We start from the raw sequence: 225,445 nt of genomic DNA on the forward strand, positions 1-225,445 counted from the left end.
ATCAGAGCAAGTTGTTGGATAAGCTCGACACCTTTCCCAGCCTGAGGCGTCAGATTAAAGCCTGGCTCTCAGCGGGGGTAATTGAAGGGGCAAACTGGTTCCCCACGGAACGCGGAACGCCTCAAGGTGGTGTCATTTCTCCCTTGCTAGCCAACATTGCGTTGCATGGCATGGAGGCTTATCTCAAGCAGCAATATCCCCGGCATCACCGGACGATTGACGGGAAATGCCGCGATATTCTGTCCCCAAAACTGGTTCGATATGCTGATGACTTTGTCGTTCTGCATGAAGACCTGAGCGTCATTCAGGGTTGCCTTGAGGCGTTAACGACCTGGCTGCAAGACATGGGGCTGGTTATTCATCCGGAGAAGACGCGAATCACCCACACCTTGACTCCGGTTGAGGGGAATGTGGGATTCGATTTCCTGGGGTACCACTTTCAACAACATTTGGTAGGCCAGCATCGCGCTTCCCGCGTGATGCAAGGGAACTACCGGAGTGGTGCCGTCAGTCGCTCCCTAGGATTCAAGCTCTTTGTCACCCCCAGTCAGGACAGCCTCAAACGGCACATGGCCGCCGTGGGAGAGATCATCAAGCAGTATAGCCACGCGCCGCAAGCGGCATTAATCCATGCCCTGAATCCTGTGATTCGGGGATGGGCGACCTACTTTGGCTACTTCAATGCTCGCTCCCAACTGGCTAAAGCCGACTTCCTCACTTACCAAAAGCTCCGCGCCTGGGCAGTGAACCGCTGCACCGGACAAGGAGCCAGAAAAGTGGCCGAAAAGTACTGGCAAATCAGAACTAAAGGACGCTGGACGTTTGCTGCCAAGGACGTGGAGCTAACCCGTCATCTCCGGCACCGTACCGCCGTCTACACGACTCTGAAGAACCAGAAGTCCCCCTATGACGGGGATTGGGCTTATTGGTCACGGCGAATGGGGCGCTATCCCGGCATCTCCCCTCGGGTTGCCCGGCTGCTCCAGAAGCAAGGGGGTAAGTGTGCGTTCTGCGGACTTCACATCACGTTCCATGACCTGGTCGAGGTTGACCACATCCAGCCGTTATCGCTGGGCGGTCAAGAGACCTTTGACAATCTCCAGTTGCTTCATGGCCACTGCCATGATCTCAAAACGGCAACGGATGGGTCGTGCTCAGCTTTCTTTGGGCCGAGTCAGTTCATTGAGGAGCCGGATGAGGGGAAACTCTCACGTCCGGTTTTGAAAGAGAGTTCATTGGAGCGATCCGATGTTCGACTCTAACCAAACTATTGCCCGCACACCGCTAATTATCATCATTGCCGTCACCGCTGGCGATGTGCTGACGACGCTAATCACCGGCTAGTTGTCGCCGTGCGGCCATTCAGATCGAGGGTGCAGCTCTACACCGTCCTTTCAGCACCAGTAGCGGCTTATGGCATCTCAATTTCGTCCCGTTAACACCATCCTGGGGGCGCAACCCCGGTTAGGCCCCATTCCAGCAGACCAAATCATTCCCTGGTTCTGCATCACGGGGGCGTCCTATCTACTGGGTCGAGGGTTCAGCCTCAGCTGGATTTCGATTGGATTCATTGCCGCCTGGGGCATGTCTACCTGGTGGATTCTCACCGGGGGGCAGAGCTGGAAGTTCACCGCAAAATTTGTGCCGACTCCCACCTGGAGTCGCGGCTATGCCCGATATCTAAGGTTTACTCACGATGAAACAGACCATCGGCAAACACCGACTCAAGCTCGGCAGCCAGTTCGTCAGCACGTTGACGCCCTTTGAAGATGCGCTCAACCTCGCCGCCATGGTGCGGATCGAGCTGCGGGGGCGGCAGGTTGGAGCTTACGTCCTCACAAAGGGCAAGAACCGCGAGCACCTCTGCTTTGTGTTTGGCTTTGACTGCCGGGGCATTCACAATACCCTGACCGATGAACAGGTGGAGATCGTCTTTGACCAGCTGGAATCGGGGCTCAAGGATTTGCCCAACGGTGAGCGACTGACGATTCATCTGGGGTCGTTTTCGGCGGACTGCGATCGTCAGCAGGATCTAGCCCAGCTTACCCAAACTGCCCCCAATCAGGCTCTCAAGTTCCTGCTCACCGCTGAACGCGCCCGAGTCCAACAACTCACCCAACAAGGCCTGCGCAAACCCAAGTTTCTGCGGCTGTACGTTACCTACACCGTCCAGAGCGGTGCCGAAGGAGCCCAGGACATTATTGAGAAGGTGATCAGCAGAGGCGAAACCCTGTGGAAGTCGTTTACGGGTGAGCTGCGCCAGGCCAAAAACCAGCGGCTGCAAACGGTGATTACCAAGGCATTTACCGACGGCTTTTTGCTCTGGGAGCAGGTGCTTTCAACCAAGATGGGTCTTTCGGTCAAACCTTTGGGCGAATCGGATCTGTGGAGCCTGCTGTGGAACCGCTTTAACGCCAGTGACCCCATCGACATCCCTCAGCTAATCATCCTGGATGGAGACGGCCTCCACGAGCAAGTCAACTCCGACATTCACAGCACCACACTGCTGACTCGGGCGGGGGTACCCACTGCCGGAAAAACCTGGGTCAAGGTCAAGGGCCAGCATGCAGCTCCTCTTACCTTCTTGGAAAAACCGGGAGGCTGGGCCAGTGAAGCAGCCCAACTGCGCTACCTGTGGGAGATCCTCTCCCGCGAGACGGTCGCTGATACCGAAATCTTCTGCCAGCTAACTCGGGCCAACGAAACCCTGGTGAAAACCACTGTGCAGCGGATGCTGAAGCAGTCGAACCTGACGGCTACTTTGGCTGAAGACAGCCACTCGGTGGATGTGGCCGCTGAGCTGAAGATGAAGCGCTCGATTGAGGCCCAGGAAGAACTCTTTGAGGGTGCCCTGCCGATCCACACGGCTGTTGTATTCCTGGTGCATCGACCGGATCTGGAGCAGCTGGATGAAGCTTGCCGCTATATCCAAAGCTGCTTTCGCCGTCCGGCCTGGGTAGAGCGTGAGCAAGACTACGCCTGGAAGGTGTGGCTTCAGACCCTGCCCATTGTCTGGGAAGCGCTGATGGCAACTCCCTTTGGACGACGGCAGCTCTACCTGACCGGCGAAGCACCGGGGCTGATGCCCTTGGTAGTGACCCAGCCCTGCGACAGGAGTGGCTTTGAGCTGATTGCTGAAGAAGGGGGCCAGCCAATCCACCTGGATTTGTTCAACCAGCACCAGAACCTGGGCCTGTTTGCCACCACCCGAGCTGGGAAATCGGTACTGGTCTCCGGCATTCTGACTCAAGCCCTAGCCCACCGCTTCCCAGTGGTGGCGCTCGATTTCCCTAAGCCCGATGGCTCCTCGACCTTCACCGACTACACCCAGCTGGTGGGTGGGGCCTACTTCGACATCTCCCGCGAGTCCAACAACCTGTTTGAGCTGCCAGATCTCCGTCACCTGCCGGGTGACGAGCGCAAAGAACGCCTCGATGACTTTCAGTCATTTCTGGAGTCCGCGCTGCTGACCATGATTGTGGGCTCGGGGGCCAATAGCTCGGTGATGACCCAGACCATTCGCTCAATTTTGGTGCTGGCCCTCAATGCCTTCTTCGCCGATGCCCCGATTCAGCGACGCTATCTGGAGGCGATGGAAGGACGCTTGGGTTCAGCAGCCTGGGCGCAAATGCCTACCCTGGCTGACTTCCTCGACTTCTGCACACCCGAACAGCTGGATCTCAACCAGGTGGGCGGCAATATCGCGAAGGCTCTGGACATGATCGATCTACGGCTCAGGTTCTGGCTCTCCAGCCGGGTGGGGCGGGCGATCTCGGCTCCCTCCAGCTTTCCGACCGATGCCCAACTGCTGGTCTTTGCCCTGCGGAATCTATCTAACGAAGAAGATGCCGCTGTGCTGGCTCTTTCCGCTTATGCCGCTGCCCTGAGGCGAGCCCTAGAAGCCCCGGCCTCTATTTTCTTTATCGATGAAGCCCCGATTCTGTTCGAGTTTGACGAAATTGGAGCCCTGATTGGCCGACTCTGCGCCAACGGAGCCAAGGCCGGAATTCGGGTGATCATCTCGGCTCAAGATCCTGACACGGTGCATAAATCGCCCGCCAGCGCCAAGATCTTTCAAAACCTGACTACTCGCCTAATTGGTCGCATTCAGCCCATGGCGGTGGACAGCTTTGAGCGCATTCTCAAATATCCCAAGACCGTCATCAGCCGCAATGCCAGCGAGAGCTTCTTTCCCAAGCGGGAGGGCATTTACAGCCAGTGGCTGCTGGACAACAACGGCCTCTACACCTACTGCCGCTACTATCCCGCCTTTGCCCAGCTCGCTGCGGTGGCCAATAACCCCGATGAGCAGACGACCCGAGACTTGGTGCTACGCCATGCCCCCGATAGTTTCACCGGCCTGGCGGAGTTTGCCCGGCTGCTGGTGCTCTCGATTCAGTCTGGAGAACCCCTCTCGGTGATTACCGAGCGCTGGTTTGCCGAGCGCAATCCCCATCCCGAAGTTCCCCTATCTTCTTTCAACTCCTTAACCACTGGAGGTCATTCATGAACCCGCGTCTTCGCGTTGCCCTCATTCCCATCTTGGCCGCCACCCTGCTGGTGGCACCGATCAGACCTGCCGCCGCCTCACAGGTGGACACCACCTTCACCGACATCTTCGGCATTTTCCGCCAGGCCTTTGAGACCAGCAAAACCTACATCGAGCAAACCCTCTCTGGACTGCTCACGCCGCTGCCCGGCGATCTAGAGGGCGTGATCCAAAACGCCCTGGGCGATCTGGGCCTGGTTGACCCCAATCGGGTACGTTCTGAAATCTCGACGGAACTGGCAACCATCCTGGAGGGCGATTTAGCCCAGTCCGACAGCATCTATGCAGGCCTTGAAACAGCCAACGAAGTAGACCGGCAGCTCACCCGCGCCCAGGTCGATGCGGTGCTGGGCCAGGGTGGACAAGCCGCCACCCGCGACAAGATTACCTGGATTGAAGACACCATCGGCCAGGTGCAGCAGCACGCTGACTCAGCCCAGACGGCTGTGTCTACCCAGGCGGCGATCAAGCAGATGGCCCAGCAAAACGCGCGGCAGTCAGAGATTTTGGGGGCGGTGCAGGCAGAACTGCTGCAATCTCGCCAGGACGCTCAGTTGACCAACCTCAACCTGTCCAACATGTCGCAAAACCTAGATCAAGAGGCCCGTGCCCGTCGCCTCCAAGAATTGGGCAATGCCCTCGATACCCTGCAAATTAGCGCTCAGGCCCGTTTGTTCTAGACGTCTGTTCGTCATGACGTCAACTTGGATGTGAAGCCCCATGCTGCTGAATTGGCCCATCTCACCCATTGCCCAGTTACCCCGCGACACTGCCGACATCATTGAGGGCGGCGGTGTCGCGTCTGAAGCCGTGGCCGAAAGCTGGAACCAGCTCTGGGAGAGCGTGCTTCAGGGGGGGCTTTACTTTGCCCTGGCTCGGGTCGGGGTCTTGTTCGCCGTCGCTACCCTGCTCCTGTTTATGACCCAGTGGACGCGGCAAATGGTGGAAGGGGAAAGCAGCCGCGCCTACGCTGATTTCATCTGGCCGCTGCTGGTGATTGTGCTGCTCTCTAACAACGGCGATCGCCTAGCAGCTATTACTTTAGACATCCGCAACTACATCAACCAGGTCAACCAGGACGTCCTGTCCTACACCGCTGCCGATATCCGCCTGCAAGAGGCCTATCAGGCGGCTGTCCTGGAAGGTTCGGTGGAGCAGACCATCATCCAACGCCGCAACCAGTGCTATGAGCTGCAAAACCCGGAAGAGCGGGCAAATTGCATCGAGCTGGCGGCGATTGAAGCCCGCGAATTTATCGAGGACTACCGCGCTAGAACCGGCAATCCCAATGCCCTGTCCCGTGCGTTGGAGGCGGCTCAGGCCGGGGACAATCCCCTCGACTCGGGCCTGCGGTTTGGGGGAGCGTTGATGGGTTCAGGCTTTCAGACCGTGACAAGAGGCCTGTTGATGGCGCTGCACATCGCCTTTCAGTGGCTAATTGAAGCTTCGCTGTTGCTGACCGCCACCCTGGGGCCGCTTGCCGTGGGCGGCTCGTTGTTGCCAGTGGGAGCTAAACCACTGTTCGCCTGGCTCACAGGGTTCTTTTCCTTAGCGATTGCCAAGCTCAGCTTCAACATCCTCTCGGGCTTGGTTTCCTTGGCGGTGTTGAATGCCGGGGATTCCCACCCGCTGATTGCCCCCTTCTTTCTGGGCCTGCTAGCTCCCATTCTCTCTCTGGCTTTGGCGTCGGGCGGTGGCATGACGGTTTTTGGAGCCCTGACCAGTACTGCTGGGGTAATCGCGGGGACGGGTGCTATGGGTGGCATCGCTCGTGCCCCTGGCTACTCGGCCAGGCGGCGGGCCTACCGCGTGCGTCGCTGACCTCACTCTTGTCGCTGACCTCACTCATTAGGACATGTCCCATGGTGCAGTTGATTGAGAAACGCAACACCAACTACCTACCCCTGTTTGTCTTGGGCAGCGTGGGGTTACAGCTGGTGATGCTGGTGGTCTTGTTTCTTCAAGCCGGTGCCCTGAGCCGTCTCAGCCGACAGGATGCCCCTACGCTAGTGCAAATGCAGGACGGGCAGGCGATTCGAGTCGGCACCATGGGCTCCCGGGAGCGTACCCCAGAGACGATCCGGCGCTTTGTCAATGACACCCTGGTGCTGATGTTCAACTGGAGCGGCAGCCTGCCTGCCACCACGGCGGAAGAGGCCAGTCAGCCCAGGGCCGACCCTGGCCTACCGATTGAGGTGGAACGGGGCAGACGCAATATTGCCACCGCCAGTTGGCAGGCCAGCTTTGCCTTTTCCGAAGACTTCCGCCAGGACTTTCTGAAGCGGGTGGCTGAACTGACGCCACCGGGGGTATTCACGGGCACCAGTCAAGTGGTGATGGTGATCAACCATGTCGGCAGCCCTGAGGTGGTTGGAGAGGGTCGCTGGAAGGTGGCGGTGGTGGCCCATCTCTATGTCTTTAACGACGCCAATGCCCTGGGGCAGGCGATTCCCTTTAACCGGGAGGTGTTTGTAGAAGCCGTCACCGCGCCAGCCGTGCCCGATGGCGAAACCCCTCTAGAGCAGGCCATCTACAGCATTCGCCAAACCGGCCTGCAAATCTATGCCATCCGCGAACTTGAACGGGAGGACTTGTAATGACGACACCCAACAACCTGTGGGATGACCAAGAGATGGCTGACCTGGTCGGTCTCCATCTACCAGAACCTGCCGCTACCGAAGCACAGGATGCTTCTCCAGTTGCACCCGCTACCACTGTGGAGTCCGAACCCCTTCTGGATGCTGAGGATATTGACGGGCAGGCTTTAACTGCTCGCAAGCCCAAGTTATCTCTGGCGGCTAACCCCTTCACCAAGCTGGGCGTTGTCGCCGCTGGAACGGGTCTGGTGATTGGAGTCTTAGCCGTCTTCACCAGCGGGGTGATGAAAAACGACTCTCCACCGGCTGAAGAGGTGCAAGCCGATTTTCCAGAACCTATGGTCGAGGAAGAGGATCTGAGTTCTACCGATGACCGGGGACAGCTGCTGACCGATTTAGCAATGGGGCGTCAGCAAGCCGAACTGGAAGCTCTGGCCAATGAAGAGCCTGCGGCTCAACCGGAAGCGCCAACGGCCAGAGAAACCCCTGAATTTTCTCCGGCTCCTCCACCCCCGTCACGACCGCCCCAACCCGTGGCGGCGCGACCTACCCCAGCACCGCTACCGCCTCGACCAATTCCCGTTTCCCCTGCGGTTTCAGCCCGTCCAGTCGTGTCCCAACCGGTATCCCAACTCGTCGTCGATCCAACGGAACGATGGCTAGCGCTGTCCCATTTGGGGAGCTACGGACAGGGCAGTCCCTTACCGCAGGAAACCTCTGCACCGCTAGTCACGGCGGCTTCAACGCCAGTCCCCGCGTCAGTGGCTCAAGTCAGCACACCACCCCCATCCCGTGACATTAACCATGCCGAAGAAGCGGCCATTCTTCAGGGCCAGCCAGTGGCATTGCCCCCGACATCGCCCCTGCTGCTGACCGGCACCCAAGCCCCAGCTGTACTGGAAACGCCCTTGATCTGGGCGGCAGAGACAGAAAGCCCTCAGTTCGTGGTGCAGTTGACGGAACCCCTACTGACTGCCGACGAAGAGATCGGCTTACCAGCAGACACGTCGCTAGTGGTACAGGTGACATCGGTGGCGGACAGCGGCCTGGTGCAGCTGGCGGTGGTCTCATTCATTCAGGCTGGGCAAGAAATCCCGCTGTCCGCTGGAGCCATTCAACTGCGAGGGGTGGAGGGCATCCCCCTGATCGCTCAGAAGTATGACGACCCAGGAATGGATATCGCTCGGATGGATGCCACGATGGCGGCCATGGCCGGGTTATCTCGGGCAGCAGGGCTAGTGAACCGGCCCAAAACCTCCTCGGTCATCACATCTGTTGGAGGTAGCGCGATTACCCAAGACACCGGAGAGCCCAATCTTCTAGCCGGGATTCTCGAAGGCGCGTTTGAGCAGCTCTCGGGGCAGATGGAAGCACGAAATCAGGCGGCACTGGATGAAATCTTGAATCGCCCTGTCGTCTGGTATTTGCCAACCGGCGCTGAGGTCGACGTGTACGTGAATCAAACGGTGGCGCTATGAAAACACCTTGGACTCCCTGGATTCTGGTTGGGGCGCTTTCTCTAGCGGTGATTTCCCGTCAACCCGCCCAGGCCCAGTCAGCCTATTCCGTTTCTGCCAGCCATGCCCAAGGATTAACCGGCAGCCAGTCCCCGGTCATCCACCTGTGGCCCGGCTATGGCACCAACCTGAGCTTTATTCCAACGAACGAAAGCATCGTGCGGGTGTGGATCGATGACCCATCCCGAGTGGCCCTCGATTTTGATCAGCCGCTCTGCCCTACCGTTGCGGACTCAGGCTGTATCTCTGGGCGGCCTTCCGTCGTGCATCTGAGACGGGTTCAAGGGCTGTCCTTCGAGAATCTGCCCAGGGCCAGCGGCACACTGCTGACGGTGATCACCGAGACGGCTGGGGGCAATCGCCGCCTCTACGAATTCCGCATTGCCTTCGGTACGGGCGAGCCCGACTACCACACCGTCGTGGTTAATCCCACCTCCCCCATCCATCCGCTACTGGGGCCAGGGGATGTGCGCCGAGGGCTTCAGGTAGCTGAAGCCAGAGGACTGATCGCCCCCGATCAGGACTTGTGGAACCGGCTACAGACTTTTCTGCGGTTGGCCCAGGGTGGCCTCGCCGTGCCTGCCGCTGCCGAGCAAGCAGGGGTTTCCCCTGAGCTGATCACCCGCCTGGCGGAGTGGGGGGCCAGTGCCCGCGATGACCCGCCTTTGAACTCTACCGCTCTCTAGTTTCTTCACTCAGGTTAAAGCCATGACCCTATATTCGTTTAGGCGCAGGCGGCCATGGCGGCCTGTGATCGGGATTCTTGTTTTAATTTTGGCGATCTGCCTCCACGGCTGGCGGGTGCAACCGGCCCACTCTAGCCTCCAGCCAGGTTCGCCAGTGCCTGTCATTCAGGATCAGATTTTAGGCACCAAGCCTGATTGGGTGCAGATTACCCTACGCAGCCTGCCAGCGGTGCTGGAGTCGGGCTCGTTTGAGGCTCCAGCCGATTTGATCCGTCTCTTGGGCTACGACCCATCGCGGGTCTGGCAGGCCGGTCAAACCGCTGATCAGTACATGCAGCTGGGCGATTTTCAGGAGAGCTTTCAGCTTCAGCAGTTCTCGCTGTATGAGATTGCGGCTCTGGTGGGGCTGGATTGGCCTGCCCTACGGCTAGCGGATTTTGCCCTAGTGGCCTGGCAAACCCTGGGGGATTTGGTGCAGGCGCTGCCGGATTTAGCCAACCGCCCGGTGGAGTCTGTAGCCCCGATCGCTGACCTGCTCAAGGGAGAAGTCGATCCGCAAACCGCGATCGCCGAGGTACTCCAAGATGAGGCCCTGGCGTCGCTCAGTCTAGGAGACCTCGACCTGGAGCAGTACGGACTAGCGGATATTCCAGGGTTGATTGAGGCTCCACTAGAAAGTTTCCGCGACTGGCAGCAGTCCGTTATCGGCCAGGTGCCTGGCCTCGCTGATGTCCCTTTCGCCAACTTTCCCAACCCCATCGTGGAGCAGGGCGTGGTGGTGGGCCAGGTGGATGTGGTGTTTGGCGCGGCGGAAGGCAACCGCACCAACACCATCAGCGGCAGCTATGTGGAGGGGTTCAATGTGCCCTGTGAGGCTGACTGCGCTCACCTGGAAATCGGACAGCCCACCCTGGTGGAAGGCACCCAGTGGGTCTCCGGCAAGTACCAGCAGGTGCGCGGCGGGCGGGGAGCATTGGCCGCCGCCAACGGTGGGGTTGAACCTACTGGTCGCCATCCCTTTGGCAATGCGTTCAAGGTGGCGGTGTTAGACACCGATGAGGCCTCCGGCACCGCTGAAACCGGGCTGTATTTCCGCATGTGCGTTCGCAACCTGTTTGTGGACCTGGGTTGCACCCCCTACTTCATCGGCCCCATTCCCTGGCTGCCGGTGCAGGAGGAGGGCATGGTCTTCTTGGGTCAAATCAAGGAAGGTCTTTCGAGCACCGATTCAGCGGACGTTGCGGCGGCCAAAGGAATCGACCCGCAGACCGGAGAATCCAGACCTATGCCAGCGCCTACGGCCAGAGGTTCAGGATCTCCAGGAACTGCCACTGGACGATTCATTCACCCGGCACCGGGCTATGGAGCCACCAGTAGTTTTGGCTATCGCACGCACCCGATTCACGGCGATCGCCGTCTCCACAGTGGCACCGATTTTGGTACTCCCACCGGCACCATCATTCGAGCGGCTGACGGCGGACAGGTCACCTTCGCAGGCATCAGCGGCTCCCTCACCAGCGGCTACGGCAGGCTCGTCATCGTCAACCACGGCAATGGTGTAGAGAGCTACTACGCCCATCTACAAGGCTTTTTTGTGAAAGCGGGCGACATCATCGCCCAAGGCGATCCGGTCGGTCGCGCCAACAGCACCGGCTGGTCAACGGGGCCGCATTTGCACTTTGAGGTGCGCCAGAACGGCCAGCCCCAGAACCCCATGAACTATCTCAGTTAAGGAGTGTAGCGATGAGACTTAACCGTACTATCTTCGCTGGTTTAGCAGGCCTCTGCCTCCTGCTCGTTGGCTTAATCTCCGTTGTGGGCCTCAATCTGGCTCGGGCGTCAGACCCCATTCCAGAAGCGGTCTACGACTGCCTGCCCCCTCAGACCCAGACCACAAAACTCTGGGGCCTGGCAGAGACAACCACTGGGCGCTATCTCCTAATCGGGGTTGGTGAAGGCGAGACCTACCAGGAAGTGTTGATTTACCTGGACACTCAAGCCGCCTGCCAGTCTCTGCTGCCGGAGGATGACCCGGTGCTCAGTCACTACATCCCCCTAAACTTGGCCCGCGAGTTGGCCCTTCAGCGCTACACCCAAGTGCTGCAAGAACAGGGTGGGCGCGACGCCTATCAGCAGCAGTTAACCGAGTATCTGACGGCAGCCCCCGACGGTACCCGCAGCCAGTTTCCTGAAGAATACCTCTGGGCACTGGAGCAGCTGGGTATTGAGCTACCCCCCAATAGCTATGAGGTGCTGCGCTGATGCGTTACTACACCGAACAACCCTCAATTCTGGGTCAGGTGGATTCCACCTCTACTCAGTCAATCTCTCAGCTGGTGACCTCACTCCAGTCTCGCCAAGGGCTCACCCTGCTCGGCTGCGTGGTACTGATTGCCGCCTTCTCCATGATGAGCCAAGGCAAGAAAGGGAAGCTCGCCACCAGCCGCTTTGGTGGAAGCCCCGAGAAATCTGCCGCCCGCAAACGAGCGGTGCGACAGATTCAGGAGCGCAAACGCAACGCGGTTTCCCTCTACATCGGCCAGCCCACCCGCAAGCAAGATGCTCGGTCTCTATACCTGCCCGATCTCCAGCGGGGCATTGCCGTTTGTGGTGGGCCAGGCTCCGGCAAAACCTTTAGCGTCATCGATCCGCTGATTCGCTCGGCTCTAGACCAGGGGCTACCGGTAGCCATGTACGACTTTAAGTACCCAACCCAAAGTGCTCGCCATGCCGCCTACGCCGCCAAGCTGGGTTACGACGTGCGAGTGCTGGCCCCCGGCTTTCCCGAGTCTGAGGTGTGCAACCCCATCGACTTCCTCCGCAGCGAGTCCGATGCCGAGATGGCGCGGCAAATTGCTACGGTACTGAACAAAAACTTTCGGCTGATGACCCAGAGCAGCGAGGATGGCTTCTTTGCCGCAGCAGGCGATCAGCTGACAGAGGCCCTGCTGATGCTGGCCAAGTCCACCCAGTATCCCGACATCATGACCGCCCAGGCGGTGCTCGGGCTGACCAACCTGGGCAACCGGGTGGCAGCGGCTCACGGTATGAACAGCTGGATTCGGGTGTCTTTCAACCAGTTGATTGGGGTCAAGGATGCCGAGAAAACCGCCAGCGGCATTGTGGGCAGCGCCAGCGAGACCTTTACCCGCTTTATGAAAGAAGGGGTTTTGGGGGCGTTCTGCGGTCAAACCTCCATCCCTCTCGTTTTAACCGGCAAGCAGCTGCTGATTCTGGGGATGGATCGGGAACGGCGGGACGTGGTGGGGCCGCTGGTAGCCACGGTGCTGCATATGCTAGTCACCCGCAATGTGGCCCAGCGTCGGCAAGATCCGCTAATTGTCGCCATTGACGAATTGCCTACTCTTTACTTACCCACCCTGGTGCAGTGGCTCAACGAAAACCGAGAGGACGGGCTGGCGGTCATTCTCGGTTTCCAAAACCTGGTTCAGCTAGAGAAAACTTACGGTCGCGAACTGGCCCGCGCCATCCTGGGGGCCTGCGCTACTAAAGCGGTCTTCAACCCCCAAGAATACGAAGCGGCCCGCACGTTCTCCGACTTCCTGGGGGACGAAGAAATCCAGCACAAGCAAAAGTCGCGCAATCGCGGCGGCGGCAAATCCAGTACCACCATTTCTGACCAGGAGCGCACCCGCAAGCTGTTTGAACCCAGCCAGTTTCTGCGCCTGCCGCCGGGCAAATGCATCTTGATCAACCCCGGCTTTACCTCCCGAGGGGAAGCCGCTATCCCCATCCAGCAGGCGATCAAGATTCCCAAAGCCGATGTGCAGGCCAGCGAGAGCAGCGAAGCTCTGTGGGCCAAAATCCATGCTCGACTGGTGCGCCGCAGTCCCCAGCGGATGCCCACTGCCGCTGATTTAGAAAAGCGACGACAGATGGTGGAAGCCATGCTGCCGGAGCCCCAGGCCCCGGTCAACCCGGCCTACCCTGACCCCGCTGGATTGATCGATAAATACAGCAGTTTGCTTTAGGAGAAACCCCCATGACAACAACGATTCAATCCCCCGATCTCATGCTGGCCCAAACTCTGCGGGCGAAGCTGCCTGTGGATACGGTCACCGCTCTGTTGGCTTACCCCAACATTGCTGCTGATCTGGCGTTGGTGCTAGATCAGCAGCCCTTAGGCGCTGACTATGTGCCCCGCGAGATTGAGTTGCTCTACGACGATGTGACGGTATTTCACTGGCGAGATGGGCGGATTCAGGCCCAGTGCGCCGATGTGGATATTGACTATACGCCAACCCTAGTGGAGTGGTTGATCGATGGCGACACCGCCTACTTTTCGGTTCAAGGTCTGGAGGTGATTAACCGCATCACAATCATGCCTCTGATGGATTTGGAAAGTCTAGACCCCCTAAAGGAGGAACCATGCAAGCCGTAGTGAACCCCGGAGAAGCGAAACAAATCGAGCAGGATTATGCTCACACTACCCTGGCCTCTAGCGAAATGGCAGCGGCCACGGCTCAATCGACTGCCGAGGCCGTACAGGCCTTTATCCAGATGCTGCGCGAGCGGCTACAGGCGGCTCGGCAGAAGGAGCAAGACCCGGAAACTGAAGCACAGGATGCTCAGCCTGGGGAGGCCGTGGATTTGCCCCAAGCCATCGCCGAGCCCATTGAAATCAAGATGGGCCGCGAGATTGTCTACCGCGAAGGCTATGCCGATAAGGACCCTGTCAATAAGCTCAATGCCAATACGCTGAAGCTGCTCCAGGCGGCGGTAGATGCGCCTCCGCAGGTGGGCGCTGAAGCGACCACTGGAGCCAAAGGGACGATCAATATCAAGGCCGGAGATGAGCTGGTTTATCGGATGAGCAAGGGGGCGGTTGAGACCAACCGCCTAGAGCCTGACCCGGCTAACCCGGCGGAAAAATCTCATCCTGCTGTCGTCCAAGGGCCAAGAGATCTGGCTCCGCAACGGGCAGACGAGACTGTTGCCCCAATCTCACCGCCTTTGTCCCCGGTCAAGTCGGAAGCAGAACCCGAGGTTTCCACAGCCAAGGACATTCCGGCCCTTGTGACGGCTGTAGTGCCAGAGCAACAACCATCTTCAAGTCAGCCTGCACCCACCCGAGTTGCAGCTCAGCCCCTGGCCATGGCCTCACCCAAGGTGGTCTCCATCCTCAACGTGATGGAGCGCCAGAACCAGCAGGTGGTGGAAAAAGCTACCCAGAAATGGATGCAGCAGACCACTCGGGTGATGCAGCGCTCGTCCCAGCAGTTGACCGAACGGGTGGTGGCTCTGGCTGCAAATATCCGCAGTCGGCAAGTCGCCTCCACAGCGGTGGACTTGCTCCAAAAGTACGGTACCGCCTACAGCCCTGGTCGAGGCTTCTATGTGGCTGAGAACTACGTGGTCAGCTCTAAGGGCCGCATGGTCACTGTCTCAGACCGCGAAGGCATTGAACTGATGACGGCCCGCAAAACCCGCTGGGGGCTAGACATCCTCAAAAACGACATGGTGGCCTCCCAAGAGGCCGACTTCATGAAAGCCCGCCAGCAAATCCAGATTCAGGGGATTAATGGTCTGTCCGCCGAGCCCCCCATGCGGGTGCGGCAGCTGGGCAACCTTGCGCCAGCCGGGGACATGGGCATCACCCGCGATCTCACTGCCCTAGCTCTGGCGAAAACCGCCCGCAAACTGCTTGATGTCACCGGCAGTCGCCCCAACGTGCAGGGCAAGCGGGTCTTTCAAGGGGGCAGCCAGTACCGGATTGAAGAAACCCCCAACAGCCTGAAAATTCAAGCGGGTGAGCGGGGTCAGATTCTCAGCATTGACAACGGCAAAATCAAGTCTGCTTTGACATCTAAAGATGTAGCTTACTTCCGCTTTATCGACCGGGAACTCAGCCAGGATTTACAGCGGTACCAACCGGCGACAGTGACGCCCCTGAACAGCCGACAACGCAGCCGCGCCGTCGGCATGGCCATGGGTGAGTAGGAATGGCAAAGGATGCCCAACAGCAGCTGGTGAACCATTTCACTTCCCATTTCCTGGGGGGTGAAGGGTTTACGACGATTACCGCCGCCCGGCAACAGGCGGCGCTGGTGTTGGGCACGCCCGTCAATCCTGGCACGGCGCTGGCGAAGCAGGTGGATGAAGCGGTGGAGGGGGCAGTGGTGCGAGCGGCCCAGGGGATCCTTCAAACCTCGGCGACAACTCACGACACCTATGATCGGCTGATCGACCTACATGATCGCCAGCCAGCCCTGAATGTTCGTTCCTCCACCAGCGTGTTGCAGCAGGCCTACAGCACGCCGATTCCCATCGCGTTTTTGGCCTCTACCCTGGCGGGCATTAACCCAGACACCACCGTCTACGAACCCTCGGCTGGCCATGGCGCATTGCTGGTGGGAACTGACCCCATCCAGGTCACCGTCAATGAACTCAATCCAGATCGCGCCGCTGACTTGCGGGCTCAGGGGTACCGCGTCACGGAGTGGGATTCGGCAGAGTACCAGCCCGAACGCCTGCACGATGTGGTGATTGCTAACCCACCCTTTGGGGCGGTGCGAGATGCACACGGGCAGCGTAAACGGTTCAGGTTGCCCGGTAACCTGCGAGGGACGACTCAGATTGATCAGGCGATCTCGTTTCAAGCTCTAGGGGTGATGAAAGACGATGGTCGCGCCGTTCTGATCCTGGGTGGCAAGCTGGGCGTAGACGAAGAGCAGCGGTCTGAGCGCTACAACACCCTGGAAAGTCGAGGCTTCTTCTATGCCCTGTATCAGCAGTACGCCGTTACCCAGCACATTTCCATTTGGGGCGACCTGTACCGCAAGCAGGGCGCGGGTTTTCCGATTGATCTGATTGTGATTGAAGGCCGAGGCCGGTCGGAACGCCCGTTACCTGCCGCTGATGTCCCGGTTATCTACAAGTCGTTTGCTGAACTCAAGGAGTTGATTTCCCATGAACCTATCCACCACGCCCGTATCTCGCTGGACATACCCGTTCATGAGCAGCCAGTACCCCAGCTTTCCCAACCTCTGGACGCTGGAGGGCCTGGGAACGCTATTCATTGTCAAGGTGCCACCAGCGCTAGAGCAGCTGAGCAAATCGACTTACCAGCAGCTGATTCAAACTCGGTTGGACAGAATGATTCAGGACTCCGTCTCGGAAACCTCCCAAATCGAGACGCAACAAGGGCTGGCCACCACCCTCAGCGAATTGGACTGGGCTCAGGAGATTCCGATCCTGGAGCCGGACGACGACCCAGACTTCGCCATGGAGTATTGGCGGCAGCAGTGGGCAGAGACCTTGATTCGGAGCAACTGGCGGTTTCAGGAACGACTGGGCTATTACGGGGGGATCTTTCCGGTAACGCCCGTAACCCCCAGCTATCCGGATTACCTGGACTGGCTGAGCCTCCACGACGAGACCACGCTAGAGACGTGGCTGGCCGAACTGAGCCTATAGAACCTCACTCGGAAATCACCATGAATACTCCTCTTTCAACCGGCGAGGCTGTGGCTCCGTCGGCAGACACGTATGATGTCCAGCCTCGGCAGGTGGCCTATGTGCCCAAAAGCAAAGGGTTTTCAACCCATACCCTGATTCCCTTCAATATGGCCAGTGCAGCTCAGCAGGCGCTGGAGCGATTCGAGCACCACCACGGCGACATTGACGAGTACCTGGCTACCCGCCTGGGCTATGGTTCTGTGGCGGAGCTGCATCAGTACTTCAGCGCTGAGCAGGTGGATGCTTCCGCTCTGGCGATCAGCAATATCGAGCAGGGGGCCGGGTTCATCACGGGTGACCAGACCGGCATCGGCAAGGGCCGCATCTGCGCCAGCATTATGCGCTACGCCCAGCAGCAGGGGAAGATTGCCCTGTTCATCACCAAGGACAAACCGCTCTATGCCGATATGATGCGGGATGTGGGGGACATTGGGATGCGGCGGTTTACGCCGTTTATTACCGATAGCGGCACTGAGATTCCGCTGGCCAATGGCGCGGCGTTGAAGACGGCTGGGGCCGCTAAGCAGAAGGCGGAAATGCAGGGGATGATTCAGCGGGGGAATCTGGGCCGCTACAGTGCGGTGTTTACCACCTACAGTCAGCTTCAGACCGTAGGGAAAAAGGAACCGCTGCGGCGCACGTTCCTAAGACGGATGGCTCCCAACGCCATCTTGATCCTCGATGAGGCCCATCAGGCAGGGGGTAGCAAGGGCGGATGGAAGGAAGCCGGGCCACCCAACCGGGCCGACTTTGTGCGGGAGTTGATTGACCTGTCGTCGGGGGTGTTTTATTCCTCGGCGACCTACGCCAAGCGGGCCGATGTGATGGATTTGTATGCCCGGCGCACCGACCTGCGGTTGGGCGTCAGCAGTATGACAGCGCTAGAGAATATCTTGACCCGTGGAGGGGTGCCGCTTCAGCAGATTGTCGCCAGTAAGTTTGTCGCCTCGGGGCAGATGCTGCGGCGGGAGCGCTCCTATGAGGGGATTTCGTTTCAGGCTAAAACCGTGCCGGTGGATCGGGAGGTGGCCGACGACTTCTCGGCAGCGATGCGGGCGATTAAGGATTTTGACCGGGCGAAGCAGAAGGCGGTGAAGGCGATCAGTAATGAGGCGAAGGCGGAGGCAAAAGCCTTAGGAGAAGATGGGGCGATTGGCGAGGTAGGAGCCAGGAGTACCAACTTTACCTCGCTGATGCACAACTGCATTGAACAGGGATTGTTGGCCCAAAAGGCGGATGCGACGGTGGAGGAAGCCATTGCGGCCCTGAACCGAGGTGAAAAGCCCGTGATTACGGTGGCCAACACCATGGGCAGCTTCATCGAGGCCTATGCGGAATCCCAGGATTTGAGACCTGGAGATGCGATGAGCCTCTCCTTTGGGGATCTGCTAGAACGGTATCTGGAGCGATCCAGGGACGTGGTGGTGACTGACTACCGGGGCCACTCCACCCGGCTGCGACTCAGTGATGACCAACTCGGCGGCGATGCCGTTCTGGCCTACGAAGAAGCCTTGGACTGCATTCGCGAGTCCGACTTCAGTGGCATTCCCATTAGCCCGATTGACTACATCGAGCAGCAGCTAGAGCGCTCTGGCTACCAGGTTACCGAAGTCACCGGGCGAACGGCGGGTATTGAGTATGGGGCCGATGGCACTATGGCTTACAAGGTGCGGCTAGGGGAGGAAACCACCGCCAAGGGTAGGATCGATGCGGTGGCCCGGTTCAACGCCGGAGATGCGGACGTCATTCTGCTCAACTGCTCGGGCTCGACCGGCATCTCGCTGCACGCCTCGGAGAAGTTTGCCGACCAGCGGCCTCGACACATGATTGTGGCCCAGGCGGAGCGGGACATCAATGTGTTTATGCAGATGCTGGGACGGGTGCATCGCACCGGGCAGGTGGCCTTGCCGAACTATACCTTATTGATGGGGGATCTTCCGGCTGAAAAACGACCGGGGGCGATCCTATGTCGCAAGATGGCCAGCCTGAATGCCAACACGACGGCAGCACGGGAGACGGATATTTCCCTTAACACCGTGGTGGATTTTATGAATCCCTACGGTGAGCAGGTGGTGACGGAGCTGTTGGCGGATGACCCAGAACTCAATGCCAAGCTGGATTTCCCAGCTGCCAAGGCCGAAAACGATGCCTCAGATATTGCCCTGATCAAGAGGGTGACGGGTCGGATTCCGCTGCTGCCTGTTGCCGAACAAGAAGCCGTCTACAGCCTGATTGAGTCGGAGTACTGTGACCTGGTGGATCAGGCGAGGGCGATGGGAGAGAACATTCTAGAGGCAGATCAGCTGGATTTGGACGCCAGGCCACTGGCGCGGATGGAGGTGATGGCCGATGACAGCGAAACGGCCAGCGAGTTCACGGGGCCTGTGTATCTGGAGCTGGTGGAGGCTAAGAGTGAGAGTAAGCCGCTAACCCAGCTTCAGGCGATCAATGTAGTACGGGAGTCAGTGGGGTTGGCGGAGGTGAGGTCGTTGGAAGATCACGACCCGGACGCTGTAGCCGCGCAGGCCAGGCAGCAGGTAGCGGCGACAATTACTCGGTTAGAGGCAGAAACAACCCAGTATCGGCAGGCAGCGATCGCCCAAAAGCAAGACAGCAAGGCGATTGAAAAGCTGAACGATCGCATTGAGCAGCAGCTCACGCATGTCTCTAGCGTGCTAGAAACTTTCGTGCCGGGCACACCGCTGCGGTTGGTGACGCCTGCCAGCAAGACCATTCTCTATGGGGTAGTGGCGGGGGCAGATGCCAAGAAGCGATCTGGGAGTCCATCCGCACCAAACCGCTGGAAGATCAGGATTTTAGTGGCCGATTCCGCTCGGCAAATTACGGTGCCGTTGTCGAAGTTCAACACAGGGCGGAGCGGCTCGCTCGATGCCACGGTTCAAACGGAGGACTGGTTTGGCAATAGCGTTTATTCCTTGTTCGATATGCAGCAGGAGGCGGGGCGGGTCAACCGCCAGATCTTCACCGGCAACCTGATCAAGGCGTTTGAGAAGTATTCCAACGGGAAATTGGTGAACTACACCGACTACCGAGGCGAGGTCTGCCAGGGGCTGATCATGCCCAAGGGCTTTGATATTGAGTCGGAGCTGACCAAGGAGCCGGTGGCGTTTAAGGAGCCGCAGCAGGTGTTTCGGTTCCTCACAGAGTTGACCAACTGGCAGGGGACGGTGAAGACCCTCGATGAGTTGCTGCTGCTGAAGCCGCAGCAGGCGGGGGAGGGGTTCATTCTGCAAGCGCCGAAGTCGAAGGAGTCGGGTGGGCGGTACTACCTAGATGAAGACTTGATTGCGGCGGCGGGGTCGGATTTTTATTCGGTCGCCGATCGCATGGAAGTCGTCATTCCCCCAGAACGGCTGGAGCGGGTGCTGGGGGTGGTGATGCAGCAGCGGAACTATACGCTGGCGGCGTTTGAGTTTAAGGAGGTGGCGCGGCAGTTGATGGGGGTGTCGCTGCCCACGCTAGAGAAGGTGGAGATACAGGAGGTAAAGCCCCCGGTTGTTTCTCAGGCAGTGGCACCTGCTGTAAGTCAACCCAGGCCAGAGCCAACCGTGGAAAGGCCTGCTGTCTCAACCGCAGAGAATCCAGTGTCCCCATCTGCACCCAATCGGCCTCTGATGGGCCAACTGGAGAAGCGAATTTTGCGGTTTTTGAGGAATGCCGGGATTGAGCAGGACGTCATGACGTCTCAAGACTTTCACCAGCGGATTGAGAATGAGCCCTTCATTCCGCTGGTGGTGGAGCGACAGGGGGATGAGCTGTACCTGACCCATTACCTGACTCAGAACGGGGATATGTTCATCGACTCGGAGATGGTGTTTCGGGTGCGGGGCGAGGGTCACATCGAGTTTAAGGAGACGGCGGTGCAGAGTCTGCGGGGTGGGGAGTCGCGGCTGCCCGATCGCGCCTTTGCCCAGATTTTCTCCAAGAACATTGTGCAGCAGGGGTTTGCTGAGGCGGCTAAGGCTCAGCTTCAGGCGCAGTTAGCACCCGAAGTAGAGATAGTATCCCCGCAGGAACCGGAGGATGAGCGATCGCGGATGCCGAGTGATATGCGGCAGTATCTGGCGGTGAAAGAGCAGTATCCCGATGCGATCGTGCTGGTGCAGTCATCAGATCAGCGATTCTATGAGGCGTTTTTCGACGGGGCTCAGCCCTTGATCGAGCATCTGGAAATGATTGGCACCAGCATGGAGTCTGGGGTGAAGGAACTCGGACGGGTACGAGTGGCAGGGTTCCCGGTGGGGAGTTTGCATAAGTACTTGGACAGGTTGACCCGGCAGGGGGAGGTGGTGATTGCGGAGGGAGAGGGGGCGATCGCCCTTCACCCCCACCAGCCGACCGAACCAACCCTAGAAGAACCTGCCCCAATTCCTGTTGAACCCATTCCCCCGCCCCAGGCTTCAGCAGCAGCGGTTGAAGAACCTGAATTCCGGGTACAAAGCCTATTTGACCTCGCCCCGTTCAACGGGGCGCACCAAAATGGCCATCGGGAGAGCCATGCTGCCGATCCAGCCTGGACTGCTCCAGTGGAAGACCATCAGCCAACCGCGCCATTGTCAGAAGTGGCCGTAGATCCGCCGACACCCCCTTTATCTTGCCCCACGGTTCCAGCGGTAGCTGACCAGGGGCAACAGGCCAACGATGCTGCGCCCGAAGCATCAGAACCCTTGCCAGGGCCAGCTTTAGAGACTTTGCGGGACTGGTACCGCGCGGCCCGCGACTTGGGCCATGATCCGTTACACCTGGAACAGATCAAGCAGTTGGGCCTCTCAGCCAAACAGGCTAATGGTAACGGGTTTGGCCTCGCGCCAAACCTACAGCAGGCGATGGCTCAAGACCTGGTTCAATATCAGGCGTTACAGCAGCGGGGAGAATACGTGGCCCAGGCTTCTAAAAAAATCCTGTCGGTGATCGGGCAGACCCGAGGCCCTCACACCCAGTTTCGCGGCAAAGTCTATGAACTGAAGCAGACCGCCGACCGGCTGACCGTCCGCCGGGTGACGCCTCAACCCCAGACCATTTTGGAAATCGCCCAGGGGAAAATTCAGCGCACGGTGGTGACGGCTGAAGACTGTCAGCGATTTCAGCGATTTGTGCAGCGCCTAGAATCAGACCGTGTTCCCACCCCGACCTCAGCAGGACTTGAACGATGATGACCTTGGCCCCCTTGCCCGCCGACTACCGCCCCCAGTCCATCATGATTTTGTGCGATGGGCAAAAGGCCGTGCATGTGGAGGGCAGCGAAATGCAGCTCGATGTGGAGTGGACGGCAGAGCGCAAACCCGATCGCCTGGAAATGTTTTGGGATGGGGTATTGGTCTATGCCCTGGTGAATCAGCAGCTCACAGTCAACCGTCTGGAACTGGTCACAGGTGCTGTCCACCCCATGGAATGGATCTTTCAAACCCCAGCAGGCCATGCCGATGAACCCAGCCCTTCGCGCCACGTTTGATTGGCTCCGGGATCAAGGACTGCCACCGCTGCCCGTTGCCCCAGCCCAAGACCCGACGCGCTACCCAGCCCGAAACGGGGATGGCAGCCTGAAGCGCGACAAAGACGGGGCTCTGGTGCCTGCCTTTACCGGCAAGAATCCTAGCTATGTGGACAGCCGTGGAATTCCCCATCTCATCAGGCATACCCAGTATCAAAATCGGATGCCGACTCAGGCAGAGCTTCAGACCTGGTTTGCCCACCCTGACAACGGCATTGGCACCCTGGGCGGCTGGCATAATATTGTTTGGATTGATGTGGATGTGAAGCAGTTTGAGTCGCAGCAGACCTGCGACCAGCGGATCACCGATTGGCTGGGCCAGTACCCGCTCTTACAGCAAACTTTTACCGAGCGCACTCACAGCGGCGGCTGGCGGCTGGCAGTGCAGGCTCACGAAAAGACGTTTACCAATTTCTCGCTGGATGGGGTGGGTGGACAGCACATGGGGGAGGCTCTGGGCCAGGGGCGCTTCACGGTGCTGGCTCCCACGATTGGCCCAAGTGGCAAAGCCTATGCCAATATGCAGCGGGTACCGCCGGTGTGGGTGGAGCGGTTGGATTCGATCGGGCTGTATCCGGTGAGTTGTCGCCGGGAGCAGAGCCCTTCCCGTCAGTCTCGACCCCACATTCAAGCTCAGCCAGCCCAACCAGGAGTCTTGCGGCTGGAGGATCTAGCCGCAGCGAAGGCCCAGGCAGTGTTGCATGGGGATAGTCCGTTGGAATCGCGATCGCACTCGCTGACCTATGCCCTGCGAGAGTTCTATGGCTGGGAGAACTGGGCTGCCCAGAACCAGGTGCCAATTAGCGGCAAAGCGGAAGATCTAGCGCGAGCAGCAGGGGCTGCGTTAGGTCTTGACGATGAGCGGGTGGAGCGAATTATGGAGAGCATTCCTGATCCGGCCAGTTGCGCTCCGGCGACGGTTTTTGCGGGGGGGGAGACCAGCGCTTGGAAGCGTGTGTGGAAGTTAGACCGGCAGGTGTATAAAGAGCTGTGCCCTAGCAATATGAAGCAGTCTATCCAGGCTATAGCTAGGGAGAACCATCACGTTCTGACCGGGGGCAAACCTCAAAAGAAGCAAAACGCAGTTGTCCAGGCTCCATCAGTCCATAATCCTGCAATTTCAGCGGATCAGATTCAAACGTTTGTACGCCAGGCCTGGAGTATCTTGGCCCACGCCTATCAGACAGAGCGAGGGAAGGTGACTGGTGAGCGCTCAGCGGCAGATCCCAAAGTTTGGGTGCAGGGGCAAATTTATCGAATAGCTGCCGAGGGGGCGCAGCTGACTATAGAGGCCCTTAGCCGGGGCGCTATTTTGCAGGCCCAGGGTCATACTATCACCTTGGAAAACTTGACTGTGGTTGATCTGAAGCGGTTTCAGGCTGAGATGTTGCGGATTCAGCAACGCCATCGCCATTGTGCAACGGCTCCAGCGATTTCTCGCCAAAGTCAGGAGCGCTGAGTCTGCATTATTGCTTGGTTAATCAGGCCATGAACGTCTGCCGTAGGTTGACCTGGATCTCTGAAGATTGGGTTGTTTGAGCCAGGTTAGCTAAAAGCTTTTTATGCGGGGGGTAGGCAGGGCAGGCCAGGGATTAGGTAAAGCCATGCAGCACGTTAGGATGAGAGCAACGTCTGCGGGGACAACGCTATGACCCAGGCTAAGGTAAAGCACACTTCCTTTGAGGAGTATCTTGCCTACAGTGATGCGACGCCGCTAGAAGGGCGTTTTGAATTAGTGCGTGGAGAGTTAGTCGAATTGCCACCCGAGTCAGAACCGAATAATTGGCTGGCTAATTATCTGCAATTTCTGCTGGTCGCGGCCAACGTCGCTCCCCTGCGGTTAATCAAAATTCATGCGTTAGAACTGCAAGTGCCGGTCTTGCAACCGAACGATGCGGCCAACCGCTACCCCGACCTGGTGGTTCTCCGCCCCGAGCACCTAGAACTGACCCAGAGGCGGTTAACGATCACCCGCGATATGCCGCCCCCTCGGGTGGTGGTTGAGATTGTCAGCCCTGGCAAAACCAATCGAGACCGCGATTATGTCTCCAAACGGGCTCAGTACGCAGCCCTTAGAGTGCTTGAGTACTGGCTAGTTGACCCCGTAGCCCAAACCGTCATGGTGCTGTCGCTAGCCGGTGAGACCTATCAAGAGGTCGGAGTATTTGGGTTGCAGAGGGCCATTGCCTCAGTCGAGTTTCCAGATCTAACTCTGAAAGCAAGCCAGATTTTTGAGGCTGACCGATAGATTTGGCTAATCCCCTATCGTTCAAAGCCTCTACCTCGCCTGTCAGAACTATTGCCATGATTTGTGTGAGACAGATTTAGCGGCTGATTGGTTATGGCAACTAAATTGTCCAAATTGGTCGGTAGTGGCAAATCAGCGGGCTGAGAGCGGCCACTACTCATACCCGTAACCTCTCCAGGGTTTTCCTTCGCCCTGGATCGCTCCACCCGCTCAATCAGCCGATCCAAATCTTCCGAGGCATATAGCCGCAGCTCTCGCTTCACCCGGCTCACCGCCACATAAAAGCTCTCCCGCGCCACATGACGGTCCAACGCCCCAATCACCCGCTCCGCCGACTTGCCCTGGGCTGCATAGGTGGTACTGACCAGCGCATAATCCAAATGAGCTAGCTCTGAACTCTCGAAACACCCCACCTCCCCTCGCCCGCAGCGAATCATCACCTGCCCCTCCTCCAAGCCCACCACCTCAAACTCCTGGCCATTGCGTCGTCCCAGGGCATGGTCATTGCGCGTCCACCGTAGGCGATCGCCCACTGCAATCTCCATCTCCTCCACCTCATAAACCGACTTCCGCCGGATCTGGGCTGGATCCACCTGCAACGCTGCCCCCGATTGTCCCCGCAGCATTAGCCCATTACTGTGGCTATCCGTCGCCAGCACCTCGTAACGCTGCCCTTTCTCCAACCCCAGCCGCTTGTAGTTGGCCTGGGGAATCAGCACATTTCCCGGTTGAAAATGGTGGGCATAGCCCGCCTGGGTCTCTGTCAAATCTCTCGCCTTCAGCCGCTTTACCGTTAGGCTTTGGCCCAAAGTGCCTTCTGCCTTTAGGCCCTCTCGCACTAGCTGGGTGATCGCGAGCCGCTCCTGGTTGGTACCCGCCAGCAGCAAGGTCTTATTTCGTTCGCCTGGGGTCAGGGCGAGATAGTCGCGGGCGATCGCCGCTGCCCTCGCCTCCTGACTACTCACCTGCTGAATATACGGCTTCAACTGCTGCACCCCCGCCGCAATTTCCCCAGCGGCAATCAGGTCAACCCCCACCTTGATCTGCTGATTCTTCTGCCGCAGCGACTGGGTTAGGTAGGCCGTCGCCATCCCCGCATGTTGCAAACTCTTGAACGGGTTCCCCGCCTCCACCGCCGACAGCTGTCGGGTATCTCCCACCAAAACCACTCGGGCCTGCTCCGCCTGGGCCTTGGTCACCAGGGCTAGCGCATCCTTGGCGCTCAAGAGCCCTGCCTCGTCTACGACCCAAACCTCAGGCTGAGCCGGGTTCGGTTCAGCCTGTTGAGCACACAGCAACGCCGCCACCGTTTCCACCGGCTGAATCTGAGCCGAGTCGCCCAACGCCTTCGCTGCCTCCGCACTGGGGGCAAAGCCCCGGACGGTATAGCCCTGCGACTCCGCTATCTGGCGAAACTGATTTAGGGCGTAGCTCTTCCCCGCCCCGGCGACACCCTGCCAGGCGATGACGCGATCGCGGGTGGTGGCCGCCAACATCACGCCCTGCACCTGCCCCTCGGTCAGCCCCTGATCGCGCAGATGGGCTTCCACTAGAGCTGGGGTGGCAATACTCCCCACCTCTCCCCGCCCCTCCAGCACCGTGCGAATGGTCTCCAACTCGCGCAGCACCGCCGTCTGGGTGGTCAGCCGCTGGTCATGGGTATGAATCACCTCTGGATCGGTATCCAAGGTCTGCTGCACCTCATCAAAGCACTGCTGTCCCAGATGGTTTTCCAGGGCAAACCGCTCTACCTGCTCGCGATTAAATACCGCCTCCCGCTCAGCGCAGTGGGTCAGCCCGGCTTGAGTGGCCCGCTTCGGCTGGCTCTGCCAGTCCAGCATCTGGGCTTGAGGGTGCTTCAGATTCAACGCCTGGGCCTGCTGCTGCCAGTAGGTGCGCAGCTCTTCCCGAGGGATTTCCTTGCCCTTGGGCGCACGGGTCATCAGCGTCGCCAGCTCTCGCGCCTGGGCCGTCGCGTTCTCCTCCACCGCCGCCAGAATTTGCTCCCGCCGTTTGGAGAAGGTCTGGAGGTCGTCGGGTCGATACCCCCGGAGTTCAAATTGACCGTTCGCCCTGGGCTCAATGCTATAGCCCAGCCGCTGCACCTCTACTGCCAACTCGTTCTGGTAAATCATCCCCAACAGCTTTTGCTGCTTGAAGAGGATGTCGTTATGGAGCGACTGCCAACGTCTGTTAGCGAGCTGCGTGGCATTGATCACGACGCAATGGGTGTGCAGCTGCGGATCTTTCTCGCGGGAGGTATCGTGGTGGAACTGGGCGACGATCAGGTTGCCGGTGCCAATCGCCTGCCGTCCATCCGGCGTCCGCACCCGCGTTTGGGCATAGCGCTCCTCGATGATGGCCAGGGTACGCACCACCGCTGTGCGATGGGCCTGCTCGATCGCTGCATTTCCCCCGACCAGAGCCGCCAAGCTGATGCTCTTCGGCGCACTAAAGGTTAAATCTAGCCCGGCCCGATGACGCTCCGGATCGATCTTTCGACCCGATAGGGTTTGGTGCCCCTGGGGATGAGAGCCATAGAGCAGATTTTTGAAGTCACCCCCCTGCACCTGGCCCGATAGCCCCAGGCTCTTGGCACCCTGGCCCCACCAACTTGAATGGGCCTGGTTCTCCTCGCTGGTGTAGTAGTTCTCGGCGGTGTAGTAGGTTTCGCCCTGGTTGGCGCTGATCACCGTCAGGCTGAGCATGGCTGACCTCCTAGCCTTCTACCAGGCCCTGGCGCTTGCGGATTTCCTGAATCAGCGCCTTGCGATTTTCCAGCGCTTGCGGCCCTCGGGCATTGGCCTGCTCTAGGGCGATAGTCTCCAGCAAAATCTGTAGCCCTTGGAACTGCACTTGTAGCAGCTCCATTCGAGCCTTCAGGTCATCTACCTGCCGTTCCAGCTCGCGGCGCTGCTGACCGTCGCGCATCATCAGGCGAATGATGCTGGCGGCGGGTAGACCCAGCCGATTGGCCTCTTTCTCGACGATCGCTGCCTCTTCGAGGGGCAGCGAGACGCTAAATCCTTTACCCATGAGCTTTTCCGTGAATTCGTCAGTGATTCGTAAACGACCGGCCATTGGCTCCCATGACTGGAACCCCTGCTAATGCTGGGTTTCAGCAACCCCCTGGCCCAGGGCTGGGCGTGGTGTGTGAAACGCGGAGCTACGAAACGCAGTGGAGTGGCGTAGCCCCCAGGGCAGCCCATCAGGCTTTTGCCGGGGCATTCCCTGGGGAGAATACAAGGGGCAACAATCTCTGTTTTAGCCCACAGAATATGTCGGTTCTGCTCAGCTCGGAGAGCTGCAAAGTTTGTTTTTATTCATCAGTCTATTGATTGGAATCGGCACCCTAAAAAAGGAGAAGTCGTGAATAAGTCGTTATCAAGTCGTGAATGATTGAGTGATTCCAGGCTTGCCTTGGGTTCTGGATAGGCAAGTCGTTATCAAGTCGTGAATAAGCCGTGAATAAGCCGTGAATGAAATTTACCAGTCATCAAAACAATGATGGATTTTGCTGAAGATAACAATTCAGTCGTTATTAAGTCGTGAATAAAAACGACAACCCAGAATACAGATATCGATCAACCAGCTTGAAGACATTCTTTGCTTCTCAAGCTGTTGATTAAACGCTGTCATTGGCATTCAAACTATGACCCAAATCATCCAGACCTATATCGATATGGGCAGCTCTGCCACCAAGTGCCTCTACTGGCAGGGCCAGCCCTACCTGCTGCACCTCGACCCCCAGGTGGCTCGATTAAACCCCGCTCGGCTCGACCGGCTGATGCTGGGCGGGCTGACCAGCCAGGAACCGGAGGACAGCGCCTATGTGATGGTGGGTAATAGTGCTTATGCCATTGGGGCGTTAGCGATCGCCCAAAAAGGTGACTCGGGTCTGGCTCTGCCGAAGCGCGATCGCGCCGTCTACAAAATCTTGGCTACCCTCGGCGTCATTGCAGAGAAAACTCTGGCAGCCCAGGACTCCGACAGTTCGGGTTGTGAGTTCACTGCCCAACTGGGCCTGCTGCTGCCGCTGGAAGAATATTGGCAAGACCGCAAGGAGCTGAAGGGTCAGATTCTGGGAGCCATTTCAGACTTCAGCTTTCGGGGCCGGGCTTTGTTTGGGCAATTAGATCGCATCGAGATGCAACCAGAGGGGGCCGGGCTTTACCTAGCCAAGGGGTTGCAGCTGGCCAGAGCTGGGGTAGGGATTCGCGATTCTACCGTCGTTGTCCTGATGTTTGGCCACCGCAATCTCTCCATCCTCACCTTCGAGAAAGGCAGCACGCCCCAGGAAACCAACAGCACCTCCCAGGGGCCGGGGTTTGTGGAATACCTAAAGCAATGTGCCACTGAACTGCCAGGAGTCGCTCCCGATGATCCGGCTCTGCTGGAAGCAATCTTGCAGGGGCACCCCACCTTCCACGTCCCAGGCCGCAAGGAAGCCCTCGACCTGGCCAAGGCCTGTAGCTATGCTCGGGAGTTCTATCTGGATCGGGTGAATCAGTTCCTGGTGGAGTGGCTGCCCTCAGCTGAAGTAGAGGTAATTGTCGGCGGGGGTGCTGCCTACTTTATTCGGCCAGAACTGGAACAGTTTTTTGACCAGCGCGGGCTGGCTCAGCAGATCACTTGGGCCGAGGCCCTGCGACATGAGATGACCGATGTGCTGCGAGGCCAGGAGGGCACGGCGGAACCCGACTTGATCACCAGTGTCCGCTGGGCCGATGTCTATGGGTTGTTCAAAACGTTCATGTACAGCGCCAAGCCAACCCAAACTCGCTAGCACCAAACTCTCCCCAGTTGCAGCAACGATAAGGACTCAGAGGAATGACCCAAACGTCAGAAACAAAGGCCCGGATTCAGTATTCCAGCCGAGATGAGCTAGATGTGGCGGTGATTGGCTACTGCCGGGGGCGATCGCGCCATGACCTCCATGCCCGTATGCGATCAGCATTGAATGGCTGCTATGGGCCATTTGCCATGGCAGCGGTTCATGCTCCCCAGGATGAAATTCGGCGGCAGGCTGTGCGATCAATTCAGCAGTTGACAACTCAGATTCTAGAAATCAAGGAACAGTTTCTGCCGGAGTTGGAAGCCTTCGATGATTCGATAACGCCACCCAAGGTAGCTCTCCCACTGGTTGGGCCAAACCCACGACATTTACCATCGGCCAATAGCTCCCTAGCATCCACCCCAACAGCACCCATCAAAACCTTGCCTGACCCAGGGCCGGTGGATCAGCCACTGCGGGAGTTCTTGGGAGATGATGCCGCCATCATGGCGGGACTGAATCCCTTCATCAATGACTTGACGTGACTCCGCCGCGCCCCAGAAGACCTATCCCCGTTGACCGACAGACCCAGGAGCAGATCGCGGGGACGGCGGTGCTGCTCCTGGAGCGGTTTTGCCAGGGGCAGCACCGGGGGCAGCGGGTGTTTGAGGGCAAGCAGTTCTACACGATTGTGGAGCGGGGGCGCGATCTGAATATCGAGTTCAGGGGCGATGCTCACCACCTGCCAGAGACGATTCTCACGTTACGGACTCAGCGGAATAATGGACAGACGCTCTACGAAATTGAGTCTTGGCTGACCCAGGCAGATGTCCAGCGATTTGCCATCATTCGGCAGGAGCTACACAAAGAGCTGGGGGATCGTCAAATGTCCTCAAGGCAAACTGACGGATCAGTTCTAAGTTGACGTATCATGACCTAAAAGTTGTCACCCGTGCATACTCACGCTCTTGCCATGATAGCCGCTAAAACCCCAACCAGACGACACTGGGAACTGTTCAAGGCTTACAAGGCTAGGATTTCAAGACGCATGGAGCCGGAAGAGTTCCTTGAGTACTGGGTTGTCACCTACGACGAATTAGCGGAATTATGCGGGCGCTCTAAGAGCACCGTGGCCCACTGGTTCTCGCAGGGAGAGCATCGCCGCGAGCCATCCGAGGCAGATAAGCGGCGACTGGCTGAAGTTCATGCTCTTTGGAGCCAGTTTGAAAACGAACCCTCCCACCTCCGGGAGATTTGGGAACGAAAGCGAAAGCGAAAACGAGATTAGATGTTGTCATCTGTGCATTGATTTGTTGCCCTGACGGCAACTTCAAAACTATCGTGGTCTTAAAGCGACTTAGTCCACTGGGCACAGCTAGAACGCTTAGTATCCTCAAAACCCTTTAGTACTCCTCACCTGGTGAAGCACAATGACCCAACCTCCGGCTAGCTATCCAAAGGATCCCCGCTCTCCGCTTTTGCCCATTGCTATAGAAGATGTACCGTCTGGGCGAGAACCGCTACGCCATCTGCTGATTGGCTCTCCGAGGGGTGTTACGAGCACCATCCATAATCTCTATGGGCTCGGCTATGCCGAAGTGGGAATATGGAGCCCGCTCCTACCTACCCCTAATCCTGGGGAGGTCATGTCTATTCTGACTCGTTATATTCTTCCTTAAGAAAGCATGTAAATAAAGGAAGCTTTCCTGCTAATTGTTGTCAGCCACGGTCGTTTCTTTATGCTTTCGGCAACAGCACTTTCAGCATGATAGTGCCTGGAGAACGATGCTCGTCGTTTTCTGGGCGTTAACCGTTTAACTCGTAGTAATCCTGAGGGTTCTGCGCTTCTAAACGGACGACCGGTGGATGAATAACAGGTTGATAGACTGAGAATATGCTGCCCTGACCTACATCACTTTTTATGGTGAGATGTCCCTTGTGATGTTGCGCGATCGCCTTGGCAATTGCTAACCCCAACCCAGTGCCGCCAGTTTTGCGAGAGCGATCGCTGTCAACCCGATAAAAGCGCTCAAAAATGCGGCTTTGCTCAGCTGCTGGAATGCCAATGCCCGTATCTTTGACGGCAATGATCGCCATGCGATCGCCGTAAGGCTTAGCAAAGCTATCGCGAGCCTCTAAACTTACCAGCACCGATCCCCCTGGAGAGGTGTACTGGATGGCGTTGGCCATTAAGTTGGAGACGAGCCGGTAGAGTTGAGACTCATGCCCCAAAACATAAATCTCAGCGTCGGGAAGGTGATGGGCTAGGTGAATGTCTGAGGCCGCCGCCAGTTCCGAGAACTCTTCAGTTAAATCAGCAATCAAATCATTCAGGCAGCAGGGCTTAAACGATTTGGGGGAGGTGTCTTGCTCCAGGCTGGTCAGCAACAGTAAGTCGGCGACCAAGTGGCTGAGGCGACGGCCCTGGCGCTCTACGGTCTGGAGCATGGGCGAAACATCTTGCTGCTGAGCAGGTGGTAGCCGAAGGATGGCTTCCACGGTTGCAAGCAGGCTGGCAAGGGGCGATCGCAGCTCGTGGGCGGCATCGGCGGTAAACTGCTGCTGCCGTTGATACGACTGGTAAATGGGCTGCATGGCTAGACCCGCCAGCCCCCAACTAGAGGCCGCGACCAGACCCAGCGCTATTGGCAACCCCACCGTCAAAATCCACCGGATGCGTCTAACCTCGGCATCAAAGGGGGCCAAGGTGCGCCCAATTTGCATGTAGCCCCAGGAGGGATGATTATGGCCATCGGTACTGGTGGGATGGGCATCGGCACTGTGCAAAATGGTGGTGAACTGGCGATAGCGAGTGCCGCTGTCGCTTTGCAGGGTTTGCCACGGGGCAGGGTTTACAGTTTGGGGCAGCGGCAAGGGCTGATTAGGCGAAAAGGCCAGCAGGTCGCCATGGTGGTCGAACAGGCGAATGTAGTAGCTGCTGCGATCGCTGATGCCAATGGTATGGCGCTGAATCACCGTAGGCTGGGGAGCGCAGACCTGCCCGGCCACACACAGGTCAGGAAAAATTTGCTGCAAAACAACAGTCGGATCTGCCGACGGGGGCAGCATGGGTTCTAGGCTGTCGTGGAGCGTTCCGGCGATCGATTCAATTTCTCGCTCTAGGGCCGCCGAGTTGGCCTGAATTAGCGCCCGGTAGATCCCCAGCCCCGCCAGGCCAAGAATCCCCGCCATCACCCCGGCGTACCAGAGGGCCAAGCGGGTGCGACTGCGACGAAAGAGCTGCTGGCTATTCATGGGCGGCTAAAGGGAAGAGTTAAAACGATAGCCTTGACCAGGAATGGTCTCGATCGGGCAGGTACAGCCATGCTTGGCTAGCTTGCGGCGCAACAGGCGAATTTGGGCGGCCACCACATTGCTCACTGGCTCATCGTCCAAATCCCACAGTTGATAGCGAATTTTGCTGCCGGGAATGATGCGATCGCAGTTTTGCATCAAATACGCCAGTACCTGAAACTCCTTCAGCGTTAATGCAATGCTCTGGGCAGGCTGATCGGAATGCGCCACCAATAGGGTCGTGTTGGCATCATCTAAGGTAAACGAACCAACGGTTAGGGTTTGGGGCTGTAGCTGGGGCGAGCGCCGCTGAATTGCCCGCAGCCGCGCCAGCAGCTCCTCCATCACAAAGGGTTTAACCAAGTAGTCATCGGCTCCGGCGTCTAGCCCCGTGACGCGATTTTCGGGCTGGCCCAGGGCAGTCAGCATTAGTACGGGCAAGGGGTTTTGGTGTGACCTGAGCCGTTGGCATAGCTCCAGCCCAGACAGCTCGGGCAACAGCCAATCGATAATGGCTAAGGTGTAGTCTGTCCACTGGTTTTCAAGGCAGTACCAGGCCTGGGCACCATCGGTCACCCAGTCCACCACATACTTCTCACCCATCAAGACCTGCTTAATCGCCAGTCCCAAATCCTCCTCATCTTCCACCAGCAAAATTCGCATAGCCTCAGGCACACAGTTTACGACGTTGATCTTACAGAACGACCCGCCGTTTCACCTCGATTTCATCGGCGCTCTGGCAGACTACGACCGACCGTAGCCAAATTTCGGAGTGAGGAACCATGCGTTACACCCAAAAGCCTTTTCTAGAAGCCGCTCTAATTTCTGTTCTGTTGCTAGCGGTGCCCAAAGCCGCGATCTCTCACGTGGGCCACGGTGATGAATTTCAGGCCGAAGGCGGCATCAACCGAGTCGAGGTCAAGGCTGAGACCGACTCCCTATTGGGCATTGAGGTTAACCCCATTGAGTCTGCCGCCGATGGCAGCGCTGCCGTGCTGATTCCGGTGACGGCTCTGGTGGATGACGCCGGTCAGCAGCTCGTCTTCGTGCAGTATGGCAATTTTTATGAGCCGGTGCCGGTGACGACCGGTGCGACCCAGGGCGACCTGATTGAAGTCACCGATGGGCTGTCGGTAGGGGAGCAGCTTGTCACCCAAGGTAGCCTATCGCTCTATGCGGAGTCGCGCAAAACCCAGACCGCTGAAGCTGCCCCGACCGCAGCCGTTCCGGCAACCGATACGGCCCACGCTCAGGCCGATGCCCAAGGCACTCCCCACAGCCATGATACGGCGGGCAATCTTGCTCCACCTAGTGAAGCAGTTCTCGCAGCGGGTGAGCTGGCTCAGGCGAGCGAAACCGCTGCACCCTCTAGGAGTTTCCCCTGGGGGCTTGTAGTCGGTGTAACGTCAGCGGCTGCCGTAGTCACTGGGGCGATGACCTTTTTAAGCAGCGGTCGCAAAAAGAAGAGCCGCTTTTCCGATGGCACCTATTCGGGCAAACGAGGAGGCTACTAACCTGGGTCGTTTCTCTGCATCAATGTCTCAGCAATAGATGGTCGCGCAGCTCTCTGGACTGCGATGCAAACGAGACGTTTGCGCGACGGGCGGTATCTTTTTTCTCAGAAATTACCTTCGATGTTTAACTCACTTCTGAACCAGACTCTCAAAAATTCCATTGCCCAGCGGTGGTTTATTGTGGCCGCTGCCATTGCGGTGACCATCTGGGGCGTTTTCAGCCTCACCCAGATGCCGCTGGATGTGTTTCCCGAGTTTGCGCCGCCCCAGGTCGATATTCACACCGAAGCCCCTGGACTGGCCCCCGAGGAAGTTGAAACCCAAATCACCGTGCCCATTGAAAGCGTGGTGAATGGCCTGCCAGGGGTGACTACCGTGCGCTCTTCGTCGAAGGTGGGGCTGTCGATGGTGCAGGTGGTTTTTGACCAGGAGGCCGATATCGCCCAGGCGCGGCAGTCGGTCACCGAACGCCTGCAACAGGCGAGCAGTCAGCTGCCGGTGACGGCCCACACCCCTGAGCTATCGCCCCTGGCCTCGCCCCTAGGCACAATTTTGATGTATTCCTTTACGCTCAATGGCCAGGGCCAGACCTCGATGCTGGATCTGCGCCGTTTGGTAGACAGCACCCTCAGCCAGCAGATTTTGTCGGTGCCGGGGGTGACGCAGGTGACTGTCTACGGCGGTGACGAACGGCAAGAGAAGGTGCTGGTAGACCCCGATCAACTGCGAGCCCGTAATGTCGCCCTCAACGAGGTCACCGACGCAGCCCAAGGCGCGAACTCCAACGCCCCCGGCGGCTTTTTGATCGGCGGTGGACAGGAGCTGCTGGTGCGCGGCCTAGGCCAGGTGCAGTCGATCACAGACCTTCAGCAGTCGGTGGTCAAGGTCGAAAATGGCGAACCCATTCTGCTGCAAGACGTGGCCGAGGTGCAGACCGGGGCCGCTCTGAAGCGGGGCGATGCCAGTTTTAACGGCCAGCCCGCCATCGTGCTGATGATCAACAAGCAGCCCGATGTGGATACCCCCACGGTGACTCGGGCGGTAGAAGCGGTGATCGCCGATTTGCAGCGCACCTTCCCGCCCGACGTGCAGATGGCCCGCACCTTCCGCCAGTCAAACTTCATCGACTCGGCCATTGGCAACGTCAGCACCTCGCTGATCGAGGGCATCATCATCGTCTCGGTGATCATGCTGCTGTTTTTGATGAACTGGCGCACGGCGATCATCACCCTCAGCGCCATTCCACTGTCGCTGCTGATCGGCCTGATGTTTATGAAAGCCTTTGGCCTGGGCATCAACACCATGACTCTGGGCGGTCTGGTGGTGGCCATTGGCTCGGTGGTCGATGACTCGATTGTGGATATGGAGAACTGCTATCGGGGTCTGCGCACCAACCAGGCCCAGGGCGACCCCAAGCACCCCTTCCAGGTGGTCTACGACACCTCGGTGCAGGTGCGGCTGGCGGTGATTTTTTCCACGGTGATTATCGTGGTGGTGTTTGCGCCAATCTTTAGTTTGACCGGGGTGGAAGGGCGAATTTTTGCGCCGATGGGTCTGGCTTACCTACTTTCCATTGCGGCCTCTACCCTAGTGGCAATGACCCTGTCGCCCGCCCTCTGTGCCATTCTGCTGGCCAACCAAACTTTGCCCCAGGAAGGCACGTTCGTGTCGCGCTGGGCCGAGCGGCTCTACCGTCCGCTATTGAACCTGTCGATGCGGGCACCTCAGCTCATTCTGGCGCTGGCGCTGGCGGCGCTGATGGCGACCCTGGCGATTGTGCCGTCGTTAGGGCGAGTGTTTTTGCCAGAGTTTCAGGAGAAATCCCTGGTCAACTCCATGGTGCTATTCCCCGGTGTGTCGCTGGATATTACCAATCGGGCTGGGATAGCGCTGGCCACAACGCTGCAAGACAATCCCCTCTACGAGTGGGTGCAGGTGCGGGCGGGACGGGCTCCTGGCGATGCCGATGGGGCCGGGGTGAACATGGCCCACGTCGATGTGGAACTCAGTGACCTGGCCCTAGAAGACCGAGAGGCCAGTGTGCAACAACTGCGGGAGGCGTTTCTGGCGCTGCCAGGTGTGGCTCCGAATATTGGTGGGTTTATCTCTCATCGCATGGATGAGGTGCTGTCGGGGGTGAGAAGTGCGATCGCGATCAAAATCTTTGGCCCCGACCTGGCGGAACTGCGCCGCATCGGCGAACAGGTGCGCGACCTGATTGAACCGATCGCAGGGGTAGTAGACCTCCAGCTAGAACCGCAGTTGCCCATTCGCCAGGTGCAGATCCAGTACGATCGCACGGCGGCAGCGGGCTATGGCCTGAGCATGGCGGCGATCTCCGATGTGGTGGAAACAGCGCTGAACGGTCGGGTGGTCTCCCAAGTGCCGGAAGGCCAGCAGCTCGTCAACATTGCCGTCGGTCTGCAAGAGTCGGCCCGCAACAACCTGGATGCCATTCGCGCTATCCCCATTAGCACTCCCACGGGCGAGACGATTTCTCTGGGGGATGTGGCCGCCGTTGACTATGGCATGGGGGCCAACGTGGTGAACCGGGAAGACGTGTCGCGGCTGATTGTGGTCTCGGCCAACGTGGCCGAGCGCGACCTGGGCAGCGTGGTGGGCGATATTCAGGCCCAGATTCAGCAGAGTGTGCAATTGCCCAATGGCTACTTCATCCAGTACGGCGGCCAGTTTGAGTCAGAGCAGCGGGCCACGAGCAACCTGCTGGTCTACAGCATTTTGGCGGCGATCGCGATCGCAGTCCTAATGTTCTTCTCGGTCAAGTCGTTGCCCGCCACCGTTGCCATCATGATTAACCTGCCTCTGGCGCTGGTGGGAGGTATTATCTCGATTCTGCTGACTGGGGGCGTGATGTCCATCGCCTCGCTGATTGGCTTTATCACGCTGTTTGGTGTGGCGGTGCGTAATGGTCTGTTGCTGGTGGACAACTACAACAGCAAATTTGCCCAGGGTATGCCGCTCAAGGATGTCATCGTCGGCGGATCGCTCGACCGGGTCAACGCCATTTTGATGACGGCGCTGACCTCGGCGTTGGGAATGCTGCCCTTGGCGATCGCCAGTGGGGCTGGGAATGAGATTCTGCAACCGTTGGCGATCGTGGTTTTGGGTGGCCTGTTTACCTCGACGGCGCTGACGCTGCTGGTGATTCCGGCGATCTACGCCAAGTTTGGTAAGTGGCTGATGCCAAAACGAAAGCAGACTGCCTTGGAGGTTGCGATCGCTGTCGCGGCGTCGCATTCTACCGCCGGGTTAAGGCAGTAGCTTGGTTAGAACTCTGTTCGAGGCGCGATCTGCTTAGCTTTCTGAGCCGCAAACCGCGCCTTTTTTAACCCAATCAACCTTTCCTCAATATGCCCCCCAGGGGGATGCATTAGAGTGGTAGCTCAAAGGTCATCGCCTGCCTTGTCAAGCCCTGTAAACCTCATGATTCAAGCTCCTCGGCTGTTCCAATGTCTTAGAAACCCTACCTTTGCCCGCCTCTACACAGCCCAAACTATTAACCTGGTTGGCGATGCCCTGACCTGGTTAGGGCTGGCACTACTCGCCTTTGAACTAGCGGGTGAAAACGCCGGGCTAATTTTGTCAGGGGCGCTCACCCTACGAGTTGCGGCCTACGTCGTGCTCTCACCGCTGGCGGGGGCGATCGCCGATCGCGTTGACCGCAAGCGCATCATGGTTATCACCCATTTAGCGCGGATGGTGATTGTTTGTCTGCTGCCCTTTGTCACCCAGATCTGGCACATTTACGCGATCGTGTTGGCCCTAAACCTGTTCTCTGCCTTTTTTACGCCCACCTATACCGCCACCATTCCCTTGATCGCCACCCAAGAGGAGTACCCCACTGCGATCGCTCTTTCCAGTGCCACCTATCAGCTATTGGGTGTGCTCGGCCCCGGTTTAGCCGGTAGCATTGCCGCTTTTGTGGGCATCCGGCAGGTGTTTTTTCTGGATGGCATCACCTTTTTGATTGCTGCTATTTTGGTCATTACTCTGCCAGGGCAGCTGATGGTTGCCCAACGCCAGCAGGAGCCTAGAACAGTCCGCAGAACGCTACAGGATATTCGCATGGGCACCACCTGCTTACTCAGCGATCCACCGATCAGATATGCCTTGGCCATGCAGTTGGTGGCGGCGATCGCTGGGGCCGCCATCCTGGTCAACACCGTTGGGTATGTTCAGGGTACCCTTCAACTGGGCAAGCTGGAATACGGCTGGGTCATGGCCGCCTTTGGGCTGGGGGCAACCCTTGCGTCAATTAGCCTAGGCACCGTCAACCCTGGACAGAAACAGACGGTACTCACTGGCCTGGGGGCGGCTCTGATTACCCTGGCTCTCTTGCCCGCAAACTGGGCTAGCCTGAGCGGGCTATTACTGTTGTGGGCCGTCGCAGGCGTGGGGCAAACCCTCGTCAATGTGCCGACCCAAACCTTAATTGCCGATCGGGTTGATGTTGACATTCAAGGCCGAGTCTACGGTGCTCACTTTGCCTGGAGCCATCTGTGGTGGGCGTTCTCCTATCCCCTGACTGGATGGATGGGGAGCCATTTTTCTACGGCTACTTTTCTGGGTAGCAGCCTAGTGGGGGTGGCGGTTTGGGGCATTGCTCAGCTCGTTTTTCGCCCCGCAGCGCAGCCCAAGGTGACCAGTGGGCTGTGGCATGACCATAACCACACCCACGATGAAGCGCATCAGCATCGCCACAGGCGCAATCAAATAGTTAGAAACGCTCATAGTCATCTTCACTTCCATCACACCCTCTAGTCAAACCTTTGCGTGATCGGCTAAATAGCCTGCCAGGTCAACGGGTTCCTTCAAGTTTCAATTTCATTTTGGTTTCATGGTCAGATGCTAAGGTCTTAGGTTGAAGAGAATGATCACTGGCTGTCACCCTCTTTTCCGGTAGCCTGAGCAACTGTCCATGCGAATTTTGCTGGTTGAAGATGAGCCCGACTTGGGGCGAGCGATTAAGCGCACGCTGACCCAAGAAGCCTACGTAGTGGACTGGGTACAGTCTGGGGATGAAGCGCTGACCTACCTGGAGAGCAGCACTGTCACTTACGTGCTGGGAGTACTTGACTGGATGTTGCCAGGACTAACGGGACTGGAGATCTGTCGCTGGTTACGGGCGCGGCAGAATGCTCTCCCGATTCTTATGCTGACTGCCAACGATCGCATTGAAGATCGCATTGCGGGGCTCGATGCCGGAGCCGACGACTACCTTATCAAACCCTTTAGCATGGATGAGCTGCTGGCCCGATTGCGGGCTTTGAGACGACGCCCTGCCGACTTCAAGCCAGCCCAAATTCAAGTTGGGCCGCTAACGCTAGACTGCGATCGCAGAATTGCCCTGCTGCCCAGCGACACCGCCGCTGAGCAGGCAATCGATCTGACCCAAAAAGAATTTCAGCTCCTGCAATATTTAATGGAGCACCCTGACCAGATTCTCACCCAAGAGCAGGTGCTCAACCAGCTGTGGGAATTTGGCTCCGAACCGATCAGCAACGTGGTAGCGGCCCAGGTGCGGCTGCTGCGCCGTAAGCTGGGGCAGCATGGCTATGACCACATGATTGAAACCGTCTATGGCATGGGATACCGGTTTAAAGCTGAATAGACTGTTTCGCCGCAGCCGCTGGCAGCTCACTGGCTGGTATACGGGGGTGATGGCCGTCGTGCTGGCAATCAGCGCCCTGGGCATGTATGAGGCGATCGCCCATGCCCATCGGGTAGCCGCCGATCGCGAGCTAAAATCAGTCGCCGAAGCCGTTCACGACAACCTAGAGAAATCGCTCACGGCCAAAGGTCAGATCGAGAGCGGTTCCTCTGATCTGCTGCCAAGCCTTTGCCTCACCGGAGATCCCTGCCTGGCCCCCTTTGAGCACAGCCAGAACCACTATCACCCCGATGACCTGTACTCCGGCAATTACTATATCCGGGTGCTAGGCACTGATGGAACATTAGTTGCGACCGCTGGCGACTATCCCCTAGGACTGCCCAGCCCCGATGGGGCTTCCCTTTGGCAAAGCCTGCGCGATGGGTCGGGGCAGCCCTACCGCCAGATTATTCTGCCTCTGTATGCCCTTGATGATCAGCAACTGGTGGGTCGTGTGGTGGTAGGTCGTTCGCTCAATGACTTTGCCGCCTACCTTGCCACGGTTCGTTGGAATATGGCGTTAGGTCTACCGATTGTTCTGGCGCTCACTGCGGTCGCTGGGTGGTGGCTGGCGGGGGTAGCCCTAGAACCAGTGCAAATGTCATACCGCAACATCCAACAATTCACTGCCGATGCCGCTCACGAGTTGAGAACCCCCCTCTCTGCGGTTCAGGCCACCACCGAGTCAGTGATTCGGCTGCCAGAAATCTCAGATGCCGAGGCCCGCGATACCCTCCAGGTGATTGCCCGCCAAAACCATCGCCTCACCCGCTTAGTCAGCGACCTGCTGCTGCTCTCCCGGCTCGATATTCAAACCTCAATGCCCGGCTTGGCCTGCTGCCTGCAAGACGTGCTGAGCGATATTGAGGAGGAAATGGCGGCGCTATCGATCGCTAAGGGCATTTACCTCTGGCTCGATCAGCCTGCGGCCCCGCCTCTGACAGTGATTGGTCACGAAGAGCAGCTTTACCGCCTGGTGCTGAATGTGGTCAGCAATGCCCTACAGCACACTCCTGCCAACGGCAAAGTCACCATCCGCCTCAGAGCCGTGGATAAGCACGCCCTGATTGCCGTAGAAAATACGGGGGTGGGCATTCACCCCGACGATCAGCCTCGAATTTTTGATCGCTTTTACCGCATTGAAAAAGATCGATCGCGCCAGAGCGGCGGAGCGGGGCTGGGTCTGTCGATCGCGCTGGCGATCGCCCAGGCTCATGGGGGCAGCATTCACGTTAAGAGCGCCGTCTCAAAGGGCAGCACCTTTACCATTAAGCTTCCCCTCACCAGTGCGGGCATGCCCCTAGGCCAGCTTCGCTAGGTTAGGCCTCGACCGCATTATTGTGGTGATTTTTCTGCGCTCTCAAGTTAGCCTTCTCTGGCTATTGAGTCAGAGGGATGTTAGGCATCGCCAGGATCTAAAGAAGTAATACTTTTCATCCTGGTTTCATATTCATTCGTCAGGCTATAGCTATACCAAGTTCAGATCGAGATCTGTGGTTTTCCTACAGACAAAGCTTCATTTCTGAGCTGGGCTGAGCTTTGTAAAGGAATTCCATCTTTCTATTCAATAAGGAAAAAGGCCTAGGCACTTCTAATCGATGGCGTATCGCACAATCGAGTATAGAGAGACACAAAATGGCCCACGATCATACGCATCACTCTAAAACACATCATGGCCATGTAGGCCACGGCTCTTCTTCTGTCCATGATAAGCATGCTGGTCATAGCCCTGAGATTTTCCGCAGACGGTTTTTTGTCTGCCTGGTGCTGACCCTACCAGTTCTGTATTTTTCGCCTTCTTTTCAACAGTGGTTTGGCTATCAGGCCATTCAGTTTCCTGGATCTGAGTTAGTGAGTCCTCTTTTAAGTGTGGTGATCTATGGCTATGGCGGCTGGGTATTTTTAAGGGGTGCCTGGATTGAGCTACAGGGCAAAATCGGGATGATGACCCTGGTTGCCTTAGCGATTACAGTTGCATTTGTCTACAGTCTGGCTGTTTCTTTTGGGCTAGAGGGTGAGCCATTCTACTGGGAGTTAGCCACCTTGGTCACCATCATGTTGTTAGGCCATTGGATAGAAATGGCCTCGGTGCAAGGGGCTAGCCGCGCCCTAGAGCACCTAGCGAATCTGGTACCAGCAACAGCCCATCGGTTTAGGGCAGGCAAGATCGAGGAGGTTTCTGTCGAGAATTTGCAGCCTAGCGATACCATTCTCGTCAGACCCGGCGAACAAATCCCGATTGATGGCGAGGTGGTTGAAGGAGCCTCTAGCGTTAACGAAGCATTTTTGACTGGTGAGTCTCGTCCTGTCATCAAACAGGTCGGAGACGAAGCCGTAGGTGGCTCTGTCAATGGCGAAGGAGCACTCACCTTAAAAATCATTCGGACAGGCGAGCAGACGACGCTGAGCCAAATCATGCGTCTGGTAGAAGAGGCACAGTCATCGCGAAGCCGATATCAGGCTCTAGCGGATCAACTGGCCTATTGGCTGACCTTGACTGCGATCGGAGTCGGCGTACTGACCTTTGTGGTTTGGCTGTCGGTAGGCCCATCATTGACCTTTGCGATTAATCGGGCCGTAACCGTACTCGTTATCACCTGTCCCCATGCCTTAGGCTTGGCCATTCCCCTAGTAATTGTCAATGCCACGTCCCTATCGGCAAAGCATGGCATCTTAGTGCGGAACCGTGAAGCGTTTGAACGGGCACGTCAGATTCAGGTAATCGCCTTCGATAAAACGGGTACCTTAACCGAGGGTAAATTTGGGGTTCGCCATATTTTCACAGACGCTGTGGATGAACCAAATGCGCTGGCGATCGCAGCCTCACTAGAAACCTTTTCAGAGCATCCGCTAGGAGCAGCCATTGTGCGGGAAGCAGAAGCCAGGCAAACCAAGTTGCCTGGTAGCACGGACTTTCGAGCTGTGGCTGGCAAAGGGGTCGAGGGTACAGTAAACGGACGTCGCTATCGGGTTGGGCGACCTGAGTGGGCCGAAGAACTGGCGCTATCGGTGGCAGACTCGCTACAGGCCGGGCTAGTGACCATTGAGCAGCGTGGAGAAAGCGCGATCGCGCTGATGGACGACACGCAACTCCTGGCACTGTTTGGGCTGGCCGATAAAGTCCGTGCTCAATCTCGCCGGGCGATCGAGCAGCTACAGTCCATGGGATTGGAGGTCGTCATGATCACGGGCGATGCTGAAGCCGTCGCTAAATCAGTGGCCGATGAGTTGGGCATTGATCGCTACTATGCCCGAGTCTTACCGCAAGATAAGGCATCTCTCATCCGCAAACTGAAATCAGAAAAGCCCGTTGCGTTTGTCGGCGATGGCATCAATGATGCACCAGCCATGCTTGAAGCCAACTTAGCTCTCGCCATTGGGGCTGGCACCAACGTTGCGATTGAATCTGCCGATCTGGTCTTAATCAAGAGCGATCCAATCGATGCAACCTATGCTTTAAAACTGGCCAAAGCAACTTACGGCAAGATGATCCAAAACTTGTTTTGGGCAACCGGCTACAACGTAGTTGGCATTCCGCTTGCAGCTGGAGTCGCTTATCCTTTCGGCATTCTACTAACCCCAGCCGTAGGGGCAATTTTCATGAGCGTTTCAACTGTCGTAGTGTCTATCAATGCGATGTTGCTGCGCCGAGTCAAACTATAAATGCATTGTTTACTAAGGTAAATCATTATGCAGATGAGCACGCTCAAAATAGAAGGAATGATGTGCAGTGGATGTGGCGAAATTATTGAGAGGGCAGCCGAAAAAATTCCTGGCATTGAAAAATGCACAGTCGAGTTTTCCAAAAGTCAGGCTACGGTTGTTTACGATCCTCAATTGGTGAGCATAGAAACTATGCAGAGGGCTCTGGCAGGGGTTGGATATAGCACCCAGATTGTAGAGAATTCTTCTGTCGCTTGAGTCGATCAATATGCCGAACGACTGAAAATCAAATTAAGTGAGGCAATAATAAACCTATGATCAACGACTCTTCGACAAGTTTTTGGTGGCGATCTCCCTCCGGCATTGCGCTGCTAGCATTTCTAGGAATTGCCGCATTCTTTCTATTCACCGAGCATCTCGCTCACATTATTCCTGTGTTGCCGTGGCTGTTTCTATTGGCCTGCCCCTTAATGCATGTCTTTATGCACGGTGGCTCAGGAGGACATCACGGGCATAGCCGCCACAATTCGCCTCAAGGAGATGAGAAATGAGTAACACTCCTGCCTATGGTCTTTGGTCGTTGGTGATTATTAATTCTCTAGTGTTCATCATTTTTGCGTTTAGCTTTACGAAGCCAAAGAGTGCTCGTGATTGGCGATCGTTTGGGGTATTTTCTGCCTTCATCGTCGCGCTTTTCACCGAAATGTATGGCATTCCTGTCACCGTCTATCTGCTTTCAGGCTGGCTACAGAGCCGCTATCCTAGCTTAGACCCTCTATCCCACGATGCCGGACATCTCTGGTGGACAATTTTAGGACTCGGAGGCAACCCTCACTTTAACCCTATTCACCTGCTTAGCAATTTAGTAGTTTTGAGTGGGTTCATCCTGTTATCTTCTGCTTGGAGAGTACTCTATGGGGCGCAGCAAAACCATCAGCTCGCGATCACCGGCCCCTACTCAAGGGTACGACATCCTCAATATGGTGCATTTGTCTTGATCATGTTTGGATTCTTGCTGCAATGGCCCACTATTCTGACGCTGCCGATGTTTCCCTTTTTAGTCTGGATGTATGTCCGTTTAGCCCATCAAGAAGAGCGTGAAGCCTTGACGGAATTTGGCGAGGAATATGCCCAGTATGCGGCCAGGGTACCTGCCTTTTTCCCACATTTTGGTGCCGCTGACAGGCAAGGTGAAGACTTCCCACATGTGTAATTACAGGAGTAACCATTATGGAAGGCAACAAAATGGATCGTAAGACATGGCTATCTGGTTCAATGGGCTTAATCGTTCTATTCGGGAGCTGCTGTGAAGTCTGGCAACGGTCTTGCTTCTAACTCAGCTTGTGCAGTAACCAAACCGTTGTCTCGAATGTCAGAAATTAGCCACTCCATCTCGTTGATCTCTCGGCGCTGGGCCTCGATGATGCCATCGGCCAGTTCGCGCACCCGCAGATCTTGGATCTGGGCTCGCTCGCTGGTCAAGATGGCAATTGAGTGGTGAGGAATCATACCTTCCATATAATCGACGTCACTCACCGTAACTTGGCTGCGCACCAGCCATAGCGAAGCCCCAAATAGCACAATGGCACTTACATAGATGGCAATATTAGCACTGCGACTCTTGTACATGTGCAGCATGTAAGACAGCATAATCACCATCATCGCAGCCCCCATGATCAGCGCCATGAAGACCCGCGTTTCACTAAACCAAGCATGGTCGAGAATTTGATAGGAATGCAGATACATTAGGAAGAACATCACAACGATTGATGTTCCAATCATTGCCAGGAACCGGAGATAACTACCTGATATTTCCTGATTATGGCCAGCATCTGCGTGGTCTTTGGTGATTTCTTTATTAGTAGTCATGATCTTGCTGTTTGTGTAGAGGTATGTAGAAGTGAAAAAGTGAAGAAGCTTTCTACAGAGCTTTCCTAAACCGAAAAGCTCTATCTAAAAGCTAGCCAGCATCACGTGATCTATTTCCATGGGATGCTATGACCTCAGCGGGCTAAGTTGAATTGAATTGAATTGAATTGAATTGAATTGAAGGGTTAGCCAACTTCAACTTACGCGGCTACGCTAGCAATCTTGCGATAGGCTTGTGCCGCAGTGCGGCAAGACTCAGCGCACTTTTTACAGTGATCCATATCGTGCTTTTCGCATTCGCTGGCGCAGGCTTCGCAAATTTCAGCGCAGGCGTTGGCCATCGGCGCGATAAAGTAAGACCCTCGCACCATCAGCGTTGCTAAGCTACGGCAGCTTTCCCCCGTGTCCAGACACATGCGAGCACACTTCACCATCTCAGGCTTGCCTATACAGGCCTCTGCACAGTGCTCACATTCCACAGCACAGGCCATGGCCTGATCGAAGCTAGACTGATATTTTTCGTGATTGAGAAGCATGAGCATTCTCCCTTGATCTTTGATTAGCCATAATAAAAATCTAGTTGAAAGGATGTTTACCTGCACCTCTCCAGAGTAAGAGGATCAACTTCTGCCTGATTGAATAGAGTAATTTCATTTTGATTTCATTAATTGATGATAATGAAATCAGACAGTTACTTATTTTTCTGAATGTTTACATTTCATCGACGTTGCATAGTTCAGTAACAATATAGCCATGGGAAACAATAAGTATTGTTTACAACATCTGTCTCAGCCCCGCTTAAACAAAATTAGCCCGGCCATAGGTGACCGGGCGAAGAGACCTTGTCTAGCTTAAAACTCGGAGTTCTCCTAGCCCCTTGGCATGAGGGCATAGCTTGCTTCCTTCAATGCGGAGTAAAACTCAGCGTCTAGACTTAGGGCTTGCTGAAAAAACAAATCACGCAATTCTAGGGCTGAACCAACGGAGACACGTTGAATTTTCAGGTTTTGTCGATAGGTAAGTGCAAGGTTAAATCGGCTGAAACGTCGAAAACTCGTTAAATGACCTTGCACTTATCTTGGAGTTTATTGCCTGAAATGGCCATGTTTTAAGGATCTTGACTTATTCAGCAAGCCCTAGACTTAGATGATGCCTACTTCGAGAAGTTAAAACGGGCGTTGACCTTTTCGCCCTTGATATCGGTCTGAATCACAGTCTTGTAATCCCCCGCCGCCTGGCTGGGTAAAAACGCAAAGAAGTGCGCACCCTCGGCATCGTACTCCATCGGAATTTCTTGCTGGGTGCCATCGGGCAGCTGCACCTGGGCGATCGCCGTAGCATCGGCAATGGCTTCATGGGTGTCGCCCGTTTGCAGGTACAAGTCGAGGTGAATACCATCGGCTTCGGGTGCGGGCACCAGTTCTAAATGGTATGGGCCACTTTCGACCACTTGCCCACCCTTACTAGCGGCGCTGGAGGCGGCGGCAGTTTCTGTCTGGGCAGCGGGACTTTCGGCTACGGGAGTTTCAGCAGGGGTGTCAGGGGTAGTTGCAGTTTCAGAGCTACCGCAGGCGGATAGCGCTAGCACGCCAGTAATTAACAGAGCTTGAGCAAGTTGGGAATACATGGAATGAACCTCCGAAAGGAAAACGGCTAAAGCAGGCTGATTGGGCATTGACCACCCTACGGTGGTCAATTGGAAAAATTGGGCAATTTAAGCCATCGGCACCTTAGCGGCGATTGATGGTTCCCTCTCATCGACATAATCTGTCGGCGTCGTTGGCTTGGGCATCAAGCGTTTGCCAAACAGAGAGTAGAGCGCTGGCAGCACCAGCAGCGTCAGTGCCGTTGAGGTGAATAGCCCGCCCAAAACGACCACAGCCAGGGGCTGCAAGATTTCTTTGCCTGCCCCACTGCCAAGTACCAGGGGTACCATGCCCAGAGCCGAGGTGAGGGCTGTCATTAAAATAGCCACCAGACGCTCTGAGGAGCCTTCGACGATCACCTCGCGCAGCGGCATCCCCTGGGCCAGCTTGGCGTTGTAGTTATCGACCAGCAGTAAGCCATTGCGGGTGGCGACCCCGAAGAGGGTGATAAACCCGACTAGCGACGCCACCGACACCACGCCACCCCCGAGGGCAATAGAGGCAATGCCCCCCACCAGGGCAAGGGGTAGGTTGACCATAATCATCACCATCCCCAGCACCGACTTAACCGCAAAATACATCAGTACAGAGATGACGACGATCGCCAGTCCGCCAAACACCAGCAGGTTGCGGCTGGCCCGCTGCTCTGACTCAAACTGCCCGCCGTACTGAATGTAGTAACCCGAGGGCAGTGACACCGCTTCCCTCACCCGGTCTTGAATGGCATCAACCACGGAGCCCAGATCGCGCCCGGCCACGTTGGCCGACACCACAATCAGGCGCGAGACATTTTCGCGGTTGATGGTGTTTGGCCCAGTGCCGTAGTCAATGCGGGCCACCTGGGCCAGAGGAATTTTTTGGCCCACCGGGGTATCAATCAGCAGGTTGCCGATCGCCTCCAAATTATTGCGAGCGTCATCTTTGAGCCAAACCAGCAGGTCAAACAGCTGCTGCTGCTCTAGCACTTGAGACACCACTCGCCCGTTAAGTGCCGTTTCGACAACGCTGGCAATTTGCCCCACGGTAAGGCCGTAGCGGGCCGCAGCAGGCCGATCAAACTGAATCTGCACCTGGCGAATAGGCACCTGGGGCTCCAGCTGCAAATCCACCAGGCCATCGATATCGCGAATCGCGGCTTCGACATCGCTGCCGATAATACGCAACTGGTCGAGGTCGGGGCCAAAGATTTTAACCGCGATCGCGCTTCTCACCCCCGACAGCACCTCATCCATGCGGTGGGTAATAAACCCGCCCACGCTAGGGGCAATGCCAGGAATGCGGGCAAACTCCTCTCGAATGGTTTCAATAGAGGCTTCGCGATCGCGAAGCCCCTCCTGGCTCAGCTCTATATCTACGTGACCCAAATTGACCCCGCCAGCATCGGAATCCCCCGGTGCGCGCCCCGTCCTCATTTGCACCGTCGCAAAGCGGGGGTCGTCTTTCAGCGCCTCTTGCATCGCCAGCCCGGCTTCATTGGTGGCCGCCAAGGACGACCCTGGATACAGCAGCATCGCATTCACCAGAGAGGGCTCCTGAAATTCTGGCAAAAACACCCGCCCCAGACTCGAAAACACCACCATCGACGCCACCAACGACGCCACGGCAATGGCCAGCACCAGCTTGGCGCGGGCCATTACAAATCGCAAAGCCGGTTGATACAGCCGTTGAGATGTCCTGGTAACCCAGGTCTCATCGCTGGGCAGCGGGCGGCGAGCTAGCAAGATAGCGCACAGTGCTGGGGAGAGCGTCATGGCCACCAGAGTAGAGGCCACAATCGACACCAGGTAAGCCACCCCCATGGGGGCAAAAATCCGACCCTCTACCCCCGTCAAACTAAAGATGGGGGCAAACACCACCGCAATAATTACAGTGGAAAAAATAACGCTCACCCGCACCTCTACAGAGGTGTCATAGACCACCTTAAAGGGATGTTCTGGGCTGCCCGCCAGCTGGTTTTTGCGCAGCCCGCGATAGGCGTTCTCCATATCCACAATCGAGTCATCGACCACTGAGCCAATCGCCACCGCTAACCCGCCTAGGGTCATGGTGTTAATGCCCTGGCCAAAGGCATTGAGAATTATCATGCCCACCAAAATCGAGAGCGGAATGGCGCTTAGCGTAATCACTGCCGTGCGCCAGTTCATCAAAAACAGCAGGATAATAACTGAGACGATGATGATGCCATCTCGCAGGGAACCCAGAACGTTTTCGACCGACGCCTCAATAAAGTTTTCTTGCCGAAAGGTTTCGGTGACGACGACATCCTCGGGTAGAGCCGCTTTTAGCTCCTCCATGGCAGCTTCCACGGCTCGGGTCACCGTAGGAGTGTCGTTGAGGGGCTGCTTGTTGACTACCACCACTACCGCTCGCTGGCCCCCCACGCTACCGTCACCCCGCTGGAGGGCTGCCCCAATCTGAACATCAGCGACATCTTGCAGCTTTACCGGGCGGCCCTCTCGGGCGGATACCACTGATTCTTGCAGTTGCTCAATCGAGTCTAGCCGCCCTACACCGCGAATGATCAGCTCTTGGTCGGGGGTGTTGAGAAACCCACCTGCGGCATTGACGTTAGCGGCCTCGGTTGCCTCGGCCACCTCTTGCAGCGACACATTAAACGCTACCAGTCGGTCTGGATCTACCAGCACCTGATACTGCCGCACGTCGCCACCGTAGGCAATCACCTGAGAAATACCTGGCACCGCCAACAGGCGGTTGGTGACATCGCGGTCTACCAACCGCCTCACCTCCATCAGAGGCGTGGTTTCCGCCGTAAAGGCGTACATCAAAATTGTGCCAATCGGTGACGAAATCGGCGAAATCTGGGGAATGCCAACCCCCTCGGGCAGCTTTTCTTGCACCTGCTGGAGCCGCTCGGTGACCAGCTGCCGGGCCTGATAGACATCAGTACCCCAGCGAAAAATCACCTTAACGACCGAAATACTAACCGCCGAGGATGACCGCACGGTTTCGACCCCTGGGGTGCCATTGACGGCACTCTCGATGGGCAGGGTAATCAGCGCTTCTACCTCTTCGGGAGCCAACCCCGGCGCTTCGGTTTGAATTTCAACCTGGGGGGGCGCAAAATCTGGAAACACGTCCAAAGGCATTTGGGTGAGGTTGTAAATACCCAAAAACGTCACCACGATCGCCCCGATGACCACGAGCCACCGCTGGGCGATCGACCACTTCAAAATATTATCTAGCATCGCTGTTGTTCAAAGTTCGGAGAGTGATTTCAGCCAGCATGGCAGGTGTCTAGACTGTAGACAGCGCCGTAACGTGGGCAATGCCCACTATCCAGAAAGACGCTTCCCAAACATAACCAAGGCTATTTGTGCGAGGGCTCTCCCTCTTCGACCAGGGGCGCAGCCAGGGTTGGCCCAGTGCCGTAGCGAGGATGCCCTTGTGCTGAAGGCGAAACCGCCTCGTCGCCGATCGCTAGGGCATAGGTCGGACGCTGTCGCCTGGCCCACCAAATTCCGGCAGCAAAGGTGGTCATGGCGATCGCACCACTGCCGAGTCCCATTGCCCACCAGGGAATGCCTGTGGCTGCAACCGCCTCAGCGGGGGCTGCGGTTTCTTCTTCTGGTTCAGCACCTCCGCCCCGCAACGACTGGGCATAGAGTTGGTTAGCCCGCTGGGTGACGACTTCATCGCCCTCAAACAGGCCGCTAAGCACTTCGACTTGATCGCCTGCTGTTCTTCCCAGGGTGACCTCAACCGGTTCAAAGGCGTTGCCATTACGCACAAACACCAAGGTTTGGCCGTTGGCTTCTACCAACGCCGTCTGGGGAATAGCCATCACCGCCTCGGCAGTGCTCTCGGTGAGCACCTCTAGGGACGCAAACATACCTGGCTTGAGGGTGCCCTGGGCGTTGTCTAGCTCAGCTTGTACGGGCACAACCCGAGTTTCACCATCGACCACCGAACCCACCGTGGTAATTTGCCCTTCAAAGATTTGATCGGGTAGGCTGGCCACGGTGATCCGCACCCGTTGCCCAGGGGATACTTGGGAGAGGTCTTTTTCAAAAATGTTGGCGGTAGCCAATACCGTGCGATTATCCACGATGGTCATCAGCACCGCACCCGCATCTTCTGATGATTGCCCCAGGGTCACGTCGCGGTCGGCAATGGTGCCTGCAATGGGCGCTTTGATGGTGATGGTGCCGTCTGGGTTAGCCGTGGCCCCAAGCTGCTGCAACCGGGTTTGGTAGGTCTCTGTACTCAACTGAGCGCGAGATTGAGCCACATTCAAGGCGGTCTGCGATCGCGCCACCTCGGTACGGGCATTCAACACCTCTAGCCGACTCTCTGCCTCGGTCAACGCTTGCCTAGCGTCTGCCAACCCAGCCTCTGAGGCCAACAGCTCCCGACGGGCGATCGCGCCTTGCACGGCTAGTTCTGAGTCGCGATCGTACTGCTCTTGAGCCACCCGTAGATCGGTTTGGGCTCCTTCAATAGCACTTGAGGCAATCTGCTGCTGTTGTGCGTAGGTCTGCCGCGCCAGCTGTAAATCGGCCTGGGCCTGCTGCACCTCTCCCTGCCGCTCAGCCGAGTTTTCCAGGGCGGTCACCCTCAACTCAGCCAGCTCTCCGCTGGTGATGACCGCTAGAGCCTGGCCCGCTTCTACTCGCTGCCCTGGCTCCACCAGCAGCTTGGTTACCGTACCGCCGACTGGGTTGGTCACCGATACCCGTCGCCCCGGCGATGCTTCAATTTGCCCCGTCGCCTTCACCCCAAACGCCAAAACCTGGCGTTTGACCGGCTCGACAATCAGACCAATGCGGTCAGCAACCTCTGCATCAACCTCAACGCCTGTTGGATGCGCCCCGGCTTCACCCCCCTGAAACTCATCTCCATGGCCAGCATGGGCCAAGACCTCGCCAGCCGGGGCCAGCAGGAGTATCAGCAAAGCCAGCCGGGGGAGCGATCGCCCCCTGGCCGCGACCCACATGCGATCGGAGATAGCTGTCATAGGCGTGCCCTTGAACCACTCAATTACAGTTTTCGGAGAAAAATGCCGTCAGCCACCAAACATCTCACAGAAAAATGAAATCAGGATGAAATTCGGCAATGAGTCACGGCAATAAGAGCGGCTTAATTTATGATTACCTCGATCTATCGTTCGACCATGATTCAGGAAATATCCAATAGGAAAAAGCCCCAGATTGTTTCTGAGGCCTGCCAGGTTCCATTTGTCAATAATTCTATTTGTCAATAAAATTACTGACCATACCACTCTTGTCGCCACTGTTCCATTTGGTCGATTTCTACCTGCTGAGTCGATAGAATATCTTGGGAAAGTTGTTGAATCTCTGGACGACTACTTTTATCTAGAGCATCTTGAGCCATGTCTAGGGCACCCTTATGATGAGGAACCATGCCATTTATAAAGCGTAAGTCGAACTCATCATCGGCAGCACCCAAGTCGCCACTCATCATCATGCCAGCTTGCATGTTAGCCGTCATGGCCATTGAATGCCCCATTGCTGCGTCATACATAACGGGCTGTTCGCCAGCATCTGGATACCACGCTTGTCGCCACTGCATCATGCGGTCAATTTCGACCTGCTGAGCGGCAATAATCGCCTCAGCAAGCTGCTTTATTTCATCCCGCTGGGAATTTTGCAGGGCTGACTCTGCCATAACGACTGCACCTTGGTGATGCAAAATCATGCCGTCGATAAAGCGCAAATCAAACTCAGCGTCGCTAGGGCCAAGATCCATCATCATCATGGAATGGTCGGCCATGGGTTCATTTCCCATAGGCATAGCAGTAGAGTCTGACTCTTTAGGGGTTGAGGATGATGTGCCGCATGCGCTGACGACTATAGGCAACGACATCAGGCCACCTACTACTATCCAGGAAGCTAATTTTCTTCTCAGGGTCATTGGATGTCGAACCTCTTTTCCATAACAAGGGCAGTTGCTTGTCTTCAAAAGCGCTGAAGCACTCACTACGAACAACCACTGGCTTTAGTATGCCAGCCAAAAATGAAATTCGGATGAAATAGCAAGGTACTGGATCGCGATCTCTATCTAGCACTATATGGGGCTACACACTTAGGTCTGGCTGTTGAAATTCTCGAATTATGAAATAATTATGAAAAAGCACTATAATCCGCTATGCTTTTAATTATGAAATAATTATGAAAAGCAATGGATTGGCATGTACAGCGGCGATCGCTCCTTGGTGCTGGGCTTTTAGGTGCTGGCACCTGGCTGGGTCAGCGATTTGCCCCAACCGTCTTAGCTCAAGATCATGCTCTGGCCCCACCCCATCAAGGCATGACCACGCTGGGGGAGGTTGACCACATCAAGAATGGCTTTGACCCCCACGCGTTGTTAACCCAGTGGGATGGGGGCGAGGTATCGCAATTGCCCAACGGTCAGCGGCTGCGAGAATACGACATCACCGCGATCGAGCGAGAGATTGAGGTTGCTCCGGGGGTGTTTTACCCCGCCTGGACGTACAACGGACAGGTGCCGGGGCCAACGATTCGGGTCACGGAGGGCGATCGCATTCGCATTCGCTTTACCAATCAGGGCACTCACCTACACACTCTGCACTTCCACGGTATTCACGGAGCCAGGCAGGATGGCATTCCAGGGGTGATGGAGGCTGCGCCGGGGCAAACGGTGACCTACGAGTTTGATGCCAAGCCTTTTGGCTGCCACCTCTACCACTGTCATTCTGTGCCGTTTAAGCGCCATCTCCACAAAGGGCTCTACGGAGCGTTCATTGTTGATCCTGACCCACAGCGGCACCCCGACCAGGTAGAGGTTGCCCAATCGCGCCTGCTGGGCTCCTCAGAAAACCAGCGCTGGCAGGAGTTACTGATGGTGATGAACGCTTTTGACACCAACTTTGACGAGGAGAACGAAGTCTACGCCGTTAACTCCATTCCTCATGCCTACATGAAGCAGCCGATTCGCATTGAGCGCGATCGCCCGGTACGAATTTACTTGATTAACGTGACCGAGTTTGACCCGATCAACTCCTTCCACCTGCACGCCAATTTCTTCGACTACTACGACCATGGGACGACGTTGACGCCGACTTCACGCACCGTCGATACGGTGATGTTGTGTCAGGGGCAGCGAGGAATCATCGAATGCTCCTTTGCTGACTTTGAGCCAGGGGTGTACATGTTCCACGCCCATCAGGCCGAATTTGCCGAGCTGGGCTGGATGAGTGCCTTCGAGGTGGTGGCATGAAGGCTTTGCCCTGGCGCTGGGTGTTGCCGCCTCTCTTGTTGGCAGGGCTGGCAGCCCTGCTGCTGACCCTGAGCCCGGCTCGGTTGCTCAACTTAAATGCACCGCCGCTGGAGTCTCTGATTGTGGAGCGTACCGTACTAAATGATCAAGGCATCACCCTCAAGGTGCGGGCGGAGGGGTCAGAACCTATGACCATTGCCCAGGTTCAGGTGGATGGTGCCTATTGGGCATTTACCCAGCAGCCCCCTGGCCCGATTCGGCGGCTGGCAACGACAACAGTGCAAATTCCATACCCCTGGGTAGAGGGCGAAGCGCATCACGTTCAGTTCCTGACCAACACGGGTGTTATCGTTGCCCACCCCATTGACGTTGCTCTACCGACACCCGCTCTGTCTTTGGCAACGCTGCTGGGCTACGGCTGGCTGGGGCTCTATGTGGGGCTGGTGCCGGTGGGGTTAGGCATGTTGTGCTACCCCTACTTGAAAGTGTTGGGCCAGCGGGGACTGACCTTTGTTCTAACGCTGACGTTGGGCATGCTGGCCTTTTTGCTGGTAGACACCTTGCAGGAAGGGCTGGAGCTAGCTGGCAAGGCGGCGATCGCGTTTCAAGGCCAGGCCCTGGTTTGGTTTGCAGCCACAGTAGCGTGTCTGGCCCTATTTGCCGTGGGCCGACGCCAGGGTAAACCGCCCGAAGGCCCTGCCCTCTCTACCTATATGGCTTTGGGTATTGGCCTACACAATCTGGGCGAAGGATTGGCGATCGGCACCGCTTTTGCCCTGGGGGAAATTGCCTTAGGCTCATTTCTGGTGATTGGCTTTACCCTCCACAACCTGACCGAAGGGCTGGGCATTGTTGCACCGCTGCTCAAGCAAAAACTGCGCTGGAAGACCTGTGTAGCGCTAGCCGCCCTGGCTGGACTCCCTGCTGTGGTGGGGTTGTGGGTGGGGGCTTTTGCTTTTTCTCCCCACTGGGCGGCTTTGTTCTTGGGCATCGGTGCAGGGTCGATTTTGCAGGTGATTGTAGAACTCAGCACCTATCTACAGCGGCAACTGCACCAGTCAAGGCTCTCCGGCTTGGCGGGGCTGAGTTTAGCTGGCTTTACAACCGGGCTACTCGTGATGTACAGCACCGCGCTGCTGGTGAAATTTTAGCCAGACAACCTAGCCATTACCTTGTTTGAGCGCTACAAGCGCGTTAAACCTGGTGTGGGCTAGGTTGCTGGTACAGATGTCGCTCGTACCGCCTAAGCTTGAAAGACGCTTTTAGCTTAGGCCCTGCGGGCTGCTTGAGAGGCTATCTGGTCTCTAAAACAGCCTTGTCGTCTTGAGCTTAGTCGCAGTTAGAGGGGGGGCAATCGGGGGTGGGGAACAGGCAGGGAGCGGCAGCGGCAACGCCAGCCACGGCAGCGGTCAGAACAAGGGCAGAAACAGCCGCTAAGGAGAGCTTCTTGATCTGGGGAATTTTGAGCATCAGAATTGACCTCTTTGATATGGATGGTGAATACAACGGCCTCTAGACAAGACCTTTCACAAGGTAAACCCTGAGGTTGGCTTGAGAGTCAACCCCCCAAATCTGCCCTAAGCTAGTTCTAGCGACGATGGTCGCGCATCCCCAATTGTTCTTTTTTAGAAGGCTGGCCTGCCCAGACCATGAAGAAACTCCTCAAAATAGGCGAGCTGGCCAAACAGGCCCACGTGACGGTAGCCACCATCCGCTACTATGAATCGCTGCACCTGCTTGAGCCAGTGAGCAAGGCTGAGAATGGCTATCGCTATTACGACGACGAAGCTGTTACCCGTTTGCAATTCATTAAGCAAGCTCAGACATTGCAGTTTTCCCTGGCAGAAATTCAGCAGGTGTTTGATGTGCGCAAGCAGGGGGAGCCGGTCTGCACCCTGGTTAAAACGCTAATCGACTGCAAAATTGCGACCCTGGAGCAGGAAATTCAGCAGGCTACCGCCCGTAAAACCATGCTCGAAACCTACCGCAATAGCTGGACCGCCCGCCCCCTAGACAATCCATCCGATGTTAAGGTTTGCAGTCTTATTGAAGAAGTGAGTCTAACTCTGAATCGTCTAGAGGCTGTTTGAGAAACCGTCAAATCAGGTCTGATTTATTCTAAATGCGGCTAACACCATGAACCGCTATAGTCTCTTGAATTGGCTAAATTCGCCTGAGCTCAACATAGTTATATTTTCGTTTTTGCTGTCTTTCTTTTGGGAAATTCAGCAAATGTGGTTTTATGAAATTCCAGCTGGATACTCTCACTTCGATATAGTCAGAAATTGCACCCTCGCTACAGTCGGAGATGTCGTAATTATATTGATTGCATTTTGGGCCGTTGCAGCTCTATCGAAGTCTCGTCAATGGTTACGTTACCCAAACCGTAGCCGAATGGGTGTTTTTATCCTTGTAGGAGTGGTAATCACCGTTGTTATCGAAGCCTTAGCTACTGGCCCCCTCAATCGGTGGACTTATGCCGAGTCCATGCCAACAATTCCGATTTTAGGCACTGGGTTAGTGCCATTGTCAATGTGGTTTCTAGTGCCTCCGCTCACCATTTGGTTTGCCAGGCGTCAAATTCTATCTGTAAGGTCATAACATTCAGATCCAATCGTTCGAGACTTAACCAGAGCGAAGGATAACTAATGCTGTCCCAGATTCATGGTGAAGTACATAGTTGCTAACCTTTCTGAAAGGGAATCGTTGAGAATATTACAAGGCTAATGATAATGAGGTATATGGGTTTCTTTGCTATGGTGAATCTCACGCATTATAGTGAGACTCCTGTACATGAGATAGTTTGGTCTGAGTGTTGCGATAATCTCACGGGAGAAATGCAGTAGTCACTGCTGCATAATCACTAATCGACCGCAAAGTTGCAACCACAGATACCCTAACCATGACCTGGTTTGAGCGATCGCAGCCCCTGCTAATTCTGCTTTCAGTACTGCTTGGGCTAGCTCTGGCGCAGATTGGCGACGTTGCTGCCCTGGCAGGCCATCTCATCACACCGCTGTTGATGGGGATGCTGTACGCGGCGTTTCTACCGATTCCGCTGCGGCATCTGGGCAGAGCCTTTGGCAACTACCGCGTGACCATTGCCAGCCTGGCGATGAATTTTATCTGGACACCCCTGCTGGCCTGGGGGTTGGGGGCGCTGTTTCTGCGAGATGCGCCCGATTTGCGGGTGGGCCTGCTGATGTTGATGGTGACCCCCTGTACCGATTGGTATCTGGTGTTTACCGGCATTGCCAAGGGCAATGTCAGCCTCGCGACGGCTCTGCTACCGCTGAATTTTGTCTTGCAGATGGTGCTATTGCCTCTTTACCTGGCCCTATTTGCCCAGGCGCTGGTCTCACTCGATCTTGGGGTGTTGGTAGGCAAAATAGCCACCGTTCTGCTAATTCCGCTGGCGTTGGCGCTGCTGTCTCGTTACGGCATGGGCTGGCTCAAGGGGCCAATCTGGCTCCACCAAAAGCTGCCGCAGGTGGCGATGGTACAGCTCCTCTGTTTGAACTTGGCGATTGTGGCTATCTTTGCCGCCGAGGGCAAGGCGCTACTTCAGCGTCTAGACCTGTTGCTGTGGTTGCTGTTGCCCATGGGTTCATTTTTTGTGATTAACTTTGTGCTGGCTCAGTGGCTGGGGCAGCAGTTGCGGCTGGCGTATCCCGAGGTAGTCTGCCTGACTTGCACGACCCTGGCGCGGAACTCTCCTGTGGCGCTGGCGGTGGCAGCAGCGGTCTTTGGCGATCGCCCCCTGATTGCTCTAACTCTAGTGATCGGCCCGCTGCTAGAGCTGCCGATTATGGCGCTGGTGACGCAGATACTCTTGCGACTCCGCCCTCAAACTTCTCGCGATTTTTAAATAAGCCCCCATTGATTTTTGGGGGATTTATAGCGGGCATTTGGGTCAAGAAGAGATGTGTATACTCAGGAGCCACCTAACTAGAGAACCTATACTTAAGACATACGCTTCAAGGGGGTAACCCTATGCGAATGTCCACTAAATCTTTTGCTGCAATCGCAGGTCTCAGCGTTGCGATCGCAGGCGCTATCACCATTCCCTATCTCACCTCATCCTCCAGCGCCGATCCTTTACAGCAACCTGGTCGCTCCGGCTGGCAGATGCCCATGAATCGAGGTCACATGCCCATGCACCAGAGTGGCAGGCAAGGGCATCACGGACAAATGATGCACATGATGCAGGCCAATAACGAGTTTGAGTTTTTAAGCCTAATGATTCCCCATCATGAGGAAGCCATTACCACTGCTCAACGGGTGCTGGAGTACAGCGATCGCCCTGAGATGCAAGAGTTTGCTCAGGACATTATCGACGTGCAAACAGCCGAAGTTGAGCAGATGAAAGCCTGGTTAGGTGAGTGGTATTCCGGTCAGAACACTAACCTCACCTACACTCCCATGATGCGCGACCTTAACCAACTCGAAGGGGATGCCCTCGATCAGGCGTTTTTAGAAGACATGATCATGCACCACATGGGGGCTGTGATGATGTCGCAACGCCTAATAAATCTCGGCCTGGTCGAGCACCAGTTAGTCCAGCCCTTTGCTCAAAATATTGCCGATACTCAGTGGCAAGAAATCTGGCAGATGCAAGCCTGGTTACAGGACTGGTATGGAGTTGCAGGGATGCCAATGGGCAACGGTATGATGTCCTGTGGAATGACTTATTAAATGGTTTTGCTTAGCTTATTGCCTTTGAGATTTGTATTGGCTTTGCCCTCTTTTTGTTGATATCAGGAGGAGTGGGTTAGCTGAATGGCACTTTTTAATTAGAGCGATCGCTGAGCGTACTGCATAATACCTGCGGCGATGCCCTGGGCCATACGGCTGCGCCAGGCGGGGTCGTTAAAGTTGCGGGCATCTTGAGCGCCAGTGACAAACCCGGTTTCGACCAAAACCGATGGCATGGAGGTGTTGACCAGCACATGAAAACGAGCCTGGCGTACCCCGCGATCGGGCATGGTCACCAGGCGCAGAATAGACTGATGAATCACCTGGGCGAGACGATTTCCTGAACTGTGGTAATAGGTCTCTAGCCCGTTTACCTCGGGTCTACTTAGGCTAATGGAGTTGGCGTGAATGCTAACAAAGAGATCGGCATTGGCCTGCTCGGCAATTTGCACCCGAGGCTCTAGGCCGATCTCCCGATCATCGGAGCGGGTCAGAATCACCTGCGCACCGCTCTGCTGCAAAATTCTGGCGACTTCGTAGGCGATCGTAGAGGTTACATCTTTTTCGCGCAGGCCGCCCACACCGATCGCCCCCGGATCGCGCCCGCCATGGCCTGGGTCGATCACAATAGTGACTGTCTGCTTGGGGATGCCGCTACTCGGTGGGGGCACCACTGGAGTAGCCGGTATCGCGGGCTCAGGCTGGGGTGGCACCACCGGAGCTTGAGGCGGCGGTTGCACAGCAATAGGGGGTGACGCCGCAGCGGGTGCTTGGGCTGGTGCCACGGCTGAGCTGGCTGGAACGGCGGCGATCGCCACTTCCCGAGGGGGCAAAACCACAATGCCGCTGCCGTTGCTCACTGAGGCCTGCCAGTCAGCGCTGTTGGCGGGCACTGTTAGGGTAATTTGCAGGGTAGGCACCGCTGCGCTCACCGGCTGAATATTCCAGGCCGTAACCCCAAACCCATTTGTGGGTAGGGTTTGGCTGGTGAGAGCCGCCACAGTGGCATTTTCGAGCTGAAGCACTACCTGGGTATCACTGACTCGCTTCACGGTCAGGTTAGGGCTTGCCCCAGAGGTGCGGATGAAAAAGCCATCGGGGGTGGTGCGTACCCCTTCGACCTGGGTGGCGGCTCCAGCGACCGGGGTGGCATTAACCTGATTGGTGCTGGCGCTGGGCGCTGTTCGACCCTGCGACGGGGGCAGTTGCACTACCCACTGCTGCGGCGTTTCCCCCCTTACCACGACCTGGTCTGGGTTCAGGGTGTAGCCAGGGGCTAGTTCAATGACCAGCCGGGTGGTTTGAGCATCGAACTGCCCGATGCGAACGGATTGAACAGCGCCGCCAACGATCTGGTTAATCGTCCGTTGCTGTAGGGTTGTGCCGGGCAAGTCCACCACAATGCGGGTGGGGTTAAATAAAAGCTGCGCCCTAGGCTGCACGGCGGCATCGGTCGAAAACTCTAGCCGGTTTTGTTGGGGGTCAAAGCGCCAAGTCCTAAACTGAGCCGCTTCGGCTGGAAGCGCCAGCAGTAACCCACCTACCATGCCGATTAAGCTCACCAGAGGTCGGTATTGTTTCATGCAGCATCTCACAGTGCGCTGGGTCAGCTTTTGATTTTGCCTGATTTTACGGCATCGAGATCGCCCCTTTCATCTTGTTTCAAAGAAAATCTCATCCCCAAAACGGTCGCTACACTGAAGGGGAATGGGCTCTACCCCAAGCGTGAAGGCTCGCATCAGAAACGCCACAGTCTCGGATTCACCGGGCTCGAATTTATGGGTTAGCTCAGCTTGTAAAGCGTCACAAGGCGCTGGTTTGGAGCAGTGCCTGGGCCTTAATCTACAGGCTCGCGGTTAGACACATAGCTTAGTAGTGCAGCTAGGAGAGAAGCCATGCAGACCCAAAGAATGTTAGCGATAGCGCTAGGAATGGCCGTCGTTGTCGCCCCTGGAAGCATGGCAGCGGGGCTGCAGCCTGCCCACGCGGTAGAACAGGCGGCTGCCGCAAACAGCCTTTTGAATCAGGGCCAACAGCAGGCGGAGCAGGGACAGCTAGAGGCAGCGATCGCAACCTACAGCCAGGTCATTCAAGCCGATACCACCAATGCCGAGGCCTATTTTCATCGCGGCATTGCCTACCACGACCTGGGCGATTATCAGCTCGCCATCGCTGACTTTTCCAGAGCGCTTCAGCTTCGCCCCGACCATCCAGAAACCTTGTACAACCGGGGAGAAGCCCACGCTCACATGACCAATGCCGAGGCGGCGATCGCCGATCTAACCCAGGCTATTGAGCTAGCTCCTGAGGTTGTGCAGCCTTATTTAGATCGCGGCCTTGTTTTCGCGGCCACTGGCAACTTACCCCAGGCCCTCAACGACCTAGATGCTGCCATTACCCTGGCTCCCGACAACGCCGATGCCCACTACAACCGGGGCAAAATCTATACCGAACTGGGCAATACCGAAGCCGCCCTCTCAGACTTCACCACCGCGCTTCGCCTTAATCCTGAGCTAGCTGAAGCCTACGGCAATCGCGGCATTTTGCAGTACCAGCTCGGCGACTCCCAAGCCGCCATGGCCGATTTGCGCCAGGCGGCGGCGCTGTTTCAGGCCCAGGGCGATCGCCAAGGCTATCAGCAAACCCTGTACTTCATGCAGCAGGTGCAGCAGGGGAGCGAGCAAACCCCCTGAGGCCAACGCCCTCAATCTTCTGAACAGGTGTTCAGTGGTAACGATTCTCAGTATCATAGAGGAAAAGCCAGGAAACCTAATCGATGGCTAATTCTCGCTCTACAGAGAACTCTACAATTCAAGCTGTTGATGCCCCCAGTTGTGACGTCAGTTGTGACGAGTCGCTGGTGCATTTAGACAATGTCCGCCAGGTGAAGCCCGAGGTGCTGAGCACCGAGAAAGCCCAGCGGATGGCGGAGTTTTTTAGTGCGCTCTCTGACCCCCACCGGCTCAAGCTGCTGTCGGCGCTGGCTCGGCAAGAACTCTGTGTGTGCGATCTGGCTGCTGCAGTGAAGATGGGTGAATCAGCGGTGTCGCACCAGCTGCGGGTGCTGCGATCGCAGCGTCTAGTCACCTACCGTCGCCAAGGCCGCAACGTCTACTATGGCCTCGCTGACGATCACATCATGTCCCTCTACCGGGAAGTGGCCGCGCACCTAGATGAGTGATGTAGTTGACCTCTAACGAGTTGGGTTAAGCCTCAAGCAGGCTCAAGGTAGCGGGCGTTCTAAGGCTTGATCTGCCCACGAAACAGGGTCTTCTAAAGGCTCTAAATGGGTAAACACAAACGTGCCGGGCAGCGATCGCCCAATTGCTAGCTCAATCGCTTCACAGAGGTCATGCCCCTGCTTGACTGTCCAGTTACCCGGCACCAACACATGTAGCGAGACAAACCGTCGGGCACCAGCTACCCGAGTTCTTAAAGCATGAAACCGGGTCCCCTCGGCCTCAAAAGGCTGCAACGCATCGGCAACAATTTGGCGTTCCTCAGCCGGTAAGGCCGTATCTAACAGGCCCATCCCCGTTTCGCGCAGCAATCTCAGCCCGGCCCAAACAATATTGGCCGCGACAACCAGAGCGATAATCGGGTCAAGAATGAGCCAACCCGTAATTGGAATTAGAATGATCCCCACGCCTACCCCCACCGATGTCCAGACATCGGTCAGCAGATGATGTGCATCTGCCCGCAGGGTAATGGAGCGCAACCGCCGACTGGCCCGTAGCATAACGAAAGCCAGAGCCCCGTTGATCGCCGTTGCCACAAAGGACAGGGCCAACCCAATGCCCACCTGCTCTAGGGGTTGGGGGTCAAACAGACGATCCCAGGCCGCAAAAGCAATGCTGCCCGCCGCTACCAAAATCAACACACTTTCGGCACCGCTAGAAAAATATTCCGCCTTGAAATGCCCAAAGGCATGCTCGTCATCCGGCGGTTTAGCAGCAAACGTTACGGCCCAAGTTGCGACGATGGCAGCCACCAGGTTCACCACCGATTCGGCAGCATCAGACAGTAATCCCACCGAGCCTGTCAATAGGTAGGCCGTTGTTTTCAGCAAAATCGTTAAAACAGCGGCTCCAATCGAGAGCAGCGTGTAAAACCGAGCCGAGCGGTTTCCCATGGTAAGTCTTGCAATACAGCAGAAAAGCCAAGCCCTACTGCGTAAGCCTACAGCAGTTAAACGCGTTTACGCAGGAGTAGCGATAAGGGTCTGTCCTAATCTGTTGTAGACGCTCCAATCATGAGTACTTAAACTAAACAAAGTATCGTTGCTCGGGGCGATCGATAGCTTTTAGGGCCGAGTCAGATAGCAGTGGCAATCTGGCTTCTCAAGCAGTGTTTCGATTAAGGCGTTCAAAGTCACGGCAGCCAATAGCCCGCCTCCAAGGCTCCCCTGAATCGTAATGTAAGGAATGGATGTTGCCATCAGTCGCCGCTTGGCAGCAGGGGCGTGATTAAAGCCAATGGGCATACCAATCACCAGAGCGGGTTGAAAACGCTGTTGCTCTATTAACTGACAGACAGTGAGTAGCACTGAAGGGGCATACCCAATGACCAGCACACTACCTGGTGAACAGTGATGTAATGGTTGTTGCCAGCGTTTATGAAGCCAAAAAGCCTGTTCAGCCTCGTTGGCAGCAGTAATGTGAGGATCGTCAATCAAGGTTGTAACCGGACAGCTCAAAGCAGCTAGCCGAGTTTGAGCAATCGCCGTGGCTACAACAGGCACATCGGTAATGATCTCACACCCACTGCTGAGAGCGGTGCGCGCTGCTGCGATCGCATCGGCACTGATTTGTATGAGGTTAACTAAGCTCACATCACCGCAGGCCAGCACCAGTTGTTGGATCAAATGCTGGGTAATTTCAGAATAGTCTGAGAGATTGGGCAGCAAGCGCTGAAGCGATTCCTGAAAGGCTTCGGGGTGGGCGGTGGTTTCGGCATCGAGGCTGGCCCAGAGCTGGTCGATCTGGCTTAGACCCGCCTGGGTGTCTACATCGAGCTGCTTGAGCTGAGCCAGAGCTTGAGCTTGAGTGCGTTGACAATCTAGATCGCGCCCCAGCAGCCCCTCTAGTGCCAAAGCGGTATGGCGCAGGCGGGCGATCTGCTGCATCACAGCCTGATACTGCTGCTGTAGCTGGGTCATGAGGCTCGTGTCTGCTGTGGCTTCAGAGTCACTCTCTAGGATTTGCCCAATGTGAGAGAGCTGAAAGCCTTGCTGTTTAAGCGCTACCACTCGCTGTAAGCGCTGTATATCCCGCTGGGTGTAGAGTCGGTAATTGCTCTCTGAGCGGGGAACGGGAGGCAGCAACCCCAGGGTGTGATAGTGCCGCACCATGCGGGGGGTGACACCTCCACCTACCGCATCAGTGAGTTCTTTAATGGTCAGAAATTCAGTCGTCATAGGCTTAGCTTACGCTAAACCTTGACATTGACACTAATGTCAAGGTTTAGGCTGACAGAGTAAAGATTGCTCAGGTTGGCCCATGGTGTCTATTGCCCCGTTGAATGCTCTGTCGAAGTCTCGATTCAGCGACCTGTACAAAGGTTTGCTCAACGAGCATCCCGATGCGGTGGCGGCGATCGCCTGTGCGGTTTTAGTGGGTTTGGGCTGGCAAACCCTGGCCCTAGGCTGGGTGGGGGGTGCCCTGCTGTTTCTAGCGGCGGCCTACGTCATTGGCGGATTTGAGAGCGCCCGTGAGGGCTTGACCACGCTGGTGCAGGAAAAAGAGCTGGATGTAGACCTGCTAATGATCGTCGCCGCCCTAGGGGCCGCCAGCCTGGGTTTGTGGCAGCGGGAGTACAACTTAATTGTCGATGGGGCCGTCCTGATTCTAATTTTTGCGATTAGTGGTGCCCTAGAGGGCTATGCCATGGGGCGAACGGAGCGAAATATTCAGGGGTTAATGAGCCTCACCGCTGACACCGCAACGGTGGTCCGCCAGGAGCAAGAGCAGGTCATGCCGGTCTCAGCGTTACAAGTCGGCGATCAGGTTTTGGTCAAGCCGGGGGAGCTGGTGCCCACCGATGGGATCGTGACCGAAGGCTTCAGCACGGTAAACCAGGCGTCGATTACGGGAGAATCTATTCCTGTCGAGAAAGCCGTGGGCGACGAGGTTTTGGCGGGCACCCTCAACGGCTACGGCGCGCTGCGCCTAACGCTCCACCAGCCGCCGGAAAGCAGCTTGATTCAACGCGTGATTCGCCTAGTGCAGCAGGCCCAAACCGAAGCGCCTCCCTCCCAAAAATTTATGGAGCGGTTTGAGCGTCGCTATGCCCAGGTGATTGTGACGGTGGGCGTTTTGCTGGCCACGCTGCCGCCCCTGCTGCTGGGCTGGGGCTGGGAGCAAACAATCTACCGCGCCCTGGTATTTTTGGTCGTGGCTTCTCCCTGTGCGCTGATGGCCTCAATCATGCCGACCCTGCTCTCTGGTATTGCTAACGGGGCGAGACAGGGCATTTTGTTCAAAAACGGGGCGCAGCTAGAGCAGATGGGTCAAATCAGAGCGATCGCCTTTGACAAAACCGGCACCCTCACAACTGGCCAGCTCGACGTGGTGAATGTGCTGGCTGACGACCCGGATGAGCTGCTCACCGTGGCCGCTGCCCTAGAGAGCCTATCGGAACATCCCATTGGTGCGGCGATTGTGCAAGCGGCGCAGCGCCGAGCCCTGACCTGGCAAGCGGCGACCAACGGGCAGGCTCAGATAGGTCAGGGCATCACAGGGGAGGTGGCTGGGCAGTCTGCGGTGGTAGGTAAAGCAGCCTTTGTTAGTGCCCAGGTTCAAGCTCGTGGGCAGGCCGTTGCCCCACGTCTAACGAAGCAAAGTCAGCAGTGGGAGGCAGAGGGTAAAACCGTGGTCTGGGTAGCCCACGGCGGCACAATGCTGGGCTTGATTGCGGTGGCCGACCGAGTGCGTCCGGAGGCGGCCAGAGCGATCGCCCGCCTCAAGCACCTACGCATTGAGCAAGTGGTGATGCTAACGGGTGATAACGCCCGTACGGCTCACAGTATGGCCCAATATCTGGGGATAGATCAGGTGCATGCTGATTTAATGCCTGACGATAAGGTCGCGATTCTACGGCAATTGCAGCAGCAGTATGGCAGCGTGGCGATGGTCGGCGATGGCATTAACGATGCCCCAGCCCTGGCTTTGGCCACCGTTGGCATTGCCATGGGCACTGCGGGCAGCGATGTGGCCCTAGAAACTGCCGATATTGTGCTCATGGCCGATCGCCTGGAAAAACTAGAACAGGCTATTAGCCTAGGGCGGCGGGCACGGGCGGTCGTGCGACAAAACATCGCTTTTGCCCTTGGGCTGATTGGGATACTGATTATTGGTACATTGAGCGGGCATATTACCTTGCCAATGGGCGTGTTGGGACATGAAGGCTCTACTGTTATCGTCACCCTCAGTGGTTTGCGCCTGTTGAGAAATTAAGCAAGTAAGCTAGCTTCAGGAGTCAGCCAAGGTGATATCTCATCACTGGATAGTCAGTTTACATGCTTACCTAGACATAAATTGTGTATGAAAGCAACACAACCCTATCAACCACTTCTCCTGCGCATTTTGCATGGCTTGACAGGGCTATTTTTGATAGCTGCAATTTTGACCGCTTTTTGGACTTATGACACCTACGATGGACGCTGGGGAAAGGTTCCCTTGCCCAGCTTTAAAGATATTGAAGGGATTCATGGCACCTTTGGATTGTGGACATTACTCATTTTTCCAGTCTTTGTGGTTTATGCCTTTCATCGCGGTCAGCGGCGACTGGTGCAGCCTGGTTCTCTAACCAAATTGGCCCAGGTTGGCAAACCTATTTGGTGGTACACCCTCAATCGGTTAACCAATACCCTGGCCCTTTTAGCCCTAACCTTTGCACTCTTCAGTGGCAAAATGATGGATGAAACCTGGCTACCCAAGGGTGAACTCCAACATGGTTGGTATTATGCTCATCTAATTTCATGGGTGATTATGGTAGGTGCGATCGCCCTCCACCTGTTGATGAATGCCAAAGTGGGTGGCTCACCATTGCTACTATCTATGCTCAATTGGCAAATTCGCGACCAAGATAGTCCTGCTTTTTGGTCTGCCCATGCTTCCCGATGGTGGTCAGAGTTTCGCCAAGGATCTTGGTCAGGCTGGTTTCAAAATGTGTCTGGGCTGATACTTTTAGAAGCCATGATTCTGTTCAGCATTTTTGCCGCGTGGCTTATCCCACTCTTTAAATAAATTTAGCGCGCAGTTTTTCCGATACCTCAGAGATCTGAACTAGCTGATAAGTAAACAGACTTAATTAAGCATCACCCCGAATCACTGAAGGTATTGGCATGTCGTTCCCGATGCGTTGATTAAATAGGATGACCTACGTATCTCGCCACCGAGAAGCGCCTGGGATATACCTAATACCGGCGCTAATCACGGCAAGAAACAGGACTCCCATTGCTCCAGCTATTGGATTTTGGTTGAGACCCGTCACCCATTCCGGTACTCGCCCGGTGTAGATCGCCAAATCGCCCACATCGATCAGGTAATAGCCTGCTACCAGCCCCCCATGCAGCCCAATGGCCAACCATAGGCGTCCGGCAGTGCGCTGACGTGCCCAGCCCAGAGTCAGCCCCAGCAGCAGTAGGCCCGGAAAGCTGGGCAGCTCCTTCACAATCGCCTCCCAGGGTTTGATAAAGTGCAGCGCCGCGTAGATCGTTCCGCTGGCCCACAGTGCCGGGGTAAAGCCCCAGTCGTAGCGCAGTTCATCCAGCAGCCATCCCCGAAAGAGCAGCTCTTCGGCCAGACCAACACCCAGGCCCACCAGCAATCCCTCCAGGGCAATTCGTCCTAGGTTTAGCGGTGCCGGTTGCCAGGTGAGCCAACCCAACCAGCCCTCCAGGGTAAACAGCAGACCCAGGCTCACCAGACCCACGACTACCCCAATCGCCAGCTCTCGTCCATGGTGGGCCGATGCTCTCAGACCGTGGGTGCGTAACGGTTGTGCCTGCCCATGCACGCGACGACCCCACGGCACCAGCCAAACCATAAACAAGACGTAGAGTAAGACTAAGGGAATAACGCTAAGGGAGCCATCGGTGCCCAGCCAGGCGTAGAGAGGTAGGGCAATCGGCACCCAAACCAGCGCTAGCAATAACAGAAAGCAGAAAATTCTTACTGGAGCAGGATAATGAACCAGCTTATGCAGTTGAATCATGCCAAAGTTGCCAGTTTAACCCGCTCGCTGAGCCAGATACATCTCTCTTAGCACTAACGCAGGGTCAACCCAGTTGCCGTCGTATTTCAGCATCCAGTGGAGGTGTGGCCCGGTGGTGCGGCCTGTCATGCCGACACGGCCCAGTCGCGCCCCAGTGGGCACGTCTTGCCCCTGCTCATAGCGAATGCCCCCCTCTGGATCAACCAAATAGCGCTTGCCGTTTGAGACTTCGACCCGACCGCTCATGTGACAGTAGCGGTGCTCCCACTGGCCCGACCGAATGACGGCAGAGGTGCCACAGGTGGTGTGGTCTGACACCTCGATCACCTTGCCGTTCCACCAGTTGCGCACAAAGCTGCCCTGGGGCGCGGCCAGGTCTAACCCATAGTGAAACTGAGATCCCCCGCCGCCAGTGGGAGAGGTTCTATAGCCAAATGCAGAGGTGTAAGCCTGAAAATTTTCGACGGGAAAGGATGCCTGCCGCCAAAATGCAACCGTGTCTTGAGCGAGGGCGGGAGCCGATGAACCAGGCCAGTTCAGGGTGAGAAAGAGCCCCAGGCCAAGGCAAAACGCTATCTTCAAAAACCTGAGGCGACGCCAAGGATGGCTTAGTTTTCTCGATGCTGTCACGACACATCTCCTCTGTTCAAGTGCAGCCAGCGGCTCATTCATCGCCCAATTATGCATCAAGTTGAGTCGCTGCCTCAGAGTCTTCGACTGCTCCAATAAATTGAGTGTGAGAGGTCATATCATGTATCATCTGAATGAAGCCTCATATGTTCAGCTAATAATCCTCGCCAAATACTCCTATGGCAGACTCTCACTCCCATGCTTGTTGCGATAGCTCCAGCCCAAGCCCTAAGGCTGAGGTAGCTGCCCATGATGACTGCTGTGGATCTGATCATGGCCATACCCACGACTCGGCAGACTTCAGCCTGCGGCAAGAGCTAACACCCATTGTGATCGCCGCCATCCTCTTCCTCATCGGCCTGATTTTCAACGAGGCGCTACACAACACTCCCTTCGCCATTGCCGAGTACGCGGTGCTGATTCCGGCTTACTTGATCAGCGGCTGGAGCGTGTTGACCACGGCGGGGCGCAACATTTTGCGGGGGCGCATCTTTGACGAAAACTTTCTGATGACGATCGCAACTCTGGGTGCGATCGCTATCCACGAAATTCCCGAAGCCGTAGCGGTAATGCTGTTCTTTCAGGTGGGAGAGCTGTTTCAGGGCTACTCGGTTGGGCGATCGCGCCGTTCCATCAAAGCTCTGCTAGAGGTACGGCCCGACAGCGCTAACCTCAGCATTGACGGCGACATCCGTGCCGTTGCCCCCGAGACCGTGCAGGTTGGGGATGTGATTGTGGTGCGCCCCGGAGAAAAGGTGCCCCTGGATGGCGACATTCTGGAGGGCAAATCGCTGGTCGATACCTCCGCTTTAACGGGCGAATCGGTGCCCCGCGCCGTTGCCCCTGGCGAAACCGTTCTGGCCGGGATGATCAACCAGTCTGGGCTGCTGACGGTACGAGTAACCAAACCCTTTGGCGAGTCGTCGATCGCCAGAATTCTGGAGCTGGTCGAAAACGCCAGCAGCAAAAAAGCTGACACTGAAAAATTCATCACCCGCTTTGCCCGCTACTACACTCCGGTGGTGGTGTTTCTGTCTCTAGCGGTGGCGATTCTGCCGCCCTTGTTCATTGAGGGGGCAACCCAGGCCCAGTGGACCTATCGCGCGTTGGTGCTTCTGGTAATCTCCTGCCCCTGTGGTTTAGTGATTAGTATTCCCCTGGGCTACTTTGGCGGGGTGGGTGGTGCCGCCAAACGGGGCATTTTGGTCAAAGGCTCCACTTATTTAGACACCCTGGCCCAGGTGAAAACGGTTGTGTTCGACAAAACCGGCACCCTCACCCAGGGCAACTTTCGCGTGACGGATGTGGTGACTCACAACGGTCTGAAGAAGCACCAACTACTGGAGTTAGCCGCCCAGGTCGAGTCGCAGTCCAACCATCCGGTGGCGCAGTCGATTCGTCAAGCCTACGGGCAGACCATCGATATCTCCAGCGTGCAAGACTACGAAGAAATTGCCGGGCACGGCATTCGCGCGACGGTGAACGGTCGCACTGTTTTGGCGGGCAACGATCGGCTACTGCACCGCGAAGCGATTCCCCACGATGTCTGTGTGGTGGACGGCACCGTGGCTCACCTGGCCGTGGATGGTGAATATAGTGGCCGCATCATTATTGCCGATGAGCTGAAAGAGGATGCTATTGAAGCCATTCGGGCGCTTCATGCCCAGGGCATTACCACCGCTATGCTCACTGGCGACAGCCAGTCGGTAGCCGACAGCATTGCCAAAAAACTTGGCCTCGACCACTATCGGGCCGAGCTTTTGCCCGAAGACAAAGTAGACGCCCTGGAAGGCTTTTTGCAGCGTGCCCGGCAGACCAAGGGCAAAGTGGCCTTTGTCGGTGACGGTATTAACGATGCCCCAGTTATCGCTCGGGCCGACGTGGGCATTGCCATGGGTGGGCTAGGTTCAGATGCGGCGATCGAAACCGCTGACGTGGTGATCATGACCGACGCACCCTCAAAGGTAGCCGAAGCCATTCAAATCGCCCACAAAACCCGGCGGGTTGTCTGGCAAAACATCATTTTTGCCATGGTGGCCAAGGCTGTTTTTATTGTGCTGGGCACGTTGGGCATTGCGACGCTTTGGGAGGCCGTGTTTGCCGATGTGGGCGTGGCTCTGCTCGCTATCTTAAATGCGGGTCGAATTATTCGGAACCCTCAATAACGGGTTGCGATGATCATTCTCCGGAGAATTGCAGCGTTCCCCCGTTACCAGCACCCGCCGTGGTGGTGTCCGCCGTGAGTGCCGTCGTGGTGGTTGACCATCACAGTATCAGCGATGTCTGAGTAGTTAACCGCAGCAGGATTACCTTGGCCCCACACAACAGCTGGCATAGAGAGCGCGATCGCAGCGGCGACAACTGCACTAACTATAGAAGTCCTAGAAGTCCGTGTCATGACGTCCTCCTTGTATGTTGAGTATTTATACTCTGATCCTAGCGCTCAGATGGGGGCAAAACTCTCATCTGAGCAATTCGTCATAGGATGTCACCCTAGTTCATGTTCTGACCGAGACACATCTCTAGTCATGTCTGCCCCCCTTCAAATCGTGCTGGGCACCTTAGCCCTGAGCCTGATTCATGCCCTAATTCCGGGGCACTGGCTGCCGTTAGTGACGGTGGGCAAGGCCGAAGGATGGTCGCGGCAAGAAACCCTATGGATTACGGCCCTGACCGGCTCGGCCCACACCGTTAGCACTCTCTTAATTGGGGTGGCCGTAGGGCTATTGGGCTATCAGTTCGCTTACAACTACGAGATCGTGACGCACTTGGTCGCTCCGGCTGCGTTAATTGGGCTGGGCTTGGTTTACCTCAGTAAGCCGCTGCGTCAACGCTTATCTCTAGGTTGCTCTCAGGGCGATTCTCACTCTGTTGAGGTCACCGTTAGCCGCTCTGGTCGTAATAAAGCAACGACGGTCATGGCCCTTGCCGTCGCCATGTTTTTCTCGCCGTGCCTGGAAATTAGCGCATTCTACCTATCCGCAGGGGCGCTAGGATGGCTTGGCATTGCCCTGGTCTCTGGGGTGTACCCCGTTGTTACCGTACTGGGCATGGTGTTGGTCGTGAACTGGGGCTGGCAGAGCGCCAAGCCTTTCTCTGCCGCTATCTCTACCTGGAATCTCAGCGGTTATGCCCTAACAGGCCTGATCCTCATAGTGCTGGGTTTTTTGACGTTGTTTATTGATATGTAGTTATGCCGCGTAAACAAGCTACTCCCTGGCCCCATCGCTATGCCCGCCCCCTGATAGCGGGGTTAGCGGCGGTTGGTGCTGTCGTCACCGCCTATTTAACGATCAACAAGCTCACGGGTAGTTCTACGGCCTGCCCTACTAAGGGCTGTGACATCGTGCTCTCTAGCCCCTATGCCACGGTGTTTGGCCAGCCGCTGGCCCTGTTTGGATTTTTGGCCTACGTGGGTATGGCGGTGATGGCGATCGCTCCCCTGCTGGTCAACGGTGCTGAGCAAAAAGACCTCAGAGATAAACTCACCCGATTGACCCAACCCCTGCTGCTGATCGGCGGTACCGCCATGATGGTCTTTAGCGGCTACCTGATGTATCTGCTCACCGCAGAAATCCAGGCGGCCTGTCTTTATTGCATCGGCTCAGCGCTCCTCTCCACCAGCCTGTTTCTGCTTGCCCTCATCGGCCAAAATTGGTCTGATCTATCTCAACCCTTCTTTATTGGCAGCATTACAGCATTTCTGGTGGTGGTGGGCACGCTTGGCGTCTATGCCAATGTCAACAACCCCGTCGCCGAGGGCTCGGGCGATCAGCTCGGGCCTGCCATCACCACCCAGTCTGGCCCGGCTGAAATGGCTTTGGCCCAGCATTTGAAAGATACTGGCGCTATTTTCTACGGAGCCTGGTGGTGCCCCCACTGCCACGACCAAAAGCAGCTGTTTGGCCAGGAAGCCAGCCAGGTTATGCCCTACGTAGAGTGCGCCACCCCCGAGGGGCAAGAGCAAACCCCCGAGTGCCAGGAAGCTGGCATTACCGGCTATCCCACTTGGGAAATCAACGGTGAACGCCTGTCGGGGACACAACCTCTGGAGGAACTCGCCCAGCTCTCGGGCTATACCGGCCCCACCACGTTTCAAAATTCGATTTAGCGCGAGGAGAATCCCTTGAAAGGTACAGGTAAACTACTGGGCCTGGCTGGTATGGCGATGGGAGGGCTGCTAGCAGTGGCCTCTCCGGCGGGTGCCCACAACCCCGGCCAGACATTGAGCGAGCAGGCCCAACGCGATGAACTGGCCGACTTGCTGGAATCGGGTGAAGAACTGGTCGAAGCCGATAATCTGGCTGAGGCGCTAGCTGGCTACCAGCACGCGGTTAGCCTGGATGGAGATAATGCCAAAATCTTCTCAGCTATTGGCTACCTCCAGTCTCGCCAGGGCAACTTCCGAGAGTCTATTGCCGCCTTTCAAACAGCGATCGAGCTAGAGTCAGACAATCTGGCCTTTTATTTCGGCTTAGCCTACGCCCACAGCAGCCTAGGTGAGTACGAGGCGGCGGGCAACGCCTATCGGCAAATTCTGCGATTGCAGCCCGATAACCAGGCGGCTCAACAGGGGCTAGGCGCAGCGCTGTTTCAAACTGAGGCCTTTGAAGAGGCTCTGGCGATCTACACCAAGCTTTTGCAGCAAGACCCCAACAACCTACAAGCCGCCGAATCTATCGGCCTGATTTTGCTCCAGCAGGGCAATACCGACGCGGCGATCGCCGCCTTAGAACGGGCCGCTGCCCTGGCCCCCCAGGCCAGCCAAATTCAGATGAACCTGGGCATTGCCCACCTCAAAGCAGGGGATATGGCCTCGGCGCTAACTGCGTTTAGAACGGCAGCGGCAGAAGAGCCCCGCAACGCCGATATTCGCATGCAGATTGGCTACCTGCTCTGGCAACAGGGCAATCTAGACGCCGCTTTAGAAAGCTATCAGCAGGCGGCCCGGCTTCAGCCCGACTCGGTGATTGCCCACGATGCGATCGCCGATCTCTACTTCGAGCAGCAAGAGGTATTGATGACCATCGTCGCCCATCGCGAGGTGCTTGAACTAGCTCCCGACCACGCCCCTGGTTACTACCATCTAGGCGTTGCACTAGAGGCGAGGGGCCGCCGAGCAGAGGCGATCGAGGCACTGCAACGGGCTAAGACGTTACTCCTGGAGCAAGAAAACAGTGAAGACGCCCAGATTGTTGATCAGCTGCTGCAAAAGCTCCAATCGTCCTAGCCTACCCAATATACACAGACTGCACTTTCTACAAACTCTGCCGATACCGACATTGCTGAACTACGGAACGTTGAACCATGGCGACTGACAGTAGTAAAAGAGAATTTAACCCGTTTTTGGGGTACGGCTACTCTAGGCGGCTGGTAGAGCTAGGGCGTGTCGTCCTGCTTGTGGGTGGGTTAAGCAGCAGCGGGTTAGCAGTGGTTGTACCGGCCTTGGCCACGACCGACATGAACCAATCACCCCCCATTCCAGCAGAGGCGTTGCTCCCTGCCGCAGCCAGTCCGTCCGGAGCCGAAAGCGTACCCCAATCTTCAGCCCCCGCTTCAATACAGAGTCCGGTAGAAGCGTTGCCCAGTGCGAGCGTTAGCGCACCTGCTCCAACCTCCGAACCGGCTGTACCCAGGCAACTGCCTGCTAGTGCCCCTGTTCCGGCTGGTTACAACAGCGTCTTTATCGACCCAACTGACTACAGCCTTGGGGCGACAGCGGCCCCAGGGGCTTCTCCTAGTCTCGTGTTTGCAGAACGAGCAACGGGCTGTCAAATCACCGTAGCAGGATCGCAAACCCCTCCACAGTCTTCCTGTCAAGCAACCGCCCCCGGCTCTACCAGCCCACCTGTGAACAGTGGCGATGGCATTCAAGTGGGGCCTGTTACTATCAGCTCGCGCGGTGTTAGCTTGGGCGATACCACCATCATTAGCCGAGCGCAGTTAAATGAAAAGCTGCGGCCCTTAAACATCCTCCGGCGCGGCAATGAGGAATATGTTTTTCCCCTGTCTCTTCCAGCTCCAATCACCTCGCTGTTCGGCTGGCGGATGCATCCTGTTCATCAAAACTGGCGGTTTCACGCTGGCACCGACTTGGGGTCTCCTGCTGGTACCCCTGTATTAGCGACCCGTTCAGGCAAGGTTGCGGTGGCCGATGCCCTTGGCGGCTATGGACTAACTGTAATTCTGCGCCACGATGATGGGGATTTGGAGTCTCGCTATGCCCATTTGTCCAAGCTGGCCGTGCAGGCTGGGGAATGGGTTGAGCAAGGAGAAGTGATTGGTCTGGTGGGCAGCACCGGCACGGCGACTGGCCCCAACCTGCATTTTGAAATCCGCCAGCTAACTAGTCAGGGCTGGGTAGCAGCAGATGCCAAAGATATCTTGGACGGCGGCATTGCTGACCTGCTCAACGTTATTAACAACCCTTTGCAGGCATTGGGAGCGGGTACCGCTGGTGAAGCCAGTGGCGCAGCGGCTCCCGCCGACTATCCCTTCCGCCCGGCCCAGCCAAACGCCAGCTAGTGCCCTGGCTACAGCATCTGTCATGTCCAAAAGCCCTTTCCCCCTTTGCAGCAATGGCTAACCCTACTCGTACCTCTGCTCGGCGCAACCAGAGACTAGCTCAGCAACGTCAACTGTTGGCCGCCAAAATGCAGGTGGTGGCGTGGCGGCGCGTCGTTGTCGTCTGGCTGCTGTTGGTGCTGGCCTTAGTCGGGATCGGTGGGCGGCTGGTCTACTTACAGCTTCTGCAAGGGGAGACCTTGAGTGCTCTAGCTAAAGAGCAGCGATCGCTACCGACACTGATTCGCCAAGCTCGTTACCCAATCGTCGATCGTTTCGGTGGCGTGCTGGCTACTGACCAGGTTGCCTATACCCTTTACATGCATCCCAAGCTGTTTAAACAGTCTGTTGCCGAGGTAGCCGATGCATTATCCCCTGTGGTGGCGATGCCACAGAATGAACTCCTGACTTTACTTAACCAGCAATCCACCGGTATTCGGTTTCCGGGTCAACTGTCAGAGGTGGTGGGCGATCGCATTCGGGCGTTACGCATCGATGGCCTAGAGTTGGTGCCTCAGCAACAGCGGTTTTACCCCCAGCAGGAACTCTTTGCCCCGATCGTAGGATTCATCAATCTCGATGGGAAACCCCAGGCCGGGTTAGAGATGGCCTACGCCGAACAACTCGCGATCGCCTCGCCCCAATCTGCTGAACTGATAGTGCCGTCGTCGTCAAGCCTTGGGTCACCTCAAAATGCGAGCCTGCGACTGACGCTCGATAGTCGGCTACAGCGAATTGCCCAGCAAGAACTAGAGGCGGTGGTTAAGGCCTATGACGCTAAGCGAGGCACTGTCATGGTGATGGATGCCCCGACCGGGGAAATTTTAACCTTGGCCAGCGTGCCCACCTATGATCCAAACCGCTACTACGAAGCCGATATCAGCGCTTTTCGCAATTGGCCAGTAAGCGACACCTACGAACCGGGCTCGACCTTTAAGCCGATCAATGTTGCGATCGCCCTAGAAGATCAAGTGATTTCCCCTGATGACGTCATCAACGACAGCGGACGCATACAGTTTGGTAAGTGGTTGATTAAAAACAGCGACTACAGCGAGGTCGGTGCCCGAGGCCCCATTTCAATTACCGATATCCTCAAATATTCCAGCAATGTGGGCATGGTGCAGATTATGCAAAAAATGGCTGCCTCCGACTACTTCAGCTGGCTAGAACGCCTGACCCTAGGGGAACCTACGGAGATTGACTTGCCGTCGGAAGCCTCTGGGCAAATGAAACCCCGAGACAAGTTCATCAACAGTCAGGTTGAAACGGCTACTACTTCATTTGGTCAAGGGTTTGCGCTGACACCGATAAAAATGCTTCAGCTCCTGGCCACTTTAGCCAATGGTGGCAACCTGGTAACGCCTCACATTGTCGAGGGTATGGTGGCAGAAAATGATGGTACCTATCTGTGGCAGACCGAACATGCCGATCCTAAAGCCGTCTTCTCCCCACAAACCACCCAACAGGTGCTCGCCATGATGGAAGCAGTAGTCGCTGAGGGAACCGGTAAACCTGCCCAAATTGAGGGATACAGGGTTGCTGGCAAAACGGGCACAGCCCAGAAAGTTAACAACTCAACCGGTTATAGTTCTGCCCGTATCACTAGCTTCGTTGGCATCGCGCCTGTAGAAGCCCCCCGCTATGTGGTGTTAGCGGTCATTGACGAGCCCACTGGCGAGAACGCCTACGGTTCAACGGTAGCAGCTCCTCTGGTTAAACGGGTGATGGAGTCGCTGTTGGTGCTCCAGGGAGTATCTCCAAGTCGCCCTAGCGAAATGCAATGATGACCAGGGCAGTGCCTCAATCATGCTGGTGCATCTACTTTACTGAAGGCTTTTGAGCAACTCTGTTCTCAGTACTAAGAAATCTGGTACTGAGGTTGATTAGATAGTGAGGGTAGGAACTGCCGCTTCTTGCCCCATTTGTAGAATGTCTTTCGTCATTGTTTGGGAGGCCACATTCGCGATCGCCTGCCAGTCCTCTGTCGTGAACATCTGCGCAAGCATAGCGATCGCTTCAGCCCGAACTACCTTCTGTTCGTTGGGTGACGCCTGCTCTCCCTCTGCCAACAGCATCTCAATCCAGGCCCTTTGTTCGGGGGTAGGATGCCTCAGGTGACCATATAAGCATTTCTGCGCCTCCAGGTAGACAGCCTCTAGACTCCGCCCGAGCTGCCACGACTCTAACCACCCCTTCAACTCCGGTAACAAGATGGATAGCACTCGCACATACCACCGCTGCCGCTGCAAAGCTTCCGGCGAAGCCTCTTTGAGGAACTCCACATACGGCTGTAGACCCAGACCAGCCTCAACCGTCCCTTCCTCACTGGCGTGATCCGCATCTGCTTCCCGAACCCAAGCCTCGTCATTGAGCAAGTCCATCAGGTTGCCCGTTTTTCTCAGTTGCTCAGCCAGGATTGCATCATTCATAAGCGATTGGATGAGTTAGAGCGTTAAAGCGGCGTACTCGAAGTATACCAACCCGTCTTTGTCCGGGTCAGAGCCGTAATCCGGTATATTGTAACGTCGATAGAAAGCTTCCGCGCCCGGTATCGCATGTAGACCGACGCGCCCACCGTAACCTAACTCCACGCTACGCTGACGGGCAAAGAGTACGAGTGCTCGTCCGACCCCAATTAGATAGGGAGGATCTTCCAGTAACCAGCGATTCCACGGCGCAGAGGCTAAGTATTCGACATAGACCAGAGGAAACCGTTGCGGCAACCAGGAACGGTGCCATTGCGTTTCGAGCAAGATGACACCTTGAAGTAGTGCCTCAAACTCGATGCCGTAGGCCTCATAGCGATCATCATTGACAGCCAGTCGTAGCTTATAGGCCCAGTCCCAACTGGCGTCAGGCTGCTCTGTCTCCCGCAGAATGCCTGCCCAGATGTCATCAATTTGCCCGACCTGTTCCTGAGTCAACAATCCGATTGTCGCTGTGACGATGTCGTTTAGGGGTTTGGTTAATCGAATAGGACGGTTCATGGGCATTACATAGGAATGCCCTAAAGCTTATCAATGACTGTTCTTGACTCCATCAGCTAGGGAGCGAGATAACCGCAGCCCTCCAATGGCGACCACACAGCGCTGGCCCATGGTAGAGCGACAGCCTTCTGGACTGGTACTAAGCAGCAGACTGGAAACTGGTATAAAATTGGTATAAGCCTGAAAACCCTTGCCTAAAAGCCTTGTATATCAAGGAAATGTGTCAGCTTCCCAAGCTGAATGTCGTCGGTTCGAGTCCGATCACCCGCTTTAAGACAAAAAACCTAGGTTTGCTAGTCAGAGGGTGAACTCATGAGTACAGAAACAATTACTCTTGAAGTTTCACAAGATATGCTGACTGCTCTCAAGATAGGGGCAACTGACTTGGGGTAACAGATTCGGTTGCTGACTGCAATTTCATTTTTTCCAGGAAAAGCATTACTCCCTAGGCAAAGCCGCTGAGCTAGCGGGCTAAAAAAGTCTCCCTATCCTCGTTCAAAGGTCAGGGAGACAGATTGGCGCAGTTGAACAAAAGGAACCTTAGAATCAGGATTTAATCAGATGGGATAGCCATCTCGGATCCAGCGGGTTGGGCACCGTGGCTATGATTTTGGCTTGGCTCATACACCACTGTGTTGATCGGGCTGGGATAATTTAAGCTTCCCTGGGGCACCTGCGGCGGTTCATAAAATCGCTCTGGACGGCCTCCGTAGCCAAACCTAGCCTTACTCTCCACCGGCCTAGGAGACTGATAAAACGTCCGTTTGCGGGGCTGGTAATGGGTCTGGTACAGCGTCGTCCGCACGCCATTGGTCGTGACTAGACTAGGCTGCTCAACCCCCTGGGAAGGACGATAGAGGAAGTCAGAAAACGCCTGCTCCATGACCAGCAGCGGGGGTGGCTCCGCCTGGGGCGCTTCGTAGCGCACCTGCAACAGCGGCTGGGGTTCTGGGTGAACCGGGTTTTGGTAAACCAAGATAGGGCGATCGCTCACAGCAGCGATATTTTGCCGCCAGTTAGCAAAGGTCTTGCTCAGGTCAAAGCCCATGGCCCGCTGATAGTGCCAAAGCCCCCCCTGCAAAAAGAAAAAGGCCAGGTAAAAGTGGGCATTGGCCAACCAGGTGCGAGAAGAATACCCCGACTCCATTGCCCCACTGGGGTCATAGTAGGAGGGCAAAAAGGCCGATTTCAGCTCCAGGGTTGGCCCATAAAACTCGGTGGGGTAGGCCAGGGTATTGAAGCCGCAATAGTAAGAGGCTGCAAACCCAGCCAGGGCAATGCCAAATAGCGAGTAGGCCAAAATGCCGTCGCCAGAAAACAGAAACCGCTGCCGCACCCAGTTAAAAGGCGGCACCAAGATATGCCAAGCGCCCCCCAGCACCAGTAGTAATGGATTAGTTCGGGTAGCCAGTTGCTATGTCACACCCTGATTGAACCCTTTGGTCGCCTACAACGGTCTCCTAAGCCCCCATGGTGGAATCGGGATCGCCTGTCTTTGGGTCATAGCGGAACTCAGTTATTAGTGGATGCCCCTAGCCCTGCTTTAGGCGGTACCGCTTTTGGGCTTGCGTATCGCGCGGGGTCACTACCCAGGTGTTTTCTCCGTTGAGGTAGTCGTAGATGGCGACGATCGCGATCGAGTTTTTGAGAGTGACGTAGAAGGGCAAAAACAGCACATGCTTGAGGTAGTAAGCCAGCGGGTAACGTCTAGACGCAACTTTGGCCGCCGCCACAATTTGGTAAATCCCGCTGAAGAGCGACAGGCCACCGGCAATGAGAAAATACGTGCGCATCTGGCCCGACACCGCACCGGGCACCAGCAAAAAGGCCAGCAGCACCGGCAAGAGCTGTAGCGAAATCAGGGCAAACGATTCGCAGTAGTAGAGCAAATACGTCCAGTAGAATTTTTGCCAGATGTTGAAGTGGGGCGATCGCCACATGCGACGCTGATAGAGTAGCGACACTTCTAGCCAGCCGTGGGCCCAGCGTTTGCGCTGAAACCAAAAGGTTTTGAGCGAGGCGGGCGCTAGCTCGCTGGTGACAATGCTGCGATCGTGCAGAATTTTGTAGCCGTTGAGCAGCGTTCGCAAAGAGGCGTCGATATCTTCGGTCAGGCGGGCCGGGTTAAAGCGAATCTGTTTGAGCACCGAGGTGCGCCAGTAACCGTTCGAGCCGCCAAAAATGCTGGAGTCGGTAAGGAACGACTTTGCCGCATGGCTGATGCCGTAGAGCTGCTCAAACTCGATCGCCACGTTCTGGACCAAAAAGTTTTCGTCGTAGTTGCGAATGATGTTGCGGCCTTGAACTACGTCATAGCCCTGGGCGATCCAGTGCCACGCCCGCCGAAAACAGTCGGCGCTGGGATGGTGGTCGGCATCGAGAACGCAGGCGATTTCCCCTGTCGCAATATCGAGGGCGGCATTGATATTTTCAGCCTTTGAGCGACTGCCTTCGACCCGCAAAATGGTCAGCTCGGTATGCTGCCTGGCTAGCTGCTGTAGCTCTGCCTCAATGGGCAGATCCACGGGGGTGTTATAGGCCAAGATGATCTCTAACCCGCCCGCCGGTCGCTCAATGTGCGCTAGCAAATGATTTAGCGTTTCAACGATCAAGCCTTGCTCGTTGGGCAGATAGGCGGCGACTAAAAACGAGCAGCGAGGCAACGGTTCCAGGGGATGGGGGTACTCAGCTCCGCGCACTCCCATCCACGCTTTGACCTGACTGAGGGAGCGCTCTGACGGGCGGCTAGATTGACGACGATGGGCCGCAAATCGGCGAAACAGCGCGTTGCTCGACTCGAAGATGATCATTACCGCGTTGCCTAGAAACAGCGTCAGTACGACCACTCGCGGCGCGACTAAAGACCATCCGCTGAGCAGCAGATACCCATAAAAAATAGCGGGCAGGCCAATCAGCAGCACGTGGGTGAAGATCACTTTCTGAATTTCGCTAGACCATGTCTTGGTCATTGCAGTGCAACTCCTGGCGTCAAACAACGGTTTTAACAGGGGAATAGGGTCGGGTTCGCGGCGTTGAGGTGGCCTCTACCAGGCTCAAGCCGTTGGCATTGACCCAAGCCGTCTGGCGACTGTCAGAAATCTGGCAAAGATAGGTTTCGCCCTCGTCGAGCAGCGTTTCGATCTTGTGCACAACCCAGTCTCGACTGCCCTGGTAGCAGACGCGATCGCCCACCATGGGCCGCCAGTTCGTCCGCTCGGTGGCGGGGTTCTGCATCAGCAGGTAATCTAGATCGCGCCATAGCTGCACCGCACTGCGCTGAATGAAGGGCCGCACCGCATCGGCCACCATGGCCAAAATTAGGGTGCCAACCACCATCAGCGGCAGCGAGAGCCAGTACCGGCCCAGGCTGTCGTGAACCCATAGGGTGATTGTGCGATCGATCACAAAGCCGTGGATCAAAAAGTAGCTGTAGCTGTGGGTGCCCAACTGCCCCATGGCCGCCGCCAGTGCCGGTATGTTGCTGAGCGATCGCAGCACCACCACGGCAACCATCACTAACCCAATGGGCAACAGCAGATCGCAGACCACCCAGCCCACTCGATAAAACTGCGCCACAAACCCCACGGCATAGACCAGCAGCCCCACCCAAACCAGCCGCTGAGACCGCCAAAACAAAGGGCCACGGTGCTGGCAGTAGGCCTCAGCCAGCGCCATGCCAACGACAAAGGTGCTCAGCTTGGCCAAAAACGAGACAAAGGGCAACCAGTCATTCGGCGTATCGAGCATCGAGTAGGTCAGGTGCCCGCCAAAGTGGTAGACCGCGCCATAGCGATAGAGCAGCGTGACGACTAAACTCACCACCAGCAGATTGCGGGTTCCCCAACGGTTCAACAGTTGCCAGAGAATGGGGGAAATGAGCGCAAAACTAATGATGAGGGGAATAAACCACCAGGGGCCGCTGGTCGCCAATAGCCGCTCGCCATCAAAACCAAACAGCAGCGGAAAGGTGGCCCCAGCAAAGGTGTCCCACGGCGACGGACGATAGCTGTTGGTGGCAACGCCAATCAGCCAAAGCACCGGGTAGGCCAGCCAAGCCACCGTCCAAAACGGCCACAGAATTCGCAGTAGGCGACCGCGAATAAACTCGCCACCGCTGATCGGGTGGGCTTTGTTGCGCAGCGATAACACCAAGACAAAGCCAGCCACTAAAACAAACAAATCGAGCGCCTGAAAGCCAAACCACACCGGCAGGGCGATCGCCGCCGCCAGCGCATTCTGGCCAAAATAAGTATTGGCCTCGACAAGGGCGGCCCAATTACTTTGCAGCCCAGTGGGTTGCGGGCTATAGGCATACCCCGTAAACAGCAGCTGAGCGTGATAGAGCAAAATACCAACTGCCGCCAATATTCGAATGCCCTCTAACCAACTCAGCCGAGGCTTTACAGGCTGAGGACGCATAGAATGGGGTTGAGCCATAGGTCAGCGATCTCAATAAATTTGGTCTCAAGGAACTCCGAAACCCGGCCTAGGCAACAGCTGCCAGACTGAATTAATCAGCGAATAACGCTACTCCCCTAGGCACGACCTGCGTAGAGGTTTTGCCCAAGGGCATCGGCATTAATTGAGAAAAACCTACCTATCCAGCAAGCAGCTGCCAGCGTGATATTCAGGTCAGAATACAGGCAATAAAAGTTGATGAAAATCAACCCTAGGTAATATTTGTCTGATTCAAAGCCGCTCATTCGACAATCTCTGGCACGACGTTTTTTGCCAAGATTTAGTTCCCCAGCGATCGCCCAGGGCAAGTAAAGAGTCCAGACTTGTTTTTTACTGCCCCAGAAAACAAACCCTGCCCAGGCTTTTCAAACCATCCCTCCATTGAGTACCGTGGCAGACGAAGGCACTGAGGGTGAAGCCATGGTCTACGCATTTCCGCCGGGGTTTCAGTGGGGAATCGCCACTTCGTCGTACCAGATTGAGGGTGCCGCCGACGAGCGCGGCCCCAGCGTGTGGGATGTCTTTAGCCAAACCCCAGGGCGCGTGCTGAATGGGGATACGGGGGCGATCGCCTGCGACCATTTTCATCGCTTCCGCGACGACATCGCCCTGATGTCCGAACTGGGGGTACGCCACTACCGCTTCAGCATCTCCTGGCCCCGCATCCTTCCCCAAGGGCGCGGCGCGGTGAACGATGCCGGGCTAGCCTTCTATAGCGAGCTGGTCGATACCCTGCTGGAGTTTGGCATTACCCCCCACGTCACCCTGTTTCACTGGGATAGTCCCCAGGCGCTTGAAGACGAGTATGGCTCGTGGCGCAGTCGGCAGATGGCGCTAGATTTTGCCGACTACGCGACGGTGGTGGTAAAGAAGCTGGGCGATCGCGTCACCCACTGGATGACCCTCAACGAAATCTTCTGCTTTACCCACATCGGCTACGGCGTCGGCCACGCCCCCGAAATGGCCCCCGGCACAGTGGTCAAAACCAGCAAAGAAGTCTGGCAGACCTCCCACCACGCCCTACTGGCCCACGGTCTGGGCTGTCAGGCCATTCGCGCCAGTTCACCCCAGCCCTGCCAGGTGGCGCTGGTCGATAACTACCTCGCCACTGTTCCCCTCACCGACACACCGGAGGATATCGCTGCCGCCCAGGCCGCCTTTCCCCTAGCGGGCACCAACGGCGGCATTCTCTACCCAGCCTTAACCGGGGAATATAGCCCCCAATTGCTGGCAGACCTGGGCGAAAATGCCCCCGACATGCTGCCCGGCGATCTATCCACCATTCACCAACCGCTCGATTCGCTCGGATTCAATGTCTACACCGGGGTCTATGTGCGGGCGGCTGACAATGCCAAGGGCTTTGAAATTTTGCCATTTCCCCAGGGCTACCCGCGCATGCACATGCCCTGGCTGCATGTCTTGCCCGATAGCCTCTATTGGGGCGTGCGCCACATCAGCGATACTCTCCAGCGCCCCGAGCTGCGCGTCTTTATCAGCGAAAACGGCTGCGCCGCCCAGGATGAACTCACGCCCGCTGGCGAGGTACTCGACCTCGATCGCATCCAATACCTACAGCAATATCTGCGATCGGCCCACCGCGCGGTGCAGGAGGGCTATCCGCTGATGGGCTATTTTCTCTGGAGCTTTTTGGATAACTTTGAATGGGCTTACGGGCGCGATCGCCGCTTTGGCATTACCTACGTAGACTTTGCTACCCAGCAGCGCATTCCCAAAGCCAGCTACCACTGGTACGCCCGCTGCGTTGAAGAAAATCGCGTAGTATAGCTCAAACGGTATCACGACTGACATCGCAAAGATTCTCGAATAAAAAAGTTTGGAGTTGCTGATTCTTAGGATGAATCTCTTTTCGAAACCTCAGTGCCTGTGGGGTTGCATAAATCCGTTCATCTTTTAATTCAGCAACACCGAAAGTTCTTCCCGATGCGCTAGCACAAGCTGTAAGAGTAGACAACTCCTATAACCAGATTGAACTCACGCTGGAAATCTAAGTGTGCAAGGCTATCTAGCAATTCCTCAAAAGACGCCTCTCAGACAAGGTTAAGCTTTTGGCTTCTTTCAGCTTGATTCAAGTCCAATTCGGCCATCTTTAGAGTTTTTAGGACTTTTAGTCAGCACTTAGCCTATCTACCCATATAGATGACCATGGACTTGATATTGACGCAGCAATGCTATATAGTACATGTGTACGACTTTCTGGAGTAGGTTGTCTTACTTTGCGGTAGTGCTAGTTCTCATGAAGGAGTCTATCGTTTATCGCTAGGGAAAACTTCTCCAGCGGTAGGTGATAATGCGCACTAACGACTCTGAATCCCGGAAAGTATTGCAGAGTATCAATTCTTTAAGAAATGAGATCATGCAGACGCGCCAGCAATACAAGAATCTTGTCAATAGCTTTTACAGCCAAAACCCTCCTTTCGGAAAGGCAAGGGAAAGAGGCAAAGAGAATTTCGCTCAAGAATTAGAGATATTCGTAGAAATCATTGCCCATTGCTTAGTAATAGGCGACTCTGACATTCTCTACTTATATGTTGTAAATCCTTTAAGAAAGACACCTGGAATCTTGTCAAGACATGACAAGATTGATATGTATATGAAAGCGATAAGAAAAAAATTTAATAGTACCAAGTCTGAAAGCGAGCGATTTTATCTAGCAAAGCTGGCAAAAGAGTTAAACATTATATATTGCAAGTCTTTAGCTAAAAAAACGTCAAGGTGATACACATTCAGTCTTTACAATAGGCAATATACACAAGACATCCGGCTTTGCTAATATTTGCTCGGCCCATGAGGTAATCGCCATAGCATGGGTTTCCTCCTGAAAGAGTCAATCCTCGTAAAATTCGTCTGCTGAATCATGCGCCCACGATTCTTTCCCAAGGAATATTGCTTCGGCGGCATCAATGTCCATATAGAGCCTTTCTACAAGGCTCTCGAGTTCATTTATATTACTTTTGTAACTTTCTTTTAGGTGCAATACATTTCTAATTGCCGCCATTTTTTTGCGGTCAAAATCTTGATCGAATATTTCTAGTTTATCAACTTCAACAGCAATAGAGTCAACGCCATAATAGAACTCAGCTAGATTTAACCTCAAGTTTTGAACCACATTGAAGATGTCTTGCCTACTATTTTCGAGTTGAGTCTGCCATTCTTCAATCGTCTTTAACTTTCCAAGTCTTTTAAGCAAGTCAGGCAAACTAGCGATAGTATAAAGTAGCGCTGCGAACACAAATACAGGGACAGCAATTACAAGTATAAGATAGAAAAACTCTTTTAACGTTATATTGCGGTTGCCAACAATGCCCACCAGCAGATCTAAGGACTTATCGAGCAAGACAGGCAAGAACACAAATATCAAAATTGAAAGAAATAAAGATGAAAGATTAGAAATCTTACTTTTTTGGGGTTTCATTTTGGGCGCTCTTAGTAATTGAAGCCTGAAATTCTAGTTATTCTTCCTTTTCTCTCTTTATGTAGTCCTGATAAAATTTTAAGATAAAGGCTATTTGAAACAAATCGTCTTGGGTAGATCTCTGGATTCTAGTCCTCATGGATAAAGCAGTATTTTTTGTGACCGAGATTTCTCTTGCTAAGCGACGCACAGACAGTCCAGATTCACTTGATTTTATTAGAGAAATAGCCTTAAACCATTTGGGAAGCTCTACATGAGATTTGTGAAATATGGTGCCTACAGTAACGCTATATGAGGTGTAGCAATAGTTGCAGTGATAACGACTCTCCTTATGTATTGGGGTTGATTTCCTTGAATTACAGTAAGGGCACTCTGGCTTGTTGCCCCATCTTATTAGCTCCAAGAAGGCTATACATTCCTCTTGAGTGAGCGCCATTTACACATTGTTAAGCCTTTTAACTCTTAGTAATTAAAAATTACCAAAGCGCTTACAACGCTGTTCGACTTCGCTAATTTCACTAAGTCTAGTGAGTGCAGGTTGATTTTGCAAGCAAGCTCCCTCCTACCCTCTAGCTCTGCCATCCGCGACTTCATTGACTGTTATGGTGACACTCCTCACAAAACTTGTCGATGGAGAGCTAATCAATTCTGTGAACCCCTAAGCAGCCAACGCTGACGCTGTGTGTGCTGGAAGGCGATCGCTATCAAAAGCAGGTGCTCTACAAGGGCGATCGATTGCAATCTGCTACCTTCCCAAGCCTAGACCTGCCTGCTGAGCAGATTTTTGCTGCTGGGCAATAGTCCTTTCTTAGGTGGCATCCGCTTAAAGCTACAAAGCCAGTCTTTGCTCGTAGTGCCGAGCACTGAATACCAGCAGACTCGTAGAATAAAAGCATCGTAGCGGGTGAAAGCGATGTCGGTTGCCATTACAGAGGCGATTACAACCTTGGCAGAGGCAGAGCAGCGGTTTCATCTGACCCGCACAGAAGATGAAACCTTCTTTTGGGAATCGAGCACTGACCTGCCCAACCTTAGTGACACCGAGAAAGCTGGACTAGGGGATATGCGGCGGCGCTACTTGTATCAGCGATCGCAAGGACACCTGCTTGAAAGCACGGGTTTATTGCTCTTTGCCTCTCCTCTGCTCACCCTGGCAGGGTTCTACGACCCACCTTTTACGGTAAAAGCAGAAGAATCGGTTCAGCTTACCCTACGAGACCCAGAAGAGGTTTTGCAAGGGCGACTTGATGTATTGGTCTTAAAAGACCAGTTTTGGGTCGTGGTGCTCGAATCAAAAAAGACGGCCATTTCGGTCTGGTCTGCTCTGCCCCAAACCCTGGCCTATTTGATGGCGAATCCCCACCCTGAGCAGCCCAGGTTTGCCCTCATGACCAACGGGGATGACTCAGTTTTTGTGAAGCTAGAGGCAACCCAGAGCGGACGATATAACCTATCAAGGGTTTTTGCGGCATTGACCTCCAATCAGGAACTTGAGGGAGTTCTACAGATCTTGAAACACCTCAGACAGGCGCTTCAATGAGACGTAATGAGACGTCGCCGCTTTATTTGCTATGCCAGCGCCAGTGCTCTTGCCACTTCCTACTAGCCCAGCCCAGCCGAGGATAAATTTCTCGTCAGCCCACCGCCCTTCACCCTGACTGCCGACCTGCCCAACGGCGATCGCTGCCCCAAGTTTGAACTCAACCGCCTCTGCTTTCTGGATTTAGGCGACGAGCCGATCCCCCATCCGTCGTATCTGGAAACGAACATTCCACCGTAATTTTTAAATTCGACTCGGCGGTGCCCTTGGTGATATAAGGCACCCCGGCCTCCCCCGCCACCTTGATGCCAAACTCTAGGGTGACTTTGTTGACGTTGGCCCCGGCCATGTGGCGAAAGGCGTCGAGGGTATAGACCGTGTAGGCGCGAATGGTGCCCTGCATAGCCTGAAAGCTTTTCACCACCTGCTCGCTGGCCCCCTTAGCGGTGCGGGTAGTCTCTTCGCTGTGGGGCCATGGGGCGGGCGGAGCGGAGGGGGGCATGGCGGGCGGGGCCATTGGGGGCATGGCCGCTGGGGGCGTCACTGTATCGGTCGCTTCGATGTAGATGACGGTGTTGTCATCGAGGGTGATAGGAACGAGTTGGGTCATGGGGATAGTTTTCGCTATGACATCGTCTTTGCAGCCAAGGCTAGCGCACCACATCCCGTGCCGATCATTACCGGAACCCATTATTCGATATCCCCTAGCAGGCTGAGCTGGCGAATGTTGGGGTCTGTAGCCGGAGCCTGGGGCTTTCGCCGCCGAGACTTTGGCGGCAGCACATTCACATGGGCCACAAACCAGGTGCGCAGGGCCGCCGCCTGGGCGGCATCCAGGTCAGCCAAAGGCAGCGCTGTGGGAAAGAGATCGGCGATCGCCCCCTCAGCCCAGGCCACCTCACCCCCATAGACCTCCACCCCAAAAGGCGTCAAATCCTTTGGCATCTGCGACAGGTGAGGCAGCAGGTTGCTGGCGTTGAGAAACTTTCCCCGCTGGGCTTCGAGCTGCTTCACCCGGCGCTGGCGAGCCGCCTTATAGTTCAAAATCGGGGCCGGGTAGCCCGAGAGTGTCGGCGGGCTGCCCAGCTGCGCGGCGGGCACATCCGCCAGTTCTGGCACCCAGCGCTTGATAAAAGCGCCCTCGGGATCGCAGCGATCGATCGCCACCTGGCCAGGGTTGTAAATGCGCGTCCAAGATTTATCGATGCAGTGGGTCACCCCCGACTGCATGGCCCACTGGTAATGGTCGATGGGGCAGTCACCGTCTATGAGATGACGCATAAAGTGCAGCGCCCCGTAGCGCCAGTCGATGCCGCCCAGGTTACTGAGAAAGCTGGCGTAGATGGCGCGGGTGCGAAAGTTCAGCGCCAGATAGCCCCCCGTAGTCTGCAAACAGCGGGCGGCGGCATCCACAATCGGGAAGCCGGTGTGGCCGGTCTGCCAGGCCCGGTAGAGGTCGGCGTCAAAGGCCCAGCCGTCGTCGTCAAAGGTGCGGTAGAGCGATCGCAGCTCCAGCTGCGGCAGATATCGAAACCGCTGGGTGAAGCCGTTGCCCCACCGCAGGCGCGAAATCAGCTGCTGGTGGCTGCGGCGCAGGCGGTTGTCGCCAAAATCGGGCGCGTTGCGGATGGTCTGCACGCATTCTCGCACTGAGATCACGCCAAATTTGATGTGGGGGCTGAGGCCCGTGGTGGCCTCGGCGCTGGGGTACGACAGCTGCCAGTAGTAGCGATCGGCTTTGTCGGTCAAAAAGCTTTGCAGCAGCGCACGGGCAGCGGCGGTGCTAGCGGCAGGAATCGGCTTTTCGTCGGTCTGATGACCCAAGGCGTCCAAGTCGGGCAGCGGATTGCTGGGAATCTCTGGGGGCACCAGCACCTGCTGGGGTGTAGACACCAGGGGTTGGCCCATCCCCCGATACCACAGCTCCCGATACTGCGGGTAGGGGATGAGGTCGGCGGCGCTGGCGACGGGCTCAAACCAGCGAATTTTCATGCCCTGCTGAGCGAGGGCCTGGTTGAGGCGAGCATCGCGCACGCGACCGTAGATGCGCTCGACATCGGTGTGGGCATAGATGCCGTCGGCGTCGGTTTCCTTCACAAGGTCTGGCAGCACTTGGACAGGATCGCCCGATCGCACAATCAGCCGCCCGCCCCGAGTCTTCAAATCCGCATCTAGGGCGTGCAGGGCGGCCAGCAAAAACGCCACCCGAGCCGAGCCGGTTTCGGGATGGTGCAGCAGGGCGCGATCGAACACAAACACCGGCACCACTAGCCCTCGCCCTGCCGCCCGCAGCAGTGGCTCATGGTCAGAAATGCGCAGATCGCGGCGAAACCAGACAACGGTTCTATTCACGGCGTTTCCGGCATAGGCACAACAGCTCCACAGAGCAGCACAGGGATTGAGGCGGTACTTCTCAAACCGTAACAAAAAACAACTGGCCGATCGGTTTGCTGAATAGTATTTCTGTACTATACTTGAGTTCATCAATTCCCCACGCTCTTGCGCTGCCCACGACTGCCCCTTTGGGAGCAATCCCCCGGTGGCCAATCTCCCTCTAGCCCAGGGGCCTCACTCCTGCCTAGAGGTTCTGCGCCCAAACGTCTTGGTGCTTTGCTTTGAGCAAGGTCGATAGGGCTAGCGTCTCTACTCTGGCCGCCCGGCAGCGTTGGGCATCCCCTGATTCCAAACGGTAGACAGCAAAGGTCAACGCCATGGTTCAACGTTCTTCATACCCTGTGTCGGCCCACTATCAGCCCCAGCCGCCTCAGCCCCAGCCGGTGCCGCCTCAACCGGTGAACCCTCGGTCGATGCCGCCGCGACAGGTGCAGCCCCATACCTACGCCCCTCGACCGGCCCGGCGGCCAGTTGCTGGAGCCTTCCCTGACCGACCTCAGCCCCGCCAGGTGTTGATCGGCGGCATGGCCGGGGGATCGATGCTCGCTCTGGCCGCCCTGCTAATTTCGCCCAACCTCGATCAGACCAAGGTGCAAGACGCCGAGGCGTTTACCTGCATTCGCCAAGAGCAGCCCAAGGCGGTCGTGTCTCGCGACCAGGTTAAAAAGCTGCTAGAAACCGATCTGCAAGCGCCCAAGGCCACGGTGCAGGAGTTTCTTCAAACCCCCTACTGCGTGCTGTCGCCGGGCAAAACCGAGGCCGGGCTACCCGCCGATCGCGAGGCCTACCCCCTGGAGTTTGACCCGCAAACCTGGCTGGTGGTGCTCTACGAGGGCGATCGCTATGCCGGCTACGATTTCCGCTTCCGCTAGGGCGCGCAGAATCCTTGGTTCGTTGCCAGAGTTCTTTGCTAGAGTGGCAGGGCAAATTGGCCCAACCCCTAGGGTGTCGCCTCGATGGTACTGCAATCTAAGCTGCTGCAAAAGAAACCTCCGCTGCTGTTGACCCTGGGTGCGGCCCTGCTCTTTATTGGCGGCGGCGCGCTGACCTTTTGGGCCACCTCCCGACGTGGACAGTTGGCCAAGACCTTGCCCGCCGGGGCCAACGCGATTCCGGCCAACGCTCTGGCGGTGGTGGCCCTAAGCAGCGATGAAGCCCAGTGGCGACGGCTGCGGCAGTTTGGTACCGAGACTACCCAGGCCCAGTTTGACCAGCTGCTGGTGCAGTGGCGCGACCGCCTGCTGGCCGAGCAAGACCTCAACTTTGCCCGCGACATTCAGCCCTGGGTTGGCCCGGAGATTACCCTGGCGGTGCTGCCCGTCGAGACCGGCCCGAGCGACCTGCCCCCGTCGCTGCCCGCCCCCGAGCTGGCCCTGGCCTCCAACCTGGTGGTGGTGATTCCCATTGCCGATGCCAACCGTGCCCAAGCCGACCTGGGCGATCGCCTGGGAAAAGCTGAGGCTGTAGAAGATGCCCCCTACCGCGGCGTCACCCTACAGCAGATCGACGGCGAGGCCGACACCCCCCTCTACGCCGCCGTGCTCGATGCCGAGACGGCGGTGCTCAGCCCCCAGCTGACCCTGCTCAAGCGGGCGATCGACACCTATAAAGGAGGCGAGTCGCTGGTCAACCGCCCCGAGGTGGGCAAAGCCTTTGAGCAAGTGACCGAAACCCAGCCCCTGGCGCGCTTTTATGTAGATGTGCCGGCCCTGGCCCAGACCGTAGCGGCCGCCGCCGATCCGCCCATTGCCCCCGACCGGCTGCGGGCCTTTCAGACCCCGCGTGGGCTAGTGGGGGCGATCGCCCTGCAAAGTCGCGGCGTAGCCCTAGAGGGCATTAGCTGGCTCGAACCCGGCTCCCAAACCTTTGCCACGGGCAACAACGCCGACCAAATGCCCCAGCGGCTGCCCACGGGCGCGCTGATCGCGGTATCAGGGGGCGACTTCCAGCAATTTTGGGAAGATTTTGAGGCGGGCGAGCAGCTCTCGGCCCTGCTGCCAGTGCAGGCCAATGATCTGGCCCTGGGGCTGCAAACTGCCACCGGCCTAAGCCTGCAAGAAAACCTGCTGCCCTGGATGGCCGGAGAATTTGCCCTGGGGGTGCTCAACCCGCCCCCCGCAGCGGGCGAAGACAATGCCCCGCCGCTGCCCAACCCGGCCCTGGTGCTAATGGTCAAAACCAACGATCGCGAGGCCGCCACCGCCACCTTTGAACAGCTCGATGCCGTGATGGAGAGCCGCTACCGCTTTGCGATCGAGACCACGGAGCTGGGCGGCGTACCCGTCACCCGCTGGACTTCCCCCTTCGACTCGCTGGTAATGGCCCACGGCTGGCTCGACGGCGACATTGCCTTTTTTACCCTGGGTCAGGGCATTGCCGAGCAGGTGGCCCCAGCCCCCAACCGCAGCCTGGGCGAAAATGCCCTCTTTCAGACCACCACCGGCAATGCACCCCGCCCCAACAATGGCCACTTTTTTATCAATTTAGAGGCTCTTACCGGGGTCGAAAACAACCTGCTGCTGCCGCCCCTGCCCCAGGATGGGTTGCTGAGTTCTGAAGCGATCGAGGCGATTGGGGTAACGGCGACGGTGCTCAGCGATCGCCAGGTGCGCTACGACATTACCGCCGCGCTGAAGCGGGGCGATCGCCCCGGCCCCCTACCCGGCGCAGGTTCAGAGGACTCTGAGCCCGCGCCGGAGGCCAGCCCAGAGCCCGCGCCCGAAGCTGATTCACCCGAAGCCGCTCCAGAGTAACGTTAGCCCTCAGCCGCCATCATTCCCCCTGCAAAAGTCGGTAGGATAGGGAAGATCCCTCATCGCTACCGCACCTATGGATTTGATTGCGCTCCAGGGCTGGCTCGACAATGCATCCTTTGCGGTGCTGTTTGCGGCAATGCTGCTCTACTGGTGTGGCGTGGCGTTTCCCAAGGCCAGCGTGCTGCCGTCGTTGGGCACCGCCGCCATGGCCGTGGGCAACCTCACCATCGCCGCCCTGCTCGGTGCCCGGTGGATCGAGGGGGGCTACTTCCCCATGAGCAACCTCTATGAGTCGCTGTTTGCCCTGGCCTGGGGCATTACCGCCATGCACCTGGTGGCCGAGCGCATGAGCCGCAGTTCTCTGGTTGGGGCCGTCACCGCACCCATTGCCATGGCCATCACCGCCTTTGCCACCCTGACGCTGCCCGGCACCATGCAGGGGTCTGAACCCCTGGTGCCCGCCCTCAAGTCGAACTGGCTGATGATGCACGTCAGCGTCATGCTGCTGAGCTACGCGGCGCTGCTGGTGGGGTCTCTGCTGGCGATCGCATTTCTACTCATCACTCGTGGCCAAGCGATAGAACTCAAAGGCAGCTCTGTGGGTACCGGCGGCTTTCGCAACGTCAAGCTGCGCCGGGCTGAGGATGACGCCGCCGAGGCCGCGGCGGTGATGACCAGGTCTGCCGGGGGTGCGGCGGTACTCGAAAAACCCGCTACCGTTACCCTTTCACCCCAGCGGCTGACCCTGGCCGACACCCTCGACAACATCAGCTACCGTATGATTGGTCTGGGCTTTCCGCTGCTCACCATTGGCATCATCGCCGGGGCGGTGTGGGCCAACGAAGCCTGGGGCTCCTACTGGAGCTGGGATCCTAAAGAAACCTGGGCGCTGATTACCTGGCTGGTGTTTGCCGCCTACCTCCACGCCCGCATCACCAAGGGCTGGCAGGGGCGTCGGCCCGCTATCCTCGCCGCCACGGGGTTTGTGGTCGTCTGGGTGTGCTACCTGGGCGTCAACATTCTTGGCAAGGGCCTGCACAGCTACGGCTGGTTTTTTTAGTATCGCCGCCCAGAGATGGAGCTATCGCTGTAACTTTTTAACCGCCTCGTGAATTCTGCACCAACGGTTCAAAGCATCGCCGAGCCGTTCTTTTATGCTTTTGGATCCTAATACTGCGGTGAAATAGGGTTCACGTTTGGCGCGGTTGTAGACTAGGCTGGGCAACTGAGGTTGTCAGAATGCTAAAACAACCCAGGGGCAAAATTGCCCTGTACTATCGTTGCGATCGCGTTCTTCTATGCCCACACCCAAACTGACGACTAGGTCTAGCCGTCCCCAACGGTGGATGCAGTTGCTCAGGTCGCTGCTGCTGGGGCTATTACTTACCCTAAGCTGGAATCTGTCTCCAGCGATGGCCCAAATTTCTAACCCCTTTAGCCCCGGCGGCAACAGCATCGTCCCTCCAGCTGGTGTAGAACGTATTGGCCTGCTCGAAACTACAACGGTTGCCCTCGACGGTACTCCTCTCTTCGACATTGCTTCCCCGGCAGTGTTTAACCGCAACGAATCGGGCGCTGAGGTGCCAGTCGAGGTGCGGGCGCGGCAAATCGAGACCAACCTCAATCAGGTGGTCAACCGCACCCTAGCGGTCATATACGACGATGAGACCGTCGATAGCTCATCCCTCGATATCAACATTGAAACCATCAGCGGCCAGCCGGTGCTGTTTGCCGTCGGCGCGGGCTTAGCCGAACCGAGAGTACTGCTCACCATTACCGACACCGACGCTCAGTACAATGGTGTCTCGCAAATCGACTTAGCCGAACGCTGGCAGGCCGTGTTGCGTGACTCGCTGCGGCAGTCAGTCGACAGCCGACTGCCCGAAGCTCGCCAGCGGCAGATTCGCCGCACCCTCTGGATTTTGCTAGCCAGTCTCGTGCTAACCCTAGGTCTAACCGGCATTTGGCGAGTGCTGGGCTGGCGCAAACGCAATCTTGAGCAAAAGCAAACTGCCCAAGATAACCTCCCCATTCCCCCTGGAGCCGATGTCCCCGAGCAGCAGCTCTTGCAGGTATTCAGCTACCAGCTCACCCTGGCTCAGCGGCTTCAGGTGGTGGCCTTTTTGCGCTGGCTGATGTTTTGGGGCATCGCCTTTGTGTGGATTACGGGCATCGCCAGCGGACTCTACATTTTTCCGCAGACCCGCAGCTATGCCTTTGGGCTGTTCTCAATCCCGGTGCTGCTGCTGCTGACCTGGTTTTTTGCTGGGCTGCTCAACCGGTTGGCCAATCTGGGCATTGAGCGCATAGCCCAGGCCTGGAACAAAAACGAGCTGGGCGACCTGGACGATATTCAGCGCAAGACCATGCGCATTTCGACCATTACCGGTGCCCTCAAGGGGCTCAAGACCACCGTTATTTACGCCCTGGCCACCCTGCTAGTACTGCAAACCCTAAGAGTTGCCCCGGCATCTCTGCTGGCCTTTGGAGCGGTAGCCGCCTTGGCCCTTTCCTTTGCCGCCCAGAGCTTGGTTAAAGATCTGGTCAACGGCTTTCTAATCTTACTGGAAGACCAGTATGCCATTGGCGATCTGGTCAGCACCGGCACCACCACCGGCATTGTCGAAAATCTCAACCTGCGCATTACCCAAATTCGCGGCGAAGATGGCCGCCTGGTGACCCTGCCCAACAGCCTCATCGCCCAGGTCGAAAACCTCAGCCGCAGCTGGTCGCGGGCCAACATTCTCATCGACGTGGCCTACGGCACCAATGTCGATGAAGCCCTCTGGGTGGTGCACGAAACCGCCCATGCCCTGGCCAGCGATCCCGAGTGGCGCTACGCCATTCTCAACCCGGTCGAAATGCTGGGGGTCGAAGGCATGACCCACGCAGGCCTCACCATTTTGCTCTGGATTCGCACCCGGCCCCTCAAGCAGTTTTTGGTGGCCCGCGAATTTCGCCGCCGCCTGCGTATCGCTTTCGATCAGGCGGGTATTGCCATCGGGGTACCGCAACAGGCATTTTCTGGCCTAGACAACCTAGACAACGGCGAAGATATCCGTGGCCATAACAATAGTGCCGCCCACGCCAACGCAAAAAGCGGGGCTGTTGAGCCCCGCTAATGGTTGCACAGTCTTATGGGTCTGGGGGTTAAGACGAATTCCTATTCCCGAAGATGTCGTCAGCGCACCGCCTATATCGTTTCCACCCCAGCAGTATTTACTTCAGCTTCTGCTTGATGAAGGCTAGCATCTTGCCGAGCTGGCCTTTGAGCTGGGCCACCTCGCCTTGCAGCTGGGTCACCTGAGCCTGGAGAGCCTGGAATTCGGCAGCGCTCACATCGCTGCCGCCACCGCTGGGTGACGCGACGGCGGGGACAGCGACAGGGGCCGTCATGGTTGTGCGACGGGGTTTGCGGGCCTTGACCATCGACGCTTTGATGGCTTCGATCAGTTCTTTTTGCTCGAAGGGCTTTTGAATAAACTCGAAGTACTCGAAGGGCTCGGTAATTTTTTCGGTAACTTCTTCTTTACGGCCCGACATCAGCACCAGGGGAATGTTCTGGAGATCTGGGTTGGCCTGAATTTCTTGAAAAACTTCCCAGCCGCTCATGCGGGGCAGCAAGAAGTCGAGCATGATCAGGTTGGGTCGCTGGCTGCGAATGGCATCCATGCCTTCTACACCATCTTGGGCTTCAATGACTTCAAAATTGCCCTGGGGAAGCATGTCGCGCACCCGCATGCGAATCACCCGGCTATCATCGATGACCAAAATCCTATGATTTGCCACAGTTGATTCCTCTCGCGGTGTCGAAGGCCATGGTAGGCGGTGCCATTAAGTATAGTTCAGGTTTCCGGAAAGTCTGTGCTGGGGCTGAAGAATACAGCTACAGCTAGGTGTGGGGTTTTTAATCGCCCCGCCACCGCCAGCCAGCTTCGGCTCAGAACTGGCTACAGTATGCCCCCGCTAGGGCTACAAACTGACAGCTTTGCCCAGAAATGTCCAGCTAAGTTCAGCCGATCGAAACCTATGGGGAAATCTCTGGGGCGAGCAGCAGATGGGCTGCCTGTTTCACCTGGTCAAAGGGGCTGGGGCTGGGGGCTAGAGCGGGCAGCCGCACTATGCACTGGTGCGGAAACAGCTCAGCGGGTAGGTCGCTGTTGGGCTGATAGCGGTTGTGGACGATGTAGCGCTGGGCAATGCCGCGATCGCCCAGGGTGTGGTTTAGCCGACTGGCCTCGGCCAAAATCGCTGACTGATTTTGCACGACGCCGATAAACTCGGTGTGCTGGGGGTCTTTGAGCTTGTCCTGGGCCGCCAGCACGCGCTGGCGCAGGGTGCGTAGGCGACCCATGAACTCCACCCGGCCCACCACGTCTTTGTACTTAATCCAGAGCTTAAAGATCCACCCCAGCCAGTCGCCCAGGGCGGTGGGCATCTCTAGAAACCGCAGCAGGTGGCCGGTGGGGGCGGTGTCGAGCACAATCAGCTGCTGCTCATTGCGCTCCAGCAGATCCATCACGGTAATCAGTGAGAGCATTTCGTCGATGCCGGGCAAAGCCTGGGCGACGATCTGCCGCCAGGCGGCAGGGCCGTAGGCCATCTGAATGCCGCTGGCAATATCGCCATCCCCCGCCATCATGTCGGCCAGTTCCCACAGGTAGTCGGTGCGGAACTGGTCGAGCACCATATCGGCGCTGACCTCCTGGGCCTGGAGGTTGGGCCGCAGCAGGGTGGGTTCGTGGCCAAGGGGCTGGCCAAAGGCGTCGCCTAGGGAATGGGCCGGGTCGATGGACATCACCCGCAGGTTGGCCTCAGGGTGGCGCTCGGCCAGCCCCCAGCTCAGCGCCGCCGACACGGTGGTTTTGCCCACGCCACCCTTGCCACCCACCACAATCAGTCGTCGTCCCGCCGCTACCAAATCTTCTATGCCGGGGGAAATTGGCTGCGGCCAGGCGAGTAAAGGGGAGAGTTCGGCGGCAGGATCGGCCAGCGTCTGCGCTGAGGTTAGGGGCATGAGCTGGGGCATGAGGGCATCGAGGGCGACACCACCCAGGGGTTCCTGGGTTTGGGCCGGTACCCACAGCACCGGCTGCCCTTGGGCGATCGCCCCAAACTCGGCCAGCACCCGGCGGTGAGTATCGTCGATATGGCCTGATTCCTCAAGTACACGGTTGATCACTAGGCCCCCCAGGGGGACTCCCAACCGTCCTAGGGCGGTGATGAAGCGATCGCTCTCGGCCCAGCTCATCGGTTCAGGAATGCCAATTACCCAGCAGGCCTCACGATCGCGGTCTTGAATCAGCGCCCGCCCCTGCTCTAGGTCGTGGCGCATGTCGGCGATGAATTGGTCGGCATGATCGGGGGTGTAGCGACCCGCTAGGGTTTCGGTCAGGGTGCGGTGCTTTTGCTGAAACTGGCCCAGCGCCTCTAGCAGGGTATCGAGAAAATCCATCAGGGCAAACAGACTGAGGGTGTGGCCGCTGGGGGCCATATCGACAACAACGCGATCGGCTTCGCGATCGCGCAAAATCCGCTGAATTTCCAGCAGGGCCATCAGCTCATCCAGCCCCGGCCAGCCCATGTCCCACACGGGGCTGAGATCATCGCCCTCCACAAAGCTGCCCCGCTCAACCAGCAGCTCTAGCACCGCGCCATAGTCGGCCCGAAACTGTTCTAGCAGCAGCGCTGCATCCAGGGCGCGCACCTGCACGTTGGGCCGATCGGGCAAGGGGGTGGGCGTGTTGTCTACCGTCAGTTGCAGCACATCCCCCAGGGAATGAGCCGGGTCGGTGGAGAGCAGCAGCACCGTTTCATTGGGGTGCTGCTGGGCTAGCTGCCGCGCAAATCCGCAGGAAAGCGTAGTTTTGCCCACGCCGCCCTTGCCGCTAACCATAAACAATTGATGGGGCGATGATGTCAGCATTAGCCAACCTTACAGACTGCTGAAGCTAGAGTGCCCGCCGTACTTGTACAACGCCTGCCCCACTACGAAACTTAATTGCCAAGCTCGGGGCAGCTCTGTAGGTCCAATTACTCTGATTAAGACAGACACCCAGGTCTGTCCCTACCCATCCACCCATCTCCATCGATGCCTAGCGCACCGGATTTTCAGGCCCTCGCCCTCGGTAGGCATCAATAAAAGTAGCGGCAGCTTCGGGTTCAAACTCCGGCAGCTGTAGTTTGTGGGTCCAGGCAGTGAGTACGACTTCTTCGCCTAACCCGGCCTTAGGCACCACCACTAGTCCATCCCAAAGGCCTGGAAAGTCGCTAGCCCAGGCCGTGAGCGTGTCCATCGCGGCCTGGCCAGGCTGGTCAACATAGATCACGATGTTGCCGTGCTCAATAGAGTGCACCAGTTCTTCTAGCCGCTGCTCTTGGGCGTAGACCCCCGGCAAAACAGGATTGGGGTCGTGGGGGCCAGAGGTGGGGAAGTCGCTGTCGTAGTTGACGGCCTGACCAGGGTTAACGTGGGCCTGCCCCTGGTCGGGGAAGGTTTCGATCGCCGCCATCGCCGCTTCGCCAACGGTGGTATTGGGCTCAAAGGCCACCGACTGGGGACGGTTGCGGTACCACAGCCCGCCAATCAGGGCGACCATGAGCGCTGCAATGCCCACCGGGCCAAGTATCACCGACAGAGTGCTAGAAGAAGTACGGCGGCGCTTAGATCGTGCAGTCCGAGTCATAATCCCAATAAAAACTATCAACAGACGTCTCGTTGACTAGTGTAGCGGCGGCAGGCAGTGGGTGGATTAGGGCTTACGACTCGGTTCCAGGGGCATGATTAACCGTTTTCGAAGGGGTGAGGGGCAGGGGAAGCCTTGACCCTCTAGGGGGCTAGAGAGTTTAGGATGGGGATGTCGATATCAGAGGCTGACGATGGCTGTAGCAACCCGGCTAAAAATTGGTGATGTCGCTAAGCAAACCGGTATTGCGGTAGGGGCACTGCGCTATTACGAAAGTCTAGGCCTGCTAGACTCTGAGCGCGGCGACAACGGCTATCGCTACTATTTGCCTGCGGCGGTGCACCAAGTGCAATTTATTAAGAAGGCTCAGGCTTTGGGTTTCTCCCTAGAAGAAGTGGGCGACGTGCTCAACGTGCACAACCAAGGGGATCTGCCCTGTGAGTTCGTGCGATCGCTCCTCCAAGGCAAAATTCAGCAGCTAGAAGCCCAAATTCAGCAAATGATGGCGTTTAAGGCCGATTTAGAGGAGTATCGCGATCGCTGGGCCGAGTCGCAGCCGCGCCCGCAGCCGGGGGATATTTGCCCCCTGATTGAAACGGTACCGCTGACGGCGTAGCCCCCTATCCGCAACCTATGTTCACCCCTGCCGATGGGGTTTGATGCTGTGAGCTAAGATGAAAAACTAGATCAATCCTGGGTTTCTGGGATGCGATCGAGATAGATTCGGTTCTCACTGGCGGTTTAGGCGCAGCATTTTGGCCATGGAAAGGATTGTAGTCGGGCTCTCCGGCGGCGTAGATAGTTCGGTAGCGGCAGCGACCCTGCACCAGCAGGGGTACGACGTGGTGGGCCTCACCCTGTGGCTGATGAAGGGCAAGGGCCAGTGCTGTTCTGAGGGCATGGTCGATGCGGCCAAGCTCTGTGAAGACCTGGGCATTGAGTACCACGTGGTGGATAGCCGCGAGGTGTTTGAGCGCGAAATTATCAACTATTTAGTAGAAGGCTACGGCAGCGGCATTACGCCCCTGCCCTGCTCGCAGTGCAACCGGGCGGTCAAGTTTGGGCCGATGTTGCAGTATGCGCGGGAGGAATTGGGGTGCGATCGCATTGCCACTGGCCACTACGCCCGCATCACCCAAAATGCTGAGACAGGCCGCTATGAACTCCTGCGGGCCGTAGACCCGGCCAAAGATCAGTCCTACTTTCTCTACGACCTCACCCAGGATTTGCTGGCCGCCTGCGACTTCCCTTTGGGCCACCAAACTAAGGTTGAGACCCGCCGCATCGCCGCCGAACTGGGGTTACACACCGCCGAGAAACCCGACAGCCAAGACCTTTGCCTGATCGAGCACCACGGCTCAATGCAGACCTTTTTGGATAAATACCTGGCCCCTAAACCGGGCGACATTGTCGATACCGAAGGCCGCATTCTGGGTCAGCACACGGGCATTCACCACTACACCATTGGCCAGCGCAAAGGTCTGGGCATTGCCGCTGCCAACCCGCTCTACGTGGTGGGCTTTGATATGGGCAAAAACCACGTCATTGTGGCCGATCGTAGCGATGCCCACCTGCCCGACTGCACCGTGCAGCGGGTGAACTGGGTCGCGATCGCCGCCCCCCAGGAACCTATGAAGGTCTCTGTACAGATTCGCTACCGCAGTGAGGCGGTGGGGGCGACACTAGTTCCCCTACCGGCGTTCGATGGCACCGGCGATCGGGTGCGAATTGTGTTTGACGAGCCTCAGTTTGGTGTGACCCCAGGCCAGGCGGCGGTGTGGTACGACGGCGATCGAGTCCTCGGCGGCGGGCTGATTGAGGCGGCGGCTGTACCTGAGGTGGCTGCAACGGCCTCTGATGCCCATTTTTTGAGTCGTTAAGCGATCGCCATGGCAGATATTACCAAAGACCAGCAACACCCCCAGTACAAGACCGATCGCCAGGTAGTGAACCAGCTTTTGGCGGGCGAAGCCAACGACTTCAACCTGGTTGAACTGGCCCGGCTGATGACCCGCTACGAGGGTTTCCCCGGTGCCCGGGACATTCAGACCGATCTCAAAAAAGCCCTTACCCGCTGGCAGCTCACCGAGGCCGAACTGTTTGAAAAAACCCGCGCTATCCACCAGCAGGGCGAGGTCTATAAAGGGTTAGGCCGAGGCCGCGAAGACTGGAGCTGATCAGTCATCGGGCATTCTTACCCTTCTCGGAGCCTTGGCACAATTAGGGAAAGCGGAGCAACCCTATGACCCCCTCCACCGCAACAGCCCCACTCAGTTTTGAAGACTACATTGCCTATGATGACGGCACTGAAAATCGCTATGAGCTGGTGGATGGAGAACTGGTCGAAATGTCGCCGCCAATAATGGAGCATTTTTTAATTGCTAAGTTTTTAGAACAAGCACTAGATATCGAAATTAAGCGGCTTCAGCATCCCTGGCTATGTTTTCGTGAGTCAGGCGTGAGAACTGGCTTGCGAAAGTCGAGGATCACGGATGTGTCGATGGTCACACTCGATCAGGCGCAAGAACTTAAAGGCAGATCAGTTGTTTTTGCGACGTCTCCCTTACTGGTAATAGAAGTCGTTAGCCCCGACTCCATTACCCGCGCCTACCGTTATAAGCGGACAGAATACGCGGCCCTGGAAATTCCCGAATACTGGATTGTGGATCCGATGGAGTCGAAGGTTACGGTACTGACCTTCAATGAGGGACTCTACGACGAAACCGTATTTTTAGGGGATCAGCCCTTGGTGTCGCCGACATTTCCTGAGCTGTCGCTCACCGTGGAGCAGATTTTAGCCGCGGGCAATCTGTCCTAAGGGCACGAAGGATATACTACTCAGCTATGAGTATTCCTAAGTCAAACCGAGGTGCAGTGGCAGCGGGCCATGCCCTCACCGCCGAAGCTGGGGCCGAGATGCTGCGCCAGGGCGGCAATGCCTTTGATGCCGCGATCGCCGCTGCCTTCACCGCCTGCGTGGTGGAATCGTCGTTGACCTCCCTGGCGGGGGGCGGCTTTTTGCTGGCCCACACGGCGGCTGGTGAAAACCGACTGTTCGACTTTTTTTGCCAAACGCCCCGATCGAAAGAAATTGGGCGATCGCCCGATTTCTACCCCATCCACGCCAACTTTGGCGACACCACCCAGGAGTTTCACATTGGCCTGGGGTCGATGGCGGTGCCGGGGGCGATCGCCGGGCTGCTTCACGTTCATCAAAAGCTGGGACGATTGCCCCTAGAGCAGGTGGTGGCCCCGGCCCAGCACTGGGCTACTCAAGGCTTTGAGGTCGATGCCTTTCGCGCCTACAGCTTTGAGATTCTCGCGCCTATTCTCACCGCTACCGCTGCGGCGAGGGCAATCTATGCGCCGCAGGGCGACTTGCTAACCCAGGGCGATCGCCTCTACCTACCCGATTTTGCTGCATTTTTAGACGACCTAGTGCGCCAGGGAGCCGACCTGTTTTACCGGGGAGATCTGGCCCATGCGATCGCCCAAGACTGCCAGGCCCACGGCGGCTACCTCACCCTGGAAGATCTGAAAACCTACCAGGTTGTTGAGCGCGAACCGCTGGCGGTGCCCTACGGCAGCGCCACTCTGATTACCAACCCGCCCCCCAGCTCTGGCGGCACATTGATTGCTTTTGCCCTGCACCTGTTGGCCCAGGTATCCCCGGCCCTAACTGATCACAGCAGCCCTCGCCATGTAGCCGTCTTGAGAGCGGTCATGGGCCTCACCAACTCAGCCCGCCAAAAAGGGTACGACGATCACCTCTACCGCTCCGATATTGCCAAGGAATTTCTCGGCTCTACCCACCTCGCCCCTTACCTGGCCGAGCTGCAAGCGTCCCTTAGCCAGGGGGGCAACAAGTGGGGCAGCACCACCCACATCAGCGTGGTCGATGGCGAGGGCAACGCCGCCAGCCTTACCACCTCCAATGGCGAAGGCTCTGCCTATATCATCCCCGGCACCGGCATCATGATGAACAACATGCTGGGCGAAGAAGACCTCAGCCCCCAGGGCTTTCACCAGTGGCCACCCAATCAGCGCATGTCGTCGATGATGGCCCCCACCATCGTGCTCAAAGACGGCAAACCCCACGTCGTGCTGGGTTCGGGCGGGTCTAACCGCATTCGCACCGCCATTTTGCAGGTGGTGTCAAACGTGCTCGACTTTGGCATGGATATTGAAACTGCCGTCAATGCGCCCCGGCTCCACTGGGAACGGGGGGCGCTGCATCTAGAACCCGGCTATGAGCAGGCGGCGATCGCTGCCCAGGGCATTACCGGCGATGATGTTTGCACCTGGTGGCAGGCCCGCAACATGTTTTTTGGCGGCGTCCACGCGGTGGCCGTTGGCTCCGATGGCACTCTCTCGAGCGTGGGCGATAGCCGCCGAGGCGGAGCCTGGGTCGTGGTCGATTAGCAGGTAGAGTCTAGATTGAGACAGCCCACAAGACCGCGATTCAAGCCAGTCGGGATTTTTTTCATTTTTCGTTTTTCTATCTTCGTTCTTTTGCTGCCTGGCCCCAAACTTCCGGCAAAGAGTGGGGTTGTTTGACACAATACCAATAGCTCCTCTCCCAACCTAAGCATGGCCCTAAGCATGGATTTCACCGCTGCCCTGCCCACGTTTTTTATCACCCTGCGCGAAGGGGTAGAAGCGGCCCTGGTCGTGGGCATTGTGCTGGCCTGCCTGGCCAAGGCTAACCGCCAAAGCCTCAATCCCTGGGCCTACGCTGGCATCGCCGCTGGCCTGGCTGGCAGCGTCACGCTCGGCATTGCGCTGGGGCTGGGGCTCCAGCAGATTCAGCAGGTGCTGCCCAGTCTGCAAACGGTGATCAAGCCGCTGTTGAATGTGCTGTTTGGGGCGATCGCCATCATCATGCTGAGCTGGATGCTGCTGTGGATGACCCGCCAATCCCGCAGCCTCAAGGGTGAAATTGAAGGCACGGTGCGATCGGCCCTCGACGAAGCCCAAACCGCCGGCTGGAGCGTCTTTAGCCTGGTCTGCATCGCCGTACTGCGCGAAGGGTTTGAAACCGTGCTGTTTATCTTCACCAACGTCGAAACCAGTGTGTCTGCCGTAGCGGGGGCTGCGGGTGGCTTACTTGGGGCCGTACTCATCGGCCTAGCCCTGTTTCGCTGGGGCCTGCGCATCAACCTCAAGCGATTCTTTCAGGTAATGGGGATACTGCTAATCCTCATCGTCGGCGGCCTGGTGGTTTCAGTCTTTAAGAATCTAGATGCCGCCCTAGCCGCCATTAGCCAAATTAACCCCGCCGCCGACCTCTGCTTTGCCCAAAGCTCCTGCATCCTCGGCCCGCTAGTTTGGGATGGCAGCAGTATTCTGAGCGATCGCCAATTCCCCGGCATTGTCTTCAAAACCCTGCTCGGCTACCGCGATCACCTATATTTACTCCAAATTGTCGCCTACCTGAGTTTTCTAGCCCTCGTCGGCAGCCGCTACTTCCGCAGCCTCAACCCCTCCCTCCCCACAACCACCCCATCCCCCACCCCCTAATCTCCCTCACCTCCCTTATCTTCCTCACTCCCCACACTTTTACTCCTCACTCCCCCACTCCCCACCCCTCCCCAAACCGCGATATACTCCTTCGAGCCATCCCCAACTAAGGACAATCCCCCATGGTCGCTGTCGCCATTCTTGCCGCCGGGCGCGGCACCCGCATGAAATCGAGCCTGCCCAAGGTGCTGCACTCGGTGGGGGGCAAATCGATGGTCGAGCGCGTGCTGGATGGGCTGGCCGACCTCAACCCCAGCCACACCATCATCGTCGTTGGCTTTGGCCAAGACCAGGTGAAAGCGGCCCTGGCCCACATCCCCGGCCTCACCTTTGTAGAGCAGACCGAACAGCTCGGCACCGGCCACGCCGTGCAGCAGGTGATTCCCCACCTGGAGGGGTTTGATGGCGATCTGCTGGTGCTCAACGGCGATGTGCCGCTGCTGCGGCCCGAAACCATTCAAACCCTGGTCAAAACCCACCAGGACAAGGGCAATGCCGCCACCCTACTCACGGCCCAGTTCACCGACCCGACCGGCTACGGGCGGGTGTTTTGCACCGAGCAAAACCTGATCACCGAAATCGTCGAGCACCGCGACTGTAGCCCCGCCCAGCGCCAAAATCCGCGCATCAATGCTGGGGTCTACTGCTTTAACTGGGCCAAGCTGATGACGGTGCTGCCCCACCTCAGCGCCGACAACGACCAGCAGGAGTACTACCTTACCGACGTGGTCAAAGACCTGACCCCGGCCATGGCGGTCGATGTGGCAGACTGCCAGGAGATTTTTGGCATCAACAGCCGCAAGCAGCTGGCCGAGGCCTATGCCATTCTGCAAGACCGCATTAAAGACTACTGGATGGCGGCGGGAGTCACGCTGATCGACCCCGACAGTACCACCATCGACACCACCGTACAGATCGAACCCGATGTGGTGATCGAGCCTCAGACCCATCTGCGGGGCAAAACCGTAGTGGGCACCGGCAGCCGCATCGGCCCCGGCAGCCTGATCGAAAACAGCCAGATTGGGGCCTACGCCACCGTAGCTTTTTCGGTGGTGAGTGACAGCACCGTGGGCAATGGTACGCGGGTTGGCCCCTACGCCCACCTGCGGGGCGAAGCGGTGGTGGGCGACAACTGCCGCATCGGCAACTTTGTGGAAATTAAGAAATCGACCCTGGGGGCGGGCACCAATGTGGCCCACCTGTCGTACCTGGGCGACGCCACCCTGGGCAATAAGGTAAATGTGGGGGCGGGGACGATTACAGCGAACTACGACGGCTATAAAAAGCACCCGACTGTGATTGGCGATCGCACCAAAACCGGCAGCAACAGCGTGCTCGTTGCTCCCGTCACCATCGGCAGCGACGTCACCATCGCCGCTGGGTCAGTGGTACGCAAGGATGCTCCCGACAACTGCCTGGTTGTCTCCCGGGCCCCTCAAAAAAATCACGAAGGGTGGCAGCCAAAACATCTGCGAGACGATCAGGCGAAAGACTGACACCACATTCGAGTCACACAAACCCCGATTTCTAAAAGGCCGAGCTCTAAGCTCGACTTTATCCAAATGCTAGAACCCTTACACGGCAATGGCTCTGGCAGGCCGGATTTTCTCTAGACTTTTCAGTATGTCAGTCAAACATGGCATGTCTGAAAAAGTTTGGCTCTCCGACTGCGATCCAGGCACCGCCGAAAATGGCTCCAATTTCAAATGGATAAAGTCGAGCTAAGAGGATGTTTGAAAAGTCCTCTTTCTTGTAGCAGAAGTGAGGATCCCCCTAAATCCCCCTTAAAAAGGGGGACTTTCAACCCCCCTTTTTAAGGGGGGCAGGGGGGATCAGCAGGTGACTAAAGCTACAGCAACTCACTTTTCAAACGCCCTCTAAGGGCGAACCGCATTCGCCCTTAGAGCTCGGCGAAAAATTGAAAACCCTTGTTCCAAGGCACAAGCGGTTATTCAAAGCAGTCTTCTAGACCCCAGCATTCTCTAGCAGCGGCAGCATGTCAGCCCAAGCTAAGCCCCGATGCAGGTATTGGGGGGCAGCGGGATTGTAGGGGCCAACCATGATGTCAATGGCTTCAATTTCGGCATTTTCAGGCAGCACGGGCACTTCAGGGTCGGCGGCGGTAGGGTGCATCAAAGAGCTGGAAAATCCGCGAAAAATCAGCACTTCGTCGGCTTTGCCATCGATGATCGCCTGCACCAGCAGCACCACTTGGGGCAGCTTTAGGGTGTATTGTTCTAGCCGAAAACCGGGGGTCATAGCGAGTTAATTGATCGCCTGGCGGCCCTGCTTGCCCAGGCGCACAAACACAAACCAGGCCAGGCAGGCCATATAAAGAACCAGGCCCAAAATGCCAAAGAATCCTAAGAAGCCGTTGGTGTAGCCCGCGTGAAAATACTCTTTATAGAGCAAGGGCGGCTCTAGCCAGGTCTGGCAGTCGGCAGCGCCAAAGCGGGCGTTGGAAAAAGCGCAGGGCAAAAAGCCCAGCAAAATCGCCCCACCAATGATGTTGTAGAGGGTGATGGCCCAGCGCCAGGCGCTAAACAGCAGCTTAAGCAGCGAATCGGGCTGCTCGCGGATCTCTTCGTTGAGGTCTACCCAAAACCAGAGCCCCACCGGAATCAGAATGCGCGCCATCAGCCCCGACAAAAAACTGATGTTGAAGCCGCCGATCATTAGATAGACGGTGATCATTAGCAAGCTGGCCACCTTCCAATAGATGGTGAGCAGATGCTGAATGGATTCATTTTTTTGCACAAAGGCCCAAATCAGCAGCACCAGGGGCAAAAAAACGGTGAATAAAACCGCCAGTCGATAGTCTGTCCAGACTAGGGCGCGCAGCAGCGAGGGGTCTAACATAGGGGCGCAGTAGCGATACAGTCGAGCAAGCTAGCAACCACACCTGAAATGGGTATGGGGTAAACCTCAGGCTGGCGTGAACATATTTTCGGCCAAGAATTTCTGAGGGTAAACATAGCAGCTAGCTGGTTTAGCAGTCTGCCAAACCAGCTTATAGAGTAGCATTTGCCCCGACCCCGTTCTCTAGTGAAGGTGGAACTCATGCCCACAAGCCTCGACTATTTGAGAGTCTGTTCAGGAACCGGCCGTTTCATCCACATCCAGAGGTGAATGAGTCCAGCGGTTAAGCCCAGCAGAGCCACGACGATCGACCAAGGGATTTCCCCTTGCAGCTGCCTATCAACAAAACTACCGAGAACATATCCACCCAAGGGCAGCACCAGAACCGACAGCGAAACCCGAGTCAGAAAAGCAAGCAAGCTGCTGTCTTGAGCCCTAACTGACAGGCCAGAAGCGTTGGGGTTGCGGGCAGGGTATTTCATAGTGAAGCAAAGCTAGGTTTAGGGACTAGTTCCAGGTGCGATTGCCATCTTCATCAACGCGGGCCTGGCGAATAACATCGGAGATTTCCTCCGCATCCTTGATGTGGTGTAGAGCTTTTTGTTCTCCATCAGTGTCATCGACGACAAAGTAGGTGGGGACAACGATGCGATCGCCCGTAATGTCAGCCGTATCGACGGCTACCTGCTTAGACTTCTCTTCGAGGGTCTTTTCGCCGTCAACATAGTCGCCTGGGTTGAGCACTAGGTCGTTTTCCTTCATAGCCCTTTTCATTTCCGCCCGTTGCTCAGGGGAAACTTCTTCGGGGGTCAGGGGCTGGCTAATCGGCTGACGCTCTTCAGAATTTTGTTGAGCAGCCATAGGGTTCACCTCTTAATTGCGTTTGAGTGACCTCAGCCTATCTTTCCTAGCTGGGTGGCTACATCGCTCAAAGGGGTCAAAATAGATCTCTCGTTGTAGCTATTTCTGCACGACGGCCAGGGAGTGGCCCCTATCTTCTAGCTCAGTGATTCCAGCGGGTTCGGGTACGCGCAGCATCAGTAGAGCAGCCAGGCCCAGCAAACTGCCTCCCAAGGCCAGAGCCCAGAGGCGATTGTTGTGCAGCAGGGTGGTCATCACCCAGCCAAAGCCCAGAGACATGGCAATCTGGGGCAGGGTGACAAAGCCATTGAAAAGCCCCATATAGACCCCACTCTGGCCGTCCTCGATCGCATCCATGAGCAGCGAGTAGGGGATAGCTAAAATGCTGGCCCAGGCAATGCCCACCCCCACCATCGACAGCAAAATCGGGTAGCGGCTGTGCATCAACAGCAGTGATACCAGGCCCACAGAGCCCGCCAGCAGACAGCAGGCATGCAGAGTCACTCGGCCCCAGCGCCGACTCAGGGCTGGAATGGCCCACGAAACTCCTAGACAAACCAGGTTGTAAAAGGCGATGCAGAGGCCGGCCCACTCTATCCCGTGGACATAGTCGGGCGATTGGCGGTTGGGAGCCCCCAAAACGTTGAGGGCGATCGCATTGGGCAGGTAGAGAAAAATGCAGTAGATGCCCGCCCAGCTAAGAGCCTGCACCAGAGCCAACTGCCGCATGATCGGCGGCAGCGCTGCCATCGCCTGGGCGATCGCCCCCAGCAGCGATGGGCGATCGCCCATCGCCAGATCAGCCGTCGCTCTCTCCTGAATGGCCGGTTCATTCACCGTCCAGAAAGTTGCCAACGTGCCGAGCAGACAGAGCACCGCCCCGGCCCAGTACGCCCCCTTAATCACCGCTGGAATGCCGATCTCAGCGGCGGGCTCTAGCTGAAATAAATGCTCAAGCAGCCAGGGCAACCCCGCCGCGCAGATGGTGCCCAGGCCAATGCAAAATCCCTGCAAAGCGTAGCCTAGAGTGCGGTGGGGCTGAGCTAGCAGGTCACCCACAAAGGGGCGACTGGGGGCAACACTGATGTTCAAAGCCAGCTGCAAAACCCAGTAGAAGGCCACCGCCTGGGCTAAATCGGTGGATAGCGGCAGCGCCAGCAGCATGACCGCCCCCAGCAGCGCCCCACCGAGGAAGTAGGGCTGCCGCTGGCCCCAGCGGCTCACGGTGCGATCGCTGAGTTCACCCACAATTGGCTGGGCCAGCAGCCCCATCACTGGTGCCCCCAGCCACAGCAGCGGCAGCTGGCTGGCCTCGGCACCCAGGCTTTCAAACACAGCGCTGGCGTGGGCCGTTTGCAGACCGTTGCCGATCTGCACCCCCCAAAAGCCTAAGTTCATTGTGACTAGCAGACGTAGACTGGGGGGTTCAGAAACCATGGCGATCACGCGGTAGTTAGGCCAAACCTCGTTCATCCTGCGGGGGAAAGCCCCCGGCCACATCTTTCACAGGACGCATTTTGCCCAATTTAAAGACCTGGCTATAGCCCTATGCCAGCCACCGAACCGCCATCGACCCGGTAGTTGGCCCCCACCACAAAGCTCGATTGCTGAGAGCAGAGAAAGGCAATTACCGCCGCCACCTCTGCGGCTTTACCCCGGCGCTTGAGCTCCAGGTGGGGCCGCTCCTCATCGAGAAAGGTGGCGATCGCCTGGTCAACCGTAGTGCCCGTTTTCTCGGCTCGCTGATCCATCATGGCGTCGGTCATTGGAGTGGCAATAAAGGCTGGGGCCACAGAATTCACCAGCACGCCATCTTGGGCGTAGGCCTTAGACAGATTCTTGGCAAAGTTCAACACTCCGGCCTTAGACGCGCAGTAGGGCATTTCGTCCACATAGGGCTGCACCGCATCTTCAGAGGCCACCAGCACTACTCGTCCCCAGCCCGCCTCACGCATCGCTGGAATAAACGTGCGACACACCCGCACAGCGCCCATTAGGTTAATGTCGAGCGCCTGTTGCCAGGCGTCATCGTCAATCTCTAAAAAGTCGCCGGTAGCCCCGGTAATGCCCGCACAGTTGACCAAAATATCGACCTGGCCAAACCGGTTTAAAATTTCCTCCTGGGCGGCTTTGACATCGGCTAAGCTGCGCAGATCGGCCTGTACCGCCAGGGCTTCACCAATGGCGCTCACCTCGTCTACCGTGCTCTGAAGCTGGGTGGTGGTTTTGTCCACCAGGGCAACTTTTACCCCTTCATCGGCCAACAGCTTAGCGGTAGCGCGACCAATCCCCGAGTCTCCACCCGTGATTACAGCCACCTTATCTTTAATACCAAGCTCCATTAAAAATCTCCCTAATCTTTTCTCGATAATCTGTCTGAGTTTTACAATTTTTAACCGAACAGACCCATCTACCAATTAATAGAATTTAGGTCGCTGCTCAGCACAACCTAGGGTATAGAAACCCAAGACCTTAAGCCCCTTGAGGTCTACCAAGTCAACCTGTTTAATCCGAAATCCGATTTGATAAACCCCGATTCATAATCAGGAACCCCGTAGGGGCGTAGCATGCTACACCCCTACAAATTGGGGGTATTCATGCGGAATTTGGTACAAGTCAAAATTGAGTCAAAAATTCTAATACTAAAAAAGAGGGAACAGTGTTAGTGCTCCCTCGATCAGCGTTTTAAAAATTGTCAGTCAAGATAGCTGAAAACTAGTCAACGGCTTTCTTAACTTGATCTTTGACATCTTCTTTGGCGTGCTGTGCTTTAGCTTCGCCCTGCTTGGCTTTGCCTTCCATTTCATCGGAGGTATTGCCCGTCACTTTACCAGCAACTTCTTGAGCTTTGCCTTCGACATTCTTACCAGTAGCTTCAGCCCGATCTTGAATACCCATGGGTTATTTTCTCCGTATCGTCTAATTCTTCTTCAGTCTAGGAACAGGGCTTATAGGCACCATCCGTCAAGAGGAACAGTTTGGGCTCACTGGGTTGTTCCTGCTGCCGTTCTAACCGAGGTCGAGGCCGCCGGAAGAAGCTATCTATGGACGGAGGCCATTTGACCCAAGACGCGCTACTTTGGCGCACGGTGGCCAAAACTCTTCAAGCGCTGAGGCGATCGCCCCCTAGCGGCGTCCCCATCACAGCTGTACCTTGAGGCCTGCAAAATTATCCCCCTAAAGAATTAGGCAGTGGGATAGATGTTTTATTGAGACTAATAGAGTTCTATGTAGGCCTAGAGGCTGTACTGATCGTCCTGAGATGTCTAGAGTTGCGACTCAGATTTTTTCATTATTTAAGTTTATTTGTGTGGTTCCAGCCTGGCACTGTGCCCTGGGTCTTGCGCCCTGGGGAGGTCAGAGTAGTTGTCAAACTCTGATTCTCACCCGCAGTTTTTGGCAAGCCAGACTAAATTTTCCATATTCCCACAACCATTGTTAGGAATGGGCAGATCAAGCGGCATCGAGACAGTTGCAATTCTCAAAGGAACAGTATCGTGATTGAGCACATCGGATTGAGCATAGTAAGTGGCCTTCTGGCCCAGGTAGTGTCTCCAGAAACTACCACCCCCATTACCACCCCTGAGGATGCTGCCCTGATTTTTTCTGGGCCGCAGTTTTTCATCGCCCTGCTTTCGGGCATCATTTTGGCCTTTGGCTTTCATCTTTTATTGACGAACCTGTCGGTCGCCGCTGGTCTTACCTACGTTGGCCAATCCTCTTCAAGCAGCGACAGCAGCTCTGGCGGCGGCGGCGGTAGGAAAATTGGCACCGCCTTTGGCGTTTGGACCATGGTAACGGTGAGTTTGGCCCTGTTTTGCGCCTGCTTTCTGGCCGTCAAACTCAGTCTCTACAGCAGCGCCCTACTGGGAGCCATCACCGGCCTAGTAGTGTGGGGTTTTTACTTTTGCCTGCTGTTTTGGTTCAGCTCCACTACCGTGGGTTCGCTGATCGGGTCGGTGGTCAAAACCGCCACCTCTAGTTTTCAGTCGCTGATGGGGGCCGCTACCGGGGCCATGGGTGCCAAAATGGCCAGCAACCAGCTGGTTGGGACCGCCGAAGCCACCGCCGCCGCCGTGCGTCGCGAACTTACCGCCGGGTGGTCAGGGAAAGACATCAAAGACTCTTTACAGGAATACGTTACCTCCCTCGCCTCCCCTGCGCTGGATATTGAAGGGCTGGAGGCCGAGTTTGAGCGCTTGCTCCGCGACTCTGACCTGACCTCGATCGCCGATCGCGACACCCTGTCTCAGCTCAACCGCGACAGCTTCGAGAAGCTGGTCAGCAGCCGCACCGACCTCTCTCGCAAAGAAGCCAGCCGCATTGCCGATCGCCTCTACGGCACCTGGAGCAAAGCCCTGAGCAAAGCCTCCGGTGGCAACGCGCTGGGTGAACTGGTTGACTACCTCAAGTCGGCCCACCCCGAAGAATTGGTCGCCGAATCCCTCGGCAGTCGCCTAGACGAGTTTCTGGCCGAATTCCGTCAGCAGCGCAAGAGCAAGGAATCTAGCCCGCTCAATCAGGGTCTGAGCACCTTGATGGGCATAGTTATGGGTCGCGCTGACCTCTCCGACCTAGATGTGCAGAAAATCTCTGGTCGCCTGAAGCAGGTTCAGCAAGAGCTGACTAGCCAGGTCGATACTATTGCCAGCCAGGTGAGCGACAACGATCGCTACAGCATTGTCAAAGCCGACGTCGAAACCTACCTGCTCAATGCCTATCCTTGGCAGCTCACCACCCAGCGCATGCAGAAGGAGTTTTGGGATGTTATCTACGACCCCTTTGCCGACCCAGGGCTGATGCGCCAGGAGCTGATGAATCTGGATCGGTCATTTTTCGCCGATCTGCTGGCTTCGCGAGGGCTGCTCACCCAGGGCGAAATTGCCAACGTTTCGCGCCAGCTCGAAGCGGTGCGCTGTCAAGCCCTGGGCGAAGTCTCGGAGCGCTACCGCATCGAAGCTGCCAAGGATGTTCAGGCCAAGGTCTACACCTTTTTGCGGCAAACCCCTCGCGAAGAGCTGCTGTCTGACTTGGGCACCAACGCCTTTCGCAGTCTGCTCGAAGACCCCTACGCCGACGCGGATGACCTGCAAGAGCGCTTTACCCCCTTTGGCTACGACGCCTTTGTCCAGACCCTCAGCACCCGTGGCGATATGAGCGAGGCCGAGGTGCAGTCTGTGGCCAACCGCCTAGAGGGCGTGATGAACACCGTGCAGGCCGATGCCGCTGGGCTCCAGTCCTCCGCCAAGGCGCGGGTCGACAACCAGTGGCTGGGGCTACAGCACTACCTGCAAAACACCCACAAAGCCGAGCTTAACCCCGAGGGCATTAAGGCCGATATTGCCACCCTGCTCAACGAGCCCGACGCCGGGGTGCATCGCCTGCGCCAGCGACTGGCCCAGTTCGATCGCGACACTCTGGTACAGTTGCTCAACCAGCGCCAGGATCTCTCCGAGGCTGAGATCAACCGCACCCTCGACCAGGTAGAGTCAACCTGGTACAAGACCGTCAACGCGCCCGCTGCGCTGACCGCCCAGGCCAAGGCTAAGTACGACGCAGCCACTAGCGCCATTGAGCGCTACCTGCTTGAAACCGGCAAGCCGGAGCTTAACCCCGAGGGCATTAAGCGCGACCTAGAGCTGCTGGTAAACCAGCCCCAGGCCGGGGTGGGAGCGATTCGCGATCGCCTGTCCGCCATGGATCGCGATACCCTAGTGCAGCTGCTCAGTCAGCGCGATGACCTCAGCGAAGCCGAAGCCAACCAGGTTATTGACGACATGCTGGGCACGATTCGCGACGTTCTGCACATGCCCCAGCGCCTGGCCCGGCGAGCTCAGGCCCAGGTCGTCTCCTTTGAGACCGCGCTGGAAGACTATCTGCGCAACACCGATAAAGCGGCCCTCAACCCCGATGGCATTAAGCGCGATCTAAAACTGCTGCTCAATGACCCCCGCCTAGGGGCCGAGCGCTTGCAAACCCGTCTGTCCCTCATCGATCGCGATACCGTTGTGGCCCTGCTGGCCCAGCGCCCTGACATGACCCAGGCCGAAGCTGAGGCCGCCGTCGATCAGGTACTGTCGGTGCGCGATCAGGTTGTGACTCAGATTCGCAATGTGCAGGCGCGGATTACCTCAGTTGTGCGCGGCATTTTGGCCCGAGTTCGCACCTATCTCGACTCCCTAGGTCGCCCCGAGCTCAACTACTACGGCATTCGCCGCGACTTGCAGCAGCTGATGGATGACCCCCAAGCCGGCTTTGAGTCTCTCAAGGTGCGCCTCGGACAGGTCGATCGCGGTACGCTAGTGGCGCTTATGAGCTCCGTTGATGCGATCTCAGAAACCGATGCCAACCGCATCATCGACCAGATCGAGGATGTTCGCACCGGTGCCCTGAGCAAAGCCGAGCAGCTCGAACATGCGGTTGAAAGCCGTCTGGCCGAGATCAAGCATCAGGCCTACCAGCAGGTGGAAGACACCCGCAAAACCGCCGCCGCCGCCGCCTGGTGGATCTTTGCTACCGCTACGATTTCGGCGATTAGTGCCGCCGTTGCTGGCGGCCTGGCCGTCGTCGTGAGCTAAGGCACAGCAAATTGATAACTAAAAGGGCGATCGCGTTGGTAGCGCGATCGCCCTTTTTATTGCCTCAGTTTCCCTGGTTGACTAACAAAACTCCTGAAACCCTTGTCCTGCGGTTTTGTTGGGTTAGCGTTACCGTAACCCAACAAAACCGTTGCTGGTGTTGGGTTTCGCTTCGCTCAACGCCAACCTACATAAGAGCTTTTGTCAGTCAATCAGGGCTCGGCTACATCAGTGCCCCTACAGTTCTTCTAGCCAGCCAGGACTCTACCCAAAAAGGAGCCCCTGGCACGTGCCAGGGGCTCCTTTTTGGGTAGGGTAACTTATCTACCAGCTCAGCCTAAATAATCGTATCGTCGGGAATTAAGGCTCCGCGCAGAACGACAACAATACCGCTGCGAATATAGAAGCCATCCTCTTCTCGATCAGCCTCCTCAACGCGGTCTTTATTGAGGATTTTTACATTACAGCCAATGCGAGCATTCTTATCGATAATAGCGTGCTGGATAGTGGTGTTAGCCCCTATGCCGAGGGGGATTTTGACCGTATCACAGCTGCCACGCCGTTCAACGTTGGCCTGATAGTAATCGGCCCCCATAATCAGGCTGTCTTCAATCGTGCAGCCCGATTCAATGCGAGAGCGAATGCCAATAACAGAGTTGGTAATGCGGCACTCTTTGAGTATGCAGCCCTCGCTAACCATCGAATCAGTGACTTCGCATTTGAGGTGCTTGGTGGGGGGTAGATAGCGGGCGCGGGTGTAGATAGGGGCCGACTCATCGTAAAAACTAAACAGCGGGTCAGGCTGTTTGACCAAAGCCAAATTGGCGTTAAAAAACGACTCGATCGTACCAATGTCTTCCCAATAATCGTTAAAGAGATAGGCCTGCACATTGTAGTCTTTGGCCGAGTTTGGAATGATCTCTTTACCGAAATCTGGAGATTCAGGCTGTTGTTTGAGCAGATCAATCAACACATCCCGCTTAAACAAATAAATGCCCATAGAGGCAATATACGGTTTCTCTTTGGCCTCCTCTGCGGAGAGCCCCAGGGTGGTGGTGTCAACCTGCATCTGCTTGAGCGCATCACCTTTAGGCTTTTCGCTAAAATCGATGATGCGTCCCGAATCGTCAATTTTCATCAACCCAAAGCTGGAGGCGCGATCGTCATCAACCGGCAGCACCGATAGGGTAATATCGGCATTGGTGCGCCGATGATGCTCTACAAAATCGCGGTAGTCCATGCGATACAGATGGTCGCCCGACAAGATTAAATACTCGTCTATATCCATATCTTCAAAGCGCCATAGATACTGCCGCACTGCGTCGGCAGTACCCTGAAACCAGTCTAGGTTTTCTGGGGTTTGCTGGGCGGCTAGTACTTCTACAAAGCCCTGCTGAAAGCCTGAAAAGCTATAGGCTCTAGAAATATGAGCGTTGAGCGAAGCCGAGTTGAACTGCGTGAGCACGTAGATCTGTGAGATGCCTGAGTTGATGCAGTTGCTAATGGGAATATCAATCAGCCGGTGCTTACCCCCTAGGGGTACCGCTGGCTTAGCCCGAGTCTTAGTGAGGGGATAGAGGCGGGTTCCAGCACCGCCGCCCAACACAATACCTAATACTTTATTCACAACATCTCCTTAATCAACGCGCGATCGCCATGATAACTAACTACCCAACTCACTCGCCAAAGGGCGATCGCCCTTTGGTAACTTTTCTTAGGGTCTAGTATTACTCTGTCAAAGGCATACACCTAAGGGCAGAATTGCTGCGCAAGAGCCGTTTAATTTTCGCCGTGAAATAAAGACTGGCATAGATTAGCTGCCAGTTTTACAGGGATTTTTCTACAGCTACTTACCAGAGCGAGGGCCGGTTCGGCTGTTATGGGCTGATGAACAGAGCCACCAGGATTTCTCTCTATAGATAGTCATGTTTGCGTCACTGTGTAGATGGCGGCATCTAGATAGCGGCATAAGCTGAGGCCAGATAAATCAACACTATGGTTGTCTGTCCTATCCTATCGAGAGAAAAGAGTACCCATGTCTTATACCAATGAACCCGGTGCCTACCGAGATGAGCCCGGTACCTACGGCACCAATCCCGGCCAGCGCGTCGTAGAAACCACAGCCCCCGTGGCCGTAGCGGGCTACCATGACCTGGTGCGCTGGGGGCCAATCTTTGCGGGGCTGGTCGTGGCGATCGCCGCCCAACTTGTACTCACTGGACTCGGTGCTGCTGTTGGTCTCACCAGCCTAGCTGGCTCCGATGCCGCTCAAAACAACGCTGGCGGCGTCGGTACAGCCGTCGGTATCTGGTCAATCATCAGTCTGCTGATCGCGCTGTTTTTGGGGGGCTGGGTCACCGCCCGCGCCTGCGGCCCCATGAACCGCAAAACTGCCCTGCTCAACGGCGCTATTTTGTGGGCTACCACCCTGGCTGTTAGCGCCTGGCTGCTGTCTAGCGGCGTAGCCGGAGCCTTTGGCTTAGTCGCTCAGGGGGCCGATGCCGTCATTAACCAGGTGCCCGTCGATGCATGGCCCAATGCGGCCCAAAATCCAAATGTGACCCAAGATCAAGCCCAAAACATTGCCGGCAATGCCGCTAAGGTGGGTTGGTCATTTTCGCTGGGGTCTTTGCTAGGTTTAGTGGCTGCACTAGGTGGATCTGCCGCTGGCGCGCGCAGTCCCCGCACCCACAGCGTCGCTCCTCGCTAACCCCACGACTCAGTCGTCATCAATTGTTATCAACACAGTGAACACTTATTTTAGGTAGGCTTATGCCTACCTTTTTTATGGTCCAATCTGTGCCTGAAGTTCGAGGTAGGTAGAATGGCTTATCCCTTAGACTAGCCATACTACATACTTTATTTAGTCCCCTGCTGTGTGCACCCCATCTGATTTTCGCATTCTCGTCGTAGACGACATAGAAGATAATTTGTTTTTGTTGAGAACGGTTTTAGAAACAGAAGGCTACGAAGTTGAAACCGCTGGCAACGGTGGCTCGGCTCTGGCCAAGGTCGAAAACGCGCCCCCCGACCTAATTTTGATGGATGTGATGATGCCTGATATGAACGGCTATGAAGTCACCCAAAAAATTCGGCAAAACCCCACTCTGCCACCGATGCCGATTTTGATTGTTACGGCCTACGACACCCTTCAATTCAGTCAGGGTCTAGCCCTAGAGCCCAGCAATTTTATTCGTAAACCCATTGAGTTTGATCAGCTCCTCACCAAGGTTGCAGCGCTGCTCAAGACCAGTCATCACCATTAGGCTCCCCTAGCTACAGCTATAGCATCGCAGTTTTTGGCCTTGTCATTTTTCGAATTCTGAAGTCTCTGGCCCGCGCTCTGGGGCTACTCGGCAACCAGGGTGGCGATCGCATCCACTAGCTCTGCTGGCTCAAAGGGCTTACTCAGATGGCGCTGAAACCCTGCCGCTAGAGCCTGCTGCTGGTCAATATCACTGGCATAGGCGGTTAGGGCCATGGCTTTGCAGCGCTGGCCCCGCTGGGCGAGTTCTGCCTGCACCTGCTGCACCAGCATGTAACCATCCATTTCAGGCATGGCTATGTCGCTAATGAGAATATCTAGCCCCAGGTCGGGCAGCTGCCGCAGCGCCTCCGCCGCCGAGGTCACTGCCGTAACGGTTGCCCCAGACTGCTCTAGCACAAATACCAGCAGCTCACGGGCATCGGCTTCATCTTCAACCACCAGAATGCGGACTCCCGCCAGGGTGTCGGCTCGGCTCAACAAGCTAGAGGGGTAGGCCAGGTCAGGGGCACTTTCTGGCGGCTCGTCCAGAGAGCGCTGAAGCGGTAACCGCACGGTAAACGTAGCGCCCTGGTTATCGCCGGGGCTAGCCACGGTAACGGTGCCACCGTGAAGCTCCACTAGCTGCCGGGCGATCGCTAGCCCTAGCCCCAGCCCACCAAACTGGCGCGTCGTCTTGCTGTCGGCCTGACGAAAGCGCTCAAAAATGTAGGGCAGGATCTCCGGGGCAATGCCCTTGCCGGTGTCAGTCACCGTTAGCTGGGCCTGGGCTAGGTGCCCTCCGGTGGCCGAGGTGACCGCCGGGGACGTGGCTGGGGCGCTGGTCTCCAGACAAATCTCGACTCGACCGCCCTCAGGGGTAAACTTCACCGCGTTGGCCAGCAGGTTCCACACCACCTGCTGGAGCCGACCGGCATCCCCCATCACCGGGGGGACGGCGGGGTCAAACCGGGTACGAATCTCAATTCCCTTGGCCTCTGCCGCCAGCCGCACGGTTTCCATGGCGGCTTCGACAGTGGCCTGAAGCTGCACAGGGGCTGCCTCCAGGCTGAGCTTGCCCTGCAAAATGCGGGAGACATCGAGCAGGTCGGCAATCAGCTGGGTTTGCAGCTTGGCATTGCGCTCGATGGTTTGCAGCCCTCGCATTAGGGTAGTGGCATCGGGCTGCCGCTTTTGCAGCAGCTGTGACCAGCCCAAAATGGGGTTGAGGGGCGACCTCAGCTCGTGGGAGAGCACCGCCAAAAACTCGTCTTTGATGCGGTTAGCCGCCTCGGCCTCGCTGCGCGCAGTCTGCTCGGCCTGGTAGAGGCGGGCGTTGTCAACGGCGATCGCCACCTGATGGGCGATATTCTCAGCCAGGGCCAAATCGTTGGCGGCGTAGCGGCGGTCGGTTTCGGCCATCACAAAGGCAATTGCCCCCAGGGTCTGTCCCCGAGCAATCAGCGGAGCCACGATACAAGACTTGAGCCCCAGCTCCCGCAGCAGGCGCAGGTGCTCGGCGTCGTGGGCCACCGCCTCCAGGGCCGCTGGCGGAATCTCGGCCACCAGTTCGGTTTGGCCCTGGCGCAAAATCTTGGCCACCCCCGACGGGGCATTTAGCGGCTGGGGATAGCGCTGCTGAATCTGCCAGCCCAGATCTACCTTGGCCGGGTCGCAGTGGGCGATCGCGACCCGCTCAATACTCTGCCCAGCGCCTGGGGTTGAGTGCAATAAGTCGATCGCACACCAGTCGGCAAAAAATGGTACCACCCGATCGGCGACCCGCTTCAGAGTATCGGTGTGGTTGAGCAGCGAGGCCAGGATGGTACTGATATCGACCAGCAGAGCTGAGCGAAACTGACCGGCCTCGGCGTCGAGCCGGGCCGCCTGCTCGCGAATTAGCTGTGCTCGCTCGGCTTCGGCCAGCTTGCGATCGGTGATATTTGAAAACGAGGCCACCACGGCAAAGGGCGTGGGGTCGTTGGGGTGAAACAGTGGCCGGGTGTTAATCGAAATCCAGGTGAAGCTGCCATCGGGCTTGTGGACACCCATCACCACGTTAGACTGCGGCTCGCCGGTACGCAGGGTAATCATCGCCGGATGCTGTGCGCCGACAAAGGGCGAGCCATCTTCGTAGGTCGCGGCCCAGCGGGGGTCAAAGGAGCTGCGCCCCATCATCTGCTCAGCGGTTAGACCCAATATTTCCTCGGCGCTGGCGTTGCAGGTAAAAATGCTGCCGTCGGCATGCTGGAGCACAATGCCTTCTGCCACCGTTTCAATCACCGAGCGATAGCGTTCTTCCGATGCCTGGAGGGTAGCTGCGGACTGGTGCCGCTCGGTAATGTCGGTAATCGACGTAATCACATTGGTGATGTGGCCATCGGCATCGAACAGCGGCGAAGCGTTAATACACAGAATGGTGCGGGTGCCATCGGCATGGGTCATCGCATATTCAACACCGTGAATCGGTTCTTTACGGCGCATCACCTGGGCAAAGGGCAGGTCTTCGGTGGCAAAGGGTTGTCCATCCACCGTGGTAATGGCCCACGATAGATCGTCGTAGGCGCGATCGGCCAGGTCGCTGCGAGTCAGCTTAAAAATCTCTTCTGCGGTTGAATTGGCGGTGACGAGCTGGCCCTGGGCGTCAAAAATAATCATGCCGTTGGGCACCGTCTCAAAAATGCTAGATAGCTGGGCTTCACTATCGCGCAGGGCATTTTCGACCTGCTTGCGTTCGGTAATGTCGTGCATGACGACCACGGCACCCCGATTACTGCCGTCTCCCGTTGCGATCGCCTGGCCGCTGGTCAGCACGGTTCGAGCCTTGTCTTGCTTCGGGGCAATGACCATCTCAGCATCGACCACCCGTTCGCCCTGGAGGGCACGAAATAGGGGAATCGCCTCTTTGGCCAGGGGCGTTTTGCCGTCGGGATGGTAGAGGTCGTAGTGGTCGGCCCACCGGTCGGGGGGTAGCGGTGCTTCCGGCAGGCCGTGAAAGTCGCGTGCGGCCTGGTTAAACAGGCTTAAAATGCCCGCTTCATCGCAGGCGACAATGCCCGCCTGCACGTTTTCGAACAGCACCCGCAGCAGTTCCTGCTCTTTTTCTAGGGCAATCTCAGCCTGCCGTCGTTCTTCAATCTCTAGCTGCATCTGGTAATTAGTTTGAGAAAGCTCGGCGGTGCGCTGGGCTACGAGCTGTTCTAGGTCTTGCTGCACCTGGAGGCGTGCGGCGTCGGTGCGCTGGCGATCGAGCTCGGTGGCAATGCGCAGGGCAAAAATCGGCAGCAGCGCTTTGATCAGCTGAATGTTTTTCCAGGGTTTGCCATCCATCACCCCCAGCAGCCCGAGGGGATTGCCCTGGGGGTCAAAAAAGGGAATCGCCGCGTAGCTGTCAATCCCCAGGGGGCTCAGCAGCGGCGCCTGCGGAAACTGCTCCCTAACACCACCGGGATAGCAGCACAGTTCGCGCTTGAGCAGCACCTGATGGCAGGGAGTATGGCTCAGCAGATACTCAAAGTTTTCGATAGGCTGCCCCTGGGCGCAGACCGCAATGGTTTGGATGGTGTCTTGCCGATCGCCCTTGACCAGACCAATGTAGGTGTAGTCAACCCCTAGGGTCTCGGTAAGATGCAGCACCAGAGCCGGGAAAAAGGCATCTCCCGTTTGGGTGGCCACCCCCTTGGTAACCGCCAGCAGGGCCGCATCAATGGCCTCTACCCGGTGGGCCGCCAAGCGCAGGTCGAGTTCGTCGATCACCATGGCGGCTAGGTCTGCCAGCATCGCCTGCTGGTCGGGGCCAAAATCGTCTCGGGGCTTGGTATCCAGTAAGCAGAGAGTGCCCAAGACAAAGCCGTCTTGATTGCGTAATGGGGCCCCAGCATAAAAGCGCAGCCCCGGCTCAGTCTGCACCAGAGGGTTATCGACAAATCGACTGTCGCGGCGCGCCTCGGGGACAACCAATACGCCATCAGACAGCAGGGCATGGCTGCAAAACGTGCTGTGCCGCTGAACTTCTTGCCCCTCAAACCCGTAGCACGATTTAAACCAGGCCCGAGACTCATCGACCAGCGAAACCAGGGCCATGGGCACGTCAAATACCCGTGCGGCCAGGGTAGTGATGCGATCGAACCCGACTTCGGGGGGCGTATCTAAAATTTCGTAGCGCCGCAGGGCTTCTAACCGTCCCGCTTCGTTGTTGGGTAGGGGAGCTGGGGGCATTAGCGGTTCAGAGCAGGTATCGCGAAGGATGGATTACGCCGCTTAAGCGCGTTTTTGCAGGGCCAATGAAAGGTTGCGTTCTGGGCATAACCTACAGATCCTAGAATAGTTCACAGCGGATGGCCTCTCCCTTGGGGTAGACATTGAACCCGATCCAGTGAACCCCAAGTGGATTGGGGGCTCAAGGTTGTTGGGCCTAGATGTTTATTTCCCCAGCACTAGGGCGAATGTGGGCACTAATGGCCCATTTCGTTCCCCTAAATGCCTCGCGTTATCTTTCAAAACCCACAGCACCACATCATCAATCTGCCCCAGCCAGCCAATCAGCAGGGGCAAACATATCCTTTTCCTTAGGCAAGGATGGTCAATCATCCTTGCCTCTGAAGAACGATCTCGCACGGTGCGACCTTGGCAGAGATGAGGGTGTTCACGGGTGGTATGCCCACCGGGAATCATGCGCGGGCTACAGCGAACTAGAATCTAAACTGGCCGCCTCCTCAGGCGACTGAGGCAGGTGCAGGCCGCACTCCTGTTTAATCCCTCTGAAGCGGGTATCGCGCTCGTTGTCGTCGTCAGCGGTAATGGGACGGCTAGAATGCCAGTCGCCCACGGTCACGTAGCCCATGTCAAAGAGCGGATGGTAGGGCAGATCGTGGGTCACCAGGTAGTCGTACACATCCTTAGATGACCACTTTAGAATGGGCAGCAGCTTATAGCGCCCCCCCTGCTGGCCTACTCGCCCCAGCGACTTGCGGTGGTCGGTCTGGTCAGAGCGCAGCCCTGTCAGCCAGGCCGTAGCGTTGAGATCGCTTAGGGCCCGCTGCATGGGCTCTACCTTACGAATTCTGTCGTAGCGGTTGAGGGCTTCTACATCCTGCTGCTCCCACAGGCGACCGTGGAGAGCTTCCATGCGGGCCGGGCTGAGGGGCGACTGGTAGACCTTGAGATTGAGATCGAGCCGGGTAGAAAGTTCTTCGGCAAAGCGATAGGTCTCAACCGGCAGATAGCCCGTGTCAACCCAAATAACTGGAATTTTAGGCACCACTTGGGTTACCAGATGCAGCATCACAGCCGACTGAATGCCAAAGCTGGTGCTCAGCACTAGACCCTCGCCAAAGGTACTGTGGCCCCACTGCACCAGACTGCTGGCGTCAGCATCCCCCCACTCTCGGTTGATGGCGTCGAGGTCAAGAACGGGGGCAGCCTGCATCTTGCTGGGCAAGAGCGCGACATCTGACATGGGTTTACTCCTTCCGTTCAACAAAGCTGTAGCTCCAGTGCCACAATTCTGTGGTGATTGTGCTGTCAGCTAGGCCGCCAGCAGAGTTAATGAGGTTCAAGAATACAGAGTTCAATGCTACACCGTAGCTCTGCCCACTGGATTCGTCTCTGCCCTTAGCCATCCTTCGACATTAGCTGATCTATAGATCATAAACGAGGGGGGAATGGACATTTTTGTGGCCTTAGGGCGGTTTTCTGCGGAAAACCGCCCTAAGGGGATCCATTTAGTTAGCCTGGGCTGATGTCCTAGAGGTCAGCTGGACCAAAACTGGATTTGCCCCTAAAATCCAGCCTTAATTACCGTCAAACCCATCTCTGCAACCTGCCATGGCAACTCCCCCTTCCTACCCCCGCGACCTGGTGGGCTATGGCCGCACCCCGCCCCAGGCCCAGTGGCCCGGCAACGCCAAAATTGCGGTGCAGTTTGTGATCAATTACGAAGAGGGGGGCGAAAACTGCATTCTCCACGGCGATGCGGCCTCGGAAGCGTTTCTATCTGAAAGTGTGGGAGCCGCGCCGCTGACCGGGGTGCGCAACATGAATATGGAGTCGATGTACGAGTATGGCAGTCGGGCTGGGTTTTGGCGGCTGCACCGGCTGTTTACGGGGCGCAGACTACCGTTGACCGTGTACGCCGTAGCCATGGCGATGGCCCGTAACCCCGAAGCTGTGGCGGCCATGACCGAGGCCGACTGGGAGATCGCCAGCCACGGCTACCGCTGGATTGACTACCAGTACTTTGGCATTGAGGCCGAACGCGAGCACATTCGTAAGGCGGTGGAAATTCACACTCAGGTGGCGGGTAGCCGACCCCTGGGCTTTTACCAGGGCCGCAACAGCCCCAACACCCGCGCCCTAGTAGTCGAAGAGGGCGGCTTTCTCTACGACGCCGACAGCTACGCCGACGACCTGCCCTACTGGAGCACCGAGTACGGGAAGCCCCATCTAGTGATTCCCTACACCCTTGACAACAACGACATGCGCTTTGCCACCTACGCGGGCTTTAACTCGGGGGATCAGTTCTTTGCCTATCTGCGCGACGCCTTTGACACCCTCTATGCCGAGGGCGACGAGTGCCCCAAAATGATGAGCATTGGCCTACACTGCCGCCTGGCGGGCAAGCCGGGGCGCACGGCGGCGCTGGCGAAGTTTTTGGACTATGTGCAGGGGCGCGATCGCGTCTGGATCTGCCGCCGCGTTGACATCGCCCGCCACTGGCACGAGCACCACAAACCTGCTTAACCCAGAACCGTGTAATCGTTCTAGAAATTGCAGGTTACGAGATTTGCCGTCTTTTATGGCTACCGAGATTTCAGCACCCCACCAAAGCTAGAGCCCACAATTCGAGGCTGCCCGTCCTGCATTTGCACCGTAAACGATCGCTGCTCTCGCTGGGTAGAGCCATCGGGGTAGACGTAGGTGTTCTCGCCCACAAACTCAATGCTGTCGGCGGTCTGCCCCGTCACCCGCAGATTCTCGACCGAAACGCGATCGAACTGGGCAAAAAAGCCGGGGTCAAACTGTTGCGCTAGGGGGCCGCTAAACTGCGATCGCGCTGCATCCCAAGCTTGATTTGAGACATGGTTATACAGAGTCGCCACCGTTGCCTGAGCTGCCTCGGGCGTTAGCTCGCTAGTTTCTGGTGCTGGCGCGGTAGTATCTTCAGGCTCTACAACCGCCTCTGGCGCATCGTCTAACTCTGGCTCAGGGGCAGCGGGTTCTACTGGCTCGGCCTCAGCCGATTCGGCAGCGGCAGTCTCTTCGGGTTCAGGTTCAACAACGACAGGCTCAGCGTCAGTGGGGGCCTCAACGGCGGGAGACTCAGCCATCACCGGAGTTTCGTCTTCTGGGGTAGACGAGGCTGAGCGCCAGGCTTGCCAGCCGAGTAAAGCTGCGATCGCCACCACAGACGCCGCCAACGCCCCCGCCGCTAGGGGCACCCAGCTTGCCGACGATGGCTCTCGCCGTCGCCGCACCGGCACCTGGGCCGCCGGTGCTTGAGCTGCTGCTGTCAGCTGAGTGCGTTCTCGCCGCCGCCCGACCGCCACCGTTGCGGCAGTGGTGCGAGGGGCCTGCCCGTGGGGCACGGGCGCAGACGGCACATACCGATTCAACGCCGGGGGCAACTTCCTCAGGGCCGCCAGCGCCTCGATAGCGGTGGTATAGCGGGTGCGGAAGTCGTAGCGCACCATCATTTCCAGCACATCCAGCAGGGCAGGATTGGCCTGGGGCGAGTAGCGCTGCCACTCCAGCTCGCCGCTATGGGGATCGGGGTGCAGCTCGGTCGGCGGGTAGCCGGTCAGGGCCTGAATACCCAAAATGCCGACGGCATAGATATCGCTGCTGAATTGGGGTCGCCCGGCCACCTGTTCGCTGGGCATATATCCCTGGGTGCCGATGGAAATGGTGTGGCTGAGGCCAGATCGCAGAGCAGTGGCCTGGGCGCTCACCTGCTTGACAGCGCCAAAGTCGATCAGTACGATGCGGCGATCGCTGGCCCGGCGGATTAAATTCGAGGGTTTGATATCGCGGTGGATCACCCCGTGGGAATGCACAAAGGCCAAAATCCCCAGCAGATCGCCGAGAAACGCCACAACCTGGGCCTCAGTCCAGGGGGTACCTAACTCCTCCGCCAGGGAGTGACCTTCGATCAGCTCCTGGGCCAGGTAAAATTCTTGTCCCTCCTCAAAGTGGGCCAGCAGCCCCGGAATTTGCGGGTGTGCCCCCAGCTTGTAGAGAGTCTGGGCCTCAGTGTCAAATAGCCGTCGCGCCGTTTGTAGCTCTTCGGGAGTGGTCACCTGGGGCTTGAGCTGCTTCACCACGCACAGTGGATGCCCTGGCAGGTGCAGGTCTTGGGCGCTAAAGGTTTGGCCAAAGCCCCCCGAACCCAGGGGCTGCACGAGCCGATAGCGGCCCCCCAGCGGTCTAGATTCTGGCGGCAGGTTGGGAAACGAAGCGGTCATAGCCATGGGCAAGCGACGGTTGAACTATTAGACGACAATCTAGCGGGTGCCGTTAACCCCACTAGGGTAACGCTCAGCCGCATAGAACTATAGCGATGGCCATAGATGCCGAGTTGGCCGACTTTAGGGTGACGCACTCTGCCGTCAGCAAGTTCCTAAGAGAATTCCCGAAGTTAGGCCTTGGCCAAAGAACAAACCAAAGTAGGGGCGCACGACTGAGCGCCCCTGCGGGGTTGGCGGGTATTCCAGGGTGAATCAGCACAGGTGCCCAATCACCAAGAGATTGGCAACAAATTTAGTTGCAGCAGCTGTGTTTGCTGGCTGAGGGGGGCACGTCGTTGGCCGGGTTTTGGTCAAAGAAATTCAGCGGCTTGAGCATAAAGCCAATGTAGGCAACGGGCATCACCGGCCAGTCTTCGGCGCGGGGTACGTGGCTGTGGGCAAAGGTGTGCCACACCACCAGGTCGGTGTTGGCCACGGGGCGATCGCCCTCCGTCCACTTGGGCAAACCCTCGCCACCGGGGCTCTGGTTGGGATAGTCTCCCGCTGGGAACATCTCATCGGGGCTGTAGGACGTGACCCACAGGTGCTTGCTCATGTAGGTGGCCCGTTTCATAACGCTGGCGTCGGGTCTGGCCAGGGGTAGGGTGTTTTCGCCGGGAATCAGCTTGTAGCCCGTAGGGTAGCCCATGGCGTTGGTCTCCGTCGGGTTCACAATTTTCCAGTAGCGGCCTTTCATCGGGTCGATCAGGCGCTGGGCCTCCAGCTCTGACGCCAGCAGGGTCGATTTGGCGTAGAAGGCGTTGCCGTAGGGATTGAGTTCATCGTCCTCCGGCTCAATATCCACTTCGTAGACGGAGTTGTGCAAACCATCCACGCACATGTCGAGGCGCACGTTAAAGATGTGCTGGTGTACCGGGGCGTAGAGCTGCGGGGCGACCAGAGTGCCATACTTGGGCACTTCGCCGGGGGGGAATGCCGCCGTGCTGATCATGCCCGTGAGCTTGACCTCGTACTGAATGTTGCCGTCTTGGTAAAAGTACCAGTAGAAGCCGTACTCGTAATTGCCCACGGTGGCGATGAAGGAGACGACTAGACGGCGCGACCTGCGCACCTCGGTCTCTTCCGTCCGCCAGTCCACATGCTTCCAGAGAATGCCAAAGTCTTCTTCGTGGAGACAGACGGCGTTTTTAATCTGGGCCACCTCGCCGCGCGAGTTAGTCATAAAGGCGTCGAAGTAGTAGATTTCGCCCAGGCAGTCGCAGCCCAGGGTCAACGAATTCGCCAGGGAGCCAATGCCGTATTCGCCCACGTCGAAGGCGTTTTTGCGGTAGTGGTGGGGCTGGGGGTCGCCGTAGGGCACCGTCATCTCCGCCAGCGAGGCGCGGTAGAGAATGGGACGCTCTTCGCCGCCATCGGTGTAGGTGACTGTGTAGAGCACCAGCCCCTCGCGAGGGGTGAAGCCGACGCGCATTTTCCACTTTTGCCAGCGGATTTCGTGGCCGCTGACGGAGAAGCTGGGGCCTTCGGGCTGGACGATTTCGAGCGGCTTGAGGTCGGTGCGGAAATTCTTGACGTATTCCTGGGAGTAGTTGGCCGACTGGGGCGGCAGGGGCACTACACCGTGGTCTTCGACCCGGATCACCTCCATCTTGTTGAGGTCAACGACGGGAATGACGCCTTCGATGGGGCGGGCGTAGCCGTTGTCGGTGGAGTTGGCCCGCACCCAGCAGAGGGCGCGGGAGAGGCGCACGCCTTCCTCATCCTCAAGGCCGTAGTGGCCCGCCGACCAGGGGTCAACCATCACCAGGCTGGGGTCGGTGATGCCGCGCTTGGCGATCGCCTCAATAAACTCCGGGCAGGCCTTAACTGCATTCTCACACTCGATAAATTCATCCAGCATGATCGGCGGCTGCACATTGGGAATGTGCTTCCAGGTAATCACAGTGCCTTCAGTGAGGGAGACGATCGCCTCGTAGGTCTGGGCCGTGGCATTGTCGAGAATGATGACAAAGGCTTCGCGGGCGATCGCATCTCCCGGCTTAAAGCCGAGCACCGTTTCCTTCGCCGGTTCATTCAGGGTGACGGTGGCAAAGCGGGTCGTCGCGCCCAGGGATTTCTCCTTGCGCAGAATGGCGACGGCGGCAGCGATTTCTTCGGGGGTTAGCGGTTCCAGGGGATGGGCAACGGCGATCGCGGTGGGTCGTTCTTGGGCAATAGTCATGGGATACGCTCCTGGGGGGTAGTTGAATGGATCCTGTAGGGTGGGCACTGCCCACCATTGGCCTGGGCTACAAACCGCTTAACTTCTGTGCATTGCGCTCGACAGGGCAGAATTCCAGCTGGGCGCGCGATCGCGGCTTCCTGGGCGAAATTTGGGGATGGTGGCAGGGGTGGGTGGTGGGCAATGCCCACCCTACGCAACAGCGGGAACGGGGGCGGGTTGTTCGGCGGTCTCCAGATCCGCCAGCAACGCCTCGGCCAGCTTGCGCTTTTCGTCGGGGTCGAGCTTCTTGAGCTCGTTGTGCAGCACGCGCTCGTTCACAGACTGGTTCCAGTAGTCGAGGGAATCAAACCCCAGCAGGGCAGCTTTGCCGACGAACTGGCGCAGCACTTCGTTGGTTGGCCCCATTACCCAGCCGGCTTTGCCGTCGCGCAGGTAGCGCTCGATTTCCATATCCTTTTTAAAGCCAGAGCCGCCGCAGGCGTGAAGCATTTTGTCGCACACCTGGGCCACATTCTTGGCGGCCTCAAATTTGATCTGCCAGTACCAGTGCAGGTGGGCGGCGCGGGGCAGGGCGCTGGTGTCGGCATGAATGGCCCAGTCGCAGCCATTGGTGAGCTGATCCATCAACTGGCCCATAGAAAAGGTGAACATGCGGCAGGCGCTGGTGTCCATGATTGCCTCACCGAAGTAGTCTTGAATGGTGGGGTAGTCGGCCACGCGCATACCCACATCCACGTGCTTTTTGCGGGTGACGTGGGCCTTGGCAATGTCGATCGCCCCCAATGCAATCCCATTCCAGCAGGCCGACGAGCAGAGCAAAAAGAAGGGGTCAACAATCTCGTCGTTGGAGGCGGTGCCGTCGCCCTCGGGACCAACCATGCGATCGCGCGGCACCGTCACCCCATCCACCAGCAGGGTACCCGACTGGTTGCCGCGCAGGCCTAGGGCATCCCACTTGTGGGGTTCGGCCTGCACCTCGTCGGCATAGATGAGAAAACAGGAGAGGTCTGAGAAATTGCCGTCGAAGTGGGGGCTGGTGGTCTGCACAATGTACCAATCGGCAAACCCCGCCGAGGTCGTCCACGACGCTTTTTTATTCACTTGCCAGCCGTCGGGGGTCGCCGTAGCCTTAGACGACACGGGATACCAGAAGTGCGACCCGGTCTCTGGGTCAGAGTAGGACAGGGTGCCGATCAGCACCTCACTATCCAACCGCTTCAGCAGGCTCTGGAGTTCCGGGCTGTCGTGGGCGCGAAACAGGGCCGCCGCTACCGCCCCCAGGTGCATCGTGTAGCACATCGCTGTGCTGGGGCAGCCGTAGCGGGCGATGGTTTCGACCACCATGGCGGCGCAGGCGTGGTTTTCGCCCAGGCCGCCCCATTCTTTGGGCACAAACAGGCTCAGCAGCCCCAGGGAAGCCAGGGCTTTGAAATTCTCGCGGGGGTAGATGAGGTTGCGGTCTGATGCGATCGCATTGGGCCGCAGCACCGCCGCGCACAGCTCGATCAGCTTGGCCTGAAGCGCCTGCTGCTCGGGCGTTAGCAGCCACTGGGGGTCAAAATCTTCGGTGAGGCCCGTGAAGGGCATTCCGTTCCAGGTTTTGGTAGGCATGGGGGTGGGGAGGAGTAGGGGGTGATGGGTGAATGGGTGGGGAAGTGCAAAATTCAAAATTCAAAATAGGGAGACAATCTTGCATATTGAACTTTGCATTTTGAACCGTGAACTTTGAACTCCGCCCAGCCGCACTAAGCGGTGGTTAGGACTCCTTGCGATAACGGATCGTCGCAATACTCCGCCAGGTGCGGACTGCGGTAGCCGTCGTTCCGCCAGAGAATTGGGAAAAAGCTTTCATCCATTTCCGTATCGCCGACGCGCTTGTAGCGGCCGTAGATGTAGCCCTGGGGGTTGGTGGGGTGAAACTGAGCGCTGGCGGGGATGGTGTGCAATCCGATGCTGCGGAACATGCCTTCGGTGCGGGTGGTGGGGCCGAGGCCGTGCCAGGTGCGCCCGTGGTGGAAGGCGCAGCCGCCAGCGGGCACATCGACGACGACCAGCTCCGGTTCAGGAGCTCCGGCATTTTCGGCGGCTTGCAGCATGGCCCAACGGTAGTCTTTGGTGGGGGCATGGAATTCGCCCGCGACGCTGGAGATGGGCCACTTGTGGGAGCCTTTGGCGTAGACCAGGGTGCCATCGGCAGCAGTGGCGTTATCCAGCGCGACCCAGCAGGTCATCATTTCGGCGGGTACCAGGTAGTCGATGTAGACGCCGTCTTGGTGCATGGCGATCGCCTGGGCACCGGGCGGCTTCATCCACAGGCTGTCTTGGCCAATTCTGGCCCCCTCCCACCCGGCTAATATGGCGCTGAGGCGGCCAATTTCTGACGAGAGCACCAGGCTGGCGATGGTGCGATCGCACTTCCAGCCGTTGCAGATTTCGCGGGTGATGTCGGGCAGGCTCATGCGCGGTCGCCAGTGCCACTCATCGGGGTAAATGCCCGTCTCAAACTCGCCGTGAAACATGGGCTCTAGGCGGTCGGCCAGGCGCTGGGCAAAGTCAGCGGGCAGAAAGTTCTCCAGAATCAAAAAGCCATCGTTTTGAAACTGCTGAATCTGCGCTGAGGAGAGCTGAATCGGTTGATAGTCCATTGCAAACAGAGTCTCTGGGTGCAGGAAACACGGGGAGCAGGGCAAGTCTGATTGACAGGAATTTATCGGTGGTGGGCCGTGCCCGCCCTACGGGACTTCAGGGGGGCGCTCGCAACCTACTGAGATGAATTTGACTCAACTTAGTTGACAAATCCGGAGGTGCCCTATGTACTTGTCATAATAAGTTCTCCCCCCAAAGATTATGTGTCCCCAACTACACGAAACTGAACCTGTCACCGAATCTCTCACTAGCCTCACCGTTGAACCCGGCGTTTTGAACATTGCCGCCAGCGACTTCGACGCCCGCCCCATGAGCTTTTTGACTGCCGATGGCCAGCGTACCGGCTATGAGCCCGAGCTGGCCCGAGTCATCTGCAAATCCCTGGGGCTGACCCCCATTTGGCACAACCTGCCCATGGCCGAGTTCTACACCTGCCTGGCTACGGGCCGGTACGATGCTGTCTGGTTCAATCAGGCGATCACCCCCGAACGTTTGCAGGTGGTCGATTTCACCCAGCCCTACGGTCTGTTTGACGAATCCGTTTTGGTGAAAAAGGGCAGCGCGATCACGTCCGTGAATGACCTAGCAGGCAAGCGGGTAGGCGGTCTGGCCGACAGCACCAACATTGCCCTAGTGGAGGGATTCCCCGGCGCAACGGCGGTGCCCTACCCCGGCAGCGACCAGGTGCTGCCCGAAATGCTGGCGGCCCTGCGGGCTGGTGAAATCGACGCGCTGATTGACGATGAACTGGTGCTGGTGGTCGCCGCCGAAGAAGATGACTCGCTGGAGATGGCCTTTAGTCTGCCGACGCGGGTGCCCTTTGCGATCGCCACCGCCAAAACCAACCCCACGCTCAATGCCACGCTCAATGCTGCGATCGCCGCCGCGATCGCCGATGGCACCCTGGCCAAACTCTGGGCCGAATGGATTCCGTGGAAACCGTTTCCCTTTGCGTAAACCCTTATAGCACCGAGAGAAATCAGCGGCACCCTGCGCTGAATTTGCTCAAGACCCAACCCCATTGCCCAAACCTCTACCTTCTGACCGACTTACCCCTGAACCTATGAGGGACGTGTGATTGGTTAACATTTCGTAACCTTTACTCAAGACAACATGCCTGTCCAATCAGTAAAGGAGACAAAATGGTAGATAGCACCGTAGGAAAAAGCGTATCGACAGCGCGGCCAACGGAGGGGAACTCCAGAGCCGCCATTGCCGATAAAGATCGGTCATTTCTAGAAAAAGTTATGGTCGAAGGCAGGTTTTCTGACCCCTACGAAGCCAGAGACTTCACCGAAGTGGTCTTTCGCATCATGCGCGATTTGATGACTACTGAGGCTGCCGATCGGGTTGCCGATGAGCTGCACGAAGAGGTGATGCCGACCGAAGACAAAACCCTGCAACTGGAAGTGACTGAACTGTGGAAAGATACAAATCCCCTGGTGGGATTTTTGAGCCGGGTACGTCCGCCCTGGCAAGGCCCCGGCATTTTCAAGATCGACTCCGATCGCTTCTTCTTTCGGGCCGCTAACGAAGGTGGGCTAGAGAAAACGCTCGAAGACCGAGAAACAGCCTGCAAGCAAGCCGTGAAAGCCGTATTTTCGGCGACTAAAGCCGAGCTTTCCGAAGAGCGCATTCAGGAGATTGCGACTTGGCTTCCCGAAGCGGGTGTTCGAGAACTTTGGGGCCAGGCATAGCAGAAAAATTGGTGTTGCTAAGTTGAAGCATGAACTTGGGTAGGGGCAAACGGCCGTTTGCCCCTACAAGAGATATTGCAGTTTTGATTCATACCTGATCTAGCAATACCGCCAATTCGTCCTCACACTGAGCCTAGGTGCGTGATACACCTGGGCTTTTTCCTATGGGGTTCTACTCGTCAGTCCTACTCTGCCGCCAAAAACGCGAGGTAATCGCTGGTGAGTTCCTTCACCGCCGCTTCGTAGAGCCGCTGGCCGTGCTCGGGGGTGGCCAGGGCCGGGTTAGAGCCCATGCGACCATCGGGGTAGCGCAGGCGAAAATCGGTGGGGCTGTAGATGGCGTGGCCCGAGGGTGCCACCTGGGGATCCAGCGGTGCCTGCTTGATGAAATCGGGATAGGCGTACTGCGTCAGGGCCACCTCGCTGGGGGTGGCGTGGGAGCCTTCCTGGTCGCCGTAGAGTTCTTTAGCCAAGGCATAGACCGATCGGGCCATAAACCAGTTGGCCGTCTTGCAGCGCACCTGATCTGCATGGGGAATTTGATCGTGGGCTAGGGCGGTGTAGGCTTCGGCAAAGGCCGCCTTCAGGGTGGCGATGTTGCCGCCGTGGCCATTGACGAAAAAGAACCGGGTAAAGCCGTGGCGCACCAGGGGTGTGAGGTAGTCCTGAATGACGGCGATTAGCGTACTGGGGCGCAGGGTCATAGAACCGGGGAATGCCGTGTGGTGCAGCGCCATCCCCACATTGATGGTGGGGCCAACGAGAGCATTAGCGGCCTCGCCGACGCCCTTGGCCACTACCTCGGCGCAGATGGCGTCAGTGCCAATCAGGCCAGTGGGGCCGTGCTGCTCTGTAGAGCCAATCGGCAGAATGATGCCCGACGACTGAGTCAGGTAGGCCTCAACTTCGGGCCAGGTGCAGAGGTGCAGCAGCATAGGAAACACGCGGAACAGGGCTGATTTCTCACTATAGCGTTCGCCCTCAGCTCCTTGTGGGCAAGCGACCGTATGGGTTGTTACACTACAGGCTCCGCTTCACTGATATGAGAAGAATGAATGACTCTGGGAATGTTAAGGTACAGAACCAGGATTAGCTAGGACTGATAGCTGCTGGTCATTTACCCAGACTGCTAGCGCGTAGTTTAGCCGGAGCGAAGGCACAGCACGGGGCCGAGCAAAACCTGAAACCTAGGGCCACCCCGTCTTAGCTGGGAGAACGCTCCCCTCCGCTAGCCCAGCGACATGAGCGTTGATGTTACCTGTGAAGGAGCCGCAATTATGCTACACCGCAAGATCTATCAACTCTGTTGTGATGGTCAAGATGTGTGGATTTTTCTACGGGATCAACAGCGTTGGATTGAGCGGGCCAAGATTTTAGACATCGAAGGCGACCTGGTCACCTTCCGCTACGAAACCGAAGAAGAAGACGAAATCTGCTCTTGGGAAGAGATGGTGCGACTAGAGAGCATTGGCGCTGTCACCAAACGCCTGGCCGCCGTTCCCCGAGGCGATGTGGAAATTACCGTGTCTGACGATTGCCCAGAGACTGAGCAACTCAGCGACCCCTACCCCGAGTCGAACGCTGACTAGGAAAAATTGGCGGAAAGCCGGTGAGAGGGTGGGTGGGCGAGCAAATGGCCTATCTGCCCTCTTTCGTTTTTTAGGGCCGCACTTCTCTTTAATTCGCTGGGCCGCTGGGGTTTGAAAACGTGTTGATGTAGCCATTGCCGGTATAGACGCCGGGTGGCCTGGGGGCTGAGAAGGGAGCGGGTTCTGGCTGGGGTGGAGAGTTCAGGCTGTTGCTTGGAGTGGCAGAGGGGGATTGTACAGTCGCTCCTGCCGAGGGTGGAGCAGTCGGAGTTCCAAAGTCTAGGTTGAGTGCTGCTGGGGCCGCTGGGGTCACTGCGGCTGGGCTAGTAGGCGATAGCCCCGGCGGCGGGGTATAGCCTGTGGTGCCCGGCGGCGGCGACATTTGCGGGGTGGTGCGAATAAACCGCTGGTCTACCCCAGGCAGGCGGCCTTCGACCATCCACGGTGGGGGCGCGTCTGGATTGGCGATCGCCCCCTCCCCCTGAGTATCCTCCTCAGCCGCAGCCTCGGCTGATTGCTCTGCCTCAGCGCCAAACCGCTGGTTGAGAGCCTGTTGCAGGGCGCTGGGTGGGCGCTCCCCGGGCGAGGGGGCAGTGGTACTGGCTGACGACTGGCCAAACATAGAGGTCGCGGCGGCGGAGTCTGTTTCGCGGTCACTAGCTACCGGGCTGACCCGGAAGCGACTGCGCTCTAGGTAGGCGGCGAAGGGGCCAGCGGGAGTCTGCTGGTCTTCTTCTGTCGCGGTGGGCAGGGCCAGGGAGTCGGTATTGGGGGAAGGGGCTGACTCTTCTAAGGCCGTGGCGGTGGTGGGCTGAAGCTGGTTGAGCAGCAGGGCTAAATTGTCGATTTCGGCCAGGTCGGCTAAATCTTCGCTAGATAGCGTGCCGACATTGGTGCTGGGGTCTACGGTGGCGCTGTCCACCGCTGGATCGTACTGGCTGCGCCACTCGGGGTTGCGCCAGTACTGGGGCAAGGCTACGGCTAGCAGACCCAGCAGGCCAAGGCCACCCCAGACTATAGGGCGATTGAGCGATCGCCCTATAGATTGAATGCGTACCAGGCGATAGCGTAGAGCGGGGGGTAAAGTCATCGGCTGGCCCACGCGAACAGGTTCATAGAGCTACTGCCATTCTAAGACCTCCACCATGCCATGCTGTGACCTTACGGAATCATCAGTGGCTTCAGCACCAGCCAGTCGCCCTCTACCACGGCAATAATCCCACCGGGGAAGGGATCGCTCTGGCTGCCCTGGGGGGCGACGAGAAGGGCGACGAGTTTCTCCACGTGCTCGAAGCTGATCTGGGCTGGGGTCACCTGCTGGAGCACCCGCCGCAGCACCCGCCGCTGGAGGGCCAGGGGCGCGGTTTTGAGGGGCGATCGCTGAATTTTCCACCCTTCGCTATTTCCAGCGGGTGGGGAAACTAATGCCCCATACAACTCGCCCGCCATCCCCTCCAGCAGTTCCACCTCAGCGGTGAGCAGCTCAGCCGTATTTGCTAGAGTCGCGTCTACCCCAGGGTTGAAGTGCTCTTGTAGGTAGGGCAGCAGCTCTAGGCGAATGCGGTTGCGGGCGTAGCGAGTGTCCTGGTTGGTGGCATCTTCCCAGATGGGCAGATCGAACTGGCGGCAAAACTCCCCGGTCTGCTGGCGGGTGAGCCCCAGCAGCGGGCGCACCACGACAATGGGGCTGGCTTGAGACAGGGGCCGCTGCCAGGCTAGGGCCTGGAGGCCATCGGTGCCGCTGCCCCGCAGCAAGTTGTAGAGCAGGGTTTCGGTGCGATCGCTCGCCGTATGCCCTGTCACCACATGGGTAAAGCGTTCTCGACTGGTCAACTCTTCAAATACCTGGTAGCGCCACTGCCGGGCTTTGGCCTCGGTAGCACAGTCGGCCTCAGCAGTGACTACCTCGCAGGGGACCCCCCAACCCTCACACAGCTGCCGCACAAAATCGGCGTTAGCCCCCGAGTCGGCCCGCCAACGATGATCGCAGTGCACCGCCCGCAGCTGCCAGCCCCACTTGGGCCGCAGATCGACCAGCAGCTTGAGCAGGCACACCGAATCTTGCCCGCCCGATACTGCCAACAACCCTGTCGCCCCCTGAGGCAGCAGCGGACGAATTTTGAGCAGCCGATGCACCCCGGCGTGGGTCGTGCTCCAGGGCACCCCTCCCATAGATGAAAGGCCCATAGATCAAGGGAAACGTGTTCTTCCCAGGCTACCTTACCCTAGAATTTCGCTGAGCTTTGACCCCCAAGACTCCGCCGCCACCGGGCTGAATCTCAGAAAAATCTGTGGCACACTTGGGCAACCGCTTCTTCTCCGCAGTTCTAAACGGCATGGCGACCTATGGCTCAACCGTACCAAGCCCTGATTGATGACATAGTTGCCGCTATTCTTAAGGGCAAAATTCAGTCAAAACAGCAGGTCTACCGCATGCTGCAAGCGGGCATTGAGCCGGGCGGTGGCGAACTGTTTGAGCGGGCCTTAGCCACCACCCTAGCTGCCCTGGAACCCGACTTAGCCCCCGGCGATGACGAACTCAAGCAGGCCAAAGCCCTGCGCAAGCAGCGTGCCCTCCGCACTATTCAGGGCGAGTGGGAGCGCTGGCAGGCGGACAACCAGGCTACAGCGGTGCTCACCGGCATAGAATCCGAGATTCTCAATGCGCCGTCCGCAGACCGGTTGTCTCGCCTCCTCGCTGCCCTCGACCCCAACCGCGATCAGGCCCTCTCTCGGGAACAGTTGGTGCAACTCGTGCGGGCGCTCAAACAGGCTCCGGTTCCGTCCGACGCTGATCCGGCGACTGAGGCCGCTCCGGCCCTAGCCACCCTGGCCGATGGGCTAGACCAAGGGCTAGCCGCCTGGCAGCAGCTCGAAGGCGATATTGTCGGCTGGATCTATGCCCAGGGTCAGCAGCTAGGGTTTAGCGAGCCGGGCCAGCAGTCTGGCCCCTGGCAGCACTGGGAAAAAATCGTTAGTAATCTGGCCCTAAAACGCCTGTTTACCGATCTGGCTCAGCACCAAACCGTGACGGCTGCTGGCGTCCCCACGCCTCTCGCCGTGGCTGACTGGGTCGCCTGGGGGGTAGTTTTGCAGCGCCTCCAGCTAGCTCTGGTGAACTGGTTCGATCGCCAACCCTACGACCCTCAATCCGGCAAGCGGCTGTCGATCGCCACCTTTCTCACCTTTGCCGTGGTCTGGGGCCAAATTTCCAACCACCTGGGTCAGCAGGGCCAGCGCATTCTGTCGATGGGCTCGTTTCAGCTGGCACTCCAAGGCCTGAGGCAGTTTGCCAACCAGAGCTATTTTCCCCTCTATGGCGGCCTGTTTACCGCCCTCTCTGGGGAACCCCTCCGCGCCCTGCTGGAATACCTCGATCAGCCCCTGCAGGCCGTGCCCAACACGGCGGTCAAAGCCCGCATTCTCACCTTACTGGGCTACTCTCAGCGGGCGCTGGGCAACTACAGCCAGGCCCAGCGCTTTCACCAGCAGGCCCTAGAGGTGGCCCGCGAGGCCCAAGATGCGCCCTGCGAAATCGCCAGCCTCAATCACCTCAGCCGCACCTGCGTTGCGCAGCAAGACTTTGACGCTGCCCAGGGCCACAGCCAGCGGGCGCTAATTTTGGCTCGCCAGAGCGGCGATCGCATCGGCCAGGCCAACGCCCTCGCCAACCTCGGCTACAGCCAGGTCGCCCAAGGCCAGTCCCAACTGCTAGAGGCCGAACAGTACGAAACCGTGCTCAGCTACCTAGAACAGGGGCTGGCGCTGTCAGAACAGGTGGGCGATCGCCCCAGCCAGGCCCTCTGCGCCAACAGCCTCGGCATCGCCCAACTCAAACTCGGCCAGTACAGAGCCGCGATCGCGTCCCTCCAGCAGGGGCTACAGGTGGCCCAGGCGATCGGCGATCGCTTTCTCATGGCCTCTAACTTCGCCAACCTCGCCGCCGCCTACCAGGGCGACGGCAACCTCGAACAAGCTGTCCTCACCGGCTGCCTGGCCATGTACCTGCTCCACCAGATCGACTCCCCCGAATGGCGACAGCCCGCCGCCCTGCTGAGTATCCTGTACGGCCAACTCGGCCCCGACACCTTCGAGAACATTCTTGCCGACCACCGCCGCCAGTTCCTAGCCGTCATCGGCGTAGATGGCTATGACTTTTTGCAGCCGCTTTTAGCTCGCTATAGGGAGTCTCTGGAGTAGGGAGTAGGGAGTGGGGAGATGGGGAAGGTGAGGGAGATGGGGAAGGTGAGGGAGATGGGGAAGTTTTGAGTTTTGAGTTGTGGCAGGAAGGCGGCGAAAGTGAGGGGGGTGAGTGTTGTCTACAGGCCCGTTCGCAGAACATAGGTTTAAACCGATGATCAGCCAATCCTTTCCGTTGGGTCCAGGGCGGCGGAACGGCCCTGGTCGAGGGGGCCTGGGGGCAATCGAAACGCCCCCAGCGGTACGTTTGGCTTTGATCTCGTAATCCTCGTCTACCGCGGTTAATGTGAGCCATAGACCTTGGCCCGGGCGAACGGCAGTTCACCCCTACGGCGGGATGGTGCATCGCTGCGCGGATGGCACCCTACGATTGCTCTTCATCAGCGTATTCATCGGCAGCGATCCAGGTGCCAACGGGGCGCAGGGCATCGGGAATTGCCACATCGTCAGTAAACTCCAGCACCGTCTCCCGATAGCCCAAATACCCCGACTCCATAAATGAGGTCAACATTCGCCCCAGCGCTGGCCACACCACATCGGCAAACTCCCAGTCGTGGTTAAACCCCGCCCGGTCGGCGATCGACCTGAGCGCCCAAAAATAGCTGTTGCGCACCACCGAACCCGACTTCTTGTAGGCCGGCACATCATCTTGGTGCAGGTAGAGAATGCTGTGGTCAATGTGGGCGCGCATGGGGCAATTTTGGATTTTGGATTTGCGATCACCTTATCAAGCCATCCTAGCCAGCGTGGGAATTGCTGTGAATGGGTGATACCGTAGAACTATTAACAATAAGTTACAGACGACCCAGGCCCAGCCATCCGGTCGCGGTGACTTAGCTCTGGAGCCTGCCCCTTGCCATGCCCGCTGCGGTTTGCCTGCAAAACGTCCACAAAGTCTACAACGACATAGCCGTCGTCAACGACCTCTCCCTCAATATTGAATCTGGGGAAGTCTTTGGCCTGCTTGGCCCCAACGGCGCGGGCAAATCGACCACCATTCGCATGGCCACCACCCTCACCCGGCCCAGCGATGGCCATGTGGTGGTCGCAGGTTACGACGTCAACCGCCAGCAGCTCGATGTGCGCCGCCAGATCGGCGTGGTGCTACAGCAGACCAGCGTCGACGGCGACATGACCGTCTGGGAAAACATGGAATTCCACGGGCGCATGCACCACATCCCCAATCCCCAGCGGCGCACCACCATCGACACCTGGCTAGATTATGTGGAACTCGCCGATCGCCGCGACGACAAGGTCAAAACCCTCTCTGGCGGCATGAAGCGGCGGCTGCAAATCGCCCGCGCCCTGCTCCACAACCCCAAAATTCTCTTTCTCGACGAGCCCACCGTCGGCCTCGACCCCCAAACCCGCCGCCGCCTCTGGGAAATTATTCGCGGCCTCAATCAGCAGGGCATGACCATGCTGCTCACCACCCACTACATGGAAGAGGTGGAATATTTGTGCGATCGCATCGGCATTCTCGACCAGGGCAAACTGATTGAGCTCGGTACCCTACAAGACTTTCGCCAGCGCCACGGCGAAGGCATTGTCATGACCCAAAAGGGCGATCGCTGGGACTACAAATTTTTTCCCACCCTTGACGCCGCCAATGCCCACCTCGACCAGCAGCCCGACAAAACCGGCATGATGACCCGCCCCTCCAACCTAGAGGATATTTTCGTCGAGTTGACAGGCCGCAACCTGGATTGAGGCTTTGGAAGGTGCATTGCTAACTTAGAAAAACCAGATTGACCAACCGGCTAATTTGCAAAACAGAAGTTTAAACCGATGATCAGTCCGTCCTTTCCGTGAGGTGAAAGACGACGGAACGTCCTTCTCGACGGGGGGCTGGGGCCAGCGAATTGGCCCCAGCAGCAAATTTGGCTTTTGACCCAAATTGTGCGCCGCACTGGGCTTGGCACAATCGGCCCCAATTGCCAGAGCAAACGCCGTTTGCCCCTACAGAGAATTCTCTTCCCCAGCCAAAATCAGCCGTTTACAGCAATCGGCGCTAGGCTGAAGGATGGTTTTACAGTAGCGATGGTCTATGTCCACTCTGGCCACCACTATAGAAGCGATTTTGTACCTCAAAGGGCAGCCCCTCGACATCGGCAAGCTAGCCGAGCTGGCCCGCTGCGATCGCGAAGATATCGAAGAAGGGCTGATCGAGCTTATGAATGATTACGCCCACCGCGACGGCGCGATGGAAATTGTCGAAACCGTCGATGGCTACTGCCTTCAGCTCAAAGAACGCTATCGGTTCTTAGTCGATTTGCTGATTCCCATCGATCTGGGGGTGGGGGCACTGCGAACCCTGGCGGCGATCGCCCTCAAAGGCCCCATCAGCCAGACCGATCTCGTCGATCTGCGCGGCTCCGGCGTCTACCAGCACGTACCAGAACTGGTTGCCCAGGGCTTTGTGCGCAAGCGTCGCCAGGCCGAGGGGCGATCGTCCCTAGTTCAGGTGACCGACAAGTTTTACCAACACTTTGAAATTGACCAGCTGCCCCAGCTGCGACCCAAAGGGGCGACCACCGCCCCCATAGCCAATGCCGAAGATGAGGATGAACCCGACCTGCAACCCGATTTCGAACCCGAGATTGAGGAGGCTTCGTAACCCCGTCGCCGCTGCCATTGACCTATTGCAACGCCAGAAATCGAGGCGCATGCGCTCAGCCCACTCCTAGCCTGGGTTTGAGCCCGCTAGCCTAACCCCAGGCGATCGGGCTGACGCAATATACATGATTCGTTACGCTATCATCGGGAATATTAGTAGGTAAAGGCAGGCCAGGGGTTGCATTGATTACGTCAGATCCAATCACCCCAATATTGGTACTCGCCGCCGCCTACGTTGTGACCAAAGGTCTTTGAGATTCTATGGTATTTAACCCTGAAGACGCTGAATTTATCAGCATGTCCGCCAATGGCGACCACCCCAATGAGTTGCTTAAATATCTCCAGCACCAGTCCCCAGAGGTGCTGTCTCGGGTGGCCCAAGCGGTGAGCGGTGAAATCAAGCAGATTATTGCCCACAACGTGCAGGGGCTAGTCGGCGTGCTGCCCAGCGAAGGCTTTAACGTCCAGGTCACCACCGATCGCGAAAACCTCGCCGGGCTGCTGGCCTCCGCCATGATGACCGGCTACTTCCTCCGCCAGATGGAGCAGCGCATGGAGCTAGAGCACACTGTCTCAGGCTCTCTCTTTGGGGCCGACTTTGGCCCCGACGACCTCGACTTCGACGATTAGCTAAGGCTGAAACGCTCCTTGGGCGATCGTTAACCCGCCGGAAACGAGTGCTGCTGAATTGCTTTGGCTAGGTTTTCTGGAGTACCAATATCCAGATAGCTGCCCTCGGCAAAGGGCTGGGCTTCTATGCGCAAACCCGACTCCAGCGCCGCCTGCATGACATCGCCAATGGGGGTTTCTTGGTACGGCGGCAGCATCGTTAAGTGCTGGGGAATTTGGTCGCCAATTAGAGCCTGCTGGCGATCGCCCACAAACCCGTGCAAAAAGTCTGAGAAGCTGGGTCGCCAGGCGGCGATCGCCCACATATAGGGCAAATGCGTTAGCCCCGACTTCTCGTAAATGCCCCGCACCACGCCGCTCTCGTCAAAATCCACCACCCCCACCCGCTCCGGCTGATCGGTAGGGAACAGCCCCAGTACTACATCCGCTGGGCCACTGTGGAGGCGCTCGAGCAGCACCCGATAGGCATTCTCTGGCTCAAACAAAATATCTGGGAACCCCATCACCACCGTCGCCCCGCGCAAGAAGGGGTACGCCTGGTTGAGGCTAAAGGGCACCCCAAAGGGCACATGCACCGTCAAGTAGCCCAGATGCAGGCCCAAATCGGCCCCATCGCCCAAAAAGTTAGGGATATCCCACTTGCCGGGCCGCAGAATAAAAAACGCCTGGTCTGCCCCGGCCCGCTGCATCTTCTCCAGCAAATAGTGGCACACCAGCTTAGGTCGAGGCCCCCCCTGACTCGTTACCATACGAAAACCGATGGGAAATAGTTCTTTGCTCATGGGCAGGGGTGCAATGCGCGTGCCCTGGCCAGCGGCAGGAATTAAACCAATGATGGGTAGCGGCTTAGACATCGGCAACGGGAACCTTGAAAGCGAGTCAGTCGTCCTTAATTATCTCTGGAGTAGGCGGGAGCAAAGCACTATGCACCAATTCTGGCAGGCTGCAGATCAACTGTCTTCACTCTCCTTAGCTGTAGGCCAGCGCCTAGGGCACAGCACCGCTGCGCTGGCGCTAGTGGCGACTTCGTTGACGGGGCTGGCCGTAGCCGCACCCCAGGCCAGCGCCGCAGAAGACATTCAAATCACCTATGGCTCGTTAGAAGCGCCGCCCATTTCAGTCAGCGATCTAGAGTCGTTCGCTACCACAGGCGTTCCCAGCCGCGACCTGCAACTGCTGCTCAACGTGCTGCGTATCGAGGAAGAGCAAGCCCGCCAGGCGCTCACTCAGAATGTGCTGGTTGAGGTAGACACCCTGCGAGACATGTCTGATACCTTTGCCGGTCAGTTTCTCTGGCGGCTGCTGGCCACGACCGTCACCTTCTCTGACAACGACAACCCCGGCTGGGAGCTGCTGCGCAACGCGGTTTTAGATACCGCCGCCACGGGCCAGCTAACGCTGATCGACGTGCTCCGCACCATTGAGGCAACCACGCTACAGGTCGATGGGCGGCGGGTAATGCAAATCGCCTCTCAAATCGACTTCGAGCGCTTTGGCGACTTAGCTTCAATCCTCTTAGGCAAGTAGTGCTCTTCTCCTGATTCAGAGAGCAGCCTAGAATGGTGGCAACGCTGCCTGCCCTAGGTTTATGTCTAAAATCGACTCAACTCCTACAGGTCAGACTGCGGCTGTCGGCAATCTCTACGCCGAAGACTTCTACGCCTGGACTCAGGCCCAAGCAGAGCTGCTTCGCCATGGGGCTTGGAGCCAGCTTGACCTACCCAATTTAATTGACGAAATCGAATCCTTGGGCAAGCAGCAGCGCCAAGAACTTCGCAACTGCCTCAGCGTGCTGATTGGACATCTGCTGAAATGGCAGCATCAGCCCCAGAACCGCAGCCGCATCTGGCTGGCCACCTTACGCATTCAGCGGCTAGATATTGTTGACTTGCTAGACGATAACCCTAGCCTCAAACCCTATCTAGCAGAGGCCGTAGGTAAGGCCTATCTCAAGGGAATTGAACTCGCCTCGGGCGAAACCAACCTGCCCAGCCGCACATTTCCCTCCCAATGCTCCTACAGCCTGGCCGAACTGCTGGATGCTAGTTTTTTCCCCGGCGAACCGAGCGATCTGATTGCTTAGGACAAGTAGACCCAGCGCTACGGAAATCTAATCTTGCTGCCGCCATTGTTGGGTGAAGGATGCCCCCACTCGATGCAGCAACCGTTACATTCCGTTGCACAGATAGAAAGTTTACGAATGTATAGAAAGATCGCTTGGGGTTTAGCCTCGGCGGTGGTTGAGGAAGCGCGGCGGCCGAAGACCGGGTTCTGTTTGGGGGGCGATCGCATCCCTTGCCAGCCAAAGCCTGCCTGCAAGCGGGTGATCTCTTCGATCTAAATGCTTCTCAGCGATCAAAGGTGCCTACAGATAGGCGTTGCAGAACACTCACTGCCCCAAAAGATTTAAGATTTTCATATTTGCTATTGTTCTCAACTAAAGAAAGCTAGAGCCTAAAATCTATATTTAGCTGCTGAGAATCCTCAGTAGCCTATTTGGTGGCCTTGTTGGTCTTTGGGTCAATTCAGAAGCTTTTTATTCTGGTTTTCGGGCCGCTCCATTTTCGATGCCCCTTCCCAATCCCCAGGCGGTATCGCCATAATCCAAACAGCCGAAACACCTTGGGCCGCGTAGGCAACTGCGTAGACCCTGTTTGTTGACAAGCTCGATTCAAGTCCAGCGGCTGCGACCTATGCGATCGCCCCTGGACTTGGGTTTGGCTCTATCCGCCTTAGACGAGTATCTTCCCCTATGGATCACCAGACTTTAAAGCTTTCTGTGTACGGGAAAGGGGGCATTGGTAAGTCCACCACCAGCTGCAATATCTCGGTGGCCCTGGCCAAGCGGGGCCGCAAAGTCTTGCAGATTGGCTGCGACCCCAAGCACGACAGCACCTTTACCCTCACCGGGTTTCTGATTCCCACCATCATCGACACCCTGCAAGAAAAAGACTTCCACTACGAAGACGTGTGGGCCGAGGATGTGATCTATAAAGGCTACGGCGGCGTGCACTGCGTGGAAGCGGGTGGCCCCCCGGCGGGCGCGGGCTGCGGCGGCTACGTAGTCGGCGAAACCGTCAAGCTGCTGAAAGAACTCAACGCCTTCGACGAGTACGATGTGATTCTCTTTGACGTGCTGGGCGACGTGGTCTGCGGCGGCTTTGCGGCCCCGCTGAACTATTCTGACTACTGCCTGATCGTCACCGACAACGGCTTCGACGCGCTGTTTGCCGCCAACCGCATCGCTGCCTCGGTGCGTGAGAAAGCCCGCACCCACCCTCTGCGTCTGGCGGGGCTAATTGGCAATCGCACCTCGAAGCGTGACCTGATCGATAAATACATTGAGTCGGTGCCCATGCCGGTGCTGGAGATCTTGCCGCTGATCGAAGACATCCGGATTTCTCGCGTCAAGGGCAAGACGGTGTTTGAGATGGCCGAGACCGACCCCGCCCTGGAGCCGGTGTGCCAGTACTACCTGAATATCGCTGACCAGATTCTCGCCCGGCCTGAGGGCGTGGTGCCCAGCGAAACCCCCGATCGCGATCTGTTTAGCCTGCTGTCTGACTTCTATCTGAACCCGCCTGCGGACGCACCGAAGCAGGAAGTCGACGAGATGGATCTGATGATGGTTTAGAATCCACTCCCCCCTTTTTAAGGGGGGCTGGGGGGGATCGCCACCGAGCAGTCTAGCTGCCAAGACGTTGGATACATAAAGGATTCCATTATAGAGCGTCTCTTATGCCGAGCTTTGATCCCCCGCTTCGCTGCCCCCTTAGAAAGGGGGCTCGCAAGACCTCGGTTTACTGCCCCTGTTTGAGAGGGGAATCGACACTTTAAGGAGGTGATGTTCGACGAGATCGCATGACGTCAGGGATGGTGTTGTGCAGGCTCAAAAACAATTCAATTCTATTGCTGCAAAAATCCCCCTCGATTGAGTTCTAATCTTGAAGCGCTGCATTATCATCGGTACGCAGCCGTCTGGCGGCTACCTATAGGCGATTTAGCAAAGAGTCAGGATTATGGCCTTTTTCGAGAACTTTACCCAAGTCATTCGCCAAAAATGGTTGGACTACGTGCAGTCAAACCGGGCCTGGCTGACGCTGCAAATGCAGCAGACCTCGGTACGTACCCCCGATGGGGGTCGCCGGCCCTCCTCCTTTTTGGTGTTGGGGGTGGTCAACGCCCTAGAGCCCAAGCTGTCGAACCTGATGGTGCCCTTCTACAAGCTCAACCCTGACGAGGACGCGCTGGTAGAGGTGTTGGGGCTCAACTTTGACCCCGAGATGGTTCTAGATAACCCCGACCATACTCAAACCATCGAGGCCAATGACGACCAGCCGCTTTTGCCTGACTCGCCCGACATGTAGCCCCCATCCAGACCAGACCAGGAACTGCCATTTCTAACCGGCAACCCTCCACTTCTGGGCTGGGAGACGGCTAAAAGATAGACTCGGACGGTAGCGCTTTTCTGGTTTAATCAATCTCTGGACATGAGGTTGGCGAACCCCGCCCGAGGCATCTGTGAACAGCAAACAACTGCGGCGATCGCTCAAAATCAAGTGGTTGACCTACTACCGAGACAACCGCGAGTGGATCGACAAATTGGGTATATGGGTAACCAGTAACGGGCAGCGGCGGCCCTCGTCGGGCTTTATTTTGGGGGCATTGGCCACCCTAGAGCCTGACTTGACCAACCTGCTCCCCCTGGTGGTGGATTTAAGCAGCAACCCCGATCGCATTATTTCTGCCCTGGGTTTAGATATCAGCCCGGTGAAGGAGCTAGAGTCGCTAGAAAAGGCCCACAAGATGTTGCCCAGCAGCGCTCAGTCGGAGGTTTCTCTGGCCGCATCAGAGGCGATTACCATCGACGCTCCGCCACCGCTCTCCCCCGCCTACGACGAAGAAGCCTGCTCTGGTGCAGGCGGCAGGGAGATTGATAGGCCCAGGACCTAAGTCCTTCACTAGGGAGATACCCCGACAATGACCGTGGCCCCAGCTCAACCCCAACCCTCCGCGCTAGAATTTGACTGCGATACCGGCAATTACCACACCTTTTGCCCGATTAGCTGCGTGGCGTGGCTGTACCAAAAAATCGAAGACAGCTTTTTCTTGGTAATTGGCACCAAGACCTGCGGCTACTTTTTGCAGAACGCTATGGGGGTGATGATCTTTGCCGAGCCCCGCTACGCCATGGCCGAGCTAGAGGAGGCCGATATCTCGGCCCAGCTCAATGACTATGAGGAGCTGAAAAGACTGTGTGAGAGCATTAAGCGCGATCGCAACCCCTCCGTCATCGTCTGGATTGGCACCTGCACCACCGAGATCATCAAAATGGATCTCGAAGGGCTGGCCCCCCGCTTGGAGGCCGAAATCGGCATCCCCATCGTGGTAGCCCGCGCCAACGGTCTCGACTACGCCTTTACCCAGGGCGAAGACACCGTGCTGGCCGCCATGGCCCAGCGCTGCCCCACCGAGGAAGAAGCTGCCGCCAAGCAGCCCGCTGCCCCCAAGGTCGAACCTAAAGAAGAAGCCAAATCTGGCGGCATTCAAAAGCTGTTGGGCCTGGGCCGCAAGAAAGAAGACGAGGTGGTAGTAGCTGAAGAAAGCGAATACCACGACCACCCGCCCCTGGTGCTGTTTGGCTCGGTGCCCGACCCCATCGTCACCCAAATGACCCTGGAGCTAAAAAAACAGGGCATCAAGGTCGATGGCTGGCTGCCCGCCAAGCTCTACACCGACCTGCCTACCGTGGATGAAGGCTACTACGTGGCCGGCATCAACCCCTTCCTCTCGCGCACAGCCACCACGCTGATGCGCCGCCGCAAGTGCAAGCTAATCGGCGCTCCCTTCCCCATCGGCCCGGACGGCACCCGCGCTTGGATTGAGAAAATCTGCTCGGTCTTCAACATCGAGCCTCAGGGTATGGAAGAGCGCGAAGCCAAAATTTGGGAGTCGGTCGAAGACTATCTAGAAATTATTCGCGGCAAGTCGGTCTACTTCATGGGAGACAACCTGCTGGAGATCTCTCTAGCCCGCTTTCTCACCCGCTGCGGCATGACGGTGCAAGAAATCGGCATCCCCTACATGGATAAGCGCTACCAGGCAGCGGAGCTGGCTCTGCTAGAGAAAACCTGCAACGAAATGGGCACCCCGCTGCCCAAAATCACCGAAAAGCCCGACAACTACAACCAGATCCAGCGCATTCAAGAACTGCATCCGGATTTGGTGATTACGGGCATGGCCCACGCCAACCCGCTGGAAGCGCGCGGCATTAGCACCAAGTGGTCGGTGGAGTTTACCTTCGCCCAAATCCACGGCTTTGGCAACACCCGCGACATTCTAGAGCTGGTGACGCGCCCCCTGCGCCGCAACAACAACCTCAAAGACCTCGGCTGGGAGAAGCTGGTTAAAGAAGAAGCGAAGGTTTAGGGCGGAAAGTAAGACTAGAAGCCGGGTTTCTCGAAGGAACCCGGCTTTTTTGGTAGCTGCCAAGGTACTGCACGACTTGAAGATATAGCCAATTGTTGAATAGAAATTAAGGAGTTTAGCTTAGTGGTGCAGAAAGCTTTTTTGAGTCTCATGATGGACGGCCCAGGCGATCAAAATAGCCTCTAAAACCAATTGCCTTCGTTTGATCTCCTAAGAAATCCCAAATCTGCTGTCTCAGCGAGAATCCTTTACCCATAAGGATTTCAGGATTTTTCTGCACCACTAAGGGGGTTTGGTAGTCGTGCTCATAATGAACCCGTAATCTTCCACGTCCTGGGCAGGCTTGAATTAAAGTTGCTTAGATTAAATTATGTGAAATGCATAGCCAAACAGAATGTCAATGCAGGCAGACGATTTGTTTAGAATCCTGAAAAGTGTAGCTCTTCCTGAACTACCTTCTCTCGTCGAAACTCAAGTACAGGATTTTTTGCCAAAGCAGAGTAAGTCTTTGACGACAAACCTAATCAAAGATGTGGTAGCTGTTAGTGAGCCAAGACTTTTGGTAATTACAGGCCACTTGTACTTTGATTATATTCTAGGAAGAATAATTCAAGAAGAATCAATAGAATTATCGAAAAAGGAATTTGAGTCTTTTAGTCGAAAGCTAAATGCAATCCATAAAAAAGGTGCTTTAGATACAAATTTCTTCGAGTCTCTGCAAGCAATTAATGGATTGAGAAATAAGTTTTCACATGACATTTTCTTTGATATTTCCAGTTGGGATCCCAGCTGCATACCGTATGTTGGCAAGCATGATCTCCGGATTCCAAGACGAAAATATCTTTTAAGAGCATTCAACATAGTTGTTGTCAGGCTGACATTTTTTACGTTGGCACTTGAGATGCCTGAGCAGAAAAGATGGTTGTTCTTAGAAGATATTCCGAAAAAACCCTAGAACATATGCCAATAAGATTTGTGGAATCCAATCCTTTAAAGGAGCGGGTGAAGGATGTTCGCTTTACAGAAGACACCATCAGCGTCGATCTGATGGATGGTCGCTCGATCGCAGTGCCGTTGGTTTGGTATCCGCGACTGCTGAATGCATCGCCAGAATAACTCGCCCGGTGGGAAACCTGCGGCGGCGGCTACGGCATCCGCTGGGAAGCTCTGGACGAAGACCTGAGCACCGAGGGAATGCTACACGGCGCACCTGCCCCAGAAGCAAGAGCACGTTAGGAGCCGCAATTCAACCCGCAATGCTCTGGCCATGAGGTTGGGTAACATAGTAGAAAACACACCTCGCACAGCTATGGCCCAAGCCACCGACGACCTCAATACCAATCCTACCCAGGCACAGCAGATTCTTGAAGAAGTGCGGGAACTGCGCCAGGAGGTTGAGCAGGCCAACCAAAAAAATAACGAATTTAACCAGAAGTTTGACAACTACCAGAAGGCAACCCAGTGGGTTGTGCAACTGGCCTTTAGCCTGATTGCCGCTGCTACTGTGACCGTTATCGTTTCAACAGTGCTAGGTCGGTGAGTCAGTTGACGGTGGCGGGGCCATCCATGGGAGAAGATCGGGCAGGTTTTGACTTTCTCCGTCCAGGAGACGATCCGCAAACGACTTCAATCAGCCAGCGTAGAGCGAGGGACGCCTATCAAAAATAAGCAAAATCATGGGGTGAGCGGTGCGCAGACGACCATATCTCGCCCCTTGGCCTTGGCCTGATACAACGCTTGATCAGCCTGGCGTATCACATCCTGAGGCGATTGATCCGCCGTTGGAATCTGGCTAGCGATGCCTAAACTGATGGTGACGTAGGGATGATATATCTGCATACACTTATTAGGAATTTGCAAACTCTTAATAGCATCTCGAATTTGCTCCGCAATTTTGATGGCTCCAGCCTGGTCGGTATCTGGCAAAATCACCGCAAACTCTTCCCCGCCATAGCGAGCCAAAACATCTGAAGAGCGCTTCAAAACAAATTGAGCAGCTCGCGTAATTTTGATGAGGCATTCATCTCCTGATACATGTCCGTAGCAATCATTATAAATTTTGAAATGATCAATATCGAATAAAATCAGAGATAAATACTTTTCAGTTCGCAGCAGCCGCTTCCACTCGTTTTCGAGGGCCTTATCAAAAAAACGTCGATTTGAAATTTGCGTCAAAGAATCAAGATTGCTCAGCTCTTCCAGCTTCTCATTAGCCTGTTTGAGATCTTGGAGTGCTTGGTCTAACTGCTTAGCCTTATCGTAAGATTGTGTCAGCAGATCGGCATGGCGTAATGCAACACTAAACTGAGCCGCCAACTGTTTGATAAAGGTAATTTCGGCTGACTCCCAAACGCGAGGGCGATCGCACTGGTGGACGCAGAGTAGACCCCATAGATCGTCGCCTTTCATTAAAGGTACAACAATTTGAGCTCTAACCTGAAAAGTTTCCAGCATGTCTAGATAGCATTGCTGTAGCCCAGCATTAAGAATATCTGACATAACCAGAATCTGTCCCTGATGATATTGGGCCGCATACCCTTCACCAAAGCAGTGGTCGTTGATTTTAATAGCGAGGGCCGAATCATATTCTGGCAAGACATTTTCAGCAACCAGTTCTCCTGACGTGTAGTTTGAATCGACATCGAACTGGAAAATGCCTACTCGATCGGTACGCAGAGCCTTACGCACCTCGCGGACTGTTGTTTTGAACAGTACGTTGAGATCGAGGGACTCACGAATTTCGGCTATCAGCCCAAATAAAATCTCTTGCTGCTCGTTGAGCAGGCGAAAATCTTCAGCTTTGCGCTCGGTTCTTGTCATTAATTCGGCCTGCTTTACCGCAAAGCCGAGATGATTCGCCACCTGAGACAAAAATTGAATTTCTTGATGTTGCCACTGATGGGGCTGAGAATGTTGATAAGCCGCCAGCACTCCCCATAGCTTTTGTCCAATAAAAATGGGCGCTGTCGCATAGGCGCGAATGTGGAATTGTGCCAAGACATCGAGATGACATTGCGACAGACCTTCGGTGTAAACATCAGAAACCATTAAGCACTCGTTAGCGCGATATCGGCCACCCTGATGCTCTTGCAGGTACGAATCATTCCAGACAGTATTTTGTCCTAAGGTGCCAAAATCCCAGCCTGGTTCAGCAAATTCAAAGTCTTCAACGAACTCACCGCCCCAATCATCAAAAAAGCGGTAGACGGCAATGCGCTCAATTCGAAGCAGCTTACAGGTTTCTTTAGTTGTAGTCTGAAAAATCATATCTAGATCCAGAGATGCCCGAATCTTGCTAATCACTCGGTAGAGTGCTTTTTGTTGGGCATCAATAGCATCAAGTTCACTGCGCCTTTCCTGCAGCTGAGTTTCTAGTTGCTCAATGCTCGGAATGCCGCCGGTACGGCAGGCCAAGTTGGCGATTAGCTTCGCCGTCGGCTGTAAGAGACCCCTAACCTTTCTGTAGAGCATGCTGTTTGAAACCAGTGCTGACGCAGCGATAAACCGTTTGTGCTGTTGAAGATGCACAGGGGAGTTGCCTAAACATAGCAGGCAAGCATCGGTGAACCAGCCTAATGGTCGCAGGTTGGGTCATAGGGATGACGCGCCGAAGCTAACCCAGTTCACCCCGCGAAATTATCTGATTGCCTGCTCTCCACTCACAAGAAAGTGATATAGAGCACTTTCTATGACCCCTCTCCGTAATTTTGCCCTTTAGTCACCTCGATGCATCGCTTTTGACAAAACTAAAGTCGAATGTCTGATGCGTAGGCTGGTCTTTTGGGAAAAATAAAAGGCTGATCTGACCCTCAGGTAAGATTTGAATGATTCCTGTGGGGTCGAATGGACTAAGGGCGGGGGCGCTGCGATCGCAACCACCCCGTCACCACACAATGGATATTTGTAACAGATTGCTAAGATGGCGTGAGGTTGGCTGAGACACTTCGGGCAGTTGATTCCACTGGTCGAGGTGGCTCAGCTCTTCGTTGTAGCAGGAGTTCACCCACTCGGCAGCATCGATCGCCCCGGTATGCGCCGCCTGAAAGACCTCGCCCCTCGGCAGCGGCTGCACCGTCACCTCCAGGTTGCTCATCACTAGCCTCCCAGCCCCGGTATGTGCATCTTGAGCCCCGCCAAGTCGCTGCTGCTGGCAATCTTGCCCAGGTTATCGTTTTAACCGACTGCCGAAGCTTCATAGCACCTTGCCGTAGGAAACCCCCAGGCCAAAATAAAGCGGCAGTCAGTCACCCGCGACTGCTGCATTTCAAACCGAGGTCGATTGTCCTAGAGGTGAGATCTGCAACGCTATCAGTAGGAAATCGTCAGAAAGCAAGCCATTCTTAACGAACAGTGGGATAAGCGCCTATTAACGCCAATTTAGTTGCGCTAGAGTTGCCCCTAAACTAGCTCTATTCGCTGAGAATTTTAGGCACCTTGAAGAAGCCATCTTCGCGATCGGGGGCACAGTCGAGAATGGCATCGCGTTCGGCAAAGGTCTGGAGGCTGTCGGTGCGGGTAATGTTGCTCAGCTCAATGGCGCGGGTGGTGGGCTCTACACCGTCAGTGTTGAGCTCCTTGAGCTGCTCTACGTAGTCAAGAATGCTGCTGAGCTGCCCGGTGAACTGCGCTTCTTCTTCGGCAGTTAGCTCTAGGCGGGCCAGCAGGGCCACCTTGCGAACCTGTTCGAGATCGATCATGGGAACGTCATCCAAAAAAGGGAATTGAATTTTGTCGGCTGTAGGTTGGGTGACATGCAAGGTCATCCAACGCACCGAAATGGGGAAAACTAGGGCAAAATCCAACCGATACAGCGGATAGTGGGCGGTGCCCACCCTACGGGCTACAGAACTTGCCTTAGAAGAAGATGTCGTTCTTCATGCGGCCGGTGTTTTTCATCCAGTTTTGGGCTTCGATGTAGTTGTTGGGGGCAATGGTAATCGCCTCTAGCCAGTAGCGGGCCGCTTCGTCAAAGAAATTTTCGGCGGTGTCGGTATCGCCGCTGGCCTCGGCCTGCTCGCCCTTGTAGTGGTAGATGACCGCGATGTTGTTGAGGGCTTGACAGAGGCGAGGGTTTAAATCCAGCGCCTCCTGATATTTCTCTAGGGCGATCTCATGTTCGCCGTTGCTGGCGTGGATCAGACCCATGTTGTAGAGAATGAAGCTCTTGTCGTAGGGTTCTTCTTCGAGGGTGAGAGCTTCGCGGTAGTTCTCCATGGCCTCGGCATATTCTCCATCGGCCTGGGCCGACATGCCGTCGCGGTAGTAGGCGAAGGCTTCTTTCTCGCTCTTTTTGGCGGGCATCATCTTCAAAATCATGTCGGCCATGACGGTGAAAGATTTGTCGATGAAGTTATCGTTGCGTTGGGTTCTTGGCATGGGTAGCGACGCGCAAATGAGGGACTTAACGCTTACCTGAGCCCGACGGCGGTGATATCGCCGCAGCAAGATTTCGGGGGCTAGGCCAGACAAATATATAAATTACACTAGCAAACCCTGGCGATTTAATGGCGGCAGCATTGGGGCCACCTGCCGTAAACGGCTTTTTTGTGTAGAACTAGAGTTAGCCCAATTCGGCTCTGGGAATGAACGGACTCATTCGCAACCGAGGGATCCGGAGTTTGTAGCCACTTTATTCCGCTGGAATGGATTTATCTCTACTATTGGCGATCGCGTTCATCATTGCCCTCATCTTCTGGCTCAATCGCCGCCAGAGCCGACGTCGGCCCACCGCCTATCGCTCGCCGACCGCCACCGCCCCAAGTCGATCGGTGCGAAGCCACACCCAGCGGCAGCTCCTGCGCCTGGTGGGAGGGAATCAATCGGTGGCCGAGCGTCTAGTCGAGCAGGTGCAGCTGAACAACCCCAGCCAGAGCGAGCAGTGGTGCTGGGAAAAGGCGATCTATGATATTCAGCGCGATCGCCACAGTTCGTGAGCGATCGTTTCACGGCGCGGCCTATTCCACCGAGCTAGGCAACGTTTGGAAGGCGGGTTTAGGCAGTGTTGGATTAAGCTGCTCTCAAGTCATCCACGGTCAGAACAAACGATAGGGAGTCAGGGGGATGGTACACAGCATTGCGATCGGCAGTCTGACTCTGCCTGAGTTAGAAGAGACAAAACACCTAAAGCTGACCGATGACGCCGACTTCTTCCCAGAATGGCACCAAAATCTGCCTGCCCTCAACGACGAGGAAACGCGCTACTTAGACCAGGTGCAGCGGGAGTATTTTGATCAAACTCGCAGTGGCCAAATTTCTGAAGGACTGATCAAGTTAATTGTCCTATCGCCGTTGCTGCACCTGGCTGGGTTTTACCGCCGCCCCTTTGAAGTCAGGCTAGAGGACTCTGTCCAGGTTGAAGTAACAGAGGCTAACCAGGTATGGCGCGGCCGCATTGATGCCCTCGTGATCAAAGACTCGTTTTGGATTTTAGTGATTGAAGCTAAGAACTCAGCCTTGGGTATTGATACGGCCATTCCTCAAGCACTAGGTTACATGTTTGCCAACCCTCAAACCGATCGCTTTACCTATGGGTTGGTGACCAACGGCAGCAGTTTTGCCTTTCTCAAGTTAGCTCAAACTCCAGAACCTCGCTACGAGGTGTCTGATGTCATGCTGCTACTGCCGGGGCGCAATGTGCTGGGTCGGGTGTTACAGGTGATGAAGCGCCTAGGACAGCAGATTGCGGCTTAATTTCGGTGATTGTTCACGTAGTTAATTCGCGTGCCGGCCCAGTTGAGCTTGTTGCGCAGGGTGCCGTAGTAGGAGTGATCCTGCCGCAGAATGATGAACTGGGCCATGGCCTCAGCGCTGCGCACGTCCACCCGCTGCCCCGGCCAAATGGCAGTGCCCAGTACGCCGTCAGTCCACAGCTTGGTGGTGAGGTCGGGGTCGGCCAGGGGCCACACGCTGACCACCGAGCCCGGCGGCAGCACAATCGGGCGGCTCGACAGGCTGAGAGGGCAAATCGGCGTCACCACGATCGCATCCATGCCGGGGTGAATAATTGGCCCACCCGCCGCCACGGTGTAGCCGGTGGAGCCCGTGGGGGTGCTGATCAGCAGGCCATCCCCCTGGTACTGATCGACCACTTCGCCGTCGATCTCCATTTCGAGCATAGAGGTGATCATGCGATCGGGGGAGGCAGGCTTGATGGCCATTTCGTTGAGAGCCAGGTACACCTCGCTGAGGGGGTCGAGGTTAGTGCGGTGGCCTTCATAGATGCGGGCTTGCAGCATCATGCGGCGCTGCACGGCAAAGCGATCGCTCAGCAGCCGCTCCCACACCGCCTCAGTGTCGTCCATCTCCTCAGAGCTTTCGGTTAAAAACCCCAGGTGTCCGCCAATATTGACCGCCAAAATCGGGATATTCTCGGCGGCCAGATTGCGAGCCGCCGTCAGCGCCGTGCCGTCGCCGCCAAACACAATAGCAAGGCTAATGGGCTGGCTCACAGAGGCTAAGAAAACTGGGTAGGGGTTGTCTTTGGGGCCGCTAGGGCCACGCAATACTTTGCTGCCGAGGGCCTCAAGCTGTTTGGCGCACTTCTCGGCCCATTGCTGGCTCAGCCGATTGCCAGCCTTATGGACAATGATGACTTGCTCAAGTTGCACAACGAAATGCCGCGGGTTGAATAGTACAGAGCGAGAGAGCACACCGTCCCCCGTTCCCCTAGAGGGCAGCGATATCCCGGCGCTTTAAAACAATTGTAGAGGGAGCAATTGCTACCCCCTCTACAATCCAGACATTCTTATCGCTTTAGCAATCGGGCCTACCATTTCAGCAGGTTAAACTGCTCCATATCGACCGTGTCGCGGTTGCGGTAGATCGACAGCACAATGGCCAACCCCACCGCCGCCTCAGCCGCCGCAATGCTAATTACAAACACCGCAAACACCTGACCGTTGATGCCCACCGGGTCAAGGTAGTTTGAAAACGCCAGCAGGTTTAGGTTGACCGCATTCAGCATCAGCTCAATGGACATCAGCACCCGAATCACGTTGCGGCTGGTGACCAAACCGTAGATGCCAATACAGAAGAGGGCAGCGGCAGTCAGTAGAAAATACTCAAGTTGCATGGCTAGGGCAGAAACCGTTAGGAGTTATTTCACACAGTGCTGAGTCAATCGGTGGGCAGTGCCCACCCTACAGATATCATTCGAGCTAGCTATCGGTATCGGAAACTGACGAAACGGAGGACACTAGCTCACGGGGACGCTCCGGCAACTGCAAGGCTTCCGACTCAGCCTCCCCAGGGGCTACATCGGGAATAAACTCGCGCCGGGCCAGCACGATCGCCCCAATCAGCGCAATTAGCAGCAGCACCGAGGCCAGCTCAAAGGGCAGCAGATAGTCGGTAAAAAAGTGAATGCCAATGGCAACGGTAGCCATATCGCCGCTGGCCACTTCGCTAGAGAGTGCCCAGGGCGTATTCAGCGTGGCTGCGGCCAGCAGGGCAAACAGCCCCACGCAAACCCCTCCCGCAGCGGCTTTGCCGACCCAGGCTTGCTTCATGGGGGTAAAAGGCTGCTCCTTATTCACCAGCATGATTCCAAATAGAATCAGCACGCTGACGGCACCCACATACACCAGCACTTGAGCCGCCGCCACAAACCCGGCGTTGAGCAAGATATACAGACCCGACATGCTGGTAAACACGCCCCCCAGCAAAAACGCCGAGTAGACGATGTTGTCTAACAGCACGACCCCCAGGGCACCCCCCAGCGTCATTGCAACCAGTATGCCAAAGGCAACGAGTTGTACCCCTTCCGCTAGCGTCACAGTGTTGACTCCTGTAAAAATTGAGCGATCGCAAGCCGTGGTCTTAGCTTAGGCGAATGTACCACGGAACCCAAACGGGCGCATTATTCCTCAGCCTTGGCTTCGCTGGCCTTAGCTTCGCCTTCAGACGCTTTAGCCTCTTTTTGAGCCGCCTCCAAAATTTCCTGGGGCATCTGGCCCGCCCGCCGAGCATTGACCGGCAGATCGTGAGGATCCATCACGCCCTTGGGTAGGTAGGCCAGCTCCCGCAGGGGAGTGACCATCGAATCTTGGGTGACCTTGTAGGGCAGGCGACCTAGAGCGACGTTGTCGTAGTTCAGCTCGTGGCGATCGTAGGCCGCGAGCTCATACTCTTCAGTCATCGACAGACAGTTGGTGGGGCAATACTCCACGCAGTTGCCGCAAAAAATGCAGACCCCAAAGTCGATGCTGTAGTGCTTCAGGTCTTTTTTCTTAGTGGCCTTGTCAAATTCCCAATCGACCACGGGCAGGTTGATGGGGCACACCCGCACGCACACCTCGCAGGCAATACACTTGTCAAACTCAAAATGAATGCGCCCCCGATACCGCTCCGAAGGAATCAGCTTCTCGTAGGGATACTGCACGGTCACCGGGCGACGACTCATGTGGTCAAAGGTGACAGACAGCCCTTGGCCAATGTACTTGGCCGCCTGCAAGCTTTCTTTGGCGTAGTCGCCGACTTGTTTGAGAAAACCTAGCATAGGAAAGCCTCCGCAGTGGTACAGATGGTCGATGGGGGGAGTTGAGCGTTAAGCAAAGGTTGGTCGCCAAGGGCAGAGCTTACCTACAGGGTAAGGCAAGGCTCCTAGGCTAGCCACCAAAGGCCGCAGGAAAGGTGAGCTTAAGCGCAGCCGTCAGCAACAGGTTGACCAGCGAAACCGGCAGCAGAAACTTCCAGCCAAAGTCGAGCAGTTGGTCAATGCGAATGCGGGGCATCGTCCACCGCAGCAGCACCGCAATAAACACCAGGGCGTAGGCCTTAAACAGGGTCATCATGATGCCGAGGGAAGCGGTGATCACCTGGAGCCAGGGAGTGGTTTCGCTGACCCCAATCAAGCTGGCCAACCAGCTCACCGAAACTGGGGATTCCCAACCGCCCAGGTACAGAATCGAGACAATCAACGCCGACAGCACCAGGTTGACGTAGGAGCCCACGTAGAACAGGCCAAACTTCATGCCGGTGTACTCGGTCTGGTAGCCCGCCACCAGCTCTTCCTCCGCTTCGGGAAGGTCAAAGGGCAGACGTTCGCACTCCGCCAGAGCCGCAATCCAAAAAATCAGGAACCCGGCGGGCTGCCGCCAGATGTTCCAGCCCAAAATGCCGTAGCCCGACTGCTGATTGACGATGTCGATGGTGCTGAGGCTGTTGGACATTAGCACCACCGCCAGCACCGCCAGCGCCATGGGAATTTCGTAGCTGATCGACTGCGCCGCCGCCCGCAGACCCCCCAGCAGGGAATACTTATTGTTGGAGGAGTAGCCCGACATCAGCAGGCCGATGGGGGCAATGCTGGAGAGGGCAATCCACAGAAAGATGCCGACGCCGATGTCAGTAATCACCAGATTTTGGCCAAAGGGCACAATCAGGTACGACAGAAACACAGGGATCACGACGATCGCAGGCCCCAGCGTAAACAGAATCGGGTCGGCCTTGGCGGGGGTAATGTCTTCTTTAAAGATCAGCTTGATACCGTCGGCAGCGGCCTGAAGGGTGCCCAGAGGCCCAGCAAATTCAGGCCCAATTCGCTGCTGAGCGGCAGCAGAAATCTTGCGTTCTAGCCAGACCGTGACAAAAATGCTGACTGTAGCCCCGACCAGAATCACCACCATGGGCAGCGGCAGCCACAGCGCTTTGGCGGCTCCGGCGGGTATCCCCAAATCAACTAGGGCGCTGACGAAACTACCCTGTAGGTCAATTCCTTGGTTCATGGGCCAGTCCTTCGCAACGGTACAGTTAACTCTGGCAGAGAGAAAACACTTTAGATTCTACCGTCATCTTCCCCAATCCACCGAGCTGAGCGGGTGGGATTCATAGGAAGTTTTGCGGCAAGGGATTGAGGAGAGGGTGAGAAAGGTGCAACAGAATCTCCCCCATCCCCTCATCTGCCCTATCCCCTACAATCCTGACTACCTCCCCTTTCCGCCTGCCGCCGATGCCCTTAGTCCTCGCCTCCCTGGTTGCTCTACTGCCGATTCTGACGGTCTTCTTGCTGTTGGTAGTGGCGCGGCGACCGGCGAATCAGGCAATGCCGGGGGCGCTGGGGGTGACGGCCCTGGTGGCGGGGTTAGTGTGGCGGGTGCCGGTGAATTACATTGCGGCGTCGCTGGTGCAGGGGGCAGCGATCGCCGCCGAAATCCTCTTCATCGTGTTTGGGGCGATTCTGCTGCTGAATGTGCTGCAAGCTTCGGGGGCGATCGCCGTGATTCGCCAGAGCTTGCTGGCCCTATCGCCCGATCGCCGGGTGCAGATGATCGTGATTGCCTGGCTGTTTGGCAGCTTTATTGAAGGGGCCTCGGGCTTTGGCACCCCGGCAGTGATCTGTGTGCCGCTGCTGGTGGCGGTAGGGTTTCCGGCCCTGGCGGCGGTAATGGCAGCGCTCATTATTCAGAGCACGCCTTCGACCTTTGGGGCGGTGGGTACGCCGCTGCTGTTTGGCATGGATGCGGGGCTGGGCGGGGCGGCAGCGGTGGAGGCCGCCCTGACGGGGCAAAATTTGGAACTCCCGAGCTTTATTGCTGGGGTTGGTCGTCACGCGGCCATTCTCCACGCCATCATTGGCACGTTTATTCCGCTGCTGCTGGTGGCGATGATCACCCGCCTGTTTGGTGCCGGGGAGGCAAAGGCCGAAGGTCTGCGCTTGTGGAAGTTTGCTCTGGTGGCGGGGCTGGCGTTTACGGTGCCCTACGCGCTGACGGCGGTATTTTTGGGGCCAGAGTTTCCGTCGATGATGGGTGGTCTGGTAGGGCTGCTGGTGGTGGTGGCCATCATTCGCAAAGGCTGGCTACAGCCTGAGCAACCCTGGGATTTTCCGCCGGAGGAGACTTGGCCCGAGGCGTGGTCGGGGAGTCTAGCGCCCACCCTGGCGACGCCCCCCGCAGGGATGACGGTGATGAAGGCGTGGCTGCCCTACCTGCTGCTGGGGGTGCTGCTGGTGCTGTCGCGGCTGTCGCAGCTGCCCCTCAAGAGCTGGCTCCAGGGCATGCGAGCCTCGTGGACAGGAATCTTTGGCACGACCGTTGCAGCGGCCTCAACGCCCTTTTATCTGCCCGCCACCATGTTTTTGCTGGTGGTGGCCATTACCTATGTCTTGCACCAGATGAAGCCGAGGGATTTGGGGCGGGCGGTGGGGCGATCGCTCCCCGTTCTGCAAAAAACGGCCCTCGCCCTCGGTGCCGCCGTGTTGATGGCGCGGGTCTTTATCAACTCAGATGTCAATGGTGCCGGGTTGCCCAGCATGCCTCTGGCTTTGGCAGAGGGCATGGCCGCGATCGCGGGAAGCACCTGGCCGCTGTTTGCCGCTGGGGTGGGGCTAATCGGCTCGTTTGTGGCGGGTAGCGTCACGGTCAGCAATATGATGTTTTCGCTGTTTCAGTTTGGGGTGGCCGAAAAGATTGGCGCACCCTCGCCGCTGATTTTGGCCCTGCAAACGGTGGGGGCTTCGGCGGGGAACGTGATCTGCGTGTCGAACGTGGTGGCAGCGGCGGCGACGGTGGGGCTGCTGGGCCGAGAGGGCCTGCTCATGCGCCAGCTCTTGCCAGTTGTGGCCTATTATCTGGGGCTGGCGGGGCTGATAGGTATTGTGTGGGCAGCGGGATTTTAGATTTTGGTCGGCCATGCCAAATTCGCATCACATAACCCCGATTCCCAAACGGCCAAACCGTAAGGGCAAATCGCATTTGCCCTTCTGAATCAGGGGCAACCAAGAAGGATTTAGGATTATTTGCTGCTCGAAGGTTGGGGAGTGCGGCTTAGAGTCTTGGGTCCGTCTGGGCAGGCTAGCCACGGTCGCTTGAACAAGCTCAGCCAAAGTGAGCCAGCCCTAATCCAAAACCCAAAATCTAAAATTGCCCCGCCCCATCCCAGTCTCAAACCCAAAACTCCGCCCAAACAAAAGCCCCCCAGCGCAAGCGCCAGAGGGGCAGGAGTTCCTGAAAATCGTCACTAGATCAATAATCTGCGCAGGGGAGAAGAGTGCCCAGGGGGGTCTGACCCATCAGGCGGCCTATCAGGAGGGTAGCGATACCGAAAAACCCTGTTTATCCCAAATGTGGGGGCGATTGGCCAGGTCAACATAGGTCTGGCTGTGGGGGCCGGTGTAGATCTGAGTGGGGCGGAAGATGCGGTTTTCGCCGAGCTGCTCTTTCCAGTGGGCCAGCCAGCCAGCCACCCGGGCGATCGCAAAGATCGGCGTAAACAGATCGGTGGGAATGCCCAGCTTGCGGTAGACCAGCCCCGAGTAGAAGTCAACGTTGGGGTAAATGCCCTTAGCGCCCAGCTTTTCGGAGACGGCCTGCTCCATCTCCAGGGCGATCGCGTAGTACTCGTCTTGGCCAAACTTGGCAAATAGCTGCTCGGCCAGCCCCTGCAAGATGGTGGCGCGGGGGTCTTTGACTTTATAGACTCGGTGGCCAAAGCCCATGATCTTAGACTTTTCGGCAATGCAGCGCTCCACGTAGGGGCGCACGTTTTCAACCGAGCCAATCTGCTCCAGCATGTCGATCACCTCTTCGTTGGCCCCGCCGTGGAGCGGCCCCGCCAGGGTGCCCACCGCCGAGGCCACCACCGCGTAGGGGTCGGTGAGGGTCGAGGCCGTCACCATGGCCGAAAAGGTCGAGGCGTTGATGGTGTGCTCGGCGTGGAGGGTGAGGCAAATATCAAAGATCCGCGCTGCCAGGGGGTCGGGCTCGCGCTCGTTGAGCATGTAGAGAAAGTTGGCGGAATAGTTGAGGTCATCCCTGGGCTGCACCGGGTCGTTGCCCTTGCGCATCAGCTGAAACGCCGCCACCATGGTAGGAATTTTGGCCAACAGCCGCACCACGGCCTGCTGGATGTAGACCGGATTATCCAGTGCCCGGCGCGAGTAGAACAGGCCCAGGGCCGCGGCACAGGCTTGTAGGGCATCCATGGGGTGGCCGCTCTCGGGAAAGCACTTCATCATGTCGCGGATGCGGTACTTGAGGCGGCGGTGGTAGCGAATTTCGTGCTCAAAGGCATCTAGCTCCGGCTTGGACGGCAGCCCGCCCCAGATCAGCAGGTAGGCCGTTTCGAGAAAGGTACCGCGCTGGGCCAACTCTTCGATGGGAATACCGCGATATTCAAGGATTCCCGCCTGGCCATCCACAAAGCTGATGCTCGACTGGGTGGCCGGTACACCCTCTAAACCGGGCCTGTACTCACATACGGTCATGTAGTTGTTACTCCCATTCGCTGACCTATGATTCCAAGGGGCATGAGCGCCCGCCGTCATCAACGCTACCAAATCATCTGATCAACCTTAGCGCCGCTGTCAACCCAGTGGGGTAGCGGTGGCGGTGCGATCGCCTAGAGTAGTTGAGTCCTCAATTTCTCAGACTAACTCCCCATGACCACCCTTTCTGTGACCGTGCCCGATATGGCCTGCGGGGCCTGCGTTACCACCATTACCCAGGCCGTGCAGGCCGTTGATCCCAGCGCCGAGGTTAAAACCGACCTGGGGTCGAAGGCAGTAGACATTACCGCCAGCGTGACCGCCGAGGCGCTTACTGAAGCGATTCAGAAAGCAGGCTATACGGTGGCATAGGCGCGGCAACCTCGACCACTCGCCCTGTCGCCGCCGATCGCTGGGCAGCGGTTGCCACCTGCAAGGTATACAGACTGGCCTCGGGCGAACAGTACAACGCCTGCCCTGTCAGCAGGTGCTCGATCACCTGCGCAGTATCTGCGGCAAATAGTCCCCGACGCGAGCCGACCTCTAAAGCGCGAGTGCCCTGAGCGTCGGTCAGCGTACCCTGATCGCCGTCCAGGCAAAGGGATCCATCACTGCCGATCACTTCCAGCCGCCGCGTCGCCTGCCACAGGGCATCGCCTTTACCGTAAGTCACCTCAGCAATCAGCCCCGAGGCAAAGGTGAGCTGGGCGGTGCAGAGGCAGGTGCGGTAGCAGGTCATGCCCTCCGGGCCGGGGGTACTGCCGCCGTAGTGGTTTTGGCAGTAGACCCGCGCTACCGGCCCGAAGCAGTCAATCAACCGATGCAGGCGCGACAGCGCCCCCACCAACGGAAAGCCAAACAGCTCAGGGCAGTAAGTCCAGGTGGCAGGTGCAGGGCGGCGAGGGGCCAGGGTGCAGTAGCGGGCGTAGAAGGGCTGGCCGATCGCCCCCAAATTATTTTTCGCTGCCAAGTGGGTACCCCCCAGCAGCTCGATGTGCTCGATGTGCAGCAGACGCTGCTTAGACTGAGCCAGAGTAAGCAAAGGCTGAGCCAAATCGGCACTCAGCGCCAGGGGATATTCCACCACCACATGGTGGTTGGCCCCTAGGGCAGCGGCGGCGACGGTGCTGTGGTCGCGGTTGATGTGGCAGACCACGATCAGATCTAGGTCAGTGCGATCGATCAGGGCTTTCCAATCGTCCACAGCAACGGCGCTGTACTGCGCAGCAAAGGCCTGGGTATCGGCGGTGTTGTGGCCAGCCACGGCGACTAGGGAGGCGCGATCGCTCCCCCCCAGCGCCTCCGCCCGCAGCCGCGCTACAAAGCCCGTGCCGATCATACCGACCCGCACGCGATCGCCTTTGATCCTGGGGGTTGCCATCACCCAATCCTCAGTATCGCCACCGCCATAGTACGTTTTTCTCCAGCGGGGGGATGGTGCTGCAACGGGTTCTCTGAAATGCTGAAGGCAGTATTAGCACGGCCCTATGCCCCCCTTTGTGCCCCCCTGGTTTTTGCAAAATGGCCTGGCCATGACCCTCTACACCGCTCTGGTGTCGAGCCAAACCTGGCCCCAGAGCATTGACCTGCCGCCCGTCGCCTACCAAGACCAGATTTTCAAAGGTCAGGGAAATGTGCCCATTTTTGGCCGCTGGGCGGTGCCCAACCGGTCAAAGGGCACGATTGTCGCTACCTACGGCATCACCGGCAGCCTCAATGACCAGTGGCAGCTCGAAATTTTGGCTCGCAAAGCCCACCATCGGGGCTACGGCCTGGTGGTGTTTGACTGGCGCGCCCACGGCAAAACCGCCGAACTTTCGCCCACCCTCACCTCCGATGGCATCTACGAGGGGGATGACTACGTGGCCCTCGCAGCCCAGGCCAAGACCCTGGGCTGTGTGCCGCCCTTTTGGTTTATGGGCTATTCCCTCAGTGGGCAGTTGGCGCTGTGGGGGGCTAAGGCGGCTATGCAGCTTCCAGCCGAGAGCGGTTTAGCGCCGGGAGACATTGCCGGAGTAGTGGTGGTGTGCCCCAGCCTCGACTCCAACCGATCGCTGCGGTATCTGACATCGCACCCCTTGGGCAAGTATTTAGAGCGGGCGATCGCCCGAGAACTCAAGCGCCTGGCCCAGCGCCTAGCCCAGGCCCACCCCAACCACTTTGACCCCGCTGCGATCGATCGCGCCAACAGTATTTGGGGTTTTGACCACGAATTGGTGATTTCTCGCCTAGGGTTTGCCTCGGTCGAAGACTACTACAACGCCAGCAGCCCGCTGCCCTTTATGGCCGAGCTGACGATACCGACGCTGATTCTCTACGCCGCCGATGACCCGCTGTTTAGCCCAGCGATCATCCCCGACCTGAAGCAGGTTTGTGCGGCCAACCCCAAGATCGACCTGGTGCTGACCGACTCTGGCGGCCACGTAGGCTATTGCAACAGCAGCGCCGGTCAACGCCAAGCCGGGGATAGCGACCCCTGGTGGGCGTGGAACCGAGCGCTGGATTGGGTGGAGAAGGTTGGCGGGTAAAGGGTTCCAGTAGGGGTATGACATGCCATATCCCTGTCGGAAAATCCCTCTAGAACAACCGCAGAATCAGCGGATAGCGGAACACCGTATCGGGCTTGGTGATGCTGTGAAAGATGCCGAAGATCGGCATGATGAAGTTCACAATCCCCAGCACAAACAGCATGGGAATACCGATTAGCAGCCAGGCCAAAATGCCTGCGACAGTCCACCAAAACCACATATTCAGGTGAAAGTTGATCGCTTCTTTAGCGCTTTCTTTAATGACTGAATCTTTGGAAACCAGCAGAATGGCGATAGGAACGCCGATGGACAAGATCAGAGCATTAAAGAAGATCGAGCCGTGGCTAACGGCTGAGAGAATTTTGCGGGTGCCAGCGTCTTCAGTGGATTGCATGGAAAGTCTCCTGAGTTGATAGGGATAGGTGAAAAGGGTGAATGGGTGAGCGTCAATCGGTCTGCTCGCGGAGTTCGGCGGTTTTGACCTGCACAGTCAGGGGGCGATCGCCCCGCTGAATTTTCAGCTCCAGGCTGTTGCCGATTTTGGTATTTTCGACCTGAATTTGCAGCCCGTCGGCGCTGCGAATGGGGGTACCGTCAACCGCCATAATCACGTCGCCCCGGCGCAGGCCCGCATCGGCAGCGGGGGTGCCTTCGAGCACGCGGATGACGAGCACGCCATCGACTTCGGGGAGATACATACCCGAGTTGATGTCTTCGTTGTTGCGCTTGGCCTGCTCAGGGGTGAGGTTGGCGATCTGCACGCCGATGTAGGGGTGGGCGACGGTTTCGCCCCGGGCCAGCATGTCTTTGACCTCCTTAGCCTTGTTGATGGGGATGGCAAAGCCAATGCCCATGGCGTCGGCGCGAATGGCGGTGTTGATGCCGATCACCTCGCCCCGCTGGTTGACCAGCGGCCCGCCCGAGTTGCCGGGGTTAATGGCAGCATCGGTCTGAATAAACTCCAGCCGCTTGCCGGGGATGCCCACGGAGCTGCTGGTGCGCTTCAGGGTGCTGACAATGCCCAGGGTGACGGTATTGTCGAGGCCGAGGGGGTTGCCCACGGCGATCGCCCAGTCGCCCACTTCGATCTGGTCTGAGTCGCCCAGGGTGGCGATGGGCAGCACGTCGTCTTCGCCATCGTCGATTTTGACTACGGCCAAGTCGGTGACCTCGTCTACCCCTTCTACTACGGCATCAAAGCTGCGGCCATCTTTGAGAGTGACCACCACCCGGTCGGCCCCGTTGATTACATGGGCGTTGGTCAAGATATTGCCGGTGTCATCAATAATGAACCCCGACCCCTGACCCCTGAGCAGTTCTTCCTGGGGCTGGCGCGGCATACCGCCAAAGAAATCCCGCAAAAAAGGATCCTCGTAGAGGGGATCTCTGGTCTGGCGAGTAATGGTTTTCTCAGTGTCGATGCGAACCACCGCCGGGCCGACCTGGCGCACGGCGGCGGCCACAAAGCTTTCGCTGCCAATGGCGGCGGCGGCCGGGGTTTGGGCATAGGCGGGGGATGCGATCGCCCCCGTCCACATCATCGCTGCGGCGGCGATCGTCGCCAGCAGCCGCTTCAGGGGTATCCAGAGTCCTTTCAAGGGAGCAAGCCTCATAAACGCAATGTCCGGGCGCAACAGCAGGGGGTAGTATCCCGTCAATTATTCAAAATTGTTTCACACTAGCCCCTTCAGCGGGGGAGGGGGATACCGAACTTTGAGGTGGGCTGGGCCGAAGGCTAGGGTTTGAAGCATCATAGAAGGAAGCGACCGATCCATGGGGGCGTCATGAGTACAGCTGAGACCATCTACGAGCTGGTAAAAACCTTGCCTGAAGAAAAAGCCAACCTGGTGCTGGTTTTCACCCAGTTTGTTCAACAACGTGAATCGTCCCCCCAAGACTCTTTGCTGGGAGCAGATCGACCGAATTGGTCAGATCTTGTAGCTGAGCTGTCTGGCACTTGGCCTGATTTCCCCACGGCAGAAGAATTAAGAGAAAATCTTCCCTTGGATTTGGTGCGGGAAACGCCTTGATGTACGTTCTTGATACGAACACAGTCATCTACTATTTCAAAGGCATGGGGCAGGTGGCAAGCAATATTGCCAATGTTTCGCCTGACGAAATAGCTGTTCCAACCATTGTTTTATTTGAGCTGTACGTTGGCATGGCCAAATCGGCCAATGCTGATCGGCGGCGGCAACAGCTAACAACGTTTTTGAGCTACGTCACCATGCTGCCATTTACTCAGGCAACGGCAGAAACAGCCGCTACCATTCGGGCGAAGCTGGAGTCCCAAGGCCAGCCCATTGGTCCTATGGACTGCTTGATCGCAGGCACAGCCTTGGCCCAAAAAGCAACACTTGTGACTCACAACACCCGTGAATTTTCTAGGGTAGAAGGGATTCTTCTAACGGATTGGTATTAGAGACAAGATTCCGATCAGGCTGTTGCAAATGTTAAAAATCTGTCTCCGGGATGGGGCAGGGTGTAGCGTAGTTTGCTACGCTTTTGGCGCTGCAAACCCGACAGATATAATGACTGCTAACTACATTATGGCCCTCGATCTGGGCACCACCGGCAATCGCGCGATTATTTTTGACCGGGAGGGTGCGATCGCAGGCCAGGCCTACCGCGAACTCACCCAGTACTACCCGCAGCCGGGCTGGGTCGAGCACAACGCCCGAGAAATTTGGGAAGAAATCGAGTGGGCCATGGGATCGGCCATTTCTAAGGCGGGGCTGAAACCCACCGATATCGCCGCCATTGGTCTGACCGTGCAGCGCGAAACCTGTCTACTGTGGGACAGCAGCACTGGGCGACCCCTCTCTAACGCCATTGTCTGGCAAGATCGCCGCACCGCCCCCCTGTGCAACCAGCTGCGCGAAGCGGGCAAAGCCGAGGAAATCTACGATCGCACCGGCCTAGTGCTCGACGCCTACTTTTCGGCCACTAAGCTGGCCTGGCTGCTAGAGCAGGCCAAAAAAGATATGGATCCTCCTGTGGATTTTGACCAGGTGCTGGCGGGCACCGTCGATAGCTGGGTGCTGTGGAACCTGACCGGGCGGCAGGTGCATGCCACCGACCACAGCAACGCTAGCCGCACCATGCTGCTCAACATCGCCAGCGGCCAGTGGGATGACAGCCTGCTGGAGCTATTTGACATTCCGCCCCACATGATGCCTGCGATCAAGCCCAGCGTTGGAGTGTTTGGTCACACCGATCCCGCCATTTTGGGGGCTGAGATCCCCATTGCGGCCATTTTTGGCGATCAGCAGGCGGCCCTCTACGGTCACGGCTGCGATCGCCCCGGCCTGCTCAAATGCACCTACGGCACTGGCGCATTTCTGGTATCGCACACCGGCGATGACGTGGTGCGATCGCAGAACCACCTGCTCTCCACCGTGGCCTGGTCAGAGGCCACAGACGATGCTAAAAACCCGCACATTGGCTATGCGATCGAGGGCAGCATGTTCACCGCCGGGGCCTGCATTCAGTGGCTGCGCGACGGGTTGCAGGTGATCTCCAGCGCCGCCGAAACCGAAATTTTGGCCCAAAAAGCGGTCAACAACAACGGCGTCTACTTCGTGCCCGCCCTCAGCGGCCTCGGTGCCCCCCACTGGGATATGAGCGCTCGCGGCGCCTTCTTTGGCCTTACCGGGGGTGCCCAGCGCGAGCACCTGGTGCGGGCGGTGCTAGAGGCGATCGCTTACGAAGTCAAAGAAGTGGTCGATGCCGTCAACCAGGATGCCGGTACCCCCATTCGCCAGCTCAAGGTGGATGGCGGAGCCTGCAACAACGACTTTCTCATGCAGTTCCAGGCCGACGTGCTGGGCATTCCCGTTGAGCGGCCCCAGGTGCTCGATGTCACTGCCCAGGGGGCCGCCTTTGCGGCGGGCCTGGCCGTGGGCTTTTGGAACGACTACCGCGCCCTAGTCGAGAGCCGCCCCATCGATCGCGTGTTTGAGCCGGGGGACGGACAGACCGAAGCTCAAGAAAATTTCTCGATGTGGATGCGGGCGGTCGAGCGGGCTAAGGGCTGGGTGGTTTAAGGGTATTGCTTAGGGGTATTGCTCAACCGGCTACTCTTGCTACTCTAAGGAAATGCTTCCACCATTGCGGATCCGCCATGCCCGACTATGCCCCCGACGCCACCCCGGCCCCCTCAGCAGCTTCCCCTGGGTTGAGTACGCCTACAGTGTCGTCCTCTCTCCCCTCAGAAGAGGAGATGTGGGCCATTGTTGACCATCACCTGATCCGCTACGGGGGCGACTTTACCCCCCGACTGATCGAGCGGGCGCGGGGCAGCTACCTCTACGATCGCCAGGGCCGCAAGATTCTCGACTTTACCTCCGGGCAGATGTGCGCCACCCTGGGCCACAACCATCCCGATGTAGTGCAGGCCATCCACAAGGCCTGTGAAGACGTGCTGCACCTGTTTAGCGGCATGCTGTCTCCGGCGGTGGTAGACCTGGCCGATGCACTCTGTCAGCTGCTGCCGCCCACCCTGCAAAAGGCCCTATTTCTCAACACCGGCAGCGAGGCCAACGAAGCCGCCCTGCGCATGGCCAAGCTGCACACCGGTGGCTTTGAAGTCGTCGGGCTCAGCGCCTCGTGGCACGGTATGACCGCCGGGGCCAGCGCCAGCACCTTTGTATCGGCCCGCAAGGGTTACGGCCCCACTATTCCAGGCAACCTGGCGCTGCCCACGCCCAACTGCTACCGCTGCCCCATTCGCCACTGCCAAGATCAGTGCGACATGACCTGCCTAGAGGTGGGGTTTGATCTAGTCGATAGCCAGTCGGTGGGGGCCTACGCCGCCGTAATCGCCGAACCCGTGCTCAGCTCTGGAGGGGTAATCGTGCCCCCTGAGGGCTACTTTCAACGGTTGCAGACCTACTGCCAGGAGCGTGGCATGGTGCTGATCTTAGATGAGGCGCAAACCGCCTTTGGTCGTTTGGGCAGCTTCTTTGCCTTTGAACAGCTGGGCATGGTGCCCGATATTCTGTCGCTGTCGAAGACTCTGGGGGGTGGCCTACCCCTGGCCGCGACCGTCACCAGCGCGGCGATCGAAGCCGACTGCTACGAAAAAGGCTTTATTTTCTACACCTCCCATGTGTCTGACCCGATGCCAGCGGCGGTGGGGCTGGCGGTGCTGCGGGTGTTGACCAGCCAAAACCTAGGGTCGCGGGCGGCAACCATGGGAGCCTACTTGAAGGATGGCCTGCTCAAGCTGAAGGATCGCTACGAGGCGATCGGCGATGTCCGTGGTCACGGGCTGCTGCTGGGGGTAGAGCTGGTGAAAGATCGAGCCACCCGCGAACCCGACCCGGAAACCGGGGCCGCCATTACCCGCCGCTGCCTAGAACTGGGGCTGAGCATGAACATTACCGCCCTGCCGGGCATGGGCGCAGTGTGGCGTATCGCTCCGCCGTTGACTGTGACCTACGCAGAGCTAGACGAAGGGCTCGCAATTTTGGAACAGGCAATCGGCGATTGTATCTAACGGCTTGTCCATCACGGGCGTAGCTTAAACTGTGAATAGTTCTTTTAAGCCTTGGTGCTATGCCCAAGACTCCGCTGCCAACCTCACTGCGTCAGCTCTACAACGAGGATTTCGTCTGTTGGGTCGAGGCTACTGTCGCCTGTCTCAGAGAAAAAGACACTGAGCAGCTCGACTGGGAGGGGCTGATTGAGGAGATTGAAGATTTGGGCAAATCGGCCAAGCGAGAGTTAGAAAGCCGTCTGAGTGTTTTGCTTGTCCATCTGCTAAAGCGTTGCTATGTGAACCTCCCGGACAACTACCGGGGCTGGCAGTTGACTGTTGTAGAGCAGCGCAACGCTCTCAAGCGGCTGCTCAAGCAATCTCCCAGCCTCAAAACCTACTTTCAAGAGGTGCTTGGTGAGGTGTATCAAGATGCCCTGACGGAAGCGATCGCTGCCTATCCCGCCAGCGAATTTCCCGCTGCATATCCTTTTAGCAACGAGTTACCAGCACTGCTGACAGAGGAATTTTGGCATTAACCACCCGGACATCCCTACCCCCTTACCCGCCATCTTTCCCATGAAGATTCTGCTCGTTGATGACGAAGTAGAACTGGCTGACCCGCTCAGCCGCCTACTCAACCGTGAGGGCTACGAGGTCGATGTCGCCACCGATGGCGAGTCGGGGTGCGATCTGGCTACCCAGGGCAGTTATGACCTGCTGATTCTTGACTGGATGCTGCCGGGTCTGAGCGGGCTGGAGATTTGTAGAGAGGTGCGATCGCGCCAAGACGCCACCCCCGTCCTATTCTTGACCGCCAAAGACACCCTCAACGATCGCGTCGATGGCCTCGATGCCGGGGCCGACGACTACCTGGTCAAACCCTTCGAGCTGCGCGAACTGCTGGCCCGAGTGCGGGCGCTGCTGCGGCGATCGCCCAACCTCGACGCCTCCCCTCCCTCTCGCCTCGCCTACAACGACCTCACCCTCGACGAAGCCAACCAGCTGGCCCACCGCCAGGGCCAGCCCACCGAACTCTCTGAGAAAGAAACCCGCCTGCTGGCCTACCTGCTGCGCCACCCCAACCAGGTGCTCACCCACGAGCAAATTTATCAAAGCGTCTGGGATGACCAAGAAGCCCCCAGCAGCAACGTCGTCGCCGCCCAAATGCGTCTGCTGCGCCGCAAAATAGAACCTAAAGGAACTGCGCCAATTATTCACACGGTCTACGGCAAGGGGTATCGGTTGGGGGGCTAGGGAAATTTTGGAGTTTGGATTTGCGATTGGGTCGCCTCTGAAGCCCAAGGCTTAGCTCCGTGCAGATCAATTCTCCAAAACCCAAAATCACCAATCCAAAATCGCTCAAAACCTCGACCCCGGCTGCTGCAAAAACTCCGCCTCTTCTGGAGTCGTTTCTCGGCCCAAAATCTCATTGCGGTGGGGGAAGCGGCCAAACCGCTGAATCACCTCGCGGTGGCGCAGGGCGTAGTCGAGGGTGGACTCAAACTCGGGGTGGGCGGCGTGGAGCGATCGCACCAATGCCACCGAGCGCTCCTGATCGGCCCAATTTTCGCTGTGCTCCAGCGGCAAATAAAAGAAGATGCGCTCCACCGGCAAAACCTGCTGGTCGTAGCCCTGGGCCAGGGCGTGGTCGGCGGTGTCTCGGGCGGCGCGATCGCTGGCAAAGCTCCGTGCGTCACCCCGAAACAGATTGCGCGGAAACTGATCTAGCAAAATCACCAGGGCTAGGCAGGGGCGCGGTTCATGCCGCCATGCTTTCAGATCACCAGCGGCAGCCCGCTCATAATCAGTCAGAAAACAGCGGCGAATTCTGTCATCAAAACCGGGATCTTTCTTGAACCAAACCTGGCGCTGCTGGCCATACTCGCCGTCAGAATCCTCTGGATTACCGAACCAAAACCGCAGAATCTCCGCCGCCCTCTCCATCTGCTGCCCCATTTACTCCAGCACCAGCGGATCCAGCGCATAGTCTTGCCAGTTCTGGTGCGATCGCTCCGAAATATGGGGCGTCAGAATAAACTGGGGCACATCATCCCCGGTGACATCGATCCGCACAAAGGAATAGGGCCGTCGCCGCTCGGTTTTATGGCCGGTAAGACCCATGTAGAGTTGTGACTTCGCCACCAGCTTAAACTCCATCTGTCCGTCGGGGTCGGCCCCCAGCGGCTCGTAGAGCATGGTGCCCTCGGGGCGCTGCCGCCGCAGACTGAGGCCGCTGCCGCCGCAGACCACGCAGTTCATGTGGCTATCGGCATAGCCTGTAGCCTCGGTTTTCAGGTATTCAAAACAGTGGGCATGGCCGTTGAGCACCAAGTTGACCGGCGGGCGACCAGTGCCAATCTCGGGCACCGCCGCCGCCACCTGATCGAGCACCCAGCGCAGGTTTTGCCGAATCGCCATCGTCTGCCCCTGGCCCCACTTGGTGGTCTCAGTCACGTAGGGCGGGTGGTGAAAGAACAAAACTCGCCCCCGCACCGCCCGATCGCGCCAGGAGGCAATCAGCCCATCCCGCAGCCACAGCAGCTGCTCTGTATCGACCAGCGTTGTGGGGCCGGGATGCACCTGTTTCTCAATATCGAGCAGCATTTCATCGAGCTGCTCCACCTTGGCCTGAAGGTCGTCTAGGCGCTCTTGGGCATGGGGGTCGGTGCGTTGCAGGTGCATAGCTTCATCGCGCACCTGCTGCTGCTGGCGCTGAATTGCCTCCCGCTGGGCCAGTAACCGCTGGCGGTGGGCCGCATTACTCGACCGCTGGGGCGACAGGGCCGGGTCGTTAAAGGTGCTGCTATCGAGGGCAAAAAAGTCGATGCCGCCATAGCAAAAAGTGTAGTAGCGGTTGGGCAGTCGGGTAAACTGCCCCGGCTGGTAGCGCAGCCCCAGAGTTTTTTCGTCCCACGGGCCGTAGTGGCGATCGAGGTGCGCTACCAGCTCGTCGTCCGAGAGAGTCCGCAAATAGTCGAGAAAGGCGCGGGCGTAGGCATCGCCTACCCCCGATCCCCGCCAGCCCACATTGGGGTTGAGGTTGAGCCCCAGCAGCTTGCGAATGGGCCGGGTGAGCTGCACCAAAATGCCGTAAAGCCTCGGCAGGTTGTAGTAGTCGTGGTTGCCGGGCACCGCCAAAAACGGAAAGCGAAACAGCATCTCGTCAAAGGCGATGCGATCGGGGCGATCGCCCCCCACCAGCCATTCCCGATAGGGCTTAATGAAATTGTCTGGATACTGCTCGCTAGAGCCCACCTGGTACACCACATCGCCCGTGTGCAGCAGAAAGCGGCAGTCTTGCAGATGGGGCACCATTTGCTCGGCAATGCGCCGCTGGGGATGGTGATCGGTGTGGGGGCCAGAGCCGCTGTCGCCAATTACCAAAAACGAAAATTCTCGGTCGTCGCTGCGGCCATCCTCCAAAATAAGCCGGGTCTGGTCAATGCGCCGCGACCTTAGGGTCGGATGCTGCCAGCAGATCCGCTCCTTCATTTTGGCGACTTTGGTCAAAATGGGCGGGTCAAGAATGGAAGACATGGGTCTGCGAATAAGTTGGCGCGGCGGTGATTAAGGCTGGCCCAATAGTAAACGAGCCCTAATTTTAGAGTAGTCTGACTTCCCCAAAATTGCCGAGGCTCTAGTCTGCGATCGCGGCCACGGTCGAACTGATGCAGGCTAAGCTAAACCTTTCCAGCAATGGAAATTGCGATCGCCCATGCCCCTCGACTCAATTCACAACGTCATTCACCAGTTTGAGCAGCAGCCTCGCTGGCGCAGCCGAGGCCAGTTTCGCCAGGTGCTCAACGGTTGGGCTGCCGTAGTGGGGGAAGGCGTTGCCCGCCAGGCCGCCCCGGTGCGGCTCGACCAAGACGTACTGCATGTGGCGGTGGTCAACCCCATGTGGGCGCAAACCTTGACGCTAGAGCGACGGCGGATTCTCGCCAAACTCAACGATCGCCTCCATCTCAACCTCAGCGACATTCGCTTTTCGAGCGGCGACTGGTACCGACAAAGCAAATCCGGCAAAACCACTGCGCCCCCGGCCGCCGCAGAACTGCCGGAATGGCTGCGGCAGCACCCCAGCTATGAGCCTCGCGCGATCCCGCGATCCACCCAGCGCCCCGAGACCCCCGAAGAGAGCTTTGATCGTTGGGCGGGCATGACCCAACAACTGGCTGCCCAGCAGCCCCTTTGCCCCCAGTGCCACTGCCACTGCCCCACGGGGGAACTCAAGCGCTGGGGCCGGTGCAGCATTTGCGCGGTCAAAGGGCTCAAAGGCCCAGTTGGTCGACATTCTGTATGACGGGTTCAACCCCAAACACCTGAGCAAAGCTGGTGATCACCACTGGCTGCACCGCCTCCACGGTAATACCTGGGCAAAACTGGGCCAGGCTGCCCACCGATTTGTCGGCAATGCCGCAGGGCACAATGGCCTGAAATCCTGTCAAGTCGGGACAAATATTCAGCGCAAAGCCGTGCATGGTCACCCAGCGACTCACCTTAATGCCGATCGCGGCCAGCTTCTGGTCGCCCACCCATACCCCAGTCAGCCCGGCCTGCCGCTCTGCACTCACGCCAAATTGTGCCAGGGTTTGAATCAGCACTTCCTCAAGCTGGCGCAGGTACCAGTGCAGATCGGGCCGGTGCCGCTTGAGGTTGAGAATGGGGTAGCCCACCAGCTGACCGGGGCAGTGGTGGGTGACCTCGCCCCCCCGCTCAGTACGAAACAGGGGATAGGGCAATTTCTCAGCCGGTAGCTTGAGGTGATCTAGGGTTGAACCCTGGCCCAGGGTGTAGACACCGGGATGCTCGACTAAGAGCAGGTGATCGGGCTGGGGCTGCTCACGGTGGCGCTGTACCAGGGTCTTTTGCAATCTCCAAACCTCGGCAAAGGGCATCACCCCCAGCTCATAGACATCGCAGGTAAGCGTTGATTTCCCGTAGTTTTGCTCCATTCTTGTCAAGGGTAAATCAGCGGAAATGGTCTATTTTTCAGGGTTTTGCAATCAAGAATTATCAACCCATGCAAAGGATTCTAACGGACGCTGTTGTGCAGAATACAAGGTGTTAGGGTGAAGCCATGAGCCGACGTATCAAGGAGTCCGCTTTATGAAGCTGGTAATCCATGGCAGAAATATTGAGATCACAGACGCGATTCGGGAGCATGTAGAGCAAAAAATCCTCAAGGCGGTGAGCCACTTCAAACACCTGACCAACGAGGTTGACGTCCATCTATCCGTAGCCCGCAACCCCCGCATAGCGGCCAATCAGTCCGCAGAAGTTACTCTATTCGTAGACGGAGCCGTTGTTAGAGCCGAAGAAAGCAGCGAAAATCTCTATGCCAGCATCGACCTGGTAGCCGACAAAATTAGCCGCCAGCTGCGCAAATTCAAAGAAAAACGTAACACCCGCATGCAGGGCAACCTGGGCAAAACCACCGAGGCTTACCTCAACGAAGCCCCAACCACCGATGTCACCCATGTACTCAGCACCAACGAGCCTCAGCTACCCGAAGAGGTCATTCGCAGTAAGTATTTTGCGATGGCTCCCATGAGCGTAGCCGAAGCTCTAGAGCAGCTAGATTTGGTTGACCATGATTTCTATATGTTTCTCAATGCCGAAACCCAAGAAATCAACGTGATCTACGAGCGCAACCACGGTGGCTATGGGCTAATTCAGCCCCGCAAGCCCAACCAAAACGGCCACAGCCACAACGGCACTAAGGCCAGTCATGGGGTTGAGGCCGCTGCCCACAGCTAGTCCTGTTGATCAGTGTCACAACAAGCCCCAGCCTTTCTCTTGAAGGCTGGGGCTTGTTGTGGGCAAGACCAGAATGCAGGGTTCTTTCCCCGTCAGCGGTTTGATTAAGCCGGAGAAGTCGCTAATAGAGGCTCGACCCCGCCCTTCGCGTCCAGAGCAAAGAGATCGTCGCAGCCACCGACGTGGTGATCATTGATGAAGATTTGGGGGAGCGATCGCCGCCCGTCAGCCCGCTCAGACATTTTGTTGCGGGCCGCCTCATCGCCGTCGATGGCGTATTCGGTGTATTCAATACCCTTTTGGTCGAGCAATCTCTTAGCGCGAATGCAGAAAGGGCAGCTTCTCCAAGTGTAAATTTCGACGTTAGGGGTCATGGCGCACCTCCAAAGGCGGTCTTTAAGGTTCTTTACATTATTTTAGTCTTCTTGGCGCTGTCGTTACGTCCACAGTTCGATAGGCATCTCCCTCACCCACTCCCCTTCAGCGCATGGGCGATCGCATCCACCACCCGCGACACCTCCACAATCTCCAGCCCTTCTACTCTCACCGACTGTCCCTTGGGCACGATCGCCCGCTTAAAGCCCAGCTTCGCCGCCTCCTTCAGCCGCAGCTCTAGTTGAGAAATTGGCCGCACCTGGCCGCCCAGACCCACTTCGCCAATCAGCACGAGTTCTGGATCGACGAGGCGATCGCGAAAGCTAGCCACCACCGAAATCGCAATCCCCAAATCCGCCGCTGGTTCCCCCACCGCTAGCCCGCCCGACGAGGCCACATAGGCATCCAGCTTCGAGAGAGGAATGCCCACTCGCTTTTCCAACACCGCCAAAATTTGCAGCAGCCGGTTGTACTCCACCCCTGTTGTGGATCGGCGGGGCGAGCTATAGCTGGTGGGGCTAACCAGCGATTGCAGCTCCACCACCAGGGGCCGGGTGCCCTCACAGGCCACAATCGTGGCAATGCCCGGCACCTGCTCATCGCGGTTGCCAAGGAAAAGTGCCGAAGGATTGCTAATTTCTGCTAGGCCGCGATCGACCATTTCAAACACCCCCAGCTCGTGGGTAGCGCCAAACCGGTTTTTCACCGACCGAAGCAGGCGGTGGCTGGCAAAGCGATCGCCCTCAAAGTAGAGCACTGTATCGACGAGGTGCTCTAGAACTTTGGGGCCTGCGATCGCCCCCTCCTTCGTCACGTGCCCAACGATAAACAGAGAAATATTCGACCGCTTCGCCAGCTGCATCAGCGCCGACGTACATTCCCGCACCTGCGACACTGACCCCGGTGCCGAGGTCAGCGCTGCATAGTACAACGCCTGAATACTGTCAATAATCGCCACCGTCGGCTTCAGCGACTCCAACTCCATCAAAATGGTCTCTAAATCAATCTCTGGCAGCAAAAACAGCTGCGAATCCACCGCCTCCACCCCAGCCGCCTCAAACTCATCCAGCTCCGCCTCTTCTTTTCCCTCTTCCCTCTTCCCTCTTCCCTTTTTCCCTTTGAAACTCTCCCCCTTGCCCTCTACTCCACCGCTTTCCACCGGCCCTAACCGCTGCCACCGCAGCTTCACCTGCTGGCCCGATTCCTCCGCGCACACGTACAGCACCCGCTGCCGCGCCGCCATCTGATTTGCCACCTGCAACAGCAGCGTTGACTTGCCAATACCGGGGTCGCCTCCCAGCAGCACCAGCGACCCCGGCACAATGCCGCCCCCCAGCACCCGATCTAGCTCGCCATAGCCCGAAGCCAGCCGCGCCTGGGGGTGGTCTTGGATCTGGCTTAGGGTCATCGCCAGGCGCGGCTGGCTGGCTTTGGCAGTAGTCGCCCCGCCTCGACTGCGCCCCAGCGCCGCGGCCCGAGGGGTGGCCTCCTTCGCGGGCTGGGCCTGCTCCACCATTGAGTTCCAGCTGTTGCAGGTGGGGCAGCGGCCAAAGTACTGGGGCGACTCAGCCCCGCATTCGTTACAGACAAAAATTGAGCGCGATTTAGCCATGGTCTTTCTATGAACGGCTTCCCTCCCCATGGAAGGTCTTCAGCAATCCGGCTTCTGTAGGCTTGGCTTAGCGGCGCGAGTCATGGCCTGGGCAAGAAACCGAATTTATAGTATCTCTGATCTAATGGTATAGTTCTCACGAATAGACAGCCCATGGAGCTGCCCTAGAGAAATCGCCCCCTTCCCAAGAGGGCTAATCGAGCAGTCTGGACGCGAGGCCTCGGGGGATCTTGAGCATTCAGCCGCAGAGACGATGGGGTATACAGCAGCTTCCATGAAAAAGATTAGAGACTTGAGGCCGGCGACAGAGCGCCATCAACCTGAGAAACTGCCGCTGCTCTGCAATAAACCTTAAAAAAGCCTGAAGCACAGAGGTTCCACGCTTGCGGCATGAATCAATACACATAGAATAAGCAGACGTCGTCGCCCCTACTTTTGCAGCGTTTTAGGAGACTGCCTCGGCAATATCCGCGATTGTGCAGCGCCATCGACCATGCCAACGTCAGATTGGGATCTGTAGCTGCCTTACAGGCAGGACTCAACGTCTGCGTCTGGAGGGCATTTAATTAGCTTTCAAAAGTTAATTATTAAACGTTGCGATTGTTTATAGAATATGACGTTATGTAGGGAGCCTTGAGAGCCTTGGAAAATAACAAAGAAAGAATTCTGGTGGTCGACGACGAAGCCAGCATTCGCCGCATTCTCGAAACTCGCCTGTCGATGATTGGCTACGACGTGGTCACCGCCGCCGATGGCGAAGAAGCCCTAGAGACCTTTCGCAACACCGACCCAGACCTGGTGGTGCTCGATGTGATGATGCCCAAGCTCGACGGCTACGGTGTCTGCCAAGAGCTGCGCAAAGAGTCTGACATCCCCATCATCATGCTCACCGCCCTGGGAGACGTGGCCGATCGCATCACCGGTCTAGAACTGGGGGCCGATGACTATGTTGTCAAACCCTTCTCCCCTAAGGAGCTAGAAGCCCGCATTCGCTCCGTGCTGCGCCGGGTCGATAAAACCGGTATGACCGGCATCCCCAGCTCCGGCGTGATCTCGGTCAACACCATTCGCATCGACACCAACAAGCGGCAGGTTTACAAGGGCGACGAGCGCATTCGCCTCACGGGCATGGAGTTTAGCCTGCTAGAGCTGCTGGTCAGCCGCTCTGGTGAGCCCTTCTCCCGCTCCGAAATTTTGCAGGAAGTGTGGGGCTACACCCCCGAGCGCCACGTCGATACCCGCGTGGTGGATGTGCACATCTCGCGGCTGCGGGCCAAGCTCGAAGATGACCCCAGCAACCCCGAGCTGATTCTCACTGCTCGGGGCACCGGCTACCTGTTTCAGCGCATAGTGGAACCCGGCGAAGAATAGTCGGTGGGGTAGTCTGCTAGAATTTCCTCAGGTTTTTAATAGATTTAGCCGATGGGTTTTAACCGGGCACGCATTGCTATTGACGCCATGGGGGGAGACTTCGCCCCCGGCGAGATCGTTGCAGGTGCCATGCGCGCCAAGGCCGAGCTCGACGTCGATGTCGCCCTGGTTGGCGATATCGCTCAAATTAAGGCATCCACGGCCAGCCCTGAGCAGCTGGTGGGCATTGAGCTAGTGCCCGCTGAGGGCAGCATCGAAATGCACGAAGAGCCGCTGAGCGCCCTGCGCAAAAAGCCCCAGGCTTCCATCAACGTGGCCATGGACTTGGTTAAGCGGGGCGAGGCCGATGCCGTGGTCTCGGCGGGGCACTCGGGGGCAGCGATGGCCGCCGCTCTATTGCGTTTGGGGCGTCTTAAGGGCATTGACCGACCGGCGATCGGGGCGGTGTTTCCCACTGTGGTCGCTAATAAGTCGGTGCTGATTCTAGATGTGGGGGCCAACGTTGACTGTCGCCCCAAGTACCTAGAGCAGTTCGCCATGATGGGCACTATCTACTCGCGCTACGTGCTAGGAGTCGACAATCCGCGCGTGGGCCTGATCAACATTGGGGAAGAGCCCAGCAAGGGCAACGACGCAGCCTTAAAAGCTCACCAGCTGCTCGAAGAAAACCCCAACATTCCCTTTGCGGGCAATGCCGAGGGTCGCGACATTCTCTCGGGCCAGTTTGATGTGGTGGTCTGCGATGGTTTTGTGGGCAACGTGCTGCTCAAGTTTGCTGAAGCCGTGGGCGAGTCGGTACTGCAAATTTTGCGCGAAGAGCTGCCTCAGGGGGTGCGCGGCAAAATTGGGGCATCGATTCTGAAGCCCAACCTGCGCCGCATCAAGCAGCGGGTTGACCACGCTGAGCACGGCGGTGGCCTACTGCTCGGCGTGGCCGGGGTGACGGTGATTAGCCACGGCAGCTCCCAGGCTCCCTCGGTGTTTAACGCCATTCGCCTGGCTAAAGAGGCGGTTGATAACCGCGTTCAAGACCGCATTCAGGCGCAGTACCAGCGGGTGGCCATCCCCGCAGCAGACGGAGAATAACCCGTGGAACAGTTTATGCCCGGTGTGTCACTGGTGGGCAGCGGTTCAGCCTGCCTAACTGTACAGCTCAGCAACGACGATCTCAGCCAGCGGGTCGATACCTCCGACGAGTGGATTGCGGCCCGTACTGGCATTCGCCAGCGCCACATTGCGGCTCCTGACGAGTCACTCACCGCGCTGGCGACTGAGGCCGCCCGCAACGCGCTAGGAATGGCCGAGGTGGCAGCCGAAGAGGTCGATCTGATTCTGTTGGCCACCTCTACCCCTGACGATCTGTTTGGCAGCGCCTGCCGGGTACAGGTAGCCCTGGGGGCGACCCGCGCTGTGGCTTTTGACCTGACTGCGGCCTGCTCCGGCTTTGTATTTGCCCTGGTCACAGCGGCGCAATACATTCGCACAGGAGTGTTTAAGACCGTGGTGGTGATTGGGGCCGACGTGCTCTCCCGCTGGACTGACTGGGACGATCGCACCACCTGTGTACTCTTTGGCGACGGGGCCGGGGCCGTAGTACTGCGGGCGGCAGAGCGCGATCGCCTGCTCGGCTTCGAGCTGTGCAGCGATGGCTCTTTGAATCACTGCCTGAACCTGGCTTACCAAGCTCAGCCGGATTCCCTGGTTGGAGATATTACCGTACAGAAGGGCAGCTTTGCGCCCATCACTATGAATGGGCGCGAGGTCTACAAGTTTGCTGTCAATCGCGTTCCTGAAGTAATTGAAAAGGCTCTTTTCCGTGCCAGTTTGACCACAGCCGATATCGACTGGCTGATACTACACCAGGCCAACCAGCGCATTCTCGATGCGGTAGCCGATCGCCTGGGCCTGCCCGCTGAGCGGGTGGTTAGCAACATGGCCCGCCACGGCAACACCTCTGCCGCCTCGATCCCGATCGCCCTCGACGAAGCCGTGCGGGCAGGGAACGTCAAATCCGGGGATGTAATTGCCACCGCTGGCTTTGGGGCTGGGCTGACCTGGGGTTCCGCCATCATCCGATGGGGCTAGCCCATAGCACTCATTCCTAGGGGAAACGCCGATTTTCTGGTGTCTGAAAAGTTAGGTCACCCGTGAACCGGTGACATCAGATACAAAAGTCCCCCAGAGATACCCTGTATAAACTCCCCAAGTACTCCGTGGGGAGCGATGGATTATTCTTTTGATTTTTCAGTCATCGCAGAAAATTGGCCACTGCTGTTGGCTGGCGCTTGGCTAACGTTGAGAATGGCGCTGCTGGCGATCGCCTTTGGTCTCATCATCGGCGTTGTTGGCTCGCTACTGCGAACCTCGGGTAACCGCATTCTCAACGGCATTGCCCTCGCTTATGTTGAGGTGATTCGCAACACGCCCTACTTAATTCAGCTCTTTTTCATCTTCTTTGGCCTTCCCAGTCTGGGGCTTAAGCTCACCGCCGAGCAGGCCGCCGTGGTGTCGCTGGCGATCAATTTTGGAGCCTATTCTACAGAGATTGTGCGGGCCGGGGTAGAAAGTATTGATAAAGGCCAAGTTGAGGCGGGGCTGGCGATCGGCTTTAGCAAGCTGGCCGTTTTTCGGCGCATTGTTGTGCCCCCGGCCTTGGCCAATGTATATCCAGCCTTGGTAGGGCAGGTGATTTTGGCGGTGCTGTTTACCAGCGTTGTCTCCCAAATTGCCGCGCAGGATTTGACCTACGCCGGTGACTTTTTGAATTCTCGCACCTTTCGCAGCTTTGAAATTTATTTCACCATCGCGCTGATCTATTTGGCGATCGTCTGGATTATCAAAGGGCTGGCCTATCTAATCGAACTGCGCTTCTTTGAATTTGCCAAATATCGAAGGTAGCTCTCAATTGGTAAATCCACCTATAGGAGAAGTTTATATTGTGGATGAATTCACCCTTTCACGCATTTTTATCAATTTGTTGATTGCCACCAAGTGGACGCTGATTTTGTCGCTGATTGCCTTTATTGGCGGTGGCACTATGGGCTTTATCATTGCTCTGATGCGCATTTCTCCCAACCGCTGGATCAAGGGCATTAGCTGGATTTATGTGGAGTTTTTCCAGGGCACACCCCTACTTTTACAGTTGTTTCTGGCCTTTTTTGGCCTGTCTGTACTAACTGGGGTCAATCTATCGCCGCTGCAGGCCGCATCCATTGCGCTCACTGCCTACACCAGCGCCTTTCTGGGGGAGATTTGGCGCGGCTCTATTAATGCTGTTCCCCAGGGTCAATGGGAAGCCGGATCGGCCATTGGATTTGGCTATTTCAAGCAGCTTCAGCTGATTATTTTGCCCCAGGCTCTCAAGCTGGCGATCGCCCCCACCGTTGGCTTTTTGGTGCAGGTGATTAAGGGCACCTCCCTAGCCTCTATCATTGGCTTCACAGAACTCTCGCGTGCAGCGGCGTTGATCAACAACGTTACGCTGCAATCTATGCTGATCTTTGGTCTGGCGGGACTAATCTATTTCGCTATTTGTTTTCCCCTGTCGAACTGGAGTCAACGGCTAGAGAAGCGGCTTTCTTATACCAGCTAGCGCATCAGAAGCCGTGTGAAATATTTCCGTCAAATGCATGATGAGGAACAGGATCGATGACCACAGCTGATTTATTAAAAGCCATGTTTCCCCGAGGCTGGCCTCGCATGGCAGCACTATTTTGCCTCAGCCTCTTTTTAACGGTCAGCATTGCCGCCTGTTCAAATCCAGAGGCCAGTCCTCCAAGTGTAAACACCCGCGTTACCGCCGCAGATATTGCCGATATCGTCCCCGATGAGTCAACCCTAGCCACCATTCAGGCGGCGGGTAAGGTGAAAATTGCGGTGCCTGCCGACTTTGCTCCCTTTGGCTTTGTGAATACGGCTATGCAGCCGATTGGCTACGACATCGACATAGCCAACGCCGTTGCAGAAAGACTGGGGGTCGAAGCCGAGGTGATTCCAGTGGTGGGCAATTATCGCATTCCTTTTTTGCAGACTGGCCGGGTAGATCTGATCATCTCTAGCCTGGGCAAAAACGACGAGCGCGCCCTGATTATCAATTTTTCTGAACCCTATGCGCCGTTTTTTTCGGGCATTTATGGTGGCCCAGAGCTAGACATTGAAGCGATTGAAAATCTTGAGGGATTATCCCTAGGAGTTGCCCAAGGAGCTTTAGAAGATCTGGAGATTTCTAAACTGGTGGAAGAGTCTGAGGTCAATGTCGATATCCAGCGCTTTGCCAACAACAGCCTCACCGCATCGTCGCTAATATCTGGTCAGGTGGATGTGATTGCCACGGGCAATGTGGTGGCCGCCAAGCTAATTCGCGATAACCCCGATCGCCAGATCGAGAGTAAGTTTATTTTGAAAAACTCGCCCTGCTATGTGGGCGTTCGCAAGGGCGATCAGCCGCTGCTGGAGGAAGTTAATGCCATCATCGCTGACCTGAAGCAATCGGGCCGTTTAGATGAGATCTCTATGGCCTGGTTTGGCGAACCCCTGCCCGAGGAACTGGCGGCATCCTAGGCCAAATGCGCAGCGATCCGTCCCGGAATCGCCCAAAGCCGCCCACTACAGTCTGTGGCCCAGCTTCACCACCCGCGACCCATCCCTTCCCCAAAACCCTACTGAGGATTTGAACCATGGCTTACTCTCAGCCCAACACCAGCCAGGCCGGTACAGCTACCCTGGGTCTAGAGCCGGTGATCGTGGCCAAGGATGTCGAGAAACACTATGACAACGGCTTTCACGTGCTCAAAGGGGTCAGCCTCACTGTCTACAAAGGCGAAGTCGTAGTGCTGATGGGGCCGTCAGGGTCAGGGAAATCGACCTTTATTCGCACCTTTAATGGTCTAGAGCCCTACCAAAGCGGCAGCATCGAAATCGACGGCATCGAAATCTCCCACGACAAGCGGGGGATTGAGCTGGTGCGGCGGGAGGTGGGCATGGTGTTTCAGCAGTTTAACCTGTTTCCCCATCTGACCATTCTCAAAAACGTCACCCTGGGGCCCATTCACTTGCGCGGGCTCTCTAAGGACGAGGCCGAAGAGCAGGCCATGGAACTGCTCGATCGCGTCGGCATTTCTCACCAGGCCAACAAGTATCCTGGGCAGCTCTCGGGGGGGCAGCAGCAGCGGGTAGCGATCGCTCGCGCCCTGGCCATGCGCCCCAAAGTGATGTTGTTTGATGAACCCACCTCGGCCCTCGACCCCGAAATGGTGCGGGAGGTGCTGGATGTGATGCGCAACTTGGCGGAGTCAGGCATGACCATGGTGTGTGTCACCCACGAGGTCGGATTCGCTCGCGAAGTCGCCGATCGCATCATCTTTTTGGCCGAAGGCCATCTGGTGACCGACACCACCCCCGACGACTTTTTTAATAACCCTAAGGAAGAGCGCATTCAGAAATTTCTGTCCCAAATTTTGCACTAGGGCTATCGAGAACCCCGTAAACCGATGGCCCCTTGATCCGGCAGGTTCTGGTTGATGCGGAACTATTGACCTGGGGGATTCCCAACCCCAGGGCTTCTCTCCACGGCGGTTTCAAGGAACGTTTTGTGAGACAGTATCTTGTGTAGTTCTGGGCAGCGCCAACAGCTTTGCTCACCATTCCCACAGCAGGGATAGCAGCAGAGCAGGAATTGGGGCTGGTCGCGATCGCCACGCAAGTCGAGAAGGGTAAAGGCATGACCAACGCAGCATGGGTGTTTCCTGGGCAGGGTTCCCAAGCGATCGGCATGGGGGCAGACCTCGCCACCGAGGCCCTGGCCCAAGCCCGCTTTGCCGAAGCCGAGAACATCCTGGGCTGGTCGGTGCTCGATGTGGTTCAAGCCGCTGACGATAAGGTGTCAAACACCCTCTATACCCAGCCCTGTCTGTACGTCATCGAAAGTATTTTGGCTGATTTGCTCAAGGAGCAGGGCCACCAGCCAGCGGTTGTGGCGGGCCACAGCCTGGGCGAATACGTTGCCCTCTACACCGCCGGAGTCTTTGATTTTGCCGCCGGGCTGACCCTGGTGCAGCGCCGTGCCGAGCTGATGTCCCAAGCCTCTGACGGCATGATGGCCGCTCTGCTGGGCTTTGATGCCGACGAACTCGCCGCCAAGATTGAGGCCACTCCAGGGGTGGTGCTGGCCAACGACAACAATCCCGGTCAGGTGGTGATCTCGGGCACCCCAGAGGCCGTCACTGCGGTGATGGAAGGGGTCAAAGCCAAGCGGGCGGTAAAGCTCAACGTCAGCGGAGCCTTCCACTCGCCGCTGATGGCCGATGCCGCCGCCACGTTTCAGGCAGTCTTAGAACCCATCCCCTTTGCCACTGCCCAGGTGCCCGTGCTCTCTAACGTAGACCCTACCCCCTCCACCGATGGATCGGTGCTGAAGCAGCGACTAGTTCAGCAGATGACCGACTCTGTGCGCTGGCGCGAAATTACCCTGGCGTTGCCAGAGCTGGGCATTGATACGGTAGTCGAAGTCGGGCCGGGGAACGTGCTCACCGGGTTGACCAAGCGCACCTGCAAAGAACTAGCGCTGGTCAACGTAGGCAATTTGGAGCAGGTCGCCGGGTTAGCCAGCTGAAACTTATTCGACGGTCTTACCCCAGGTCAAAGGACTTTGATGGTTTTACAGAATAGGCCAGAGATGAGCCGCGATCGCGAACCCCCCGTCAACCTGCTGTGGTACCACCTGTTTAAATGGTCGGTGGTCAGCCCTATGCTGGGCCTATATTTTCGGGGTCGGGTCTACGGTACCGATCAGGTGCCCAAGACTGGGGGATTGGTAGTGGTCGCCAACCACGCCAGCGACTTTGATCCACCGCTGCTGTCCGCCGCCGTGCGCCGCCCCGTTTCGTATATGGCCAAAGAAGAGCTGTTTAAGGTACCGGTGCTCAGGCAGGCCATTCGTCTCTACGGGGCCTACCCAGTCAAGCGGGGCAGCGCCGATCGCAGCGCCATTCGCGAAGCCCTCAAGCAGCTAGAGCAGGGCTGGGCGGTGGGCATTTTTCTCCAGGGTACCCGCACCCCCGATGGCCGCATTCCTGACCCCAAAATTGGCGCGGCGCTGATTGCGGCCAAAGCCCAGGTGCCGCTGCTGCCCGTCAGCCTCTGGGGCACCCAGCGCATTTTCAGCAAGGGGTCGTCTGTACCCCGCCCCACCCCCCTCACCATCCGCATCGGTGCCCCCATCGCCCCACCCCCCTCCACCGCCCGCGAAGGGTTAGAGGTCATCACCACCCAGTGCGCCACCGAGATTCACCGCCTCCACGACCTTGGCCGCTAAAGTCCCTCACCCCACTCACCCATCTACACACCTACTCCTTCACCCCCCGCCCCATCTGGTAGCCTGTAAAAAGCTCGCGATCGCCCCTCCCCAGCCCATGTCCCAAGACCTCAAACAAGAACTCACCGATATGCTCGCCCCTGCCGACTGGGCCTGGATTAGCCCCCACGCTAATCGGGGCGCAGTGGTGGTGGTCGATCCCCAGTTAAATTTAGTCGAGGTGGGGGTGGCGATCGCCACCGACAACACCGCCGCCGTCAACCGCTGGATTGCCGAAGCCCTGATTACTAAACCCTCTCCCCTACAGCTTGAAGTGTGGGATCAGACTGCCAAAAAGCAGTTTCAGTCTTTGATTGTGCAACCCTTCGTGCTTGTGCAAGAAGCTTCAGCCTATGAAAACTGAGGCACCCCCGGAAGAGACTGCCCCAAGCCCACCGCCTCGGGGCAGAGACACTATCTGGGCCGCTTTGAACAACAGCACTCTAGTACGGTTCTTGCTGTTATTTGCCAGCGGCTGGGCCGCAATTCAGCTGCTAGCCTACTTTGAAGTGCTGATCGTGGTGTTTGTTACCGCCACGATTCTGGCTTTTTTACTCAACCATCCGGTCACCTGGCTCAGCCGGTGGCTACCGCGCGGGGTGGCGGCGATCGCCGTCTTTCTCACGTGCCTGGCCATTATTGTCGGCCTTTCCCTCACCCTGGGCATGGCGGTGCTGAGCCAGGGGCAGCAGCTTGCCACTAGCGTACAAAACTTTTCTGACTCGGTCATACCGTGGCTCAGCACCGCCGAAGATCTGTTAGAAACGCTGAATTTGCCCGTTGATTTGCAGGGTCTAGAGCCTCAGCTACAAAATCAGGCCGTAGCCATTCTTACAACTGGGCTAGGGCTCCTGCAATCGACCTTGGCTAACCTAGTTCTCGCAATCCTAATCGCGGTCGTGACCCTATTTATGATGCTGGACGGGGCCAAAATTTGGTGGTGGGTACTCGACCATCTGCCCATTCGCAATAAACTGCGATTTAATACCGTCATTCAGCACAACCTGCTGGGCTTCTTTTGGGGCCGGCTGCTGCTAGGCCTATTTTCTATCACCTCTACCTTTGCAGTATTTGCCTTTTTGGGCATGCCCTTTCCGCTAGTGCTCGCCATTATTGCCGGATCATTCAATTTAATTCCGGGCATTGGAGCCACCCTGGGGATAGGGATTGTATCTCTGCTGCTGCTGTCTCAAGGGGTATGGCTTGCCATTCAAGCTGTCGTCGTTTGCGTTGCTATAGAACAGATCGAAGAAAATTTGCTGCTGCCATATATCATGAAAGATTCCCTGGATATCAACCCGGTGATTATGTTCTTTGCGTTGATTGTAGGGGCTACGGTAGCGGGAGTGCTGGGGCTGTTTCTGGCCGTGCCGGTAGCCGGGGTGATCGTTACCTGGCTGGACATTGAAGCGATGCGGGGGAAACCCACCCAGGACTAAAAAGTAGCCCAGGCTCGCCCCAGTAAACCAATAAATCGGCCATCAGCCGATAAGCTAGAACACTGAACCCCTGGCGATAAGGTTTGATTGATTTATGTCCAACGCTGCCCCGTCAAACTCCTCTATGCCCCAGGGGAAGCGGCTGCGCTTTACCCAAGCCCCCCGCCCTTGGCTTTACGCCCTTTGGAAGTTCTGGCGTCCCCATACCGTCATTGGCACCAGCCTCAGCGTGGTGGGCATTGCCGCCATTGTTTTGGCTAGTAATCCTCTTCTTTTCGAAACTTTGCTGGAGTCAGTGGGAATAGCTGTAGTCGCTTGTCTCTTGGGGAATCTCTACATTGTTGGGCTCAATCAGCTTGAAGATATTGCGATCGATCGCATCAACAAACCACACCTTCCCCTCGCTGCCGGAGAGTTTTCCGTCGCCGATGGCCGCTGGATTGTGGGCCTGGCTGGCCTAGGGGCGGCGGGTTTAGCGGTTGTGGGCGGCCCCTGGCTGCTGGCAACCGTGGGCCTCAGCCTGATCATCGGCACCGCCTACTCGCTGCCTCCGGTGCGGCTAAAGCGGTTTCCGTTCTGGGCGTCGGTGTGCATTTTGGCGGTGCGGGGCACCATCGTGAATCTGGGGCTGTTTCTGCACTTTAGCGATCGCCTCAATCTTCCCCTCACCATTCCTGGGCGAGTTTGGGCACTGACGGCATTTATTCTGCTGTTTAGCATCGCTATTGCGCTCTTCAAAGATATTCCCGACATTGAGGGCGATCGCCGCTACGGCATCAGCACCCTGTCGCTCAAACTGGGGCAGCGCAACGTGTTTAACCTGGCCCTGGGCATTCTCACCGTCTGCTACCTCGGCATGGCGCTAGTCGCCCCCTGGCTGGTGGGCGTTAATCGCTTATTTTTGGCCGGGTCGCACCTGCTGGTGCTGGCGCTCCTGTGGTGGATGAGTCGCCGCGTGCCCCACTCCAGCCAGACCGACATCGCCCCAAAAAACCTTGCCTACCCTAGGTTTTACCAATTCATCTGGAAGCTATTTTTTCTGCAATACCTGATGTTTCCCCTGGCCTGCTGGCTGGTCTAGGACAAAGCAAGCCGGTACAACGGATCTAAACCTATGTATGACTGCATTATTGTGGGAGCCGGCCCTGCCGGAGCCACCGCCGCCTACCACCTGAGCAAAGCCGGGCACCAGGTACTGCTGCTCGATGCCGCCAAACTGCCCCGATACAAACCCTGCGGCGGTGGCGTCTCTCCCCAGGTGGCCCAGTGGTTTGACTTCGACTTTTCCCCCGCCATTTCCGTGAAGGTGCGCAAGGTGCGCTACACCTTCAATATGAGCGACCCAATTGAAGCCGAACTGCCCGCCGAAAAAGCTCTGTGGATGGTGCGGCGCGACGAGTTTGATCACTTTATCGTGCAGCAGGCTCAGAAACAAGGCGCTACTCTTTGGGATGGCACCAAAGCCCAAAGCATCGAAAACCAGGGAAATTTCTGGCAGGTCAACACCAGTCAAGGCCCAGTGCAGGGGCGGTTTTTAATCGCGGCGGACGGAGCGCGGGGGGCGATGGCCAAGTGGCTCGGCTTTTCCCAACGTCGGTACAAGCTCGCGGCTGCCCTAGAGGCTGAGCCTCGGCTAGAGGTGCCTGATGAGCCCGTAGTACATTTCGACCTGGGCCTGATGCAGCAGGGCTACCTGTGGAATTTTCCCAAGGCCGATGGCTACTCCATTGGCGGGGGCGTATTTCGCTCGGGTGCCCAGCGCAAGCAAGACCTGCGCTCTCCGGTTGCCGACTATGCCGCCGCCTTCGATGTCGATGCCAGCACCGTACAGCACTTTGGCCACCCCATCTTCATCTGGGATGGGTTTCAAGATTTACATACCCACCGGGCCGTGCTGGCGGGAGAGGCCGCCTGCGTGGTCGATCCGTTTACCGCAGAAGGCATCCGACCGTCTATCTTTAGCGGCCTAAAGGCGGCTGAGGCGATCGCCCAAGCGCTTCAAGAAGACAATCATCAACCCCCAGCCTCAAAAGGGCATCAAGCCTTAGCAGACTATAGCCAGATCATGAACACAGAATGGGGCGAAGAAATGCGCTGGGCCAGACGCTTAGCCCGCCTAGTCTACAGCGCCCCAGCCCTGGCCTATCGTGCTGGGGTGAAACGTCCCTCTAGCACCCTAACTATGGTAAAAGTATTCTGCGGTGAGCTCAGCTATGGCGAGGTCGCCCACAGAGCTATCCAACGGCTTAGCGTAGGGCTATTATCTTAGCCCTATTGGGCCGATAGGCACAAAAAAGCCAGGGCACCTTGCCCCGGCTTTTTTGTGTAGACGATTGTCAGAAATCAAACTCCACGGGGCGCTGGCTTCTAACCAATCGCATCCATAATTTTGAACATTGGCAGGTACATCGATACGAGAATCGACCCTACCATGCCACCCAACACCACAATCATGATCGGCTCCATGATGCTGGTCAGAGCCTTCACGGCCTGTTCCACCTCATCCTCATAGAAGTCAGCCACCTTCATCAGCATCGAGTCTAGTTCCCCCGTTTCTTCCCCAATGCTGATCATCTGAATCGCCATACCAGGGAACACCGCGTGCTTTTGGAGCGCCAGGCTAATCATGCCGCCCCCCTGCACATCTTTACGGGCCTCATCCACCGCTTCAGCAATCACCTGGTTACCCGCCGTGTCCCGCACAATTTCTAAGGCGGTTAGGATAGGCACCCCAGACTTTGAAAGCGAACCAAAGGTGCGGCAGAATCGAGCGGTAGCCGTTTTTTGAATCAGATCGCCAAACAGAGGCATCTTGAGAGACAGACGGTCAATCACCCGACGCCCGTTGAGGGTCGCGTAGTAACGCCTGTAGGCAAAAGACAAGGCCGATATCGCCGCTATCATAAATACCCAGTTCAGGGGTTGGCGCAAAAACCGGCTGATCATCATCATGATCTGCGTAAAGGCCGGCAGGTCAGTCCCTAAATCCTCAAACATATCGGCAAAGATCGGCAGCAAGAATACCGTCATACCAACAAAGATAATCACCGCCAAAAATCCTACCGTTACCGGATAGGCCATGGCCGACTTAATCTGGTTCTGCAACCGGGCTAAATCTTCCAGTAGTTTGGCCAGACGATTGAGCACTTCATCGAGGACGCCGCCTACCTCACCTGCCTGAATCAGCGCCACATAGAGGTTGTCAAAACAGGCCGGGTGCTTACGCATCGCGTCAGACAGGTTGGTGCCCTGCTGCACGTCAGCATTGATGGCCATCAGCGCCTTCTTGAGTTTTGGGTTAGCGCAGTCGTCTGCCAACACCCCCAACCCCCGAACTAAGGCGACACCAGCATTAACTAGGGCAGCAAACTGACGGGAAAAGATTGCCTTATCCTTGACCGTCACCTTGGTCATGGAGGTTTTAATGCTCTCCAGGTCAATATTGAACCCGGCTTCCTCCTTTATATCCATCACATAGAGGCCCTGATCTTTGAGAAGATTGCGGGCCTCATTAGGAGTCTCGGCGGAGATACGCTCTTTGCGCTGGGCTCCGCTGGTATCGCGACCAATGGCAACGTAGGTAGGCATGGCTCTAATAGCTCAATGGCTTGAAAGTACTGCAATTATAGCGACGGGTTCAGCTTGCCGAACCCGCTAAATCTACCTGAACTCGCGTGGTACGTGCTGTGCTCTAGCAGCATGGCCACTTTAGACCTCGGCGCTACCCCAAGATGGTGACAGCAATGGGTAATCTTTGCTCCTTACATCCAGCCTAGGGCACCCAGTTTAATTTTCCCTGAGCGCCCTATTTGTTTACTTAGGGGTGTTGTTGCCCTGGGGCTTTAATGGCGACCGGCAGCAGCGCCCTGGCGGGCAGCGGCATTGGGTGCCGGGGCTCCCCCAATCAGGCGTTGCAGTTCATCAGGACGAGATGTCTTAGACATAGCCGCCTCAAAGGAAATGGTGCCCGCTTTGTAGAGATCGGCCAAAACCTTTTCCAGGGTTTGCATCGCCAGCTTACCGCCGGTTTGAATGGCACCGTAGATTTGAGGGGTTTTACCTTCTCGAATCATGTTGGCGATCGCTGGGGTAATCACCATAATCTCTTGGGCCATAATGCGGCCAAACTCGCCAGGTTTAGGATTGGCCTTGGGTACAAGGGTCTGGCTGAGTACCGCCACCAGCGAACCTGACAGCTGCACTCGAATCTGCTGCTGCTGCTCGGGCGGAAACACGTCGATCATCCGGTCAACGGTTTGGGCCGCTGAGCTGGTGTGCAGAGTACCAAAGACGAGGTGACCCGTTTCTGCGGCCGAAATGGCTAGCGAGATGGTTTCTAGGTCACGCATCTCACCCACCAGAATCACGTCGGGATCTTCCCGTAGGGCTGCGCGCAGGGCGTTAGCGAAACTTTTAGTATCTTCCCCAATTTGGCGCTGGTGGATCAGGCTTTTGATCGGTTCATAGACAAATTCGATCGGGTCTTCAACGGTGAGAATATGCTCGGGCCGCGTGAGGTTGATATTGTTGATCATCGAGGCCAGCGTGGTCGATTTCCCAGAACCAGTGGGGCCAGTCACCAGAATCAGACCCCGAGGCTTCTCCGACAGCTCCCGGACAATGTTGGGCAACCCCAGCGTATCCATGCTTGGGATTTTGGAACTCAGTGCTCGCAAACAGGCCGCGTAGGTGCCTCGATCTTTATAGACGTTGACCCGAAAACGGGCCAGCCCTTTTACCCCGTAGGAGCAGTCCAGTTCCCAGGTTTGCTCCAGCTGTTTGCGCTGGGTGTTGTTAAGCATACTGAAGATCAGCCGCTGGCATGACTCGGCGGTCATCGGCTCGTGCTCGGTGGGGGTGAGTTTGCCGCTAATGCGGATGTAGGGGGGCAATCCTGCAGACAGGTGCAGGTCAGAGCCACCCCGCTCAATCACCTCTTCCATCAAGTCTTCGATCATCAATTCCATAGGGCTACCTCATGGGGGTTGAGAAACGTCAAGAGAACCTAGCGTTAGAAAAACTTAGGCTAAGCCGATAAAACAACTGGTGCCGTAGGGCCCATTGCTGCTAACAAGATGCCCACTTCGGCACAAAATGCTGTCAGACGACCGCTAATCGTGGAAGCGAGGAGTGAGGCAGTAGGGGCAGTCGAGCCAATCTTGCTGAAGCTCAGCGGCGCAACTGGCGCAAGTCAGCGAGGCCTTGCGCTTCGACTTGAGCTCTGCTTCTAGACCTGTATCCGTAAAGGTTACCCGTTCCACTTCATCTAGGGTGGTATACCCCTGACGCACCAGATCTAAACTGTAGGACAGCAGTGTCTGCATGCCCTCTTCCACTGCGGCCTCTTTGATCAATTCAGTAGGGGCCCCTTCGGAGATCAGCTTTTGCAGACGCTCGGTGACGCGCAGCACTTCGTATACTCCAACTCGGCCCTTATAGCCGCCGCCTTGGCACTTGGGGCAGAGGGTATTGTTATCCTTAGTAGCCGCGAGTTCTTCTACGGTGAGGGTGTTAGCTTTATAGAAGGTAATGTCTGACTCAGAGGAATTACTCAGTCCAAAGTGGGCTAGCTCTTCGGGAGTAGGGCTGTAGGAAATACGGCAGTCTGTGCACACTCGCCGCACCAGGCGCTGAGCCAGCACTCCAATTAAGGCGCTGGAAACCATGAATGACTCTACGCCCATTTCATCGAGACGGGCGATCGCCCCGGCAGCGTCGTTAGTGTGCAGCGTCGTTAGCACTAGGTGACCCGTCAAGGCGGCTTCAATTGCCGTTTTGGCCGTTTCGCGATCGCGGGTTTCACCCACCAGAATCACATCGGGGTCTTGGCGCAAAAAGGCGCGCAGAATCGACGCAAAATCCATGCCCTTTTCGCGAATTACCTGCACCTGGGTTAAACCGGGCAGCGTATATTCAATCGGATCTTCGGCAGTGCTGATATTAATGCCAGGGTCGTTCCGCTCTGACAGCACCGAGTAGAGGGTGGTGGTCTTCCCTGAGCCGGTTGGCCCGGTTACCAAGAGGAGACCGAAGGGACGAGAAGCCATATCCTGCACAATGCGCAGGGAATCGGGGTCAGTAATGAGCTTATCTAGACCGAGCTGAGTGGCTGAGTTGTCTAAAATCCGCAGCACCACCTTCTCGCCGCAGCGACTGGGCAGAGTGTTGACTCGAAAGTCAACTTTGCGCCCCTGAAACACCCGCCGAATACGACCATCCTGGGGTGCTCGGCGCTCGGCGATATCTAGCTCGGCAATAATCTTAAAACGCGCAGTGACAGCAGGAATGATCTTCTTGGGCATCTTTGGCAGGGCTTCTTTGAGCACCCCATCTTTCCGGAAGCGCACCCTCAGGTATTCCTCCTGAGGTTCGATGTGGATGTCAGAAACGCCCTCTTGAAGAGCTTTGGCCAAAATTTTGTTGACGAGGGCAATGACCGGGGCCGCACCGGCATCTTTGAGGGCCATGCCCAGGTCGGCCTCTTCGTCGATGACGTCTTCTAAGCTGCCTTCGCCGAAATCGAGCTCTTCCAGGCTAGTGTTGACGTCAACGGCGGCATCTAGTTCTTCTTTTTTCTGCTTGGCTACCGCATCGTCTAGGTAGGTAGACATCAGCCGCTGATAGTCTTCAACGGTGATGACCATGCGCCGAAGAGAGAGGCTTTGGGCCCGCAAAATACGGTTGAGGTCGTCCTGAGCTTCCAGATTCTCTGGATCGACCATGGCAACGAGCACCGATGGGGTCTCACTCTGCTCCTTAGAAAGGGGCACTAAGCGGTGACGTCGGCAGATATCAACAGGTATTAGGGTATCGATCAGCTGTCCGATTTGAGCCGGAGAGATATCGTTGAGTTCGGGATCGAGGGATTCAACCCCGTAAAGAATTTTGAGCTCGAAGAGCTGCTGTTTTTTGTACTGCCGCAGCAGCTCAGGGGAAAGCTGCTGACCGGTGAGAGACTCAAGTACGTCGGTTAGCGACTGTCCGCTTTTCCGGCTCTCCGCCAGGGCTTTCTGCATCTGCTCGGAGTCAACATAGCCCGCTTGAATGAGCTTGTTGCCAAAGGGCGAAAAACTCCGCTGAAGTACTAGAGCTCGCCGGGAGGAGGAATTAGTCATAGCGCTGATGCCAAAGTGCTGGTGTAAAACAGGCTCAAACCCAATCGTATGCAGGCAGTATGCCCTAAACGGGGGCTATACCCACTAAGCTAGCGCGATCGCAAGCCCCACCTGCAATGACCCCGTAGTGTCGATAATACCCTTATCTAATTTATCTGCACCACGGCGGGGCAGCGGCTTGCCAATCCCTTGGGTAGACCTTTTGGTAGAACAGCGCCTCAACCTGCGGCTGTCAAACCCACATTCCACGATAGAATTGGAAGCACTGTCAGGGGCGAGTCGCTAAGACGGACTTAAGCCCAGGCAGAGTTGTTGCATTCACCCGTCGAGTTACGTATCAGCATGGTTGACGACATTCACAACATGGCCCACGAGCCCGCTTCTGACCCTGAAGCCATCGAAGAGATTCTGGAGGAAGATGCTGTGGATATTGACTTTGACGACGTGGTCGAAGCTGCAGCAGCGACGGTTGAAGCCGCTGACGCAGCCCCGCCCTTCAATGAAGACAACAGCGTTGATTCGGCCGTCGTAGCCGATTTAGAGCGCCAGGTCGCTGGGCTAAAAGCCCAACTCGAAGACCGGGCAAATCAGTCGATGCGCATTGCCGCTGACTTTGAGAACTACCGCAAGCGCACTAGCAAAGAAAAAGACGAGTTGGCCACTCAAATCAAGGGTGATACCGTCATTGAACTGCTGCCAGTGGTTGACAACTTTGAGCGGGCGCGATCGCAGATTAAGCCCCAAACCGAAGCCGAGATGACTATTCACAAAAGTTATCAGAGCGTTTATAAGCAGCTAGTAGAGACTCTCAAGCGCCTAGGGGTGTCAGCCATGCGGGCCGAAGGGCAGGAGTTTGACCCACTACTGCACGAAGCCGTTATGCGCGAACCGACCGCCGATCACGCCGAGGGAGTGGTGATCGAAGAGTTTGTACGGGGCTACCAGCTAGGCGATCGGGTGCTACGCCACGCTATGGTAAAAGTGGCTGCGCCACCTGAGGATGATTCTCAAAGCCCGGATGTTGAGAGTACTGGCCCCTCTGACTAGCTTTTCCGCAGGGACAAGCTAGATAGATCCCCGCATGCTCTGAGGAGTGATGCGGCAGTTATGTTCCTATCTCCTCTGCGTTCTACACAAAACCCCGCATCTGGGCGGTGCAGCAAACAAATTACCGCAGCAGACGATAACTTCCTTAGCACAAGCGGGCAACCTAATCATAATTAGCTCAGACCGCCCTAGGCCTGGGCCAATTTCAAGGGTACAGCGAACGATTAAGTTGAGCACTGTGGGCTATGGGTAAAGTAATCGGCATTGACCTAGGAACAACCAACAGTTGTGTCGCTGTCCTAGAAGGCGGCAAACCAGCTGTAATTGCTAGCACCGAGGGGGGCCGTACGGTACCCAGCATCGTTGGCTTTGGTAAAAACGGTGAACGGTTAGTAGGCCAGTTGGCCAAACGCCAGGCAGTAACCAACGCAGAAAATACGGTCTACAGTATCAAGCGATTTATTGGTCGCCGCTGGGAAGATACCGAAACCGAGCGTAGTCGCGTGCCCTACATCTGCGTCAGCGGTCGTGACAATACCGTAGATGTACAGATTCGCGGCAAGGCGTTTACGCCCCAGGAAATTTCCGCCATGATCCTGCAGAAGCTCAAGCAGGATGCCGAGACTTATTTAGGCACAGAAGTAACCCAGGCCGTTATCACGGTGCCGGCTTACTTCACCGATGCCCAGCGCCAAGCCACCAAAGATGCGGGCACTATTGCGGGACTGGAAGTCCTGCGTATCATTAACGAACCTACTGCCGCAGCCCTCTCCTACGGCCTCGACAAACAAGATCAAGACCAGATTGTCCTGGTCTTTGACCTGGGTGGCGGCACCTTCGACGTATCTATTTTACAGCTGGGGGATGGCGTCTTTGAAGTCAAAGCCACTGCTGGCAACAACCACTTGGGGGGCGACGATTTTGATAACTGCATCGTCGAATGGATGACCGCTGCTTTTCGCGAACAGGAAGGCATTGATCTATCTGCCGATCGCATGGCACTACAGCGCATCCGAGAAGCAGCCGAAAAAGCCAAGGTCGAGTTGTCGAGTATGCCTTCGACGTCCATCAACCTCCCCTTTATTACCGCTGACGAGTCTGGGCCAAAGCATCTAGAGATGACGCTGACTCGCGCTCAATTCGAGCAATTTGCGTCGGAACTGGTGCAGGCCACCCTGGAACCCGTCAAGCAGGCGCTCAAGGATGCAGATTTGAACCCCGATGCGATCGATCGCATCTTATTGGTGGGTGGCTCTACCCGCATCCCGGCCGTACAGCAGGCGGTTAGCGCCTACTTCAACGGCAAAGCTCCCGATCGCTCTGTGAACCCCGACGAAGCCGTAGCCCTGGGAGCCTCAATTCAGGCTGGGGTACTGGGGGGCGAGGTCAAAGATCTGCTGCTGCTCGATGTCACCCCCCTCTCCCTGGGTATTGAAACCCTAGGAGAAGTGTTTACCAAGATTATTGAGCGCAACACCACCATTCCCACCAGCAAATCTCAGGTATTTTCCACTGCTACCGATGGCCAAACCTCTGTAGAAATTCACGTTCTCCAGGGTGAGCGAGCGATGGCTAAGGACAACAAAAGCCTGGGTAAGTTTGAGCTCACCGGTCTCCCTCCCGCTCCCCGGGGAGTGCCACAGATTGAGGTATCCTTTGAAATCGACGCCGATGGCATTCTTAAAGTGGCGGCCCTCGACAAAGGCACGGGCCGTGCTCAAAGCATCTGCATCACCAATACGGGCGGTCTAACCGACAGCGAGGTTGATCGTATGCGCCTAGAGGCCGAAACCTACGCTGACGAAGATGGGCGACGACGACAGCTGGCCGAGCTAACCAACCGAGCCGATAACCTGTTTTACAGCTACGAGGCCACCTTGCGCGATCACGGTAGCCTGCTAGACGATGCCACTCGGGCCGACCTAGATGAAAAAGTGAGCCAGCTGCGCGTCGCCACCCATACCCCCAGCATCGATGTCGATACCTTCCAGGGATATATTGATGCCCTGCAATCGGCCATCTTTGCCGTCGGAACCAATGTCTACCGAGATGTAGATGCCGGAGCCGATGTCGATATGGGGATTCCACCGGCGGCCTACGCCAGTGTTGAGGCCAGCGACGATGAGACCTACGATCCCGACTACGACGATGACATGGGGCTAGATGCCACCGTTACCGCCGACTACGAAGCCATCGACTGAGACCATGGGGCGGGTATTCCCACCTAGCCAAAGTGGGCACTCGTTTTAAAATGGTTTAATGTTTGATTGTTGCTGGAGTTGTCTAGGTAGCCCCCTATGGCCCGTGATTTCTATGACATGCTCGGTATTTCGCGCAACGCCGACCAAGATGACATTAAGCGAGCTTACCGACGCTTAGCCCGCAAATACCACCCCGATGTCAACAAGGAGCCTGGGGCTGAAGATACCTTCAAAGAGATCAATCGAGCCTACGAAGTGCTTTCCGAGCCCGAAACTCGCGCTCGCTACGATCGCTTTGGTGAGGCCGGACTGGGAACTGCTGCTGGCGGCTACCAAGACTTTGGCGACATGGGCGGCTTTGCCGACATCTTTGAAAGCTTTTTTAGCGGCTTCTCGGGGGGCCAGGGCCAGGGTACCCGACGCCGAGGGCCAACCCGAGGTGATGATCTCCGCCTTGACTTGAGGCTCGACTTTAAGGAAGCGGTGTTTGGCGGCGAAAAGGAAATTAAAATTAGCCACCTAGAAACCTGCGGTACCTGTACCGGCAGTGGGGCAAAGCCAGGTACCCGCCCGTCCACCTGCGGCACCTGTAGTGGTACTGGCCAGGTGCGTCGGGCTACACGCACTCCCTTTGGCAGTTTTACTCAAGTGTCGGCCTGCCCTACCTGCAATGGCACGGGTGAGGTCATTGAAGACCGCTGCGACGTATGCGGCGGCAGTGGTCAGACTCAGGAAACTAAGAAGCTCAAAATTACCGTGCCGGCCGGTGTTGATAACGGCACCCGGCTGAGGGTGTCGAACGAAGGTGATGCAGGACTGCGGGGTGGCCCTGCCGGAGATTTGTACGTTTATCTGTTTGTAGCCGAGGATGCCGCCTTTAAGCGCGATGGCATCAACATTCTCTCCGACCTTAAGATCAGCTATCTTCAAGCGATTTTGGGCTGCAAGCTGACCATTGACACCGTTGATGGCCCCGAAGAGCTAGACGTGCCTGCGGGCACCCAGCCCGGCACCGTGCTCACCCTCGACAATCGGGGCGTACCCAAGCTGGGCAACCCCGTCAGCCGGGGCGATCATCTGATTGCCGTACAGGTCGATATCCCTACCCGCATGAAGCCGGAGGAGCGAGAGCTGATTGAGAAACTGGCGGAAATTCGGGGTGAAAAAGTAAACCGGGGCGGCATTGAGGGCTTTCTAGGGGGGCTGTTTCGCGGATGAGTTATTCTACGGCAGCCGACGAATGTTTGGATTTGCGGGGCACTCCCTGCCCTATTAACTTTGTAAGAACCAAGCTCCAGCTGGAGAAAATGGCTCCAGGAGCCCTCTTAGAGGTGTGGCTCGATGCTGGGGAACCCGTGGAACAGGTGCCAGACAGTCTCACTATGGAAGGTTACGGAGTAGAGCATCTGGAAGACTGCGCCGGCTACTTTGTCCTCCACGTACGTCGTCCCGTTTAGGTGTCATTTACTGGGCCTAACGGTGCAGCACCAGCCGAGTTGGCAGCAGACCTCTGGGGACTGGTGGTGGCCACCCAGGCCAACTACTACCGAGTGAGATTAGACCTCAGTAGTGTGCTCCCTGACAGCAAGGTCTCGGGTCAAACACTGCTGTGCACCCGCCGGGCAAGACTGAAAAAAACCGGTCAGCATGTGATGGTGGGCGATCGCGTGCGGGTAGAGGCCATCGACTGGGCCGACGGACGGGGTGCGATCGCCGAAGTCAGCCCTCGCCAGTCGATATTAGACCGTCCACCTGTGGCCAATGCTGACCAGATTTTGCTAGTCTTTGCCTTGGCTGAGCCCGACCTTGACCCCCAACAACTGGGGAGATTTTTAGTTAAGGCTGAATCGACTGGGATACCCGTTAGTCTCTGCCTAAACAAGCAGGACTTAGTCAGTACTGACACTCGCCGCTATTGGCAGGATCAGATTAACCAGTGGGGCTATCCAGTCACGGTGATGAGCCTGCGGGAAGAGGACACCTTAGATACGCTGCTACCCCTGCTCAAGGGACGCACAACTATCATCTCAGGCCCCTCTGGGGTGGGCAAATCGAGCCTGATCAATTGGCTGATTCCCCAGACTAGCCTGAGAACAGGCGCGGTGTCTGGCAAGCTTGGGCGAGGTCGACACACCACTCGCCATGTGGAGCTGTTCGAGCTACCAGAGGGTGGGTTCTTAGCAGATACTCCCGGCTTTAACCAGCCCGATTTGGCCCTAACCCCGCTAGCCCTGGGTCAGTGCTTTCCAGAAATTCGGCTGCGCCTAGCCAAGGGGAATTGTCAATTCAACGATTGCCTCCATCGGGATGCACCGGGCTGTGCCGTGGACTCCCATTGGCCGCGCTACGACTTTTACCTCACGCTGTTAGAAGAGGCGCTGGCGTACCAAGAAACCCGCCAGCGCCAGCGTGAACCTGACGCGGCCCTCAAACTGCAAATGGGGAATCAGGGCCAGCAGCGGCAAGAACCTAGGCTTCAGGCTAAAAAATATCGCCGCCCGTCGCGCCGCCATCAGAAACAACGCCTTGATTATCTACGCTATGACCTGGATGGATCCGGCGATGCCATCGACCCTCAGCCCAGTGCCGAGGACTGATCTGAGGACGAGAGTTAGCCATAATATCTCTCGGCTTTGGGGATGGCAGTCAATACGATTGATAGAACTTGCCCCACCACAACGGCACTACATTCCAAGAAACGATTAAAACTTTGAAACCCTGCCGGATTTTATATTTTCTTTTTTTTCTTCTAGGATTTTCCCCAGGGTTTTCCCCAGTTTTGGTCAAGTTTTCCCCAGATAGTAACCAGGGAGTAGTGGTTTAGCCCAGCGCTGGGGATTGGGGTTCTCCACAGGTACACCAGATCCCTGGTGTGTCGGCGGCTACAGATAGTTCCAGCGGGGATCGCTGAAACCATTGAAGCCTCGTTTGTCAGAAATAGGGACTAGCGGATCGGGGGGTGGTTGGCAAGATTGACATCCCCCTGCCCTGTGGTGACAATGGTGCGACCAGCTTATACAGCGCTTCTGTTCAACTCGTTTGCAGGCTCTTAGTTCCCTTCTAGCAAGGGATCCAGCTTGTTCAAACCGTTGGTCGGGGCTGTGTTTTGCTGTCTAGTTTCAGATTGGGGAAGTGGAAATGAGTGAGCAATCAATGGCGGCGATGGCGTCGAGAATCAGCCTCAGTGTGGAGGTGCCGGAGGAGCTATTTGAGGCGATGCGCGACTACGTGGAGACCCACCCGTCGTGGAGTCAACACCGAGTGTTTTGCGCAGCGCTGTCACTATTTTTGATGCAGAACGGCATTAGCGATCGCCGCATTAACCGCCTTTATCTGGACGCCGTATTTGACTACGCCGCCTAGCTTCGCTGGGAGCCCTGGCAAGGAGGTCGTTTCAGGATAGGTTCCCATGAATTGGAGCATTTAATCCATCCCTTGCGCCAATGGCGGTCGTGGCACAGGGTTTAGAAGCGGGTCGGAGCCACGTTCGAAGGATAGCCAGCTCGAAGTTTAAAGTTGCAAAAGGGCCTCCCGAATGGGAGGCCCTTTTGCATGAGCAGAACCTACGGGTTGATGTTTGCTAGGAGTCTGGTTCCAGACGAACGAGACGACCATTGGGGTCGTCGGTCAGCACGTAGAGAAAGCCGTCTGGGCCTTGGCGCACATCGCGCACCCGCTGACCAATGGGAATCGACACCTGATTAACTACGCTACCGTTAGCATCGACCTCAATACGGCGCACATCCTGGGAGACCAGCCCGCCAGCAAATAGCTGTCCCTGCCACTGGGGATAGCGATCGCCCCGATACACCGCCAGCCCTGAGGGCGCGATCGAAGGCGTCCAGTAGGTGAGGGGATCAACCATATCCGGGCGCGATCGCTCGGTAGACACCGGGCCACCGGAATACTCTTCGCTGTAGGTCACCACTGGCCAGCCGTAGTTTTCGCCAGGTTCTAGACGGTTAAGCTCATCCCCGCCCCGAGAACCGTGCTCCGTAGACCACACCTGGCTGGTCTCAGGGTCAAGGGCTAGGCCCTGAATGTTGCGGTGGCCATAGCTCCAAATCAGCGGGTTAGCGCCCGCATCATCCACAAACGGGTTGTCGGCAGGAGCCTCGCCCTCGTCGGTCAGGCGCACCACCGAACCCAACAGGGTCTGGCGGTTTTGGGCCTGGTTACGAATTAGCTCTCCATCGAGCTGCACTGGGGGATTCCCCCCGTCGCCCAAGGCTACCAACAGAGTGCCATCGGGCAACCACTGTAGGCGCGACCCAAAATGCTGACCATCTGATTTGTCGCGGTTGTTGGTAAAAATCACCGTCCAGTCGGTGAGGGTGTTGCCCTCTAGCCGCGCCCTGGCCACCTGGGTGCGGTTGGCCTGCTGAGTGCCATCGGCATAGGCCAGGTAGATAAAGCCGTTGTCTTCAAACTCGGGGTGCAGGGTAATGTCTAGCAGCCCCCCCTGGCGAAAGGCTAACACCTCAGGCACCCCGGCGATGGGAGTGGAGTCTAGGGTGCCGTTACTGACCCGGCGCAGACGCCCTGGGCGCTCGGTAATCAGCATGTCGCCGTTGGGTAGCCAGACCATGCTCCAGGGATGCTCTAGGCCGTCTACAACGGTGATAGGCTCGACGTTATTCACCACCACCTGGGCCGTTGGCTCCTCAGGAGCGACGGGTTCGACCTGGGCGGTATCGGACGAAGGCGGAGCGGGGGTGCTGGAGGTTGAGGCGCAGCTGCCCAAGGCAAGCACCGCCAGGCAGGGCACCAAAATAGCAGTAAACCGAGTAAACACCATAAATACCGAAGCGCATTTGACACAAAAAGAGGAGTGGTCGCAATTCAAGGCGATCGCACCTATCCTCAATCTCGCTACGGTCTATGGGTGACGCCATCTACCTACGGACAGAGCTGCCGGTTCCAGGCATCATCCCTCAGCCGTCAGAGCCGTTACCAGCCCAGGGGCGGCGCAGGTGCAGGGGCAGGTGGGCGCAGTCGTTGAGCTGGCGCACAAAGGGGCCGTACTCCATCAGCTCCACCAGGGATACAGCGGTGACGGGCATAGCCAGGCGATCGCGATATCGACCGACATCGATGCCGAGCAGTGTGCACAGCATAATCCGCAGGGTGGCCTTGTGGGACACGATCAGCACATTGCCGTCGGGATAGGTCTCTTCAATTTCAGCCAGCACATCGGAGCTGCGCCGGGCCACCTGCATCGCCTTTTCGCCATCGGTGGGGGTGTTCCAGGCGGGGTCAGCGAGCCAGCGAATGTAGTCGTCGTGGAAGGTGATGTTGACCTCAGCAGGGGCCATCCCTTCCCACCGGCCAAAGGACAGCTCGCGCAGATGGTCGCGACGCTGTACCGCTAGCCCCGTAATCTGGCAGAGGGGCTGCACCGTGGCAGCTGCATGGCTCAGGGGGCTACAGAAAACCGCCTGCCACTCCAGGTGATGGTAGGCCTTGGCAAAATAGTCGGCCATTTGCTGACCCTGCGCCGTCAGCGCTACCCCATCTTGGCTACAGTAGCGGCCCGTGCGGCAGTACTCGGTTTCGGCGTTGCGGAGTAGGTAAAGCCTCAGGGGCATAGGGCAATTGACCTTAAGTGGAGGGGAGCGATCGCAGTTGGTCGCTCAGGTGGGAGCGATCGGCAATGGTGTGGAACAGCGGCCCGCGCGGCCCCAGCTCGACCACGCTCACGGCGGCGACGGGCATATCCATGCGATCGCGGTAGCGGCCCACATCAATGCCCAGCAGGGTGCACAGCATAATGCGAATTGTGGCCTTGTGGGACACCAGCAAAATATGGCCACCAGCATAAGTGCGCTCAATTTCGTCGAGCACCTGGGCCGACCGGCGGGCGATATCTACGGCGCGTTCGCCCCCCACCGGGGCATACCAGGCCGGGTCAGTGAGCCAGGCCACGTACTCGTCATGGTGCTCGCGGTCAACGGCGGTGGGGTGCATGCCTTCCCAGCGACCGTACATGACCTCCCGCAGCCCGTCGCGCAGCTGCATCTCTAAGTTCAGCCCATTGCACAGCGGTCGAGCCGTTTCTACCGCCCGCCGCAGAGGGCTGACGTAGGCGGCACTCCAGGGCAGATGGGCATAGGTTTCGGCAAACTCCTGGGCCATAGCCATCCCCTCGGAGGTCAGACCAGGATCGTTTTCGGGGGTGCCACAGTAGCCCCCCGTGAGACTATAGGCCGTTTGGCCGTGACGCAAAAAATAGAGAAAAACTCCCATTGATGCCTGGCGGTAAACAAGCGCGGTAGCTATCCAGGATCCACCTTTGACCAGCAGCCCTAGAACACTTAACCCACGGCAAAGGGCTCATCACCCTTAATCTAACCTACGGGCTAAAGAACCCAAAACAGGTTCAAAATTGTATAAGACCGAGCTAAATCTTGGCCTACTCCAGGTCTCGGCGTCCCTCCAACGCGCGGGCCAAGGTGACCTCGTCGGCGTATTCTAAGTCGCCCCCCATGGGTAGGCCAAAGGCAATGCGCGTTACCCGCGTGAAGGGCTTAAGCAATTGGCCCACATAGAGGGTTGTGGTGTCGCCCTCAATGCTGGGGCTAATCGCCATAATCACTTCTTGGGTGCCCTCTTTGCTCACCCGGTGGACTAAGGGGCCAATGTTCAGCTGCTCAGGGCCAATGCCATCCATGGGGGAGATGAGGCCCCCCAGCACGTGGTAACGGCCTCGATATTCGCGGGTTTTTTCGATCGCAATCACGTCTCGCGAGTCGGCTACCACGCAGAGAGTCTGGGGGTCGCGGTTAGTAGCTCGGCAAATGTCGCACACTGGGTCAGCGGACAGGTGAAAACACACCGAGCACTGACCCACCTGGGCCTTCGCCTCCAGAAGCGCCTGGGCGAGAGCCTGCACCTCGTTTTGGGGGCGCTTGAGAATGTGCAGGGCCAAGCGCTGGGCCGACTTAGGGCCAACCCCCGGCAGCCGCTGGAATTCTTCAATCAGTCGAGCCAGGGGACGAGTGTAAATGGGGACAGACTCCTAGGGGATGCTCAGTATTTAAATTGTACGTGTAAGGCTGTGAATGTAAGGTAGGTCAATGGCAGATTTGAGCGGTATGTGGCTGGGCACCTACTGGCAGCGGGATACCCCAACCCGCTTTGAAGCCACCCTGGTGCAGGGGGGCAATGCTCTGAGCGGCAGCATTCTCGACGGTGGTTATCTGGGCGAAGCCCAACTCAGCGGCACCGTGACGGGTCGCCAGATACAGTTTGTCAAACGCTATCTGGGTAAGGGGCAAGCGCCCATTGATTACACGGGAACCGTGTCCGAAGACGGAGACCATATTACCGGGCAGTGGAGTATCGCCGGTTTCGATAGCGGCCCATGGGAGGCCCACCGCAGCGATGACGACTTGAGCGCGAGCTGGCAGACGGTTTTGCAACGAAATTTGACACCAACCCTCGGCTAAGGCCCAAAAGCGGCGATTTTGTGATCTGGCTAGCATTTTTTCGTCTGGAAAGGGCTTACATTTCGTAACACATGGTTGCCGTAGGCAATCTCGATACCGCAAAGGATCGGTGGTTGATGCATTCTGCCTGGCTACAGATGTTAAAGCCCGCTGTGGTGCTGGGCGTTTTGATGGTCAATGTAGCGCTGCCCAAGTTTCCAGTGGCGGCCCCCGAGCAAGGGCCCCAGCCCGCTGTCGCCCTGACCAAGGTCGAGACCTTGACAGAGCTGTATCATCTACGCGATCGCCTGGGGGGTGAGCTGAGCAATTACCCTACCGGGATGGCGGTGACCCGTTCTGGGATAGGGCCACCGCCCGCCGCCGTCTTAGACCAACTCAGGGCCATCAACTACCGCCTACAGCAGGAGGAAACGGCCCGCCAGCTGCAGCACCGAGCCGAGCAGGCTGCCGCGGCAGCGATCGCCCTGGGCAACCCGGCTACCCTGCCCGCCACAGAACTGGCTACCGCCTACACCCTCTGGGACAAAGCCGTAGCAGCACTGAACCAGATTCCGCCCAACACTTTTGGCAAGGCCCAGGCAGCGGCCCAAAAACAGCAGTATGAGCAGCAGCGGGCGATCGCGGCCTACCACTACGACACGGCTCGATCGGCATTTCTACAGCCCATTGTGGAACAGACTGGCGCACCCGCGCGGGTGCGCCTGACGGTGTGTTCGCTGCAGCGAGAATGCCGCCGGTGGCAGGGCCACCTTCCGCCCGCTAGCCCCGCCAGCCTGATCAAAGTGCCGGTGGCGATCGCGCTCATGACCAAACTTCAGCAGTCAGGTGTTGACCCCGCCACCCCGCTCTGGGTTAGCCCTAGCAATTGGACCGAGGATGCCGGGTCTATTTGGGTCAGAACCGAATATCCTGTAGAGCAGATTATGGCCGACATGCTTAGCGCCAGCGGCAATATCGCCACCAACCAGCTAATTGACTACATTGGATGGCAGGGTATTCAGCAAAGTCTGCAAAGCCGAGGGTACCGGGCCACCCGCGTCACTAGAAAATTGGTGGGCGAGTCGACTTACCCCGCCAACGCCGGTAACACCCCCAACCGCATCACCACCGATGAACTGACAGACATGATGGTGGCCATCTATAACCGGGAGTTTCCCGGAGCCGACCGGATTGAAGCGGCGTTGGCCGACCAGCGCGATCGCAACCTGGGCCACGCTGCCGTGAACTCTCCCATTGACTGGCTGGGGGAAAAGACCGGCCGCAATTCTAAGGTGCTGGGTACCACTACGGCGGTTAAGGTGGGCAGTCAGCGCTACATCATCACCGCTACCCTCGACTACAGCGGAAACGAAGCGGCTATGCGATCGATCGTCGCCGGGGTCAGTCAGCACCTGCTCACCTACAATGGCTTTGAACCCGAGGCAGCTAGGTCTGAAGAGGTGGCCATTCGAACTGGAACGTTCTTGCCCTAGGGGGCGATCGCCTTTGAACTCGGCATGACGTGGGCGATCCCAACAATCCAGCCGCCAGCATCCAAGAAAGTTGCCTCAGATCTTTAGCTACCGCTCCAACCAATCGACCAGAGCCTGGCGCATTGTGGCCACAGGTACCGGGCCGTCTAGCCAAATCGCCAGAGCAGCGGCCCCCTGCTGCACCAGCATTTCTAGTCCGTCCAGGGTCATTAGCCCCTGCTGATCAGCTAATGCCAGCAAGCGGGTGGGTCGCGGTGTATAGATCAAGTCGTAGACCACAGCCTGGGACTGAGCCAAAGCCAGATACTCTGCCGCTAGGGGCGTCTGCCCTGCGGCGGTGTGCATACCCAGGGGTGTAGCGTTGACAATTAAATCGGCGGTGGGCAGCAAACTCGGCAGCACCTCCCAGGGGTGAACCGTGAGCGGAGGTTGTAGAGGAGAACCGACCCAGCCCTGCTGAAAGGCCTCCAGGGCTTCAGCCCTGCGACCCACCACCTGCACCGATTCAAATCCCAGCTGCGCACAGCCCGCCACGATGGCCCTAGCCGCCCCCCCGTTGCCCAAGACCAGCGCCGTGCTCCCAGTCCAGGATTTTAATGTTTTGAGCGGGGCGATAAACCCGGCCACATCGGTGTTGGTACCGGCCCAACCCTGTTCGGTGCGCCACACCGTGTTAACTGCACCGACGGCCCGGGCCTCGGCAGTCACCGTTGCCAGCAGAGGCAGAATGGCCTGCTTGTGGGGAATGGTGATACTGAACCCCCGCACCCCGATGGCGGCAAAGCCAGCGATCGCCGCTGCTAACCCCTCTGCCGCCACCGGAAAGGCCACATAGACGTAGTCGACCCCGAGTTCTTTCAGGGCAGCATTGTGCATGACCGGCGACAGGGAGTGGGCGATCGGGTCGCCGATGACGCCGAGGAGTTGAGTGGTTCCGGTGATGGGCATGGGAAGGGGGATAGGAAGGGTGAAGGGGATGGGGAGGAGATAGAGCAATTTGGTTGTGTGTCTAGAAACGTTGAGTTTATTGCCCCATCTTTCCCATCCCCCTATCTTCCCCATCCCCCCATCTGCTCATCGCCCTACTCTCGATTCAAATAACTGAACTATCTTGTCTACGACCTCCTCAATGGAGAGGCCGTCGGTGTTGAGCGCGATCGCATCGTCGGCCTGGCGCAGGGGTGACACCCGACGGCTGCTATCTTTGCGATCGCGATCGTCGATAGCCTGTTCCAGGTCGCTGAGGGACACTGCGGCCTGCCCCTGGGCGGCGAGGTCGCGCTGGCGGCGGCGGGCCCGCTCACCCACCGACGCGGTGAGAAAAATTTTCAGCTCCGCCTGGGGAAACACCTGGGTACCGATGTCGCGGCCTTCCATCACCACACCGCCAGTGATGCCGTACTGCTGCTGCTGGCGCAGGAGGGTCTCGCGCACGGTGGGCTGAGCTGACACCACCGAGACCTGAGCCGTAACAGCAGGGCTGCGAATGGCCTGGGTCACTTCCTGACCGTTGAGCCAGATGCGGCTGGGGTAGGCGGCAAAGGCAGCGTCATCGCCCGAGGCCTCTAGACGGATTTCGCAGTCCTGCACAAGTTCGGCGATCGCAACCTCGTCCTGCACGTCAAGACCCTGCTCCAGAGCCAGCCAGGTCACCGCTCGATACATCGCGCCGCTGTCGAGGTAGAGCAGGTTGAGTCGCTGGGCCACCTGACGAGCCACGGTCGATTTCCCGGCCCCCGCCGGCCCATCAATGGCCACAATGGGCTGGCGATCGCGCAGCAATACATTGTCGATCAGCCGGGTATTGCCCAGATGGGCCGCTACCGCCAGCATCCCTAGCGTCTCCACTCTTTGAAGGGATTGTAGCGTTTCAGGATGCACCAGCTCGACATATTGGGGCCTAAGGGCGGGCTCCTGGGCCAGTTCCGCATACACAGCCGCCGTCAGCTCCTGACCCAGCCGCTCACCAGCCTGAAAGCACTGCTGGGCTGCCATCAGACCCCGATAGAGTACGGCTGCCTGCTGACGCTCAACCTCACTTAGGTAGCTATTGCGAGAGCTGAGGGCCAAACCACTCGCCTCGCGCACTGTTGGGCAACCAACCAGCTGGCCAGGCAGGTTGAGATCGCGCACCAGGCGCTTCAAAATTGCTAGCTGTTGAGCATCTTTATAGCCAAAGTAGGCGCGATCGGGGGACACCAGGCTCAGCAACTTCGTCACCACCGTAGCCACCCCCTCAAAATGGCCTGGCCGGTGGGGGCCGCACAGCACCGCCACCATTTCTTGGGGAGGAGTCACCTGGGTCGTGGCGTTTGACTGTGGGTCAGCAGCGCCGTAGAAGGCCGCGGGAGTGGGCATAAACACCGCATCGACCCCAGTCTGTTCACACAGACGCAGGTCTTGCTCAGGGGTGTGAGGGTAGCGGGCCAAATCCTCTTGGGGGCCAAACTGGAGAGGATTGACAAAAATGCTGACCACAACCACCGCATTTTCCACCCGTGCCCGCTCCATCAGGCTCAGATGGCCTGGGTGCAGATGGCCCATAGTGGGTACTAGCCCGACTGCTACGCCATCTTCTGCAGTCTGATCCTGGCGTGCTTGGGCTAAATATCGTTTTACCCCTTCAACCGTCTTGAGTACTCGCACAATCTCCCCATCCTCTACTGCGTGCCCTCTGGATATGCACGGGTGTGACAGCTAACATTCTGGCCACCTCACGCCAAAGGTAATACCGTATCAGATTTAAAGTCGTGGGCATATCGCCCGATGCCCTGCTTTGCTATGACTTTACTTCAGCGCTTCTGCAGCTCTAGGGCCAGGGCAGACCATCAAAATCCCTCTCCACCAGTCGGGTTGGAGAGGGCTAGCTTCAAGCCCCGGAGCATCAACCTCCAGGGCATCAACGTTGGCCAAAGCGACTATTCGGCCGACAGCACCTCTAGCTGTACCCGGCCTACTCCGCTGGCCCTGATGCCAATATTGCCGGCCGCCGCTGCTGAGAGGTCAATCACCCGACCGTGGCCAAAGGGACCGCGATCGTTTATGCGCACCACTACAGACTGGCCCGTAGACAGGTTAGTGACTCGCACCCGAGTGCCAAAGGGCAGTGTACGGTGGGCAGCCGTCAGGTCGTTTTGGTTAAATACCTCCCCACTGGCACTGCGTCGTCCGTGGAAGCCAGGCCCGTACCAAGAGGCCATACCGGTAAGGGTGGAAGACACCACTCCGACTTGCGCTGCAGCAGCAGCAGCAGGCTCGGGCAGGCCCTCGATGCGCGCTAGGGGAGGGGCATCGCCCAGCAGCCGCCGCAGCCGATTGGCGATATGGAGGGCATCTTCACCAGGGTTGTCGGTGGTATCGGGCAAAATAGTTTGCTCGTCGAGGGTGATCAGCGGTTCATCACCCCAAGCAACCACAAATGACTCATCTTCGCTATCCCAACGGGCTACGATGGCGTCGGCATTGCTGCTGGCCGCCAACGACTGTAGACGAGCCACCACAGCATCCGCTCGGCGCTGGGGCTCTTGAGCATCTGAGGCTACCGCAACCGTTCCTCGGCTGGCGCTGAGGGTTTCGAGCTCACCCCCCACCAGGGTTACGACCGGAATCGAACGGATGTAGACCGTAGCGGCCTGGCGAGAGTCTAGAGCATGGGGAAATACAGTGGCTGTCTCAAGCGTATTGTCAGCAGGTTGAGCTGGCTGAGGCAATGAGGCTGCATCAGGGGCAGACTCGTCGGCCTGACGAACCTCTAGGGCTTGGGGAAAGACAGTAGCTGTTTCGAGAATGTTGTCAGTTGAATCAGAGGGCTGAAGCAATAAGGCTGAGTTAGGTTGGCTAGGCTCAAAAGTTGAAGAGTCAGAGTCTGCAAGCGAATCTGCGTCAGGGAGGGGAGATAGAACATTAGCATGATGTGCTGTCTCGGGATCCAGGGAGAGGCTATTATCGCCTTTATCCTGGGCTTGAGTGGGCAAGGGTGCTCCAAAAACGGACATAGCGACGGCAACCGTCAGTCCGCCCAATACATGATGTTTCATTTACACCAAAAGAATTCAACAGAAAGAGCAGGGGATAGATTCTGGCGATAAAAATTGCGCAGAACAGACAGCACAGGAACTGCCTTGAACCCCGTACCCATTGCAAATTGGTCTTCGGTTTTTGACGAAATGTAACCTAGCACGTTCGGACGGCAGTGCGAATCCGGGCATCTACCCGTAGGTATAGCCCTTGACCAAAAAATAAAAGAGTATCTGACCTCACACAATCGGCTCAACCTGCTCCGGTAACTGGGCTTGCTGGGTCTCAGGCCATATGGCTAACTTTCAAATTATTTATGGATAGAGTCAATTGAGTTATGTAAGATTAATCAGTCTATTCACCGTTTTGGCAGATTTTTGTCAGCGAAAGGTAAATTTTCCGGAACTCTGCCAGAACTCTGTATCTGATTTCAGAGGCTAATTTTTGGGGTGATAGCGCGCCGTCGCGGCCAGAATTGCCGATTAACACCTTGGCCAAGCGCACCAAATTCCTGCCATTTGGATCCAAAATCTAAAAGGTTAAGGCGTCAATCCAGGGCGATCGCCGCCGCTGCCCCCCTTAGCCCATTGACGAAGCTCACCCCCGTTTCTAAGGTAAGAGACTGGCCATACAGGAGACGTTGACCCCATGGACTATCGGGATGCTGGTGTAGATGTAGAGGCGGGGCGGGGCTTTGTGCAGCGCATTCGCAGTCTGGTAGACAGCACTCGCCGTCCAGAGGTGTTAGGGGGCTTAGGAGGCTTCAGCGGCCTCTGCGAGCTGCCCGCTGGCTACCGCGAACCCGTGCTGGTATCGGGTACCGACGGCGTGGGCACCAAGCTCAAAATTGCCCAGCTTACCCAGCGCCACAGCACCGTTGGCATTGATCTAGTAGCCATGTGTGTCAACGATATTCTCACCAGCGGGGCCGAACCGCTGTTTTTTCTCGACTATCTGGCCACGGGCAAGCTTGAGCCCGCCGCCCTAGCAGAAGTTGTAGAGGGCATTGTGGCGGGCTGTCGCCAGGCGGGCTGTGCCCTATTGGGGGGCGAAACGGCTGAAATGCCCGGCTTCTATGGCCCTGGCGAATACGATCTGGCGGGTTTCTGCGTCGGTGTAGTCGAGAAGTCTCAAATTTTGGACGGCAGCCGGGTGCAGGTGGGCGATCGCATCATTGGACTGGCCAGCAGCGGTGTGCACAGCAACGGCTTTAGCCTGGTTCGTAAAGTAGTAGCCGAGGGTCAGCGCACCGACGCTGCTACTACCGGCTACAGCTGGGACGAAACCGTGCCGACCCTGGGCAACCACAGCCTGGGGGAAGTCTTTCTGACCCCCACACGCATCTATGTAGGGCCTATCCTCAAGGCTCGTCGAGAGGGGCTCACCATCCACGGCATGGCCCATATTACCGGCGGCGGTCTGCCCGAGAACCTGCCCCGCTGCCTGGGACCAGATCAGGGTATTCACCTAAATGCGGGCAGCTGGCCCGTACCTGCGGTGTTTAGCTGGCTAGCCGAGGCGGGCCAGGTGCCCGCAGTCGATCTCTACAACACGTTTAATATGGGGCTGGGCTTTGCTCTGGTGGTTCCTGCCCAAGAGAGCGATCGCACCCTTGCCTGGCTCGCCCAACACCAGGTCGAGGCCTACCTGGTAGGCGAAGTGACCTCTGGGTCAGGTCAGGTTACCGGCCTACCTGAGTAGTTCCCTAGCCTTGGCTGAGCCCCCCTGCTCTCGCCCCTAGAAACAACTTCGATCCGAAGCCTTGCTGAAGAACTGCCCCTTTCTGGCTCAATAGCCGATACCGTAGAAGGGCAGCATAATTGGGAACGTCCGTTGAAATCTTCGACTCTAAACTGGCAGCCAGTGGTGCTGAGCTTTCTCGCGATTGTGGGCTTAGCTCTGGTCACCAGCAGTTTTGTCATTATCAACCCAGGCCAGGCCGGGGTGCTGAGCATTCTGGGTAAGTCTCAGGATGGGGTGCTGCTAGAGGGTATTCACCTGAAGCCGCCCCTAGTATCTACTGTCGATGTGTACGACGTAACGGTGCAGAAGTTTGAGGTGCCAGCCCAAAGCTCAACCAAAGACCTGCAAGATCTCTCCGGCCGCTTTGCTATTAACTTTCGCCTTGACCCTACCGAGGTCGTGAATATTCGTCGCACTCAGGGTACGCTCGAAAACATCGTGTCTAAGATTGTGGCACCCCAGACCCAGGAGTCGTTTAAAATTGCTGCCGCCCGCCGTACCGTTGAAGAGGCGATTACCCAACGGGCTGAACTCAAGCAAGACTTTGACGACGCTCTAACCTTTCGTCTCGACAAGTACGGCATTTTAGTGCTGGACACCAGCGTGGTCGATCTCACATTCTCGGCTGAGTTTGCCAAGGCTGTGGAAGACAAGCAAATTGCCGAACAGCGCGCCCGCCGCGCCGTCTACATCGCCCAAGAGGCAGAGCAGGAGGCCCAGGCCGAAATTAACCGGGCTAAGGGTAGAGCCGAAGCTCAGCGCCTGATTGCTGAAACCCTCAAGGCCAAGGGCGGTCAGCTCGTCCTGCAAAAAGAGGCGATTGAGGCTTGGAAAGGAGGGGGTGCTCAAGTACCCCGAGTTTTAGTGATGGGTCAAGGCAGCACCGTGCCGCTCCTCTTTGACCTGCAACAAGTCGCCAGTGACGAGACAGACCAGCCAGGCTAACCCAGTGGCCCAAACAGGTTGACCTCGGTTGCGCCATTACAGCGGCGCAACCGAGGTCAACCTTGATTAGGACAAATTCTACCAGGCTAGACTAATGGCCTCAATGGGGGAGTAGGTAATTTCTCGCACCATCCCAGGCTGGCCTAGGGCTTCGGCCTGGTTATCGTTGTAGCTGACCATCACCGCACCGGCATTGCCCGCTCGAACCGTTAGAGCCTGATCTGCAGTCCACAGGCGAGTATCCCCTGGCTGCAAAATACCTTCAAACTCAGTTCTACCGTCGGAGGTGATGCGCAGCCACGACTGAGCAGTGAGCGTCATTTTGACTTTGATCGGAGCCTGGGGCTCCTCAATCTCGGCAGCAGGGGGAGCAGGGGTATTGTTCGTCCCTGGGTTGGACGGAGCCTCAACCCCATTAAGGGGGTTCAAAGGAGGCAGCACAGTCACCTCTGGGGCCGTCTGCCGCAGCACGTAGGACAGCCCGCTAATGGCCGCCACCAGCAGTACAAAATAGGCACCATAGAGGTGCAAAGGGCGCAACTGAGCCGCTGGAGTCTCTTTCCAGGAGGGCCGCTGAATGCGAGGTGGGGTAAAAAATTGACTGGCTAAGGTCTCGCCATCAAGGTTGAGGGCATCGCCGTAGCGACGCAGCAGGCCACGGATATACACGGGTTCAGGCAGCCCGTCTAGATCGCCCTGCTCGATGGCGGCCAACAGGGTAGGACGAATCAAGGTTTTTTCAGCCATGACCTCTAGGCTTTGTTCCTGCTGCTGGCGAGCCGAGCGCAACAGCGTACCAAGCTCCGAGAGCTGTTCTCGGTAGAGGGCATTAGGATCAACCAACTCTTTTGTCTTCATACAGGGAAAATCTAGCTCAAGACGGCGAACAGCTAACGAATGACGGAGGCAGTTTGCTGAGGGGTTGATTGAACCGATGACTCAGCTAATAATGCCTCAATTTCGGCAGATGATAAAGCCCTGTAAGCCCCCACACCTAAGTTACCTAGCGTAACTGAACCCACTGCGGTTCGGTGTAAGTCTATCACCCGATGCCCTAGGGCCTTGGCGACCCGACGGATTTGCCGGTTGCGCCCTTCCTGAAGAATAACCTCAAGCTGGGTATGGTTTGAGTTAGTGGCGATGACTTGAACCTCGGCAGGACGGGTCAGCTGGCGATCGAGCCAGATACCTTGTCGCCAGGCCTCGAGGGCTGAGGTGGACAACTGACCGTCGAGATGTACCCGATAGGTTTTAGAGACGTCGTGGCGGGGATGGGTGAGCCGAAAAGTGAAATCACCATCGTTAGTGAGCAGCAGCGCTCCGGTCGTGTAGGCATCGAGTCGCCCAACGGGGTGTATACCGACGGCCTGCAACTCAGGGGGTAAGACAGTGAGGACAGTAGGACGATTTTCAGGATCCGCACAGGTAGACACCATGCCGAGGGGCTTGTGCAGCAGCAGGTAGTGCTGAGTCGGTCGGTGATAGGGCTGGAGGGGGTGCTGATTGACTTCAATGCGATCGCAGCTGGGGTCAGCCCGCTGCCCCAAATGCGCCACGACTCCATTGACCTGCACCTGCCCCGACTCAATCATCTGTTCGGCCTGCCGCCGGGAGGCAACCCCATACTGAGAAAGAATTTTTTGTAGCCGTTCTGCCATGACGTGGTGACGCCTAGATAGGTAACCCCGACAGGGGCAAGTAAACCTGCTTAACAATTATGGCAGCAATCTAGGGCATCTGAGTATAAGTTCTTACCAATACCTTCCAATACCTTTAAGTAAGGATGATTAACTCAGCCAATAGGCTGACGGCAAAAGGCAACAAAATGCCTCTAACAGTAAATCCTTCTTGCTTAACCCCCGATTCAGAAGAGCGAATGCGATTTGCCCCTACGGTTTCGCCTGTTGAAAATCGGGGCTATGTGATTCAGATTTGATCCAATACCCGGCTATTCGGGCTGAGTAGCCGGCAGCCGCAGCCGCAGCCAGCCGCCGCCCAGTTCGGGGTGATTGGCGGCGGTAATCGTGCCATTGTGGGCCTCAATAATTTGGCTGACAATGGCCAGGCCCAGCCCTGTACCCCGGCCCACTTCTGTCGCGGTTCCGGCGTCTACAGGAACTAGGTCTACCAGTGGGTCAGTGCGGGTGCGCGAGGGATCGGCCCGGTAGAAGCGGTCAAAGATGTAGGGCAGATCTTTGGCGTTGAAGCCCGGCCCCATATCCATTACGTCGAGGATTAGCCTCTCAGGCTCAGGCTCTTCGGCGTCGTAACCCAATGATGGGGCACCAGGCTCTAACAACCGAACATAAACGGTGGCGCGACTGGGGCTGTGTTTAATCGCATTGTCGATCAGGTTGAGCAATACCCGATGAAACAGCGGCTCATCGAGATTGGCCAGGCAGTGGGAAGGGCCATCGTAAGCTAGCTTGAGCGCTTTGACCTGGGCTAAAGGCTCTAGGCTTACCCATGCCCGTTGCACTAACTGGGGCAAATCAACAGGTTTGAGGCTCAGCCCCTGAAACTGATCCCCCTGGAGACGACTGAGATTCAGCAGATCTTCGACCAAATTGCTCAGACGAATGGTTTCGTTGACCAGGCGGTCAAGCCAGCGGCGCTGGCTCTCATCGACGCGGGGCTGGAGAGTTTCGGCCACCAGGCGAATGGAGGTGAGGGGGGTTTTGAGCTCGTGGGCCACGTCAGAGGTCCAGCGATCGCGCTGCTGCACCAGCAGCGCCGCCTCCTGACGATTTTCTAAAAATACGCCGACTTCACCGCTATCGAGGGGGATAGCGTAGCCGCGCAGGGGAAAGGTCGGCTCTTCTTTAGGATGCAGGGGATCCGGAGAAATCTGATAGAGCATCCACTCGCGCTGGCAGTGGGTTTGCTTTTCGCGGGTTTCTTCAATCAGCGCGTCGAGTTCATAGGAGCGGGCCACCTCTAGCAGCAGGCGGCGACGCTGTACCGACCCTGTCAGGGGCTGATTCATTTTGAGCAGGCGGTTGGCCTGATCGTTGCACCAGATCAGCTGGTTTTCTTCATCGACCTGGAGATAGCCAATGGGAGCCGTTTGTAAAATGCGCTCTAGGGTGTCGCGGCTAGTACCCAGCGATCGCAGCTGCCGCTGCTGCTGCGGCTGAGTTTTCACCAATTGCTCAACCTGCCCTAGGGCCGCATGCCAGTCGGTAGCTTGCAGGGTCTTAATCAGACGCCGCTCGCGGTACCGCTGCCGCCCCTGCTGCCAAAACAACAGTAGCGCCCCTGTAGCTAGACCCAGCAGATACGCAAAAATAGTCAACCTTTTCCCTGGCCGCAGCGATTAAGTCTTGTCCAAGCCTATCGCACAAAAAAGCACCCCCACAGAGGTGCTTCTAGTAAAATAACGACTCAGGCAATCTCCTGCCCTTAAAAATAAGCAGTAGCTCCGACTTTGCAGACGGAGCTACCTCTCAGCCTAACCGGGCAAACTTAAGCTATCGAACAGCGGCTCCGCGATACTTGAGGCCCTGGGGATGGTCGGCCTTAGCCTGCGGTGCCACGTGGCGAGTGGCAACAGCACCACGATAGCGACCAATAACCTCTTCAGACACGGTTACTTGAGCAGTAGCCGGTTCGTAATCAACGCCGCGATATTTCAAGGACATCTTTCGCCTCTCCTTAATGAGTGAAGGTGTGTAAACAGAGGCGCGTTCCTTCGAGCTGATGCTCTACTTCCGTCTCTTGTGAGAGAGATGAACGATTTGTTTCTGTATTCATTGTTACTGTTTATTCTGTAACTGTCAAGTCTATATTCTCTATTAGAAAAGTTTTGTAAAACCATTCCGGCTCAGCTCTCTATATCCCTTACCTACTGGCCTGTTGACCTATGCATGCTCCGATTCCGCCCCATCGCTATTTTCCTTACCTCACCTGGACGGAGATTGAGGCCATGGGCGATCGCGAAAACGTTGTTATTGTGCAGCCCATGGGGGCAATCGAGCAGCACGGCCCCCACTTACCCCTAGCCGTAGATAGCGTCATCTGCACGACTGTGCTGGGCAAGGCATTGGCCCAGCTAGACGCTGCGGTACCGGTTTATAGCTTGCCCCCGCTGTACTACGGCAAATCTAACGAGCACTGGCATTTTCCGGGTACGATCACCCTCTCCGCCGAAACCCTGCTAAAGATAATTCACGACGTTGCCGAAAGCCTCTATCGGGCCGGATTTCGCAAGCTGGTGCTGCTCAATGCCCACGGCGGTCAGCCTCAGGTGCTGGAGATTGCCGCGCGGGATTTACACCAAATCCACGGCGATTTGATGGTATTCCCTCTATTTGTATGGGCGGTGCCCAACTGCGCGGGCACTCTGCTAACCCCCAAAGAGATGGAGCTGGGCATTCATGCCGGGGATGCTGAAACTAGCCTGATGCTGTCAATCCTGCCGGATCAGGTGCGTATGGAGCGGGCCACGGCGGAGTTTCCTCAAAATTTGCCGACGGAGAGCTGGCTAACTATGGAGGGGGCTTTGCCCTTTGCCTGGGTAACGCGCGATCTTAGCGCCAGCGGCGTTTTGGGCGACCCGACCGTGGCTACTGCCGAAAAGGGGGATCAACTCCTCTCTTCGTTGGCAACCAGTTGGGCGACGGCTCTGGAGGATATTTATCGATTTCGCCAGCCTCACCCTGACTTGGCTTACCTACACTAGAGGTTCAAGCGCGAGTCTGAAGCGATCGCGGTAGCCAATTGCGCTCTGGGATGAACAGTTGATTTATCCAAGGTAATGGGGTGCGATCGCCAGATCGCGTCCCTGGAGTTTGCTATACTCAAAAACTGATGAGGCGGCGACATAGCCAAGTGGTAAGGCAGAGGTCTGCAAAACCTCCAACCCCGGTTCGAATCCGGGTGTCGCCTTTGTTTACTGCGCTCATTTTTGAGCCAGAAGCACCGTAGACAGGGCATCACAGCTCTGTTACGGTTTATGTATTGTTGCTAGTTGTAGTTAGTTGTTGCCAATTGAGCCTCTATTTATAGGCAAAATCTAGGCATGGAATTTGCAGAGCGGCTGAACCGGGCTAACGGTCGCCTGAAGGCGGCGAGGATTCGGGTGCGGCTGCAAGTGCTGAATCAGAAGCTTTATGCCAGGGGCACATTTCCGCCTGCGCCTGGGAGCACTAAAGATTCGCCACACCAGCAGCGGATCGCGTTGGGGCTACCGGCTAACCCTAGGGGCCTCTCGCTGGCTGAGGAGCAGGCGAAGGGGATAGGGGTTGCCCTAGAGGCTGGGCGGTTCGATTGGGGGCCTTACCGAGGCGACCGGGCTGAGACGGTGGGGGATTGGGTGGAGCGGTTTAAGCGCCGGTGGAAGGGCGCGCCGATCACTTGGAAAACCGACTATCAGCAGCCCTTTAACAAACTGCCCATTGATGCGCCGTTGACGGTGGCCCTGCTGGAGCAGACCGCCGAGAAACGAACGGAGGAAGATTCACGGTCGCGGCTGCGGGCCTGCAATGCCTACCGCCAGCTGGCAGAATTTGCGGGCCTGCCGGTGGAGGGGTTTGCCCAGCTCAAGGGCAGCTATAGCGCGGCGGCGGTTGACCCGCGCTCGTTGCCCACCGATAAACAGATCGCCGGTTGGCGGGGCACTATTGCCGAGCCGGGGTGGCGGTGGCTGTTTGGGATGCTGGCCACCTATGGCCTACGCCCCCATGAGGCTTATTCTCTTGACCTGGCAGATTTCCCGACGGTGAGGGTGCATGAGGACACCAAAACTGGTTCGAGGTTTGTGTGGCCGCTGTACCCAGAGTGGGCCACGGCCTGGGAGCTGTCGGCGGTGACCATGCCACCGCTGGAAAATATCGCTGGAAACAGTAATGCCCAATTGGGTACAAAGACGGCGAGGGCCTTTAATCGCCTGGGTTTTTGCCAGGCTTACGATTTGCGCCACAGTTTTGCTCGCCGGTGCCTAGAGTTTGGCTACAGCCCAGAGTTTGGGGCCAAGCTGATGGGGCACAGCCCAGAGACGCACTGCAAGGTCTATCGCCGGTGGATTGATGAGGGTGTCTATTGGGCTATCTATCAGGCGGGGATTGGTCGGGGCGATCGACCCCAAGCACCTCAACTTTGACATGGTCGGGGTGGAATGGAATCAGCTTGATTAGAATCCTGTCCCCGTCGCAATCGGGGCAGGCAAGGTAGTCATCGACCCCATTGCCGTCAGGGTCAAGCACGTAGGCATTACCGCCACAAGTAGGGCAAGTCTCCCTAGAAACGTCACCGCAGTTTGGGCACCACTCATCAATTCCCGTCCCAGAGCAGGCTTCACAGTACTCTGTCTCCCCGGGGGAGAAGTTGATGGCATCTTCCTCGTAGAGGTCTATTTCACCTTCACCGCCACAGATCTCGCATGACCTAATACGAAAGGCCCCGCCGCATTGGGGGCAAAACTCCCCTGTTTCTTCCCAGTCAAATTCGTAGGTCATGCCTAACTACTGAAACAACCTAAACGCCTCACCGAGGGCGCGTTCATCAACATCGCTCTGCCACTTTTCGAGTCGATCGCAGTGCCAGAGGTAGGTTAATCGGGCGGCGGTGGGGTTTTTTACTTTCCAGTGGTGGCCCTTTTTGAGCTCGCCATTTTGGCGAGCGGTGGCGAGCACCCACCGGCTAACGCCCAGGCGCTGGCAGGCGGCGGCGGTGTTCATCCATGGGGATTGTTTAGCCATCGACTTTTTGCCCCCATTCTTCGACTAGGCGGCCCAGCATGAGCCAGTGTTCTTTCTGTGACATCTGGCCGCAAACCTCATCAATCAGGCGATCGGCTTCGGCCCAGACTTCGGCGGGGATATCGGGCGGTGGGTGAACGGTGTAGCGGTAGGTGCCCTTAGGGCTGGTGCTGGTGAGCAGGTAGGGCGGTAGGGGCGCGGCCTTGGGCACGATCCACCCTTCGGCTAGGCCCTGGGCGATCGTTTCGGCGTCGGCCTTGGGTTTGCAGATGGGCAGGCCGCTGGGGTTTTGTACGTTATTCGCTGGCTCGGGGTTGTCGAGCTGGCGGGCAATGGTGAGCAGATGCTCGGCCAAGTGCTCTGGCACCCTGATCGCTCGGGTGGGGCCGCTCCAGTTTGATGGTCTACCCATGATTGCAGCGGCCCTCCCAGAGAATGCAGAGGCGCTCGACCAGGCGCTCTAGGCCGCCTTGGTCGGTGGTGAGGGGGTCGCCGTCGTCGCACCAGGCGCGGAGGGATGACCAGCGGGGGTAGCCCAGGTCAAAGCGGAGGGCGTCTACTTCGGCAATGAGGGGGGCTAGGTTGTCGCCAGCTGTAGCTGGCGCAGCTGCGGCGGCGGTGGCGGGGCCGCGATATTGGCGGGGGATGGGGCGTTCTCTAAGCATGGCAGTCACCTACTGCGCCCTCGTTCCAGTCGATGGGGGGCCAGTGGAGGCTGGGGCCTGTGGATATCCCTCCCTTCCCCCCGCACCCCCCTTCCTGCCCTTGGGGAGGTTTAAATTTTAAAGGGCGGGTTTCAAGGATACACGCTTCATTTTCCCCCCCTATGCGTGTAATAGGCCCATTACCAACGCTTTCGAGGCTTGCCTGCATCTCAGCCCTGACCTGTTCTAGAGTGGCTGGAACGCTTGGTATAGCGTCCATTACAGGCATTGCAGGCTGCGATCGCTCTGGATGCCATAAATCGGCGTTTTTGTAGAGGGTCTGAGCAGAGCACTGGGCCGCTTTGGTGAGGTGCTCGACTAGCTGGGAGATAGTGAGCTTAATTTGTTCGCCCAAGTCTCGGACGGCGACAGCAATCCGATGTCGAGCATCTTCTGCGCGGGTTCTGTTGACCCCTGCGCGGGTTCGCTCTCTCAGGGGTTCGCTACCCAATGGCCAGTAGTAGTTGCTGGCGCTGGCGGCCCACTGCGCGGCCTTCTTGTGGATTTGGTGCTGATGTCGGCACCATTGATCAAAGCCGGGGCAGCTGGTGGCGGTGGCTTCGATGTAGTCGGATAGTTCAAGTCCGTTTAGGCCCTTGAAGACGCGGCCATAGGTGGCGATCTCTTTGAGTAGCAGGTTGGTCTGGCCGTGGTCGGTCCAGCCTTCGGCGATCATGGTTTCTAGGTCGTTCTTCCAGTCTTCGACGGGGCCGGTGGCTTTGGTGCGGTAGCGGTGGCGGCGGTTGGCCCTGGCGACGGCGATCGCCTCGCCAATGGTTTCGGCGTCGTTCTGCAGGACGGCGTTATCCCACTGGGCCAGGAATAGGGCAAGGTCGTAGGCTCCGCCGATGGGGTTTAAGTCTTGGTCGAGCACGCAGGCCCCGGTCATGGGTTGCAGCGGCAGGCGGTGGCCGTTGTATTCGGTGAACTGCTTTTTCCAAAAGTTGCCCCAAGATTTGACGTTGGGGAAGCATTCGAGCTGGCCGGGGGCGATTTGGTAGCCCTGGGCCTCTAGGCACTGCTGTAGGGCACAGGCCACGCTAAATGTGGGGAAGTGCTGGGGCAGGGGGCAGTAGATGTGTATGCCGCCGCTAAAGCTGCTGCGAATGATGATGGTGCGAACGATGCCGATGGTTTCGAGTGCACCGCAAATGTCGTCTATGCGCTCTATATAAGGACTGTTGTGGTCGATGTCGATCAGGCCGTAGCAGGTGGAGCTGCCGAAACGGACGCCGATCACTCGCTTGGGGTCTTGCCAGGCTGACCAGAGCACTCTGGGCTTAATGCGGTATTTGCTGTTGGTCTTCCAGGCGGTGTCGATGTTGTGCTCTTCGAGGGGGGCCTCTAGCCACTTCCAGCCGTAGCCGAAGATTTGGGTAAGCTTGGCCCCGTGGGGATGAGAGGGGAATAAGCGTTTTTGAGTCATAATGCTCCCTAAGTTGAATTGAAGTCTGTTGGTACAAAAACGGCGATCGCCTATGTGGGGGCGATCGCCGTTTTTATTGGTCTTCGTCTGAATCGAAAGTTTGCAGATCGCTGAACGACCCTTCCCACCCGCACTCTAGGCAGAGGGGGCCAATTCCTGCTAACTCTTCAAGTTTTTTGTCCATCCGAGTAAGTACAGTCGACAAGCAGCTCGGGCAACGGTAAATAGTCATAGCTAGGCCCTCACCAGCAGGGCGCTGATGCCATCGCACCAGATGGGGTTAAGCAAATCCCGGTTGGGATGCTCTACGAGGCTGTATCGCCGTTGAAAAATCACAGCGTCAGAGCCTGGAGTACCAATCCACAGGTACTCTGGCCCCACTGCTCGTAGCTCGATATATGGACTCATGCCTCACCCCGCTCAAGCGCTATGGCCTGCTCGTACTGAATCTCCATTTCGGCGCACTGGATGATCGAGGCACTGAGCCGGTCAACCATGGATTCCAGGAAATCTACGGTCTTAGGCGGCAGGTCTATGGTGTCGGAGGTGAGCAGGGTTACCATCTCGTCCATCAGCGCCTTTTGTTCGCCGGTGGTGAGGTGGATGGTGTGAATTAGCTTGTCTTTGACCATTGGTATAGTCCTTGGGTAGTTACAACAAACGGCGATCGCCCCCTCAGAGGCAATCGCCGTTTTTTTAGTGCCTATTCGGATGTGGGCAGAGGGTGACTGAAGCTTTCATAGGATGCGTGTCGAGTGTTGGGATAATTGGGGTTCTAACGGGGCCAGCCGCCAAGCAAAGACCCCGCTAGAACGTTGTCACCAATCGTATACGCCAAACGTATACGGTCATAGTATAATATGCATGACCAGGAAGATCGGATCACGCCAGTGACTTTAAGAAAACGTGCCAAATTGACACAACGGAAACTGGCTGAGGCTCTGGATGTCCGTCAGGGCACCATCAGCGACTGGGAAAGAGGTCTTGCAATACCCCATTTGCGGCCATCCCAGGTCAAGGTGATGCTTGAGCTATTTAAATGCTCTATTGATGAATTGATAGAAGCCTACGAAACGCCCAAGGCCAGTTAAAAGAGCCGTCTATCTAACCAGGGATTGACCCACCATGAATCAACCGCCCGCCCCTACCTCGGGGGCTACTTTTTCGCGCCCATGCGATCTCACATCCATTAAGCCCAGCTTGCAGGCCCTGGCCAGCAAAGCCCAGGCCCAGGGGGGCAGCCTAACGCCGACTCAAGCCCAGCTCTACTTGCAGCTCTATCAAGGGTGGCAGTATTACCGGGCCTCTCAGCCCGCCCGCTTTAGGGGCGAGGTTGACGGGTTGTGTGATGCGA

205 protein-coding genes, 1 tRNA gene, 1 pseudogene and 1 riboswitch are annotated in these 225,445 nt (G+C 57.1%); of the genes and pseudogenes, 120 read left to right on the forward strand and 87 right to left on the reverse strand.

Annotated elements, in window-relative coordinates; translation table 11 throughout:
* From VB780_RS00005 to VB780_RS00085, 17 genes are all read left to right on the forward strand, one after another.
* The coding region (locus VB780_RS00005; RefSeq protein WP_323349082.1) for a group II intron reverse transcriptase at positions 1–1,262 on the forward strand (1,262 nt) is incomplete at its 5' end.
* A gap of 151 nt (positions 1,263–1,413) precedes the next feature.
* Positions 1,414–1,767, forward strand: a complete 354-nt coding sequence (locus tag VB780_RS00010; RefSeq protein WP_193963226.1) for a hypothetical protein — start codon at positions 1,414–1,416, stop codon at positions 1,765–1,767.
* Positions 1,697–4,510, forward strand: a complete 2,814-nt coding sequence (locus VB780_RS00015; protein ID WP_323349083.1) for a hypothetical protein — start codon at positions 1,697–1,699, stop codon at positions 4,508–4,510. Before VB780_RS00010 ends, VB780_RS00015 begins: the two co-directional genes overlap by 71 nt.
* Positions 4,507–5,229 carry a hypothetical protein gene (locus VB780_RS00020; protein WP_323349084.1) on the forward strand — a complete coding sequence of 241 codons (723 nt, stop codon included), beginning with the start codon at positions 4,507–4,509 and terminating at the stop codon, positions 5,227–5,229. The genes VB780_RS00015 and VB780_RS00020 overlap by 4 nt, the downstream gene beginning before the upstream one ends.
* A 40-nt stretch (positions 5,230–5,269) precedes the next feature.
* Entirely contained in the window at positions 5,270–6,370 is a 1,101-nt protein-coding gene (locus VB780_RS00025; RefSeq protein WP_323349085.1) for a hypothetical protein, read from the forward strand.
* 41 nt (positions 6,371–6,411) lie between these two features.
* The gene (locus VB780_RS00030; RefSeq protein ID WP_323349086.1) at positions 6,412–7,146 is read left to right on the forward strand and encodes a hypothetical protein; all 735 of its coding nucleotides are present in this window, start codon (positions 6,412–6,414) and stop codon (positions 7,144–7,146) included.
* The gene (locus tag VB780_RS00035) at positions 7,146–8,624 is read left to right on the forward strand and encodes a TrbI/VirB10 family protein (protein ID WP_323349087.1); all 1,479 of its coding nucleotides are present in this window, start codon (positions 7,146–7,148) and stop codon (positions 8,622–8,624) included. Before VB780_RS00030 ends, VB780_RS00035 begins: the two co-directional genes overlap by 1 nt.
* Positions 8,621–9,349: a hypothetical protein gene (locus VB780_RS00040; protein WP_323349088.1), complete on the forward strand. Its 729-nt coding sequence runs from the start codon at positions 8,621–8,623 to the stop codon at positions 9,347–9,349. Before VB780_RS00035 ends, VB780_RS00040 begins: the two co-directional genes overlap by 4 nt.
* Before the next feature lie 64 nt (positions 9,350–9,413).
* A complete protein-coding gene (locus VB780_RS00045) occupies positions 9,414–11,081 on the forward strand; it encodes a M23 family metallopeptidase (protein WP_323349089.1) in 1,668 nt (555 codons plus the stop codon).
* 11 nt (positions 11,082–11,092) lie between these two features.
* A complete protein-coding gene (locus VB780_RS00050; RefSeq protein ID WP_323349090.1) occupies positions 11,093–11,611 on the forward strand; it encodes a hypothetical protein in 519 nt (172 codons plus the stop codon).
* Positions 11,611–13,341, forward strand: coding sequence for a type IV secretory system conjugative DNA transfer family protein (locus tag VB780_RS00055; RefSeq protein ID WP_323349091.1), 1,731 nt, complete (start codon positions 11,611–11,613; stop codon positions 13,339–13,341). Before VB780_RS00050 ends, VB780_RS00055 begins: the two co-directional genes overlap by 1 nt.
* Positions 13,342–13,352: 11 nt before the next feature.
* The gene (locus VB780_RS00060; protein ID WP_323349092.1) at positions 13,353–13,751 is read left to right on the forward strand and encodes a hypothetical protein; all 399 of its coding nucleotides are present in this window, start codon (positions 13,353–13,355) and stop codon (positions 13,749–13,751) included.
* Positions 13,739–15,310 (forward strand): hypothetical protein, encoded by a 1,572-nt coding sequence (locus VB780_RS00065; RefSeq protein WP_323349093.1) that lies wholly within the window; start codon positions 13,739–13,741, stop codon positions 15,308–15,310. The genes VB780_RS00060 and VB780_RS00065 overlap by 13 nt, the downstream gene beginning before the upstream one ends.
* A gap of 2 nt (positions 15,311–15,312) precedes the next feature.
* Positions 15,313–22,002: a strawberry notch C-terminal domain-containing protein gene (locus VB780_RS00070; protein ID WP_323349094.1), complete on the forward strand. Its 6,690-nt coding sequence runs from the start codon at positions 15,313–15,315 to the stop codon at positions 22,000–22,002.
* On the forward strand, positions 21,999–22,301 hold the full coding sequence (locus VB780_RS00075; protein WP_323349095.1) for a hypothetical protein: 303 nt from the start codon (positions 21,999–22,001) through the stop codon (positions 22,299–22,301). The genes VB780_RS00070 and VB780_RS00075 overlap by 4 nt, the downstream gene beginning before the upstream one ends.
* Positions 22,273–23,799 (forward strand): bifunctional DNA primase/polymerase, encoded by a 1,527-nt coding sequence (locus tag VB780_RS00080; RefSeq protein WP_323349096.1) that lies wholly within the window; start codon positions 22,273–22,275, stop codon positions 23,797–23,799. Before VB780_RS00075 ends, VB780_RS00080 begins: the two co-directional genes overlap by 29 nt.
* Before the next feature lie 189 nt (positions 23,800–23,988).
* Positions 23,989–24,588 carry a Uma2 family endonuclease gene (locus VB780_RS00085; RefSeq protein WP_323349097.1) on the forward strand — a complete coding sequence of 200 codons (600 nt, stop codon included), beginning with the start codon at positions 23,989–23,991 and terminating at the stop codon, positions 24,586–24,588.
* Between the two features lie 14 nt (positions 24,589–24,602).
* Here VB780_RS00085 and mobF read toward each other — a convergent pair whose 3' ends face one another.
* Both mobF and VB780_RS00095 read right to left on the reverse strand, forming a co-directional pair.
* Positions 24,603–27,296, reverse strand: a complete 2,694-nt coding sequence (gene mobF, locus VB780_RS00090; RefSeq protein WP_323349098.1) for a MobF family relaxase — start codon at positions 27,294–27,296, stop codon at positions 24,603–24,605.
* Positions 27,297–27,306: 10 nt separating this feature from the next.
* Positions 27,307–27,624 carry a hypothetical protein gene (locus VB780_RS00095; protein ID WP_035985554.1) on the reverse strand — a complete coding sequence of 106 codons (318 nt, stop codon included), beginning with the start codon at positions 27,622–27,624 and terminating at the stop codon, positions 27,307–27,309.
* 616 nt (positions 27,625–28,240) lie between these two features.
* On the opposite strand from VB780_RS00095, the gene VB780_RS00100 reads away from it, so the two are divergent.
* From VB780_RS00100 to VB780_RS00115, 4 genes are all read left to right on the forward strand, one after another.
* Positions 28,241–29,374 carry a ParM/StbA family protein gene (locus VB780_RS00100; protein ID WP_323349099.1) on the forward strand — a complete coding sequence of 378 codons (1,134 nt, stop codon included), beginning with the start codon at positions 28,241–28,243 and terminating at the stop codon, positions 29,372–29,374.
* A 44-nt stretch (positions 29,375–29,418) separates the two neighbouring features.
* Entirely contained in the window at positions 29,419–29,907 is a 489-nt protein-coding gene (locus tag VB780_RS00105; RefSeq protein WP_323349100.1) for a hypothetical protein, read from the forward strand.
* A complete protein-coding gene (locus tag VB780_RS00110; protein ID WP_323349101.1) occupies positions 29,904–30,287 on the forward strand; it encodes a hypothetical protein in 384 nt (127 codons plus the stop codon). Before VB780_RS00105 ends, VB780_RS00110 begins: the two co-directional genes overlap by 4 nt.
* A gap of 123 nt (positions 30,288–30,410) precedes the next feature.
* Positions 30,411–30,650, forward strand: coding sequence for a hypothetical protein (locus VB780_RS00115; protein ID WP_035989033.1), 240 nt, complete (start codon positions 30,411–30,413; stop codon positions 30,648–30,650).
* A gap of 518 nt (positions 30,651–31,168) precedes the next feature.
* Here the strand turns inward: VB780_RS00115 and rppB (VB780_RS00120) are convergent.
* Entirely contained in the window at positions 31,169–32,617 is a 1,449-nt protein-coding gene (rppB, locus tag VB780_RS00120; RefSeq protein ID WP_323349102.1) for a two-component system sensor histidine kinase RppB, read from the reverse strand.
* A gap of 6 nt (positions 32,618–32,623) precedes the next feature.
* The gene (gene rppA, locus VB780_RS00125) at positions 32,624–33,319 is read right to left on the reverse strand and encodes a two-component system response regulator RppA (RefSeq protein ID WP_323349103.1); all 696 of its coding nucleotides are present in this window, start codon (positions 33,317–33,319) and stop codon (positions 32,624–32,626) included.
* A gap of 119 nt (positions 33,320–33,438) precedes the next feature.
* On the opposite strand from rppA (VB780_RS00125), the gene VB780_RS00130 reads away from it, so the two are divergent.
* The 9 genes from VB780_RS00130 to VB780_RS00170 all read left to right on the forward strand — a co-directional run bounded on the left by VB780_RS00130 (position 33,439) and on the right by VB780_RS00170 (position 44,717).
* Positions 33,439–34,170 carry a cobalt transporter gene (locus tag VB780_RS00130; RefSeq protein ID WP_323349104.1) on the forward strand — a complete coding sequence of 244 codons (732 nt, stop codon included), beginning with the start codon at positions 33,439–33,441 and terminating at the stop codon, positions 34,168–34,170.
* Positions 34,171–34,290: 120 nt separating this feature from the next.
* The gene (locus VB780_RS00135; protein ID WP_323349105.1) at positions 34,291–37,452 is read left to right on the forward strand and encodes an efflux RND transporter permease subunit; all 3,162 of its coding nucleotides are present in this window, start codon (positions 34,291–34,293) and stop codon (positions 37,450–37,452) included.
* A 162-nt stretch (positions 37,453–37,614) separates the two neighbouring features.
* Positions 37,615–38,952, forward strand: coding sequence for an MFS transporter (locus tag VB780_RS00140; RefSeq protein ID WP_323349106.1), 1,338 nt, complete (start codon positions 37,615–37,617; stop codon positions 38,950–38,952).
* Positions 38,953–39,109: 157 nt separating this feature from the next.
* A complete protein-coding gene (gene rppA / locus VB780_RS00145; protein WP_323349107.1) occupies positions 39,110–39,802 on the forward strand; it encodes a two-component system response regulator RppA in 693 nt (230 codons plus the stop codon).
* A complete protein-coding gene (gene rppB / locus VB780_RS00150; RefSeq protein WP_323349108.1) occupies positions 39,771–41,159 on the forward strand; it encodes a two-component system sensor histidine kinase RppB in 1,389 nt (462 codons plus the stop codon). Before rppA (VB780_RS00145) ends, rppB (VB780_RS00150) begins: the two co-directional genes overlap by 32 nt.
* Before the next feature lie 317 nt (positions 41,160–41,476).
* A complete protein-coding gene (locus VB780_RS00155) occupies positions 41,477–43,504 on the forward strand; it encodes a heavy metal translocating P-type ATPase (protein WP_323349109.1) in 2,028 nt (675 codons plus the stop codon).
* Between the two features lie 27 nt (positions 43,505–43,531).
* Complete coding sequence (locus tag VB780_RS00160; protein WP_323349110.1) at positions 43,532–43,762, forward strand: heavy-metal-associated domain-containing protein; 231 nt, start codon at positions 43,532–43,534, stop codon at positions 43,760–43,762.
* 56 nt (positions 43,763–43,818) lie between these two features.
* Positions 43,819–44,055, forward strand: a complete 237-nt coding sequence (locus VB780_RS00165) for a DUF2933 domain-containing protein (protein ID WP_323349111.1) — start codon at positions 43,819–43,821, stop codon at positions 44,053–44,055.
* The gene (locus tag VB780_RS00170; protein WP_323349112.1) at positions 44,052–44,717 is read left to right on the forward strand and encodes a methyltransferase family protein; all 666 of its coding nucleotides are present in this window, start codon (positions 44,052–44,054) and stop codon (positions 44,715–44,717) included. The genes VB780_RS00165 and VB780_RS00170 overlap by 4 nt, the downstream gene beginning before the upstream one ends.
* A 77-nt stretch (positions 44,718–44,794) precedes the next feature.
* Here VB780_RS00170 and VB780_RS00175 read toward each other — a convergent pair whose 3' ends face one another.
* The 6 genes from VB780_RS00175 to VB780_RS00200 form a co-directional block, all read right to left on the reverse strand.
* Positions 44,795–45,373 carry a DUF305 domain-containing protein gene (locus VB780_RS00175; protein ID WP_323349113.1) on the reverse strand — a complete coding sequence of 193 codons (579 nt, stop codon included), beginning with the start codon at positions 45,371–45,373 and terminating at the stop codon, positions 44,795–44,797.
* Between the two features lie 200 nt (positions 45,374–45,573).
* A complete protein-coding gene (locus VB780_RS00180) occupies positions 45,574–45,909 on the reverse strand; it encodes a four-helix bundle copper-binding protein (RefSeq protein WP_323349114.1) in 336 nt (111 codons plus the stop codon).
* Positions 45,910–46,526: 617 nt separating this feature from the next.
* Positions 46,527–47,000 carry a hypothetical protein gene (locus tag VB780_RS00185; RefSeq protein ID WP_323349115.1) on the reverse strand — a complete coding sequence of 158 codons (474 nt, stop codon included), beginning with the start codon at positions 46,998–47,000 and terminating at the stop codon, positions 46,527–46,529.
* Between the two features lie 87 nt (positions 47,001–47,087).
* Complete coding sequence (locus VB780_RS00190; RefSeq protein ID WP_323349116.1) at positions 47,088–50,225, reverse strand: efflux RND transporter permease subunit; 3,138 nt, start codon at positions 50,223–50,225, stop codon at positions 47,088–47,090.
* A gap of 122 nt (positions 50,226–50,347) precedes the next feature.
* Entirely contained in the window at positions 50,348–51,994 is a 1,647-nt protein-coding gene (locus VB780_RS00195; RefSeq protein WP_323349117.1) for an efflux RND transporter periplasmic adaptor subunit, read from the reverse strand.
* A 248-nt stretch (positions 51,995–52,242) separates the two neighbouring features.
* Positions 52,243–52,911 (reverse strand): DUF305 domain-containing protein, encoded by a 669-nt coding sequence (locus tag VB780_RS00200; protein WP_323349118.1) that lies wholly within the window; start codon positions 52,909–52,911, stop codon positions 52,243–52,245.
* 267 nt (positions 52,912–53,178) lie between these two features.
* Here VB780_RS00200 and VB780_RS00205 point away from each other — a divergent pair, with 267 nt between their 5' ends.
* Both VB780_RS00205 and VB780_RS00210 read left to right on the forward strand, forming a co-directional pair.
* Entirely contained in the window at positions 53,179–54,237 is a 1,059-nt protein-coding gene (locus tag VB780_RS00205; protein WP_323349119.1) for a multicopper oxidase domain-containing protein, read from the forward strand.
* Positions 54,234–55,388 carry a ZIP family metal transporter gene (locus tag VB780_RS00210; RefSeq protein ID WP_323349120.1) on the forward strand — a complete coding sequence of 385 codons (1,155 nt, stop codon included), beginning with the start codon at positions 54,234–54,236 and terminating at the stop codon, positions 55,386–55,388. Before VB780_RS00205 ends, VB780_RS00210 begins: the two co-directional genes overlap by 4 nt.
* Before the next feature lie 178 nt (positions 55,389–55,566).
* Here the strand turns inward: VB780_RS00210 and VB780_RS00215 are convergent, their stop codons facing one another.
* The gene (locus tag VB780_RS00215) at positions 55,567–55,707 is read right to left on the reverse strand and encodes a hypothetical protein (protein ID WP_323349121.1); all 141 of its coding nucleotides are present in this window, start codon (positions 55,705–55,707) and stop codon (positions 55,567–55,569) included.
* 179 nt (positions 55,708–55,886) lie between these two features.
* On the opposite strand from VB780_RS00215, the gene VB780_RS00220 reads away from it, so the two are divergent.
* From VB780_RS00220 to VB780_RS00230, 3 genes are all read left to right on the forward strand, one after another.
* On the forward strand, positions 55,887–56,327 hold the full coding sequence (locus tag VB780_RS00220; protein ID WP_323349122.1) for a MerR family transcriptional regulator: 441 nt from the start codon (positions 55,887–55,889) through the stop codon (positions 56,325–56,327).
* 812 nt (positions 56,328–57,139) lie between these two features.
* A complete protein-coding gene (locus VB780_RS00225; RefSeq protein WP_323349123.1) occupies positions 57,140–58,105 on the forward strand; it encodes a hypothetical protein in 966 nt (321 codons plus the stop codon).
* Between the two features lie 125 nt (positions 58,106–58,230).
* Positions 58,231–58,932, forward strand: a complete 702-nt coding sequence (locus VB780_RS00230; RefSeq protein ID WP_323349124.1) for a DUF305 domain-containing protein — start codon at positions 58,231–58,233, stop codon at positions 58,930–58,932.
* A gap of 98 nt (positions 58,933–59,030) precedes the next feature.
* Here VB780_RS00230 and VB780_RS00235 read toward each other — a convergent pair whose 3' ends face one another.
* Positions 59,031–60,515, reverse strand: coding sequence for an N-acetylmuramoyl-L-alanine amidase (locus VB780_RS00235; RefSeq protein WP_323349125.1), 1,485 nt, complete (start codon positions 60,513–60,515; stop codon positions 59,031–59,033).
* A gap of 312 nt (positions 60,516–60,827) precedes the next feature.
* On the opposite strand from VB780_RS00235, the gene VB780_RS00240 reads away from it, so the two are divergent.
* Complete coding sequence (locus tag VB780_RS00240) at positions 60,828–61,625, forward strand: tetratricopeptide repeat protein (protein ID WP_323349126.1); 798 nt, start codon at positions 60,828–60,830, stop codon at positions 61,623–61,625.
* Between the two features lie 83 nt (positions 61,626–61,708).
* Entirely contained in the window at positions 61,709–62,113 is a 405-nt protein-coding gene (locus VB780_RS00245; protein WP_323349127.1) for a metalloregulator ArsR/SmtB family transcription factor, read from the forward strand.
* A gap of 42 nt (positions 62,114–62,155) precedes the next feature.
* Here VB780_RS00245 and VB780_RS00250 read toward each other — a convergent pair whose 3' ends face one another.
* Positions 62,156–63,064: a cation diffusion facilitator family transporter gene (locus VB780_RS00250; RefSeq protein ID WP_323349128.1), complete on the reverse strand. Its 909-nt coding sequence runs from the start codon at positions 63,062–63,064 to the stop codon at positions 62,156–62,158.
* Between the two features lie 171 nt (positions 63,065–63,235).
* Positions 63,236–64,348 carry a precorrin-8X methylmutase gene (locus tag VB780_RS00255; RefSeq protein ID WP_323349129.1) on the reverse strand — a complete coding sequence of 371 codons (1,113 nt, stop codon included), beginning with the start codon at positions 64,346–64,348 and terminating at the stop codon, positions 63,236–63,238.
* Positions 64,349–64,430: 82 nt separating this feature from the next.
* Between VB780_RS00255 and VB780_RS00260 the strand changes: the two genes are divergently transcribed.
* Both VB780_RS00260 and VB780_RS00265 read left to right on the forward strand, forming a co-directional pair.
* Positions 64,431–66,386, forward strand: a complete 1,956-nt coding sequence (locus VB780_RS00260; protein ID WP_323349130.1) for a heavy metal translocating P-type ATPase — start codon at positions 64,431–64,433, stop codon at positions 66,384–66,386.
* Between the two features lie 87 nt (positions 66,387–66,473).
* Complete coding sequence (locus VB780_RS00265) at positions 66,474–67,178, forward strand: cytochrome b/b6 domain-containing protein (protein ID WP_323349131.1); 705 nt, start codon at positions 66,474–66,476, stop codon at positions 67,176–67,178.
* 133 nt (positions 67,179–67,311) lie between these two features.
* Here the strand turns inward: VB780_RS00265 and VB780_RS00270 are convergent, their stop codons facing one another.
* Together VB780_RS00270 and VB780_RS00275 are read right to left on the reverse strand one after the other, a co-directional pair.
* A complete protein-coding gene (locus VB780_RS00270; protein WP_323349132.1) occupies positions 67,312–68,148 on the reverse strand; it encodes a CPBP family intramembrane glutamic endopeptidase in 837 nt (278 codons plus the stop codon).
* A 15-nt stretch (positions 68,149–68,163) separates the two neighbouring features.
* Positions 68,164–68,730: a M23 family metallopeptidase gene (locus VB780_RS00275; RefSeq protein ID WP_323349133.1), complete on the reverse strand. Its 567-nt coding sequence runs from the start codon at positions 68,728–68,730 to the stop codon at positions 68,164–68,166.
* A gap of 227 nt (positions 68,731–68,957) precedes the next feature.
* Between VB780_RS00275 and VB780_RS00280 the strand changes: the two genes are divergently transcribed.
* Positions 68,958–70,943, forward strand: coding sequence for a heavy metal translocating P-type ATPase (locus VB780_RS00280; protein WP_323349134.1), 1,986 nt, complete (start codon positions 68,958–68,960; stop codon positions 70,941–70,943).
* A gap of 44 nt (positions 70,944–70,987) precedes the next feature.
* On the opposite strand, the gene VB780_RS00285 is transcribed toward VB780_RS00280, so the two are convergent.
* Complete coding sequence (locus VB780_RS00285) at positions 70,988–71,176, reverse strand: hypothetical protein (RefSeq protein ID WP_323349135.1); 189 nt, start codon at positions 71,174–71,176, stop codon at positions 70,988–70,990.
* Positions 71,177–71,306: 130 nt separating this feature from the next.
* Here VB780_RS00285 and VB780_RS00290 point away from each other — a divergent pair, with 130 nt between their 5' ends.
* The 5 genes from VB780_RS00290 to VB780_RS00310 all read left to right on the forward strand — a co-directional run bounded on the left by VB780_RS00290 (position 71,307) and on the right by VB780_RS00310 (position 77,126).
* A complete protein-coding gene (locus VB780_RS00290; protein ID WP_323349136.1) occupies positions 71,307–71,969 on the forward strand; it encodes a hypothetical protein in 663 nt (220 codons plus the stop codon).
* 2 nt (positions 71,970–71,971) lie between these two features.
* Positions 71,972–72,889: a vitamin K epoxide reductase family protein gene (locus VB780_RS00295; protein ID WP_323349137.1), complete on the forward strand. Its 918-nt coding sequence runs from the start codon at positions 71,972–71,974 to the stop codon at positions 72,887–72,889.
* Between the two features lie 15 nt (positions 72,890–72,904).
* Positions 72,905–74,008 carry a tetratricopeptide repeat protein gene (locus VB780_RS00300; RefSeq protein WP_323349138.1) on the forward strand — a complete coding sequence of 368 codons (1,104 nt, stop codon included), beginning with the start codon at positions 72,905–72,907 and terminating at the stop codon, positions 74,006–74,008.
* Between the two features lie 620 nt (positions 74,009–74,628).
* On the forward strand, positions 74,629–75,303 hold the full coding sequence (locus tag VB780_RS00305; RefSeq protein WP_323349139.1) for a M23 family metallopeptidase: 675 nt from the start codon (positions 74,629–74,631) through the stop codon (positions 75,301–75,303).
* Between the two features lie 53 nt (positions 75,304–75,356).
* Entirely contained in the window at positions 75,357–77,126 is a 1,770-nt protein-coding gene (locus tag VB780_RS00310) for a penicillin-binding protein 2 (protein ID WP_323349140.1), read from the forward strand.
* A 99-nt stretch (positions 77,127–77,225) separates the two neighbouring features.
* Here the strand turns inward: VB780_RS00310 and VB780_RS00315 are convergent, their stop codons facing one another.
* From VB780_RS00315 to VB780_RS00340, 6 genes are all read right to left on the reverse strand, one after another.
* Positions 77,226–77,771 carry a hypothetical protein gene (locus VB780_RS00315; RefSeq protein WP_194022187.1) on the reverse strand — a complete coding sequence of 182 codons (546 nt, stop codon included), beginning with the start codon at positions 77,769–77,771 and terminating at the stop codon, positions 77,226–77,228.
* Positions 77,772–77,786: 15 nt separating this feature from the next.
* Positions 77,787–78,329: a hypothetical protein gene (locus VB780_RS00320; protein WP_323349141.1), complete on the reverse strand. Its 543-nt coding sequence runs from the start codon at positions 78,327–78,329 to the stop codon at positions 77,787–77,789.
* 553 nt (positions 78,330–78,882) lie between these two features.
* A complete protein-coding gene (locus VB780_RS00325) occupies positions 78,883–79,683 on the reverse strand; it encodes a hypothetical protein (protein WP_416349191.1) in 801 nt (266 codons plus the stop codon).
* Between the two features lie 178 nt (positions 79,684–79,861).
* Positions 79,862–81,298 carry a glycosyltransferase family 2 protein gene (locus VB780_RS00330; RefSeq protein ID WP_323349143.1) on the reverse strand — a complete coding sequence of 479 codons (1,437 nt, stop codon included), beginning with the start codon at positions 81,296–81,298 and terminating at the stop codon, positions 79,862–79,864.
* Positions 81,299–81,317: 19 nt separating this feature from the next.
* Positions 81,318–82,766 (reverse strand): acyltransferase, encoded by a 1,449-nt coding sequence (locus VB780_RS00335; protein ID WP_323349144.1) that lies wholly within the window; start codon positions 82,764–82,766, stop codon positions 81,318–81,320.
* A 98-nt stretch (positions 82,767–82,864) separates the two neighbouring features.
* Entirely contained in the window at positions 82,865–83,095 is a 231-nt protein-coding gene (locus tag VB780_RS00340) for a hypothetical protein (protein WP_323349145.1), read from the reverse strand.
* A gap of 112 nt (positions 83,096–83,207) precedes the next feature.
* Between VB780_RS00340 and VB780_RS00345 the strand changes: the two genes are divergently transcribed.
* Positions 83,208–84,572, forward strand: coding sequence for a GH1 family beta-glucosidase (locus tag VB780_RS00345; protein WP_323349146.1), 1,365 nt, complete (start codon positions 83,208–83,210; stop codon positions 84,570–84,572).
* Between the two features lie 523 nt (positions 84,573–85,095).
* On the forward strand, positions 85,096–85,524 hold the full coding sequence (locus VB780_RS00350) for a hypothetical protein (RefSeq protein ID WP_323349147.1): 429 nt from the start codon (positions 85,096–85,098) through the stop codon (positions 85,522–85,524).
* A 108-nt stretch (positions 85,525–85,632) separates the two neighbouring features.
* Here VB780_RS00350 and VB780_RS00355 read toward each other — a convergent pair whose 3' ends face one another.
* Complete coding sequence (locus VB780_RS00355; protein ID WP_323349148.1) at positions 85,633–86,220, reverse strand: hypothetical protein; 588 nt, start codon at positions 86,218–86,220, stop codon at positions 85,633–85,635.
* Between the two features lie 37 nt (positions 86,221–86,257).
* Positions 86,258–86,656, reverse strand: coding sequence for a transposase (locus tag VB780_RS31285; RefSeq protein WP_416349192.1), 399 nt, complete (start codon positions 86,654–86,656; stop codon positions 86,258–86,260).
* Positions 86,657–87,133: 477 nt separating this feature from the next.
* Here VB780_RS31285 and VB780_RS00360 point away from each other — a divergent pair, with 477 nt between their 5' ends.
* The gene (locus VB780_RS00360) at positions 87,134–87,760 is read left to right on the forward strand and encodes a type I restriction endonuclease subunit R (RefSeq protein WP_323349149.1); all 627 of its coding nucleotides are present in this window, start codon (positions 87,134–87,136) and stop codon (positions 87,758–87,760) included.
* A 160-nt stretch (positions 87,761–87,920) separates the two neighbouring features.
* Here the strand turns inward: VB780_RS00360 and VB780_RS00365 are convergent, their stop codons facing one another.
* Both VB780_RS00365 and VB780_RS00370 read right to left on the reverse strand, forming a co-directional pair.
* Positions 87,921–88,370: a CU044_2847 family protein gene (locus VB780_RS00365; protein WP_323349150.1), complete on the reverse strand. Its 450-nt coding sequence runs from the start codon at positions 88,368–88,370 to the stop codon at positions 87,921–87,923.
* 80 nt (positions 88,371–88,450) lie between these two features.
* Complete coding sequence (locus tag VB780_RS00370) at positions 88,451–90,112, reverse strand: FAD-binding domain-containing protein (RefSeq protein ID WP_323349151.1); 1,662 nt, start codon at positions 90,110–90,112, stop codon at positions 88,451–88,453.
* Positions 90,113–90,471: 359 nt separating this feature from the next.
* On the opposite strand from VB780_RS00370, the gene VB780_RS00375 reads away from it, so the two are divergent.
* The 4 genes from VB780_RS00375 to VB780_RS00390 all read left to right on the forward strand — a co-directional run bounded on the left by VB780_RS00375 (position 90,472) and on the right by VB780_RS00390 (position 96,032).
* Positions 90,472–91,026 (forward strand): hypothetical protein, encoded by a 555-nt coding sequence (locus VB780_RS00375; protein ID WP_323349152.1) that lies wholly within the window; start codon positions 90,472–90,474, stop codon positions 91,024–91,026.
* An 84-nt stretch (positions 91,027–91,110) separates the two neighbouring features.
* A complete protein-coding gene (locus tag VB780_RS00380; RefSeq protein ID WP_323349153.1) occupies positions 91,111–92,907 on the forward strand; it encodes a DUF3352 domain-containing protein in 1,797 nt (598 codons plus the stop codon).
* Positions 92,908–92,983: 76 nt separating this feature from the next.
* Positions 92,984–93,970, forward strand: coding sequence for a c-type cytochrome biogenesis protein CcsB (gene ccsB / locus VB780_RS00385; protein WP_323349154.1), 987 nt, complete (start codon positions 92,984–92,986; stop codon positions 93,968–93,970).
* Positions 93,971–94,208: 238 nt separating this feature from the next.
* Entirely contained in the window at positions 94,209–96,032 is a 1,824-nt protein-coding gene (locus VB780_RS00390; protein ID WP_323349155.1) for a mechanosensitive ion channel family protein, read from the forward strand.
* 97 nt (positions 96,033–96,129) lie between these two features.
* Here VB780_RS00390 and VB780_RS00395 read toward each other — a convergent pair whose 3' ends face one another.
* The 3 genes from VB780_RS00395 to VB780_RS00405 all read right to left on the reverse strand — a co-directional run bounded on the left by VB780_RS00395 (position 96,130) and on the right by VB780_RS00405 (position 99,596).
* On the reverse strand, positions 96,130–96,699 hold the full coding sequence (locus tag VB780_RS00395) for a response regulator (RefSeq protein WP_323349156.1): 570 nt from the start codon (positions 96,697–96,699) through the stop codon (positions 96,130–96,132).
* A 238-nt stretch (positions 96,700–96,937) separates the two neighbouring features.
* Entirely contained in the window at positions 96,938–98,836 is a 1,899-nt protein-coding gene (locus VB780_RS00400; protein ID WP_323349157.1) for an ArsA family ATPase, read from the reverse strand.
* A 169-nt stretch (positions 98,837–99,005) separates the two neighbouring features.
* Positions 99,006–99,596: a DUF3105 domain-containing protein gene (locus VB780_RS00405; protein WP_323349158.1), complete on the reverse strand. Its 591-nt coding sequence runs from the start codon at positions 99,594–99,596 to the stop codon at positions 99,006–99,008.
* Between the two features lie 193 nt (positions 99,597–99,789).
* Between VB780_RS00405 and VB780_RS00410 the strand changes: the two genes are divergently transcribed.
* The 7 genes from VB780_RS00410 to glmU all read left to right on the forward strand — a co-directional run bounded on the left by VB780_RS00410 (position 99,790) and on the right by glmU (position 106,612).
* On the forward strand, positions 99,790–100,212 hold the full coding sequence (locus VB780_RS00410; RefSeq protein WP_323349159.1) for a heavy metal-responsive transcriptional regulator: 423 nt from the start codon (positions 99,790–99,792) through the stop codon (positions 100,210–100,212).
* A gap of 145 nt (positions 100,213–100,357) precedes the next feature.
* The gene (gene mnmA, locus VB780_RS00415; protein WP_323349160.1) at positions 100,358–101,476 is read left to right on the forward strand and encodes a tRNA 2-thiouridine(34) synthase MnmA; all 1,119 of its coding nucleotides are present in this window, start codon (positions 100,358–100,360) and stop codon (positions 101,474–101,476) included.
* Between the two features lie 9 nt (positions 101,477–101,485).
* Complete coding sequence (locus VB780_RS00420; protein ID WP_323349161.1) at positions 101,486–101,773, forward strand: DUF3288 family protein; 288 nt, start codon at positions 101,486–101,488, stop codon at positions 101,771–101,773.
* Positions 101,774–101,838: 65 nt separating this feature from the next.
* Entirely contained in the window at positions 101,839–102,414 is a 576-nt protein-coding gene (locus VB780_RS00425; protein WP_323349162.1) for a Uma2 family endonuclease, read from the forward strand.
* A 26-nt stretch (positions 102,415–102,440) separates the two neighbouring features.
* Positions 102,441–104,018, forward strand: coding sequence for a gamma-glutamyltransferase (gene ggt / locus VB780_RS00430; RefSeq protein ID WP_323349163.1), 1,578 nt, complete (start codon positions 102,441–102,443; stop codon positions 104,016–104,018).
* A 168-nt stretch (positions 104,019–104,186) separates the two neighbouring features.
* The gene (locus tag VB780_RS00435; protein WP_323349164.1) at positions 104,187–105,116 is read left to right on the forward strand and encodes an FTR1 family iron permease; all 930 of its coding nucleotides are present in this window, start codon (positions 104,187–104,189) and stop codon (positions 105,114–105,116) included.
* A 122-nt stretch (positions 105,117–105,238) separates the two neighbouring features.
* Entirely contained in the window at positions 105,239–106,612 is a 1,374-nt protein-coding gene (glmU, locus tag VB780_RS00440) for a bifunctional UDP-N-acetylglucosamine diphosphorylase/glucosamine-1-phosphate N-acetyltransferase GlmU (RefSeq protein ID WP_323349165.1), read from the forward strand.
* A 469-nt stretch (positions 106,613–107,081) separates the two neighbouring features.
* Here the strand turns inward: glmU and VB780_RS00445 are convergent, their stop codons facing one another.
* The 7 genes from VB780_RS00445 to VB780_RS00475 all read right to left on the reverse strand — a co-directional run bounded on the left by VB780_RS00445 (position 107,082) and on the right by VB780_RS00475 (position 111,734).
* The gene (locus VB780_RS00445) at positions 107,082–107,375 is read right to left on the reverse strand and encodes a hypothetical protein (RefSeq protein WP_323349166.1); all 294 of its coding nucleotides are present in this window, start codon (positions 107,373–107,375) and stop codon (positions 107,082–107,084) included.
* 6 nt (positions 107,376–107,381) lie between these two features.
* On the reverse strand, positions 107,382–107,975 hold the full coding sequence (locus VB780_RS00450; protein WP_323349167.1) for a DUF3177 family protein: 594 nt from the start codon (positions 107,973–107,975) through the stop codon (positions 107,382–107,384).
* A gap of 218 nt (positions 107,976–108,193) precedes the next feature.
* Positions 108,194–108,457 carry an AtpZ/AtpI family protein gene (locus VB780_RS00455; protein WP_323349168.1) on the reverse strand — a complete coding sequence of 88 codons (264 nt, stop codon included), beginning with the start codon at positions 108,455–108,457 and terminating at the stop codon, positions 108,194–108,196.
* Between the two features lie 25 nt (positions 108,458–108,482).
* Positions 108,483–108,836 carry a hypothetical protein gene (locus tag VB780_RS00460; protein ID WP_323349169.1) on the reverse strand — a complete coding sequence of 118 codons (354 nt, stop codon included), beginning with the start codon at positions 108,834–108,836 and terminating at the stop codon, positions 108,483–108,485.
* 99 nt (positions 108,837–108,935) lie between these two features.
* Complete coding sequence (locus VB780_RS00465) at positions 108,936–110,273, reverse strand: MFS transporter (protein WP_323349170.1); 1,338 nt, start codon at positions 110,271–110,273, stop codon at positions 108,936–108,938.
* Between the two features lie 101 nt (positions 110,274–110,374).
* Positions 110,375–111,178: an SDR family oxidoreductase gene (locus tag VB780_RS00470; RefSeq protein WP_323349171.1), complete on the reverse strand. Its 804-nt coding sequence runs from the start codon at positions 111,176–111,178 to the stop codon at positions 110,375–110,377.
* 373 nt (positions 111,179–111,551) lie between these two features.
* Positions 111,552–111,734, reverse strand: a complete 183-nt coding sequence (locus VB780_RS00475; RefSeq protein WP_323349172.1) for a CsbD family protein — start codon at positions 111,732–111,734, stop codon at positions 111,552–111,554.
* A 599-nt stretch (positions 111,735–112,333) separates the two neighbouring features.
* Between VB780_RS00475 and VB780_RS00480 the strand changes: the two genes are divergently transcribed.
* Complete coding sequence (locus tag VB780_RS00480; RefSeq protein WP_323349173.1) at positions 112,334–115,414, forward strand: YrzE family protein; 3,081 nt, start codon at positions 112,334–112,336, stop codon at positions 115,412–115,414.
* A 337-nt stretch (positions 115,415–115,751) separates the two neighbouring features.
* Here the strand turns inward: VB780_RS00480 and VB780_RS00485 are convergent, their stop codons facing one another.
* A complete protein-coding gene (locus tag VB780_RS00485) occupies positions 115,752–117,041 on the reverse strand; it encodes a glucose-1-phosphate adenylyltransferase (protein ID WP_323349174.1) in 1,290 nt (429 codons plus the stop codon).
* Between the two features lie 408 nt (positions 117,042–117,449).
* On the opposite strand from VB780_RS00485, the gene VB780_RS00490 reads away from it, so the two are divergent.
* Together VB780_RS00490 and VB780_RS00495 are read left to right on the forward strand one after the other, a co-directional pair.
* Positions 117,450–118,124 carry a hypothetical protein gene (locus VB780_RS00490; RefSeq protein WP_323349175.1) on the forward strand — a complete coding sequence of 225 codons (675 nt, stop codon included), beginning with the start codon at positions 117,450–117,452 and terminating at the stop codon, positions 118,122–118,124.
* A gap of 166 nt (positions 118,125–118,290) precedes the next feature.
* Positions 118,291–118,680, forward strand: a complete 390-nt coding sequence (locus VB780_RS00495; RefSeq protein WP_323349176.1) for a response regulator — start codon at positions 118,291–118,293, stop codon at positions 118,678–118,680.
* Positions 118,681–118,763: 83 nt separating this feature from the next.
* Here VB780_RS00495 and VB780_RS00500 read toward each other — a convergent pair whose 3' ends face one another.
* Positions 118,764–122,876, reverse strand: coding sequence for a PAS domain S-box protein (locus VB780_RS00500; protein WP_323349177.1), 4,113 nt, complete (start codon positions 122,874–122,876; stop codon positions 118,764–118,766).
* A gap of 463 nt (positions 122,877–123,339) precedes the next feature.
* The gene (locus VB780_RS00505) at positions 123,340–124,116 is read right to left on the reverse strand and encodes a phosphoadenylyl-sulfate reductase (protein WP_323349178.1); all 777 of its coding nucleotides are present in this window, start codon (positions 124,114–124,116) and stop codon (positions 123,340–123,342) included.
* 368 nt (positions 124,117–124,484) lie between these two features.
* Here VB780_RS00505 and puuE point away from each other — a divergent pair, with 368 nt between their 5' ends.
* On the forward strand, positions 124,485–125,399 hold the full coding sequence (gene puuE, locus VB780_RS00510; protein ID WP_323349179.1) for an allantoinase PuuE: 915 nt from the start codon (positions 124,485–124,487) through the stop codon (positions 125,397–125,399).
* Positions 125,400–125,458: 59 nt separating this feature from the next.
* Here puuE and VB780_RS00515 read toward each other — a convergent pair whose 3' ends face one another.
* The 4 genes from VB780_RS00515 to VB780_RS00530 form a co-directional block, all read right to left on the reverse strand.
* Positions 125,459–127,126, reverse strand: a complete 1,668-nt coding sequence (locus VB780_RS00515) for a protein kinase domain-containing protein (RefSeq protein ID WP_323349180.1) — start codon at positions 127,124–127,126, stop codon at positions 125,459–125,461.
* 289 nt (positions 127,127–127,415) lie between these two features.
* Complete coding sequence (locus VB780_RS00520) at positions 127,416–129,344, reverse strand: primary-amine oxidase (protein ID WP_323349181.1); 1,929 nt, start codon at positions 129,342–129,344, stop codon at positions 127,416–127,418.
* 192 nt (positions 129,345–129,536) lie between these two features.
* A complete protein-coding gene (locus tag VB780_RS00525; protein WP_323349182.1) occupies positions 129,537–130,958 on the reverse strand; it encodes an acyl-CoA dehydrogenase family protein in 1,422 nt (473 codons plus the stop codon).
* Positions 130,959–131,092: 134 nt separating this feature from the next.
* On the reverse strand, positions 131,093–131,992 hold the full coding sequence (locus tag VB780_RS00530; RefSeq protein ID WP_323349183.1) for a phytanoyl-CoA dioxygenase family protein: 900 nt from the start codon (positions 131,990–131,992) through the stop codon (positions 131,093–131,095).
* Positions 131,993–132,194: 202 nt separating this feature from the next.
* Here VB780_RS00530 and VB780_RS00535 point away from each other — a divergent pair, with 202 nt between their 5' ends.
* Positions 132,195–132,950, forward strand: a complete 756-nt coding sequence (locus VB780_RS00535; RefSeq protein ID WP_323349184.1) for an ABC transporter substrate-binding protein — start codon at positions 132,195–132,197, stop codon at positions 132,948–132,950.
* Between the two features lie 185 nt (positions 132,951–133,135).
* Positions 133,136–133,690, forward strand: coding sequence for a DUF2267 domain-containing protein (locus VB780_RS00540; protein ID WP_323349185.1), 555 nt, complete (start codon positions 133,136–133,138; stop codon positions 133,688–133,690).
* 185 nt (positions 133,691–133,875) lie between these two features.
* Here VB780_RS00540 and VB780_RS00545 read toward each other — a convergent pair whose 3' ends face one another.
* Positions 133,876–134,625, reverse strand: coding sequence for a creatininase family protein (locus VB780_RS00545; RefSeq protein ID WP_323349186.1), 750 nt, complete (start codon positions 134,623–134,625; stop codon positions 133,876–133,878).
* Between the two features lie 342 nt (positions 134,626–134,967).
* Between VB780_RS00545 and VB780_RS00550 the strand changes: the two genes are divergently transcribed.
* On the forward strand, positions 134,968–135,279 hold the full coding sequence (locus VB780_RS00550; RefSeq protein ID WP_323349187.1) for a DUF6679 family protein: 312 nt from the start codon (positions 134,968–134,970) through the stop codon (positions 135,277–135,279).
* An 88-nt stretch (positions 135,280–135,367) separates the two neighbouring features.
* On the opposite strand, the gene VB780_RS00555 is transcribed toward VB780_RS00550, so the two are convergent.
* The gene (locus VB780_RS00555) at positions 135,368–136,369 is read right to left on the reverse strand and encodes a hypothetical protein (protein ID WP_323349188.1); all 1,002 of its coding nucleotides are present in this window, start codon (positions 136,367–136,369) and stop codon (positions 135,368–135,370) included.
* Positions 136,370–136,440: 71 nt separating this feature from the next.
* Entirely contained in the window at positions 136,441–137,466 is a 1,026-nt protein-coding gene (gene tilS, locus VB780_RS00560; protein ID WP_323349189.1) for a tRNA lysidine(34) synthetase TilS, read from the reverse strand.
* A 159-nt stretch (positions 137,467–137,625) separates the two neighbouring features.
* On the opposite strand from tilS, the gene VB780_RS00565 reads away from it, so the two are divergent.
* Complete coding sequence (locus tag VB780_RS00565) at positions 137,626–139,479, forward strand: tetratricopeptide repeat protein (protein WP_323349190.1); 1,854 nt, start codon at positions 137,626–137,628, stop codon at positions 139,477–139,479.
* 364 nt (positions 139,480–139,843) lie between these two features.
* Here the strand turns inward: VB780_RS00565 and VB780_RS00570 are convergent, their stop codons facing one another.
* Positions 139,844–140,170 (reverse strand): hypothetical protein, encoded by a 327-nt coding sequence (locus tag VB780_RS00570; protein WP_323349191.1) that lies wholly within the window; start codon positions 140,168–140,170, stop codon positions 139,844–139,846.
* Positions 140,171–140,337: 167 nt separating this feature from the next.
* Here VB780_RS00570 and VB780_RS00575 point away from each other — a divergent pair, with 167 nt between their 5' ends.
* The 3 genes from VB780_RS00575 (at position 140,338) to VB780_RS00585 (ending at position 142,725) form a co-directional block, all read left to right on the forward strand.
* Positions 140,338–141,189 (forward strand): ABC transporter ATP-binding protein, encoded by an 852-nt coding sequence (locus tag VB780_RS00575; RefSeq protein WP_323349192.1) that lies wholly within the window; start codon positions 140,338–140,340, stop codon positions 141,187–141,189.
* A gap of 337 nt (positions 141,190–141,526) precedes the next feature.
* Positions 141,527–142,096, forward strand: coding sequence for an SMC-Scp complex subunit ScpB (gene scpB, locus VB780_RS00580; RefSeq protein WP_323349193.1), 570 nt, complete (start codon positions 141,527–141,529; stop codon positions 142,094–142,096).
* Between the two features lie 260 nt (positions 142,097–142,356).
* The gene (locus VB780_RS00585; protein WP_323349194.1) at positions 142,357–142,725 is read left to right on the forward strand and encodes a DUF760 domain-containing protein; all 369 of its coding nucleotides are present in this window, start codon (positions 142,357–142,359) and stop codon (positions 142,723–142,725) included.
* 29 nt (positions 142,726–142,754) lie between these two features.
* Here VB780_RS00585 and VB780_RS00590 read toward each other — a convergent pair whose 3' ends face one another.
* Positions 142,755–143,579 (reverse strand): nucleotidyltransferase family protein, encoded by an 825-nt coding sequence (locus VB780_RS00590; RefSeq protein WP_323349195.1) that lies wholly within the window; start codon positions 143,577–143,579, stop codon positions 142,755–142,757.
* A gap of 70 nt (positions 143,580–143,649) precedes the next feature.
* Between VB780_RS00590 and VB780_RS00595 the strand changes: the two genes are divergently transcribed.
* From VB780_RS00595 to VB780_RS00635, 9 genes and pseudogenes are all read left to right on the forward strand, one after another.
* Positions 143,650–144,252 carry an alpha/beta hydrolase gene (locus tag VB780_RS00595; RefSeq protein ID WP_323349196.1) on the forward strand — a complete coding sequence of 201 codons (603 nt, stop codon included), beginning with the start codon at positions 143,650–143,652 and terminating at the stop codon, positions 144,250–144,252.
* Positions 144,253–144,313: 61 nt separating this feature from the next.
* Positions 144,314–144,808, forward strand: coding sequence for a DUF29 domain-containing protein (locus VB780_RS00600; RefSeq protein WP_323349197.1), 495 nt, complete (start codon positions 144,314–144,316; stop codon positions 144,806–144,808).
* Positions 144,809–145,477: 669 nt separating this feature from the next.
* Positions 145,478–146,359 (forward strand): ferredoxin:protochlorophyllide reductase (ATP-dependent) iron-sulfur ATP-binding protein, encoded by an 882-nt coding sequence (gene bchL / locus VB780_RS00605; protein WP_323349198.1) that lies wholly within the window; start codon positions 145,478–145,480, stop codon positions 146,357–146,359.
* A 385-nt stretch (positions 146,360–146,744) separates the two neighbouring features.
* Positions 146,745–147,092, forward strand: a complete 348-nt coding sequence (locus VB780_RS00610) for a DUF5331 domain-containing protein (RefSeq protein WP_323349199.1) — start codon at positions 146,745–146,747, stop codon at positions 147,090–147,092.
* A 154-nt stretch (positions 147,093–147,246) separates the two neighbouring features.
* Positions 147,247–147,678 (forward strand): DUF5331 domain-containing protein, encoded by a 432-nt coding sequence (locus VB780_RS00615; protein ID WP_323349200.1) that lies wholly within the window; start codon positions 147,247–147,249, stop codon positions 147,676–147,678.
* Positions 147,679–147,705: 27 nt separating this feature from the next.
* Positions 147,706–149,154 (forward strand): ferredoxin:protochlorophyllide reductase (ATP-dependent) subunit N, encoded by a 1,449-nt coding sequence (locus tag VB780_RS00620; RefSeq protein WP_323349201.1) that lies wholly within the window; start codon positions 147,706–147,708, stop codon positions 149,152–149,154.
* A 400-nt stretch (positions 149,155–149,554) separates the two neighbouring features.
* Positions 149,555–150,109, forward strand: a complete 555-nt coding sequence (locus tag VB780_RS00625; protein ID WP_323349202.1) for a hypothetical protein — start codon at positions 149,555–149,557, stop codon at positions 150,107–150,109.
* 47 nt (positions 150,110–150,156) lie between these two features.
* A pseudogene (locus VB780_RS00630) lies at positions 150,157–150,390 on the forward strand (DUF2442 domain-containing protein).
* A 73-nt stretch (positions 150,391–150,463) separates the two neighbouring features.
* Positions 150,464–150,694 carry a hypothetical protein gene (locus tag VB780_RS00635; RefSeq protein ID WP_323349203.1) on the forward strand — a complete coding sequence of 77 codons (231 nt, stop codon included), beginning with the start codon at positions 150,464–150,466 and terminating at the stop codon, positions 150,692–150,694.
* A 134-nt stretch (positions 150,695–150,828) separates the two neighbouring features.
* On the opposite strand, the gene VB780_RS00640 is transcribed toward VB780_RS00635, so the two are convergent.
* From VB780_RS00640 to VB780_RS00655, 4 genes are all read right to left on the reverse strand, one after another.
* Entirely contained in the window at positions 150,829–152,682 is a 1,854-nt protein-coding gene (locus VB780_RS00640) for a sensor domain-containing diguanylate cyclase (RefSeq protein WP_323349204.1), read from the reverse strand.
* Between the two features lie 355 nt (positions 152,683–153,037).
* The gene (locus tag VB780_RS00645) at positions 153,038–153,247 is read right to left on the reverse strand and encodes a hypothetical protein (RefSeq protein WP_323349205.1); all 210 of its coding nucleotides are present in this window, start codon (positions 153,245–153,247) and stop codon (positions 153,038–153,040) included.
* A gap of 316 nt (positions 153,248–153,563) precedes the next feature.
* Positions 153,564–153,986, reverse strand: coding sequence for an Asp-tRNA(Asn)/Glu-tRNA(Gln) amidotransferase subunit GatC (gene gatC / locus VB780_RS00650; RefSeq protein WP_323349206.1), 423 nt, complete (start codon positions 153,984–153,986; stop codon positions 153,564–153,566).
* Positions 153,987–154,008: 22 nt separating this feature from the next.
* A complete protein-coding gene (locus tag VB780_RS00655; protein WP_323349207.1) occupies positions 154,009–154,530 on the reverse strand; it encodes a photosystem I assembly protein Ycf3 in 522 nt (173 codons plus the stop codon).
* Positions 154,531–154,796: 266 nt separating this feature from the next.
* On the opposite strand from VB780_RS00655, the gene VB780_RS00660 reads away from it, so the two are divergent.
* Positions 154,797–155,087 (forward strand): hypothetical protein, encoded by a 291-nt coding sequence (locus VB780_RS00660; protein WP_323349208.1) that lies wholly within the window; start codon positions 154,797–154,799, stop codon positions 155,085–155,087.
* A 127-nt stretch (positions 155,088–155,214) separates the two neighbouring features.
* Positions 155,215–155,844, forward strand: coding sequence for a restriction endonuclease subunit R (locus VB780_RS00665; protein ID WP_323349209.1), 630 nt, complete (start codon positions 155,215–155,217; stop codon positions 155,842–155,844).
* Here the strand turns inward: VB780_RS00665 and VB780_RS00670 are convergent.
* The 5 genes from VB780_RS00670 to nuoH form a co-directional block, all read right to left on the reverse strand.
* The gene (locus VB780_RS00670; RefSeq protein ID WP_323349210.1) at positions 155,841–156,761 is read right to left on the reverse strand and encodes an NAD(+) kinase; all 921 of its coding nucleotides are present in this window, start codon (positions 156,759–156,761) and stop codon (positions 155,841–155,843) included. The genes VB780_RS00665 and VB780_RS00670 overlap by 4 nt on opposite strands.
* Before the next feature lie 158 nt (positions 156,762–156,919).
* Complete coding sequence (gene nuoK, locus VB780_RS00675; protein ID WP_323349211.1) at positions 156,920–157,225, reverse strand: NADH-quinone oxidoreductase subunit NuoK; 306 nt, start codon at positions 157,223–157,225, stop codon at positions 156,920–156,922.
* 85 nt (positions 157,226–157,310) lie between these two features.
* Positions 157,311–157,928 carry an NADH-quinone oxidoreductase subunit J gene (locus tag VB780_RS00680; protein ID WP_323349212.1) on the reverse strand — a complete coding sequence of 206 codons (618 nt, stop codon included), beginning with the start codon at positions 157,926–157,928 and terminating at the stop codon, positions 157,311–157,313.
* Positions 157,929–158,011: 83 nt separating this feature from the next.
* Complete coding sequence (gene ndhI / locus VB780_RS00685) at positions 158,012–158,650, reverse strand: NAD(P)H-quinone oxidoreductase subunit I (RefSeq protein ID WP_323349213.1); 639 nt, start codon at positions 158,648–158,650, stop codon at positions 158,012–158,014.
* A gap of 109 nt (positions 158,651–158,759) precedes the next feature.
* Entirely contained in the window at positions 158,760–159,878 is a 1,119-nt protein-coding gene (gene nuoH / locus VB780_RS00690; protein WP_323349214.1) for an NADH-quinone oxidoreductase subunit NuoH, read from the reverse strand.
* A gap of 224 nt (positions 159,879–160,102) precedes the next feature.
* Here nuoH and VB780_RS00695 point away from each other — a divergent pair, with 224 nt between their 5' ends.
* On the forward strand, positions 160,103–161,770 hold the full coding sequence (locus tag VB780_RS00695) for an L-lactate permease (protein ID WP_323349215.1): 1,668 nt from the start codon (positions 160,103–160,105) through the stop codon (positions 161,768–161,770).
* A 405-nt stretch (positions 161,771–162,175) separates the two neighbouring features.
* On the opposite strand, the gene VB780_RS00700 is transcribed toward VB780_RS00695, so the two are convergent.
* Complete coding sequence (locus tag VB780_RS00700; RefSeq protein WP_323349216.1) at positions 162,176–163,357, reverse strand: citrate synthase; 1,182 nt, start codon at positions 163,355–163,357, stop codon at positions 162,176–162,178.
* Positions 163,358–163,531: 174 nt separating this feature from the next.
* Here VB780_RS00700 and VB780_RS00705 point away from each other — a divergent pair, with 174 nt between their 5' ends.
* The gene (locus tag VB780_RS00705; RefSeq protein WP_323349217.1) at positions 163,532–163,729 is read left to right on the forward strand and encodes a heavy-metal-associated domain-containing protein; all 198 of its coding nucleotides are present in this window, start codon (positions 163,532–163,534) and stop codon (positions 163,727–163,729) included.
* Here VB780_RS00705 and VB780_RS00710 read toward each other — a convergent pair.
* Entirely contained in the window at positions 163,689–164,738 is a 1,050-nt protein-coding gene (locus VB780_RS00710; protein ID WP_323349218.1) for a Gfo/Idh/MocA family oxidoreductase, read from the reverse strand. The two genes, VB780_RS00705 and VB780_RS00710, sit on opposite strands and share 41 nt — an antisense overlap.
* A 106-nt stretch (positions 164,739–164,844) precedes the next feature.
* On the opposite strand from VB780_RS00710, the gene VB780_RS00715 reads away from it, so the two are divergent.
* Positions 164,845–165,885, forward strand: coding sequence for a YheT family hydrolase (locus VB780_RS00715; protein ID WP_323349219.1), 1,041 nt, complete (start codon positions 164,845–164,847; stop codon positions 165,883–165,885).
* A gap of 49 nt (positions 165,886–165,934) precedes the next feature.
* Here VB780_RS00715 and VB780_RS00720 read toward each other — a convergent pair whose 3' ends face one another.
* Both VB780_RS00720 and VB780_RS00725 read right to left on the reverse strand, forming a co-directional pair.
* Positions 165,935–166,279 carry a DUF4870 domain-containing protein gene (locus VB780_RS00720; RefSeq protein ID WP_323349220.1) on the reverse strand — a complete coding sequence of 115 codons (345 nt, stop codon included), beginning with the start codon at positions 166,277–166,279 and terminating at the stop codon, positions 165,935–165,937.
* A gap of 52 nt (positions 166,280–166,331) precedes the next feature.
* The gene (locus VB780_RS00725) at positions 166,332–167,483 is read right to left on the reverse strand and encodes an HhoA/HhoB/HtrA family serine endopeptidase (RefSeq protein ID WP_323349221.1); all 1,152 of its coding nucleotides are present in this window, start codon (positions 167,481–167,483) and stop codon (positions 166,332–166,334) included.
* A 186-nt stretch (positions 167,484–167,669) separates the two neighbouring features.
* Here VB780_RS00725 and VB780_RS00730 point away from each other — a divergent pair, with 186 nt between their 5' ends.
* From VB780_RS00730 to rppA (VB780_RS00755), 6 genes are all read left to right on the forward strand, one after another.
* Positions 167,670–167,915, forward strand: a complete 246-nt coding sequence (locus tag VB780_RS00730) for a DUF2281 domain-containing protein (RefSeq protein ID WP_323349222.1) — start codon at positions 167,670–167,672, stop codon at positions 167,913–167,915.
* Positions 167,915–168,307 (forward strand): type II toxin-antitoxin system VapC family toxin, encoded by a 393-nt coding sequence (locus tag VB780_RS00735; RefSeq protein ID WP_323349223.1) that lies wholly within the window; start codon positions 167,915–167,917, stop codon positions 168,305–168,307. The genes VB780_RS00730 and VB780_RS00735 overlap by 1 nt, the downstream gene beginning before the upstream one ends.
* A 109-nt stretch (positions 168,308–168,416) precedes the next feature.
* Positions 168,417–169,931, forward strand: a complete 1,515-nt coding sequence (gene glpK, locus VB780_RS00740) for a glycerol kinase GlpK (protein WP_323349224.1) — start codon at positions 168,417–168,419, stop codon at positions 169,929–169,931.
* Between the two features lie 77 nt (positions 169,932–170,008).
* Positions 170,009–171,385 carry an aspartate aminotransferase family protein gene (locus VB780_RS00745; protein ID WP_323349225.1) on the forward strand — a complete coding sequence of 459 codons (1,377 nt, stop codon included), beginning with the start codon at positions 170,009–170,011 and terminating at the stop codon, positions 171,383–171,385.
* A 59-nt stretch (positions 171,386–171,444) separates the two neighbouring features.
* Positions 171,445–171,903 carry a DUF29 domain-containing protein gene (locus VB780_RS00750; protein ID WP_323349226.1) on the forward strand — a complete coding sequence of 153 codons (459 nt, stop codon included), beginning with the start codon at positions 171,445–171,447 and terminating at the stop codon, positions 171,901–171,903.
* A gap of 40 nt (positions 171,904–171,943) precedes the next feature.
* Complete coding sequence (gene rppA, locus VB780_RS00755; RefSeq protein WP_323349227.1) at positions 171,944–172,621, forward strand: two-component system response regulator RppA; 678 nt, start codon at positions 171,944–171,946, stop codon at positions 172,619–172,621.
* Between the two features lie 105 nt (positions 172,622–172,726).
* Here rppA (VB780_RS00755) and VB780_RS00760 read toward each other — a convergent pair whose 3' ends face one another.
* Both VB780_RS00760 and VB780_RS00765 read right to left on the reverse strand, forming a co-directional pair.
* On the reverse strand, positions 172,727–173,323 hold the full coding sequence (locus VB780_RS00760) for a DUF924 family protein (RefSeq protein ID WP_323349228.1): 597 nt from the start codon (positions 173,321–173,323) through the stop codon (positions 172,727–172,729).
* Positions 173,324–174,904 (reverse strand): metallophosphoesterase, encoded by a 1,581-nt coding sequence (locus VB780_RS00765; RefSeq protein WP_323349229.1) that lies wholly within the window; start codon positions 174,902–174,904, stop codon positions 173,324–173,326.
* Between the two features lie 178 nt (positions 174,905–175,082).
* On the opposite strand from VB780_RS00765, the gene VB780_RS00770 reads away from it, so the two are divergent.
* Positions 175,083–175,670, forward strand: a complete 588-nt coding sequence (locus VB780_RS00770; protein WP_323349230.1) for a DUF721 domain-containing protein — start codon at positions 175,083–175,085, stop codon at positions 175,668–175,670.
* Here the strand turns inward: VB780_RS00770 and lipB are convergent.
* Positions 175,639–176,322 (reverse strand): lipoyl(octanoyl) transferase LipB, encoded by a 684-nt coding sequence (gene lipB, locus VB780_RS00775; protein WP_323349231.1) that lies wholly within the window; start codon positions 176,320–176,322, stop codon positions 175,639–175,641. The genes VB780_RS00770 and lipB overlap by 32 nt on opposite strands.
* Positions 176,323–176,476: 154 nt before the next feature.
* Here lipB and hpf point away from each other — a divergent pair, with 154 nt between their 5' ends.
* A complete protein-coding gene (gene hpf / locus VB780_RS00780; protein ID WP_323349232.1) occupies positions 176,477–177,127 on the forward strand; it encodes a ribosome hibernation-promoting factor, HPF/YfiA family in 651 nt (216 codons plus the stop codon).
* A gap of 104 nt (positions 177,128–177,231) precedes the next feature.
* Here the strand turns inward: hpf and grxC are convergent, their stop codons facing one another.
* Positions 177,232–177,501, reverse strand: coding sequence for a glutaredoxin 3 (gene grxC / locus VB780_RS00785; RefSeq protein WP_323349233.1), 270 nt, complete (start codon positions 177,499–177,501; stop codon positions 177,232–177,234).
* Between the two features lie 92 nt (positions 177,502–177,593).
* On the reverse strand, positions 177,594–179,114 hold the full coding sequence (radA, locus tag VB780_RS00790; RefSeq protein WP_323349234.1) for a DNA repair protein RadA: 1,521 nt from the start codon (positions 179,112–179,114) through the stop codon (positions 177,594–177,596).
* A 642-nt stretch (positions 179,115–179,756) separates the two neighbouring features.
* On the opposite strand from radA, the gene rpaB reads away from it, so the two are divergent.
* The 13 genes from rpaB to VB780_RS00855 all read left to right on the forward strand — a co-directional run bounded on the left by rpaB (position 179,757) and on the right by VB780_RS00855 (position 191,544).
* Complete coding sequence (gene rpaB / locus VB780_RS00795; RefSeq protein ID WP_323349235.1) at positions 179,757–180,485, forward strand: response regulator transcription factor RpaB; 729 nt, start codon at positions 179,757–179,759, stop codon at positions 180,483–180,485.
* Between the two features lie 51 nt (positions 180,486–180,536).
* The gene (plsX, locus tag VB780_RS00800) at positions 180,537–181,571 is read left to right on the forward strand and encodes a phosphate acyltransferase PlsX (protein WP_323349236.1); all 1,035 of its coding nucleotides are present in this window, start codon (positions 180,537–180,539) and stop codon (positions 181,569–181,571) included.
* Positions 181,572–181,574: 3 nt separating this feature from the next.
* Complete coding sequence (locus VB780_RS00805) at positions 181,575–182,570, forward strand: beta-ketoacyl-ACP synthase III (RefSeq protein ID WP_323349237.1); 996 nt, start codon at positions 181,575–181,577, stop codon at positions 182,568–182,570.
* A gap of 138 nt (positions 182,571–182,708) precedes the next feature.
* On the forward strand, positions 182,709–183,383 hold the full coding sequence (locus VB780_RS00810; RefSeq protein WP_323349238.1) for an amino acid ABC transporter permease: 675 nt from the start codon (positions 182,709–182,711) through the stop codon (positions 183,381–183,383).
* 40 nt (positions 183,384–183,423) lie between these two features.
* Positions 183,424–184,077 carry an amino acid ABC transporter permease gene (locus VB780_RS00815; RefSeq protein ID WP_323349239.1) on the forward strand — a complete coding sequence of 218 codons (654 nt, stop codon included), beginning with the start codon at positions 183,424–183,426 and terminating at the stop codon, positions 184,075–184,077.
* Positions 184,078–184,133: 56 nt separating this feature from the next.
* The gene (locus VB780_RS00820) at positions 184,134–185,045 is read left to right on the forward strand and encodes a transporter substrate-binding domain-containing protein (protein WP_323349240.1); all 912 of its coding nucleotides are present in this window, start codon (positions 184,134–184,136) and stop codon (positions 185,043–185,045) included.
* A 176-nt stretch (positions 185,046–185,221) separates the two neighbouring features.
* On the forward strand, positions 185,222–185,950 hold the full coding sequence (locus VB780_RS00825) for an amino acid ABC transporter ATP-binding protein (protein WP_416349193.1): 729 nt from the start codon (positions 185,222–185,224) through the stop codon (positions 185,948–185,950).
* Between the two features lie 167 nt (positions 185,951–186,117).
* Positions 186,118–187,095, forward strand: coding sequence for an ACP S-malonyltransferase (gene fabD / locus VB780_RS00830; protein WP_323349242.1), 978 nt, complete (start codon positions 186,118–186,120; stop codon positions 187,093–187,095).
* A gap of 39 nt (positions 187,096–187,134) precedes the next feature.
* Positions 187,135–187,797 (forward strand): lysophospholipid acyltransferase family protein, encoded by a 663-nt coding sequence (locus VB780_RS00835; protein ID WP_323349243.1) that lies wholly within the window; start codon positions 187,135–187,137, stop codon positions 187,795–187,797.
* Positions 187,798–187,894: 97 nt separating this feature from the next.
* Positions 187,895–188,200: a DUF2288 domain-containing protein gene (locus VB780_RS00840; protein WP_323349244.1), complete on the forward strand. Its 306-nt coding sequence runs from the start codon at positions 187,895–187,897 to the stop codon at positions 188,198–188,200.
* Positions 188,190–189,275: an AI-2E family transporter gene (locus VB780_RS00845; protein WP_323349245.1), complete on the forward strand. Its 1,086-nt coding sequence runs from the start codon at positions 188,190–188,192 to the stop codon at positions 189,273–189,275. Before VB780_RS00840 ends, VB780_RS00845 begins: the two co-directional genes overlap by 11 nt.
* A gap of 94 nt (positions 189,276–189,369) precedes the next feature.
* Positions 189,370–190,356, forward strand: a complete 987-nt coding sequence (locus tag VB780_RS00850; RefSeq protein WP_323349246.1) for a homogentisate phytyltransferase — start codon at positions 189,370–189,372, stop codon at positions 190,354–190,356.
* A 33-nt stretch (positions 190,357–190,389) separates the two neighbouring features.
* The gene (locus tag VB780_RS00855; RefSeq protein ID WP_323349247.1) at positions 190,390–191,544 is read left to right on the forward strand and encodes a geranylgeranyl reductase family protein; all 1,155 of its coding nucleotides are present in this window, start codon (positions 190,390–190,392) and stop codon (positions 191,542–191,544) included.
* 98 nt (positions 191,545–191,642) lie between these two features.
* On the opposite strand, the gene VB780_RS00860 is transcribed toward VB780_RS00855, so the two are convergent.
* The 3 genes from VB780_RS00860 to VB780_RS00870 all read right to left on the reverse strand — a co-directional run bounded on the left by VB780_RS00860 (position 191,643) and on the right by VB780_RS00870 (position 196,390).
* On the reverse strand, positions 191,643–192,863 hold the full coding sequence (locus VB780_RS00860; protein WP_323349248.1) for a type II secretion system F family protein: 1,221 nt from the start codon (positions 192,861–192,863) through the stop codon (positions 191,643–191,645).
* A 254-nt stretch (positions 192,864–193,117) separates the two neighbouring features.
* On the reverse strand, positions 193,118–194,242 hold the full coding sequence (locus VB780_RS00865) for a type IV pilus twitching motility protein PilT (RefSeq protein ID WP_073606465.1): 1,125 nt from the start codon (positions 194,240–194,242) through the stop codon (positions 193,118–193,120).
* A gap of 144 nt (positions 194,243–194,386) precedes the next feature.
* Complete coding sequence (locus VB780_RS00870; protein ID WP_323349249.1) at positions 194,387–196,390, reverse strand: GspE/PulE family protein; 2,004 nt, start codon at positions 196,388–196,390, stop codon at positions 194,387–194,389.
* A gap of 342 nt (positions 196,391–196,732) precedes the next feature.
* On the opposite strand from VB780_RS00870, the gene grpE reads away from it, so the two are divergent.
* The 6 genes from grpE to VB780_RS00900 all read left to right on the forward strand — a co-directional run bounded on the left by grpE (position 196,733) and on the right by VB780_RS00900 (position 203,001).
* A complete protein-coding gene (gene grpE, locus VB780_RS00875) occupies positions 196,733–197,437 on the forward strand; it encodes a nucleotide exchange factor GrpE (protein ID WP_323349250.1) in 705 nt (234 codons plus the stop codon).
* Between the two features lie 245 nt (positions 197,438–197,682).
* Positions 197,683–199,638 carry a molecular chaperone DnaK gene (dnaK, locus tag VB780_RS00880; protein ID WP_323349251.1) on the forward strand — a complete coding sequence of 652 codons (1,956 nt, stop codon included), beginning with the start codon at positions 197,683–197,685 and terminating at the stop codon, positions 199,636–199,638.
* Between the two features lie 96 nt (positions 199,639–199,734).
* On the forward strand, positions 199,735–200,856 hold the full coding sequence (dnaJ, locus tag VB780_RS00885; protein WP_323349252.1) for a molecular chaperone DnaJ: 1,122 nt from the start codon (positions 199,735–199,737) through the stop codon (positions 200,854–200,856).
* Positions 200,853–201,095, forward strand: coding sequence for a sulfurtransferase TusA family protein (locus VB780_RS00890; protein ID WP_323349253.1), 243 nt, complete (start codon positions 200,853–200,855; stop codon positions 201,093–201,095). Before dnaJ ends, VB780_RS00890 begins: the two co-directional genes overlap by 4 nt.
* Positions 201,096–202,235 (forward strand): small ribosomal subunit biogenesis GTPase RsgA, encoded by a 1,140-nt coding sequence (rsgA, locus tag VB780_RS00895; protein WP_323349254.1) that lies wholly within the window; start codon positions 201,096–201,098, stop codon positions 202,233–202,235.
* A gap of 541 nt (positions 202,236–202,776) precedes the next feature.
* Positions 202,777–203,001, forward strand: a complete 225-nt coding sequence (locus tag VB780_RS00900) for a DUF2811 domain-containing protein (protein ID WP_242019766.1) — start codon at positions 202,777–202,779, stop codon at positions 202,999–203,001.
* 217 nt (positions 203,002–203,218) lie between these two features.
* Here the strand turns inward: VB780_RS00900 and VB780_RS00905 are convergent, their stop codons facing one another.
* From VB780_RS00905 to recR, 4 genes are all read right to left on the reverse strand, one after another.
* Positions 203,219–204,436, reverse strand: a complete 1,218-nt coding sequence (locus VB780_RS00905) for a PQQ-dependent sugar dehydrogenase (protein WP_323349255.1) — start codon at positions 204,434–204,436, stop codon at positions 203,219–203,221.
* Positions 204,437–204,572: 136 nt separating this feature from the next.
* The gene (locus tag VB780_RS00910) at positions 204,573–205,226 is read right to left on the reverse strand and encodes a histidine phosphatase family protein (protein ID WP_323349256.1); all 654 of its coding nucleotides are present in this window, start codon (positions 205,224–205,226) and stop codon (positions 204,573–204,575) included.
* A gap of 13 nt (positions 205,227–205,239) precedes the next feature.
* The gene (locus VB780_RS00915; protein ID WP_323349257.1) at positions 205,240–205,884 is read right to left on the reverse strand and encodes a histidine phosphatase family protein; all 645 of its coding nucleotides are present in this window, start codon (positions 205,882–205,884) and stop codon (positions 205,240–205,242) included.
* Positions 205,885–206,050: 166 nt separating this feature from the next.
* A complete protein-coding gene (gene recR, locus VB780_RS00920) occupies positions 206,051–206,644 on the reverse strand; it encodes a recombination mediator RecR (RefSeq protein WP_323349279.1) in 594 nt (197 codons plus the stop codon).
* Positions 206,645–206,714: 70 nt separating this feature from the next.
* On the opposite strand from recR, the gene VB780_RS00925 reads away from it, so the two are divergent.
* On the forward strand, positions 206,715–207,086 hold the full coding sequence (locus tag VB780_RS00925) for a hypothetical protein (protein ID WP_323349258.1): 372 nt from the start codon (positions 206,715–206,717) through the stop codon (positions 207,084–207,086).
* Positions 207,087–207,202: 116 nt separating this feature from the next.
* The gene (locus VB780_RS00930; RefSeq protein WP_323349259.1) at positions 207,203–208,558 is read left to right on the forward strand and encodes a serine hydrolase; all 1,356 of its coding nucleotides are present in this window, start codon (positions 207,203–207,205) and stop codon (positions 208,556–208,558) included.
* 87 nt (positions 208,559–208,645) lie between these two features.
* Here VB780_RS00930 and VB780_RS00935 read toward each other — a convergent pair whose 3' ends face one another.
* The 3 genes from VB780_RS00935 to VB780_RS00945 form a co-directional block, all read right to left on the reverse strand.
* On the reverse strand, positions 208,646–209,506 hold the full coding sequence (locus VB780_RS00935; RefSeq protein ID WP_323349260.1) for a shikimate dehydrogenase: 861 nt from the start codon (positions 209,504–209,506) through the stop codon (positions 208,646–208,648).
* A gap of 126 nt (positions 209,507–209,632) precedes the next feature.
* Complete coding sequence (locus VB780_RS00940) at positions 209,633–211,204, reverse strand: bifunctional pantoate--beta-alanine ligase/(d)CMP kinase (RefSeq protein ID WP_323349261.1); 1,572 nt, start codon at positions 211,202–211,204, stop codon at positions 209,633–209,635.
* Between the two features lie 272 nt (positions 211,205–211,476).
* Entirely contained in the window at positions 211,477–212,376 is a 900-nt protein-coding gene (locus VB780_RS00945) for a septal ring lytic transglycosylase RlpA family protein (protein WP_323349262.1), read from the reverse strand.
* Between the two features lie 847 nt (positions 212,377–213,223).
* On the opposite strand from VB780_RS00945, the gene purM reads away from it, so the two are divergent.
* Complete coding sequence (gene purM / locus VB780_RS00950; RefSeq protein WP_323349263.1) at positions 213,224–214,276, forward strand: phosphoribosylformylglycinamidine cyclo-ligase; 1,053 nt, start codon at positions 213,224–213,226, stop codon at positions 214,274–214,276.
* A gap of 132 nt (positions 214,277–214,408) precedes the next feature.
* On the forward strand, positions 214,409–215,263 hold the full coding sequence (locus VB780_RS00955) for a prohibitin family protein (RefSeq protein ID WP_323349264.1): 855 nt from the start codon (positions 214,409–214,411) through the stop codon (positions 215,261–215,263).
* 78 nt (positions 215,264–215,341) lie between these two features.
* Here the strand turns inward: VB780_RS00955 and VB780_RS00960 are convergent, their stop codons facing one another.
* The 4 genes from VB780_RS00960 to VB780_RS00975 form a co-directional block, all read right to left on the reverse strand.
* Entirely contained in the window at positions 215,342–216,121 is a 780-nt protein-coding gene (locus VB780_RS00960) for a helix-turn-helix domain-containing protein (RefSeq protein WP_323349265.1), read from the reverse strand.
* 32 nt (positions 216,122–216,153) lie between these two features.
* Complete coding sequence (locus VB780_RS00965; RefSeq protein WP_323349266.1) at positions 216,154–216,921, reverse strand: pseudouridine synthase; 768 nt, start codon at positions 216,919–216,921, stop codon at positions 216,154–216,156.
* A 290-nt stretch (positions 216,922–217,211) separates the two neighbouring features.
* Positions 217,212–218,558, reverse strand: a complete 1,347-nt coding sequence (locus VB780_RS00970) for a PAS domain-containing sensor histidine kinase (protein ID WP_323349267.1) — start codon at positions 218,556–218,558, stop codon at positions 217,212–217,214.
* Positions 218,559–218,733: 175 nt separating this feature from the next.
* A complete protein-coding gene (locus VB780_RS00975) occupies positions 218,734–218,904 on the reverse strand; it encodes a DUF4278 domain-containing protein (RefSeq protein WP_323349268.1) in 171 nt (56 codons plus the stop codon).
* A 39-nt stretch (positions 218,905–218,943) separates the two neighbouring features.
* Positions 218,944–219,000, reverse strand: a riboswitch (Glutamine riboswitch).
* Between the two features lie 125 nt (positions 219,001–219,125).
* Here VB780_RS00975 and VB780_RS00980 point away from each other — a divergent pair.
* The 3 genes from VB780_RS00980 (at position 219,126) to VB780_RS00990 (ending at position 221,363) form a co-directional block, all read left to right on the forward strand.
* On the forward strand, positions 219,126–219,944 hold the full coding sequence (locus VB780_RS00980) for a creatininase family protein (RefSeq protein WP_323349269.1): 819 nt from the start codon (positions 219,126–219,128) through the stop codon (positions 219,942–219,944).
* A 135-nt stretch (positions 219,945–220,079) separates the two neighbouring features.
* Positions 220,080–220,150: transfer RNA gene (locus VB780_RS00985), tRNA-Cys, on the forward strand.
* A 133-nt stretch (positions 220,151–220,283) separates the two neighbouring features.
* Positions 220,284–221,363: a hypothetical protein gene (locus tag VB780_RS00990; RefSeq protein ID WP_323349270.1), complete on the forward strand. Its 1,080-nt coding sequence runs from the start codon at positions 220,284–220,286 to the stop codon at positions 221,361–221,363.
* A gap of 361 nt (positions 221,364–221,724) precedes the next feature.
* Here the strand turns inward: VB780_RS00990 and VB780_RS00995 are convergent, their stop codons facing one another.
* The 6 genes from VB780_RS00995 to VB780_RS01020 form a co-directional block, all read right to left on the reverse strand.
* Positions 221,725–221,961 carry a hypothetical protein gene (locus tag VB780_RS00995; RefSeq protein WP_323349271.1) on the reverse strand — a complete coding sequence of 79 codons (237 nt, stop codon included), beginning with the start codon at positions 221,959–221,961 and terminating at the stop codon, positions 221,725–221,727.
* A complete protein-coding gene (locus tag VB780_RS01000; RefSeq protein WP_323349272.1) occupies positions 221,954–222,373 on the reverse strand; it encodes a hypothetical protein in 420 nt (139 codons plus the stop codon). Before VB780_RS01000 ends, VB780_RS00995 begins: the two co-directional genes overlap by 8 nt.
* Positions 222,366–222,626 carry a hypothetical protein gene (locus tag VB780_RS01005; protein ID WP_323349273.1) on the reverse strand — a complete coding sequence of 87 codons (261 nt, stop codon included), beginning with the start codon at positions 222,624–222,626 and terminating at the stop codon, positions 222,366–222,368. The genes VB780_RS01000 and VB780_RS01005 overlap by 8 nt, the downstream gene beginning before the upstream one ends.
* On the reverse strand, positions 222,619–224,091 hold the full coding sequence (locus VB780_RS01010) for a hypothetical protein (RefSeq protein WP_323349274.1): 1,473 nt from the start codon (positions 224,089–224,091) through the stop codon (positions 222,619–222,621). The genes VB780_RS01005 and VB780_RS01010 overlap by 8 nt, the downstream gene beginning before the upstream one ends.
* 234 nt (positions 224,092–224,325) lie before the next feature.
* A complete protein-coding gene (locus tag VB780_RS01015; protein WP_323349275.1) occupies positions 224,326–224,499 on the reverse strand; it encodes a hypothetical protein in 174 nt (57 codons plus the stop codon).
* The gene (locus tag VB780_RS01020; RefSeq protein ID WP_323349276.1) at positions 224,496–224,723 is read right to left on the reverse strand and encodes a hypothetical protein; all 228 of its coding nucleotides are present in this window, start codon (positions 224,721–224,723) and stop codon (positions 224,496–224,498) included. Before VB780_RS01020 ends, VB780_RS01015 begins: the two co-directional genes overlap by 4 nt.
* A 228-nt stretch (positions 224,724–224,951) precedes the next feature.
* On the opposite strand from VB780_RS01020, the gene VB780_RS01025 reads away from it, so the two are divergent.
* Positions 224,952–225,182, forward strand: a complete 231-nt coding sequence (locus tag VB780_RS01025; RefSeq protein ID WP_323349277.1) for a helix-turn-helix transcriptional regulator — start codon at positions 224,952–224,954, stop codon at positions 225,180–225,182.
* Positions 225,183–225,216: 34 nt separating this feature from the next.
* Positions 225,217–225,445 (forward strand): hypothetical protein (locus tag VB780_RS01030; RefSeq protein WP_323349278.1); only part of this gene is annotated, 229 nt, incomplete at its 3' end.

Origin of the sequence: Leptolyngbya sp. CCNP1308 (assembly GCF_034932455.1) — a bacterium.
Taxonomy (GTDB): Bacteria; Cyanobacteriota; Cyanobacteriia; order Phormidesmidales; family Phormidesmidaceae; genus Nodosilinea.

Bases quoted from the DNA above. Each gene is read 5' to 3' on its own strand.
- VB780_RS00010 (WP_193963226.1), top strand. From the start codon at position 1,414: ATGGCATCTCAATTTCGTCCCGTTAACACCATCCTGGGGGCGCAACCC.
- VB780_RS00015 (WP_323349083.1), top strand. From the start codon at position 1,697: ATGAAACAGACCATCGGCAAACACCGACTCAAGCTCGGCAGCCAGTTC.
- VB780_RS00020 (WP_323349084.1), top strand. From the start codon at position 4,507: ATGAACCCGCGTCTTCGCGTTGCCCTCATTCCCATCTTGGCCGCCACC.
- VB780_RS00025 (WP_323349085.1), top strand. From the start codon at position 5,270: ATGCTGCTGAATTGGCCCATCTCACCCATTGCCCAGTTACCCCGCGAC.
- VB780_RS00030 (WP_323349086.1), top strand. From the start codon at position 6,412: ATGGTGCAGTTGATTGAGAAACGCAACACCAACTACCTACCCCTGTTT.
- VB780_RS00035 (WP_323349087.1), top strand. From the start codon at position 7,146: ATGACGACACCCAACAACCTGTGGGATGACCAAGAGATGGCTGACCTG.
- VB780_RS00040 (WP_323349088.1), top strand. From the start codon at position 8,621: ATGAAAACACCTTGGACTCCCTGGATTCTGGTTGGGGCGCTTTCTCTA.
- VB780_RS00050 (WP_323349090.1), top strand. From the start codon at position 11,093: ATGAGACTTAACCGTACTATCTTCGCTGGTTTAGCAGGCCTCTGCCTC.
- VB780_RS00055 (WP_323349091.1), top strand. From the start codon at position 11,611: ATGCGTTACTACACCGAACAACCCTCAATTCTGGGTCAGGTGGATTCC.
- VB780_RS00060 (WP_323349092.1), top strand. From the start codon at position 13,353: ATGACAACAACGATTCAATCCCCCGATCTCATGCTGGCCCAAACTCTG.
- VB780_RS00065 (WP_323349093.1), top strand. From the start codon at position 13,739: ATGCAAGCCGTAGTGAACCCCGGAGAAGCGAAACAAATCGAGCAGGAT.
- VB780_RS00070 (WP_323349094.1), top strand. From the start codon at position 15,313: ATGGCAAAGGATGCCCAACAGCAGCTGGTGAACCATTTCACTTCCCAT.
- VB780_RS00075 (WP_323349095.1), top strand. From the start codon at position 21,999: ATGATGACCTTGGCCCCCTTGCCCGCCGACTACCGCCCCCAGTCCATC.
- VB780_RS00080 (WP_323349096.1), top strand. From the start codon at position 22,273: ATGAACCCAGCCCTTCGCGCCACGTTTGATTGGCTCCGGGATCAAGGA.
- VB780_RS00085 (WP_323349097.1), top strand. From the start codon at position 23,989: ATGACCCAGGCTAAGGTAAAGCACACTTCCTTTGAGGAGTATCTTGCC.
- mobF (WP_323349098.1), bottom strand. From the start codon at position 27,296: ATGCTCAGCCTGACGGTGATCAGCGCCAACCAGGGCGAAACCTACTAC.
- VB780_RS00095 (WP_035985554.1), bottom strand. From the start codon at position 27,624: ATGGGTAAAGGATTTAGCGTCTCGCTGCCCCTCGAAGAGGCAGCGATC.
- VB780_RS00100 (WP_323349099.1), top strand. From the start codon at position 28,241: ATGACCCAAATCATCCAGACCTATATCGATATGGGCAGCTCTGCCACC.
- VB780_RS00105 (WP_323349100.1), top strand. From the start codon at position 29,419: ATGACCCAAACGTCAGAAACAAAGGCCCGGATTCAGTATTCCAGCCGA.
- VB780_RS00115 (WP_035989033.1), top strand. From the start codon at position 30,411: ATGGAGCCGGAAGAGTTCCTTGAGTACTGGGTTGTCACCTACGACGAA.
- rppB (WP_323349102.1), bottom strand. From the start codon at position 32,617: ATGAATAGCCAGCAGCTCTTTCGTCGCAGTCGCACCCGCTTGGCCCTC.
- rppA (WP_323349103.1), bottom strand. From the start codon at position 33,319: ATGCGAATTTTGCTGGTGGAAGATGAGGAGGATTTGGGACTGGCGATT.
- VB780_RS00130 (WP_323349104.1), top strand. From the start codon at position 33,439: ATGCGTTACACCCAAAAGCCTTTTCTAGAAGCCGCTCTAATTTCTGTT.
- VB780_RS00135 (WP_323349105.1), top strand. From the start codon at position 34,291: ATGTTTAACTCACTTCTGAACCAGACTCTCAAAAATTCCATTGCCCAG.
- VB780_RS00140 (WP_323349106.1), top strand. From the start codon at position 37,615: ATGATTCAAGCTCCTCGGCTGTTCCAATGTCTTAGAAACCCTACCTTT.
- rppA (WP_323349107.1), top strand. From the start codon at position 39,110: ATGCGAATTTTGCTGGTTGAAGATGAGCCCGACTTGGGGCGAGCGATT.
- rppB (WP_323349108.1), top strand. From the start codon at position 39,771: ATGGCATGGGATACCGGTTTAAAGCTGAATAGACTGTTTCGCCGCAGC.
- VB780_RS00155 (WP_323349109.1), top strand. From the start codon at position 41,477: ATGGCCCACGATCATACGCATCACTCTAAAACACATCATGGCCATGTA.
- VB780_RS00160 (WP_323349110.1), top strand. From the start codon at position 43,532: ATGCAGATGAGCACGCTCAAAATAGAAGGAATGATGTGCAGTGGATGT.
- VB780_RS00165 (WP_323349111.1), top strand. From the start codon at position 43,819: ATGATCAACGACTCTTCGACAAGTTTTTGGTGGCGATCTCCCTCCGGC.
- VB780_RS00170 (WP_323349112.1), top strand. From the start codon at position 44,052: ATGAGTAACACTCCTGCCTATGGTCTTTGGTCGTTGGTGATTATTAAT.
- VB780_RS00175 (WP_323349113.1), bottom strand. From the start codon at position 45,373: ATGACTACTAATAAAGAAATCACCAAAGACCACGCAGATGCTGGCCAT.
- VB780_RS00180 (WP_323349114.1), bottom strand. From the start codon at position 45,909: ATGCTTCTCAATCACGAAAAATATCAGTCTAGCTTCGATCAGGCCATG.
- VB780_RS00185 (WP_323349115.1), bottom strand. From the start codon at position 47,000: ATGTATTCCCAACTTGCTCAAGCTCTGTTAATTACTGGCGTGCTAGCG.
- VB780_RS00190 (WP_323349116.1), bottom strand. From the start codon at position 50,225: ATGCTAGATAATATTTTGAAGTGGTCGATCGCCCAGCGGTGGCTCGTG.
- VB780_RS00195 (WP_323349117.1), bottom strand. From the start codon at position 51,994: ATGACAGCTATCTCCGATCGCATGTGGGTCGCGGCCAGGGGGCGATCG.
- VB780_RS00200 (WP_323349118.1), bottom strand. From the start codon at position 52,911: ATGACCCTGAGAAGAAAATTAGCTTCCTGGATAGTAGTAGGTGGCCTG.
- VB780_RS00205 (WP_323349119.1), top strand. From the start codon at position 53,179: ATGGATTGGCATGTACAGCGGCGATCGCTCCTTGGTGCTGGGCTTTTA.
- VB780_RS00210 (WP_323349120.1), top strand. From the start codon at position 54,234: ATGAAGGCTTTGCCCTGGCGCTGGGTGTTGCCGCCTCTCTTGTTGGCA.
- VB780_RS00215 (WP_323349121.1), bottom strand. From the start codon at position 55,707: ATGCTCAAAATTCCCCAGATCAAGAAGCTCTCCTTAGCGGCTGTTTCT.
- VB780_RS00220 (WP_323349122.1), top strand. From the start codon at position 55,887: ATGAAGAAACTCCTCAAAATAGGCGAGCTGGCCAAACAGGCCCACGTG.
- VB780_RS00225 (WP_323349123.1), top strand. From the start codon at position 57,140: ATGACCTGGTTTGAGCGATCGCAGCCCCTGCTAATTCTGCTTTCAGTA.
- VB780_RS00230 (WP_323349124.1), top strand. From the start codon at position 58,231: ATGCGAATGTCCACTAAATCTTTTGCTGCAATCGCAGGTCTCAGCGTT.
- VB780_RS00235 (WP_323349125.1), bottom strand. From the start codon at position 60,515: ATGAAACAATACCGACCTCTGGTGAGCTTAATCGGCATGGTAGGTGGG.
- VB780_RS00240 (WP_323349126.1), top strand. From the start codon at position 60,828: ATGCAGACCCAAAGAATGTTAGCGATAGCGCTAGGAATGGCCGTCGTT.
- VB780_RS00245 (WP_323349127.1), top strand. From the start codon at position 61,709: ATGGCTAATTCTCGCTCTACAGAGAACTCTACAATTCAAGCTGTTGAT.
- VB780_RS00250 (WP_323349128.1), bottom strand. From the start codon at position 63,064: ATGGGAAACCGCTCGGCTCGGTTTTACACGCTGCTCTCGATTGGAGCC.
- VB780_RS00255 (WP_323349129.1), bottom strand. From the start codon at position 64,348: ATGACGACTGAATTTCTGACCATTAAAGAACTCACTGATGCGGTAGGT.
- VB780_RS00260 (WP_323349130.1), top strand. From the start codon at position 64,431: ATGGTGTCTATTGCCCCGTTGAATGCTCTGTCGAAGTCTCGATTCAGC.
- VB780_RS00265 (WP_323349131.1), top strand. From the start codon at position 66,474: ATGAAAGCAACACAACCCTATCAACCACTTCTCCTGCGCATTTTGCAT.
- VB780_RS00270 (WP_323349132.1), bottom strand. From the start codon at position 68,148: ATGATTCAACTGCATAAGCTGGTTCATTATCCTGCTCCAGTAAGAATT.
- VB780_RS00280 (WP_323349134.1), top strand. From the start codon at position 68,958: ATGGCAGACTCTCACTCCCATGCTTGTTGCGATAGCTCCAGCCCAAGC.
- VB780_RS00285 (WP_323349135.1), bottom strand. From the start codon at position 71,176: ATGACACGGACTTCTAGGACTTCTATAGTTAGTGCAGTTGTCGCCGCT.
- VB780_RS00290 (WP_323349136.1), top strand. From the start codon at position 71,307: ATGTCTGCCCCCCTTCAAATCGTGCTGGGCACCTTAGCCCTGAGCCTG.
- VB780_RS00295 (WP_323349137.1), top strand. From the start codon at position 71,972: ATGCCGCGTAAACAAGCTACTCCCTGGCCCCATCGCTATGCCCGCCCC.
- VB780_RS00310 (WP_323349140.1), top strand. From the start codon at position 75,357: ATGGCTAACCCTACTCGTACCTCTGCTCGGCGCAACCAGAGACTAGCT.
- VB780_RS00315 (WP_194022187.1), bottom strand. From the start codon at position 77,771: ATGAATGATGCAATCCTGGCTGAGCAACTGAGAAAAACGGGCAACCTG.
- VB780_RS00320 (WP_323349141.1), bottom strand. From the start codon at position 78,329: ATGAACCGTCCTATTCGATTAACCAAACCCCTAAACGACATCGTCACA.
- VB780_RS00330 (WP_323349143.1), bottom strand. From the start codon at position 81,298: ATGACCAAGACATGGTCTAGCGAAATTCAGAAAGTGATCTTCACCCAC.
- VB780_RS00335 (WP_323349144.1), bottom strand. From the start codon at position 82,766: ATGGCTCAACCCCATTCTATGCGTCCTCAGCCTGTAAAGCCTCGGCTG.
- VB780_RS00345 (WP_323349146.1), top strand. From the start codon at position 83,208: ATGGTCTACGCATTTCCGCCGGGGTTTCAGTGGGGAATCGCCACTTCG.
- VB780_RS00350 (WP_323349147.1), top strand. From the start codon at position 85,096: ATGCGCACTAACGACTCTGAATCCCGGAAAGTATTGCAGAGTATCAAT.
- VB780_RS00355 (WP_323349148.1), bottom strand. From the start codon at position 86,220: ATGAAACCCCAAAAAAGTAAGATTTCTAATCTTTCATCTTTATTTCTT.
- VB780_RS31285 (WP_416349192.1), bottom strand. From the start codon at position 86,656: ATGGCGCTCACTCAAGAGGAATGTATAGCCTTCTTGGAGCTAATAAGA.
- VB780_RS00360 (WP_323349149.1), top strand. From the start codon at position 87,134: ATGTCGGTTGCCATTACAGAGGCGATTACAACCTTGGCAGAGGCAGAG.
- VB780_RS00365 (WP_323349150.1), bottom strand. From the start codon at position 88,370: ATGACCCAACTCGTTCCTATCACCCTCGATGACAACACCGTCATCTAC.
- VB780_RS00375 (WP_323349152.1), top strand. From the start codon at position 90,472: ATGGTTCAACGTTCTTCATACCCTGTGTCGGCCCACTATCAGCCCCAG.
- VB780_RS00380 (WP_323349153.1), top strand. From the start codon at position 91,111: ATGGTACTGCAATCTAAGCTGCTGCAAAAGAAACCTCCGCTGCTGTTG.
- ccsB (WP_323349154.1), top strand. From the start codon at position 92,984: ATGGATTTGATTGCGCTCCAGGGCTGGCTCGACAATGCATCCTTTGCG.
- VB780_RS00390 (WP_323349155.1), top strand. From the start codon at position 94,209: ATGCCCACACCCAAACTGACGACTAGGTCTAGCCGTCCCCAACGGTGG.
- VB780_RS00400 (WP_323349157.1), bottom strand. From the start codon at position 98,836: ATGCTGACATCATCGCCCCATCAATTGTTTATGGTTAGCGGCAAGGGC.
- VB780_RS00405 (WP_323349158.1), bottom strand. From the start codon at position 99,596: ATGACTCGGACTGCACGATCTAAGCGCCGCCGTACTTCTTCTAGCACT.
- VB780_RS00410 (WP_323349159.1), top strand. From the start codon at position 99,790: ATGGCTGTAGCAACCCGGCTAAAAATTGGTGATGTCGCTAAGCAAACC.
- mnmA (WP_323349160.1), top strand. From the start codon at position 100,358: ATGGAAAGGATTGTAGTCGGGCTCTCCGGCGGCGTAGATAGTTCGGTA.
- VB780_RS00420 (WP_323349161.1), top strand. From the start codon at position 101,486: ATGGCAGATATTACCAAAGACCAGCAACACCCCCAGTACAAGACCGAT.
- VB780_RS00425 (WP_323349162.1), top strand. From the start codon at position 101,839: ATGACCCCCTCCACCGCAACAGCCCCACTCAGTTTTGAAGACTACATT.
- ggt (WP_323349163.1), top strand. From the start codon at position 102,441: ATGAGTATTCCTAAGTCAAACCGAGGTGCAGTGGCAGCGGGCCATGCC.
- VB780_RS00435 (WP_323349164.1), top strand. From the start codon at position 104,187: ATGGCCCTAAGCATGGATTTCACCGCTGCCCTGCCCACGTTTTTTATC.
- glmU (WP_323349165.1), top strand. From the start codon at position 105,239: ATGGTCGCTGTCGCCATTCTTGCCGCCGGGCGCGGCACCCGCATGAAA.
- VB780_RS00445 (WP_323349166.1), bottom strand. From the start codon at position 107,375: ATGACCCCCGGTTTTCGGCTAGAACAATACACCCTAAAGCTGCCCCAA.
- VB780_RS00450 (WP_323349167.1), bottom strand. From the start codon at position 107,975: ATGTTAGACCCCTCGCTGCTGCGCGCCCTAGTCTGGACAGACTATCGA.
- VB780_RS00455 (WP_323349168.1), bottom strand. From the start codon at position 108,457: ATGAAATACCCTGCCCGCAACCCCAACGCTTCTGGCCTGTCAGTTAGG.
- VB780_RS00460 (WP_323349169.1), bottom strand. From the start codon at position 108,836: ATGGCTGCTCAACAAAATTCTGAAGAGCGTCAGCCGATTAGCCAGCCC.
- VB780_RS00465 (WP_323349170.1), bottom strand. From the start codon at position 110,273: ATGGTTTCTGAACCCCCCAGTCTACGTCTGCTAGTCACAATGAACTTA.
- VB780_RS00470 (WP_323349171.1), bottom strand. From the start codon at position 111,178: ATGGAGCTTGGTATTAAAGATAAGGTGGCTGTAATCACGGGTGGAGAC.
- VB780_RS00475 (WP_323349172.1), bottom strand. From the start codon at position 111,734: ATGGGTATTCAAGATCGGGCTGAAGCTACTGGTAAGAATGTCGAAGGC.
- VB780_RS00490 (WP_323349175.1), top strand. From the start codon at position 117,450: ATGTCTTATACCAATGAACCCGGTGCCTACCGAGATGAGCCCGGTACC.
- VB780_RS00500 (WP_323349177.1), bottom strand. From the start codon at position 122,876: ATGCCCCCAGCTCCCCTACCCAACAACGAAGCGGGACGGTTAGAAGCC.
- VB780_RS00505 (WP_323349178.1), bottom strand. From the start codon at position 124,116: ATGTCAGATGTCGCGCTCTTGCCCAGCAAGATGCAGGCTGCCCCCGTT.
- puuE (WP_323349179.1), top strand. From the start codon at position 124,485: ATGGCAACTCCCCCTTCCTACCCCCGCGACCTGGTGGGCTATGGCCGC.
- VB780_RS00515 (WP_323349180.1), bottom strand. From the start codon at position 127,126: ATGGCTATGACCGCTTCGTTTCCCAACCTGCCGCCAGAATCTAGACCG.
- VB780_RS00520 (WP_323349181.1), bottom strand. From the start codon at position 129,344: ATGACTATTGCCCAAGAACGACCCACCGCGATCGCCGTTGCCCATCCC.
- VB780_RS00525 (WP_323349182.1), bottom strand. From the start codon at position 130,958: ATGCCTACCAAAACCTGGAACGGAATGCCCTTCACGGGCCTCACCGAA.
- VB780_RS00530 (WP_323349183.1), bottom strand. From the start codon at position 131,992: ATGGACTATCAACCGATTCAGCTCTCCTCAGCGCAGATTCAGCAGTTT.
- VB780_RS00535 (WP_323349184.1), top strand. From the start codon at position 132,195: ATGTGTCCCCAACTACACGAAACTGAACCTGTCACCGAATCTCTCACT.
- VB780_RS00540 (WP_323349185.1), top strand. From the start codon at position 133,136: ATGGTAGATAGCACCGTAGGAAAAAGCGTATCGACAGCGCGGCCAACG.
- VB780_RS00545 (WP_323349186.1), bottom strand. From the start codon at position 134,625: ATGCTGCTGCACCTCTGCACCTGGCCCGAAGTTGAGGCCTACCTGACT.
- VB780_RS00550 (WP_323349187.1), top strand. From the start codon at position 134,968: ATGCTACACCGCAAGATCTATCAACTCTGTTGTGATGGTCAAGATGTG.
- VB780_RS00555 (WP_323349188.1), bottom strand. From the start codon at position 136,369: ATGACTTTACCCCCCGCTCTACGCTATCGCCTGGTACGCATTCAATCT.
- tilS (WP_323349189.1), bottom strand. From the start codon at position 137,466: ATGGGCCTTTCATCTATGGGAGGGGTGCCCTGGAGCACGACCCACGCC.
- VB780_RS00565 (WP_323349190.1), top strand. From the start codon at position 137,626: ATGGCTCAACCGTACCAAGCCCTGATTGATGACATAGTTGCCGCTATT.
- VB780_RS00570 (WP_323349191.1), bottom strand. From the start codon at position 140,170: ATGCGCGCCCACATTGACCACAGCATTCTCTACCTGCACCAAGATGAT.
- VB780_RS00575 (WP_323349192.1), top strand. From the start codon at position 140,338: ATGCCCGCTGCGGTTTGCCTGCAAAACGTCCACAAAGTCTACAACGAC.
- scpB (WP_323349193.1), top strand. From the start codon at position 141,527: ATGTCCACTCTGGCCACCACTATAGAAGCGATTTTGTACCTCAAAGGG.
- VB780_RS00585 (WP_323349194.1), top strand. From the start codon at position 142,357: ATGGTATTTAACCCTGAAGACGCTGAATTTATCAGCATGTCCGCCAAT.
- VB780_RS00590 (WP_323349195.1), bottom strand. From the start codon at position 143,579: ATGTCTAAGCCGCTACCCATCATTGGTTTAATTCCTGCCGCTGGCCAG.
- VB780_RS00595 (WP_323349196.1), top strand. From the start codon at position 143,650: ATGCACCAATTCTGGCAGGCTGCAGATCAACTGTCTTCACTCTCCTTA.
- VB780_RS00600 (WP_323349197.1), top strand. From the start codon at position 144,314: ATGTCTAAAATCGACTCAACTCCTACAGGTCAGACTGCGGCTGTCGGC.
- bchL (WP_323349198.1), top strand. From the start codon at position 145,478: ATGGATCACCAGACTTTAAAGCTTTCTGTGTACGGGAAAGGGGGCATT.
- VB780_RS00610 (WP_323349199.1), top strand. From the start codon at position 146,745: ATGGCCTTTTTCGAGAACTTTACCCAAGTCATTCGCCAAAAATGGTTG.
- VB780_RS00620 (WP_323349201.1), top strand. From the start codon at position 147,706: ATGACCGTGGCCCCAGCTCAACCCCAACCCTCCGCGCTAGAATTTGAC.
- VB780_RS00625 (WP_323349202.1), top strand. From the start codon at position 149,555: ATGCAGGCAGACGATTTGTTTAGAATCCTGAAAAGTGTAGCTCTTCCT.
- VB780_RS00635 (WP_323349203.1), top strand. From the start codon at position 150,464: ATGGCCCAAGCCACCGACGACCTCAATACCAATCCTACCCAGGCACAG.
- VB780_RS00645 (WP_323349205.1), bottom strand. From the start codon at position 153,247: ATGAGCAACCTGGAGGTGACGGTGCAGCCGCTGCCGAGGGGCGAGGTC.
- VB780_RS00655 (WP_323349207.1), bottom strand. From the start codon at position 154,530: ATGCCAAGAACCCAACGCAACGATAACTTCATCGACAAATCTTTCACC.
- VB780_RS00660 (WP_323349208.1), top strand. From the start codon at position 154,797: ATGGATTTATCTCTACTATTGGCGATCGCGTTCATCATTGCCCTCATC.
- VB780_RS00665 (WP_323349209.1), top strand. From the start codon at position 155,215: ATGGTACACAGCATTGCGATCGGCAGTCTGACTCTGCCTGAGTTAGAA.
- nuoK (WP_323349211.1), bottom strand. From the start codon at position 157,225: ATGCAACTTGAGTATTTTCTACTGACTGCCGCTGCCCTCTTCTGTATT.
- ndhI (WP_323349213.1), bottom strand. From the start codon at position 158,650: ATGCTAGGTTTTCTCAAACAAGTCGGCGACTACGCCAAAGAAAGCTTG.
- nuoH (WP_323349214.1), bottom strand. From the start codon at position 159,878: ATGAACCAAGGAATTGACCTACAGGGTAGTTTCGTCAGCGCCCTAGTT.
- VB780_RS00695 (WP_323349215.1), top strand. From the start codon at position 160,103: ATGCCCTTAGTCCTCGCCTCCCTGGTTGCTCTACTGCCGATTCTGACG.
- VB780_RS00700 (WP_323349216.1), bottom strand. From the start codon at position 163,357: ATGACCGTATGTGAGTACAGGCCCGGTTTAGAGGGTGTACCGGCCACC.
- VB780_RS00705 (WP_323349217.1), top strand. From the start codon at position 163,532: ATGACCACCCTTTCTGTGACCGTGCCCGATATGGCCTGCGGGGCCTGC.
- VB780_RS00710 (WP_323349218.1), bottom strand. From the start codon at position 164,738: ATGGCAACCCCCAGGATCAAAGGCGATCGCGTGCGGGTCGGTATGATC.
- VB780_RS00715 (WP_323349219.1), top strand. From the start codon at position 164,845: ATGCCCCCCTTTGTGCCCCCCTGGTTTTTGCAAAATGGCCTGGCCATG.
- VB780_RS00720 (WP_323349220.1), bottom strand. From the start codon at position 166,279: ATGCAATCCACTGAAGACGCTGGCACCCGCAAAATTCTCTCAGCCGTT.
- VB780_RS00730 (WP_323349222.1), top strand. From the start codon at position 167,670: ATGAGTACAGCTGAGACCATCTACGAGCTGGTAAAAACCTTGCCTGAA.
- VB780_RS00735 (WP_323349223.1), top strand. From the start codon at position 167,915: ATGTACGTTCTTGATACGAACACAGTCATCTACTATTTCAAAGGCATG.
- glpK (WP_323349224.1), top strand. From the start codon at position 168,417: ATGACTGCTAACTACATTATGGCCCTCGATCTGGGCACCACCGGCAAT.
- VB780_RS00745 (WP_323349225.1), top strand. From the start codon at position 170,009: ATGCCCGACTATGCCCCCGACGCCACCCCGGCCCCCTCAGCAGCTTCC.
- VB780_RS00750 (WP_323349226.1), top strand. From the start codon at position 171,445: ATGCCCAAGACTCCGCTGCCAACCTCACTGCGTCAGCTCTACAACGAG.
- rppA (WP_323349227.1), top strand. From the start codon at position 171,944: ATGAAGATTCTGCTCGTTGATGACGAAGTAGAACTGGCTGACCCGCTC.
- VB780_RS00760 (WP_323349228.1), bottom strand. From the start codon at position 173,323: ATGGGGCAGCAGATGGAGAGGGCGGCGGAGATTCTGCGGTTTTGGTTC.
- VB780_RS00765 (WP_323349229.1), bottom strand. From the start codon at position 174,904: ATGTCTTCCATTCTTGACCCGCCCATTTTGACCAAAGTCGCCAAAATG.
- VB780_RS00770 (WP_323349230.1), top strand. From the start codon at position 175,083: ATGCCCCTCGACTCAATTCACAACGTCATTCACCAGTTTGAGCAGCAG.
- lipB (WP_323349231.1), bottom strand. From the start codon at position 176,322: ATGGAGCAAAACTACGGGAAATCAACGCTTACCTGCGATGTCTATGAG.
- hpf (WP_323349232.1), top strand. From the start codon at position 176,477: ATGAAGCTGGTAATCCATGGCAGAAATATTGAGATCACAGACGCGATT.
- grxC (WP_323349233.1), bottom strand. From the start codon at position 177,501: ATGACCCCTAACGTCGAAATTTACACTTGGAGAAGCTGCCCTTTCTGC.
- radA (WP_323349234.1), bottom strand. From the start codon at position 179,114: ATGGCTAAATCGCGCTCAATTTTTGTCTGTAACGAATGCGGGGCTGAG.
- plsX (WP_323349236.1), top strand. From the start codon at position 180,537: ATGGGTTTTAACCGGGCACGCATTGCTATTGACGCCATGGGGGGAGAC.
- VB780_RS00810 (WP_323349238.1), top strand. From the start codon at position 182,709: ATGGATTATTCTTTTGATTTTTCAGTCATCGCAGAAAATTGGCCACTG.
- VB780_RS00820 (WP_323349240.1), top strand. From the start codon at position 184,134: ATGACCACAGCTGATTTATTAAAAGCCATGTTTCCCCGAGGCTGGCCT.
- VB780_RS00835 (WP_323349243.1), top strand. From the start codon at position 187,135: ATGGTTTTACAGAATAGGCCAGAGATGAGCCGCGATCGCGAACCCCCC.
- VB780_RS00840 (WP_323349244.1), top strand. From the start codon at position 187,895: ATGTCCCAAGACCTCAAACAAGAACTCACCGATATGCTCGCCCCTGCC.
- VB780_RS00845 (WP_323349245.1), top strand. From the start codon at position 188,190: ATGAAAACTGAGGCACCCCCGGAAGAGACTGCCCCAAGCCCACCGCCT.
- VB780_RS00850 (WP_323349246.1), top strand. From the start codon at position 189,370: ATGTCCAACGCTGCCCCGTCAAACTCCTCTATGCCCCAGGGGAAGCGG.
- VB780_RS00855 (WP_323349247.1), top strand. From the start codon at position 190,390: ATGTATGACTGCATTATTGTGGGAGCCGGCCCTGCCGGAGCCACCGCC.
- VB780_RS00860 (WP_323349248.1), bottom strand. From the start codon at position 192,863: ATGCCTACCTACGTTGCCATTGGTCGCGATACCAGCGGAGCCCAGCGC.
- VB780_RS00865 (WP_073606465.1), bottom strand. From the start codon at position 194,242: ATGGAATTGATGATCGAAGACTTGATGGAAGAGGTGATTGAGCGGGGT.
- VB780_RS00870 (WP_323349249.1), bottom strand. From the start codon at position 196,390: ATGACTAATTCCTCCTCCCGGCGAGCTCTAGTACTTCAGCGGAGTTTT.
- grpE (WP_323349250.1), top strand. From the start codon at position 196,733: ATGGTTGACGACATTCACAACATGGCCCACGAGCCCGCTTCTGACCCT.
- dnaK (WP_323349251.1), top strand. From the start codon at position 197,683: ATGGGTAAAGTAATCGGCATTGACCTAGGAACAACCAACAGTTGTGTC.
- dnaJ (WP_323349252.1), top strand. From the start codon at position 199,735: ATGGCCCGTGATTTCTATGACATGCTCGGTATTTCGCGCAACGCCGAC.
- VB780_RS00890 (WP_323349253.1), top strand. From the start codon at position 200,853: ATGAGTTATTCTACGGCAGCCGACGAATGTTTGGATTTGCGGGGCACT.
- VB780_RS00900 (WP_242019766.1), top strand. From the start codon at position 202,777: ATGAGTGAGCAATCAATGGCGGCGATGGCGTCGAGAATCAGCCTCAGT.
- VB780_RS00905 (WP_323349255.1), bottom strand. From the start codon at position 204,436: ATGGTGTTTACTCGGTTTACTGCTATTTTGGTGCCCTGCCTGGCGGTG.
- VB780_RS00910 (WP_323349256.1), bottom strand. From the start codon at position 205,226: ATGCCCCTGAGGCTTTACCTACTCCGCAACGCCGAAACCGAGTACTGC.
- VB780_RS00915 (WP_323349257.1), bottom strand. From the start codon at position 205,884: ATGGGAGTTTTTCTCTATTTTTTGCGTCACGGCCAAACGGCCTATAGT.
- VB780_RS00925 (WP_323349258.1), top strand. From the start codon at position 206,715: ATGGCAGATTTGAGCGGTATGTGGCTGGGCACCTACTGGCAGCGGGAT.
- VB780_RS00930 (WP_323349259.1), top strand. From the start codon at position 207,203: ATGCATTCTGCCTGGCTACAGATGTTAAAGCCCGCTGTGGTGCTGGGC.
- VB780_RS00935 (WP_323349260.1), bottom strand. From the start codon at position 209,506: ATGCCCATCACCGGAACCACTCAACTCCTCGGCGTCATCGGCGACCCG.
- purM (WP_323349263.1), top strand. From the start codon at position 213,224: ATGGACTATCGGGATGCTGGTGTAGATGTAGAGGCGGGGCGGGGCTTT.
- VB780_RS00960 (WP_323349265.1), bottom strand. From the start codon at position 216,121: ATGAAGACAAAAGAGTTGGTTGATCCTAATGCCCTCTACCGAGAACAG.
- VB780_RS00965 (WP_323349266.1), bottom strand. From the start codon at position 216,921: ATGGCAGAACGGCTACAAAAAATTCTTTCTCAGTATGGGGTTGCCTCC.
- VB780_RS00975 (WP_323349268.1), bottom strand. From the start codon at position 218,904: ATGTCCTTGAAATATCGCGGCGTTGATTACGAACCGGCTACTGCTCAA.
- VB780_RS00980 (WP_323349269.1), top strand. From the start codon at position 219,126: ATGCATGCTCCGATTCCGCCCCATCGCTATTTTCCTTACCTCACCTGG.
- VB780_RS00990 (WP_323349270.1), top strand. From the start codon at position 220,284: ATGGAATTTGCAGAGCGGCTGAACCGGGCTAACGGTCGCCTGAAGGCG.
- VB780_RS00995 (WP_323349271.1), bottom strand. From the start codon at position 221,961: ATGGCTAAACAATCCCCATGGATGAACACCGCCGCCGCCTGCCAGCGC.
- VB780_RS01000 (WP_323349272.1), bottom strand. From the start codon at position 222,373: ATGGGTAGACCATCAAACTGGAGCGGCCCCACCCGAGCGATCAGGGTG.
- VB780_RS01005 (WP_323349273.1), bottom strand. From the start codon at position 222,626: ATGCTTAGAGAACGCCCCATCCCCCGCCAATATCGCGGCCCCGCCACC.
- VB780_RS01010 (WP_323349274.1), bottom strand. From the start codon at position 224,091: ATGACTCAAAAACGCTTATTCCCCTCTCATCCCCACGGGGCCAAGCTT.
- VB780_RS01015 (WP_323349275.1), bottom strand. From the start codon at position 224,499: ATGAGTCCATATATCGAGCTACGAGCAGTGGGGCCAGAGTACCTGTGG.
- VB780_RS01020 (WP_323349276.1), bottom strand. From the start codon at position 224,723: ATGGTCAAAGACAAGCTAATTCACACCATCCACCTCACCACCGGCGAA.
- VB780_RS01025 (WP_323349277.1), top strand. From the start codon at position 224,952: ATGCATGACCAGGAAGATCGGATCACGCCAGTGACTTTAAGAAAACGT.